The 206,683-nt window shown below is 41.4% G+C and carries 181 protein-coding genes, 3 tRNA genes, 4 pseudogenes and 1 CRISPR repeat array; of the genes and pseudogenes, 71 read left to right on the forward strand and 117 right to left on the reverse strand.

Annotated elements, in window-relative coordinates:
- Nucleotides 1-423 precede the first annotated feature (423 nt).
- The 7 genes from V7K79_RS17785 to V7K79_RS17815 all read right to left on the reverse strand — a co-directional run bounded on the left by V7K79_RS17785 (nt 424) and on the right by V7K79_RS17815 (nt 8,329).
- Nucleotides 424-1,158 carry an amino acid ABC transporter ATP-binding protein gene (locus tag V7K79_RS17785; protein ID WP_335049324.1) on the reverse strand — a complete coding sequence of 245 codons (735 nt, stop codon included), beginning with the start codon at nt 1,156-1,158 and terminating at the stop codon, nt 424-426.
- Complete coding sequence (locus V7K79_RS17790) at nt 1,151-2,641, reverse strand: ABC transporter permease subunit (protein ID WP_335049325.1); 1,491 nt, start codon at nt 2,639-2,641, stop codon at nt 1,151-1,153. Before V7K79_RS17790 ends, V7K79_RS17785 begins: the two co-directional genes overlap by 8 nt.
- Before the next feature lie 471 nt (nt 2,642-3,112).
- Nucleotides 3,113-4,442: a CRISPR direct-repeat array (repeat unit 37 nt; unit sequence GTTTCAATCCCTAATAGGGATTTTGATGAATTGCAAT).
- 268 nt (nt 4,443-4,710) lie between these two features.
- Nucleotides 4,711-4,998, reverse strand: coding sequence for a CRISPR-associated endonuclease Cas2 (gene cas2 / locus V7K79_RS17795; protein WP_335049326.1), 288 nt, complete (start codon nt 4,996-4,998; stop codon nt 4,711-4,713).
- A 156-nt stretch (nt 4,999-5,154) separates the two neighbouring features.
- Nucleotides 5,155-6,159 (reverse strand): type I-D CRISPR-associated endonuclease Cas1d, encoded by a 1,005-nt coding sequence (gene cas1d, locus V7K79_RS17800; protein ID WP_335049327.1) that lies wholly within the window; start codon nt 6,157-6,159, stop codon nt 5,155-5,157.
- Nucleotides 6,160-6,257: 98 nt separating this feature from the next.
- Nucleotides 6,258-6,851: a CRISPR-associated protein Cas4 gene (gene cas4 / locus V7K79_RS17805; RefSeq protein WP_335049328.1), complete on the reverse strand. Its 594-nt coding sequence runs from the start codon at nt 6,849-6,851 to the stop codon at nt 6,258-6,260.
- A 31-nt stretch (nt 6,852-6,882) separates the two neighbouring features.
- A complete protein-coding gene (gene cas6, locus V7K79_RS17810) occupies nt 6,883-7,719 on the reverse strand; it encodes a CRISPR-associated endoribonuclease Cas6 (RefSeq protein ID WP_335049329.1) in 837 nt (278 codons plus the stop codon).
- Complete coding sequence (locus V7K79_RS17815; RefSeq protein ID WP_335049330.1) at nt 7,709-8,329, reverse strand: 2OG-Fe(II) oxygenase; 621 nt, start codon at nt 8,327-8,329, stop codon at nt 7,709-7,711. Before V7K79_RS17815 ends, cas6 begins: the two co-directional genes overlap by 11 nt.
- Before the next feature lie 109 nt (nt 8,330-8,438).
- On the opposite strand from V7K79_RS17815, the gene V7K79_RS17820 reads away from it, so the two are divergent.
- On the forward strand, nt 8,439-8,807 hold the full coding sequence (locus tag V7K79_RS17820) for a hypothetical protein (protein WP_335049331.1): 369 nt from the start codon (nt 8,439-8,441) through the stop codon (nt 8,805-8,807).
- Between the two features lie 42 nt (nt 8,808-8,849).
- Here V7K79_RS17820 and cas5d read toward each other — a convergent pair whose 3' ends face one another.
- From cas5d to cas3, 4 genes are all read right to left on the reverse strand, one after another.
- Entirely contained in the window at nt 8,850-9,557 is a 708-nt protein-coding gene (cas5d, locus tag V7K79_RS17825; protein ID WP_335049332.1) for a type I-D CRISPR-associated protein Cas5/Csc1, read from the reverse strand.
- Nucleotides 9,558-9,562: 5 nt separating this feature from the next.
- The gene (cas7d, locus tag V7K79_RS17830) at nt 9,563-10,597 is read right to left on the reverse strand and encodes a type I-D CRISPR-associated protein Cas7/Csc2 (RefSeq protein ID WP_335049333.1); all 1,035 of its coding nucleotides are present in this window, start codon (nt 10,595-10,597) and stop codon (nt 9,563-9,565) included.
- Nucleotides 10,598-10,658: 61 nt separating this feature from the next.
- Nucleotides 10,659-13,961 (reverse strand): type I-D CRISPR-associated protein Cas10d/Csc3, encoded by a 3,303-nt coding sequence (gene cas10d, locus V7K79_RS17835; protein ID WP_335049334.1) that lies wholly within the window; start codon nt 13,959-13,961, stop codon nt 10,659-10,661.
- A 73-nt stretch (nt 13,962-14,034) separates the two neighbouring features.
- Nucleotides 14,035-16,146, reverse strand: a complete 2,112-nt coding sequence (gene cas3 / locus V7K79_RS17840) for a type I-D CRISPR-associated helicase Cas3' (protein ID WP_335049335.1) — start codon at nt 16,144-16,146, stop codon at nt 14,035-14,037.
- A 322-nt stretch (nt 16,147-16,468) separates the two neighbouring features.
- Here cas3 and V7K79_RS17845 point away from each other — a divergent pair, with 322 nt between their 5' ends.
- Nucleotides 16,469-17,332 carry a WYL domain-containing protein gene (locus tag V7K79_RS17845; RefSeq protein WP_335049336.1) on the forward strand — a complete coding sequence of 288 codons (864 nt, stop codon included), beginning with the start codon at nt 16,469-16,471 and terminating at the stop codon, nt 17,330-17,332.
- 86 nt (nt 17,333-17,418) lie between these two features.
- On the opposite strand, the pseudogene V7K79_RS17850 reads toward V7K79_RS17845, so the two are convergent.
- The 20 genes and pseudogenes from V7K79_RS17850 to gvpN all read right to left on the reverse strand — a co-directional run bounded on the left by V7K79_RS17850 (nt 17,419) and on the right by gvpN (nt 43,053).
- Nucleotides 17,419-17,736, reverse strand: a pseudogene (locus V7K79_RS17850) (DUF5615 family PIN-like protein).
- A 42-nt stretch (nt 17,737-17,778) separates the two neighbouring features.
- Nucleotides 17,779-18,642, reverse strand: coding sequence for a fructosamine kinase family protein (locus V7K79_RS17855; RefSeq protein ID WP_335049337.1), 864 nt, complete (start codon nt 18,640-18,642; stop codon nt 17,779-17,781).
- 128 nt (nt 18,643-18,770) lie between these two features.
- Nucleotides 18,771-20,099 carry a M16 family metallopeptidase gene (locus V7K79_RS17860; RefSeq protein ID WP_335049338.1) on the reverse strand — a complete coding sequence of 443 codons (1,329 nt, stop codon included), beginning with the start codon at nt 20,097-20,099 and terminating at the stop codon, nt 18,771-18,773.
- 119 nt (nt 20,100-20,218) lie between these two features.
- Complete coding sequence (locus V7K79_RS17865) at nt 20,219-22,513, reverse strand: hypothetical protein (protein WP_335049339.1); 2,295 nt, start codon at nt 22,511-22,513, stop codon at nt 20,219-20,221.
- A gap of 38 nt (nt 22,514-22,551) precedes the next feature.
- On the reverse strand, nt 22,552-23,820 hold the full coding sequence (locus V7K79_RS17870) for a GAF domain-containing protein (protein ID WP_335049340.1): 1,269 nt from the start codon (nt 23,818-23,820) through the stop codon (nt 22,552-22,554).
- A 29-nt stretch (nt 23,821-23,849) separates the two neighbouring features.
- Complete coding sequence (locus V7K79_RS17875) at nt 23,850-24,875, reverse strand: chemotaxis protein CheW (RefSeq protein ID WP_335049341.1); 1,026 nt, start codon at nt 24,873-24,875, stop codon at nt 23,850-23,852.
- 84 nt (nt 24,876-24,959) lie between these two features.
- On the reverse strand, nt 24,960-25,337 hold the full coding sequence (locus V7K79_RS17880; protein WP_335049342.1) for a four helix bundle protein: 378 nt from the start codon (nt 25,335-25,337) through the stop codon (nt 24,960-24,962).
- Nucleotides 25,338-25,399: 62 nt separating this feature from the next.
- Entirely contained in the window at nt 25,400-28,537 is a 3,138-nt protein-coding gene (locus tag V7K79_RS17885; protein WP_335049343.1) for a hybrid sensor histidine kinase/response regulator, read from the reverse strand.
- A 15-nt stretch (nt 28,538-28,552) separates the two neighbouring features.
- Nucleotides 28,553-33,250, reverse strand: a complete 4,698-nt coding sequence (locus V7K79_RS17890; RefSeq protein WP_335049344.1) for a GAF domain-containing protein — start codon at nt 33,248-33,250, stop codon at nt 28,553-28,555.
- A gap of 122 nt (nt 33,251-33,372) precedes the next feature.
- Complete coding sequence (locus V7K79_RS17895; RefSeq protein ID WP_335049345.1) at nt 33,373-33,906, reverse strand: chemotaxis protein CheW; 534 nt, start codon at nt 33,904-33,906, stop codon at nt 33,373-33,375.
- A gap of 14 nt (nt 33,907-33,920) precedes the next feature.
- Nucleotides 33,921-34,283: a response regulator transcription factor gene (locus V7K79_RS17900; RefSeq protein ID WP_335049346.1), complete on the reverse strand. Its 363-nt coding sequence runs from the start codon at nt 34,281-34,283 to the stop codon at nt 33,921-33,923.
- A 145-nt stretch (nt 34,284-34,428) separates the two neighbouring features.
- Nucleotides 34,429-35,859 (reverse strand): response regulator, encoded by a 1,431-nt coding sequence (locus V7K79_RS17905; protein ID WP_335049347.1) that lies wholly within the window; start codon nt 35,857-35,859, stop codon nt 34,429-34,431.
- Between the two features lie 237 nt (nt 35,860-36,096).
- Nucleotides 36,097-36,795, reverse strand: coding sequence for a gas vesicle protein GvpC (locus tag V7K79_RS17910; protein ID WP_335049348.1), 699 nt, complete (start codon nt 36,793-36,795; stop codon nt 36,097-36,099).
- A 74-nt stretch (nt 36,796-36,869) separates the two neighbouring features.
- The gene (gene gvpA, locus V7K79_RS17915) at nt 36,870-37,091 is read right to left on the reverse strand and encodes a gas vesicle structural protein GvpA (protein WP_335049349.1); all 222 of its coding nucleotides are present in this window, start codon (nt 37,089-37,091) and stop codon (nt 36,870-36,872) included.
- Nucleotides 37,092-37,331: 240 nt separating this feature from the next.
- On the reverse strand, nt 37,332-38,021 hold the full coding sequence (locus V7K79_RS17920) for a GvpL/GvpF family gas vesicle protein (protein WP_335049350.1): 690 nt from the start codon (nt 38,019-38,021) through the stop codon (nt 37,332-37,334).
- Nucleotides 38,022-38,261: 240 nt separating this feature from the next.
- Nucleotides 38,262-40,085: an AAA family ATPase gene (locus tag V7K79_RS17925; protein WP_335049351.1), complete on the reverse strand. Its 1,824-nt coding sequence runs from the start codon at nt 40,083-40,085 to the stop codon at nt 38,262-38,264.
- 250 nt (nt 40,086-40,335) lie between these two features.
- Entirely contained in the window at nt 40,336-41,079 is a 744-nt protein-coding gene (locus V7K79_RS17930; protein ID WP_335049352.1) for a GvpL/GvpF family gas vesicle protein, read from the reverse strand.
- A gap of 36 nt (nt 41,080-41,115) precedes the next feature.
- Nucleotides 41,116-41,550, reverse strand: coding sequence for a gas vesicle protein K (locus tag V7K79_RS17935; protein WP_335049353.1), 435 nt, complete (start codon nt 41,548-41,550; stop codon nt 41,116-41,118).
- Entirely contained in the window at nt 41,537-41,884 is a 348-nt protein-coding gene (locus V7K79_RS17940; protein WP_335049354.1) for a gas vesicle protein, read from the reverse strand. Before V7K79_RS17940 ends, V7K79_RS17935 begins: the two co-directional genes overlap by 14 nt.
- Nucleotides 41,881-43,053, reverse strand: coding sequence for a gas vesicle protein GvpN (gene gvpN, locus V7K79_RS17945; protein ID WP_335049355.1), 1,173 nt, complete (start codon nt 43,051-43,053; stop codon nt 41,881-41,883). Before gvpN ends, V7K79_RS17940 begins: the two co-directional genes overlap by 4 nt.
- Nucleotides 43,054-43,266: 213 nt before the next feature.
- Here gvpN and V7K79_RS17950 point away from each other — a divergent pair, with 213 nt between their 5' ends.
- Complete coding sequence (locus V7K79_RS17950) at nt 43,267-43,518, forward strand: gas vesicle protein GvpG (protein WP_335049356.1); 252 nt, start codon at nt 43,267-43,269, stop codon at nt 43,516-43,518.
- Nucleotides 43,519-44,340: 822 nt separating this feature from the next.
- On the opposite strand, the gene V7K79_RS17955 is transcribed toward V7K79_RS17950, so the two are convergent.
- Nucleotides 44,341-44,625, reverse strand: a complete 285-nt coding sequence (locus V7K79_RS17955; RefSeq protein ID WP_335049357.1) for a hypothetical protein — start codon at nt 44,623-44,625, stop codon at nt 44,341-44,343.
- Nucleotides 44,626-44,670: 45 nt separating this feature from the next.
- Entirely contained in the window at nt 44,671-46,584 is a 1,914-nt protein-coding gene (locus V7K79_RS17960; protein ID WP_335049358.1) for an ArsA family ATPase, read from the reverse strand.
- Nucleotides 46,585-46,828: 244 nt separating this feature from the next.
- Here V7K79_RS17960 and V7K79_RS17965 point away from each other — a divergent pair, with 244 nt between their 5' ends.
- Nucleotides 46,829-50,074 carry a WD40 repeat domain-containing protein gene (locus V7K79_RS17965; protein WP_335049359.1) on the forward strand — a complete coding sequence of 1,082 codons (3,246 nt, stop codon included), beginning with the start codon at nt 46,829-46,831 and terminating at the stop codon, nt 50,072-50,074.
- A gap of 89 nt (nt 50,075-50,163) precedes the next feature.
- Here V7K79_RS17965 and V7K79_RS17970 read toward each other — a convergent pair.
- Nucleotides 50,164-50,323, reverse strand: a pseudogene (locus V7K79_RS17970) (IS4 family transposase); the annotation flags it as partial.
- 72 nt (nt 50,324-50,395) lie between these two features.
- Here V7K79_RS17970 and V7K79_RS17975 point away from each other — a divergent pair.
- Nucleotides 50,396-50,734 carry an NIL domain-containing protein gene (locus V7K79_RS17975; protein WP_335049360.1) on the forward strand — a complete coding sequence of 113 codons (339 nt, stop codon included), beginning with the start codon at nt 50,396-50,398 and terminating at the stop codon, nt 50,732-50,734.
- 6 nt (nt 50,735-50,740) lie between these two features.
- Here the strand turns inward: V7K79_RS17975 and V7K79_RS17980 are convergent, their stop codons facing one another.
- Entirely contained in the window at nt 50,741-51,331 is a 591-nt protein-coding gene (locus V7K79_RS17980) for a Crp/Fnr family transcriptional regulator (protein ID WP_335049361.1), read from the reverse strand.
- A 199-nt stretch (nt 51,332-51,530) separates the two neighbouring features.
- On the reverse strand, nt 51,531-52,256 hold the full coding sequence (gene cysE / locus V7K79_RS17985; RefSeq protein ID WP_442938953.1) for a serine O-acetyltransferase: 726 nt from the start codon (nt 52,254-52,256) through the stop codon (nt 51,531-51,533).
- 214 nt (nt 52,257-52,470) lie between these two features.
- On the opposite strand from cysE, the gene V7K79_RS17990 reads away from it, so the two are divergent.
- The 3 genes from V7K79_RS17990 (at nt 52,471) to V7K79_RS18000 (ending at nt 54,709) form a co-directional block, all read left to right on the forward strand.
- Nucleotides 52,471-52,953 carry an RrF2 family transcriptional regulator gene (locus tag V7K79_RS17990; RefSeq protein ID WP_335049492.1) on the forward strand — a complete coding sequence of 161 codons (483 nt, stop codon included), beginning with the start codon at nt 52,471-52,473 and terminating at the stop codon, nt 52,951-52,953.
- 18 nt (nt 52,954-52,971) lie between these two features.
- Nucleotides 52,972-53,934: a cysteine synthase A gene (gene cysK, locus V7K79_RS17995; protein WP_335049362.1), complete on the forward strand. Its 963-nt coding sequence runs from the start codon at nt 52,972-52,974 to the stop codon at nt 53,932-53,934.
- A 481-nt stretch (nt 53,935-54,415) separates the two neighbouring features.
- Nucleotides 54,416-54,709, forward strand: a complete 294-nt coding sequence (locus V7K79_RS18000; RefSeq protein ID WP_335049363.1) for an antibiotic biosynthesis monooxygenase family protein — start codon at nt 54,416-54,418, stop codon at nt 54,707-54,709.
- Between the two features lie 434 nt (nt 54,710-55,143).
- On the opposite strand, the gene pcrA is transcribed toward V7K79_RS18000, so the two are convergent.
- Nucleotides 55,144-57,468: a DNA helicase PcrA gene (gene pcrA, locus V7K79_RS18005; RefSeq protein ID WP_335049364.1), complete on the reverse strand. Its 2,325-nt coding sequence runs from the start codon at nt 57,466-57,468 to the stop codon at nt 55,144-55,146.
- A 610-nt stretch (nt 57,469-58,078) separates the two neighbouring features.
- Between pcrA and V7K79_RS18010 the strand changes: the two genes are divergently transcribed.
- Genes V7K79_RS18010 through V7K79_RS18020 form a run of 3 tightly spaced genes read left to right on the forward strand, consistent with a single transcriptional unit; the run spans nt 58,079 to nt 60,093 of the window.
- The gene (locus tag V7K79_RS18010; protein WP_335049365.1) at nt 58,079-59,047 is read left to right on the forward strand and encodes a sodium-dependent bicarbonate transport family permease; all 969 of its coding nucleotides are present in this window, start codon (nt 58,079-58,081) and stop codon (nt 59,045-59,047) included.
- Between the two features lie 4 nt (nt 59,048-59,051).
- Nucleotides 59,052-59,363, forward strand: coding sequence for a P-II family nitrogen regulator (locus V7K79_RS18015; protein ID WP_334929508.1), 312 nt, complete (start codon nt 59,052-59,054; stop codon nt 59,361-59,363).
- A 28-nt stretch (nt 59,364-59,391) separates the two neighbouring features.
- Complete coding sequence (locus tag V7K79_RS18020) at nt 59,392-60,093, forward strand: carbonic anhydrase (RefSeq protein WP_335049493.1); 702 nt, start codon at nt 59,392-59,394, stop codon at nt 60,091-60,093.
- A gap of 95 nt (nt 60,094-60,188) precedes the next feature.
- Here V7K79_RS18020 and V7K79_RS18025 read toward each other — a convergent pair whose 3' ends face one another.
- Nucleotides 60,189-61,862: a sensor histidine kinase gene (locus V7K79_RS18025; protein WP_335049366.1), complete on the reverse strand. Its 1,674-nt coding sequence runs from the start codon at nt 61,860-61,862 to the stop codon at nt 60,189-60,191.
- A gap of 1,160 nt (nt 61,863-63,022) precedes the next feature.
- Between V7K79_RS18025 and V7K79_RS18030 the strand changes: the two genes are divergently transcribed.
- A complete protein-coding gene (locus tag V7K79_RS18030) occupies nt 63,023-63,460 on the forward strand; it encodes a CAAD domain-containing protein (protein WP_335049367.1) in 438 nt (145 codons plus the stop codon).
- Between the two features lie 454 nt (nt 63,461-63,914).
- On the opposite strand, the gene V7K79_RS18035 is transcribed toward V7K79_RS18030, so the two are convergent.
- Both V7K79_RS18035 and V7K79_RS18040 read right to left on the reverse strand, forming a co-directional pair.
- Nucleotides 63,915-65,084 (reverse strand): S-layer homology domain-containing protein, encoded by a 1,170-nt coding sequence (locus V7K79_RS18035; RefSeq protein WP_335049368.1) that lies wholly within the window; start codon nt 65,082-65,084, stop codon nt 63,915-63,917.
- A 110-nt stretch (nt 65,085-65,194) separates the two neighbouring features.
- Complete coding sequence (locus tag V7K79_RS18040; RefSeq protein ID WP_335049369.1) at nt 65,195-65,923, reverse strand: Uma2 family endonuclease; 729 nt, start codon at nt 65,921-65,923, stop codon at nt 65,195-65,197.
- 261 nt (nt 65,924-66,184) lie between these two features.
- Here V7K79_RS18040 and V7K79_RS18045 point away from each other — a divergent pair, with 261 nt between their 5' ends.
- Complete coding sequence (locus V7K79_RS18045) at nt 66,185-67,543, forward strand: sensor histidine kinase (RefSeq protein ID WP_335049370.1); 1,359 nt, start codon at nt 66,185-66,187, stop codon at nt 67,541-67,543.
- A 37-nt stretch (nt 67,544-67,580) separates the two neighbouring features.
- On the opposite strand, the gene V7K79_RS18050 is transcribed toward V7K79_RS18045, so the two are convergent.
- From V7K79_RS18050 to V7K79_RS18060, 3 genes are all read right to left on the reverse strand, one after another.
- Complete coding sequence (locus V7K79_RS18050) at nt 67,581-68,660, reverse strand: sensor histidine kinase (RefSeq protein ID WP_335049371.1); 1,080 nt, start codon at nt 68,658-68,660, stop codon at nt 67,581-67,583.
- A 7-nt stretch (nt 68,661-68,667) separates the two neighbouring features.
- Nucleotides 68,668-69,825 carry an FIST signal transduction protein gene (locus tag V7K79_RS18055; RefSeq protein WP_335049372.1) on the reverse strand — a complete coding sequence of 386 codons (1,158 nt, stop codon included), beginning with the start codon at nt 69,823-69,825 and terminating at the stop codon, nt 68,668-68,670.
- Nucleotides 69,826-70,042: 217 nt separating this feature from the next.
- Entirely contained in the window at nt 70,043-71,539 is a 1,497-nt protein-coding gene (locus V7K79_RS18060) for a glycosyl hydrolase family 57 (RefSeq protein WP_335049373.1), read from the reverse strand.
- 506 nt (nt 71,540-72,045) lie between these two features.
- Here V7K79_RS18060 and V7K79_RS18065 point away from each other — a divergent pair.
- Complete coding sequence (locus V7K79_RS18065; protein ID WP_335049374.1) at nt 72,046-73,284, forward strand: ScyD/ScyE family protein; 1,239 nt, start codon at nt 72,046-72,048, stop codon at nt 73,282-73,284.
- 90 nt (nt 73,285-73,374) lie between these two features.
- Here V7K79_RS18065 and V7K79_RS18070 read toward each other — a convergent pair whose 3' ends face one another.
- The 4 genes from V7K79_RS18070 to V7K79_RS18085 all read right to left on the reverse strand — a co-directional run bounded on the left by V7K79_RS18070 (nt 73,375) and on the right by V7K79_RS18085 (nt 78,425).
- On the reverse strand, nt 73,375-74,196 hold the full coding sequence (locus V7K79_RS18070) for an SDR family NAD(P)-dependent oxidoreductase (protein ID WP_335049375.1): 822 nt from the start codon (nt 74,194-74,196) through the stop codon (nt 73,375-73,377).
- 994 nt (nt 74,197-75,190) lie between these two features.
- The gene (locus tag V7K79_RS18075; protein WP_335049376.1) at nt 75,191-75,415 is read right to left on the reverse strand and encodes a hypothetical protein; all 225 of its coding nucleotides are present in this window, start codon (nt 75,413-75,415) and stop codon (nt 75,191-75,193) included.
- 83 nt (nt 75,416-75,498) lie between these two features.
- Nucleotides 75,499-77,643, reverse strand: a complete 2,145-nt coding sequence (locus V7K79_RS18080) for a peptidase domain-containing ABC transporter (protein ID WP_335049377.1) — start codon at nt 77,641-77,643, stop codon at nt 75,499-75,501.
- 587 nt (nt 77,644-78,230) lie between these two features.
- Nucleotides 78,231-78,425 (reverse strand): hypothetical protein, encoded by a 195-nt coding sequence (locus V7K79_RS18085; RefSeq protein WP_335049378.1) that lies wholly within the window; start codon nt 78,423-78,425, stop codon nt 78,231-78,233.
- A 1,163-nt stretch (nt 78,426-79,588) separates the two neighbouring features.
- Here V7K79_RS18085 and V7K79_RS18090 point away from each other — a divergent pair.
- Nucleotides 79,589-80,920 carry an HlyD family efflux transporter periplasmic adaptor subunit gene (locus V7K79_RS18090; RefSeq protein ID WP_335049379.1) on the forward strand — a complete coding sequence of 444 codons (1,332 nt, stop codon included), beginning with the start codon at nt 79,589-79,591 and terminating at the stop codon, nt 80,918-80,920.
- A gap of 233 nt (nt 80,921-81,153) precedes the next feature.
- Here the strand turns inward: V7K79_RS18090 and V7K79_RS18095 are convergent, their stop codons facing one another.
- Nucleotides 81,154-82,869, reverse strand: a complete 1,716-nt coding sequence (locus V7K79_RS18095; RefSeq protein WP_335049380.1) for an alpha/beta hydrolase — start codon at nt 82,867-82,869, stop codon at nt 81,154-81,156.
- A gap of 244 nt (nt 82,870-83,113) precedes the next feature.
- Between V7K79_RS18095 and V7K79_RS18100 the strand changes: the two genes are divergently transcribed.
- A complete protein-coding gene (locus V7K79_RS18100; RefSeq protein ID WP_335049381.1) occupies nt 83,114-83,308 on the forward strand; it encodes a hypothetical protein in 195 nt (64 codons plus the stop codon).
- Between the two features lie 25 nt (nt 83,309-83,333).
- Here the strand turns inward: V7K79_RS18100 and V7K79_RS18105 are convergent, their stop codons facing one another.
- The 4 genes from V7K79_RS18105 to V7K79_RS18120 form a co-directional block, all read right to left on the reverse strand.
- Nucleotides 83,334-84,248 carry an ion channel gene (locus V7K79_RS18105; protein ID WP_335049382.1) on the reverse strand — a complete coding sequence of 305 codons (915 nt, stop codon included), beginning with the start codon at nt 84,246-84,248 and terminating at the stop codon, nt 83,334-83,336.
- Nucleotides 84,249-84,426: 178 nt separating this feature from the next.
- Nucleotides 84,427-85,308: a YsnF/AvaK domain-containing protein gene (locus V7K79_RS18110; protein ID WP_335049383.1), complete on the reverse strand. Its 882-nt coding sequence runs from the start codon at nt 85,306-85,308 to the stop codon at nt 84,427-84,429.
- Nucleotides 85,309-85,578: 270 nt separating this feature from the next.
- Complete coding sequence (locus V7K79_RS18115; RefSeq protein WP_335049384.1) at nt 85,579-86,541, reverse strand: DUF2382 domain-containing protein; 963 nt, start codon at nt 86,539-86,541, stop codon at nt 85,579-85,581.
- Between the two features lie 473 nt (nt 86,542-87,014).
- Nucleotides 87,015-87,830, reverse strand: coding sequence for a DUF2382 domain-containing protein (locus tag V7K79_RS18120; protein ID WP_335049385.1), 816 nt, complete (start codon nt 87,828-87,830; stop codon nt 87,015-87,017).
- A 281-nt stretch (nt 87,831-88,111) separates the two neighbouring features.
- On the opposite strand from V7K79_RS18120, the gene V7K79_RS18125 reads away from it, so the two are divergent.
- Nucleotides 88,112-88,843 carry a DUF1995 family protein gene (locus V7K79_RS18125; protein ID WP_335049386.1) on the forward strand — a complete coding sequence of 244 codons (732 nt, stop codon included), beginning with the start codon at nt 88,112-88,114 and terminating at the stop codon, nt 88,841-88,843.
- A 429-nt stretch (nt 88,844-89,272) separates the two neighbouring features.
- Here V7K79_RS18125 and V7K79_RS18130 read toward each other — a convergent pair whose 3' ends face one another.
- Together V7K79_RS18130 and V7K79_RS18135 are read right to left on the reverse strand one after the other, a co-directional pair.
- Nucleotides 89,273-89,872, reverse strand: a complete 600-nt coding sequence (locus tag V7K79_RS18130) for a hypothetical protein (RefSeq protein ID WP_335049387.1) — start codon at nt 89,870-89,872, stop codon at nt 89,273-89,275.
- A gap of 219 nt (nt 89,873-90,091) precedes the next feature.
- Nucleotides 90,092-93,100: a zinc-dependent metalloprotease gene (locus tag V7K79_RS18135; RefSeq protein WP_335049388.1), complete on the reverse strand. Its 3,009-nt coding sequence runs from the start codon at nt 93,098-93,100 to the stop codon at nt 90,092-90,094.
- Nucleotides 93,101-93,650: 550 nt separating this feature from the next.
- On the opposite strand from V7K79_RS18135, the gene V7K79_RS18140 reads away from it, so the two are divergent.
- Both V7K79_RS18140 and V7K79_RS18145 read left to right on the forward strand, forming a co-directional pair.
- A complete protein-coding gene (locus tag V7K79_RS18140) occupies nt 93,651-95,420 on the forward strand; it encodes a pentapeptide repeat-containing protein (RefSeq protein WP_335049389.1) in 1,770 nt (589 codons plus the stop codon).
- 182 nt (nt 95,421-95,602) lie between these two features.
- Nucleotides 95,603-96,928: a pentapeptide repeat-containing protein gene (locus tag V7K79_RS18145; protein ID WP_335049390.1), complete on the forward strand. Its 1,326-nt coding sequence runs from the start codon at nt 95,603-95,605 to the stop codon at nt 96,926-96,928.
- A gap of 210 nt (nt 96,929-97,138) precedes the next feature.
- Here V7K79_RS18145 and V7K79_RS18150 read toward each other — a convergent pair whose 3' ends face one another.
- The 5 genes from V7K79_RS18150 to nuoH all read right to left on the reverse strand — a co-directional run bounded on the left by V7K79_RS18150 (nt 97,139) and on the right by nuoH (nt 100,946).
- Nucleotides 97,139-98,059, reverse strand: a complete 921-nt coding sequence (locus V7K79_RS18150; RefSeq protein WP_335049391.1) for an NAD(+) kinase — start codon at nt 98,057-98,059, stop codon at nt 97,139-97,141.
- 6 nt (nt 98,060-98,065) lie between these two features.
- The gene (gene nuoK, locus V7K79_RS18155) at nt 98,066-98,371 is read right to left on the reverse strand and encodes an NADH-quinone oxidoreductase subunit NuoK (RefSeq protein ID WP_006199065.1); all 306 of its coding nucleotides are present in this window, start codon (nt 98,369-98,371) and stop codon (nt 98,066-98,068) included.
- A gap of 59 nt (nt 98,372-98,430) precedes the next feature.
- A complete protein-coding gene (locus V7K79_RS18160) occupies nt 98,431-99,045 on the reverse strand; it encodes an NADH-quinone oxidoreductase subunit J (protein ID WP_335049392.1) in 615 nt (204 codons plus the stop codon).
- A gap of 97 nt (nt 99,046-99,142) precedes the next feature.
- Nucleotides 99,143-99,727, reverse strand: coding sequence for an NAD(P)H-quinone oxidoreductase subunit I (gene ndhI, locus V7K79_RS18165; RefSeq protein WP_104906370.1), 585 nt, complete (start codon nt 99,725-99,727; stop codon nt 99,143-99,145).
- 100 nt (nt 99,728-99,827) lie between these two features.
- Nucleotides 99,828-100,946 (reverse strand): NADH-quinone oxidoreductase subunit NuoH, encoded by a 1,119-nt coding sequence (nuoH, locus tag V7K79_RS18170; RefSeq protein ID WP_335049393.1) that lies wholly within the window; start codon nt 100,944-100,946, stop codon nt 99,828-99,830.
- A gap of 85 nt (nt 100,947-101,031) precedes the next feature.
- On the opposite strand from nuoH, the gene V7K79_RS18175 reads away from it, so the two are divergent.
- Nucleotides 101,032-101,214 (forward strand): hypothetical protein, encoded by a 183-nt coding sequence (locus tag V7K79_RS18175; RefSeq protein ID WP_335049394.1) that lies wholly within the window; start codon nt 101,032-101,034, stop codon nt 101,212-101,214.
- Nucleotides 101,215-101,261: 47 nt separating this feature from the next.
- On the opposite strand, the gene V7K79_RS18180 is transcribed toward V7K79_RS18175, so the two are convergent.
- The 9 genes from V7K79_RS18180 to V7K79_RS18220 form a co-directional block, all read right to left on the reverse strand.
- Complete coding sequence (locus tag V7K79_RS18180; protein WP_335049395.1) at nt 101,262-102,398, reverse strand: citrate synthase; 1,137 nt, start codon at nt 102,396-102,398, stop codon at nt 101,262-101,264.
- Nucleotides 102,399-102,506: 108 nt separating this feature from the next.
- Nucleotides 102,507-103,001 carry a phosphohistidine phosphatase SixA gene (gene sixA / locus V7K79_RS18185; protein WP_335049396.1) on the reverse strand — a complete coding sequence of 165 codons (495 nt, stop codon included), beginning with the start codon at nt 102,999-103,001 and terminating at the stop codon, nt 102,507-102,509.
- Between the two features lie 100 nt (nt 103,002-103,101).
- On the reverse strand, nt 103,102-103,248 hold the full coding sequence (locus tag V7K79_RS18190) for a hypothetical protein (protein ID WP_335049397.1): 147 nt from the start codon (nt 103,246-103,248) through the stop codon (nt 103,102-103,104).
- Nucleotides 103,249-103,376: 128 nt separating this feature from the next.
- Nucleotides 103,377-103,781, reverse strand: coding sequence for a PIN domain-containing protein (locus tag V7K79_RS18195; protein WP_335049494.1), 405 nt, complete (start codon nt 103,779-103,781; stop codon nt 103,377-103,379).
- Nucleotides 103,782-103,786: 5 nt separating this feature from the next.
- The gene (locus V7K79_RS18200; RefSeq protein WP_335049398.1) at nt 103,787-104,926 is read right to left on the reverse strand and encodes a hypothetical protein; all 1,140 of its coding nucleotides are present in this window, start codon (nt 104,924-104,926) and stop codon (nt 103,787-103,789) included.
- Nucleotides 104,923-105,333 carry a RusA family crossover junction endodeoxyribonuclease gene (locus V7K79_RS18205; RefSeq protein ID WP_335049399.1) on the reverse strand — a complete coding sequence of 137 codons (411 nt, stop codon included), beginning with the start codon at nt 105,331-105,333 and terminating at the stop codon, nt 104,923-104,925. Before V7K79_RS18205 ends, V7K79_RS18200 begins: the two co-directional genes overlap by 4 nt.
- A gap of 105 nt (nt 105,334-105,438) precedes the next feature.
- Nucleotides 105,439-105,639 carry a DUF29 family protein gene (locus V7K79_RS18210; protein WP_335049400.1) on the reverse strand — a complete coding sequence of 67 codons (201 nt, stop codon included), beginning with the start codon at nt 105,637-105,639 and terminating at the stop codon, nt 105,439-105,441.
- Nucleotides 105,640-105,743: 104 nt separating this feature from the next.
- On the reverse strand, nt 105,744-107,027 hold the full coding sequence (locus tag V7K79_RS18215; RefSeq protein WP_335049401.1) for a DHH family phosphoesterase: 1,284 nt from the start codon (nt 107,025-107,027) through the stop codon (nt 105,744-105,746).
- 666 nt (nt 107,028-107,693) lie between these two features.
- A complete protein-coding gene (locus V7K79_RS18220; RefSeq protein WP_335049402.1) occupies nt 107,694-108,191 on the reverse strand; it encodes an HNH endonuclease in 498 nt (165 codons plus the stop codon).
- A gap of 388 nt (nt 108,192-108,579) precedes the next feature.
- On the opposite strand from V7K79_RS18220, the gene alr reads away from it, so the two are divergent.
- Nucleotides 108,580-109,767 (forward strand): alanine racemase, encoded by a 1,188-nt coding sequence (gene alr / locus V7K79_RS18225; RefSeq protein WP_335049403.1) that lies wholly within the window; start codon nt 108,580-108,582, stop codon nt 109,765-109,767.
- A gap of 239 nt (nt 109,768-110,006) precedes the next feature.
- Nucleotides 110,007-110,088, forward strand: a tRNA-Leu gene (locus V7K79_RS18230).
- 835 nt (nt 110,089-110,923) lie between these two features.
- On the opposite strand, the gene V7K79_RS18235 is transcribed toward V7K79_RS18230, so the two are convergent.
- Nucleotides 110,924-111,220 carry an HAD family hydrolase gene (locus V7K79_RS18235; RefSeq protein WP_335049404.1) on the reverse strand — a complete coding sequence of 99 codons (297 nt, stop codon included), beginning with the start codon at nt 111,218-111,220 and terminating at the stop codon, nt 110,924-110,926.
- A gap of 460 nt (nt 111,221-111,680) precedes the next feature.
- Between V7K79_RS18235 and V7K79_RS18240 the strand changes: the two genes are divergently transcribed.
- From V7K79_RS18240 to V7K79_RS18265, 6 genes are all read left to right on the forward strand, one after another.
- A complete protein-coding gene (locus V7K79_RS18240) occupies nt 111,681-112,748 on the forward strand; it encodes a response regulator (RefSeq protein ID WP_335049405.1) in 1,068 nt (355 codons plus the stop codon).
- 52 nt (nt 112,749-112,800) lie between these two features.
- On the forward strand, nt 112,801-113,166 hold the full coding sequence (locus V7K79_RS18245; protein WP_335049406.1) for a four helix bundle protein: 366 nt from the start codon (nt 112,801-112,803) through the stop codon (nt 113,164-113,166).
- Nucleotides 113,167-113,218: 52 nt separating this feature from the next.
- Complete coding sequence (locus V7K79_RS18250; RefSeq protein WP_322713717.1) at nt 113,219-113,596, forward strand: response regulator; 378 nt, start codon at nt 113,219-113,221, stop codon at nt 113,594-113,596.
- A 4-nt stretch (nt 113,597-113,600) separates the two neighbouring features.
- Nucleotides 113,601-114,098 (forward strand): chemotaxis protein CheW, encoded by a 498-nt coding sequence (locus tag V7K79_RS18255; protein ID WP_335049407.1) that lies wholly within the window; start codon nt 113,601-113,603, stop codon nt 114,096-114,098.
- 61 nt (nt 114,099-114,159) lie between these two features.
- Entirely contained in the window at nt 114,160-116,988 is a 2,829-nt protein-coding gene (locus V7K79_RS18260) for a methyl-accepting chemotaxis protein (RefSeq protein WP_335049408.1), read from the forward strand.
- Between the two features lie 200 nt (nt 116,989-117,188).
- Nucleotides 117,189-120,212, forward strand: coding sequence for a hybrid sensor histidine kinase/response regulator (locus tag V7K79_RS18265; protein WP_335049409.1), 3,024 nt, complete (start codon nt 117,189-117,191; stop codon nt 120,210-120,212).
- Between the two features lie 346 nt (nt 120,213-120,558).
- Here the strand turns inward: V7K79_RS18265 and V7K79_RS18270 are convergent, their stop codons facing one another.
- The gene (locus V7K79_RS18270; protein ID WP_335049410.1) at nt 120,559-121,935 is read right to left on the reverse strand and encodes a dihydrolipoyl dehydrogenase family protein; all 1,377 of its coding nucleotides are present in this window, start codon (nt 121,933-121,935) and stop codon (nt 120,559-120,561) included.
- 136 nt (nt 121,936-122,071) lie between these two features.
- Entirely contained in the window at nt 122,072-122,485 is a 414-nt protein-coding gene (locus V7K79_RS18275; RefSeq protein ID WP_335049411.1) for a hypothetical protein, read from the reverse strand.
- Between the two features lie 289 nt (nt 122,486-122,774).
- Between V7K79_RS18275 and V7K79_RS18280 the strand changes: the two genes are divergently transcribed.
- From V7K79_RS18280 to V7K79_RS18290, 3 genes are read left to right on the forward strand one after another with little or no spacing between them, the layout of a single operon-like run.
- Nucleotides 122,775-122,912 carry a hypothetical protein gene (locus tag V7K79_RS18280; protein WP_335049412.1) on the forward strand — a complete coding sequence of 46 codons (138 nt, stop codon included), beginning with the start codon at nt 122,775-122,777 and terminating at the stop codon, nt 122,910-122,912.
- A 7-nt stretch (nt 122,913-122,919) separates the two neighbouring features.
- Nucleotides 122,920-123,210 carry a hypothetical protein gene (locus V7K79_RS18285; protein ID WP_335049413.1) on the forward strand — a complete coding sequence of 97 codons (291 nt, stop codon included), beginning with the start codon at nt 122,920-122,922 and terminating at the stop codon, nt 123,208-123,210.
- A 47-nt stretch (nt 123,211-123,257) separates the two neighbouring features.
- Nucleotides 123,258-123,356, forward strand: a complete 99-nt coding sequence (locus V7K79_RS18290) for an LPXTG cell wall anchor domain-containing protein (protein ID WP_335049414.1) — start codon at nt 123,258-123,260, stop codon at nt 123,354-123,356.
- Between the two features lie 113 nt (nt 123,357-123,469).
- Here the strand turns inward: V7K79_RS18290 and V7K79_RS18295 are convergent, their stop codons facing one another.
- Nucleotides 123,470-123,754, reverse strand: coding sequence for a DUF427 domain-containing protein (locus V7K79_RS18295; RefSeq protein ID WP_335049415.1), 285 nt, complete (start codon nt 123,752-123,754; stop codon nt 123,470-123,472).
- Between the two features lie 569 nt (nt 123,755-124,323).
- On the opposite strand from V7K79_RS18295, the gene V7K79_RS18300 reads away from it, so the two are divergent.
- The gene (locus V7K79_RS18300) at nt 124,324-124,725 is read left to right on the forward strand and encodes a hypothetical protein (RefSeq protein WP_335049416.1); all 402 of its coding nucleotides are present in this window, start codon (nt 124,324-124,326) and stop codon (nt 124,723-124,725) included.
- Nucleotides 124,726-124,793: 68 nt separating this feature from the next.
- Here V7K79_RS18300 and V7K79_RS18305 read toward each other — a convergent pair whose 3' ends face one another.
- Nucleotides 124,794-124,997 carry a hypothetical protein gene (locus V7K79_RS18305; RefSeq protein ID WP_335049497.1) on the reverse strand — a complete coding sequence of 68 codons (204 nt, stop codon included), beginning with the start codon at nt 124,995-124,997 and terminating at the stop codon, nt 124,794-124,796.
- Here V7K79_RS18305 and V7K79_RS18310 point away from each other — a divergent pair.
- The 5 genes and pseudogenes from V7K79_RS18310 to V7K79_RS18330 all read left to right on the forward strand — a co-directional run.
- Nucleotides 124,966-125,158: pseudogene (locus tag V7K79_RS18310) on the forward strand (hypothetical protein); the annotation flags it as partial. The gene V7K79_RS18305 and the pseudogene V7K79_RS18310 overlap by 32 nt on opposite strands.
- Before the next feature lie 126 nt (nt 125,159-125,284).
- Nucleotides 125,285-125,500, forward strand: coding sequence for a hypothetical protein (locus V7K79_RS18315; RefSeq protein WP_335049417.1), 216 nt, complete (start codon nt 125,285-125,287; stop codon nt 125,498-125,500).
- A gap of 7 nt (nt 125,501-125,507) precedes the next feature.
- A complete protein-coding gene (locus V7K79_RS18320) occupies nt 125,508-125,933 on the forward strand; it encodes a type II toxin-antitoxin system VapC family toxin (protein WP_335049418.1) in 426 nt (141 codons plus the stop codon).
- 326 nt (nt 125,934-126,259) lie between these two features.
- Nucleotides 126,260-127,828, forward strand: coding sequence for a metallophosphoesterase (locus tag V7K79_RS18325; RefSeq protein ID WP_335049419.1), 1,569 nt, complete (start codon nt 126,260-126,262; stop codon nt 127,826-127,828).
- Between the two features lie 687 nt (nt 127,829-128,515).
- Nucleotides 128,516-129,526: a chemotaxis protein CheB gene (locus V7K79_RS18330; protein WP_335049420.1), complete on the forward strand. Its 1,011-nt coding sequence runs from the start codon at nt 128,516-128,518 to the stop codon at nt 129,524-129,526.
- 9 nt (nt 129,527-129,535) lie between these two features.
- Here V7K79_RS18330 and V7K79_RS18335 read toward each other — a convergent pair whose 3' ends face one another.
- The 6 genes from V7K79_RS18335 to xseA form a co-directional block, all read right to left on the reverse strand.
- On the reverse strand, nt 129,536-132,895 hold the full coding sequence (locus V7K79_RS18335; protein WP_335049421.1) for a response regulator: 3,360 nt from the start codon (nt 132,893-132,895) through the stop codon (nt 129,536-129,538).
- Nucleotides 132,896-133,129: 234 nt separating this feature from the next.
- A complete protein-coding gene (locus V7K79_RS18340) occupies nt 133,130-133,372 on the reverse strand; it encodes a hypothetical protein (RefSeq protein ID WP_335049422.1) in 243 nt (80 codons plus the stop codon).
- 2 nt (nt 133,373-133,374) lie between these two features.
- On the reverse strand, nt 133,375-133,848 hold the full coding sequence (locus V7K79_RS18345) for a response regulator (RefSeq protein ID WP_335049423.1): 474 nt from the start codon (nt 133,846-133,848) through the stop codon (nt 133,375-133,377).
- Nucleotides 133,845-136,100, reverse strand: coding sequence for an ATP-binding protein (locus tag V7K79_RS18350; protein ID WP_335049424.1), 2,256 nt, complete (start codon nt 136,098-136,100; stop codon nt 133,845-133,847). Before V7K79_RS18350 ends, V7K79_RS18345 begins: the two co-directional genes overlap by 4 nt.
- 270 nt (nt 136,101-136,370) lie before the next feature.
- Nucleotides 136,371-136,598: an exodeoxyribonuclease VII small subunit gene (gene xseB / locus V7K79_RS18355; protein WP_335049425.1), complete on the reverse strand. Its 228-nt coding sequence runs from the start codon at nt 136,596-136,598 to the stop codon at nt 136,371-136,373.
- On the reverse strand, nt 136,591-137,859 hold the full coding sequence (gene xseA / locus V7K79_RS18360) for an exodeoxyribonuclease VII large subunit (RefSeq protein WP_335049426.1): 1,269 nt from the start codon (nt 137,857-137,859) through the stop codon (nt 136,591-136,593). The genes xseB and xseA overlap by 8 nt, the downstream gene beginning before the upstream one ends.
- A 391-nt stretch (nt 137,860-138,250) precedes the next feature.
- On the opposite strand from xseA, the gene V7K79_RS18365 reads away from it, so the two are divergent.
- Both V7K79_RS18365 and V7K79_RS18370 read left to right on the forward strand, forming a co-directional pair.
- Nucleotides 138,251-138,427, forward strand: coding sequence for a hypothetical protein (locus tag V7K79_RS18365; protein ID WP_335049427.1), 177 nt, complete (start codon nt 138,251-138,253; stop codon nt 138,425-138,427).
- Between the two features lie 137 nt (nt 138,428-138,564).
- Nucleotides 138,565-138,810, forward strand: a pseudogene (locus V7K79_RS18370) (DUF1392 family protein); the annotation flags it as partial.
- On the opposite strand, the gene V7K79_RS18375 reads toward V7K79_RS18370, so the two are convergent.
- Together V7K79_RS18375 and V7K79_RS18380 are read right to left on the reverse strand one after the other, a co-directional pair.
- On the reverse strand, nt 138,811-138,978 hold the full coding sequence (locus V7K79_RS18375; protein WP_335049428.1) for a hypothetical protein: 168 nt from the start codon (nt 138,976-138,978) through the stop codon (nt 138,811-138,813).
- Between the two features lie 492 nt (nt 138,979-139,470).
- Nucleotides 139,471-140,811: a hemolysin family protein gene (locus V7K79_RS18380; protein WP_335049429.1), complete on the reverse strand. Its 1,341-nt coding sequence runs from the start codon at nt 140,809-140,811 to the stop codon at nt 139,471-139,473.
- A gap of 292 nt (nt 140,812-141,103) precedes the next feature.
- Between V7K79_RS18380 and V7K79_RS18385 the strand changes: the two genes are divergently transcribed.
- Both V7K79_RS18385 and V7K79_RS18390 read left to right on the forward strand, forming a co-directional pair.
- Nucleotides 141,104-141,370 (forward strand): hypothetical protein, encoded by a 267-nt coding sequence (locus V7K79_RS18385; RefSeq protein ID WP_335049430.1) that lies wholly within the window; start codon nt 141,104-141,106, stop codon nt 141,368-141,370.
- A 648-nt stretch (nt 141,371-142,018) separates the two neighbouring features.
- Nucleotides 142,019-142,222 (forward strand): CopG family transcriptional regulator, encoded by a 204-nt coding sequence (locus V7K79_RS18390; protein ID WP_335049431.1) that lies wholly within the window; start codon nt 142,019-142,021, stop codon nt 142,220-142,222.
- Here the strand turns inward: V7K79_RS18390 and V7K79_RS18395 are convergent.
- Both V7K79_RS18395 and V7K79_RS18400 read right to left on the reverse strand, forming a co-directional pair.
- On the reverse strand, nt 142,193-142,852 hold the full coding sequence (locus V7K79_RS18395) for a DinB/UmuC family translesion DNA polymerase (protein ID WP_335049432.1): 660 nt from the start codon (nt 142,850-142,852) through the stop codon (nt 142,193-142,195). The two genes, V7K79_RS18390 and V7K79_RS18395, sit on opposite strands and share 30 nt — an antisense overlap.
- Before the next feature lie 97 nt (nt 142,853-142,949).
- Nucleotides 142,950-143,366 carry a Y-family DNA polymerase gene (locus tag V7K79_RS18400; protein WP_335049433.1) on the reverse strand — a complete coding sequence of 139 codons (417 nt, stop codon included), beginning with the start codon at nt 143,364-143,366 and terminating at the stop codon, nt 142,950-142,952.
- 374 nt (nt 143,367-143,740) lie between these two features.
- Here V7K79_RS18400 and V7K79_RS18405 point away from each other — a divergent pair, with 374 nt between their 5' ends.
- A complete protein-coding gene (locus tag V7K79_RS18405) occupies nt 143,741-145,243 on the forward strand; it encodes an aromatic ring-hydroxylating dioxygenase subunit alpha (RefSeq protein ID WP_335049434.1) in 1,503 nt (500 codons plus the stop codon).
- 169 nt (nt 145,244-145,412) lie between these two features.
- On the opposite strand, the gene V7K79_RS18410 is transcribed toward V7K79_RS18405, so the two are convergent.
- From V7K79_RS18410 to V7K79_RS18465, 12 genes are all read right to left on the reverse strand, one after another.
- Nucleotides 145,413-146,723 (reverse strand): glycosyltransferase, encoded by a 1,311-nt coding sequence (locus tag V7K79_RS18410; protein WP_335049435.1) that lies wholly within the window; start codon nt 146,721-146,723, stop codon nt 145,413-145,415.
- A gap of 214 nt (nt 146,724-146,937) precedes the next feature.
- Nucleotides 146,938-147,108, reverse strand: a complete 171-nt coding sequence (locus tag V7K79_RS18415) for a hypothetical protein (protein ID WP_335049436.1) — start codon at nt 147,106-147,108, stop codon at nt 146,938-146,940.
- 48 nt (nt 147,109-147,156) lie between these two features.
- Nucleotides 147,157-147,387, reverse strand: coding sequence for an SDR family NAD(P)-dependent oxidoreductase (locus V7K79_RS18420; protein ID WP_335049437.1), 231 nt, complete (start codon nt 147,385-147,387; stop codon nt 147,157-147,159).
- A complete protein-coding gene (locus V7K79_RS18425; protein ID WP_335049438.1) occupies nt 147,375-147,701 on the reverse strand; it encodes a hypothetical protein in 327 nt (108 codons plus the stop codon). The genes V7K79_RS18420 and V7K79_RS18425 overlap by 13 nt, the downstream gene beginning before the upstream one ends.
- Before the next feature lie 556 nt (nt 147,702-148,257).
- Nucleotides 148,258-148,755 (reverse strand): hypothetical protein, encoded by a 498-nt coding sequence (locus V7K79_RS18430; RefSeq protein WP_335049439.1) that lies wholly within the window; start codon nt 148,753-148,755, stop codon nt 148,258-148,260.
- Nucleotides 148,756-148,960: 205 nt separating this feature from the next.
- Nucleotides 148,961-150,391: an NAD(P)-binding domain-containing protein gene (locus V7K79_RS18435; protein WP_335049440.1), complete on the reverse strand. Its 1,431-nt coding sequence runs from the start codon at nt 150,389-150,391 to the stop codon at nt 148,961-148,963.
- Nucleotides 150,392-150,669: 278 nt separating this feature from the next.
- Nucleotides 150,670-150,897: a hypothetical protein gene (locus V7K79_RS18440; protein ID WP_335049441.1), complete on the reverse strand. Its 228-nt coding sequence runs from the start codon at nt 150,895-150,897 to the stop codon at nt 150,670-150,672.
- Between the two features lie 61 nt (nt 150,898-150,958).
- The gene (locus tag V7K79_RS18445) at nt 150,959-151,993 is read right to left on the reverse strand and encodes an ABC transporter substrate-binding protein (RefSeq protein WP_335049442.1); all 1,035 of its coding nucleotides are present in this window, start codon (nt 151,991-151,993) and stop codon (nt 150,959-150,961) included.
- A 46-nt stretch (nt 151,994-152,039) separates the two neighbouring features.
- On the reverse strand, nt 152,040-152,801 hold the full coding sequence (locus V7K79_RS18450; protein WP_335049443.1) for a class II aldolase/adducin family protein: 762 nt from the start codon (nt 152,799-152,801) through the stop codon (nt 152,040-152,042).
- 29 nt (nt 152,802-152,830) lie between these two features.
- Nucleotides 152,831-153,940: an LLM class flavin-dependent oxidoreductase gene (locus tag V7K79_RS18455; RefSeq protein ID WP_335049444.1), complete on the reverse strand. Its 1,110-nt coding sequence runs from the start codon at nt 153,938-153,940 to the stop codon at nt 152,831-152,833.
- A 58-nt stretch (nt 153,941-153,998) separates the two neighbouring features.
- Nucleotides 153,999-155,111, reverse strand: a complete 1,113-nt coding sequence (locus V7K79_RS18460) for an aliphatic sulfonate ABC transporter substrate-binding protein (protein ID WP_335049445.1) — start codon at nt 155,109-155,111, stop codon at nt 153,999-154,001.
- A gap of 33 nt (nt 155,112-155,144) precedes the next feature.
- Entirely contained in the window at nt 155,145-155,324 is a 180-nt protein-coding gene (locus tag V7K79_RS18465) for a MetQ/NlpA family ABC transporter substrate-binding protein (RefSeq protein ID WP_335049446.1), read from the reverse strand.
- 615 nt (nt 155,325-155,939) lie between these two features.
- Here V7K79_RS18465 and V7K79_RS18470 point away from each other — a divergent pair.
- The 3 genes from V7K79_RS18470 (at nt 155,940) to V7K79_RS18480 (ending at nt 160,331) form a co-directional block, all read left to right on the forward strand.
- Nucleotides 155,940-156,950, forward strand: a complete 1,011-nt coding sequence (locus V7K79_RS18470; protein WP_335049447.1) for a formylglycine-generating enzyme family protein — start codon at nt 155,940-155,942, stop codon at nt 156,948-156,950.
- A 3-nt stretch (nt 156,951-156,953) separates the two neighbouring features.
- Complete coding sequence (locus tag V7K79_RS18475) at nt 156,954-159,293, forward strand: arylsulfatase (RefSeq protein ID WP_335049448.1); 2,340 nt, start codon at nt 156,954-156,956, stop codon at nt 159,291-159,293.
- A gap of 165 nt (nt 159,294-159,458) precedes the next feature.
- Nucleotides 159,459-160,331: a bile acid:sodium symporter family protein gene (locus V7K79_RS18480; protein ID WP_335049449.1), complete on the forward strand. Its 873-nt coding sequence runs from the start codon at nt 159,459-159,461 to the stop codon at nt 160,329-160,331.
- 154 nt (nt 160,332-160,485) lie between these two features.
- Here the strand turns inward: V7K79_RS18480 and V7K79_RS18485 are convergent, their stop codons facing one another.
- Together V7K79_RS18485 and V7K79_RS18490 are read right to left on the reverse strand one after the other, a co-directional pair.
- The gene (locus V7K79_RS18485; RefSeq protein WP_335049450.1) at nt 160,486-161,724 is read right to left on the reverse strand and encodes an acyl-CoA dehydrogenase family protein; all 1,239 of its coding nucleotides are present in this window, start codon (nt 161,722-161,724) and stop codon (nt 160,486-160,488) included.
- Nucleotides 161,725-161,730: 6 nt separating this feature from the next.
- On the reverse strand, nt 161,731-161,886 hold the full coding sequence (locus V7K79_RS18490) for a hypothetical protein (protein WP_335049451.1): 156 nt from the start codon (nt 161,884-161,886) through the stop codon (nt 161,731-161,733).
- A gap of 414 nt (nt 161,887-162,300) precedes the next feature.
- Here V7K79_RS18490 and V7K79_RS18495 point away from each other — a divergent pair, with 414 nt between their 5' ends.
- The gene (locus V7K79_RS18495) at nt 162,301-162,855 is read left to right on the forward strand and encodes a hemerythrin HHE cation-binding protein (protein WP_335049452.1); all 555 of its coding nucleotides are present in this window, start codon (nt 162,301-162,303) and stop codon (nt 162,853-162,855) included.
- A 564-nt stretch (nt 162,856-163,419) separates the two neighbouring features.
- Here the strand turns inward: V7K79_RS18495 and V7K79_RS18500 are convergent.
- The 3 genes from V7K79_RS18500 to V7K79_RS18510 form a co-directional block, all read right to left on the reverse strand.
- A complete protein-coding gene (locus tag V7K79_RS18500) occupies nt 163,420-164,757 on the reverse strand; it encodes an LLM class flavin-dependent oxidoreductase (protein ID WP_335049453.1) in 1,338 nt (445 codons plus the stop codon).
- Nucleotides 164,758-164,967: 210 nt separating this feature from the next.
- Nucleotides 164,968-165,144 carry a hypothetical protein gene (locus V7K79_RS18505; RefSeq protein WP_335049454.1) on the reverse strand — a complete coding sequence of 59 codons (177 nt, stop codon included), beginning with the start codon at nt 165,142-165,144 and terminating at the stop codon, nt 164,968-164,970.
- Between the two features lie 5 nt (nt 165,145-165,149).
- Nucleotides 165,150-166,235 carry an LLM class flavin-dependent oxidoreductase gene (locus V7K79_RS18510; RefSeq protein WP_335049455.1) on the reverse strand — a complete coding sequence of 362 codons (1,086 nt, stop codon included), beginning with the start codon at nt 166,233-166,235 and terminating at the stop codon, nt 165,150-165,152.
- A gap of 163 nt (nt 166,236-166,398) precedes the next feature.
- Here V7K79_RS18510 and V7K79_RS18515 point away from each other — a divergent pair, with 163 nt between their 5' ends.
- The 6 genes from V7K79_RS18515 (at nt 166,399) to V7K79_RS18540 (ending at nt 173,054) form a co-directional block, all read left to right on the forward strand.
- The gene (locus V7K79_RS18515) at nt 166,399-167,454 is read left to right on the forward strand and encodes an LLM class flavin-dependent oxidoreductase (protein WP_335049456.1); all 1,056 of its coding nucleotides are present in this window, start codon (nt 166,399-166,401) and stop codon (nt 167,452-167,454) included.
- 266 nt (nt 167,455-167,720) lie between these two features.
- On the forward strand, nt 167,721-169,358 hold the full coding sequence (locus V7K79_RS18520; RefSeq protein ID WP_335049457.1) for an FAD-binding protein: 1,638 nt from the start codon (nt 167,721-167,723) through the stop codon (nt 169,356-169,358).
- A gap of 13 nt (nt 169,359-169,371) precedes the next feature.
- Nucleotides 169,372-169,713, forward strand: a complete 342-nt coding sequence (locus V7K79_RS18525) for a ferredoxin family protein (RefSeq protein ID WP_335049458.1) — start codon at nt 169,372-169,374, stop codon at nt 169,711-169,713.
- 116 nt (nt 169,714-169,829) lie between these two features.
- The gene (locus tag V7K79_RS18530) at nt 169,830-170,597 is read left to right on the forward strand and encodes an SDR family oxidoreductase (protein WP_335049459.1); all 768 of its coding nucleotides are present in this window, start codon (nt 169,830-169,832) and stop codon (nt 170,595-170,597) included.
- Nucleotides 170,598-171,278: 681 nt separating this feature from the next.
- Entirely contained in the window at nt 171,279-172,358 is a 1,080-nt protein-coding gene (gene recA, locus V7K79_RS18535; protein ID WP_335049460.1) for a recombinase RecA, read from the forward strand.
- Nucleotides 172,359-172,730: 372 nt separating this feature from the next.
- Nucleotides 172,731-173,054 (forward strand): thioredoxin family protein, encoded by a 324-nt coding sequence (locus V7K79_RS18540; protein WP_094327275.1) that lies wholly within the window; start codon nt 172,731-172,733, stop codon nt 173,052-173,054.
- On the opposite strand, the gene V7K79_RS18545 is transcribed toward V7K79_RS18540, so the two are convergent.
- Nucleotides 173,041-173,274, reverse strand: a complete 234-nt coding sequence (locus tag V7K79_RS18545) for a hypothetical protein (RefSeq protein WP_335049495.1) — start codon at nt 173,272-173,274, stop codon at nt 173,041-173,043. The genes V7K79_RS18540 and V7K79_RS18545 overlap by 14 nt on opposite strands.
- A gap of 122 nt (nt 173,275-173,396) precedes the next feature.
- A complete protein-coding gene (locus tag V7K79_RS18550; RefSeq protein ID WP_335049461.1) occupies nt 173,397-175,247 on the reverse strand; it encodes a S8 family peptidase in 1,851 nt (616 codons plus the stop codon).
- 119 nt (nt 175,248-175,366) lie between these two features.
- On the opposite strand from V7K79_RS18550, the gene V7K79_RS18555 reads away from it, so the two are divergent.
- Entirely contained in the window at nt 175,367-175,801 is a 435-nt protein-coding gene (locus V7K79_RS18555; protein ID WP_335049462.1) for a hypothetical protein, read from the forward strand.
- 508 nt (nt 175,802-176,309) lie between these two features.
- Here V7K79_RS18555 and V7K79_RS18560 read toward each other — a convergent pair.
- Nucleotides 176,310-179,195 carry a choice-of-anchor D domain-containing protein gene (locus tag V7K79_RS18560; RefSeq protein WP_335049463.1) on the reverse strand — a complete coding sequence of 962 codons (2,886 nt, stop codon included), beginning with the start codon at nt 179,193-179,195 and terminating at the stop codon, nt 176,310-176,312.
- A 292-nt stretch (nt 179,196-179,487) separates the two neighbouring features.
- Nucleotides 179,488-179,619: a hypothetical protein gene (locus tag V7K79_RS18565; protein WP_335049464.1), complete on the reverse strand. Its 132-nt coding sequence runs from the start codon at nt 179,617-179,619 to the stop codon at nt 179,488-179,490.
- A gap of 618 nt (nt 179,620-180,237) precedes the next feature.
- Between V7K79_RS18565 and thiD the strand changes: the two genes are divergently transcribed.
- From thiD to V7K79_RS18580, 3 genes are all read left to right on the forward strand, one after another.
- Nucleotides 180,238-181,071, forward strand: a complete 834-nt coding sequence (gene thiD, locus V7K79_RS18570) for a bifunctional hydroxymethylpyrimidine kinase/phosphomethylpyrimidine kinase (RefSeq protein ID WP_335049465.1) — start codon at nt 180,238-180,240, stop codon at nt 181,069-181,071.
- 192 nt (nt 181,072-181,263) lie between these two features.
- Nucleotides 181,264-181,872, forward strand: a complete 609-nt coding sequence (locus tag V7K79_RS18575) for a hypothetical protein (protein WP_335049466.1) — start codon at nt 181,264-181,266, stop codon at nt 181,870-181,872.
- A 360-nt stretch (nt 181,873-182,232) separates the two neighbouring features.
- Nucleotides 182,233-182,571 carry a P-II family nitrogen regulator gene (locus V7K79_RS18580; protein ID WP_012410794.1) on the forward strand — a complete coding sequence of 113 codons (339 nt, stop codon included), beginning with the start codon at nt 182,233-182,235 and terminating at the stop codon, nt 182,569-182,571.
- Nucleotides 182,572-183,019: 448 nt separating this feature from the next.
- On the opposite strand, the gene rdgB is transcribed toward V7K79_RS18580, so the two are convergent.
- The 8 genes from rdgB to V7K79_RS18620 form a co-directional block, all read right to left on the reverse strand.
- Nucleotides 183,020-183,598: an RdgB/HAM1 family non-canonical purine NTP pyrophosphatase gene (rdgB, locus tag V7K79_RS18585; protein WP_335049496.1), complete on the reverse strand. Its 579-nt coding sequence runs from the start codon at nt 183,596-183,598 to the stop codon at nt 183,020-183,022.
- 86 nt (nt 183,599-183,684) lie between these two features.
- Complete coding sequence (locus V7K79_RS18590; protein ID WP_335049467.1) at nt 183,685-185,121, reverse strand: phosphoglucomutase/phosphomannomutase family protein; 1,437 nt, start codon at nt 185,119-185,121, stop codon at nt 183,685-183,687.
- Nucleotides 185,122-185,259: 138 nt separating this feature from the next.
- Nucleotides 185,260-186,558, reverse strand: a complete 1,299-nt coding sequence (locus V7K79_RS18595) for a WD40 repeat domain-containing protein (RefSeq protein WP_335049468.1) — start codon at nt 186,556-186,558, stop codon at nt 185,260-185,262.
- A gap of 81 nt (nt 186,559-186,639) precedes the next feature.
- A complete protein-coding gene (locus V7K79_RS18600) occupies nt 186,640-186,837 on the reverse strand; it encodes a J domain-containing protein (protein WP_335049469.1) in 198 nt (65 codons plus the stop codon).
- Between the two features lie 343 nt (nt 186,838-187,180).
- Complete coding sequence (locus V7K79_RS18605; protein ID WP_335049470.1) at nt 187,181-187,660, reverse strand: plasmid segregation centromere-binding protein ParR; 480 nt, start codon at nt 187,658-187,660, stop codon at nt 187,181-187,183.
- 5 nt (nt 187,661-187,665) lie between these two features.
- Nucleotides 187,666-188,829, reverse strand: coding sequence for a ParM/StbA family protein (locus tag V7K79_RS18610; protein WP_335049471.1), 1,164 nt, complete (start codon nt 188,827-188,829; stop codon nt 187,666-187,668).
- Between the two features lie 239 nt (nt 188,830-189,068).
- Nucleotides 189,069-189,692: a DedA family protein gene (locus tag V7K79_RS18615; protein ID WP_335049472.1), complete on the reverse strand. Its 624-nt coding sequence runs from the start codon at nt 189,690-189,692 to the stop codon at nt 189,069-189,071.
- A gap of 422 nt (nt 189,693-190,114) precedes the next feature.
- Nucleotides 190,115-191,197, reverse strand: coding sequence for a Gfo/Idh/MocA family oxidoreductase (locus V7K79_RS18620; RefSeq protein ID WP_335049473.1), 1,083 nt, complete (start codon nt 191,195-191,197; stop codon nt 190,115-190,117).
- A gap of 338 nt (nt 191,198-191,535) precedes the next feature.
- Here V7K79_RS18620 and queC point away from each other — a divergent pair, with 338 nt between their 5' ends.
- Complete coding sequence (gene queC / locus V7K79_RS18625) at nt 191,536-192,213, forward strand: 7-cyano-7-deazaguanine synthase QueC (protein WP_335049474.1); 678 nt, start codon at nt 191,536-191,538, stop codon at nt 192,211-192,213.
- Nucleotides 192,214-192,278: 65 nt separating this feature from the next.
- Here queC and V7K79_RS18630 read toward each other — a convergent pair whose 3' ends face one another.
- On the reverse strand, nt 192,279-193,691 hold the full coding sequence (locus V7K79_RS18630) for a hemolysin family protein (protein WP_335049475.1): 1,413 nt from the start codon (nt 193,689-193,691) through the stop codon (nt 192,279-192,281).
- A 143-nt stretch (nt 193,692-193,834) separates the two neighbouring features.
- Nucleotides 193,835-194,536: a hypothetical protein gene (locus V7K79_RS18635; protein ID WP_335049476.1), complete on the reverse strand. Its 702-nt coding sequence runs from the start codon at nt 194,534-194,536 to the stop codon at nt 193,835-193,837.
- Nucleotides 194,537-194,832: 296 nt separating this feature from the next.
- Here V7K79_RS18635 and V7K79_RS18640 point away from each other — a divergent pair.
- A tRNA-Ile gene (locus V7K79_RS18640) sits at nt 194,833-194,905 on the forward strand.
- Between the two features lie 131 nt (nt 194,906-195,036).
- Here V7K79_RS18640 and V7K79_RS18645 read toward each other — a convergent pair.
- Nucleotides 195,037-195,468 (reverse strand): hypothetical protein, encoded by a 432-nt coding sequence (locus tag V7K79_RS18645; protein WP_335049477.1) that lies wholly within the window; start codon nt 195,466-195,468, stop codon nt 195,037-195,039.
- Between the two features lie 106 nt (nt 195,469-195,574).
- Between V7K79_RS18645 and pyrE the strand changes: the two genes are divergently transcribed.
- Both pyrE and V7K79_RS18655 read left to right on the forward strand, forming a co-directional pair.
- Nucleotides 195,575-196,198 carry an orotate phosphoribosyltransferase gene (gene pyrE, locus V7K79_RS18650; RefSeq protein WP_335049478.1) on the forward strand — a complete coding sequence of 208 codons (624 nt, stop codon included), beginning with the start codon at nt 195,575-195,577 and terminating at the stop codon, nt 196,196-196,198.
- Between the two features lie 16 nt (nt 196,199-196,214).
- A complete protein-coding gene (locus tag V7K79_RS18655) occupies nt 196,215-196,544 on the forward strand; it encodes a hypothetical protein (protein WP_335049479.1) in 330 nt (109 codons plus the stop codon).
- Nucleotides 196,545-196,679: 135 nt separating this feature from the next.
- Here the strand turns inward: V7K79_RS18655 and V7K79_RS18660 are convergent, their stop codons facing one another.
- Nucleotides 196,680-196,853 (reverse strand): hypothetical protein, encoded by a 174-nt coding sequence (locus V7K79_RS18660; protein ID WP_335049480.1) that lies wholly within the window; start codon nt 196,851-196,853, stop codon nt 196,680-196,682.
- A gap of 523 nt (nt 196,854-197,376) precedes the next feature.
- On the opposite strand from V7K79_RS18660, the gene V7K79_RS18665 reads away from it, so the two are divergent.
- Both V7K79_RS18665 and V7K79_RS18670 read left to right on the forward strand, forming a co-directional pair.
- The gene (locus V7K79_RS18665; protein ID WP_335049481.1) at nt 197,377-197,625 is read left to right on the forward strand and encodes a hypothetical protein; all 249 of its coding nucleotides are present in this window, start codon (nt 197,377-197,379) and stop codon (nt 197,623-197,625) included.
- A 9-nt stretch (nt 197,626-197,634) separates the two neighbouring features.
- A complete protein-coding gene (locus V7K79_RS18670) occupies nt 197,635-198,093 on the forward strand; it encodes a hypothetical protein (protein WP_335049482.1) in 459 nt (152 codons plus the stop codon).
- A gap of 261 nt (nt 198,094-198,354) precedes the next feature.
- On the opposite strand, the gene V7K79_RS18675 is transcribed toward V7K79_RS18670, so the two are convergent.
- A tRNA-Thr gene (locus V7K79_RS18675) sits at nt 198,355-198,426 on the reverse strand.
- A 371-nt stretch (nt 198,427-198,797) separates the two neighbouring features.
- On the opposite strand from V7K79_RS18675, the gene argF reads away from it, so the two are divergent.
- The 9 genes from argF (at nt 198,798) to V7K79_RS18720 (ending at nt 206,594) form a co-directional block, all read left to right on the forward strand.
- Nucleotides 198,798-199,718, forward strand: a complete 921-nt coding sequence (gene argF, locus V7K79_RS18680; protein ID WP_335049483.1) for an ornithine carbamoyltransferase — start codon at nt 198,798-198,800, stop codon at nt 199,716-199,718.
- A 209-nt stretch (nt 199,719-199,927) separates the two neighbouring features.
- Nucleotides 199,928-200,533 carry a transcriptional repressor LexA gene (gene lexA / locus V7K79_RS18685; protein ID WP_335049484.1) on the forward strand — a complete coding sequence of 202 codons (606 nt, stop codon included), beginning with the start codon at nt 199,928-199,930 and terminating at the stop codon, nt 200,531-200,533.
- Nucleotides 200,534-200,597: 64 nt separating this feature from the next.
- The gene (locus tag V7K79_RS18690) at nt 200,598-202,076 is read left to right on the forward strand and encodes a DNA phosphorothioation system restriction enzyme (protein WP_335049485.1); all 1,479 of its coding nucleotides are present in this window, start codon (nt 200,598-200,600) and stop codon (nt 202,074-202,076) included.
- A gap of 327 nt (nt 202,077-202,403) precedes the next feature.
- On the forward strand, nt 202,404-202,577 hold the full coding sequence (locus tag V7K79_RS18695) for a hypothetical protein (protein ID WP_189523511.1): 174 nt from the start codon (nt 202,404-202,406) through the stop codon (nt 202,575-202,577).
- Entirely contained in the window at nt 202,574-204,646 is a 2,073-nt protein-coding gene (locus V7K79_RS18700) for an AAA family ATPase (RefSeq protein ID WP_335049486.1), read from the forward strand. Before V7K79_RS18695 ends, V7K79_RS18700 begins: the two co-directional genes overlap by 4 nt.
- 80 nt (nt 204,647-204,726) lie before the next feature.
- The gene (locus V7K79_RS18705; protein ID WP_335049487.1) at nt 204,727-204,951 is read left to right on the forward strand and encodes a hypothetical protein; all 225 of its coding nucleotides are present in this window, start codon (nt 204,727-204,729) and stop codon (nt 204,949-204,951) included.
- On the forward strand, nt 204,948-205,214 hold the full coding sequence (locus V7K79_RS18710) for a type II toxin-antitoxin system RelE family toxin (protein WP_335049488.1): 267 nt from the start codon (nt 204,948-204,950) through the stop codon (nt 205,212-205,214). Before V7K79_RS18705 ends, V7K79_RS18710 begins: the two co-directional genes overlap by 4 nt.
- Before the next feature lie 216 nt (nt 205,215-205,430).
- On the forward strand, nt 205,431-205,901 hold the full coding sequence (locus tag V7K79_RS18715; protein WP_335049489.1) for a DNA phosphorothioation-associated protein 4: 471 nt from the start codon (nt 205,431-205,433) through the stop codon (nt 205,899-205,901).
- 30 nt (nt 205,902-205,931) lie between these two features.
- Nucleotides 205,932-206,594, forward strand: coding sequence for a hypothetical protein (locus tag V7K79_RS18720; RefSeq protein WP_335049490.1), 663 nt, complete (start codon nt 205,932-205,934; stop codon nt 206,592-206,594).
- Nucleotides 206,595-206,683: the final 89 nt, after the last annotated feature.

Here is a 206,683-nt window from a genome sequence, read left to right on the forward strand (position 1 = left end):
TTGCTGCAATGAATCAATTTAAACCCTCTTATGCTTCTGGATGATTTAGCTCCTAAACTACTTGCTTATTCCGGAAAGTGACAGAAGAGGGATAATCCTATCGCATCTATAATTCCTGCTACTATCCCTAAATGGTCTATGTTCGGAATTTCAATGTCTTTAGTATTCAAAATCACAACAGTATTCTCCACGTCTTCTGTTGCAATTCTCTCATTTATCTTTTTACGATCAATTAATTTTTTTCACTATAAAGTTTTTCCTTTTTCCTGTCTTCATCACAAAATTTAATTTTCTGACCAGTCAAGAGACTTAATGCTATTTGTTAGCATTAAGTCTCTTGACTTTTGAATTGAACTTAGTTCCTGTGTAGTACTTTGTCAGCTGTTTGTTGATGTGTGACAGTTAGGGTGCGGAAGGTGGGTTTTAAAGCATTTTTTCTAAGAACTGCTTGGCGCGATCGCACTGAGGATTTTGGAAAAACTCGCTAGGAGTAGTATCTTCTGCTAAACTTCCCTGGTCGAGGAACATAATCCGATTAGCAACTTCTTTGGCAAAGCCCATTTCATGGGTAACGATCGCCATTGTCATTCCAGATAATGCTAAAGCTTTCATCACTTCCAACACATCCTTAACCATTTCTGGATCTAAGGCAGAAGTGGGTTCATCAAACAAAATCATCTCAGGTTCCATTGCTAATGCCCGGGCGATCGCTACTCGCTGTTTCTGTCCCCCCGATAGTTTGGATGGATAGACAGACACTTTTGACTCTAAACCTACCTTAGCAAGCAATTCTAAGCCATGTTCTTCTGCTTTTTGCTTGTTTATTCCTTTCACTTTGATGGGTGCATAGGTGACATTTTGCAGCACATTCATGTGGGGAAATAAATTAAAATGTTGAAATACCATTACCAAATGCTGGCGCACCTTAGCGATGTTTGCTTTCGGCTTGGTAATTTCTTGATCGTGAAAGTAGATTCTGCCTCTGGTGGGTTGTTCTAGCAAGTTGATGCATCGTAAAAAGGTAGACTTACCTGAACCAGAAGGCCCTAGGATAGCAACCACTTCCCCCTGATAAAACTCGGTGGAAATATCTTTGAGTACCTCAAGTTTACCAAAAGATTTACACAAGAATTCCGTCCGAATTACTACATTATTCACTTTCCCGTAACCTCCTTTCTAAAGCAGATGCACCCAAGGTCATACCCATTACCAAAACATAGTAGATTAACCCTGCAAACAGCAGTGGTTCAAAATAAATATATTTGTTTGCACCAACGATTTGGGCGCTGCGTAATATTTCCACCACCCCAATAGTTGACACCAGCGCGGAATCTTTGAGCAATCCAATAGTTTCATTTACCAATGCTGGGAGAATGTTCTTCAATGCTTGGGGCAAAATCACATCCCACATCATTAACCAATAGGGAACACCCATAGACATTGCTGCTTCACTTTGCCCTTTATCCACTGCCTGAATCCCACCTCTGATGGTTTCTGACATATAAGCACCAGAATTTAGGGTAAAAGTTAACACCCCAGCCTCCAATGCGGAAATGTCATAGCCTGTAAGCTGGGGTGTTGCATAGTAAACCAACGCCAACTGTAATAGCAAGGGTGTGCCTCGAAAAACAGAAGTGTAGGCGTTAGCAACCCAGGTAAGCGGCTTAATGCCGAGAATTTTTAATAGAGACAGGATTGTTCCCCAGATTAACCCCAAGGATACAGACAATAGCGTGAACAACAAAGTTAAAGGGATTCCCCGAAGAATAAAGGGAATGTCTGGAAGAATTCTGGTGAAGTCAAGATTCAATCCGCCTTTGGCAGGAGTTGAAGATGCAGGATTGGCGGCGGTGTTCTGTGAAAACCACTTGGTTACTAGTTTAGCCAATGTGCCATCATCCTTCATTTGTTGAAGGACTTTGTTAAACGGTTCTACAAAAGAAGAACCTTTAGGAAAAGCGATCGCCGATCCACTTGCTTCCTCTGAAGGAATAATATTAAATTCTAAATCTGGGTTAGCTTGAGCAAATCCTTTAGCGACAGTATCCTCAACAATTGCTGCATCAATTCGCCCAGATTTGATTTCTTGAACTACTTCCGGCACTTTATTGAGTTGCTTTAGCTGAATACCTGCAACTTTTTTAGCAATTTTCTGGGCATTTTGTTCCTGTATCGTTCCTAATTGTACGCCAACTTTTTTTGCTGATAAATCTTGGGGCTGCTTTAGGTTACTACCTTTAGGAGCGACAATCGTATCTTTAGCTTCGTAATAAATAATTGAAAAATCAATATTTTTTTGACGTTCTGGAGTCGGAGTCATCCCAGCCATGACAAAATCAGCACGATTTGCTTGGAGTGCAGGAATTAATCCATTAAAATCGGATTCCATTATCTGAAGTTTGAACCCTAGTTTTTCAGCAAGGGTTTTGGCAATATCTATATCAAAGCCAACAATTTGGCGATCGCCTCCTTTTGTATCATAAAACTCATAAGGAGGATAATCTGGCGAAGTAATCATCGTCAGCGTGTCTTTCCCTAAAGGTAAAGCAGCTTTTAGAGAATTACTATGTCCTGTGATGATGCTGATTCCTACTACTGCTACAGCCAGTATCGTTAATATCCATACTTTCTTTTTCTTCATAGACCTGATAAATATATAAACTCTCACATCAATCGAGCAGATAATATCTGTGATATCATATTCGCTGAATTGCCCATAAAGAAAGAACCTCACCCCGCTTATAACTAAAGTTACAGGCTTACTTCTCTCCCTAGTAAGCTAAAGTGAAAGTAATGGCTACGGCAGGCTACGCCTACAGGGCAAACGCATCTAAATATTGACAAGCCTGAATCAGAGTAAAATACACCAAGACTTAAACTACATAGGGCTTTGAGGAAATTTAACCTCACCGTTAATGAAAATGAGAATCATTATGAGGGGGGAGTTAGAGGCAGCCGACGGCTGCCTGAATTTTCACGGTCAGTTCTCCACTAAATAGCGTAGGTTTTCTCACAGTCTGATTCTCAATAGTTTTAGATTAATGACTATGAATCACGAGAATATCAGCGCAAAGAAATTTGATATCTCTGATTTCAGAAATATCAATACTTTGTTTCAATCCCTAATAGGGATTTTGATGAATTGCAATAATTCTGTCTGGTCAGGGAGATTATTTTGGTAATGTTTCAATCCCTAATAGGGATTTTGATGAATTGCAATGACAAGTACTTCCAAGAGTACATGGGTCGGGTACGTTTCAATCCCTAATAGGGATTTTGATGAATTGCAATCCGTGCGGAGATATGGCGAGTTTCTGGAAATCTTGTTTCAATCCCTAATAGGGATTTTGATGAATTGCAATTGAAGCTGCGATGAGAAGTCCAATAACTTGGTCAGGTTTCAATCCCTAATAGGGATTTTGATGAATTGCAATGGAAGAAAGAAGGGAAGCGGAAATAAATATTCAGGTTTCAATCCCTAATAGGGATTTTGATGAATTGCAATCCAAGGTAAACGCGGGGAATGCCTGGGTAGTTTAGGTTTCAATCCCTAATAGGGATTTTGAGGAATTGCAATACCCATATTTCATAATTGTCAGGGATAAAACGGTTGTTTCAATCCCTAATAGGGATTTTGAGGAATTGCAATCCTTGGCATCTCTCCCAAACTGCCACGCCAGTAAGTTTCAATCCCTAATAGGGATTTTGAGGAATTGCAATTAAATTTCTCAAATCGTCTACTTCAGTAATGGTGTAAGTTTCAATCCCTAATAGGGATTTTGAGGAATTGCAATGCGTTAGTACCAAATATTTCGGCGATAGTTTTTTCTGTTTCAATCCCTAATAGGGATTTTGAGGAATTGCAATGGACTCGTGAGCAACTTAAAAAACTCTCTGAACGCGTTTCAATCCCTAATAGGGATTTTGAGGAATTGCAATCTTCTAGTAGTGCTGGTTCTCGTCCTGCTTATGCAGTTTCAATCCCTAATAGGGATTTTGAGGAATTGCAATGAATGGACTTGAAAGCAATGGCACACAAGAAAATGCGTTTCAATCCCTAATAGGGATTTTGAGGAATTGCAATCTTTTACCCAGAGTTTCTACCGTGTCTGTCCTCGTTGTTTCAATCCCTAATAGGGATTTTGAGGAATTGCAATCGGGTGGCTCAATTCCCGGTACTGATGAGTCGTTTCAATCCCTAATAGGGATTTTGATGAATTGCAATTTTAGATAAGCGATCGCCTCACCCTTACTTAATTCCGTTTCAATCCCTAATAGGGATTTTGATGAATTGCAATAAAAAAGAAGCTTTTGTATTCGGATCTTTTGGCTGGTTTCAATCCCTAATAGGGATTTTGATGAATTGCAATCTGCAATCAAAGCATACTATCGGTGGTACGGAGTAGTTTCAATCCCTAATAGGGATTTTGATGAATTGCAATAGCGGGAGCCTGAAAGCCAAGCTGTATTTAGTTTTCAAGGTGCGGTTGCGCGATTAAAAGGCAATCATAGCATTAGAGAATTTGTTTGGAAAGAGCGCCAGGAAAATTTAAAGGCTGAAATCGTATTTTGATAAGCATTTCAGAGATTGCGCGGATGAGGATTAGGCGACTAATAGGTTGAAAGCCTTACTGGAGTAGAAATAGAAGCATTTTTTTGGGGCTATGGAATTTGTACACCTACCCTTTGGCACATTTGATATACAAAAACCTAGCCAGAAGAAGACTCCGCAAAGAAAATTGTTTCGTCTCGTGGCTGTTCTCCGCCAATGCGTTCGACTTTTCGCTGACAACATCCACAGAGAAAATAAAAACGAACGCTGTCAGTGTCGGGTTTAATCAATTTAGCCAAACGCGATCGCAGTTTAGCATACTGAGTAGGAGTAATATCGCACTCAAACACACTCAGTTGCATCCATTGTCCGTAAGACTTCAAAACCGAATGGATTTTAGTCCGACGCTTATCTTCTGGAATGTCGTAGCTGACAACAATATACATATAGCAATCTGATTTGATTCCTAAATTACTCGTAGAGACTGGGGACTAGGGACTGGGGGCTGGGGACTGGGAAAAAGGAATAAAGGTGTACTGAGTTTTTTCACGCAATCAAATATGAGTCCTATAGCAAAGTACCAAAGAAGAACAAATGACAAGTTATTTGAGAATTAAAGGAGGATATTTATCGATTTCGTTCATCAGGTACTTACTTAATAACCTCGCTTGAATTTCAAAGGATTCTTGGTAGGTGCATTTGTTTCCCATGACTGGATGCTTGAAACTCGATTGTTTTTTTTGTTCGTAGGCGCGAAGAAATGTATGCAATCCTTCTTTGGTTAAAGACACAGCACCACTAAGCGGTTCGGTGGTAAAGTCAGTTAGGGTTAGCGATCGCTTGTTAATCAACGACAACACTACAGCATCCACTATTAAAGGACGAAATTCTTCCATTAAGTCTAAGGCTAGGGAAGGTCTACCATAACGCTCGACGTGTAAGTATCCTAGATAAGGATCGAAGCCAACAATATTTAAAGCACTTTGCACATCATGACGTAGCAATGAATACCCAAAGCTCAGTAGAGCATTAACTGGATCGGTTGGTGGGCGGCGGCGTCTGGCTTCAAATTGGAATTCTGAGGTTTTAATTAGCTGTTGAAAGCAACCAAAATAAGCTGCACTACCAGCACCTTCTAAGCCTCTGAGAGAATCAATATTGTTTGTGTTTTCGATTGGTGCGATCGCCTGTTCCAATCGAGTAATGTTATTATTCAGGTCAGTATCGGGATGTTCTCGCTGAGTGCGAAGTAAGCTATGGCGGTAATTTTTCAGTTTACCCCGCACAAATCCTTTAACTAAATGTATTGCTGGTTCTGATTCTCCTATAGCTTGCCATTGGGCTTTACGAACAAAGATATTTTTGGTAACTTCTGGTTCTAAACGTCCTAAATATCGTCCGTTTTGTGTGAGAAATGTTAAACAAATGTGACGTTCTAAAAGTTCCTTGACGACGGCGGGGGAAATAGTAGCCCGTCCTAGTACTACAATTCCTTCTAGTTTAATTAAAGGGATATCTAAGATTGTTTTTTGTTCAGCTTTGACAGTGAGGCGTTCGTCAATTTTGCCGATAAAAGCATCTATTTGTGTTATGTAAAGTGTTCCCATCTGTGATTCTTCCTAGTAATAATTTGTGCTTAAAGACGTGATTTATCACGTCTTTACATTATGTTTTTGGGTTTATCTAAACTGTCTTGGAGTATAATTTAATTTACTTCTTGATAAATTTTGACTTTATCAGTTGCTTTCGGTAAACATTGCAAATAAAGACTGCATCCTTGGCAGCGTTTGCTGTAAACTGGTTTTGGCATGACTCCTGTTTCTAGGAGATTTGTAACAGATTGAATAGTTGCGATCGCACTTTGCCGTAACTCTGCATTAATCTCTACTAATTGCCGTTGATGCGAATGAACATAATAGATATATCCACTAGTAACAGTTTGCCCTGTCATTTCTTCTAAACATAAAGCTTGGGCACAAACTTGTAACTCATCGTTATCCCATTCGCCTTTGCGCCCCCGTTTGTATTCCACTGGATAAAATTGACCTGATTCTACTTCAATTAAATCAGATTTGCCGATAAGTTTATATTGCTCAGACTTTAGCCAAATTGCTCGAATCTGCCAAGTTTCCCCTCGCTGTCCATCGCTTGTCGTGTGGACGCGCTCATGTAAATTTGTACCTTCAATTGTGTATTGATTATCTGTAAATTCGCCAGCACAAAACACCCGCCAACAACGATGCGGACAATAAGCGTATTGATTTAATGCCGCAATCGAAATATATTCGGTTTGATTCATAACTTAGGTGGTTTTTAAATGATCATTAAAATTATGGAGAATATAGCCGCCGTGTCATTCCCATTCCCATAGTTGTTTTACGACCAATTCCTGCATACAAAGCAAAATCAGCTAAAGCATTAAGTTGCTTAATTTGGATTGGTTCAATTTGTCCCAAAATCTTGTAGTTAACTTCGCCAAGAATGCCAATAAATTTACTGCGGGAGTCGGCTAATATTTCTGTGTAAATATTGACAAATGAGGGAAATATTGCCTCAATAGCAATATGAGATAATTCTATACCACTGTATTTATTCCACCGCGAAAGTAGGGAATTAAACACAGATTCTCTGGTAGGAAGGGTAGTATCATACTGTCCTTGACGGAAGGCGGTAGGCGTGCAGAAGCTAAGGTTAATGGAAGAATTACGCTCGCTAGCTTCTTCGTATAATTGAGCGTAAGTAGTGGCATTTGCCCAAGGTTGAATAGATTGGGGTGTGCCTTGAATGCTGGTAATATACAAGTCAGCCGGGCCAAGATGCCAAGGGCGATTGGGATTAAGATTTAGCCAGAGTTGAGTAAGTTTGCCAAATAAAGTGTCATCTAGTAAAGAGATGCGCCACCAACAAGGTGTTCCGGCGGGAATAAGTTGTTGATGTGAGTATTGCAATTTAGATCCCCCTTTACCCCCCTTCAGAAGGGGAGAATTAATTTGTAGAGGGGAGAGGGTGAAAGCTTTGTCAGCAGTGGAATCGTGCAAGCGATCGCCCAATATATTATCTACAGAACTAACCAGGGTTAAAAATAGAGCGTGGAGATGTCTACCTGTGAGATACTGTGGTGGAATAGGCGATTGAGGTAGCAAATTCAACACTAAACTATGAGGCATACTTTCTCTTTTTAGTTGTAGACTGAGTGCTTCTTGACTCTATAGTAAACTCAGGAATTTCCTGGAGTTCAGCTTCACTCAAACTATACTGCTCACAAACTAAACTTAAGCGATTTCCTGGAGTTTTGACAGCGTTAACCGAATGAGTTAAATCACCTTGAAAATAAACTAAAGTATTGAATTGGGGCTTAATTTGCCCAAGTTGGCGTTTGTGCGATCGCAATACCAGTTCTCCTCCTTCCATATCTGCAGGTACTCGCACATAAAGCACACTCACAACCGCAGGTGGTTCAATGGTTTTGGAGTAGGAACGCAAAGAGCGATCGATATGCGGATCGACGCGGGAGCCTTCTTTTAGCTGTAAAGGATTGAGGTAAAAAGCATTACAATTCGACTGGAGAGCCAAATCGAGGTAAGGCTTGAAGTAAGGAAACTGCTGTTCTACTTTTACTAATCCAGAACGCTGAAATACGACAGAAAATCCTTTAGTGGCGACAAAATCGCGATTGAGGTTGTTGATAGCAAAGTAAGGACAAGCTTGGATTTCTCCCCACAAGTTGTTGAGGTAATCGTTGGGGAAGGCGTTGGTTTGTTGTTGATAGTGTTTCACTGGGGATAGAGGAGCGATCGCTGAATGTGGTATCTAAAATTTTAAAGGTTGTCGAGTGATGATAGTAGTATTCTTTTAAGTGAGAAAAAGTACGTAAGGAGAAAGAACAATGAGAATTGATGATTACAATGCAGCAAAGGCACTAACTGAAAAACTTAAAGAGAACTTACCTATTAAAGCACGAGCGGGGAAGGAGTTTTTGAAGACATTAAAGCAAAAAGGGGTAAACGCCGATCCAGACAGAGAGTTTGAAATTGATTTCGTTGGCTATTCAGGAGATGAAGGTGGGATTATGTGCGGATTAAAGGAGCCAAATAATCCCGAAAGCAAAGAAAAATATGTTTCTTCTATTACTCACCTAAAAATTGACTCTAATCATTCCCTAGCTGCTGAAGTGCAGACTTACCAACGTCAGAGAATTCGGAAGTTAATGTTGCAAGACTCCAGAGGTTTTAAAGCAGAGCTAATGACATTATAGCCAGCAAAAAATAAAATTCGTGGTAAAGGTTTTGGGAAGTAATTAACTCCGAAAACGATATTCTATCCGCGCTGGAATTTTCAAGTTTTGAATGCCATCAAAATGATAGTATTGACCTTGCATTTGGACATTCTGAATTAAGCTAACTGGAGGCATATTCACAACATCATAGCTAATCACTTGATTGGTGAACATGACATCTAAAGGATTTAATGGGTGTGTACAAGTGAATATACCTTCGGCAATTTTAGGTTTCGGTAATTTTTCTACCGTCACTTCAGCTTTGCTCATCCATTTACCCAAGCGAATCCACTTTGGTAGTTTGAGTTCTTTTTGGGAGATGACAAAAAACTCAAATTTACTTTCTGCTGCTATTTCTTTTGCTCTGCCAAAACTGGGAATATTTTTCTGTGTTTTCTCCATTTCAACGTGGTAGTTGTTGTTAGCATACTTCCAGGTATTCAAGATGGAAGAATGATTGAGCGATCGCGCCGGAGTTACGTAAATTTCCTGTTGATTCAGTGGCGTTAAATGCTCCTCATATTTTGGTACTTGTTCGGGGCAAAAATAGCGATATGAATGTTCTTCAGCAACGGTAGTAGAGTAGATTTGGCTATCAACTAATCCCAGCGCATAACAGAGAGCATAATTGTGAATTATTGGCTCTGTTTCGTATAATCTACCGATTTCACGAGTTGCGTAATAGAGACTGTCATGAAGTTCTATTTGACAGCGATAAATTAACACCATATTGCTTACTCCACTACAGCAGCAGCTTTCTTATTATTCTTGGTATCTTTTTTAGGGTCTTTCTTACCTGATTTAAGAACCCATGTTTGAGCATAAACAGATGATTCAGCATTTGCTTGACTCAACATTTCTTGCAATCGAGTTTCATCACTGGTGATAGACTTAACTTCACTCAAAAGTTGTGTAAAGGATGCACCAACAAAATCAGTATGAGAAATACACTCTTGAGACATTAGAGCAGTAATTGCTTGTGTAGCAGCCTCTAAAACCTCGTCTTCATTGAGCGGATCTGGAGGATTAATTTGCTTTGGAGTTGCATTGCTCATTACGTCATAAATCTTTTGAGTCCAGAGAAGATTACTAACAATTTCACCATCAGCGAAAATGACTCCAACTAACTCATTACGTACTCTACCAGTGCGGGTAGTCTGCGCTCCATAATGGCGTGTCCTGAGAATGTTGTTGAAAACGTAGAGAAATCCAGCTTCAGTGGGATCTTTGAGGGTGACAATACTGGGGAAAAAGACTTGAGGTAAGATATGATCTTGACTATTAATACGGCTGGTTACTTCCCCTTGACGGCTCATCGTCCCGTTTTCAAAAGGTGCATTGAGGGTAAAGTTAAGGTGAGAATCATCAAAGGGTGTAATCGAGTACGCTGTGTCTACAACTACTTTAGACTTTTCAGAGCCGGAATCACCAATAGCAAAACCGTAGAGAATACAATCAGGAGTAGTTTTGCTGAAATCTACGTTGTAATCGCATTTTTCCCAGTCACCAATTTTGTAGTTACGTAGTAATTCTCTACCTGTCAAACGTTCTGGTGTAGACTGCTTGCGCTTAAACATTGCCAAGCGACTAATAGGTTCTTTGTTTTCAATCCCAGCACGTACTCTTGCTTTATTGAGTTCACCATCTGTCTGGAATAAAGGATAGGATTCTGTAACACGAATAGTAATAAAATGAACATATTTCCCCATTGGTTTAGCAGGGATTACATCGTGGAAAAATTTAGAATCGAGCGTTTTCAGTAATTTCATGGTTTGATTACTCCAATTTAGCTAGTTGAAAAAAAAGAATAAATTAGACTGATGCTTCAAGTTATAATTCAGGAATATCATCAGGCTCATCTTGCGGACGTGCTTTACGTTCCTCATCATCTGCTAGGCGATAAAGGTATTCACAGGTATCTCTAATTAAATTAAGTTGAGTACCTGCTAAACGTGCGCGATCGCCTTTAAAACTTTCCTCAAAAATGTCTTTCACAAAATACTTGGCAAAGTCATATACGGCTTGACGTTCTTCTGCATCATTTAAAGCACGTTTCCACTTACCATCTACCAAAATAAAAGTACGTCTCCCTTCCGCAGCACCGCGTTCAACCTTATTCATTAATTTCGATAAACGCGCAGCTACAGCATCTGTTAATGATTCAGCGTCACTAGCTACAGCTTTATCAATTTTCAAAATTACATCAGCAGCCTCATCAATAGGTTTAAGGATAGCATTTGCTTTTGGTGGTTTACCTTTAGTTTGTGCGTGGTAAAATTTACGATAGAGTGATGTTAATTCACGTAATTGATTCACAGCTTTTCCTTCTGGTTCAAAGTAGTGATAAAAGTCCAAGTATAGGCGAACTTTAGCAATAGGTACAGAATCAATTTTGTCTTGCTTCCGTAGCCATTTATTCAAGTAATGAAAGACATAAAGAGGACTGGTTTCTAAATCCCGTGCCAAATCTGCTAATTTTCCCCAATCTGGATCGCCATCCTTTTTACGGTTAACTTCCAAGTGGATGGAGTAAGCCGCAGTCAGAGCATTGAGCGGGGAAAATTTACGCTTTTCTAAACTACGAGGTAGAATACTATCTAAACGATAATTATCTTTTTGAATCAAAGAACGAATTGCTTGATGTTCTCCATCAATTAAAACTGTTTGTTCAAAATCAGCGCCACTGATAAAAGGTGGTATAGGTGATTCTGATGCAACAACTTTCACATCAAGAACAAGCGGTAATACTAACGCTAACCAAGCTGGTGTTACCCAAGATTCTGTGTCTGTAGCGTCTCTTCCAGGAGGTAAACCTAAAAAGAAAAATGTTAGTGTTTCTTTGTCTGAAAAGCTAATTTTGAAGGTACGATCATCCTCTGGTTTGAGATTTTCCTTAATCAGGAGATAATCAACTTTTTGATAATCTTCAATTTCAAAATTTGCAACTTGATTTTCGGTAATAAAATGCTTACGCATTTCTGCATCAAACCGGGTTCGAGAAAATTGATTGTAAGCTAGTTGCAAAAATTTATTAGTTTCTGGGGTAAAGAAGTAAGTTGGATAAAGATAGAGATAGCGATATTTACGCCCTTCAAAGTCTGCTCCTACAGCATTTGTTTGGTTCATCAAAATTTGCCTCAACATGATTTCAATAGACCAAATTGAGCAAATTTGCCGTTTAGCAGCTTGAGCATTAAATAAAATCTGACGATTACTGTAGACTTGAGGCGCGAATAAAGTCGCTGCTTCCATTTGTTCAGTCACAGTATACGAAGAACTAGAAATTGCACAAACATTTTCTCTTCCTCTACCTGTAATTTTTGCGGCATTATAGCGTTTTAGTTCAACTAAAAATGAGTCTGGCTTTGGTTCTATAACTGCGCCTGTTGGTAATGAAATAACTCGGTTGACATAAGTTTTTAAATCATCCCAGCCATCAGGCACATCCTGAAATTCTGCTAAAATTGGTCTAATAAAGACAGCAGCATGATTTACCATCCCTTTCATTACTTCCAGGATTTGAACAAAATCTAATCCTGAATGATTGCGAAAGTATTGTGATGCTAGATAATACCAATCAAGAGGTACACCACCTGTTTTTTTCAAAGATTGAATTTGTCTGATAGCTGGAATCTCTGCTGATAATTCTAAATATTCAGCTAACTTTTGTGTCAAATCTAAATCAGGAATAGTTCTCCTCTCATTTTTTGGCTGTTGTTTCTGCCAATCATTAACTTTTTCACACCAACTACCCCAAATTCCTCGACATAGAGTATCACCAAACTCTGCTAATCTATCAATACGAACTTCATTAGCAAATTGCAAGTTTAAATGTACTGGTAATTCGTCTTGTGCTTGATAATTCTGTAAACTTTCGCCTCGCTTCTCAGCAGAAGCAGTTTTTGAATCTGGAAGTAGTCGAGAAGCAGCATCAATGCTAACTTCCATTAGTTCAACTACATCAAAAAATAACCAGTAATAATCCGCAAACTTAAATCCTTTACCATCACGATTAAAGCCTGTTTGTCTTTCTTTTAGTTTCTCTGAACACAGGTACTTAATTTTGGCAATAACTTGTTCAGGAATCTTATCAGTTGTAATCGGAGAAGCATCAACGGTAGCTAAATAGACAACACCATCAGGTAAATACAGCAATGATGTATAAAACTCTTCAGGATGTGCTGATATTAAAGCGTTATTAAAAATATTTGTGAGAATACCGCGATTCTCTGAAAGGGAGTGATAAGTAAGTTTTAGCTGATGATTACTTAATCTTGTAAGTAATGTCTGTAAGCCTCCAGATTCTACATCTCGTGGATGTTTGACAACTGAAGCAAATAAATCAGATAATCTAATTAGGTCAATTAAAACTTGTCTAATTCTACTATCTAGTCTTTCATCATCTAAAGGTTTTAGTCCACGAGTAGTTAAACCGAAATCAGAATCATTTTTAACGCCTGCATTACTGCTAATCTCAATGATGTCATCAATAAGTTCTTCCCATTTTTCACCAAGTAAGTGATATAAACCAAAATCTAAAATCTTTTTGGCAATGTATTCACGCCCAAGGTTAGGAGCATATTCTTTTTTTGGTGGATCTTCTTCCCAGTTGTGATTGATAAAATTTTGTTCTAACCAATCTGGATAGTCAGGGAATTTTTCATAGTCATGCAACAGGTAAGAAACAATAAATACAGAAGTTTGCAAGTCTTCACAACTACGTTTAACTGGATTTGTACCTATTTCTTCTGCTTGTAATCTTTTTAAAATGTGATAGCTGGGAAATAGACCGTTAAGTAAGTGAGCAAGTATAGATTGGTCGGCAGCATTGCGTCTATCTACTGGTTTTTTACCTGCTGCTACTCTTTTAGCATTAATGATTTCTATCGTAACTTCAAAGAATTTACCACCTTTAGCGGTTGCTCCTGCTAACTGTTGAATTAAATTAGGTAATACATAATCTGCAAACTTTTCTAGGATGCGATCGCCTTCATTTCCTTTTGTCTTTTTGACAGCTTCTTTAAATAACCGAATCGTGATAAATTCGCGTTTTGCAGGTGATTCATCATCTTCATCTTCTGGAGTATCAAAATCTGGTACTTCTTCCGGTAAATCATCATCAAATTCGTTCATTAATTTGTTTCCTCGCGTTCAATAAAGCAAATCATTGTTACTCATGTAGCTTGACTTTTAATAGCTTTTAGTTCTAACATATCCATCCTTCATCGTCTTTTGGCTTCCAATGCCAAGTTAAGGTTTCCAATAACAGTGCATCTTGTCCAAAAGTAATGGTGTAGCCAGGACTTCTATCCTCTGGCTCGTTGGTGAGGGGGTAAGCTTGAAAGTGCATAGGTAGTCCGAGGGTGGCGCGTAAAAAGTTGCGATCGCGGTCTGAAATAAAGCACACTAGTTTACGTCTACTCACAGCATCACTAATTTGGTTGATACCATAACCGTGTCGTTGGCAAATCTCCAAGTCCTTCAGAACTTGCACCTTACCAGATTTAGCCAGTTCTCTGAGATTCCCTGGATAATAGAAGTGCCAATCTTCCCGCACCTCTCGATAGCCTTTGAACTTTAAATAACACAAAGCTTTATCAAAGCGAGTAGTAATTACTCCTGCTTTCTCAGCTTTTTCTATAAAGTTATTTTTATCCCATAACTCGAAAATAAAGTTATTGAGAATGCCAGGAAGATTATACATTTTAAATCTTTCAGCTTCTGGCTCATCTGGATTAGTTAAGTCATAAATTGCACAATCTAACTGACTACTTCCCCGAAAACTCCTAGCTTCATCAATAATTTTTGTTTTCCCTTCATTTTGACAGCGATAAAACTGTGCATTCATTTGTTTAATACTAATTCCCAAAACATTTTGAATACTATTACCAAATTTCTTAGCTACCTCTGGATATTTCTCTTTCATGTGATGGTTTCCTTGCAGCTTTGAATAGATATAAGCTGATTGAATCCCACCCCATCGCTGAGGATATCGCTCAAACTGATTTTTATATAGCCAAAATTGCTTAATAGCATTGTTAAAATTAACGCGATCGTAAGTTTCACCATCTTGTAAAGGATGGGATTTATCTGCAAATAGCCTTCCAACAAGAAAGTTAGGTATTAAAGCATAAGCTTGATAAGTTTCAAACCCTTCATGTCTGCCAAGCCTACCAAAGCGTTGAATAAAATTTCCGGCATCAGCAGCTTCAAAAACTAGTAAATTAATCCGAAAGTCTACACCAACATCAATTGTAGACGTACCCAAAAGTAAATCTGCTTCAGCAACCGACTGAGATTTTTCAGTTTCTCCTGTTAAGCCAGTATTTTCTCTAACTTTCCATCGCGGTTCAAAGATAGCTCTTAATTTAGGTAATAGTTTCTTAACTGCTGCAATTGAATTGAGAATAATTGCCCCTTTGCTATTTGGATTATCTTGAAAAAACTTTAAAATTACTGTTTCGGCATTTTCTTCTATCCATTTGTAGCTAGAACTCAAATTAGGCTCTATATCTTGAGGAAAGCATAAGTTAATAGGCTGATTAATTTGCCGCCAACCATCGTTTGAGTTATTTGAAGAAAATTGATAAGCTCCAACATCAACCGGATCAATTTCTTTATATCTAAGTTGAGCTTTTTCTAAAAAAGTCTTTAATATTTCATTAGGTGTAGCAGAAAGAAAGAGAAACTTTTTATTAGCATTGCCAGTGTGCCTCATTAAAAGTATGGTATTGATGACACTAGCTATTTGTGGAGATGAAAAAATGTGAAATTCATCATAGATAAATAATTTATAATTTTCATCTATACGTCTAAATAACCTATCAGGGTTATCTATTTTTCCTCTTAAGTAGTAAAAATTATGGATGTAATGAAAAATGTCAGGATTCGTCAGCAGAATTTCATAGTTAGTAGAAAAGTCTTCTATCCCATCTCGTTTAGAAGACATCTGACTAGTTGCTATAGATTTCTCCAAAATAGCCGCAGTTAATCGTTTGATTTGCGGTTCGTACTTCGGTTGAAATATATCTTTGTATCCTTGCACCTGTTTTTCTTGATCTCTTGCAAGTTCGTTTGTCGGATACATGGCTAAAGTGTACGTGCGATTTGTCATCGCTGACAAATAAGCAGCCAAGCTTTTACCATCGCCTGTCATGGCTCTATTAAAGACAACATCAATATTTGGATCTTGTAATGCTTGATAAGTTTCTGCTTGATGCCAAGAAAGTGACCAATCTTTAGGTAATTTTACTCCGTCAGGTGTAATAACGGTTTGAGAATAAACAGGTTTGAGATTTATGCTGTAATTTTCAGACATATCCTTAAAAATTCCCTGCGAATGCTTAGTTTATCTGAACTGCTACTGCTATGTTGAAAGAATGACAAATTTATGAATCCAAGCAATTTATGCCACCAATGGTGGCAGTTTTTATATATGTGCTAAATACCACACACAAATTTCTGCAACCATTGGTTGCAGTTTTTTAGATGGGTATAAAACATTTCCAGGCTATTTCTCGCACTAATGGTGCGAGTTTTGACTTTACTTAAAAACTGTCCGTAACTCGTTGTTATTCACTATAATGCCATGCAAAATAGAAGTTGCCAAGATATATCCGTATAAAAGTGTCCGTATAAATATGAGTCGAAAAGGTCAATCTATTACACTGTCGATATCAGAACGTGATAAAGCCGAGTTAGAAGCGATCGCTCGTGAATTCGGTATGATGTGGGGAGAGGAACCTAACATCTCCAAGTTAATTAAAGCGATCGCTCAACGTAAGTTACTCATCGGTAACAATAACGATTGGAAAGAAACCCGCATTAGAGCATTACATAGATGTATCAATGCTTTGATAGACATTGGGCAAATTGAACAAGCCCAAATCATTGCAAACTTGCTTCTAGAACGCAGCGAACTATCATTACCTCTGCGAGGCGAAATCGAACGTTTCTTAGAGAATTTGCCCCCATCTTGGCGTTTAGAAATAGACCGCTATATTTTGCGCGAACAGCCCTTTCAGCTTTCCTATCAAGATGCAGCAGAGCATGTATCTAATTTTAACGTTCGCTATGCTAAAGTTGCACCCCACGAAAAGCGGTTATATCTTGATTGCTGGTGCGAAGAGACGGAAGGAAACTTTGATATCCCAGAACTGGTTCACAACTGGAGTTTACGATTAGACAGGATTACTGAAGCTGCTGTCATGCCAATTACTGGTGAGTGGCGAAGTTTGGCTGAGATAGAAGTGGAAATGCATCTATTTGCTGGCTTGGCTTTTGCCTATCAAGCTAAACCAGAAGACAATATTAATGAGTGGCTACCAGATAAAGCGCGAGTCCGGCGAGTTGTCAGGCGAGTATCTAGTACATTTTGGTTTAGCCGCGAAGTTATGCAGTATGCGCCAGATTGTGTAGTCATATTACCTGAGAATGTGCGCGATCGCCTTAAACAAAAACTCCTCACCTTATGCAATTTATACGATATCGAAACCAGGAGTTAAGTCTTGTGGGGTAGGACGCAAAGCCTGCCCTCCTAGACATCTGGCTGAATCGGTCGATATTCCTGAATGTTTCCCTTCTGAATAATTCATAACTTCCCAGTTACTTCTGCGTTAGCCCCTGAATCAGTAGTCTCTATTGCTTCTTGCCAAAATGCAAAATTAGGATGAGAAGGTAAGCGAATAATCACAATTCCTGAATAGTCAGAGGGATTGTATTTTAGACGATTTCCAAATCCGCGATCGCAAGTAACTAAACATCTACCTTCATGGCGACAAACATCAATAATTTATCGATCTGGTGCAGAACTTAAACCTTGTCCTGGTACTGTTGCAACATCATGTCCTGCTAATTGCAATAAAGTTACAACACGCAAGTCGATATTTTCATCTAGCTTTAATTTCACGCACTTGTTTCCTTTTGTTTGTCAGTTTCTGCAATCCTCTACTTAGTGCAAAATCTGGTCAATCATCCGGTTCGCTTGCGAACTATAACCGCCGCCAAATAAATTAAAGTGATTCAGAATGTGATACAGGTTATATAGCGTTTTTCTCTGCTCATAACCTGCATCTAACAGAAATACCTCGTTGTAACCTTTGTAAAACGCTGCTGGGAACCCACCAAACAATTCTGTCATGGCGATATCAACTTCTCTATCTGCAAAATAAGTTGCTGGATCGAATATTACTGGTTCCCCCGACGCAGTACACCCAGCATTTCCGCCCCAGAAATCGCCATGTACCAAGGAAGGTTGCACTTGACGATTTGCCAACAATTCAGGAATCGCTGCTAATAACTTATTTTCTTTAGGGAAATTACCTCCCCGCCGCCTTGCTAATTGAAATTGATAACCCAGGCGATGTTTAACATAAAATTCCACCCAGTCTGCTGTCCAAGTATTAATTTGGGGTGTGGAACCAATGGTATTGTTAATTTTCCAACCAAAATCTTGACTAATGCTATTTTTATGCATTACCGCTAACTTGCGTCCCATTTCTTGCCATGAATTGCTGTTACCGCTACCAAGTTCTAACCATTCCAAAACGATGTAACTAGAATTATCAGCAGTACCCCAGCAAATTGGTTTGGGAACGCGAATACTAGCTGTTGCTAGCATTTGCTCTAAACCCAACGCCTCAGCTTCAAACATTGCAACTTGGGATGCTTGGTTTAGCTTGAGGAAGTAGGTTATCTCACCATTGGAAACAGCATAACCTTGGTTGATGCACCCACCACCAACCGATCGCCGTTGGTGACTTTGAAATTTTTCACCAGTCACCTGGCTAATATGGGTGTCGATTTGAGTCCACATAATTAAATTGGGGAGTGGGGATGGGGGAACAGGGGACAAGGGGACAGGGGGAGATGAGGGAGAAGAATTAATAACCAATGAGAAATGACAAATGACAAATAACTAATGCCCCATTCCCCATACTTAATTTACGGCTTGACAATAACTACACCATAAGCATCTGGAGATAGATACTCTTTGGCTGCTTGCATCAAGTCTGTTGCATCTTGGCTCTGAATAATCGCTGGGTAGTTAAAAGCGGGTTCCAAATCTCCTACCAAAGATTGATAATAACCATACAACCCAGAGCGTTCGCTTGGTGTTTCATTACCAAATATAAATCTGTTGGCTACTCGTCGCTGCACACGAGCTATTTCTGATTCTGTTACCAACTCTGTTTGTATTTTGCCAATGTGTTGAGCGATCGCATTCTCTACAGCAGCTAAATTTTCTACTGCACATTTAGCTGAAATATAAAATGTCCCTTGCAGCTTGTTGCTCATATTGCTCACAGAAATCGAAGAAACTAATCCCCGTTCTTCTCGTAAATCCCTCACTAATCTTGATGTCCGTCCGTGTCCCAAAATTCCAGCTAAAACATCCAATCCATAGGTGCGATCTAACTGAGTCATTCCTGGAACCCGCCAAACCATTACTAGCCTTGCTTGTTGCAGACTTTCATCGATAAATTCTCGACGAACAATTTCTGTAAATGCTGATTCAGGATTCAGTGGGGAGTGGGCAGAGACACGATTAATCGCGTCTGTACTGGGGAGTTGGGAAGGTGGGGTCTCCTCTGGGGATAAGGGGTAATGAGGAATGGCTTTTGTAAATCCTTCTGCAACAGTTGCAATTAATTCTTCCACGGGCAAATTGCCCACAGCTACGGCAGTAATTGACTGGGGTTGATACCAATTAGCATGAAAATCTCGCATCTGCTGGGGTTTAAGTTCGGCAATCACCGATTCTGGCCCCAATACTGCACGGCGATAGGGTAGATAATCAAAGGCTGTCTCCATCGTCCGCCGAAATGTTCGACGTTGGGGATTATCCTCTGAACGCTTAATTTCTTCCAAAACTACCGATCGCTCACGTTCAAAGGCATCATCAGGAATACTCGCATTTGAGACTACATCTATTTGTAGTGGCGCAAGCTCGGCAAAGTCTTTGGGTGCAGTAGTTATATAGTAATGAGTATAGTCCTGGCTAGTAGCAGCATTGGTGACAGCACCCCGCTCTTCAATTCGACGTTCAAATTCGCCGCTAGCTAGTCGTTCTGTTCCCTTAAAAATCATGTGTTCTAAAAAGTGAGCCATGCCGTTAATGGCATCAGGTTCGACAGCAGAACCAACTTTAATCCACAAATTGAGGTTTACGGCTTCAACTGGCATTTGCTCGGCAATGATTGTCAAACCATTAGGCAACTTGTGCAGCGTCGGAGCATTGATACAGGGAAATTTCCGCAGGGTTGAGGTCATTGCTACTTGTGTGTGAGGAGCATGTTACTCTCTTATCTTATCTACGACTTCAAATAAGCACTGCGATCGCTTCTCCTGTCAGAGACGCTTTAGAAGAAAACCACGAATGTGGTATTGATTCAAGTTAGAGATTTTGTCAGAAGACGACCATCCAAAACCAGGCTAAGTTGCCCATTGGCAAGAATGCTAGTTCCTTGGATATAAGCAGCAACTGAGATTGCTTCCCCCAGAGGATGAAGAGCAGAAGATTGCTTGCCGATGATCCAATCTACTTCTAAAGCACATCGTTTGTCTAAGTAACGAAATATTAATAACGGCTTATCCTGCTTGAAAGCATTGAGTGTATCTGTGCTGTAAGTAGTAATTGAGGTGGGAAGGTGGTTAGGACAAATCAGCACATCAGTCAGTAAGTGGATAGGGACCAGCATTTCTGTTGTTGGATGCTGGCGATCGCCACCAAACAAGCCACTAGTGCCAGAAGACTGCAAAAATAACATACGTCCCGCTTGAGTTTGGATAATTTGTTCGGACTGGGATAGACAAATCTGCTCTACAGAATCGGCAAGAAATGCATAGATTCTGGAGTTAGCTTGACAAACGATAAGTTGAGCAATTTTTTGATCGAGGGGAATTTGGAGCGAGAAGGCTGTACCATGTCCAGCTTTAGACTTCAATACTATTCTTCCCTGAATAGCAGTTAATTGCTTGCAAACCTGAGTTAATTCTACTCCTAACTCTAAAGCAGCACGATCGCCTAAAACAGATGAAACCTCTGGTTCAAGTACCAGCTCGGTCACTTGTAAGATATCCTCTGGTTTTATCAGGTCAAGTCCTTGATCTGAAGCTTGTTGATAAATTTGAGATAAGTTAAGTCCTGCGCCATCATCACAGCCATCAACGATCAGTTGATTTCCCTGCTGGTAAACTTGAATTTCGATGATACCTCTGCTATTTTTACCAAGATGTTGGCGTGTTTGGGAAGACTCAATACTTTGCTCTAGTAAATAGCAACTTATATGCAACAAAAGAGCATGGAGGCGATCGCTAAACGCCCGATCGACTTGAATATCGCTAATTTGTAAATGTAGTGTAGCAGACTTATCTTGTAAAGCTTGTAACTGAGACCAAAGCCGATGCAATGGTTCTAAGGCTACTCTTAAAGGAATAGTTGTGACTGTTTTGACTAAATTGGCAGAATGGTTAATTAACTTTTCCTGCTGTATGAATTCTTGTTTGAGTTGATGATGATTGTGATTCAAGGAATGAACAGTTGATGCCACCTGAGACGCTTCAGCCAAAACAGATTGCAGAGTACTGTACAATTGCTGAGAGCGAGAAGCAGCTAGAGGAGAAAGGGTATCTGAAATTGCTGCTAAACGTCCTGACCATTCCTGTAAATTATCCAGCAGGTGTTGTAATCGTTTAACTTGTCGGAGCAACTGCTTGATTGTCTGTTGCTGTTGTTCTTGCTGACAGCCTTGCTGATTATAGTTAGTTAGTAATGTTGCAACCAGCGCGTTTAGTTGTTCGAGATGATTAATATTGATAGGTATGGCGGTTGGAATACTTGTTGCCACAACTGTATGAATAGATTCTTGTAAAGAGAGTGAATGGCGATCAAGAAAAGATTTAAATAGAGATGTTTCAGTAGGCGGGTAAAAATCCCCCAACCAAGCATGAAAATCTCCTTCCCCATACTCCTTTGGGTACTCTTCAACAACTCCTTCTTTTTCAAAGATGCGATCGCCAACGGACAACGCCAGTTCCCCTACCTTAGCGGGAAACTGCTCAGTATCTACGTGATAAAAGCTACTAGGCTGGGCGTTAGTTTCACTTATTAGTTCCCTGTCAAGACTTTCTTCGTCTTGAATCATAACTTGCTCTGGTAGAGATGTAGAAGATTCTACCTCCGCCAAGGAATCGCCAAACTGGATAACTGGTTGATGTTTTTGCGGTTGCTCTTTCGATGTCTCAAGGTTTGTTTCTTGGGGGATGATGCTTTGTTGGCGATCGCTAAACTCTGCTTGTAAACGAGCAACAATGACAGACATACGCTCTAGAATTTCTACTTCCTCAATTTTCGAGGCTGTTAAAAATGCCATCAGCAGCATTTGTAGGCAATCTAATCCTTCCGACAACAGGGAGGCGATAGAGGCGTTGACAGTTGCCTGATACTGATGCAGCAGCTGAAAAATCTCTTCTAGTGCAGCTGCAACGATGGCAATGGCATCTAGTTCAGCTGCTATGGCAATCGAATGCAGAGAGCTGGCAGCTTCCATGAGAGCCAAAGCTGTACCGGGGTTACTGTTTTTTGTATAGTTAGGCAACTCCTGCTCCAAGAACAGCAACAAATCGATCGCTTCTTCTAAAAAGCGATCGTCGTTCTGCGGTTGGGGGACAAAATCGGTACTCATGAACGCAACTCTCAGTTTCTATGGGGTTTGTGACAATTTTATGGCTTCGACATTGATTTGAGGGTACAAGCAGCGATATCGGCGATCGCTTTAAATTGCTCGTGGATTTGCGCGATTGACTCCAGCCCTGCACTGATTTGGCGATCGCCCGGTTCGATAGCAGAAGCAACGTCTGCTGCTGTCACCTGAAGTTCTTGGAACCATTCCTCTATATTTAGGGTGCTTTCACGGGCTTGACGGGCGAGAATTTCCACCTGTTCGGCAGCAGCTAGCAAACCTCCTTCCTGGTGGCTAGTTTTTGTGGCTTCGATGGTTGTATTCAAAGACAAAATCTGAATTTTGCTACTCAAGCCTTCCACAAGACGAACAAAGCCAGAAGCTTGCTGGCAAAATTCACCCAGGTATTGCAGCTGTTTATTAGTAATAGCAACAGTATCTTGAATACACATTAAATGCTCATTGGCGAACTCGGCGATTCTTACTCCCGCTTGTACAGCCTCGCTCACCTGCTGAAATGGCAATAGGAACTCAGACCGATCGCAGGATTCAGCCTTTTGAGGAGGCGATGACAACTGTTGAGCAAGTGGAGATACTATTTCAGCCGAGTGCAAGTTAATTGTCAACATCATTCCGACTTGTTGCAGCAAACTGCGCTCTGCTTCCTGCCATTGTCGCGATTCCAGACAATGATGAAGAACTAACAAACCCCAAGGCTGTTGTTTGACAATCAAGGGCAAGCACAAGCTAGCTTGCACCTGAAAGCGTTGCCAAAATTTCTGTTGGCGGGGAGTTAGTTCTAATACTTCAGCTAAGTTGTGGAGCGAGTTTTCTCCGTCGCCAACATCGGTAGTAACAAACAAATTTATCGGTAGGGATTGGTTAAGCAAGGATGTCCAACCCGCTTGTATAGCTTCAGCGATCGCCCGAGAGCGATTATCTTCCTCAAAACGATAAATCAGGACGCGATCGGCACTGAGAACATCTTGCAGGGCGGTGACTGTAGCCTCCAAAAGTGCGGTTTCACCTTTTGCCTGCTGCATTTGCCGAGCGATCGCCGTAAGTTGTTCTCGCTGGAGCACAAAAGCTTCTCGAACATTGTCATCATTGTCAGTGGGCGAATCCTGAGTCAAAGCTTGGATAAAAGCTTCGATTTGACTCACCTTCTCCTGCAATTGAGCGACCTTTGGCCCTTTAGCAGATTGAAAGACTGCTTTGACTACAGCCACATTAGCCAAAATTTCTTCTATCTGGATTTCATTTTCAACAGGCTGGGTTTCAGAATTAGGGTCTAAGGTTGCGATCGTCACGGAAAACTCCTTGGCAGCATCAAGTTAAATCAGTGGGTTTGCCATTGCAATGTCTGGGCGATAACTTTGGTGTCTAAAATCCAGCGATCGCCTGGCAGAATACCTTGAACAAAATTTAGTAGTTTGTCTGGGGAAAAGTCGGTTGGTGGCGATTGTGCTGGCTGTAAATCCTGCCACTCTACATCGTAGATATGAGCGACCAAAAACCCGATTACCTGATTTTGCAGTTCGAGAACCATAACCATTGGCTTTTCTAGTCGTGACTGCCGCTTCAAAAGCGGTGCATAACCAAGCAAATGTTCCAAATCAACCAGCCGGAGCATCTGTCCTTGCCAATTATAGAAACCTAAAATCCAACTTGGTAAGGCCGGGGATGGGGAAATTTCTTGGCTAGCGAGATGAATAACGTCCAGTACTGAGTGGAATGGTAGTAATCCACTTCCTTGAGCGCCCAAGGAAAAACGGAGAAATCTTTGCTGTTGTTCGCCTGATGTCATCCCAGGAGCCAAGGTTGAGGTTATTCCAGACAACCCCAACTTATCAGCTAATATCTGGCTCATGCCTAGAAGAAGTACTTTGAGTGGTTCTTCGTTTGGTGCTACAGATAAAACAGCCATGTGGCTAACACAGCTTAACTTTGCCACTTGCCGATAAGACCAAGGCACCGGACGCACTGCTGACAAAGGAATATCGATTAAGGCAGGGGGCTTGTCTACAGGAATGCCACAAATATCTCCAGTCCGCGTTTGAGTCAGAAGTAAGAAGCGCCCTGAAGTCTCATCTCCAGAGAAAACTTGGTGCGCCTGTTGGGCTTCTACTTGGGGAATCAACTTTTGGCGCAAGTCCACAATCGCGATCGTTTGCGTTCCTAAATCAACCATGCCGATACCACCTTCAACCGTACTGCTAATCGGTGGACAAGCAATTACTTTGAGAACTGCACCAACTGGCAAGGCAAATAAATAATCTGCGATCGCAAAAACAACGACTCGCAATGAGTCGCGTTCGTTCACAGTGCCAGATAATCGCTTAAACGGAAAGGGAGTGTTAAGCATAAAGACTAATTCGTATATTCGTAATTCATGAAGAAGGGGAAAGGGGAAAGGGGAAAGGGGAAGGGGGAAAGGGGAAAGATTTTATTATTTTAATGACTGATTTATGGATTGAATTTGATTAGATAGCATACGGCTCAACTCTATAGCCTGATTAGAAAGTTGTGTATAAGTTGGTTGGTCTAAATAGCCCACTTCTAACGCTACTCTTAAAAGACTGCGAACTTCACCAGCAGACCCTTTAGCAATATTTAGAAAGTTTAAGTATTCTTTGCGAGAATATCGTTCAAATCCTTCTGCAATATTTGTAGGTATTGATACGGATGCACGTCTTAACTGATCTCTTAAACCAAAGTCTTTACTCAGTTCACCTTCCTTAGTCCTTAAGTATATTTGCTTAACTAAGTCAATACCTTTTTGCCATACTTTTAAATCCTCAAAAGTTTCAATTTTTTTCCTTTCCATTTCTTCCCTTTCCCCTTTACCCTTTCCCCTTTCCCCTTTCCCCTTATCTTAGTGACACTCGGCTAAGGAGTATTAACCAGTTCGGCAATCGTGGCTAGGAAGTTCTGTTCTGAATAGGGTTTGGTCAGGTAAGCTTTTGCCCCTAGAGCTAAAGCTAATTGGCGGTGCTTTTGTCCGCTACGGGTAGTCAGCATCACCACAGGAATCTCCGACAAACGCTCGTCTTGGCGACGGTGTTCTAAAAACTCAAATCCATTCATCTGCGGCATTTCAATGTCACAAATCACTAGATCGACATTACCGTGTTGAAGCATTTGCGCGATCGCCTCTCGACCATCGCCTGCTTGCAACGCTTGATAACTGGCTTTCTGGAGCGTCTGCACCAGACTTTGCCTTTGTACAACCGAATCTTCCACCACTAACACCGTCAGTTGGTTAGTTTGAGCAATGGCTGTATTGACTTCCATTGGCTGTTGCTGCTCTTGCGTTATAGTTTTTGATTGCTGCTCCTTGAGAGCAAGAACAGGCTCAGGCATGGGTAATAGTGCCAGACTAGATGCAGGGGAAGTTGGCATCATATCTGTCTCCCAGGTTTGCCGAACTAACTCCAATGGATCAACGACTGAGGTGAGGCTACCATTTCCTAACACACTGTAGCCTTGGATGTAACTAGGTAAAGTCAGGACGCTGCCGAGTGATTTAATTACTAATTCCTGCTCGACTAAAATTTGATCGACTTGCAAACAAAGATATTGATGCTCTGTTTGTAACAACAGCAGAGGTTGGACGGTATTCCGTTGTTTGACTGGAAAAGGACTTAGAGTTAAATTTTGGTCTTGGGTGAGTAAAGGATATTTGTAATCCAGCAAATTGGCTAGTGGGCGGATGGGAACTAATTGCTGACTTTGCCCTTGTTCCCACTGCCAGAATTTTTCGCTGCCTTGCCCATGTAAAGATTGTTGAACTTGAATCTGCTCTGGCTTTGGTAATAAAACCTGGCTAATTCCTTCAGACAGCAAGGCATAAGTAATACCTTGAGATTGACAAATGAGCAAGCGTGCTGTTGTCAAGCTCAGGGGCAATTGCAGGATGAAGGTGGTTCCTTGCCCTGAAAGCGATCGCACCACAATCGAACCTTGTAAAGCTCGCAATTGAGTACGAACGACATCTAAGCCGATACCACGGCCAGATAATTCACCAATCTGATTGGCGGTAGAAAAGCCTGGTTCAAATAATAATTCTGCCAGTTGGTCTTGTGAGGCGTAGGCGGCTTGTTCAGCACTCAGCAGGTGTTTTTCTATTCCTCGCTGACGAATCGATTCCCAGTTTAAGCCTCGACCATCATCGCGTACCTCAATAGTTGTGCGGTTGCCTTGATGATAAGCTTTAATTGTAATTGTTCCAGTTTCTGGTTTACCCTGCTGGCGACGGGTTTCTATCGGTTCGATGCCGTGATCGAAGGCATTGCGAATCATGTGCAGCAAGGGGTCGTACAGCTGCTCAGAAATAGCTTTATCCACTAGTACCTTCGTACCGCCAAGCTTGAGTTCAACAGGCTTGTGATAAGTTGCTACCATCTGTTGCAGCAGCCGGGGAAATCGATTCAACACTGTTCCTAGTGGAACCATTCTGGCTTGCAGCAAATCTTCTTGCGCTCCTGAAAGCAGTTGCTTGCGCTTTCCGAGACTGAAGCGAGATTGCTGAACTAAAGCATTAAAAGCCTCAATCTGTTCTCCTAATTGCACCATGTCTTTTGTAAGATTTTGCAGGAGAATGTGCAACTCGCTATAGGTATCCATTTCTAAGGCATCAAAATTAGATTGTGCCTTGGCAGTTGGAACTGAGCGTAGAGATCCATGTATATGTCGCTGCTTGCGTTCGGGAAGCAGCAGATGTCGATCCGACCAAGTAGAAACTTTACTAAGTTGTTGTTGACAATACAAAAACTGTAGTATAGTGTCTCGAGCTGCTTTGTCTATGTGATTAGATTGCAGGTTTTGTTGGTTTTCATTGATTAGCAATTCCCCGATTGTATGGCTGAGACGATCAAGTTGTTCTATCGCGACTCGGATAGTGGGAAGCGATGGCGATGACTGAGCTTGGGGGCTTGGTGCTGGTGGAGAGGCTGGGCTATCTGAGTCTAAGTATCGGCAGGATGTCTCTGGATCTCCGATCCAAATTGACTGTAAAATCCGATCTATGGCAGAGGGAACTACTACCGAATCCTGAGAAATGGGTTCCAGTACCTCTGGTGCTTTCGGTAGGGAGTTATCAGTTCGCTTCGGGAAAAACGACCAAATTGATTCTGATTCGCTCGCACTGAGGATAGGGGATGGCTTATTCTCAGTTGTAGCCGTTTCTGTGGATTGGATAGCAATTGAAACTGGCTGCTTTTGCGGCTCTGGGACAGGAGTAGTTAGTCCTGCCCATTCTTGCAATTGTGGAGATATTTCTCCCCCTTGAGTGCGATCGCCTGCAAGTACAGCTACTTGAGCCGCTTGGAAATTTTCTAAAGCCACCTGAGCGATTTGCAGTACTTTGTCTGGATGCGCTTTGAGCGCGTTTAGGGTCGCTTGGGCAATTTCTTCCAATCCAGATAAGCTATAAGATGCTGCTAGTTCAGCAAAAAATTCTGCTTGGGAGTTGAGTGTTGTTTGAATTTGTTGCGAATCTTGGCTTTCGATGTCAGCTGCAAGTTGTTGCAGATCCTGGAGTATGCTCCCGGAAAAGATTGACTCAACTACATCAAAGCCAAGTTCTTCCGAACTGGGAAGCGGAGCCTCACGACCAAAAAAGTCGCCTAGTTTATCTTGGAGTTGGGCAAAGATTGAGGCAGTTCGATCGAGTACTTCTGACTCATTGCAAGATAAGCCCATCAAGGTTGCACTCAATGGCGTTCGCAGGCACTCATAAGCATCTAGAAGCAAAGCACCCAATTCTGGATCGATTTCCAATTCTGGAGCATATAACGCCTGGAATACGTCTTCCAAATGATGGGCAATTGTCTTAATCGTTTCTTGCCCAAGACTGGCAGCACTTCCTTTGAGAGTATGGGCGCTTCGCATCAAGGCGTGAACTTTTTCTATTGTTTTTTCATCGAGTAGACCGATAAGATTCTGCTCAATGGTTTGCAACAACTCTGCTGCTTCAGCCAGAAAAGCTTGCTCTAACTGCTCTTGATTACTGAGATCGAGGTTCATAACAGTTTTGGGAGATTAGTCAACTTTGAACTGGCTAACGCTGGTTTCCAGTTGTTGTGAAGTCGTCAGTAGTTCCTCAAAAGACTCGGAAATGTGGATGGCACTTTCTGAAGTCTTGCGGGCGATCGCCGAAACATCGCTCATCGCCTCTGTCAATATCTGAGATTGTTGACTTTGAGTGGAAACTGCTTGAGTAATTCCTTGCACCAGTCCGCCAATTTCGTTGGTAGCTGCCACGATCGCACTCAGGGAATGACGAGTCTCATCAATCAATTTCGAGCCTTGGACAACTTGGCTAATCCCTACTTCCATTGCTTGGGTAACTTCGTTGGTTCCACTTTGAATTTCTTCCACAAGTCGCTCAATTTCTGTGGTGGCACTAGCTGACTGATAAGCCAGGGAACGAACTTCATCTGCAACTACTGCAAAGCCTTTGCCATACTCTCCGGCACGGGTAGCCTCGATCGCTGCATTGAGTGCCAGCAAATTAGTTTGAGTGGCAAAGTTTTCAATTAGGCTCACTACTTTCGAGATTTTCTGAGAAGCTTCACCAAGGCGTTTAATCTTCTTCGCTGTTTCCGACACGGTTTCCCGAATTTCCAAAATACCGTCTACGGTTCTTTCCATCAAGGAATCGCCAGCTTGGACGGTGTTATTAGCTCTTTGAACCGCCTGTCCTACTCTTTGGGCATCAGCAGCGACTACTTGGGTGGAAGTTACCATCATTTGTAATTGTTCGAGAGCGCGTTCGAGCCGTTCTACTTGCTGTTGAGCTTGGTCGGATAGTTTCACTACTGAAGTAGTGTTACTGCTAGAAGTTTCACTCACCCTGCCAGCAGCAATCTGCACTTGTCTGACTAAATCTCGCAAACTTTGGATTGTAGTGTTGTAACCATCAGCGATCGTCCCAATTTCATCTTCAGATAGGGGCGCTCGAACCGTGAGATCGCCCCTGAAGGATGGTTCCAAAGCCATGAGAACGCGGATTGCTCCTTGTTGCAGTTTTTCCCGCGCGGTGCGTTCGCGCTCTGCTGCTTCTGCTAGTTGCTGCTCTTGAATACGCATTTGTTTCAAGTACTCTGCAAGATTGAGGGCAACACCAATCTGGACGCTAGTTTGGTTAAGAACATCTTCCTCGGATTGCTCCCACTGGCGCGGTGCGCTATTTTGATAAACTCCCATCAACCCCCATAGCCGATTTTCTTGAAAAATCGGAGCAATCATGTAGGCTTTAGTTCCCCACAGTTCTAACAATTGAACGTGACATTCCTCATGACCGACAGTATAGATATTGTCAACCCGCAAACTTTCTTTGCGGACATAACGCCCTCCTTTGTTGTACTGGAGATAGGTATCTCTCACTTTGGCAAGGCTAGTTCCCACTAGCTTAGGCCAATCCCCACTCACAGACTCAACTACAAATTCTCCAGACCAATCAGGGTCAAAACGGTAAACTCCAACTCGATCTGCTTTGAGTAATTGCCGAAGTTCATAGGTGGCAAACTGGACAAATTCCAGAACATCACCATGACTTTGGGCCATCTCTGTCAATCGACTTGGTAGGCGATAGGAAAAGCGGGCGTTTGCTACTTCCCGTTCTGCCAGTTTTATCAGTTCCTCATTCTTGCTTAAGGTTTGTTGTAAGTATTGCGATTGCTGGACGGCAACCCCAAACTGCGTGCCGATTTTCGCTACCAAGTTGACTTCATTCTCTTGCCATTGCCGCGGCCCATCATTCTGATATGCTCCTAACAAACCCCAGAGATGGTTTCCGGCAATAATCGGGGTGATGATATAGGCTCTAACTTGGAATTGCTCTAGAATTTTCAAGTGGCACTGGGCATGACCAGCAGTATAAACGTCATTAATCACAAACGTCTCGTTATTGCGATAGCGTCCGCCTTGGGTTTGCTGTAGGTGTTCGTCTTCCCATACAGTCTTGATATCGGGGCCTACCAAAGCTATCCATTCACGATTTACGGATTCAGCAATAAACTCCCCACCCCAATCTGGATTGAAGCGATACACTGCGAGGCGATCGCATTGCAATTGCGATCGCAATTCTGGTAGGGCATTGCGGAAAATCGTATCTAGCTCTTGAGCTTGGCGAATTTTTTCCGCCAGCTTTGTCAATGCTCGTTCTCCTTCGGCGGTTCGCGCTAACTCAGCATTCTTCGTTCTCAGTTCTTCGATGTACTCGGATTGCTGCACGCTTAACCCCAACTGAATGCCCAATTTGGTCAGCAATCGCACCTCCTCGGAATTCCACTGGCGCGGCCCGCTATTCTGATAAGCTCCTAACAAACCCCAAAGTTTGTTTCCAGCAAAAATCGGGGCGATGGTGTAAGCTTTAACCTGGAACTGCTCCAGCAGGTCGATGTGGCACTGGGCATGACCAACAGTATAGATGTCATTGACGACAAAAGTTTCATTATTGCCATAGCGTCCGCCTTGGGTTTGCTGGAGGTGTTCGTCTTCCCATACGGTTCTGATATCGGGGCCAACCAGAGGCACCCAGTCACTTCCTACAGATTCAGCAATAAATTCACCACTCCAGTTAGAGTCGAAGCGATATATTGCTAGGCGATCGCATTTGAACAACTGCCGCAATTCTACCAAGGTAGTGCGGTAGATTTTTTCTGGCTCTTGAGAATGACGCACTCTATCCGCCATTCGCGCCAGCGCGTTTTCTATTTCAGCTACTTGGGTCATTTCTATATTTTTTAACCGTAGCTGTTCGATATATTCAGCTTGCTGGACGGCAATGCTCAACGGTTCGGCGATTTGCAACAAAGTACCAGCCTCTTCTTCAGTCCATTTGCGAACATCAGAATTTTGATAGGCTGCTAACAAACCCCAAAGATTACCAGCGCGGAAGATGGGAACAATGATGTATGCTTTGGCTTGGAACTTCTCTAATGATTCTAAATAGCAAGGTGAAAAACCAGCTGCATAAATATCGTTGACTTTGCGAAAGCGCGTTCCTTTGGCGTATATTCCACCCTGCGTTTCCTTCAGATAGGTATCGGCATCAGGTTTTATAGGGGAGCCATAATCCTTAACATTGCAACGTTCTGAAGATATCAGACCTGTTTTTAAAATGCTATCTTGTTCCTGCATCTCCAACAGTGACGACCAACCAGCAGCTATAGATTCAGCGATAATTTCTCCACTCCAGTCTGGATAAAATTGATAAACGACAACGCGATCGCATTTTAAAAATCGCCGCAACTCTTGGGTTATAATGCGGAAAAGGGTGCGAATATCCGTTGCTTGTCCAATCTTTTCAATGATGCCGAAAACAGTACGTTCTCGTTCAACAAGTTTGGCTGACTCCTCAGAGCGGTTATAAAGTTCTTGCTGATATTGCAACTGTTGAATAGCAATACTAGACAAAGATGCAACCTGCACCATCAGTCGCACTTCACTATCTTTCCACTGACGAGGCTGAGAATTTTGATAGGCAGCAAGCAAGCCCCACAACTGTTCTCCCTGGAAGATGGCGACAATAATGTATGCTTTGGCTTGATAAGTTTCTAAAACTTTGATATAGCAGTCAGAAAAACCAGCACTGTAGATATCATTAGTGACTCGATAGATTTGTCCGCGATGGAAAGTTTTGCCTTGCGCGTACTGAATATAGCTATCCGCACTGTGCGATCGTCCTGTTGTCCCAGCCAGTCCTCCTTCGTCTGCCAGGTTCCTAACACTGCAATAGTTAACGTTCTTGACAATTGCTGGGTTGTTTCGCTGTTCTTCTAACAGAGAAACCCACTCAGATCCAACAGATTCAGCAACAAATTCCCCACTCCAATCTGGCTGGAAACGATAGATTGCCACGCGATCGCATTTTAGTGACTGTCGCACTTCTTGGCTGGCAACGCGAAAGATGGTATCCAAATCTTTGGACTGGAGAATTTTATTGGTTACACCGACAAGGATTTGGTCTTTTTCTACTTCTTGTTGCAAAGTAGCTTGAATCACAGCAACTTGCAGTTGTACTTCTAATTCCTGAGCGATTAATTTTAGTAACCGAATTTCAGCATTCTGCCACTGACGAGCAGCAGTGCATTGCTGCACTACCAACAAACCCCAAACCCCATCTTTTGCTAAGATCGGCAAACTCAAACAAGCTCTGATCTGAAACCGATCCACGAGCTGCTTTTGGTAAGGAGACAAGCTGGCAGTGTAGGTATCCGCGATCGCTGCTAATTTTTCTTGTTGATAAAGCTTGGCAGAACCTAACCCAAAAGTGACGGCGGGCAGTTTTTCCTTCAGCATTGGCGTAAAGCCATCCCTCATCGCCTCCGCAGCAACTATCCCCAGCGTCGGATTCGTAAACTCATATAGCACCACACGATCGGCTTGCAGGGCGCTTTGTACCTCCATGACAGCAGTGGCAAGCAAGGTCTCTAGATCGGAAAATTGGCGGATTTTGCTGGCGATCGCTTGTACTTGCTCTACCTCTAATCCATCTCCTCCATCTTGATATGGCAACACATTTACTAGTTGTTTTAACTTGCGGATTCTGTCTCGCAATGGCCCTGTTTCGACCCAATCAGCTTGATCCAATTCTGATCGCAATTCTTCTATAGTGGAGATGATTTGCTGTTTTGCTGGTACATCAACGGTATGCCCGTTATCGGTGTCCTTATGACCGTTGCTGGAATTTGAGTGTGGTTGACTGGGTGTAAGATTGTGTTGCGTTATCATAATCTTTCTTGCTATAAACGTTGTCGGAGTTAATAAGTAAAATACAGAGCGGAGGCTAATTACTTTTCTAAAACGGCTTTAGCGTCCAGAAGCCCTTGGCGTTGGGTAGGAAGCTCTGAACTTTAAAGAGGCTGAAGGGCTTGAATCACAACATGGGTGTCGAGTAACATCAAAGGGCTACCTTGAGAATCCACAAAGTAACCCTGCAAGAACGAGCCTAATCGGGCGGGTAACATCGATGCCGAAATTGCTAACCGCTCTTGGGGATCGTAAACTTCAATGGTATTGACTTGCTCCACCAACAGCCCGACAGTTTGATTCTGGACTTGAACAAGCATCGCCATGCCAGAGTTACGTACATTTTCTTGCCGACACCAGTGTGTTGCTCCCAACAAACCTGCTAAATCAAGAATCCAGATAGCTTCTCCCCGCCAATTCATTATGCCTAACAAAAATTCTGCTACCTGGGGTACTGGTAAAATCTCGGTGAGTGAAACCTGAATTACTCCCCGCAAATCAGCTAGTGGAAGTAACCCATTTACCTTTCCATTCAACGGAAATCTTAAAAACCTCTGGTTGTTTCCTGGGGAAGAGTTTTCAAGTCGAAATTGGCTATTAATGGGTAGTGAAGAAAAGCTATCATTGACCTGTACCATTGCCCCAATTTCCTTTAGCGAATAAATTTACTAACAGTCTGGAGCAAAATCTTTTCATCTACAGGTTTGATTAAATAGCCATCAGCACCACTCATAGTGCCCCAAGTTTTATCAACATCTGTGTTTTTAGTTGAGCAAATCACTACCGGAATTGCTTTTGTTATCGGATCGGCTTTCAACTTGCGGCAGAACTCAAATCCACTTTGACCTGGCAAAATCAAATCCAGTAGGATCAAATCAGGTTTTTGTTGTTTTAACCTCAGTTGAGCTTCTTCACCACTGCGAACTTCATAAACTGAATATCCTCCTTGCTCCAGGTAACGTGTCATCTTTTCGGATTCTGCAAGGCTATCTTCAACTAAAAGAACTTTTTTCATTTTTTCCTAACTATTTAATTTAGAATTTGAAAAATGATTGCGATAAATTAATTAACACTAACCCAGATGTAAAAAGCAATTTTCGAGGCAAAATATGTTTTGGAAATGGGTGTAAAGGAGCCACCGATATAACTACTGCTTCAACTTAAACGGTTAAATACTTGTGAAGCACACTAAGTACTTTTTCTGCCTCTACGGGTTTACCCAAAAAGTCTGTTGCCCCGACTAATTTTGCTCGCATCCGATCTACGATTCCATCTTTCCCAGTTAAGATCACAACTGGCACATTTTTGAGAACTGGAGTTTTACGGATTTGAGAACAGATTTCATAGCCATTCACTTTTGGCATCAAAAGATCCAAAAAAATGAAGTCGGGCTTGCTTTTAATTAGTTGTAAAATTGCTATCAAAGACTCTTGAATGCCAACAAAACGATAACCTTGATGGGTGATAATTTCCTCCAAACTGTGACAGATCGTCAGACTATCATCTACACAGGCTACTAAAGGTTTTGAGATATCAATAATTGCTTTGCTAGCTGCTGGAGGAGCAACTTGTATAACAGTATTCTCTTCTGTCTTTAGTGAAGAATTGGAATTATTAACTGCACTGGACGGACTGACAAATTGTTTGCTAGCTGCTGGTAAGGCAACTTGTATAATAGTGTTCTCTTCTGTCTTTAGTGAAGAATTAGAATTAGGAACTGTACTGGACAGGTTGCCAGTTTCTTTACTAGTTGCTGGAGGAGTAACTTTTTTAAAATTAGACCCAACTTGTATAACAGTATCCTCTTCTGTCTTTAGTGAAGAATTGGAATTATTAACTGTATTGGACGGGTTGCCAGTTTCTTTACTAATCCCAATCTTCCTGAAGTTTGGGATGGGTGAAAAAGCGATCGCTCCTGCTTTTACCAATGGTATCAAGAACCGGGTTAAAGCTAAGACATCCCGACCGCTTTTTTGCCCTAGACCTCGTAAAGTTTTTGTTCCATCAACTACAGAAATAATTTGTTTAAAGGATGTTTGTCCTGGGAGTAGCTCTATTTGTTGAATGACAGGAAATAAATTGGGCGAGTAACTAGCTAGTCCCGCATCTCGCCATTCTTGCCAGGCTTGTGTAGCCTGTTTCAAGACTTCCTCAGTTGGTATTACAGTTAGGAGAAACCCAGGAACTTCACCAACAACGGTAGTATGTGACAACTGCCCTGCTGGATTGTTGCCATTTCTTTTGGCTTCAACGTACTGCATGATATCAAACAGGACTTCAGCTAGTAAGCTTGTAATCAGGTTAACAAGTTGTTGTTGTTCGATTAATTTTTGTTCTCGCAACTTAGCAAGAATGCAATATTCGCGATAATTTTGCTGGGGAGAGACAAGCCATTCCAACTGTGTCACATCCAGATTAGAACAGTACTGCGACAAGTGTCGTCGCCATCGCTCATCAGCATTAGAACCGCCAGCCTGCCAAATTAATCGTCCTAAACGAAAATATAGCGTCCAAGTCGGCCCATCCCTGGCTTCAAGATTCAGCCTGCCTGTGAATAATTTAGTTTGAAGTTGGTTGATCAATTGATTCACAATGGATCGCACCCCTTATATATCTTGAATTTGGCATTTTCTAATTAGAAGTAAGTTATCTATATTACTTTTGCAATGTTATATATATTGAGAAAATTGCTTGTCAATACAGACGTTAAAAAGAAAGATGGAAATGTTGAACACTACAAAGCAAAGACCAGCTTTAATGCTTATCGATTGTATACAGCGATCGCCCAGCTGCTAGTCTGCATAAAAAATCAGCTTGAATTAAGTTTGTCAAGAAATTGCTTGTTGCCGAACAAAGTATTGGCGATCGCGTTGTTCTAGTAGCCCTTGCTTAATTGAGGAGCGCAAGATATCTATCGTTTGCACCCGGCTTAAGCCTATCACCTCTTCAATTTCGATCAAGGTAGCTCCTTCAGCTTGCTGAATGTATTGCAACACTCTAGATTTAACAGCATCTCCATTCAAGGCAGGTACTTTCTTAGTTATGGTATTGACGCTAGGACGAAAACCAGTGGCTTTAATTGCAGAACGGGAGATTGCCAATTTTGGAACTGTTGCAACTAATTTCTCTTTTTCAGCAGGAGTTGGGGAAACTGCTTGTCCATTACTGGAATCTCCCCAAACACTGTCATGTAAAAGTGCCCGGAAATTTTGCAAATCTTGGAATAATGTCTGAGCCTTTGCTGCCCGCTCTTGGCGGTATTCTTGCTGGCGTTGCCAGACATCTGTTTTCAGCTGCAATATTTCTAATTCCCGTTCTGCAATCTCTTGCTGAAATTGCTGCTGTTGTAACTTTCTGTTATTGTGAAGGTTGGTAACAAAATTGCTCAAGTCTTGATGAAGTAAATCTGCTTGTAGCTGAAGTTCTTGTTTAGTTAGCTGTTTCCACTGGTTAACTTGTTGACGGCGTTCAGCAGTTATTTGCAATCGTTGCGATCGCTCTTGTTCCCATAAATTCTTGAGAGCCATCAGCTGAAATCTCCTTTTTGTTAACTATAAATATTAAATAGGAGCCATGAGGACTCCCTTTTTCTAATCTGGTGTTAAGCAACAGATGGAACAGCTGCCTGAGATGTTAAACCAACTGCTTCGGCATATCTTAAGTAAGTTTCAACTGAAGCAATCACAATGCGAGCTTCAATGGATAGCAGTTCAATACCAACTAAAGAAACACGCACCCAAGCATCAATTACAATTCCTTTGTCTAAAATGCGGTCAATAACTTCAGCTAGACTCGAAGATGAGTTAACTTTTTCAACAGCCATTTTACTTTCCTCACATAACTCTAATTAGTGGTTTCATCTTGCTCTGATGGAGCAGTAGGTAAAACTTACACAATGTGTTTTGTTCTTCCTGAATTTAGTGTTCCCAAAAATATCAGATAAATATAAGAAAATAAAAAAATCCTAAAAAGTTAACAATATATTTTTTATAAAAAATTAAATAAAAAAATCATCTTATCTTTATTGTTTCTTTGAAAATTTCAAATATCATTTTTTATAAATTTATATAAGAGTATTTTTCAGAAAGTGATAGGGTGGTAGAGGTTCGCTCAGTGCCAATTGCCAGTGCGAGCATTGTATCTGCCAGAGAGAAAACTGCTGCGTACTGAGCGTTGAATCGTTGCGCTGTGCCAAAAAGTGGATTTGCCGCACATCTGGCTTTTGAGTTTCACAGATAACATTTGTATATGTTTTGAGAATTAACTGGTTCAAGAGTTCCCACTGTTGACATTGTTGTACTTGAAATACTTGCTGTGTTTGGTAGCGTTGTTTTTTAGCTAATAAATAGGCTTTTCCCTTAGCATCAATAGTGTCAGACTCATCAAGCAAATCACAGGGTGTAGCTTTTAAAGTGTACTCAACTTTGTCTCTTAGCTGAGTTAGGGTTTCTAGATATTGCTCTTGATGCTTTTCTAGATGATTCAGCAGTTTTTCTACAGAGGTAAAACCGTTACCAAAGCGTAAGGGAAGAAGGGGAGTTTGTTGAAAGAGTTCTCGAATTACGCGATCGTGGTTCAATACAGCTTGAAGTAAACGCTCATCGTTTGCTTGTATTGCCTCTAGGAAGATTTCTGGCTCTACGATCGCAGCTAAACCAGAAGAGTAAACGATTTCAATATTCCTTTCCATCCCTAAAGGTAAAACAAGGGGTGATGCGATCGGTACTAAAAGAGCATAAGCGTATATTGACATAAGTAGTAGGTTGGCGTAAATGTTTATCGTTGAGACAAGGCAGGTGGCAGAGGGCGGGAGGTAGATGGTTTTAGTTAAATTTACTTTTAGTAATATAGTTTTGTTTATTTGCACCGTTCTATTTAAGCAGCTTCCGCTCTGAACTTCTGCGTTTTTTCAAGTAAGCTATTCATGCCTAGTTTTGGCACAATCAAGCATGAAAATTCTTACCTCTTCCTCCTGCCTTCTGCCTTCTGCCCTCTATTCAGATTGGTGCTGATTAGCAAGCATTTGGTATGTAACTTGGAAATCATCATTTGTAATCTGAATCAGGCTGGAGTCGCTTAATCCTTGGGCGCGGTACCGACGAATTGCGCTTAAAGCAGCTTGATTGCTCAACAAAGCCAAGTCTGCGCCATTCCAACCTTCGGTAACTGTCGCCCAGGTTTCTAAATCGACATCAACCACGGGACGATCTAGATTGTGAACTTGTAAAATCCCTAATCGGCTGGCTCGATCTGGTAGATCGATTTTAATTTGTAAGTCCAATCTTCCAGCTCTGAGCAAAGCAGGATCGAGGGTTTCTGGACGATTGGTTGCTCCTACTAACAGTACTTTTGGGCATTCATGCAACCCATCCAATTCGGTGAGCAGTTGACCAACAACGCGGTCGCTAACTCCAGAATCACCACTAAATCGTCCCCGTGCTGGTGCTAAGGTATCAATTTCATCTACAAACACAACGCAAGGAGCTGCTTGTCGAGCTTTGCGAAACAGTTCTCTAACTGCTTGTTCTGCGGCCCCTACCCATCGGCTGAGTAATTCCGGGCCATTCACAGCAATAAAATTGGCTCTAGCCTGGGAAGCGATCGCTTTTGCAAGTAATGTTTTTCCCGTTCCCGGCGGTCCCCACAACAGAATCCCACGGGGAGGCTTGGCTTTGGTTTGCTCGTATAGTTCGGGGTAAAGAAGTGCGCCCTCCACAGATTCTTGAAGTTTTTGTTTAACATCATCCAAACCACCAATGTCATCCCAACTGACACTTGGTATTTCAACTGCTACAGTCCTGAGAACTGAAGGTTTTATTTCCTTAATTGCTTCGAGAAAATCCTGCTGCATGACAGTCATATTCTCAGGAATGGGACTGTTGAGCGAGGGGACTTGACGGCGAAGGGCAATGTAGGCTGCTTTTTGACAAAGAGCTTTGAGATCAGCACCGACAAAACCGACAGCCAAATCGGCGATCGCTGCTAAATTAATCGAAGTCTCTAAGGGCATAGCACTTGTCAAAATCGTGAGAATTTCCAATCGTCCATCGCGATCGGGAACGCGAAAATGAACTTCGCGATCGAAGCGTCCCGGACGACGCAGCGCCGGATCGAGATAATCAGGACGATTTGTTGCTGCTAATATCAGTACGCCCTCGGTTTTAGCAAACCCATCCATTAATCCAAGCAACTGCGCCACTAATCTTTTTTCAACTTCACCCTCTACTTGGCTGCGATCTGGGGCGAGACTGTCAATTTCATCAATAAATATCAGACAGGGAGCAGAACGAGTTGCTTTCTCAAAAATGCTTCGCAAACGAGCTTCTGCTTCCCCGTAATACTTGCTCATCACCTCTGGGCCATTGATGGCAATGTAGTTTAACTCTAACTCTTCTGCCAAAACACGAGCTGTTAAAGTTTTTCCTGTACCGGGCGGGCCAACTAGCAAAACTCCACGCGGAGGCTCTAACCCTAATTTCACTAATAAATCTGGACGTTTAAGGGGAATTTCGACTAACTCTCTGATTTCTTTGAGAACATCAGCCAAGCCGCCGACATTCTGCCAAGAAGCTTTTGAGTTCGTCCGAGGTGATGGGGGGGTGACATCAGCATCATCCATTGATGTAGCTGTATTGGTGGAATTGGATTGGACTCGGCTGGAATTACTTTTTCTGGGAATATTGCCTTGCCGGGGAATACTACTAAGATGATGAGATTGAATTTGAATAGAAGTTTTTAACTCTCCTTTCTCTACTTTTTCTTCTAAAGCTTTGGCAATTTCTAATAGTTGTTCAAATCCTTTAAATATATCGTCCATTGATTTTACTTAAATAAAAGGTTGATAAAATTTAATTTTAAAAAAATTCAAAAGTTTTAATAATTTTTGATTTTCAATTTTTATTACTGTTCATACCGTTTCTTTATATGGCTTTTTTTCAACGCAAAGGTACGCAGCGAAAAGCTTGAGCGCTGGCTTCTGGCGCTCAAAGCTTTTCAAGACAGAGATTTTCTGAGGATAATTTGGCATGTTCCAAAATAATTAAGCGCATTTTTATAAACAATTGGGATTAGTTAGAACTAAATAATCGCAGACGAGCAAAGTTAAAGGGAGCAGTGAAATTGTTGTAGCGAATTCGCAAACGTTCTTCAAATTTACGGTCGAGTGCTTCAACGTGTTTGCTAAATTGTGATTCTGCTTCCCAAGGAATTAGGTAGGCTGCATTGTAAATCATTGTGTCCATTTGGGGAGTATTTTCCACCACATCGATCGCAATCAAGTTGAGCGTGCCTTGAAATATATCTATGATGTCTTGCTTGCGATCGTTCATTCCCTGTTCGATGGCTTGCCCTATTTGGATTGCTTGTTCCATACTCAAGGGTTGACCTATTAGCTTATCCCTTTCGGTTTTGATGTCTGGGTGTTGTGCCAACAGTCCCTGAATTTCAACATCAGTATCCCAAAAAACTTTGACACTCACTTCTCGGCGACCCGATAACTTCGCCAGCAATTGCGTCAATTCTTCTTGATGGGGACGAATTAATTGCTGTGAAACCGTTTCCCAGTTGGAAACCAAAAGTCCAAATTGCACAGGGAGTAAATTGCGATCGCCTGCTTGCATGATTTCCTCAAGGACTTTCTCATGACTTAGCAGGTTACGACGGCTGGCTAAATAACGCTCTTGCTGTGCTTCAGAGTAAATCACTGCAAAACCATCCAAAATTTTAATTTGTACGGGTTGCCCATCTAAACCCTGTAAACTAAAGTTTTCTGGAGCAGGCAAGGTCAAAATTCCATAAATGTAAAAACTCATATAAATGTCTTACCAAGAAGAATGTAGATAAAAAAGTTACAGGGGTTTAGAGGTGAGTACTAATCTTAACTTGGCATGAACTAAGCTTAACTGAGCCAGTCCTAAGTCCAAGTCACCTTCAACCACAACACCTGTATTTAATAGGCGATCGAGGAGTTCTAGAATAGAGGGTTGACTAGAGGTTTCGCCAGGGTAGTATCCCCCAGATTCAGGAAGTAAAGTTCCCATTTCACCCAAGTTAATATTTAGATCGGCTGGGTCAATATCAAATATCTCGCAAAGCTTAACAACCTGTTGTTCAAGCTGTTGCAAGCTTTCGGCAGCCCGATCTAGCTCATTGTCGTTGAGGGTCCCAGCATCCATTCGCCGAATCACCTGAGCTTCCATGAGTTGGCGTATCAGTTCAACAACCGTCAATAACAACGGCGCTAAACCGGAATCCGAACCTTTTGATTTGCTAATCGCCTGCATTCTCTTGATTAATAAGATTGGGTGCTTTGAGCGATCGCAGTTCTGTTTCTAAACTGGCAACACGCTCTTGAAGTTGTTGATTAGTTGTTAATAAAGTGCGAGTTTGACTATTAAGATAGGGGTCGCTCTCCCACCAGTTAATTCCAATCTCTTTGGCTTTATCAACAGAAGAAATCAACAAACGAATTCGGATGTTGAGTAGTTCTGTGGAGCCGACGGAAATAGAAATATCTCCTGCTATAACAATGCCTTTATCTAGAACCCGTTCGAGAATATCTGCCAAGCTAGAACCCTGAGTTGTTGTGATAACTCCCCGGTTAGTATGAGTACTCATTTGTTTATTAAATGCCCAGAATCAAAAGCTACTGTCTGTGATACGTTCGGCAGTCCGGCATTGCCTTGCATTTGTACTAATACTCCCTGCTCTCTAAGAGACTTGAGTGCAGCCACAATTTGACCGCGATCAATTCCTAATTCTGCTGCCAAATCAGAGAAAGGTCTTCCTGGAGACTTGCACAGGTAATTGTAAACTTCATGCTCGTAAGGTACTCGTTGTTCCAATACAATCTGATTTTGACTGTTTGGTATGATCTCTACTGGCTGAGATTGAGTATTGATACCGTGATGCAATTCGCTCAAAACCTCTTCCAGTAGTCGAGTTGCTTCCATGCGAGGTTGATTCGTGCGAGAAAGCAGGATATCGGCACAAATATCTTGAAAGTTAGGATCTCTAGGGTTTACAGAAATTTCGTGTTCGTGGCAGATTCTGGCAATCATTAGACAAGAACGCAATCCACCACTTTGTTCAGAGCCAGACCGACTCCAAAACTTCCGTACTAAGCGCACAATTACTTCGGCTTTCTCGGAATCTATGGCTGTTTTATGAACTACAATTTCTTGCTGAGTCAGTTCATCAGGTGTAGGTATATCGATGGTAATAACACGATCCATCAAAGCATCCTGAGTTGCATGAACTCCACAATACTCTTGAGGATTTGATGTTAAGATTGCCCGAAACTGAGGATGAACCCGGATATACTCGGCTCGATGTTGGTTCATTGGTAATACTAACAACCTCTCCTCAAGTACGGAGAGTAAAACGTTATTTACCTCCGGGTGCGATCGATTGAATTCGTCGTAAACCAGCGTAAATCCTTCTTTACAAGCTAGGGTTAATCGTGCATCAACCCAGTGTTGTCGAAGTTCATCCTCAACTTTAACAACGCTGTGAATGAAGTTATCAACAACCTTTTTGCGGGTGTAACCTAATTGATTACCAATCAAGTCTGAGGTTTTAAACTCATCATCTCCAAATAAGAGAACGATAGGCCGATTGAGCAGATCAGCTAGATGCATTGCCAGAGTAGTTTTTCCAACTCCGGCTGCACCACGTAAATGTACTGAATAACCTGACTGTAAATAGCGCAAAGCACGTTGAGCGATGCGTTGAACAGCAGGGGTATTGACAAAACGCTGCAAAGATGCATTTAATACAGTTGTCAAACTCTAAGTTCCTCCTAAATAGTAATCTCATGCAAAAGTGATTTTTTTTACATCAAAAATCTCAAATACAGATGTCAAAAAGCCTTAACTGGACTCAAATCCAACGCATTTTGGCATTCAACACAAGATAAGTAATGTTTCATATTTACGTCATCAGCAAGATTACGGTCTTGTGAGGACAGGTTTAATAAATCCACACAACTGTAAAATAATATGGTTCTGCGCTTCTTACTATTACCGATTACTGGCCCATTAATGGGGGTAACGTGGCTTGGAGAAAAAATTTTAGAACAAGCCAATACTGAAATTGATGATAAAGAAAATCTCAGCAAGCAGCTTCTTGCACTCCAACTTGCTTTTGATATGGGAGAAATTCCGGAAGAAGAGTTTGAAATTCAGGAAGAAGCTCTTTTATTAGCAATTCTGGAAGCAGAAGAGCAAGAACGCAATCAGACACAAGAGTAATACCAATTCTCTAAAAGTTGGCTACGGATAAAGCATTTATCAACCGTACAGTAAGGTATGCTCAATACTGAAGGCTACACCACATCATATGGTAGCAATTAGACTAAATAGGTAGACATAAATAATTATCGTCGGGATAAGGCAGGGGGCAGGGAGCAGTGGGGGGAAAGAGTTTGAGCCTTATTTACTTTTCTTTACACAGTTTGATTTTTTTATGCTCACCTACTTAAGCAAGCACTTAATAAAAGGCTGGCAGCGTAAAATTAAATACAAATAAATCAAAATGAGAGGATATCACCTCTGTTTTTAATCGGTTATTAAATTTTGTAAGTTACTTATACATGAGTTATAAACACAACTTGATTTATTTTTTGCTATAACCTAAATTTGTTAGCGCAGAATTTTATCATCTCGAAACCTTGACCTCATCTTAGATTTTGGGCAAGGTTTCCGCTTTTGACTAATGCCTCATCCAACCTAGAAGCTAGTTTGGGGAAAATAGCTCGACTTTCTTCAATTAATTTATTTAAATCTGCCCTAATCTCGTCCGGGTCTCTTTGCACACTGAGTTGATTTTTCTATTTTTAAAACAACGAATGATCGTAACACGAGGGTGTGTTTATATGATGGTCTTTTACTAAATGCTTAACGTAGTTTTTAGTTCATCAAAGCATTCTGATTAATCAAGATAAAATCGTTGTAGGCTAAGGATTACAGTGTCTAAGTCTACAGTCCAACAATGAAAATCAATCGGCATGGACGCGCTAAGGTTCTCAGTTAACAAGAAATTAGGAGGAAAGAGATTTTATTGTGAAGGATTACTTAGTATTCCAATGTTATGGTGTTGAATTTTGGTCTATTGTCCTCCAAGCCAGTATTTGCTTGCTGATGGGTGATGTTCTCTTCAGCAATTGTTTGACTATTTAAAATAGCAAGACGCTGCTGAATCTGATGTCGGCGTGCTTCGAGTTTCTCTAGTTCCTCCTCTAAACGCTCTTTCTCTAACATCATTTTGTAAGCATTTAAGTAAACTCTTGCTTGAGAACGTTGAGGAGGCATTGAGCTAAGTTTGGCTGGAATTTGTCTACGGTTTGGAGTGCGATGCATAATAAATTTCTCTTTGGATATGAAAGTATTAAGTTTAATTACCACTTAAAATAAACAGGCGGCGGCTGCTTGGATGCGTTCTAAAGGCTGAACTGAGCGAGGAAGCATCGGTAAGCGAACCATTGTCAAACCTGGAAAACTTGTCTGGTGGTCATTCTGGCTCGCACGATCGCAATTAATGGTAGCTGTAGAAGTAAAGCGGTTGAGAACAAAATAATTCTGGCTTACACCCATTTCTTGCAGAGATTTGAACAAGCGTTGTTGTTCGGCAAGTACGCTAGCCTGGTTAAGTGTAACCCCAATGAACTCTGCTTGTTGTGGGTCTTTTAGCACTTTTTGGGCTTTGACGACGCGCTGTCGCAAAATTCGTAAACGCCCCATGAACTCTGTACGACCAAGGACATTTTGATACTTAATCCAGAGTTTGAAAATCCAAGCTAGCCAGTCTGCTAGTGCAGTTGGCATTTCTAGAAAACGTAGAAGATGACCTGTAGGAGCAGTGTCTAAAATAATCAAGTCTTCTTCTTGTTGCTCTAGCAATTCCATTACTGTTAATAGAGAAAGCATTTCATCAATCCCTGGTAAAGCTTGCTCGACAATTTTGCGCCAAGCGACAGGAGCATAGGCCATTTCAATAGCTTCGCTTGTTTGGGTTTCGCCACTCATCATTTCGGCCAGTTCCCACAGGTAATCAGCTCTGAATTGCTCGAGAATGCGATCGCTATCTACTTCCTGACCTCGAAGATTGGCAGTTATTTGATATGGTTTGTGTCCTAAACTCAAACCAAAGGCATCACCTAAAGAGTGGGCTGGATCGATAGAAACCATGCGAATTTTACGCTCAGGATGTTGTTGAGCCATAGCCCAACCAATCGCAGCTGCTACTGTGGTCTTGCCTACTCCACCTTTACCGCCAATTAGTAACAGGCGACGACCTTTGCTCAGAAAATCTCCAAAGCTAGGAGGAATTGTTTCAGGCCATTGAACTGGGAGTAGATCAATAGGAGATAGTGGTTCAAGCTGAGGAACATCGATTTGGTTAATGAGATGCTTAAGGGCTAGAATCCCTAAAGGTTCCTTATCTTGCTGTGGCACAATAAACATCGGCTTTCCGTTAGCAAGAGCCGTATACTGGCTGATCAACGGTTGTTGTTCTTGGTAACGATCTGGGTCAGTCGCACTGGTAAGGACTTGGTTGACAAACAACCCTCCGCAAGGAACCTGCATGGTTTGTAAGGCTTGTAGGAATCGTTTTGACTCCAACCAACTCATTGGTTCAGCGATCGCAACTAACAAGCAAGCTGTATGTGTAGGATCTTGAAGCAGACGACGACCTTGCGATAGTTCAGCTTTCAGGGTTTGCAAAAATTCGTCAGCGCGATCGGGTGTGTAACTTCCAGCAAAGGTCTTGCTAATATACCGATGCTTTTCTTGAAACAGTTCCAAAGAGTGGAGGAAAGTATCTAAAAAATCCATCAAGCCAAACAAGTTGAGAGTATGACCGCTAGGAGCCATATCTACTACTACTCGATCTACCTGCTGCTCGTTGAAAAGGCGTTGGATTTCTAACAAACCCATTAACTCGTCCAGTCCAGGCCAATCTAAATCCCAAACTGGAAGCAAGTCTTCTCCTTCAACAAAACTACCCCGCTCCACTAACAATTCTAAAACCTGACCGTAACGTTCTTTAAATTTTTGTAAGAGACGCTTTGCATCCAATGCCCTTACTTGTAGATTGGGTAGTTCCGCTATGGGACGAGGAATGTCATCAACGCTAATTTGTAAGACATCTCCAAGAGAGTGAGCTGGATCGGTTGAGATTAAAAGAATTTGCTCATTGACAAATTTCTGCGCCCAACGACATGCAAAGGTGCAGGAGGTTGTTGTTTTTCCGACTCCACCTTTGCCGCTAAACATAGCAAGGTGTAGGTTATCAAAAAGTTCCATCCCGTTTGCCATTTACGGCGTTTAAGGATAAAGTTACTACAGATTTTTTAAAGTTGCTTAAGTAATTTTGCTGAATAAAAAAATTTAATTTTTTAATCTTTCGCCGATGGGATTTACAAAACTTCTATATACGGTGGCAGAAAAGCTTCACAAGAGAATGTGTAATTAATTTTGTTGAGGTACTTACAAATATTAGCCAAGGAATTATAACTAAGGTAAAGATTTATCCAGAGGTGTCCAAAGGTAAGGAAATAAGATGGTTAACAGTTCTGAAGGCGATATAAATATTGGGTGTAATGTCCAAGGTATTTCTGAATACAACTTTTTTTCTGACAGTAAGTCTGAAGATGTTTATTGTCATCCACTCAAAACAGACTCTCCCTATTTAGGATTAAAAACTTTTGAAATTAAAGATAAAAACAAATTTTTTGGACGGGAGGAGTGGATTGCTAATCTGGGCGATCGCTTGAAAAAAGATAATGTCCTTTTGCTTTTAGGAGCATTAGCCAGTGGCAAATCATCATTGATTCGGGCAGGTTTAATTCCTTATTTGGGAAATAATAAAAATTCATTAATTAATTTAACTTTTCATCCAGATGAAAGTCCTTTTAAATCTCTTTATAAGTGTCTTGCTTTTACTTATGGTAAACAATCAAAAATAGCAGATATTGCTCGAAAAATCCAAGAAGATACTCTAATTAAAATTGTCACATTTCTTAAACAAGATTATCAGTGTGTTCTGATTTTTATTGACCAATTTGAAGAACTGTTTACGAAAACTCCAAAGCCAGAACGTGACAAGTTTGTTACTAGTCTATTTCAACTATTGCAGCAGCAGGATAGCTCTGTCAAAATTGTTTTAGCAATGCGCTCTGATTTTTTGGATAGATTTAGTGAGTATCCCAAACTCGCGAAGATCCACGATCGCTATAGTCGTATACTCACTAGAATGAGCGATGGCGAATTAAAGTTAGCGATCGCTGAACCTGCTGCTAGAAATGGCGTAACCTTTGAACAAGGGCTAGTTGAGCAAATTATTGATGATTTTCACCAACAAGATGATTCTTTACCGCTTCTGGCATACACCTTGAATGTATTGTGGGAAAAGGAAGATATTGCAAACCGGGTTCTGAAGACAAAGACTTATCAAGAAGTAAAAGAGCAAACATTTGGTTATTTAAGCGAACAAGCTAATCAATATATTAATGCTAATGTTGGATGCCAGGATTGCGATTTGAGAGAAAAGGAACAAGAAATTCAAAAGTTAAACCTTGCACTGACTGAATTAAAATTACGCGAGCAATCTGCCAGGGTTTTGAATTTACTTCCTGTCAAACCGCTAGAGGGTTTGGTGCTGGCAATTCAAACAATGGGTGAAAATCTAGAGAAATACCCAAATCAGCTTCTAGCTTCTGTTTTGGGAAGTTTAAAAGAAGCAATGAACACACCCACAGAGGCAAATAGCTTGTGCGGACACGAGCAAGAGGTTAATTGTGTAGCCTTTAGTCCCGATGGCAAGTTTATTGCCAGTGGCAGTAGTGATTCTACGGTGTGCTTGTGGGATATCATTGGCAATCCGATTGCTCAACTTTTGGGGGGACACGAGCAAGAGATTAATTGCATAGCTTTTAACCCTGATGGCAAATTTATTGTTAGTGGCAGTGTTGACGGAATTCTGTGTTTATGGGATTTACAAGGTAATCTCATTACTCAACCGTGGCAGGGACATCAGGAAGGAATTATTTCCGTCACCTTTAGCTCAAATGGTAATTGCATTGTCAGTGTTGGTTTTGATGGAACGGTTTGTTTGTGGGATCTAGAAGGTAACGCCATTACTCAACCTTGGCGCGGACACAAAGAAGGAGTTATTTCCGTCACCTTTAGCCCAAATGGCGATTGCATTATCAGTGTTGGTTTTGATGGAACGGTTTGTTTGTGGGATTTAGAAGGTAATCTAATTACTCAACCCTGGCACAAACATGAGGCAAAAATTATTTGCGTCGCCTTTAGTCCTGATGGCAAGTTTATTGTCAGTGGCAGTAGTGATTCTACAGTGCGGTTGTGGGATATCCAAGGTAATCCCATCACTCAACCTTGGCGCGGGCATGAAGGACATGTAAATTCTGTAGCATTTAGTCCTGATGGCAAGTTGATTGTTAGTGGTAGCTGCGATCGCACAATACGCTTGTGGGACATCCAAGGCAACCCGATCACTCAACCTTGGCGCGGACATGAAGGACAAGTTAATTCTCTAGCCTTTAGCCCTGATGGCAAGCTGATTGTCAGTGGTGGGGATAAAACTGTGCGTTTGTGGGAGCTAGATCAAATACTACAAGATCGGGTGATCGGGCGATCGCAGCGCAAATATGAGAATTGGGTTAATTGTGTCGCCTTTAGCCCTGATGGCAAGTGGATTGTCAGTGCCAGCAATGATTCGACAATCCGCTTGTGGGATATTGACGGCAACCTCATCACTCAACCTTGGCGCGGACATGAAAAAGAAGTGAATTCTGTCGCCTTTAGTCCTGATGGTAAATGGGTTGTCAGTGCTAGCAATGATTCGACAATCCGCTTGTGGGACATCCAAGGCAACCCGATCACTCAACCTTGGCGCAGGCATGAAAAAGAAGTGAATTCTGTCGCCTTTAGTCCTGATGGCAAATTTATTGTTAGTGCTAGCAATGATTCGACAGTACGCTTGTGGGACATCCAAGGCAACCCGATCACTCAACCTTGGTGCGGACATGAAAAAGAAGTTAATTGTGTCGCCTTTAGTCCTGATGGTAAATGGATTGTCAGTGCTAGCAATGATTCGACAATCCGCTTATGGGACATCCAAGGCAACCCGATCACTCAACCTTGGCGTGGACATGAAAAAGAAGTTAATTGTGTCGCCTTTAGCCCTGATGGTAAGTTGATTGTCAGTGCTAGCAATGATTCGACAGTGCGCTTGTGGGATATTGACGGCAACCCCATCGGCCAACCTTGGCGCGGACATGAAAAAGAAGTGAATTGTGTCGTCTTTAGTCCTGATGGTAAATGGATTGTCAGTGCTAGCAATGATTCGACAGTGCGCTTATGGGACATCCAAGGCAACCCAATCGGCCAACCTTGGCGCGGGCATGAATATTGGGTAAATTCCGCAGCTTTTAGCCCTGATGGTACACTGATTGCCAGTGGTAGCAATGATTCGACAGTGCGCTTATGGCGCTGTGGGTGGCAAGCGTGGTTGCAAGTTTGTTGCAATAGGTTACATTATCATCCCGTCTTGCAAAATCCTGAAAATAGCAGTGATGTAGAAATTGCCTACCAAACTTGTGAAAAATATGTATGGAATCCACAATGCCCCAAACAGTTCAACAACCAAGGTACAGCAAAGCTAAAAGAGAAAGCTTATTCAGCAGCTTTGGATGACTTTAACCAAGCAGTTCAACTTAATTTCACATCGCATTGGAAACATCGCCTTGCTTGGCAATCAGTACCCACAGAGAACCCAGGGTAAACGCATCCGTGACAGGTTAGAATAAAACGCTTTATGTGAGTTGGGGTAGTAAAAAACAAAGGGAAATCGCAAGCAGTACCTTAGCCAAATTAAGAGGGTTCAACGCCTGTAGAAACGGGATGAATACGTCCGTGCATAAGTAAGCTTGGCAAAAATCTGGGTTAATAAAATAGGTTCAGGGATTTTGGGAAGCATTTTTAACATTTCATGAACATATTGAAAGCCACGATAATATGCTTTAAGCTCAATGTGAGAAACAATAACTCTACTACGTCAGCCCTACCTCTTCACACTCTTATTTTGGCTAAGGTATTGTATCCAATGGCAGCACTAAATAATCAAAAAACCAATTCTCAAAACAGATTATCACTGGTTTCTTCAGTTCACAAAAAAAGCCAAGTTACTCAGATTCGTCTGCGGATACATATTCCCAAATGCTATCTGCAAGCGCCCGTGATTTCGCAGTTAATTTCTATTTATGGCTTGGTAGTTAATATTACCAAAGCTATGCTACAACCAAATGCAGATGCAGAAGGATGCTTTGACATTGAACTGCGGGGAACAGTGCCACAAATTTCTAGCGGTTTAGCTTACCTAGAATCCTTGAATATTAGAATTGTGGGCAAGCCGAATGCTGACGGCGATAGTTGGTTTTACTGAAATAATTTAAATTTCATAGTACCAAATTTCTTCTTCTCGCAACACAATTCGATGTAGAGAAAGACGATCAATTAAGCCCTCTTGCTCAAACTGCCCAAGAATACGAGTGATAGTCACACGAGTTGAACCGAGCATTTCCGCTAGGTCTTCATGAGTCAGACGCATATCTATTAAACGTCCCTTCTCAACTTCCGAACCAAATTTTTTGGATAACCATGCCAATAGCTTGATGAGCATAGTATCGACTTTTTTATGGCTACGAATGATCGTCAATTCTTGAGCCTGTTGGATATGGGCAAGTAGAGTTTCTGTTAGTTCAGTCCACTCCTCTATAGGTAAAACTGTTGCCTCTACTTTAGTTAAGCATTCCATTTGATAAGGTTCTAATTTTGACAAACTCTTACCAACGACATCTCCAGGCCCCCATAATCCTAGAGCAACAGTTGTACCATCTTCCAGATAGCTAAAAGTTCTCACAAAACCCGTATCAATCTTCCAAAGGTCGTTATGATGCTCTGGTAGAAATGACCTACGGGTAAAAAGCTGCTTAGTATTATTACTGGTTGAACTAGCTAAACTTGTGTACAAAGACACCATGTTATATAAAACTATTCTCCGATAAATGAACCGTAGTATTATATTTATATCAGTTTATAAGAACCTATGGGTATTTTAAAGAGGGGAGGAGGGGAGACAAGGGGGACAAGGTGACTAAATGTTAGAATTTGCAACAAGTCTTTCCCTTCCCCTTGTCCCCAATTCTCTTCCCTGTTTGGCCAATGCCTCATTCCCTAAATTAAATTCCCGCACCATCAAGAAAATCTTCAATCATCCCATCAGAATTTTTGCTTTTGGGGTTATCGGTAAGTTCGCCGCCAAGCTCAGTTGGGGACAAACTTGATTGTTCTAACTGCTCAAACTGTTTCTCTAGAGACTTGACACGTTCAAATAAAGCGCGAATTACTTCAGCTTCTACGTCGCGTACTTTATCATGATCTAGAACATTGGTAGTCAAGTTGTTCTGACGAGTCACACGCCCTGGAATCCCAACTACTGTAGTATTACTGGGAACATCTCGTAGCACCACAGAACCGGCTCCAATACGGACGCGATCGCCAATTTGAATATTTCCCAAAACCTTCGCACCCGTTCCCACAACTACATGAGAGCCTAAAGTTGGATGGCGTTTACCGCTTTCTTTTCCAGTTCCGCCAAGGGTGACACCTTGATAAATCAGAGCATAGTCCCCCACGATCGCTGTCTCACCAATCACTACTCCCATGCCGTGATCGATAAACACCCCCTGGCCAATTAATGCTCCAGGATGGATTTCAATTCCGGTTAAAAACCTACTAAGATGAGAGATGAATCTTGGTATGAAAGGAATTCCAATTTTATACAGCCAGTGTGCCAATCGATGAAACACTAAGGCATGGAATCCAGGGTAACAAAGCAATACTTCTAGCCAGTTACGGGCTGCTGGGTCACGCTCAAAAATGGTTTGCAAATCAGTTAGTAGCATACTCTGTTGAGATTTTTGTTGGTAGGTGAGGCTCTGAAAACAGAAACTCAGGATAATTCCCACAAAAAAATCGAGTTATTTATGGGAATTGTATTAGATAGCAATCTACGGTAAGTCGATAGATTATAGTGTTTTGGTGGGGAATAAGTGGGATGCTATCACATTCCACAGTTGAAAAAAATTAATTTCGCATTAAACTGCGATAAGTCCCTCAATTCACCGTAGTATATTGAGTACAGTCTTGAATAGCCAAAACTACACTCTCTTGGATCTGTCTTCCAAAGTGGAATACGCGCTGCTGGCACTCTTAGAACTGGCAAGCCACCACGGAAAAAAACTTCCTCTAACCATGAGTGAGATCGTTGCCAAGCAACCCATACCTGAACGCTATCTGGAACAAATTTTGACCAACCTCCGGCGTGCTGGTGTGGTGCAGAGTCAACGCGGCTCTAAAGGAGGTTTCGTTTTAGTTCGTGAACCTTGGCAGATCACAATACTTGAAATTGTCACTCTGGTAGAAGGTGAACGGAAAGAGAAAGATACCTCTGACTCTTGCACTCTAGAAAAGACTCTGGTACATGAAGTTTGGCAGCAAGCCAATGCTGCCTCAATTGAAGTTTTGGGTCGCTATACACTCCAAGACTTGTGTGAGGAAAGAGAAACTCGCGCCCAGCAGAGTCCGATGTATTATATTTAGACACGACGGAGTACACACATGCGGATAGCAAAAGATATCACAGAGTTAATCGGCCGAACTCCTTTAGTTCAATTAAACAAGATTCCCCAAGCTTCAGGAGCGGTTGCTCGGATTGTGGTGAAGCTAGAAAGCATGAATCCAGCATCTTCTGTGAAAGACCGGATTGGTGCGAGTATGGTGGAAGCGGCAGAAGAAGCAGGCTTAATTCACCCCGGAAAAACTGTTTTAGTAGAGCCAACTTCTGGAAACACAGGAATTGCGTTAGCGATGGTGGCGGCCGCTAAGGGTTACCATCTCATTCTAACGATGCCTGACACAATGAGCCACGAAAGACGATCTATGCTCAAAGCTTATGGCGCTCAACTAGAGTTAACACCAGGGGTAGAAGGGATGCGAGGAGCGATCGCTCATGCAGAAAAGCTTGTAGATCAAACGCCCAATGCTTATATGTTACAGCAGTTTCGCAATCCTGCTAATACGAAAGTTCACGCCGAAACCACAGCCGAAGAAATTTGGAATGATACTGATGGAGAGGTAGATATTCTCGTGGCGGGAGTGGGTACTGGTGGAACAATTACCGGAGTTGCAGAAGTTATTAAAAAACGGAAGCCGAGTTTTCAAACAATCGCAGTTGAACCAAGCAGTAGCCCAGTATTAGCAGGTGGGAAATCAGGGCCTCACAAAATCCAGGGTATCGGTGCAGGATTTATCCCAGCAATTTACCGTTCAGAGATGGTAGATGAAGTGATTCAGGTAGCGGATGAACAAGCGATCGCTTATAGCCGTCGCCTTGCAAAAGAAGAAGGATTGCTATCGGGGATTTCTACTGGCGCTGCTTTATACGCGGCTATTCAAGTGGCACAACGACCAGAAAATGCAGGTCGCCTGATCGTCATGATTCAGCCTAGCTTCGGCGAACGCTACCTCAGTACTTCACTATTTAAAGACCCAGAGGAGAATGAGTGGTTGAGTAAAGTTTAATATTTGATTTTGGATAGTTGATTAGTCGCAATATATAGCGGTTCTCATTCAGATGCAGTACAACATTATATTGCCACGTATAGGGACACGGCACTGAGCATTCGTGTCAACTTAAGAAGATAAAGCCCAAAGAAAGTTGGGTGTAAGCGTCAATCTCAAGGGTGGCGCTTACGTCTAGTTTTGACTAGCCTAAACAGTTGACACAGCTTGTTCTATAGCAACGCACCATTAAAATATAGTTTATGCGGTCGTTTGTATGCCTCTTAAATTGCCAATTTATTGTCACTACCCATTCGCTTCAAGTAATTAGCCAAGTCAAGCCGGAAGGAGAGATTTTGAAGCGGTGAAATATATCAAAAAAGGTGCAGAGCCAAAAAGTTTTACCGTTTGGAAAAATCTAGCAAATGAGGATTAGCAACCAAGTTAGGAAAATTTTAGTAAACCACAAAAAACTGATGTACATAATTCACTGCAAAACTTTATGATTCTTGAGGCTGTGATGCTTCTTGTTAAACCTGGTCTAGAATCAGATTTTGAAGCTGCTTTCAAAAAAGCTTCTAATTTTATTTATTCAATGGACGGATATTTATCCCATGAATTGCATAAATGTATAGAAGTCCAAGGTAAATACTTATTACTTGTTAGATGGAAAACTTTAGAATCTCATACTGTAGGATTTAGAAGTTCTGCTGAGTATCAAGAGTGGAAAAAACTTCTGCATCATTTTTATGAGCCATTTCCCACTGTTGAACACTTTGAAGAAATTGAAATATGAAAAACAATAAGTTACAAAAACTCATCCTTTGATAAGTTCAGAAGAAGCTAGAGTTAATACAACCTAAGCTCAACTTATAAATGTTGGTGTTTTAGTTACAAATAACTCATTTTTAGATAAGTAAAACTAAAGTTTGACTAAAAAAATTTAATAATTAACTATAAAAAGTCCAAAAATGATAAGTAAAATAGAAACTTTAGTTAATAAAACTTCTTCCTAACTTACAAATGAACAAGTTTTAGTTAGTCCGGCACGTTCTGGAGTTACAAATGAACAAGTTTTAGTTAGTTTAGCACGTTCTGGAGTTACAAATGAACAAGTTTTAGTTAGTCCAACATGTTCTGGAGTTATAAATGCTTCTTCTGTAGTTGACACAGCTTGTTTTGTAGTAACGCACCATCAAAATATAGTCTATGTGGTCGTTTATATATCTCTTACTCCACTCGTTGCAACTGCGCTACTCTGGGGTCAATAATTTTTTGTCCTAAGCTAGCAAATTTAATAGCTACAGATATCTTACTACCCGTTCCGAAAACATGAGTGATTTCACCAATACCAAAAGTTTTATGTAATACTTGGTCGCCTACTTGCCAATTCTGGGTTGCATCTTGTTTCCCACTAGGAGTAGAGGCACTTCTAGTATAAGTTTGACGACTTAAGTGTTTGGCAGATAATAATTCTTCTGGTAATTCATCGAGAAATTGCGATCGCATCGCAGGTTCACGAGAACCATACAAACGACGTTCCCGCGCGTGTGATAAAAATAACCGCTCTTGAGCGCGAGTAATCCCCACATAACACAGGCGGCGTTCTTCTTCCAAAGATGCGGGATCACTTAGCGATCGGTGTCCAGGAAATAGCCCTTGTTCTAATCCCACCAAAAATACTACGGGAAATTCCAAACCTTTAGAAGCGTGCAAAGTCATCAAAGAAACAGCTGTCTGTCCTTCTTTTAAATTATCCAAATCGGAACTGAGGGCGGCACTACTCAGAAAATCTTGGAGAGAAACCTCTTCGTTTTCTTCTTGAAATTGCAGTGCGGCGTTGTAAAGTTCCTGGACATTTTGTACTCGATCTGTGGCTTCATCTGTGCCTTGATTCATCAAGTCTTGAACGTAACCAGAGTCTTCTAGTATTCCTTGCAAAACCTCAGTCACCGGAAGCGTGGCGATTTGCCCTTGCCAACGGCTAATCATTGCGGCAAAGCTATTTACAGCTTTCGTCGCCCGTCCAGCTAATGTATTAACTGATGTTTCGTCGCTGAGTATTTCCCACAAAGTTGTCCCTAGTTGCTGGGAGGCGTTCACCAAAGCATCAATAGTGGTTTTGCCAACTCCCCGGCGGGGAGTATTGATAACTCTTAATAAACTGACTGTATCAGATGGGTTAGCGATCGCTCTTAAATAAGCGATGACATCTTTTATTTCTTTGCGATCGTAAAACTTCATTCCTCCCACAACTGTGTAAGGAATTCGATATTTCACCAACAATTCTTCAAAGGGACGAGATTGGGCGTTTGTCCGATAAAGTATGGCAAAACTACCCCAGTTCAATTCGGGATTTTGCTGTTCTAAAGTGCGAATTTGATGAATTACAAAGTCGGCTTCTTCTAGTTCATTATCCGCTTTGTGAGAAGAAATCTGCTCACCTGGCCCCCGTGTTGGTTTAAGGATTTTATCAATCCGTTGGGTGTTATTTTCAATCAGTTCATTCGCCGCTTGCAGAATGTTTTCACAAGAACGATAGTTTTCTTCTAGCTTAACCATTGTCCGGGTGTCATCATCTAGCAAACCATCACCAAAGTCTTCCTGAAATCCCAGCAAGATAGTAAAATCTGCCATCCGAAAACTGTAAATGGATTGATCTGCATCGCCAACAACAAAAACTGAGCGATTTTCCCATTTCCATTCACTTTTTCTAGTCTCGCCATTAGTAACCAATAAGTGGATAAGTTGATACTGAGTACGGTTAGTATCTTGATATTCATCTACAAGGATATGGCGAAACTTGCGATGCCAGTAACCCAAGACTTGCTCGTTTTGTTGAAATAATCTAGTTGGTACAAGAATTAGATCGTCAAAGTCGAGAGCGTTATTTTCTACTAACTTATCTTGATATAAATTGTAAACTTGGGCAATTACCCGTCCGCGATAATTAGGTTGTTCTTGCTCAAATTCTTGGGGTGATAAACCTTGGTTTTTAGCGTTACTAATAGCGTAGCGGACAGAGCGGGCGTCAAACTTCTTATCGTCTAAATTTAACTGTTTATTGACAATTTCTTTGATTAGACTGATGACATCTGATTCATCAAAGATAGAGAAATTGCGATTCCAACGCCGTCCTTTTTCGTCTACATATTTTTCAATATCAAAGCGGAGAATACGAGAAAATAGACTGTGAAAAGTGCCACACCATAAGTCTTTAATCGTATCTTTGTAAACTTGCGATCGCAATTGCGTTTGTTGGTATTCTGTCAACAAATCAAAACGCTTACCGTGTTGTTTCATCGCCAGTTGTTCCGCAAACAGCCGTTGAATCCGTTCTTTCATCTCCCGCGCGGCTTTGTTGGTAAAAGTAACCGCCAGGATATTTTCTGGATCGACACGGTGTTTGAGAATCAGATTGGCAATCCGATAAGTCAGCGCTCGTGTTTTACCGGAACCTGCGCCAGCAACAACTAGCAATGGCCCGCAGTAATGTTCGACAGCTTGACGTTGGCTGGGGTTAAGGTGAGTGAGAAAGTCGATGGTTGTTGTCATGGATGTGAAAAAGCGATGTCTACTACGGGCTACGCCTACGCCTGGGGTCACATCAATAGAGAGTCGCTATTGCCCAGGTTACAATATCCTAACGAAACTTGGTCAACAAAAGATTGCGTAACTCCTAGTACTTTACTTCCCTGTCAGTAATACTCTTGATTAGAGGTTCTCTCTATACCCTTTCGCCCACAAGATTGTACAGGTTTTCCATCATTTTTCACTATTACGTTAACTTTTCTACGTAGATAGGTTAGCCATCAGTTATTCCTGCGCGTTGTGTCGTAAAATCAGCAACGAGGAATCAAACATCATAAAAATACTGGACAAGCTCTCAGTTATTCTGTTTTCAACAGAGCTTACAACTATTTTCAGTTAATTTAACTACGGATTTTCTTAGGAACATGGCAATGTTCCCTATGCCGTAGTCTGTTAGCTTGAAAAACGCTGTAATACCTAACCGAGAGTATTGTCACTAATAGAACTATTCACTCCTTGAGTACCCAATTGACATTGGGTAGCAATACACGATACATCATGATTCAACCGTTAAATTTTTAAAGATGAAAAATTTCTTTAATTGCAGGTTTCACCAGTATAAAGAGGGGTGGATATGGATGTTAGCTTAATTGTATCCAACATTTTAAATCCGCCAATCCTGTTTTTCTTTTTAGGCATGACTGCTGTTTTTGTCAAGTCCGATCTCGAAATTCCCGCACCAATGCCCAAACTCTTTTCGTTGTATCTGCTGCTTGCGATTGGTTTTAAAGGAGGGGTAGAACTAATCAAAAGCGGTATAACTCAGGAAGTAATTCTCACACTCGCAGCAGCGATGATGATGGCTTGTGTTGTGCCAATTTACACCTTTTTTATCCTGAAGTTGAAATTGGATACTTACGATGCGGCTGCGATCGCAGCTACCTACGGCTCTATCAGTGCCGTTACCTTCATCACGGCTAGCGCTTTTTTAACTGAGCTTGGCATTACTTTTGATGGTTACATGGTGGCAGCCCTTGCCCTGATGGAGTCTCCAGCGATTATAGTTGGTTTAATTTTGGTGAATATATTCACCGCCGATGGCAAGCGAGAGTTTTCATGGCCGGAAGTTTTGCAAGAAGCATTTCTTAACAGTTCAGTTTTTCTATTAGTCGGTAGTCTATTAATAGGTGTCTTGACAGGAGAACGCGGTTGGCACGTATTAGAACCCTTTACTCAAGGTTTGTTTTATGGCGTTCTTACTTTCTTTTTACTGGACATGGGATTAGTCGCTGCTAGAAGAATTAAAGACTTGCAAAAAACCGGAGTTTTCCTGATTTTATTTGCCATACTAATTCCAATACTCAATGCAGGCATTGGGTTAGCGATCGCCAAATTCATCGGTATGCCTCGCGGAGATTCACTGTTGTTTGCTGTATTGTGTGCCAGTGCTTCTTACATTGCTGTTCCAGCAGCGATGCGGATGACTGTACCAGAAGCAAATCCCAGTCTATATGTTTCTACCGCTCTAGCAGTCACATTTCCGTTCAATATTATTGTAGGAATTCCGTTGTATCTTTACGGAATTAACCTATTTTGGAGGTAATAATATGCACGTAGTTAAAAAGATAGAAATTATCGCCAACTCCTTTGAGCTTGCCAAAATTTTAGATAAATTAGACAAGTCGGGTGTACATAACCATGCCATAATCCGAAATGTAGCTGGTAAAGGATTACAAGGAACGACAGAAGATTTAGACATGACCATGCTTGATAATGTTTACATTCTCGCGTTTTGTATGCCAGAACAACTTAAGCCGGTTGTCGAAAATATCAAACCACTGCTTAATAAGTTCGGAGGTACTTGCTACGTTTCCGATGTGATGGAAATTCGCTCTGTCAGATGTGTTGCGTCGATGTAGGAGAGTGATAAATTCAATGAAGCATTTCATGGAACGTCGTGACTTTTTGAAGTGGGGAATCACCGGAGCATTGGGAATGGCGGTAACTGCCAACGATTTACTCTGGCGGGTAGAACAGGCGAAAGCTGCCGAAATACCCTCAACTTCCCCTGAATCCCTGAATCCCGATGCAGCGCTGCAAAAGCTGATGGATGGAAATCAGCGATTTATTCAGCATCACCCCCAATACCCCGATCAATCTGCGCTGCGGTTGCAGGAAGTAGCTCAAGCTCAACATCCATTTGCAACTATTCTGAGTTGTGCAGATTCCCGAGTCCCCGCAGAAATTGTTTTTGATCAAGGCATTGGGGACATTTTTGATGTTCGGATTGCCGGAAATATTGCTACACATGAAGCGATCGGCAGTATTGAATATGCGGTTGTGTTGTTAGGTTCTCCGCTACTGATGGTAATGGGTCATGAGCGTTGCGGGGCTGTTACTGCTGCTGTCCAAAACCAATCGTTACTTGGTGATATTAGTACTTTTGTGAAGGCAATTAAGCCAGCCGTAACAAAGGTTAAGGATCAGTCGGGTGATGCAGTTGAAAACGCTGTGGTGGCAAATGTGCAATATCAAATTGAACGGTTGAAGCAATCAAAGCTTTTAACTGAGCAGGTGGAGTCCGGCAAATTGAAAATTGTCGGGGGTCGTTATGACTTGGATACAGGGAAGGTAAGTATCATTACTTAATTCGCCAAAGGATTCTTAGATGAAGGGGAGCAGAGGAGCAGAGGGGCAGGGAAGAAGTAATTAATGCCTAATACCCAATGCCCTGTTTGGCCAATTCAATCCTGCACAGTCATTGGTAGACGAATGGTGAAAGTAGAACCAATTCCTGGCTGACTTTTGACAATAATTTCACCACCCATCATCTGGCAAAAGTAGCGGCTAATTGCCAACCCTAATCCTGTACCTCCATACTTTTTTGTTGTCGAGGTATCACCTTGTGTAAAAGGTTGAAATAACTGTTCCTGTTGCCGATGAGACATACCTATACCTGTGTCAGAAACGGTGAAAACAATGCTGCCCAAAGGAGCCTCCGATCGGAATTCATCCTTTTCTCTGTTGACTCTCAGCGTTACCTTGCCGTTTGTAGTAAATTTACTAGCGTTACTAAGTAAGTTTAATAATACCTGCCGCATTCTAGTTTGATCGGCGTACATGGTGCCAAGTTGCTCATCAAAATCTACTTCTAAAATATTGGCATTTTTTTCGATAGCTGGTTTGACTGTGAGAACTACGTTATGAATCAGCGTTGCAATCTCGAATGTCTCAGGATAGAGGGTCATTTTCCCCGCTTCAATCTTTGATAAGTCGAGGATTTCGTTAATCAAGTGTAGTAAATGCTTACCAGCAGCGTTAATTGTTTCTAAGTCTGTGATAAAGTCTGCCGATAAACCAAGATCGGTAGCGTCGTCTTCCAGTAATTGGCTTAAGCCAATGACAGCATTTAATGGTGTGCGTAATTCGTGACTGACATTTGCCAAAAATATGCTTTTTGCCTTGCTAGCAGCTTCGGCTAATTCTTTGGATTGTTGTAGTTCTTTTGTTCGCTCAGATACTCGCTCAATCAAACGATTTAAAGATTTGGCGAGTAGGCCAATTTCATCTTCAGTGGTGACGGGCGCTCGCAAATCGAAATTATGTTTCCTGGCAACTTGTTCAGCTACTTGGGTTACAGTGATCACTGGTTCTGCGATCGCTCGACTGGTACGCCAAGCGACAATAGCTGCGATCGCTACCGAAACCAGCATACTCACGATCACAATCAATCGCTCAACTATTCTCGCCTGCTCAACAGCTTTTTGCCTTTCTTGCTCTTGATCTTCGGCTGTTTGCAGGATGTTCGTCAAGCTTTGAGAAAGCTGATCTAGCTGCATAGCTGTTTCACCACGCATTATTGTTAATAACTGCGATCGGGCAGAGTCAATTTTCTCAGGTTGTATTTTTAGGGAGTCAATTTTCTGTAATACAACTTCTATTTGGTCAACGTAGGCTTTTAAATTAGTTTTATAATCCAGCAATAAGGTCTGTAAAGTCGAACTTGTTGCTGCTAATCTTTTAGGTTTACTATCAATAAATCCGCCGATTTTTGACTCTAATTGCTTGGCTTTTTCAACATTCTTCAAAAACTCAGCTTTTTTACTTTGCAGTTGTTGTGAATTTTCTAATACAGCAACTAGGTTAGAACTTTGTAATTGTGCCCCTACTACTGCATCTTTGTAATTACTCAGTAGTTGTCCTTGTTCATAAGCTTGATTGAATTGTCTAACCTCTCTTCCCCGGTAGTAATTAGCAATCACTAACCCAGTCAGTGAGCCAAAAAAGCCAATTCCAATAGCTACAAAGTATCCATAGCCAATTTTTTGATGGATACGCCAAGAACTAGCTTTAAGTTTCCCTCGTGAAGGAAATTCTATAGTTGGGAGATCGTCTGTCGATGGCTCTTCAGCTGACACTTTTTTGCTTTCTGAACTGCTGTAGATAGGGGTTGGCTTTTGTAGTTGACATTTATCAAACCTCCTTGCCTTCCCGCGAAAATAATCAAATTAGTCTAGATTGTCAAAATACCTTAATTTAGTCATTAACATCTACATTATCTTCTTTTATCGCCAGAGCAAATCATTGCTTGCTAGATAATTAGCATCACCTTAAATTATATAAGTAAATTTTACAACAATTTTACTAAGTATAATTACTAAACTTAATATATAGCCGTAGTCACACTCTTTAGGACATAAGGATGGGGTGAAAGAAGAGAGTTAGCAATAGTTTTACCTCCAGCAAGAACTGCCCTCTGCCTCCTGCCTTCTGCTATAATTCACTTTTTTAGGAGCAATAATATAGTTTCCTGCACAAAAGACTCGCTTAAGAGCGTTTTCTTTTGATCACACTACTTTGATAGCAAGTAATGAGTTCTTGCGATCGCCTACGCCACTACTCTACCTTATTGCTTCCTTATAAAATTAATACAATCAGGAAAAAAACAAAAGGTTTGATACTTGTTGGACATTGGATATTAGGCATTGAGAAGAGGACAAGGGGAAGAGAAAGACTTGTTGCAATTCTGACTTTAGTCACCTTGTCACCTTGTCCCCCTCTGCCCTCAGGCACAACTATCATAAAATCGGTTAAAAGTCTAGTCTATTTGAACACACAAAAATTATAATTACGTATTAATATCAATACGAATGCGTTAATTGACGAACGCGGCTTAAGATAGCTTTAATATCGAGATCAAATCAGCTTCTAGGCTTATATAAATGAGAGGTAGACTGATTTTTGCATGATTTGTACTTAATATTTAGTACGATTATGAGCAAATGACACGGAATGGGATAATCACAACCTGAGGATTCCAGTTGATTCCAAAAATAGAACTTAGGAAGTTGATTATAATACATCCTGCTGCTTTTTGAGTTCTATCCTCCTACTGAATGTCTACCTTGTAGTTGATGCAGTAGATAGTACGGGGCAACTATGGTTATAGGACACTAAAACCTTTTTGTGCCCTTCACCAAATTGTACTGATGCACAAGTACATTATCCTAATCAACAACCTTTTGGTTGTAATTATCCAGATTAGAAAAACTCAACTGTCAAATTAATAGGAGTAAAAATGCCAGAACAAGAATTTACCGAAACCGCATCTAAAGAGACTACAGTGGCAGAGATCAACAGCCAAACGGGAACCATCACCAAACTCCAGCCTCCGGCACAGTCTCAAGACGAATGGCTAAAATATGGGGAGCAAATTTCTACCTTTTTAGCAACATTACCAGATTATCTGGGAAGCTTCTTTAATCAATATAAGCAACCCCTGGTAACAGTTGGTTTAATTGTAGGATCAATTGTTGCCGTTAAAGTACTCTTGGCAGTATTAGATGCTTTGAATGATATCCCCTTGGTAGCACCTACTTTTGAGTTGATCGGTATTGGTTACTCTGCCTGGTTTATTTACCGCTATTTACTCAAAGCCTCAACCAGGAAAGAGTTAACTAGTGAAATCACCACTCTCAAATCACAAGTTGTCGGTAAAGAAATTCCAGAAGCTTAATATCTAATTATTGCTTCTCTATAAGACACTAGGCGTAGCTTGCTATGTGCAAGTAGGCTAGAATTCCAAATCACAGAAGTCTGGACACCGGAAATTGATGTCCAGTCTTCTGCCAAGATTCTTAATAAGATTTTTAATAATTCGTAATATTAAGACTATACCCATAACCCTAGTACTGCAAGGCGGAAATCAAAAGGAGCCAGTGCGTTGGAAAGACAGTGCCGTGGTGAGGCAGTCCGCAGAAAAGGGGTTCCCCCCAGGAGGAACTGCCGTGCATGGTTTCCCGACTTGAGGTGACTGTGGTTGGCTCTGCCGACTTAAAGCAACTGGCACTCAAAAGTCACGCATAATTGTATTCCAAGCTCTTGCAGCATTTGAAATGGTGCAAGAGCTGTACTAATATCTGTAGAGGTCGCTTCCTGAAATCCTTGGTTTAATTACGAATTAGTAATTATTATTGAGGCGAACCTCCGGTGGGCAATTTAACTTTTGGGTTCGGTTTTGGAGTCTGTGGAAGTTCTGAAGATATTTTGGGCGATGCCTGCGGCAGGTTAGGCCTACGCACTATATTAGGAGATGTAATTGCCGCCAATTTGCCCCGTTTTACTAAAGCTTGATGAATCATTGCTGCCACTTCTGCCCGACTAGCTACCTTGTTGGGATCGAGGATTTGGGGATTTGGATAGTTAACTACCAGACTATTGGTTGTAGCAGCAGCGACTTTGCCAATAGCATAAGGTGGAATATCTTTAGCATCTTTATACACACTGATAATTTGATTTGGGGAAGTGGGTGCTTTCAAATTCAACCCACTAACAAGGGCAACTAAAACTTGTACTCGTGAAATATTTTGTTGTGGTTTGAAGGTTTTTTTCGGGTAGCCTTTGAGAAATCCCGCACTGATGGCTTGGTCAATTGCTGGAGTTGCCCAGAATTTTGTTGGTACATCTTGAAATGCGATCGCAGTCTTAGACGGTTCTTGGTCAAAAGCTTTTTCTAGTATGGCAGCAAATTCAGCGCGGTTTACAGGCTGATTTGGTCTAAAAGAATAATCAGGAAACCCTTTGAGAATCCCACGGGCAGAAAGAACGTCTATAAAACGCCGACTCCAAAAGTTATTGGGCACATCGTTAAATGCAATCGGCGGCGGAATGATTGATTTTGGTTTTGCCGGAGTTATTAAAGGTAACGCTGATGATTTAATTGATGACTCAAGTTGTGTAGGAGGGGATACAGGTGTTTGTGGTTGTGAGGATTGAGTTGGGATTACCAGAATCGATGGTAACATTGCGCGGTAAGGAGTTGCGCTGTTAGTTGGGAATGAACGTGTTGTGGGTTCAACAACAGCTTCAGGTGGAGAAGAGGGCAAAACGTTGTTGGGGATTGTATAAGGTTTTACCTTGGTAGTAGGAGAGGGCAATACTTGATTTGGTTGAACACTAGGAGACGGAGTAGAGTTCGGCAACAGCAGCCCGTTTAAGTTCCAACTAGAATCCCTGCGAGACAATGACCAAAAAAGAATCGCTCCGATAGTGGCGAAGGCAACCAGAATGGCTATAAATTCATCAAAGCCAAGGGCAGTTTTTTGAGATGACTCCGGTTCGGAAGGAGGTCTATTTGTCATCGTGATTACCCTGGTAGCAGTAAAAATTTGTGTCTAAACAAATTAAGCCACAGATGACTCTTTTACACCAGCTCTTTTTTAATTCGTAATTCGTAATTTGTAGTAAGGTATTAGATTTCTGGTTCAACACCGAGCGAGCGCAATTGGGCAGCTAGGCGATTGGCTCTTTGGGATTGTTGTTCGGCTCTTTCATCGCCATTCAACAACAAATTACCTTGTAAATCCCACCAACGTAGCCAGGGTAATTCCACATTCTGATAAACTCCTTGCCATAAACCTAATTCAACACCCAAAGCAACTATAGGATAATGTCCTCGTTCATTTTCTGGTAAAATCTGATACTGTCCTTCAATCAGATGATAAACTTCTAGGCTGGCTTTACTCGCTTCATAAATGCCGTAGAAGGGAGGACGAATGACTTGCTCATAAATCCAAAATTTACCCTTCAAAGGAGTTTTATCCCGTTCTTCACTACCGTCTCCAGAGACAAATTCTAAGACAATTAACGGGGCAATAAATTCTCGCCACAACACATAAGAACGTCGCGTTTGTCCATTGAGCAAAAACGGTACATTAGGTACATAAAACCAATCTGGTGCTTCTGCGCCTTTTTCAGCAGGATCGGTCAAGCGCCAGTAAATGCCTAAGTCCTGCCCTATACAATATTTACCTTCAGGATTTAATTGCTTGAGGATGGGTGTAATAGAGTCAGTTAGTAAAATGCTTTGGGGATGTTCTTGCCAGTTCTTCACAAAAGTACCATCAGACTCTGGAAGTTGAGTATGATCGGGGAAGGGGAAAGGAGTAAGAGCGTTGGGTGGATTGGTTACAGAGGTCATAACGCTACCTTTGCACTTTTGGTAAAAGTTATTTTTAGTTTAGCTTGCGTAGGCGTAGCCCGTCGTAGACATCGCTTTCTCAATATTCTCCACCCAGATTATAAATTGCACGCCAATTACTTCCAGTCGCCTAAAAAAGATTTTTAGCTTCACAGACCACTAGTTTTATTAGATACCTAAACTAAAACCGGATTTTAAGGGTGGCAGAATCTAAAATATTAACTTATTCTTTACCTGTCTTTGAAAAAATCAGGGTGTCTAGTGCCAGAAGAATTTAGTTACCAAATTTCACCGCCATTTTTGTCTGAGGGTAGTGATCGCGATCTTGGTTTAGATTCAACCCTCCAAGAACTACCAATGTATAATTTCTCGGTGGAAATCAACCACACCGGCATAGAAGTAGCTAGTTTTTTGGAAAAAAACCCTTTGTTACCAGGATTCATTTTGGTAGAACAAGGACAGTTTATTGGGATGATTTCGCGGCGGCGACTACTGGAATTTTTGATTCGTCCATTCGGACAAGAGTTATTTGTTCAGCAACCATTAGCTGTTCTCTACAGCTATGTGCGGACACCGATGTTGCTTGTTAGTGATACAACATCGATTTTAACAACAATGCAACTTAGCTTAAAGCGATCGCCTGAATTATTGGCAGAACCAATTGTCGTCCAAACGGAATCTGGTGCTTATAGATTGTTAGATGTCCAAGAATTAAATATTATTTCTTGGCAAATTCGGGGGATCGACAATTTGATCCGCTATGAACGCAGTCAAGCCCAAATGATTCAAAATGATAAAATGGCAAATTTGGGGCGTTTAGTAGACGGTGTAGCTCACGAAATTTTAGACCCAGTGGGTTTTATTTGGGGTAATATAATTTATGTTTCCAACTATAGTCAAGATTTACTTAAACTCATAGCGGCTTACGAGCAAAATTTACCATCAGTTTCTCCGGCAATTAATCAAATTAAAGAAGAAATTGAATTTGATTTTTTAGAACAAGATTTGTCGCGATCGCTTGCTAGTATTCGTAAGGGAGCGGAAAGATTAAAAAAACTTGTTACTAGCTTGCAAAACTTTTGTCATATTGATGAACTTTTTCCCAAGCCAGTAGATTTACACGCCTGTATAGATAGTATTATTTTATTAATTAATAGCCGTCTTCAAGGAGAAATTGAAATCGTCAAATGCTATGGTCAATTACCCCCTGTGTACTGCTTCATGGGAGAGTTAAACCAGGTTTTGATGAATATTTTAAGCGAACTTGTGGATACTTTACTCAATGAAGCAGTGCGACAGCAGTTACATTTAGAAGAGACAAAGACTGTTAAAAAATCTCGAATTGAGATTACTACAGAAGTTATATCACAAGAAGCAAGCAGCCTAAATGCACCAGATTCTCGTTGGATATTAATTCGCATTGCTGACAATGGTCCAGGAATATCTCAAGAATTGCAACAGCAAATTTTGGAGTCTTTTTCTCTGGAAACAAAGAATATGAAAAATACTAGTTTAGCAGTAAGTTACCGAATTATCACCGTCAGACATGGTGGAAAATTAAATTTCCATTCACAGATTGGTATAGGTACAAAATTTGAAATTTTGTTACCTTTAGTTTGATTGATTCGGAATTCAAAATACTTATGATAACGTTACATTAGATTATTAAACAAAATTTCTGCTGGATAGGAATTTGAACCACAAACTCCGTTCCCTTTCCAGGTGTGGAAAAAAATTCTAACTTACCGCCATGTTTTTTGGTGATGATTTGATAGCTGATAGCCATTCCCATTCCTGTTCCTTTACCAACAGGTTTAGTTGTGAAGAAGGGATTGAAAATCTGTTTTTGAATCGATTCGCGAATCCCAGAGCCATTGTCTGTAATCGCAATTTTTACCCATTCCAAATCAACGACAGAGGTACGAATCGTGATCCGACTGGGATGATCCCGGATTTCTTGATAAGTTCGTTTGGTATTAAGTTCTTCAAGGGCATCGAGAGCATTTACTAGAATATTCATAAATACTTGGTTTAGCTGTCCAGCGTAGCATTCTACATTGGATATATTGCCGTAGTCTCTGATAATCTGAATCTCTGGACTTTTGTCAGTGGCTTTGATGCGGTGCTGCAAAATCATCAAAGTATTGTCGATGCCTTCATGAATATCTACCGCTTTGAACTCACTTTCATCTAGACGCGAGAAGTTACGTAGTGACAGCACAATATCTCGGATACGCTCCGTCCCAATATTCATTGAGTTCAATACCATAATCGCGTCTTTTTCCAGAAAGTCTAAATCAATGGTTTTGCGTTCGGTTTGGATTTCAGCAGGTGGGTTGGGGAAGTAACGGTGATAAAGCTCGACCAGTCGTAGTAAATCATGGGTATATTGCTTTATATGGCTGAGGTTTCCATAAATAAAGCTAACAGGATTGTTGATTTCATGAGCAATGCCTGCCACCATTTGACCCAGGGCAGACATTTTTTCGCTTTGAATCATTTGAGCTTGCATTTTATGTAAGCTATCTAATGTATTTTCTAATTCTTGGCTTCTATGCTGCAAGTCTGTGCGAGAGTCTTCTAACTCACAAATAACTTTCTTCAATAAAAATTCCTTTGTACCAATGTCAGTTTCTAGCTGGTGGCGTTCAGTTTCACAGCGTTCTAGCTTTTTTTGCAAGATACGGTTTTTCTTTTTCAACTCTTGGATCTGTATGGAATCGTCTTGGTTATCCATACACTACTTATTTTGTTCCCATTAGCAGTGTGACAAACGTTTTATTATGAAATTGCGTTTGACCTTTGTCAACCAAAGGAGCAATTTCACCGTAAGCGTAGAAACCACAGCAAGGCAAAGTTTTTGGTAAATGAGTTTTCACAAGCTGATACTCAAGTCTTGCCAGAGTTCCCAGAATTCGCCGTCGAGCGGCACAAGAAATAAGTAACGCTGCTGTTGGCTCCACACCGGGATAATCCGCAAGAGCATTCTTTAAGGATGCCTCAGAAGCTGACAGAATATTGTCACGAGTCGCATCGGTGATTTGCACAACTGCCTGTTCAGGAATATCAGAGAAGAAGGTAACGCTACCAGATTGTTGATCGTAACCATTGGGTGCGCGCATATAAAAATGGTCTTGATCCTCAAAAACCGCTAGAGCATGAATTGCAAAGTTGGCCGCAAATCGTTCTTCACCAAGATAGTGCTGGTAGAAATCTAAGGCACGCTGTCCATCAATTTCATAGACTACGTTGCCATTAACTTTAGTTACACGGCTACGTTGACTGATAGGAGTCCAACCACTAGCAACTCCGTAGGAAAATAGTAGTTCTCCAGAGAACAGCAGCACTGGCACTGAATCACTTAAGACTTCACCTTGGAAAAATTGGTAGGTTTTATCAAAGGTATAGTCATCGGCAGCCATTCCTCCAATGATCGGAACATCATATCCCAAGCTTTGTTTTAAACCATCTAAAATCAACACCCCATTGCTCGTCAGGCTATCAGGAAAAGTGAGGCACAATTGGGGCAATGAGGCACTCTTTGCCTTTGCTTGGGCGATCGCTTCTTGGGCTGCAAGGGCTGGATTTTTGGATGCTCCTCGTCCAATACCTGAGTGAATTTCTACATCATCACTAGCAAACAGCATTAAGGTAAGAGAATCTTGCTGAAACTCCAGAATTGAGGAGATTTCTCCATTTGTAGTTCCACCAATCAACTCAATTGCGGGGAAAGCATCTTGGATGCGTTGCAAAATTAACGCATGGTCAAAATCTACAGCAGTGAATAAAAGTCCAGCTTGAGGAATTGCTCTGGCAAGGGAACGGCTACATTCTTGAAGAACTTCTGCGATCGCATTTTGAGAATCAGGATCGTCACTATGACCAACAACAACTCGAAACACAACTACCTGCCACCTTCTCGTAAGTTTGAATCCTAGCGTGCTAATTCAATCTCGATATCAGCACCCAGTAACCTACATTTAGACTTCCCACTTACTTGAACTAAATCTCAATTCACCTGATTGTTTATTTTTTGCTGTATCTAACAATACAAGATATGCTTAACATACTTGGAGAGCATTTTCTCCAAAATCAACTCCCTAGTTTCCAGTCTCCCGTTCAATTCATCTGCAATAAATTTTCGCCACGTTGATAAATTTCCCGTGCATAGTCAGTCCAAGAACCTTGTCCCCAATAACGAAAACAACTAGTTTGCAGCAAAAGATTATGTAGAAGAACGTTACGGTATTGAGATTGTCTGGTAATAGGTTCTACTGAGTCAGTTTGCAGTAAGGGATCAATTTTTTGATGGAATAAACTACTTAATTGATACATGGGAGACAACACATTTTCATATCCTTTTACCCAACTGATATGATTTGTCCACGAGGCTCCATCCAGATGAAAATTAGAGTTTGTTTGCTTTAATTCTTGAATCGCATTCTCTACAGCTTGTGGTTGAATATTATCTGGTGAAACTCGCTCCCAAATTTGATGTTGTCCTACTGGCTGACAAGTTGGATAATCTTCAATTTTGCATCCCGCAGCTTCAATTAATTCTAAATATTCTGTACCACACATCCCAACTACACCTGATTTTCCTCCCCCATTATTTACCATATCCCACCAAGCTTGTTTAAAAGCGCTAGGAAATTCATTCATCATCACGCCACCATTTTCACCATCGCCAATTTGGCTAACTATTGGTGGTACAAATACACTACCAATTTGTTGTTTAGATAATGTTTTAGCTTCGTAATAAGGCTGCATCTGAGCAACTAATTTTGTATCGGAACCTTGGGTTTTAATTAAAGCTGTGATGCTAATTGTTTCACCTTGAGAATTCCGGGCAATTAGACGATGTGGTAAATGTTTATGAGTGAGAGATTGGCCAGTAAGAGTTTCTACAGAATGTTCTTGAACAAGCAACCAGCGATATCCACATTCTTTCAGCGCTTTCACAAATTCAAACAGAGCATCTGGGTGATTGGGTAGGTGCATTTCTGGAGGCGAAAATCCTTTGACTCGCGCTAGTGCTTCCCAACCGAAAATTGCCGCAAAGTGATGTTGCCATGCGATGATATGCAATTTAATATCTGCTATGGGTGTGGAAGGAATAACTGCATGACTCCACATTGTACCCAGCCACTCTACATAAGGTTGGTAGGTGCGATCGCAAGTGATACGTTTAAGATTATCGAGAACATCACCGCGTCCCATTTGCCGCAGTCCCCACAAAAGATTACCAGAGTAATCCAACATTACACGGGGATTGCAACCTTGATTTACAAGTTCGGGGATCATGTCACCCATGCGGCTGTAACAATGAGCAAAAGGATCTGCATTGTGGTTATCCCCTTCATGGGGATGTTCAAACATATATTGCAGATTGCTGATCAGTGTACCGCCATTCCCAGCAGGTATAGTTGGCTGGTGCATGTGTAAGGCGATCGCAAACACAGCATTTACGTCTTCTAAACGAATATTCGTTGTTGGTAAAAATACTGGTTGATCGTGGTTAACTACAGAGAGAACCTCTGTTTCCCAACCAGAAATATTCGGCAAGCCATCAATGATTTCGGGCAAAGGAGTCAGGGTTGTGGGGAAGGATAGCATTTCTGATTGCTCCGAAACAGGGTATGTCTAATTATGCGATCCCACAGCAATTTCTGATCTACTACTTTATCTATTGATGCAAACTGCGATCGCCTTATAGTCCTGCAATATCTGTGTAATTCAACAGTTTAGATATCCCACTTGTATAAAAAATGTTGGAATATATACAGCAATCCTATTTAATTTTGTTGCTACAGGCGTATATCTGTACACCACTACAGATAATTCGTTATGTTGCAAAAATTTTGGAAAATGGTATGATACAACTCGAAATTAACAAATTCAGATTTCATCTAAGTAAGTTGGCATCATAAAACTAAATTATTTAAAGAGAGATAAACGAGGCTATAGCCCTCGCTCCTATGCCTACTGCCTTATCCCAAAAACAAATTTGTAGGTTTGAATCTGTTGCCCGCTTTGAGAATATTGGTATAAATATTAACCAATTAAAAATCATCAAACTTCTCTATCTTTATTTATGCAAATTTAATTTCAGGAGATATCAAATGAAACTAAAACAATTTGGAATTACATTTTTGAGTGTTTGTATTGCTGCTTTTTCGGGAATAAAAGCAGCGGAGGCGGCATCATTTTCAGTAATTGCCGACGATCTTAATAGTCCACGAGGTTTAGCTTTTGGCCCTGACGGCAGTCTATACGTCACAGAGGCAGGAACAGGCGGAAATGGAGCTTGTGTTCCTTCACCGAGTGCCGCAGGTCAATCTTTATGTTATGGCACAACTGGTGCAGTGACAAAAATTGCAAATGGTACGCAAGAACGTGTACTCACAGGACTTCCTTCTTTAGCATTACCAGATGGTACTGATACTGCTGGCCCTCATGATATAAAATTTGATGCCAGTGGCAAGCCTTATATTGCAATTGGGTATGCTTCTAATCCCACATTTCGCGCCACATTAGGTAACACTGATTTAGGAAAAATCATCACTGCTAATTTCAATACAAATTCCTGGACTAGTGTGGCTGATTTAGCTAATTATGAACTTGCAAATAATCCCGATGGAGGCGATCTAATTAGCAATCCCTTCTCTCTTCTTTTAGATGGAAATAAGATTGTTGCAGTTGATACTGGTGCTAATGAATTACTCAGCGTAGGTACTGATGGCAGTAATTTAAAGGCGATCGCCACAATTCCCCGCCAGACATTAACTAATCCAATTCTTCCCTCTGGTGCATCGTCATCGCCATTTGAAATCCAAGCAGTACCCACAAATATCGCCAAAGGCCCAGATGGCGCTTATTATATTAGCCAATTAACTGGTTTTCCTTTTCCAGAAGGTGAAGCAAAAATCTACCGAGTTGGTGCTGATGATAAACCAACAGTTTATAGCGATGGCTTTACCCAACTGACTGACTTAGCTTTTGATAATGAGGGTAATTTATATGCTTTGCAGTACGCTAATCAGTCACTCTGGAAAGGTAATCTAGATGGTTCTGTAATTAAAATAGCGAAGGATGGAACTCGCACAACTATTCTTAGTGGCAATGGATTAGAGTCTCCTACTGCTTTAACTATTGGTGCTGATGATGCTATCTACGTGACAAACCGAGGCGATAGCCCAGGACAAGGACAAGTTATCAAAATTGAGAATTCCAAGTCTGTTCCTGAATCTACTTCTACTTTCAGCTTATTAGCATTTCTTGGCACTGCGAGCCTTACTTTTTCGCATAAGGGTAAAGCCAAAAAACTGAAAATTTTGGAGAAGTTTGTTCAGGAGTGCTGAGTTACCAAAACAGTGCTGAGTAAAAAGTAAAATTAATTGCACTCAGCACTCAGCACTACTGAAGCGATCGCCTTCGGTGTCTCCCCTTCTCTACGAGACGCTACGCGAAGGGGTAAGTTTTTCAATAAACCGTTGTCTTCTTGGTGCTGGTGGTGTTGCTATTCGCAAAATTAGCTCTAACAACCAAGGGGCGAGGCGTTGACACAACACGGCTAAATAACTTTGCCATCCAACTAAAATTTCTGATGAATCATTCTGCATTCCAGCGACGAGTGCTTTAGCCACTTGCTGGGGAGTCATGGGGATCACCCAGCGAAATAATTTTAAGTCGCGCACCATGTCTGTGTCTGTCAGGGAAGGCAGTAATGCAATGACGCGGATATTATGTTCAGCTAGTTCTTGGCGCAAGGCTTGAGTAAATCCTAAGATGGCAAACTTGGTTGCTGAGTATGTCGCCATCGTTGGTGCAGCTACTTTCCCCATCAGGCTTGATACATTGACAATTGTCCCTTGTCTTTGGCTGGCCATGCGTCGAGCAATCAAACTAGTGAGGTTGTACATTCCTAACAAGTTCACCGAAAGTTCTTCTTGAACTTGAGGCATTTTAGATTGCAAAAATGAGCTTTGGTATGCGACTCCCGCACAATTAACCAGTAGGTGAATTTGTCCGTAATTGCGCCACAATTGGGCAACAGCGATATTTACTTCTATTGTCTGCGTCAAATCTAAAGCCACGATCGCAGCTTCTGTACCCATAGCCTCGATTTCGTTGGCTACCTCTATTAACTTGCGGCGATCGCGTGCTACCAATATCATCCGCTTGATGCCTTGTTGCGCTAATTCCAGGGCGATCGCTCGTCCAATTCCACGCGAAGCGCCTGTAATTAGTGCAACTTTACCTTGAATCTTCATTGGTTTTATCCTCTAAAATTTGAGTCTTACCAAACTGTTCGTTATTGCCGATACCACAAGCAAGAGCTACCTGCTTGTCGGCACAAAGTAAGACAAATAATCAATCACAATTGAAATCAAACTGAAACTAAGCCTTTAGCAACGAGATATATCTTGGTTAATCTGCAATCCTGATACTTGTCTATACGAGGCAGAAATTTCTTGTTTTTAATCCGTCAAAGCCTAACATACTTGGCTGAATAGGTATAGCTCATAGATTTTATTTCTCCTAGATCCGAGCGTTCATCAGCATTGCTGTCATACACACGTTAACAACTAAATCAAGCTATTGCAATATTTTTTAATAAGTATTTCTTAATACATCTTAACAACAAGTATATATATACAAAAAATTTTATTAAATAAGTTTTTATGAATCCCTCAGTAGAAATATCTCATTTTCCTGACAAATAGCCTTATTTTAGAAAATTGTGATATCTAATTCACAGTTTAGAAAGAAAAAAGACATATAGCATTTTGGCTGATGGTTGCAATAGTTAGAATTTTTAGCTTACTTATAGCAGGAGGCAGGAGGCAGGAGGTAAAACTATTACTATTCCTAGCTTTCACCCTTTCAAAATGTCCTAACCTGTGTGACTACGGCTATATATAATTGCAACAGTATATTTACTGTTTTGTTGAAAATAAAGTTTGATGAATTTTATTGATTGAAAATAATCAAAGAGGACTAGCTCGTTGTCTGAAATTATCTATTAAAATTTGAGAATAAATAGTAATTTGTTTGGGTTTAGCTTTGAGTTTATCAAAGTAATGCTTGAGACTTGCTTTGTCTATCGCAAACAATTGAAGTTTGCGAACAATAAGATCCCCGACTTATTTAAGAAGTCGGGGATCTTAACTGTAAGTCAATATAATTCCTAATTGATAATTCTGCCGAAAACTGCACTCCGTACATTTACGTATTTAGTAATTACTACTCTACAGTTAAATCGACTTACTTGGAGCAAGGATAGATACCAATACTGTCGAAAATCGTGTTGAAGTACTCCAAAATCGTGTTGAGGTACTTCAAAATCGTGTTGAGGTACTTCAAAATCGTATTGAGGTACTTCAAAATCGTGTTGAGGTACTTCAAAATCGTGTTGAGGTACTTCAAAATCGTGTTGAGGTACTTCAAAATCGTGTTGAGGTACTTCAAAATCGTGTTGAAGTACTTCAAAATCGTGTTAAGGTACTCTGAAGTCGTGTTGAGGTACGTTGTAGTCTAAGTACCTAAAAATGCTATAAAGTCCATCAGCTTAATTAAGGAGTTAAAAAATCTAAATGGTTTCCTGATTGGACACGCAAATCTTTCACAGTCCCCTGAATTTGTAATTTACCCTCATTTAGTAGCACAATCCAATCAGCACGGGTAATTACTCTCGGACGGTGGCTAATCAGAATCGTAGTTTTGCCTTGACGATGCAACAACAGCTGATTCAAAACTTGAGCTTCACTAACTGGATCGAGTCCGGCTGTTGATTCATCTAAAATCAGTACTGGGGGATCGTTAATGATAGCTCTTGCTATAGCCAATCTTTGCCGTTGTCCACCAGAAATATTTGAGCCAAATTCACCTAATACAGTTTGATATTTTTCAGGTAATTTACTAATAAAATCGTCTGCCTCTGCAATTTTGCAAGCGTTGACAATCTGCTCAAAGGTGACGTGAGGAGAACCTAAGCGAAAGTTTTCAATAATTGAGCGACTCCAAAAATGAGCTTCTTGGGGAACAAGGACTACTTGTTGTCGCAAACAATCAAGAGCAAGGTCTTGTAGATTATAAATACCAACGCGAATGTTACCAGAATTAGGTGTATATAATCCTGCAATCAGTTTAGCGAGAGAGCTTTTACCACAGCCAGATGTACCAATTAGAGCAATAACTTTACCGCCAGGAATAGTTAGGGAAAAATCTTGCAGTAACTCTAGCCTTCCAGGGTAATGAAAGTTGAGATTTGTGCAAATAATATCAACCTTGCTAGGAATCTTCGTAAAAGGTTTTTTAGTATCGTCTTGATTTTCAGGTGTGGAATCAATAACTTCTGTTAAGCGCTGCGTGGCAGTTTTGGCACGAGTGAATTCATCTATAAAGTTGAGCGCAGTACTAATGAATGCTAAAAAATTACCATTCATCCCGTTAAATGCCAGCAGTTGACCGATGCTGAGTTCCTTACTAATAACTAGGATGCTGCCGAAACCAATCAGACTAATGCTGCCAATACTAGAAACTAAACTAGAGAAGATGCCGTTAATAATTCCAATCTGAATTGTGCGAAATGTTTGATTTGCTAAACGACCAAATCTGTTTTGAAATTCTTCCCAAAACTGGGGAGCGGCGGTAGTGGTTTTGAGTGTCAGAGCGCCTTTAAAGCTTTCAACGAGAACACCTTGGTTTTCTGCATCTAAGACTAATACACTTCTGATTTTTTGTTGAAGTGTAGGCAGAAAAACAATCGTAGACAAACTCATTACAATCGCAATAATCACACCAACTAAGGTAAGTTTCCAGCTATAGAACAGCATGAAACCTAAAGAAACTGCTGCAATCAATAATTGGCTTGGTAAACTAATAATTGCTTGAGAAATTAGTTGATTAATTTGTTGAATATCTTGCAATCTGCTGACAATCTCGCCACTACGACGCGATTCATAGTAAGTCAAAGGCAACCGCAGGATTGTCCTAGCAAATTCTAAAATTAATCCTAACTCAAGCCGTTGGGCAAAATGGGCAATCAGGTTATATTGAACTAGTTTTAAACTACTTGACACAAGATTCATCACCACAACGGCAATAATTACAGCAGCAAGAAGCTGGGTGTCACCCCGAACTAGTACATCATCTGTCAGAATTTGGATTAGGAATGGAGAAGTTAATGAAAGCAGACCGATAAGTAGAGCGCAGAGAAAAGCCTCGAATAGTATGTTTCCATAAGGCAATACACGCCGCACAAAGCGCCCAAAGCCGTCTATTTTATCATCGGGTTGAGCATAAAAGCGAACCGAATCTGGCTCTAGTAAAAGCATCACTTTATCTGACCAACCCTCTATTAACTCTTTTTTAGAGACATAACGGATATTAACGGCTGGGTCAGCAACTATATATTTCTTACCTTTTTGACCATACAAAACAACCCAGTGGTAGCCTTTCCAGTGAATGATTGCTGGTAGTGGCGCTTGGTTCATTTGGTCTAATATTTCATTAGATGCTCTGACTGAGCGTGCATTAAAACCAAGCGCCTCGGCTCCCCGCCTCAGTCCCAACAATGTTGTTCCTAGTTGACCAGTGCCTACAGCTTCCCGGATGCGATTTAGTGTAAAGTTGCGCCGATAGTGTTTGGCAATGGAAGCAAGACAAGCAGCTCCACAATCTTCTTCACTATGTTGTGTAACAACTTGGTATTTCATTTTGCACTCCAGTATCCAATAACATCGTGACAAAACCCAAAAAAATAGCAGGGTCTTATCCCTGCACGGTTAAAAATGTAGCCCATACTTTAGTCATACTATTGTTCTAATACACTAGACAAAATATCAGATTTTAATGCTCAGAGGAATGTAACCAGCAACTCACGTTAGTTATATTAAATTTGCTTTGTTAAATAAAAGTTGATACAGACTGTATCAACTTTTACTATGCTTACCTGTCTTTACGACTACTCAAAAATGATGGATATTTTGAGGAAAAAGTAGCATCGAAGTCTTATTGATAGTTGTTAGTAGGCAATTATCAATAAGACTTTGTTAAGTTTGTTGAAGAAAAGTAGATAGGTAGGAATAAACGTATGCTAAAATAACTCTCATAGAGGAAGAGCTAATGGCTACTTGGGATTAAGTCAATTAGCAATTAAGCCACACGCAAAGATAATTTAACCTGCGTCAACAGTATAAATTATTTGAAACGTGAACTATTATCCTAAGTGGGGACACGTTAATCGTGTCTTTACATTTATTATTTCACTTCTACTGAACTTCATAACTTTACACAGGTGTGATTAATAATCGTAAATATTGGCGTAGATCGCGCTACTTGCATCTGCACTTACATTGCCACTTACATCCACATCATCTCCAGCGCCAATCTTGACTTTGCCGCCTTTTACAATTGACTTAATTTTGATGACGTTCTTACCACCAGAGAGGTTGGCTTCTTCAACATCAGTTAATTCGACAAATAGTACACTTTGCATGATTTTAGTTCTCACTTGATTGTTGGGTTTTAGATAACATCACACTACATTCATCAATGCAAACAAGGCATTCATGAGTGCTTGTGTGCTGTTAGGGACATTATATGGGTGAAACTAGTTTGATAAAACAACTATTTTCTTAAGAAATATGTACTACAAGTTATTAGTCAAGATACTACTTAGCTAATATTTATACTGTTTTCTGAATAAACCATGAATTTTATTCTCTTTACAGAGATAAATATTTTGGATTTAATTGTATGGCAAAAACATCTATGCATAAAAAGATTTTTAGAATACAAAATGTCTGATTTGATACTACAAAAAATAAGAAAATTAACGTATTAATACTGTTGATAAGCTTTAAAAGCTTAAATAAAGAGTATAAAATTAGTTAAATAGTATTTTGTTATACAAATTTCTGATAAAGTAAATTTAGAGAACTCCAAAAATTTTACTTAATATTTTTATTTCACGTATTATCACGTAAGTATCCTTTTGGTTGTACTTTACTTATACAGAGACTGTCGAAAATACATAAAAGATTGTAATAACAACGCTTTTAAACTAGCTTAACTACTTATTAATTAGAAGAGAAAATTTTTCTTTTCTCTCCATTATAGAAATTTTTGCAAGTAAATAAAGAAACGGTAAAGCTTTAGAAGAAAATTATAAAGATTTGGTCTTTTTACCAAAAGATGCTAATTGTTATATAGACTTAGGCTATAGATTACTTTTTAGCTATTGCTGATGAAGAAACCTCTAAAACAGTAGCAGCTTATCTTCTCCCAAGGCAAAAAGCTAAGAAGACTAAGCTTTCAGAGGATGTTTAAAAAGTCGCAAAGTATACTAGAAAACCTTTTCCAAACCTCTAGCTAAAAGGTCAAGAGGCTTTTAAACCCTCCCTTTTCTTTTAGAGAAGGGGGATAGAGACGTTAGATTTCTGAGGCTATGTTAGCAATAATACTTTTCAAACAACCTCTCAGAGGGAGAAAGGAAGCTCTTAACTTCAAAATGCTCGTTCAATAAATATCTATATATATAGATGTAATGTCGCTCGGCATTTTCATACTTGATAGTGTACGAAGTTTATAACTATTACCTTCTTGCACAATCTAGCTATTTGCTAGATTGTTTGCACAACCAAAATATTTTTAACGTATATGCTTATTGACCCCCAACCGGACTTTCTCCGCTCAGTTGAAAGCGACGAATATCTTCCGCCGATTAGCAGTTGGACATGGCTGGGAGGGATATTTTTAATTGGAAGTGTTGGCGCTGCCTTCGGCCTTGCAAGTTTCATTCAATACAACATAGTGGTGAGAGCAGATGGTACTGTCCGTCCCACCGGAGAAATACGGTTAGTGCAAGCAGCAACAGAGGGGACGGTTAGAAGCATTAGAGTGAAAGAAAATCAAGTTGTCAAAAGAGGAGATGAGATTGCACTGCTCTACGACACTCAATTACAAAGTAAAAAAAGCCAAATTGCCGGAAACATTCGGCAGAATCATTTACAAAGAACGCAAATCGATGCACAACTAAGAGCGCTACAGACTCAAATCACAGCTGAATCCAAGTCGATGGGACAGGCGATTATCTCCGCGCAAGCCGATCTGAGTCGTAATCGCCGGGATTATGGAGACAAGCGAATTACCACTAAGGCAGAAGTGGATGAAGTAGAAGCTTCTGTGGAGTTAGCGAGGGAGGAATTGAAGCGATATCAGCAGTTAGCAGATACTGGAGCGATCGCAGCTTTACAGATTAAGGAAAAAGAACAAGCTTTCAAAGCAGCACTTGCCAGATTAGAACGGATCGAAACTGGACTCAATCCTACTAGCGCCAATGTGGAGATTGCCCAAGAACGCATTGCCCAAGAACGGGCAAAAGGTGAGTCTATGCTTGCGGCATTGAACAAAGAAAAACAAGAACTTATTGGGCGTCAAGTAGAAATTCAAAATCAAATTGGTAGCGCTCAAGAAGAACTAAAACAACTCTCAACAGAACTACAAAAAACTATAATTCAGGCTTCAGAGGCAGGTACTATCCTGAAACTAGAATTAAGAAATCCTGGGCAAGTTGTGCGGATTGGGGATGCGATCGCTCAAATTGCTCCTAGTAGAGCTGCTCTGGTGATCAAAGCCCGTGTTGCTGCTTCTGATATTAGCAAAGTACAGGTATGTAAAGCCGTACAAGTAACAAAATGTTCACAAGGGGAAGTACAAATGCGGCTTTCTGCCTATCCGTACCCAGATTATGGCATCCTCAAAGGTGCTGTTAGAGCCATAACCGCCGATGCTATTACATCTCAAGTTAACGGCAATCCAATTGCGCCTTACTATGAGGTGACTATTGAGGCAGAAAGACTTTATTTAAAAAAGGGCGATAAATCCTATCCCATTCAACCAGGAATGGAAGTTACAGCTGATATCATTTCCAAAAAAGAAACTGTAATGACATTTATTTTGAGAAAAGCAAGGCTGCTAACAGATTTGTAGGCTTCTTCCTATATTCCACGCCATTAAGAACTACCTAAGATTTACGCTAAGTAATACCAATTTGTAATTCGTAATTCGTAATTAAGAAAGCTACACTATATCTGGGTTTGGGGGTTTGAATGTATTGCCTCATTTTAGAGAAGTGGTATTACTTGTGTCTATACACAAGTATTTGAGAGTTACACCACAGGTTTTTGATCCCTTCAACCCCCCTGCAAAAGCAACAGGCTGTTTCATTGCCTCAAAGGTTGATAAGGGGTAGAAATAGGTTGAGGATTTGATGGTTTGCTGGACTGGGGAGTTGCCCCACTCCAAATTTGATTGAACTGAGCTACCGACAACGACTGTAAAAGACTGAGATGAAGTGGCTCTTTGCTGATAAATGTGGCATAGGAAGGCTGCAAATAAGAACGATATTCAGGGCGGTTGAGGAGATGGGTTTCTAAAAAAGCGACGCTGAGGGCGTTGAGATAGGAAAAAACAGCAGTGCGATCGGGGCCTAGTAAAGCAGGTGGCACAGGTAAGACATTATTTCCAGAAGTAGGTTCGGCGATCGCTGAAAAGTGGGTGGCATTTTCAATCAAAGCCAGGTACTTATTAGAGTCAGAAAGCCAGGTAAAGGGGCGAATTTGCTCAAGTACGGGTGGTGCAAAAACATCTTGACTACCTGCTACCAGCATGACGGGAATTGTTATTTGACTGATTCCTCCCTGACCCAAAACTGAGCTGTCAATGGGATTAATCGCCATGACAGCTTTGATGCGATCATCTTTGAGTTCGTAATTTATTGGTGGTAAATCGTTTGCTTGACATTGCAAAAAGAGCGACAAATTAAAGGAGGTATTATCGGGATTGCAATCTTGCTTCAGTTGGCTAAAGTTAATATTTGCTCCTGCTAAAGTCAAAACAGTATAACCACCAAAAGACTGACCAATTGCCCCAACTTGCTGAAAATTAAGTTTTCCCTGGAGAGTGGGATCGGATTTATCTAGACGCTGGAGTTCATTGAGGAGATATTTGATATCCAAAGGTCGGTTGATAAATTCTGCTGCATCAGGCGGGCCAGCCAAACCTGCAAAATATTGTTGAAAGCGTTCGGCATTACTACCAGGGTGTTCTAGTACAGCAACGGCAAAACCATAGGATGCTAAATGTTCAGCCAAATAGACAAAGGTAGAACGGTCTGAGGCCAGTCCGTGAGAAATTACAATCAGGGGAAAGGGAGGCGCGAGTAAGTCTCCAGCTTTTTGTGAACCTGCTGACGGCAGATAGATATCCACAGGTAGACGGCGTGAGCGACGAATGTCATTTAACTCCAGACTTTTTTTCTGCCAAGTAAATTGTCCTGGCGATCGCAAATCTGGTTTTTGGGAGAAATCAATTTTGGAAGTGGCTGCTTGCGCGATCGCTTCTTTTTGCAGAGAGGCAAAAACTTCATCCTTTTTTTTGATCAATTGCGACAAGTCACCGACTATCCTTAACCCCTCTGTGAAATTTACTCGGATAGTATCGCTAGGAAATTTCCGCAGTAAATTTACAACCGTTAACCCCTCTTTTTGATCGGCAGCAGACAAAATTAAAGAGGCACGTATAGCATAGAAGCCATTTTTTCGAGACTCAGTGAGGAGTAATTTTCCCAGTTGTTGCACTAGTTGCTCGCCTATCGGTGAGTAGGTAACTTGAGATACTAATGTAGGAGTGAGATCAAAGCGCTGCTGGAGTAGATCCCGCAGTTGAGCAAGTTGTTCGGGAGTCGCACGACTAGCATAAAATGAAAAATCTTGATCGATTTTGCCTTCTTTAGCAAAGGTTTCCAGCGAGTTCACTGATAAGGAAAATTCGCCGAAGGGAGGATAATAAAAGCTAATGCGTTCAGCCCCCAATCCGGGAGTAGCAGTCAAGAACGTAGATAGCAAACTTAAACCCAAATATCTCAAAAATTTTTTCATTAGAAAAACCCACTATCTAACCCTGGCAAACAAGTTTGGACAGAGAGGAAAGCGGGGCGGGATCTATAACCGCTTTCCTGTTTAATTGGTTTAGATATATCAAACAGGCTACAAGCATAATAAAGCAAGTACTTACCAAAAATTTGACCAGAGCTTTGAAAGATCAAAAGACATGAGTAACAAATTTTTCAGCCAAACAGCATCAGTAGAGCGATAATAGATATAGAGATCAAAATTAAGTTATATGTCCCCTGCTTCCTGCGCCTGTTGTGTTGTCGTCCTCAATCAACAACAAGAGCAGAATATCTCCCACAAAAACCAGTGCCAGGATGTACAAGTTAACCACAGTAAGAGCACGGTTAAAAGTCGCACTGTAATTGAAAATGGTCGGGTAGTTGTTAAACCCTTACAACCACCACTCAATCAGACTTCTGAATAACTTTCAGAAATTTCATCTCTTCACTCTACTCTAAAGGTAAAACATCGTGGAAGCGGTTGTAATCAATGTAGCGATGTCCATCAGGTGTGTGGTAAAAAATATCAACAAATTGATTGTTCCACAAAATCTCATTAGCACTATAGCTATGACGGGCATTGACGACTTGGACAACCGTTTCATCAATGCCACTCAAAGAGACAATCAGCGTAGTATTTGTCTGGGTTAACGATTCTGGTGTCATCCCATATAAAGGACTAAACTCATCAATGACATGCATCACTGACCAGCTTAACGTGAAGCTAGGTGTTTGGTTCCTCACCAGTTTTAGATCGTAGAACCGACGCATGGATTGTCCTTCTTGGGTTACTTCGTCGCGCATCAAGTAGACTCGCATCTGCGCCTCCAGAATCGTATTGCGACGCTTATTAGCGCTGCGAAATATGAGAGTTGGCATCGCATCATGAGCTGTAATCACAGCAACACGGCTAAAAAGTACACGGGCTGTAGGCCGAGAGAATCGAGCAAACGCTAGTCCTGTCATCACAGCAATTCCCACCAAACCGATCATTGCTTCAATGGTGACAATAATGTTGGCGTAAGTTGTTTTCGGATACATTGCCCCATAACCGATGGATGCTAGGGTTTGGACGCTAAAGAAAAAAACATCTAAAAAAGAACCAGGTCGGGCGTTGGCAATACAATCTCCTCCGATCAAGTAAGCTAGGGCAAATAGAGCATTAATAGTTACATAAAAAGTACAAATCAGGAGTACAAAGCCAGTCCAGGGAATCGTTAACAGCAGATGATAAGGATCGCGCCAGTAGGAATGCCATGCACCCATACCTATAATCTCAAATTTTCCATCTTGAACTTGAATCTTAATCGGTGGGATCAGATGCTGTCGTTTCTTGGGTAAAAGTCTCTTGAGTCGAAATTTCATTGCAAGTAGCCAAAAGAACGGCAACTGCTTAGTATTGTAAATTAAGTTGCTTTAGAGACATTCACTTTAGACAATTAGAGAGTAGGAAGTAGAAATTTAAACTTTCTTTTCTTAAATCAGCAAAAAAATAGGGTGTGCGATGCCCACCCTAGTATATTTATCTGCTAGAAACTTATTGTTATGGCTTTAGTGATTGACCTTTAGAACAGCGATCAAACCACTCCTGGTATTTTTTCTGGTGTGACTCATCTTCAACAGTAAGGGTAATACGCACCTGCTTACAGCCGTGATTTCGTTCAAGTGCGATCGCATTCAACAATAAATTAGCAATTTTAGGCGAGCTAAATTCGCCGCTTACCGTTAAACCGTTGTTGTCAAAATGTGTAGCTTCAAGTCTTTCAACTTTGCTCAAATCAACGCCAGAAATTTCTCCTTGTCCTAAATCAATTTCTGCAAGTTGTTTGTGTTCTGGGCTAATTTGTTCCACAATCAGCTTTTCACGCCGGATAGGAACTTGTACCATCTCGGTTTCGATTACTTTGCGAACGATTACTTCACCAACTTTACGCTTACTGCTTTCAACAACTAATCGTTCTTCTATTAGACGAATAATCTGTTCTTCAGGAACTTGTTCTAAATTATTTAATGGCTCAACTGGGCTATTTGTCATTTGATTGTTAGCTAGTTGCTCAGTCGAGTTGCGATCGCCTGGTGTTTCTGATTCTAAATATTCAGGCATATATTCAATTTCTGATTTGTTTAAGTCTATGAAAACAGATTTAGTCGGCTTGTCTATTTTTTTTATTTTCTGGCTCTGTAACCGAAATAAAGAAGGATGTTTCTCAGCTAACTGCTGGGTAGATTCAGCAATTTTTTGATTAGCCTGGTTAGATATAACCAGGTTTAGCCGACGATTAGCATCTACAATTAAATCATGAACTACTCCTACTAGCTGACCTTGATTATCAAACACGGCAAAATTATTCACCTTCTTTCTTAAATCTGTCAGCGAGGAGGTGGTGCGAGAATTACCCTTTGTCTGTAAAGTGTTTTTTGCCATAGTTTGGCTATATCAATGGGGAAAATTTACGAACTGCTTTCTACTTAGCTAATATTTAAATGTATTAATCAGTATTAATCATCTGGATACCATTTAGAAAATATTTGCGCTCAATACATTTATCCAACTCATATCCAAAGTAATATTTACAATCCCAACTCCAAATAGTATCAGGTATTACAAGCACAGGTAAAGCTAATTCAACAGCCTTACCTGCACTGTGTAAAATTAATTATTAGTCATTAGTTACTAGCTAATGACTATGTTTAGTTAGCGTTCTTCAACCGGAAGATTACCGGTATTCACATCTAACTCTTCACGACGCACGGTTTCTTGAGTTTCAACTGTGTCTTGATCGACTACTTTTCTAACTCTGACTTCTTCACGCAAAAATGCTTCTTTACGAACATCAGCAGTTTCTTCATGGATTTCTATGCGAGCAACTTCGCCTTCGCGGAAGTCTGCTTCGCGTCCAGAAACAGGCTTACCCGCATCTGCTGGAGTTACACGCTCAATCACAACTCGTTCTCTTTCTACTGGCACTGCAACCCGTGCAGTATCAGTTTCAACACGCTTGCCAATCGTTACTTCTCCAGTTTTTTGGCGTCGTTTGCTGGCAATCAGCCGTTCTTCATACAATCTCAGAGTTTGATGATCTTGCTCATTTAACCCGTATAAAGTAGGATCATTTTCGTAAGTATAGTTATCACGGGCGTAAGTAGGAGTTGTACCTAATGAAGGCTCGTTTTCAGAAGTATAGCTATCACGGGCGTAAGTAGGAGTTGTACCTAATGGTGTTACAGGCGATCCTAAAGGATCTAATGCTGCTAAAGGGTCTAATGGTGTTGCAGCTTCTACAGGAAGATTGTTGTTTGTAGGTTTGCGATATACTCCACGCACCCGTTCTTCATAATCGTAATCAAGGGTTTGACGTTCATCGAACTCAGGCAAATCTTCAGCTTGCTCTCTAGTCAAGCCAACTGTGTAAACGCGATCAATACTATAGTCGATACGGGCGCGACCAATTGGGAGTAATACTTTTTTACCAAAAATCCAGAAGCCCAAATCAACAACTAAATAGCGAAAATGACCTTCTTCATCAACTAAAACATCACTGACAGTACCAACTTTTTCATCAGTTCCCTGTGTATAGACACCTAGCCCCTTAATGTCATGACCATCAAAACTCTCTTGATAGCTAGGCTCAAAATCTTCTAGTTTGTAAAGAACCATTACCTTTCACCTCAAATATTTTTTTGTGAATCTCTTTCTTAACAACTAAAGTAGACATTTACTTATTTTTGTACATCCTTCTGCCGAATGAATTATTTTCAGAGTGAAATAATCGAAAGTTATAGATATTTTTGGTCGATATGGCTAACTAGAGACGCAAACACAAAATGGGAGTATCTCACTTTCTTTTGTAAAAATATGTCTAATCTTTGTTCACGGAATTCGCCGGATATATTATGATTGATGCTTTTTGCAGAGTTTTGTTTTTTTGCATCTGTAGATGATTGTTCGATATGCAAATTTTTTTAATGTTCAAATTTACAACTCATTAGACAAGTAGTGAATCTTATTGTTAAAAAAAACACAGGCAGAGATAAAATTAACTTTGCCTGCATAATTATTTAAGATAAATCTATTAAACAAATTTATTACCCAGCTACTTAAATAGCTTCATGTCTAACGTTACCATTTTCTTACACATCTAAATTACTCACAGTATCAACTTCTAATTCTTCTCGACGAATGGTGTCTTGTGCTTCCACAATGTCCTGTTCTACTACTTTCTTCACTCGAACTTCTTCACGCACAAAAGCTTCTTTGTGGATCTCAGGAGTTTCTTCGTACACTTCTATACGTGCTACTTCCCCTTCTTGAAACTTAAGTTCATTAGGATTTACAACCTTTCCTGTTTCTGTTGGCGTAACTCGCTCAATCAGAACTCGTTCTTTTTTAACGGGTACTGTAACGCTTACAGTTTCTGTTTCAATATGCTTACCAACCGTTACTTCTCCGGTTTTAATGCGGTATTTGTTAGCAATTAATCGTTCTTCATAAAGTTTAAAAGTTTGATGTGATTGCTCATTCAACCCATATAAATCTGGATCTTTTTGATAATTGTATGTATCGCGATCATAAGTCACATCGCTGGTTGGAGAACGAAATACACTACGTACCTTTTCTTCGTAATTATGATCATTATTAATGAGCGCGTCTTCTGTATGATCGGGTAAATTTTCTATTTGCTGTCTACTTAACCCATCAATATAGACCCGTCTTTCTGGATAACTGATCCGGCAAAGACCAATTGGTAGTAATATTTTTTTGCTAACCAAATCTAAGCTAATATCAATAATAAAATACCGGAAATGACCATCATCATCAACTAAAACGTCACCAACTGAGCCAACTCTGTCTCCTCCCACAGTATAAAGATCGAGTGCTTTGAGATCGTCTCCGCCAAAAGTTTCTCGATAATTTTGGTCAAAATGTTCAAGTTTGTGAAGAGGCATACGCTGTTATTAAGTTGGTTTATTAGGTTTATTTGCTAGTATAAAAAACATTGTGCTAAGTATCCTCCTGCTGGCGACTGAGTTTAATGGAGATATTTGAAAATTTATTATTAGGGAAAGACTTAAGTTGAACTTATTAATAATCAGTGTTGTAAAAAAGAAGACACTATACTGAAATAAAATATTTTTTTCAACTGATTGAGTCGATCTCCTTTGCTTAAGTCTTAATTAAGAGCCAATACTGAAACAATAAAAGTAGACACTACAGAACCATCCAGATTATGAGTGAACTTCCAAATACTCTTGAAGATGCGATCGCCCAATCTTGTGTAGCTGTCAAAGCTGCCCTTGCAGATGGCTGTACTCGCTTACAAGTTGAGTTCCTGTTTCCAGAACTGAAGTTTATGCCGGTGGCGGAACAATTTCTACCGGCATTTACAGATTATGATTCCCGTTTGAAGATTTTCTTTACTGACGCTGGGGCTGCGGCTTTAGCCCGTCGTGATTGGAAAGATGCACCATTTCAAATTTTGGATATTGGTACGGGTAGGGCTGCTTCTTTGCAGACAAAAATTCAGCCAGAGGATGAAATTTTTTTATTCATCGCCCCGACATCGGTAGAAGTGCCGCAGTTGGAAAAGTTGTGTGAAGCAATAGGCGATCGCCCTTTAGTCTTGTTAAATCCTCGCTTAGAAGATTCTGGAACTGTGGGCATTGGTTATGCAGCCAGAAAAATCCGCGATCGTTTTATCAGTACCATTGAATCAGCCTATTACGTGCGCCCCATAGACGATGAAAGTGCCCTATATCGCTGCTACCCACGACAGTGGGAAGTTTGGCTGGAAACCAAAGGCGAATATCAAAGAATTGCCGAATTACCCACAAAACCATCTGGTGATGATTTGGATCTGATTGTTTTAAAAGGACAACCGCAAACAATAGATGCGACACCTGCGAAAAAGCCCAGTGTATTTAAGAGTTTGCAACGGTTCTTAAAAGCGTTGAGTAGTTAGGATAATGCAGAGGTAGCAGAGATATATTTTATTATCTGCTGCCTCATTTTGAGTTTTTATACATCGCATTGGTTATACTGACTGGGAAAAATTGAGCAATTTAGATGTGTATCGCTTACAGTTTCTTAAAGGTGCAACACGCGTAGAGCATATTCTGTAAGTAATTGCCGAATACACTCTCGATATCTATCTAAATCTGCCATCGGCTAATTTCCTCCGTTTCCACATCATAAACTATCAAATTGATTTGACTGCGCTGGATAATATAGCAATCGTAAATGAGTTACGAACTAAAAGATCCCCGACTTATTAAAAAAGCCAGGGATCTGAGCCTCTCGGTGTTTGCAATGCCGATTTTGGAATGTTGTGAAATTTCTGTCTAGCTGACATAAACCATTTCGGCCCAATTTCATATATTCGGGGGCTTGGTCAAGAAATAATTGTTGACTCTATCCAATCATGAAAAGGTGTAACAAGAGCAAGAGCTATTGACTTTGGCAACTTGGGACACACTGCCAAAAGCTGACTAGCGGTAATTTGTGCAATCTTGATACCTCTTGAGCGAAGCTCCTTAATGGCCATTGGATTAATATCTAGCAAATGTGCCGTTAATCTCGCCGCAGTGGCATAATTCATATCAGAAGTTGTGTAATTAGAGTGAAATTGCTCTATGTATTGGAGCGAGAAATATGTTGCTAGCCCCTCTTCTAAAACAGTTCCAAAACTGGAAACAACAGGATCAAGAAGGTGAACAGATTCATGGGCTAGCTGAAACAAGGCTTGAACTGGATCTTCTTTTGCCGATGAGCCAAGCTGAATTACAATATGCCCACAGTCTCCTGGGAACCATGTTTTAGGGCCGCTATCACAAAACTCAATTCCTAGAATCGTCCAAGAGCGATCGCGCTTACCAAACTGTGCTTCAATGTCCGAAATTATCTCACCCAACCGAGAGGCAAGAGTCCATGTGTATCCATCGCCCGATGGCAACGGATTAGCTATTACCAAAGAATCTTGAACAGTTGCCAAACAATAAACACTCTTGCTTGCAGTTTAACTATTTATTATGTTGCCCTCAGCATTTAACTATCTAACTGCTCAGATAAACTTTTTTCTCAAGTCTGTATAAGGATTCTAAATATATTTTGCGAAAATCATCAAAGAAGAAGAGGAATTAGAAGTTAGGAATTTTACTATTAACTCCTAACTCTTGTACAGACGCGATTAATCGCGTCTCTTCCAACTTTTTTAATTCGCTTGCAATGGCGCATTTAACACTTTCTCAATCCGATCGCGCGTTTCTAATAAGTGCGCTTTGGTATATTCATCCTCAGAATTAACACCCTTAAGCTTTTCATCAAGCTGCTTTAATTTATACCAAGCTAAAGTGCGAGCATCTTCTGGAACATTTTCTTTTCGCAATACCATACCAGTCAAAATGTCCAAATATTGACGCTGCAAGCCTCGCCGCAAACTGGCAATCTTCATTGGTTTACCTTTTGGTTTGATAACTTCCGTCCAAATATCTGATTGTAAAGTATCAAATAGTTCCGGCAGTGTCAGTGCTTTTCCTTCGGGAGTTTTGAGTTCAATATCCTTGAGACGAGAGAGGCGATCGCCTGAGAGTAAATCTCGCAACACAGAACCCTGCATCAGTAGCACCAAGTCATGAATAGGAAAATCCAAACGACCAACTCGAGGAGAACTACCCCAATGTCGCCAACGGGAAGGTGCTAATTTATTCAGTAATTCTGGTGAAAAATTTAAGGCATCTTCTGCAAATACATATTTTTGTAGCGTTTCTAAAGCTTGCCGTTGTTCTTCAATTGGTACTGGTTCAAATGGTAAACGGTGCTGGGGGACTCCAGAGACTTTCTCAGAAGGTATCTCGTTAGGGTGAATGCGATAGAAAGATTGTCCCCCGATGTATTTTGTGGTGAAATATATTTGCTGGAAATAGTTACCCAATACTGTGCTAAAACGTTCGCTGACATCGCTGTAACTATCACCAGCCATTGGGAAACGCTTATCGAGACGTTCCCACATCACCCGCGAATTATTCAACTGCCACTGAGAATAAAGCAGCACATTACCACTGTTATCCCAAGCATCAGCTGTAGGGTCAAGGTCATATACATCTTCATCTGTGGAATAACTCAACTCTGGTTTGTAGGATTGTGCAGCAATTTTCTCCAAAATTGGCTTTTCTGCTAGAGGAGTTGATGTCTGAATTGTTGTGTAGCCGTACTTAATCGCCCATTCATCATAAGGCCCCACCATATTAGGAAAATAATCTCCCTGTTTTGTCCCTTGAGGGGCAATATTTGGGGGAATATAGTCCATGACAGAAGTTGTCAGACCTTTATTTTTGGTAATTTCTGTATTATTCATCTCCTGTGGTGGTAGCAGTGTACTACCACGGAAGTTATGACGTAAACCAAGAGTATGTCCAACTTCGTGAGCGATGATTAAACGTAAATATTGATTAATATATTCTTTCAGCTGGTCTGGAGTAGCCATAGTATCAGGCAGCAGTGACATTGCCAGTGAACCAAAGGCGAACTGGTTAGCAGCTTCCATCCCGTAGCATAAATCGTATTCGCCTGCCATTTTCGATAAACGATTCAACAACCCTTCTTGTGCTTGCATCTTCTGAGGCAAACCATTGTTTTTCGCATCTAAACCATTGGCGCAAAGTAGACGATTTTGCATCAAAGCTGATAATGTTGTGCGATTTTCTGTTTGGCTGGGTTGGATGATTTTGCGATATTCACTCTTGAGTGCGCGGATAAAGCTAGCATCTACAAGAATGTCTGCATCCAAAATTTCCCCTGTCAATGGGTTAACGCGGGATGGCCCCATTGCAAAGTATCCATCGACTGTGTTAATCCAGCGAATTGTGTTGTAACGAATATCTGCCGGGTCCCAGGTAGCATCATCTGGCATTTGGCGAACTTCAATTGCATCCTTGAATCCGGCTTTGAGAAAGGCTTTGTTCCACATCAGAACGCCTTCTTTCATGGCATCGCGGTACTCTAAGGGTACAGCGTTATCAATCCAGAAGACAATCGGTTTTTTGGGACGAGAAATGACTGCTTTCGGGTCTTGTTTTTCTAAATGCCAGCGATTGATGTAGCGGACAAAAGAATCGTTGCGGTCGTCGTCTTTGGATAAATCTTGGTAGGCGGTGATGAAATAGCCAATGCGATCGTCAGCAAGGCGTGGTCGATAATCTAGATCGGGTAGTTGGGAGAGACTGTAGTGAACGCGCAGGGTAAAGCCACGGTTATCAGCTAGTGACGCAAAGTTTGCCACTTCACTGTTGGGTTCAGCGCTATCAGAGTAATTCAAAACTGACTCGACTTCTAAGTTTTGGGGAAAGGCTTTAGCAGTACCAAAATAGGACTGGTCAGTGCTTGCCGGGACTCCTAAACTTGCAGATAATCCAGCTAAATCTGTGAGTAGCAAATCTCCCAAGTCAATGAGAAGAGTTTTGCGTTGTGGATGAATGCTTTTAATGGAAATTGTGTAGAGAACGGAGTCACTAAAAGATCGTGTTAGCGATCGCACTTGCGGATCTCCCTCACGAGTGCGAAAATTCACATTGCGGATGACAAAGTGTAGTTTATCATCCACCCGTTGAAAATAAAACAAAAAATCTTGTAGAGGCATCCCACTATAAATACCCCGTTCGCCAATGCCCGATTCCAGGGTTGCCGTAGCTAGATAATTTTTATTAAGTTGTTCTGGCTTAATTTCTAGATAAATCTTATTCTTTTCTTTATTGCGATAAAGGGTGAATAATCCCCCTGACTTTTGGGTGTTTTTAATTACTTCATTAAATGGCTCTAAATCATCTTTTGTTGCTGGTTTAGTACTAGAATCTGGCTTTGCTGAGGGTTTTGCAACTTTTAAAAATGGTTGCTGACCTGCTTTTTTCAGGTTTTTTACTATCCAAATAAACGGTTGAGGCTGTACTTGTTTCTTTTGATTAACTACCCAAACTTGACCTGACGGTAGCCTCTCTTTATGATGAATATTAATATCCTTTAATGATAAAGCTGATATTTTAGTTAAATCAGTTTCTGTGGATAACTGATTATTGGACTTATTTCCACTTTTGCCTGTAACCACATTTTCTACAACAATATGCTTGGCTGGATCAATATTGTTAACAAACGGTGACTTAGCGCTAGCTGTCGCTATCCCTAAAAACAAACTATGTAACAAAATCATATAAAAGGTTAATCTGTTCATCGCATTCATGACCTGATAACAATCTTTCGTTAATTTTTAACTTTTGCAAAGCCAAATAGCGTGCCTTCTGGCGATTCTCTCTTTTAGCTGCTTTATATTAGGCAACAAACTTTCAAGTTTAATTTTATTTGCCATTTTTCAGCTTTGGTGTGCTGTTTTAGTGTAGGATTTTCCCTAACAATTCCATCTCCAACAAACAGTAAGTATGATTTTTACATCAGACTAGTAAATTTATCTGGAAAAAAAGTATAACAAACTAGCCCAACCATAAAATTACTTGATTGTTGAAAGAATTTTTAAGTTAACACTTTGTTTATATGATAAGAAAAAGCTTAAAGCTACTACAGGTGAGGAAGAAGCCGCCATCCAGGAACACCATTAGTAAATTCATCACAAGTAACCCGTCATAAACATCGCCAACTCATGATTTGTTCACTACAGTATTTATTTATACTATTGATTATTGTGAATGAAAAGTAAACTGGCATAAAAAAGTTTTTAATTCAGGAATATCAAAAACAGTTATTTAAATGTAACAACGGAAACAGAAATGTCAACATATTTATCTCAAGTCTGGCAGCTGCTGAGAAATTATGTGAGGGGTACAAGGTTACAAGAGATGCCAAAGACCACATCGCCAGAAACTGAAGCAGTTTTACCTCTAGGAAAAAATATTAAAGAACCAGACAAAAGCGTTAAATTGGCTCAAAATGATTCGCAAGAATATTTATACTCTCCAAGACTGCAAGAAAGCTTAGAAAAATGGACAATACCAAAAAGCGGTTTGACTTTTCAGATAGACGATCGCACATTGAGAACTTTACCCCCTGGGTTTTGCTTTAAAGTGTGCGATCGCCAGATGCATGAAGAGATTTATGATTTATTGGGCAATGCTGCCTTGAAACCTGAAATAGTCAACCAACTAATGGAATTAGTTGTAACTAGTCAAAAAATTCGCCCAGAATTGCTTTTTTGGCGGCTAGAAGATTTTTATCGTCGCTGGTGTCAGGGAGAATTTATCGATGAGACACCAGATGATAACCTGCCTCAGAAAACAAAGTTAAAGCTAGCAACACAAAATATTGCGATCGGGTTGAGACAGGTAGACATATATACAGGATTAAACGTACTGATTTTACTATTAGAGTTACACCGCTACGCCCAAGGGCAAGATGAACTCAAACAAAAAATTACCTTTTATCCATCTGCCCAACCGGACACAGACAATTTTTTCACATCCCAACTGCTGCGGATTATCAATTATAGCGATGCCCTGGAAATTGGCAACTTTAGCAGTATAGTTGGACAATTCCTCAAAGGCGGTAACTTTCGCAATGCTTACCTCGGTGATGCCAATCTCACTGGAACAGATTTTAGTGGTGCTGACCTCAGTCAAGCTTATCTCGGCGATGCCAACTTAACTGGCGTAAACTTCAGTGGTGCTAACCTTAGCGGTGCCAACCTTGGCGATGCCAACCTCAGCGGTGCTAACCTCAGCGGTGTTAACCTCAGCGGTACCGACCTCAGTAGTACCAACCTCAGCGGTGCTAACCTTAGCTGTGCCAACCTTAGCCGCGCCGACCTCAACCGTGCTGACCTTAGCAATACCAACCTTAGCCGTGCCGACCTTAGCCGCGCCGACCTCAACCGCGCCGACCTTAGCAGCACTAACCTCAGCCATGCTGACCTCAGTAACGCCATCCTTTTCGGCGCAAATCTGAGTGAAGCCAATCTTAGTAGCGTTAGCATTAGCCATGCCGACCTTTGTCGCGCCGACCTCAGTGGTGCTGATTTGAGTCATGCCATCCTCAACGGTACTAACCTCAGTGACACAATTCTTTTCAGCACCAACCTCAGCAATGCTATTCTTGTTGCCGCAGACCTTAGCTATGCCAAACTTAACGGTGCCAAACTTAACAATGCTAGACTTAATGGTGCAATGTTCTTAGGTGCCGACCTCAGCGGCGTAGACCTGAGTCGGGTAATTCTCAACGAAGCTGACCTTAGCGGCGTGATTCTCAACGACGCCGACCTCAGTGGTGCTGACCTCAGCGACGCCATCTTATTTGGCACAGACTTCAGCTATGCCAATCTTAATAGTGCTAACCTCAGTGGCAGTAACCTCAGTGGTGCTATCCTCAACGGTGCGGATCTTAGCCATAGCAACCTTAGTTACGCCATTCTGGGTGGTGCAGACCTTAGTGACGCCAATCTACAAGAGATGATCTGGGGTAAAAAGCAGCAGTGGGAAGGTGTGCGGGGATTAGAAACAGCAGTTAATGTACCGGAGGCGTTGAAGGAAGAACTGGGACTGAATTGAGATGAGGCGGATGAGGGGAAAAACAAAACCCAAGCTTGATGCGATCGCCTTTTCTCTGACTCTGCGTCCTTTGTGGTAGCCTACGGCAATCTGCTGCGCGTCTACGTCATTCTTCCCACACCCATCAACCCCAAATTTTACACTAAACCTTTAATAACCAGTAATTATACGAGTCCCAATGAATGAACAAGCGTTTATCGCAAACCTGGCAGAAGTTTCAGCAATCCTTCTCAATAGAAGAGAGTCTGAACACCACAGTTGAGACTAACAAGGCAGTTTTGGAAGCCTTTGAACACCTGAAAGCGTGGACACAATACGAAGAAACAGAAGACGGAAGACAACTAGTTATTCTCGAAGACGAAATGAATTGGCAAATTTATGATTTGCTGGGTTTTGGCAGACTCACACCAGAAATTATGGAATATTTGATGGGGTTGCTGAGTAAAAAACAAGATTTCCCTTGGGAGCAATTATTTAAACGCTTAGAAAATTTTTACCATAACTGGTGTAAGGGTAAGTTTATTGACTCTGCGAAACAGACTTTGCCTCAGAAAAAACTACAACAGTTGCAACAGTATGGAATTCAAGAATTAGGTCAGCGTGAGGTGGATATTTATGCTGGGTTGAATGTGATGATTTTGCTTTTGGAGTTGCACCGTTATGCTAAAAGGCGAGATGATCTTAAACAAGAAATTGTTTTCTATCCGTCTGGTCAAACTGGTGCAGACAATTTTGAAGAATACCAATTCACTCGTGTCATTAATTACAGTGATTGCTTTCAGCCTGGAACTTTTAATAGTGTAGTTGGGCAATTCCTCAGCGATGCCAACCTTAGCGGTGCAAATCTCATTGGTGCAAACCTTAGCGAAGCAAACCTCAGCTACGCAAATCTCAGTGGCGCATACTTTAGCCTCGCAAACCTTAGCGAAGCAAACCTCAGCTACGCAAACCTCAGTGACGCATACTTTGGCGGCGCCAGCCTCTATGGTGCAAATCTTAGCTACGCAAGCCTCAGTGCTGCAAGCCTCAGTCGCGCAAACCTCAGTCGCGCAAACCTCAGCGGCGCAAACCTCAGCGGCGCAAATCTCATTGGTGCAAACCTTTTCTTCGCAGTTCTTGACGAAGCAAACCTTAGTGGTGCAAACTTCAGAGGCGCAGACCTTGGCGAAGCAAACCTCAGCGGCACAAATCTCAGCCGCGCAAACCTTATCTTCTTAGACCTTAGCTACGTAAATCTCAGTGGCGCAAACCTCAGTGGCGTAAACCTCAAAGGCGCAAACCTCAGCCGCGCAAACCTCAGTGGCGCAAATCTCAAAGGCGCAAATCTCAAAGGCGCAAATCTCAAAGGCGCAGACCTCTGGGGTGCAAACCTCAAAGGCGCAAATCTTAGCCAGAAGAGTTGGGGAGATATGGAATGGGATGAAAATACAAACTGGGAAAATGTCGAAGGACTTGATACAGCAGTGAATGTGCCAGAAGGCTTAAAGAAACAGTTGCGGCGGAGTTAAGAAGAGGTGGAAGCAAAGGAGGCTTTCCCTACTTGACTTTTTTCACATCACTCTAAATTGTCACCAATAAACGTTATCAGCAGAGAAAGTCACCATCAGAGCAGAAAGCCCCCGGATGAATCCAAGGGCTGGGATAATTTAAATTGCGATGTCTACGGCGGGCGGGTACGCGATCGCAATCTATGGTAAATGCACCCTAACAAAACTTAATTAATTACGGTGATTATTGCTGTAGTGAACCCTTGTACCTGCCCACAGCAACTTCTCCCGCAGCGTCTGATAGTAGGAATTGTTCTCGCGCAAAATAATAAATTTAGCCCGACACTCTGCCATCCGCACATCAACACGGTGTCCCGGCCAAATAGAAGTCCCCAACACCCCATCTGTCCACAGCTTGGTACTCAAGTCGTAATCGCCCAAAGGCCAAATACTCACTACAGAACCAGGGGGTAAAACCAGAGGACGACTAGAAAGGCTCATTGCACAAATAGGAGTGATGGTAATCGCCTCCATACCATCATGCATAATTGGCCCATTAGCAGAAACGGTATAACCTGTAGAACCTGTGGGAGTAGAAATAATCAACCCATCCCCAACGTATTGATCGACTACCTCACCATCAATTTCCATTTCCAGAATTGAGGTGATCATTCGGTCAGCAGAGGCAGGTTTGACACAAAATTCATTCAAAGCCAGGTAACGTTCGCTCACTGGTTCTAAATTAGATCCATGACCCTCATACACCGCAGCTTGTAACATCATCCGTCGTTGGATAGCATAGCGATCCTCAAACAGCCGATCCCAAACTTTCTCTGTATCCTGAAACTCTTCCACTGACTCAGTTAAAAACCCCAGATGACCTCCCACATTCACTCCCAGAATTGGGATACCAGCTGGGGCTAAATGTCTGGCACTAGTTAGAACAGTACCATCGCCACCAAGTACCAAAGCGAGATCGATTGGTTGACCCGCCGAAGCCAAAAAGACTGGATAGGGGTTATCTTTCGGCCCGCTAGGCCCCATCAACACTTGGCAATCGCGACTTTCTAGTTGTTTAGCACAGGTTTCTGCCCATTGTTTACTCCGGGCATCCCGCGCTTTATAAGCAATGATTACCTGCTTGAGTTGCACGCACAATTACCACTTCAGGAGATTAAACTGCTCCATATCGACGGTATCGCGGTTGCGATAAATGGCAAGCACAATCGCTAAACCCACCGCCGCCTCGGCTGCGGCCACAGTAATCACAAATACTGTGAAAACCTGACCTTTAATTAATGTTGAATCGAGGAAGTTGGAAAATGCCATTAAATTCAGATTAACAGCATTGAGCAGTAACTCAATTGACATCAGCACCCGCACAGCGTTGCGGCTGGTAATTAAACCGTAGATGCCGATACAAAATAAAGCTGCTGCTAGTAATAAAAAGTACTGGAGTTGCATGAATCTGAGTATTCCTCCTCAAAAATCTCACTATTTATCTGCGACTTAGGTCGCAAATCTTACTCTTTTGTTTCACTGGTTGTCGATACTAGTTCTCTAGGGCGTTCTTGCAAAGTCAAAACAGTTTGCCCCAGTTTGGATGGTGTTAATAGGTCTGGCAAATACTCGCGGCGTGCCAAAATAATTGCTCCTACCATTGCTATCAGCAGCAAAATGGAAGCTAGTTCAAAAGGCAGTAAAAAGTCAGTGAAAAAATGTTCTCCAATTAAAACTATAGAACTTTCACCACCCGCCACAGAAGCAGTTGAGTAGGCCCAAGGAGTAGCCAGTACCATCGTACTTAAAAGACCAAACAATCCTACACTGACTACACCCGTAAGTGCTTTCCGCACCCAAGAGTTAGGAAATGCTACAAAATCTTGCCGCTTATTCACCAACATAATGGCAAACAAAATCAGCACGTTAACTGCCCCAACGTAAATTAGTATTTGTGCGGCTGCAACAAAATCAGCATTTAGCAACAGGTACATTCCCGCTATGCTGATGAATACACCCCCCAGCAAAAAGGCAGAATATACGATGCTGGAGAACAGCACCACACCAATGGCTGCCCCAATCATCATCACGCCCAGTATGCCAAGCGATACAAGCTGTACTCCTTCTGCTAGATTCACTGTTTTTTGTCCTTAGTAATTGGTCATTGGTCATTGGTCATTAGTCATTAGTCATTGGTCAAATAACAAAGAACAAATGACAATGGATAAATGACATTTATTTTTCTGTTTGTTCTACCAGGTCTTCTGGACGCGCACCTGCACGCGGCGCATCTGCGGGTAGTCCATGTGGTTCGAGGACGCCTTTGGGTAGATAAACTAGTTCGCGCAGTGGTGTAACCATTGGATCATCTGTTACCTTATAGGGCAGACGACCTAGCGCTACGTTGTCGTAGTTCAATTCATGGCGATCGTAAGTGGAAAGCTCATACTCTTCTGTCATAGATAGACAGTTAGTTGGGCAAAATTCCACACAATTACCGCAAAAGATACAAACTCCAAAGTCAATGCTGTAGTGGTTGAGTTTTTTCTTTTTGCTAGCTTTGTCGAACTCCCAATCTACTACAGGCAGGTTAATTGGACAAACGCGAACGCAAACTTCGCAAGCGATGCACTTATCAAATTCAAAGTGAATCCTACCGCGAAACCGTTCGCCAAGAATTAGTTTCTCGTAAGGGTACTGTACAGTAATTGGACGCCGCCGCATGTGGTCGAAGGTGACAGAAAGTCCCTGACCAATGTAACGCGCAGCTTGTACCGTTTCTTTGGCGTAATCACCAACTTGTTTTAGGAACTTTAGCATTGTGCTTCACTCTCTCTTTTTAAGCTATCAGCGTTATTTGTCCCTTGTACTTCGTCCTTGGTCATTAGTCATTTGCGTACTAATGACTAATGACTAATGACTAACCACCAAAAGCGAAGGGAAAGGCTAGTTTCAGGGCGGCAGTTAATAGCAGATTAACTAAACCAACTGGCAACAAAAACTTCCATCCTAAATCTAACAGTTGGTCAATCCGTACCCGTGGCACTGTCCAGCGCAACAGGATGGCGACAAATACTAGTAAATAGGCTTTGAACACGGTCATGGTGATACCCAAAGCCGCAGTTACTATCTGGAATACGGGATTTACTTCACTGACTCCCAGCCAACCAGCGATGAGGTTGAGGGGAAGAGGAAAGTCCCAACCGCCCAGGTAGAGAATTGCTACTAGTAAGGAAGAAAGGATTAAGTTAACGTAGGAACCCAAGTAGAACAGACCAAATTTCATACCTGAGTATTCAGTCTGATAGCCGGCGACGATTTCTTCTTCCGCTTCCGGTAAGTCAAAGGGTAATCGTTCGCATTCAGCGAGGGCAGCTATCCAAAAAATCAGAAAACCGACTGGTTGTCGCCAAATGTTCCAGCCCAGAATACCGTAGCCAGACTGTTGATTGACAATATCAACGGTGTCGAGGCTGTTAGACATCATAGCGATCGCTAACACCGCCAACGCCAAAGGAATTTCATAACTAATAGATTGCGCTGCTGCCCGCAAGCCCCCTAAAAGGGAGTATTTGTTATTAGATGCATAGCCAGCCATCAACAAGCCAATGGGTTGAATGCTTGACAAGGCAATCCACAAGAATACGCCCATGCCCACATTGCTAATTACGATATTCTGTCCAAAGGGCACAATCAGGAACGACAGAAACACCGGAATTACAACAATAATAGGGCCGAGGGTAAACAGCCAAGGGTCAGACTTGGCTGGTACAATATCTTCTTTAAATACTAGCTTCAGACCATCCGCTACAGGTACCAGCAAACCAAAAGGCCCTTGGTATTCTGGCCCAATTCGCTGCTGTGCGGAGGCAGAAATTTTCCGTTCTAACCAAGTAGCAACTAATACCCCTACTGTTGCCCCAATCAGCATCAGGATCATTGGCAGTGGCATCCAAATGGCTTTGGCTGTTCCTGCTGGTATACCTAAATCCCGGAGGGATTCAATAAAAGTTCCTTGGAGGTCAATTCCTGAATTCATGTTTGGTGCTCTTTAAGACATCGAGTCATGGTGATTTACAACTATTAGTTAAATTAATACCTGTAAATTCACCCATTTGTAATTTTTGCTGCGATCGCGCCCAATTGAAGATTTGTTGCCAATTCCCATGCCTAGTATATCGTTGGATGGTTTGAGCACCCTGAAGCGAGATGAGAACTTCTACTTATGGTTGGCATTGAGATTGGCTATTGAGGAGATGCCAGATGCAAAGATGCAAAGAATAGAGGGGAAAAATGTAATTATTTAATTCTTCCCCTTGCCCCTGTCTCTCTGCCTCTTCTACCCAATGCCCAATTACCGTTGCTCAATGGGAGTATAAGTAACTTCGTGATGGCCGCTGTAAACTTGTGTAGGACGGAAAATCCGGTTTTCTGCTAGTTGTTCTTTCCAGTGGGCTAGCCAACCGGCAACGCGGGCGATCGCAAATATTGGCGTAAATAAGTCTGTGGGAATCCCCATTTTTCTATACACCAAACCGGAGTAAAAGTCAATATTGGGATAAATCCCTTTACTACCAAGTTTTTCCTCTACCACTCGTTCCATTTCTTGAGCAATGTCATAGAACTTGTCATGGCCAAACTTCTCAAACAATTGCTCTGCAAGTCCTTGTAAAATTATGGCTCGTGGGTCTTTTACCTTATAGACACGATGTCCAAAGCCCATAATCTTAGATTTACTTTGCAGACAGTCTTCTATGTAGGGACGGACATTTTCCACACAGCCAATTTTTTCCAACATCTGAATTACTTCTTCATTGGCTCCACCATGCAAAGGCCCGCCCAAGGTTCCCACAGCACTAGCAACCACAGCGTAAGGATCGGTCAAGGTGGAAGCTGTCACCCTGGCGCTGAAAGTGGAAGCATTCATTGTATGCTCGACCTGAAGTATCAAGCAGATATCAAAAATCCGCGCCATCAGAGGATCGGGTTCTTGCTCATTGAGCATGTATAAAAAGTTAGCTGAGTAATCTAAGTCATCACGGGGACGTACCGGATCGTTGCCTTTTCGCATCAGTTGGAACGCCGCCACCATTGTGGGAATGGTTGCTATCAGGCGCACTACTGAATCTCGAATGTAGACAGGATTATGTAAATCGCGGAGCGAATAAAACAAGCCTAAAGCAGCAGCGGAGGCTTGCAAGGCATCCATTGGATGACCGCTTTCTGGAAAGCATTTCATCATGTCCCGAATGCGGTACTTTATCCGCCGATGGTAACGAACTTCATGCTCAAATGTTTTCAGTTCTTCTTTGCTTGGAAGTTCGCCCCAGATTAAGAGATAAGCAGTTTCTAGGAATGTACTTTTTTCTGCTAGTTCTTCAATCCGAATGCCACGATATTCTAGTATTCCCTTTTGCCCATCAACATAGCTGATGCTTGATTGAGCGGCGGGAATGCCTTCTAAACCAGGCTTGTATTCGCACACCATCATGGCAACACCATTTGCTTTTTGAAATATCTGCTGAAGCTAACTTACCAGAAATTTATTGTTGCTATAACAGTAGCCGTTCTAACAACAATCGAAAATGTTGAAAAACTGTTATAGCAGGTACTTGGGTGGTGTCAACCAAAACATCTGACTACGACCCAGAGCAGAACCTGTTTCTGGTAGTTTTATCCCAATCATACCTGCTTTTTTCAAGACTAAGCTTGCTTTGACTTCCCCCCACAGGAGAATTTCTGCCCATTTGGTCAAATCAGGTTCGTGTCCAACGAGCGCCAGTTGGGTATTTTGGGAATAATTTCTCGGTTCTAACCAGTCTTTTAGCCAACTAGAAATTTGACCGTCGTGGGCGAGGTGGCTAGATTCCTCTAACTGGGAGCTTAGTTTTTCTGCTATCAGGATTTCAGCCGTTTGGCGGGCACGCACTAAAGGACTGGTGAGAATTAAATCAAAGTTTAAACCTAATTTAACAAGTTTCTGAGCAACTTTTTCAGTTTTTTGCCTTCCTTCTTTGGTAAGGCTACGTTCCTCATCCTTGATGCCTAATCCCTTGTCTTCGGCAATGCCATGACGAATTAAATATAGTTCCATATTTTTAATATTATTAACGTAGTCTGTGCTAAGTTATTTGGTTACGCTTGTTGTTTATTTATCTATCCTAATTAAAATATCAGTATCAATGATAGTTGAGTTAGTCATGCGACTTTAACCACTCATTTTCTCGAACACTACGTACCCAAGTAGTGCCATCAGCTAAATCTTGGCGAATGCTCCACATTCCAAGAAAGCTATCATTTATCAAGTCAAAATCTGGTGACTGGGAGGCAGGTTCAAACACTGCATATTTTGCCGCAAAAAAGCAATAAAGTCAATTATTTGACGCTGTGCTTCAGCAGGAAGGGATAAAAATTCATTTAACACATTCTTGCGGTATCATTTTTATGCCTATCAAAAAACACAACTCACTTAAATTAGGATTGTCAAAAACTCATCTGGCAGCATTACCGGAACTAAAGAAGCCACAAAATCGGGTGTGTTTCGCGTCACAATTATTTCTAAACCTGCCGTGAGCGCCGCAGCACTCGTTACTGCATCCTCAAAATCCTTAATTGGGCTATTCAAAGCTTGCCGAATAACTTCATCTGTCACGCTGGCAACTTGAAGGTGCTGTAATAACTTTGCTAATAGTTCACGCGCTACCTCATTACCAACTTGACGACGCAGAATATAGAAAATATTGGTTACTGCATGACCTGAAATATAACCTTGTACTTGATTCTGCATTACTGTATTTAATGCTTGTGCAGAAGCTACGATAAATGGTTGACGCTGTGCCAAAATATCAAGCAACACATCACTGTCGAACAACACTCGTTTCAACCGTATTTCTCCTCTAAATAATCCACATAATTTTCTGTCGTATTTTCTTCTCCTAGCTGGATTACACCTATTAAACTCTGAGTCCAAAAGTCAAGGTCAGTCAAAGGTTCTAAGGTTTTACTGTCAGTAATAGACAATAGGGTTTCTTGTTGAGTCACATCTTTTTCAATCTGTTTATCCCAGGCTGCTGGATAAAATTCCGTAAACCAGGCACGAAATGCGGCGAGAGCCTCTGATGAAAGTCCACTAACATCGCATTCGACATTTATAAGCTGTTCGTCGTTTAAGTTTAATTCTTTCTTTCGTTTCTCATTTCTTAAATCTCCAGTTGATTCTAGTGCTAAAATCATAAGCTTTTGATGGGTTAAATTTAGCCCTAAATTTTGTCGTTTATCCCAGTCTGCTGCATCGAATTCGGCAAACCAGGCACGAAAAGCAACTAGATTCTCTGATGAAAGTTGACTAACATCGAATTCGACTTTCCATTCAGTTGACAATTCACAAACCAAATTGTCCAAATTATGTACCAATGGCAAAGTTAGGTTTTCAATATACCCGTGAGCAACACGATTACTAACTTTAAAACAATCTTGAGCAAGGTCGAATTGAGAGATTGATAACTCTCCTAAAGAGTACAGATGTCTTATTAAACCTATAACTGGGAAACGTTCAATAGGAATTGACACATCGATTGCTCGCTTTCTTAAAGCATCCTCAAAAATACTCCATAAAAAAAGAAAAGCAGACTGAGTTTCATCATTTTCAATAAGCTTACGTGCTTGGAAAAACTGATCATCTAGCTTTTGCCATGAAGGAAGTTCTTCAGATGTTCCAGGTAATGACTTGGCTTCTATATCTTCAAGCGTTAACAATAAAAAACGCCAGCCTGGATGTTTGCTCACTTCCTCTGCTAAAACTTGTAAGCGATCAACCGACAGACGGCTGAGGCTGTTTTTTACTTCAATTACTAAACCTGAACCGTCTTTAATCGCAATTAAATCTGGCTGGTAATTACCCAAATCAAACGGTAATTCATCTGTTTTGAGTCCAGTTAAAACATGAAATCCTTGACTTTCGTACTTCTCTGCCAGAGATTTCACTTGTTCATCGTATAGAATTTTAGTATTGTTAGTCATAAGTATTTTTCCAATGGTTGAGATTCACTTATTTTTACATAAACACACTCTTTACCTGTGTCCATAGCACGCTGTAATAACGAAGGTAGATTTATTCTATCAATTGAGTCAGACAGAAACCTACGATGGCTATCTACATCTGATACTAAACTATCATCTTCAAAAACTAAGCCTACAAGTGCATCCTGAATCGGTTTGATAATATTATCGGTATCAGCTGGAAAATCATCACAAAGATAGACAAGCGTCAGTTGTAAATCGCTGTTTTTAATGACGCTGCGATCTGTCCAAACTTTTTGGGCTTCAACGCGCACAAAATTCTTCCATGCCTGAAGGTTTTCTTTTTTCTTTGTCTGTAACGAAACAGGTCGTCTGGGAATGAGAAATTCAAACGGTATTATTCGCATCCCAAGTGCATATTTTTATAATTAGTTAACAAAGTTACAGCAATTTTCACAGATGATTACTCATCATATTGAGCATATCTACACTTATACAAAAATTCTACATGGTTATTCATCAACGTTAAGATAAAAGTCTAAGTCTAAAATCTCATTAACAGAAAACGGACAAGCGATCGCAAAGTTATCTTCTGATAAACTTGTTTCCACCATTACCTCTTGCCGCGCTCTTTGATAGGTAGTATTTATCCACTCAGCATCATTTAAAAAACGGTACAAGCAAAGATCAAAATTCCCGACTTTTCTTTTCAAAAGTCGGGAAATATGTTAATTGCGAATGACTTAGGGACGCTATCTGACTAAACACTTTGACTGCTGCATAAGTTAGGAGTTCTCCCCATCTCCTCGATCTTTTTTTACTCCGACTGAATCGGGTTGTCTCTGGGATTAACTAACCTCAGCAGTTTTTGCTTAATTTGAGCGTCGAATACTTCCCATTTCATTTTCGCATAAGCGGAATTTTCGTTGCTGCCAGATAAGAAGCCCATCGGAATTTCAAAGCCACCTGCGCTTGTTCTTCCACCGCCGAAAAAGCGCCCTGTGCTATCTTGTCCAAAAGCTTCTTTGATGAATTCATCAGGGTCAAGGGTAAGTTTGGTGGTTCTCAGGGAGCCAATAACTATTTCTAATTCTTCGTCTTCATCGTGAACAATACCGTAAACTACGGCAGTGTGAACGTTTTCTTCGGTAACGATAAAATCAGCCGCTTGGGGGATGGCGTCACGGTCTTCATAGCGTAAGTAACCAACACCAGCAATGGAAAAGTTATTTTGGACGATGCGATTTTTTAGCGATCGCTCGATCACATCCATTACCCGCTTGGAACGGTTCGCCTGTAAAATGGCATTCAGCAGCTGAGCGTCATAAAATCGGCTTAAATACGCCGCTGCCATAAAATCTTCTTCTTGCGCTTGCATGAGACGGTTTGTATCGGAGCGCAACCCATGCATCAAGGCAGTAGCACATTTGACGTGTTGATTTATACTACTATCTAATCCCAATAATCCCGTTTGAAGGTATTGAGTAAAAATTGTTGCCGTCGCTCTTACATAAGGACGAATATCCTCAAACTCTGATTGCAGATCGCCTTGGATACTGTGATGGTCAACGAGTACCACTAAAGGAATTCCAGCCTGCTGCACCGCTGACAGCAGTTGTGAAGTGGTTCCCTGGTTATCAATTAATACAAAACCTTGATAAGATGACAAATCTTTTGTTTTCAAGGTTTGTGTTGTCCAGCGTTGGATAGGTAAATTAGTCAGCCTTACCAAGGCAATATTTTCTTGATGGCTCAATGCCCCAGCATAAATGATTTCACACTTAATATCATATTGCTGGGCAATTAACTGGTAAGCCCAGGCACAGGAAAGGGCATCTGGGTCAGGAAAATCTTGCAGAATAACCAGTTGGCGATCGTGTCGGTGTGCCAAAAGGGTTTTTTGTAGTTCTTCTGACTTTTGTTGTGCCAGAGAATTACTACGCTGACTAAGATATATGGCCCCATCACTTACCGATGGCGGTAATGACGGACTTTTATATGCAACTTCCACTGGCGCTTTCTCGATTTCAGGTTCCTCTGGGTTTGGCTCTGTGGTTAATGACAAACTCTCAAGCTGAGTAACGGGAGAATTAAAGTACATAGGGGACTTTTTAAAGTGTGAGGCTCCTTTAATTCAGAAATACTACAAGCAGCAATTCACTGAATTTAGCCACATTATTATGATCTTCGCAAAAATCTCAAGACATTGCACTATACATCTAAGTATATTTCTTGTCAGTAATAGCGCTTAACAATTAACTAACTTCTACTAAAGGGCATACAGTTAGGAAGTTTAGAATATCGGGCTGTATGTGGCGGCATAAATATGTTTTAGGAGTTTTTTTATCTTTCGTAAATTGAACCGAGGTGATTTTTCTCTAACTTAGGGTCTACCTTCTATCTTATACTTTAGGATTAGTCTTTGATCTTTGAAATATTTTTATGCTTAGTATTCTCATTCTTGTGACTATTGAGCAATTAACAATTATTTTTGATGAACAACGCGTGTTTCATATCCCCTTTGAAAATTCTGATAATTTAGAGTAAAGTCCAATATAAAAGGCAAAAGACAGTGGGGATAAAGAGCAAAGGAGAAACTCTATATACATACAACAAATTTTACAGCTTGATATGTTGATGCAATTGCCTTCCTTGCAAGCCATATAGCCACCAATTGTTTAACACTCCATAACTACTAAAAGTTATTGGCTATGTCTTAAAGAAAGAGGGTATCTCTTGTTTTGCCTTTGCTCTTCTAATTTTTTGCTCAAAGACCTATAACATACTTTTGCCACTCTGTGTGTAGTCCACTCTTAAGATGTTTGCTGACCTCGAAATAAAGACTACTATAAGGTTGGCGTGGGGGATGACGTAAAGGCATGTGAGCTTCATGGGGAGTCCGACTGCCTTTTTTGACATTGCAACGGACACAAGCGGTAACAATATTCTCCCAACTATCGCCCCCACCGCGCGATCGCGGTATTACATGGTCTAGCGTCAACTCATCCCCTGTGTAACTACAGTATTGACAGGCATGACCATCACGGTGCAATATATTTCGGCGAGTTAGAGGGATTTCTTTATATGGAACGCGTACATAATGACGCAACCGAATCACGGTCGGCAACGGGAAATCCGTGTACAGAAATTTACCGTTGTGTTCCACGCGTTCTGCTTTGCCCTTGATTAAAAGGACTACAGCACGACGCCAACTCGTTATATTGAGAGGTTCGTAAGAGGCGTTTAAGACTAAAACCTTCCCCATTATTTGCGCTCAGGGTATGAGTTTTACAATATATTAACACAAATACACCCTGCTAGGGAGATGAGAAGAAATTATACTTGGGAGAGAATTTGGAAATTAAGTTATAAACTAAAAAGTAAAATCTGATATCTTAACATAAATTTACGTAGAATAACGCAATCGCGCAGCGTCTCCTAGAAAAGAACAAAGTAAAAAGTTGATCTGTAAGATTTATTTCTCACTTATAACTTCTCACTTATAACTCTTAACTTTTACTTTAGCGGCGCAACATCTTGTATCGGTTCCAATCTGAAGGTTAAACTTCCTATTTAATCTGATCTCGCTTTTAGGAGCGTGTATAGATAGATAACTTGAAAGTTTAGCCGTGGCGGGATAGGAGTCAGTACAAATGTTAAGTCGCAAACAAATCCCTGGTGTAGTTCCTAATCAGCAGTGCGACACCTACGCTTGGTTTTCGCAACGAGCCTGGGTTGAAATTGATTTAGAGGCGTTGTCGTACAATGTAAAGCAATTGGTGCAGTTTTTATCACCGCGTACCCAGTTGATGGCAGTAGTAAAAGCTGATGCCTATGGACATGGAGCAGTAACAGTCGCTCAAATTGCCATCCAATCGGGAGCTAGTTGGCTGGGAGTGGCTACAGTTCCAGAAGCTATTCAGTTGCGAGAAGGCGGGATTCAAGCGCCCATTTTGATTTTAGGGGCAACTCATACACTAGAGCAGATTCATGCGATCGCCCAATGGAAACTTCAGCCCACACTCTGTAGCCCTAAACAAGCTTTAGTATTTTCTGATACTTTAGAATCGATGAATCATGATTCTCCAGTACCTGTACACATTAAATTAGACACGGGAATGTCTAGGTTGGGAACTAATTGGCAGCAAGCTGGCGAATTTGTGCAATTAGTGCAGCGATTACCACATCTTGACATTGCTAGTATTTATTCTCATTTGGCGACAGCAGACGAGCTTGATACCACGGCAATGGAAGAACAGCATAAACGATTTGAGGAAGCGATCGCTCAAATCAAAGCAATGGGAATTCAAGTACCCTGTTTGCACTTGGCAAACTCAGCTGCTGCACTCACAAATCCAGCACTGCACTACGACATAGTACGTGTAGGTTTAGCTGTTTACGGATTATATCCAGCATCACATTTACAAAATGCGATCAATCTCAAGCCTGTTTTGGAACTGAAGGCACGAGTTACCCAAGTCAAAACAATTGCCGCAGGAACGGCTGTTAGCTATGGCTATCAGTTTATTGCCCCGCGCGAACTTCGCCTCGCCGTCGTGGGAATTGGCTATGCTGACGGTGTTCCTCGCAGTCTTTCCAACAAAATGCAGGCATTAATTCGCGGTCAACGGGTGTCGCAAATCGGGACAATTACAATGGATCAGTTGATGCTGGATGTGAGTGCCATACCCAATATCCAAGAAGGGGAAGTAGTCACCTTGCTAGGGGAACAGGGAAAAGAACAAATTTCAGCAGACGATTGGGCAAAACAATTAAACACTATTTCTTGGGAAATTCTCTGTGGATTCAAGCATCGTCTGCCTCGTATTGCGGTTATGTGATTGGGCATGGGGCATGGGGGAGGCAGTGCGCCCTTGCGGTTTCCCGACTTGTACCCCTCTGGGGAAGCAAGCTAGCAAGAGCGTCTCCCCTTCTCCCAAAGGGAGAGGCTAGCGCCAAGGGAGAAGCAACTGCCGTCATTGGAAGAAGACTTACTGCAACTTTTGCTCTGCTTTGCTATTGTCCACTTCCTATTCCCTATTCCCAAAAATAATTTTTTATGGTAATATTGTAAACTGATGCGGATGTGGCGGAATTGGCAGACGCGCTAGATTTAGGTTCTAGTTCCGAAAGGAGTGAAGGTTCAAGTCCTTTCATCCGCACTTGTAATTGTCGAAAACTGGATGAGTCAATAGGCTCATTTATGTTTAGGATACATAAGGATGTTTATTAGCGCTTTTATACTGCTGATAAATACGGAGGAATATTATATTACTTGGGTTGTCTACATCACTATCATTATAGGCATCTATAGATAAACCTGTGTTTTCGCTGTACAAGTAATTATAAATAAAACTCTTAATTGTGGCTTTTGTAGATTCCTTATCCCGCCAGTTTTCTAGTTGCTGTAATTGTGATTTTACAGTTTCAATTAAAGACTGAGCAACTTGTCTAACTCAGTTTCTAATTCTATCCAATTTCCTCGGTAACGGTGTAGTGGTTGTAGTTTGGACAGAACGCAAAAATAATCTGATTTGCTGTGCGATCGCCCAATTTTTAGCCATTTATGCGTTGGTATTGACTAATTTGTTCTTTTCTATTGCAAGTTTACGTGTTAATACTGAATAATAGTAATACACTGTCATGCAGTTTCTAGTCTAGAACTAAAAAATAATTGTCTGCCATAACCAAACCTCAAATTGTCGTCAGAATTCCCCCCCTATCTTCTAGAAAAGCTCAACAACTACGCTTAACAGAGTGGCACATCTAAAACTGAGGTAGTAGTTGGCGCTTTGGCGCACTATTTAGGATGTGTTGAAAATTTACCATTAAATTCAAGCGGAAATAATTGGTAGCTGAATATGGGTAGGAATTGGGCGATTGTTGTTGGGATTAATCATTATGAAAATCTGCGATCGCTAAACTTTGCCAAGCAAGATGCTTCTGTCATGGCAACTTGGTTTCAATAAAAAGCCAGATTCGATCGAGTTTTCCTCTTTACCGACGATTCTCCCCCAATTGCAGGCGATCGCACAATGCATTAATCAATTCTGCTGATGGCTGCGAACCTAATAGTTTCTTCTGATGGGTAGCTGGTGAGTATAGCAAAGCGCCGTTTTCTGCTACTACATAATCAAATAAATCTACTTCTAGAAAAACTTGCAGCAATTCATCTAGCTGTCTATCTGTCACCAAGATGAGTTTGTAACCAGAACTTCGCAGACGTGAGGGTGCAGCTAAAGTATTTTTATTTACATGATTATCAGTTGCTAGTTTATCATCGTAATGTTTCATTTTTATCAAAAAAATCAGTATTATCCCTGTAGTCAAAACAAGGTTATTTAATGAAAAGTAGCTTCATATAGTTCTTGTTTGTTTAAAAACTAGATTTTACTTAAGTGTAAATACAGAAGTTCAAATATATTACCATCAACAAAATCAGTATTATTCCTGTGGTCAGATGGGGGTTACTCAATGGAAAGTGGCTTCATCTAGTCTTGACATTTTTATGTCTTATTTCTCGAAAGATGTTGATAAATCTCAGTAACACTAAGTATATTAATCACAATTTACGAACTTATTAAGATTTGCTCATCTGAAAATAACGCTACTCTCGTTGAGTTTGACCACAAACCTAGATATAAGCTAATGTATTTTTAAATACAAAAGTTTAATTTTTTACTTAATTTTAATTGTGGAATAACTTTACACGAATTTAGCTTAAACCTATCGAATTTAGCTGAGTAAAAGCAAAATGAGCACAACTCCTATAGGTAGCTACAGGTTGTTCCAGAAACTACATCCGCTATCTCTGTTAGCACAATTAACTAGTCGGCGTGCTACGGGTTGCATAAACGTATTTACCGGGATAGTTTCTTGGTCAATCTATCTAGAGGACGGTAAACTTACTTATGCCTCCTATTCAGATAAACTATTTGAGCGCCTTGACAGTCACTTACGGCGCTTGAGTCAGCAAATTCCTACTCTCAACAGCGCCACTCGTGTACAGATGCGGCTGATGTTTGAGACGAAGAATGAACATCAATCAATACCAAATGCGGATTACCAAGCTATTTGTTGGTTAGTAAATCAGGACTATATTACCTCTGTACAAGCAGGAAACCTGATAGACGAATTAGCAAAAGAAGTAATGGAATCATTTTTGTGTTTAAAAGAAGGTAGCTATGAATTCAGTCCAGAAAGCTCTTTGGATGAATTACCAAAGTTCTGTCGCCTGGATTTACGGTTACTTGTTGAACACTGTCAAAAGCAGTTACGAAATCGGCAAAATATTCAGTCATCAATTCCGGCTGGTGGGAGTTCCCAAGTTTTTTCGACAACACAATCTTCTCAAGTTCAGCCACAGCTACAAATAAAAGTTGGGCAAAAATTGCCAATACCAATCAATTTTGATATTTCTGAAAATAATAAAACTACTCAGTTACCTGTTGGCAAAAAACTATATACAATTGCCTGTATTGATGATAGCCAAACTGTTTTGAACTCCATTAAGCACTTTTTGGATGAAAACACATTTTCAGTTGTAATGATCAATGATCCGGTAAAAGCTTTAATGCAAATTCTCCGGAGTAAGCCCGATCTGATTTTACTAGATGTTGAAATGCCAAGTTTAGATGGTTATGAACTATGTTCTTTATTGCGGAAACATTCAGCTTTTAAAAATACACCGATTGTTATGGTGACTGGTAGAACAGGATTTATCGACAGGGCAAAGGCCAAAATGGTCAGATCGTCAGGATATTTGACCAAACCTTTTACACAATCAGAATTGCTAAAAATGGTTTTTAAGCATCTTGGATGATTTAGGAGTCAGAATTCAGAATTCAGGAGTCAGAATTCAGGAGTTAAAATAAATGAGACAGCCAGCGAAGACGTTTCAAGATTTAATAGTTTGGCAGAAAGTACATCAATTTATTTTATTAGTGTACCCATTTACTGCTCAATTTCCTAAATCAGAAATATATGGGCTTACCTCTCAATTTAGACGGTCAGCAATTTCTATACCAGCAAATATAGCAGAAGGATTTAAGAAAAAAGGTTTAGCAGATAAAGTGCGTTTTTTAAATATTGCACAAGGTTCTTTGGAAGAATGCCGTTATTATCTAATTCTTTCAAATGACTTGGAGTATGGTGATATTTCAGGATTAAAACTCCAAATAGAGGAAGTTAGTAAACTACTAACAAGCTATGCTAATTCCATTCTGAATTCTGACTCCTGAGTTCTAATTAGAAAGCTAATATGTTTAATTTATTTTTTTAGGAGATTTGATAGTGAGCCTGACTTTGCTTGGCACAATTTTGATTGTAGAAGATTCTCCCAGCGAATTGGAATTAATGAGCCATTATCTCAAAGAAAGTGGTTACAACGTAATTAAAGCAAGTGGTGCAAAAGAAGGTTTAGAAAAAGCTGTGTTAGAAAAACCAGATGCGATCGTTACTGATGTAGTAATGCCAGAAATGAGTGGATTTGAATTATGTCGTTCTTTAAGAAGAAATCCGATTACTGCAAAAGTGCCGATTGTAGTTTGTAGTTCCAAAAACCAAGAAATTGACCGTTTGTGGGCAATGAGACAAGGTGCAGATGCTTATATAACTAAACCTTACACCCGCGAACATCTACTACGTACTATTAAATCAATGGTAATTTAAATCAATGACTAGTACAAACATTACTCTTTCTTCAAAACCAATTCAAAATAATTTAGCAGATGGTTATCTCAAGTTTCAGTTGAATCAACAAACTACTGCTGTTTTATCAATGAGGCATACGCAAGAAGCAATTATTGTGCCTATTGAATCTATCACGTCAATACCCAATATGCCGTCCTGCATATTAGGATTAATGAATTGGCGGAGTCGGATAATTTGGGTAGTTGATTTACCAAGAATGCTCAATTTAGAATCCCTAGATTATCGACTGCGCCAGTACAATGTAATCATTATTCAAGTGGAATCATTAGTGTTGGGCTTAGTTGTACAAGAAATAAAAGGTACAACTAAGTTCATAGTTGATGATATTCATTCTCCTATTGGACAAGTAGCATCCAGTTTAGTTCCCTATTTATGTGGGTGCGTTGTGCAACAAAAAGAAATCTTACTGGTATTAGATGCACAGGCGATTGTGCAGTCTTCTATTCTCCGCAGTGATTAGGGTTTACTACTAAAAAAAGATTTTTAGTGTTCTTATTCATATACTTAGGAGAGCTAGTTTTATGTTTAATAAAACCAATACGAATCAAGGTAATAGCGTTCAAAATCGAGCATCACTGATTTCATCCCAAAAAGCCATTGGGACTGTAGTAAAGCTACCAACTAAGCTAACTACTGAAACTGCTAATAATTCTTCTTTCAATCAGGGTATTACCTATTTTACAAGGCTAGGATTGGTTAAGAAAGCGACTATTTTAGCGATCGCAATCGGTACAATACCAGTTTTGGGCATCGGTGCGATCGCTTTTGGTTTTGCCAACAAATCCATTACTAAGCAAATTACCCAATCTCAACAAGCTCAAGCCACTGACTTGAGCGATAAAGTTAACCGCTTTATGCTGGGACGTTACGCTGATATTCAAGTAATATCAAGCTTGCCATTTTTGACAAATTCTCAAGTTAGTATTAGTACTGAGGAAAAGCAAGCAGTTTTAGATCGTGTTATCGAAGTCTACAAAGCTTATGACAGTATTGCTGTTTTTGATCGCCAAGGTAATTTGATTGTCCAGTCCACAGGTGAACCCCTGGAAAATCAAAAAGACCGTACCTATTTTCAAGATGCTTTACAAAAAGATACTCCTGTCATCAGCAAACCGGAAGTAGCAAAAAATACTGGTGTTGTAAATATTTATTTAGCCGCACCTGTGAAAGAGACAAGGACGGGCCAAACTATTGGCGTGGTACAAGCACGTATGCCCGGAAAATCTTTAGAGGAAGTGATCAAAAACTACGCAGCCAACGGACAACAATACTATCTGCTCGATGCTTCCGGAACAGTTTTCTTAAGTCCTCAAAAGAAATTATTAGGGAAACAGATCAAGGGAGAGTATTCTAATTTACCTAAACTGTTAGCAGCCAAAAAGGTAGATAGTTTTATAGAAGTTCCCAAAACTTACAAAAAACAAGAACTAGTTAGCTATGTACCAGCTAGTACTATAAATGGCTTACCAGATTTAAACTGGCAGGTACTTTTATCCACAGACACAGCAACTGTATTTGAACCGCAAAGACAATTATTGTGGACTATAGCCATCGGTACAGCACTCACGGCATTGATTGTGGGTGCGATCGCATCTCGGTTAGCTAAAATCACTACACAGCCAATTCTCAATGCAACTGCGGCATTAGCAAAGTTAGGTCAAGGTAAATTTGATACCCGTCTGGAAATTGAAACAGAAGACGAATTAGGGGTATTGAGTGCAAATATCAACCTGATGGCTGAACAATTGCAAGTCTTAGTAAAAGAACAGCAACAAGAACTGGACGTTGAAGGAGCAAAACTATTAACAGATATTACCCTACGAATTCGGAAAATTCTCAAAACTGAAGATATTTATGATGCAACAGTCAAGGAAGTTCAGCGAATCCTAAAAACAGATCGGGTAATCATTTATAGTCTGAATTCAGGTACTTTGCCTGGCGTTGTCGTTGCAGAATCGGTAACTGGTAATTGGCCAAAAATGCTGGGAGTGCAAATTGATGACTTCTATTTCCGGAAACATTATCTAGAAAGCGATCGCAATGAACAGGTGGAAGCAATTGCCAATATTCATCAAGACCAAAGTCTGAAAAACGCCTACGGTTACATCCAACTGTTGGAAAAATTTGCTGTCAAAGGTCATTTAATCGTACCAATTCTTGCCCAAGAAAAACTTTTAGGCTTATTAATAGCTCATCATTGCGAAACTCCTCGGGTTTGGCAACAGCCGGAAATTGACTTGTTTCAACAGATAGCAACTCAAGTCGGCTATGCCTTAGAACAAGCCAAGTTATTAGAAGAGATAGAAAAAGTCAGAAATGTTGCTGTAATCGGTTCAGACGAAAAACGGCAAGAAAACGAAATACTGCAACAACAACTTTTACAACTACTCAACGAGGTAGAAGGTGCAGCTAGAGGCGATTTGACAGTACGTGCAGACGTAACCTCTGGAGAAATCGGTACAGTTGCCGACTTTTTCAACTCCATTGTCGAAAGCCTCCGGGATATTGTTACCCAAGTTAAACAAGCTGCTATCCATGTAAATAGTGCCATTGGCTCTAACGAAGGAGCCATCCGCCACTTAGCAGAGGAAGCACTCACCCAAGCTGCCGAAATCAACCACACCCTTGATGCTGTTGACCAAATGACCCAATCAATGAAAGCTGTAGCCGAAAGTGCCGAAAAAGCTGCCTTCATTGCTAACCATGCTGCTCACACCGCCACCAATAGCGGACACGCGATGGATTTGACAGTACAAAATATCCTCTCCTTGCGGGAAACTGTGGGTGAAACTGCTAAAAAAGTGAAACGTTTGGGAGAGTCTTCGCAACAAATTTCTCGCGTGGTATCCTTGATTAACCAAATCGCGATTCAAACCAATTTATTAGCGATCAATGCCGGTATTGAAGCAGCACGTGCAGGTGAAGAAGGTCAAGGTTTTGCTGTAGTGGCTGAAGAAGTCGGCGAACTAGCAGTTAGGAGTGCCGCAGCAACCCAAGAAATTGAGCAAATTGTTGAAAATATCCAACGAGAAACCAGTGAAGTGGTGCAAGCAATGGAAATAGGTACTAGCCAAGTGGTAGAAGGTACTCGAATTGTGGAGGAGGCTAAACAAAGTCTGAATGAAATTTTAGATGTATCGTGTCAAATTGACTCTTTAGTGCAATCGATTTCTACTGCAACAGCATCTCAGGTTGAAACATCGCAAAGTGTTAGCCAATTGATGAAAGATATCGCTGCTATATCACAACGCACCAGCGATTCTTCTCACCAAGTTTCCGAATCTTTACAACAGACTGTGGATATTTCCCAGCAGTTGCAAGAGACTGTAGAGGCTTTCAAAGTTAGTTAAGTTTGTTATTTGTCATTTGTCATTTGTCATTTGTCCTTTACTATTGACCAATGATGAATGACTTTTGTTATTTGTCTGTTGTCCTTTGTCCTACCCTGCGGGAAGCTGCTGGTACGTCTATGTCCTTTTACTAATACTAATGACCAATGACTAATGACTAATGACCAATGACCAATGATCAATGACTAAGGACAAAAACCATGCTACAAAACAAAGAACTAGAAATCCAGATGCAGTTTCTGGAAGAAGCTACAGATTACTTAAATACCTTAGAAGCGGTATTGCTAGAAATTGATACTAGTAACCGCATCGATTTAGATAAAATCAATGCTGCACTCCGGGCCACTCATTCTATTAAAGGCGGTGCGGCAATGATGGGATTTAAATCGTTAAGTGATTTATCTCACCGTCTGGAAGATTCCTTTAAAGTTTTAAAAACTAAAAAAAACTCTTTAGAAATTGATACTCAGTTGCAAAGTTTATTGCTATCTGGAGTTGACTGGCTGCGTCAAATTGTAGAATTGCTTGCAGAAGGGAATGCTGTTGAAGAACAATGGTTAGCAACTTTTTGTTATCCAATTTTTGATGAGTTGCACGATCGCTTAGGCGACCCCACCCCAGAAGATGCTTCAACCATACTATCCCCAGAGGACGGGCAAGACGTTATCCCTTTGCTATTTGCCACAGAAGTAGAAGAGTGTTTGCAGCGTCTAGAATCTATATTGGCAGATAGCGAACAAGCCGGATTGTATGAAGAAATTGCGATCCTAGCAGCTGAATTAGGCGGTTTAGGGGAAATGCTCCAGTTACCAGCTTTTAGCAAGCTTTGTGAGTCGGTAACGCAGCATTTGGAAACTGCTAGTAGCAATCGCATTCCCGAAATTGCTCAGTTAGCATTGCAAGCATGGCGGCGATCGCAAGCTTTGGTGCTGACAAATCAGTTAGATAATTTGCCTACAGCAATTGACTTAAATAGTTCTACGCAATCTCAGCCACTATTACCAGCAGAAGTGATACCACAGCTTCTCCCTACAGATGTCCTCGACACAAAAGCGGTGTCAACACAAATTTGGCAAGCAGAGATCGCTCCAGAAACTTGGACTAAAGATGAAGCAATCGCAGCTAATTTTACATTTATAGATGCAGAATTTGCCGATGAGGTAAATGCTGTCAATGTCACTGAGCACAATACAATATTTGTTAGAGAAGACAATCCTCCAGATGCTAAATTTAGCGAAGGCAAAGGAGAGCCAGCTGCCATTGGGAAAGAACGAGAAATTCATGAAAACAGCGTCCGAGTTCCCAGCAAACAACTAGAGCAAATTAATGATTTATTCGGGGAACTTATTGTTCAGCGCAATGGGTTAAACTCGCAACTAGAAAGATTACGCAAACTCGTTCGTAACCTCAATCAGCGAGTCCAAGTTCTCGACCGCGAAAACCAGGAATTACGTATAGTCTCCGACAAAATTTCCACTCAAGCTACCATGTCTAATGGGGCGCAGCTACAAGCTGGAAATAGCCACCAAGTACAAGGTACAAATACAGAATTTGATGCTTTAGAAATGGATCGCTATAACGAATTCAACCTGCGATCGCAGGAAGTTATGGAAACCATTGTTCAGGTACAGGAAGTTACTACAGATGTGCAACTCAGTGTAGATGATACAGACCATATTGCTCGGAAATTAAATAAAACATCGAAACAGTTACAAACTAAACTAAATCACATCCGAATGCGGCCGCTGTCTGATTTAATCGAACGTTTTCCCAGAGCTTTGCGCGATTTAAATGTCGAGTATGGGAAAAATGTGCAGTTAAAAATTGAAGGTGGTAACACTTTAATTGAACGCAGCATTTTAGAAGCTTTAAATGAACCTTTAATGCACCTATTAAGGAACGCTTTCGATCATGGTATCGAAGACTCTACCACGCGTCGCCTTTTGGGTAAAACAGAACAAGGATTGATTGAAATTACAGCTACTCACCGCAGTAATCGCACTATCATCACCATCCGTGATGATGGTTGGGGCATTTCTGTAGAGAAAATTCGTACCCGCGCCCAAGCTATGGGACTAGATGTTTCTTTACTTGCTAATGCTACTGATGAAGAACTGTTATCGCTAATTTTTGAACCAGGTTTTACCACCTCTGAGCAAGTCACAGCATTATCTGGTCGCGGTGTCGGTATGGATGTGGTTCGTAACAACCTCAAACTGATTCGAGGAGATGTGAAAGTTGATACAGAACCAGGAGTTGGTACTACTTTCACTTTATCAGTGCCGTTTACACTTTCTGTTGCCCGAGTTCTGCTGGTAGAAATCAACAAAATTCTATTAGCATTTTCTATAGATGTCATTTCAGAAATATCTTTACTCCAAAACGAGCGAGTTTTCGAGATGGCTGGTAGCGAAGTTTTAAATTGGCAAGGAACCATGCTGCCACTAATTCGCCTAACTCGTTATTTAGAGTTTAATTGCCTACGCTACGATAGCCCAGAGTTGGAAATTCCGGCAGCGATTAGTACTAACAGCGTGTTAGTAGTCAAAGGTAATAATCAGCCAGTTGCAATCCAAATAGATCGTTGCTGGGGCGAACAAGAAGTTGCAATTCGCCAAGTTGAAGGAAATATACCTTTACCTGAAGGTTTTAGCAACTGCGCAATTCTCGGTGATGGTCGAGTTGTGCCACTAGTTAATGTCAATGAGTTGCTGTATTGGATTGCTACAAATCCGCGGACTCCCAGAGGCAATCAATTACCATCGGCAAGGTTAAAAACGCCGTTTCTGATTTTTGATGAAAACAAAATATCAGCAGCATCTATTAAGCAAAAAGGTACAATTTTAATTGTAGATGATTCAATTAACGTCCGCCGCTTTTTAGCTTTAACCCTTGAAAAAGGAGGGTATCAAGTAGAGCAAGCTAAAGATGGTCAAGATGCCTTAGAAAAACTCCACAGTGGATTGAAAGTAGAGGCAGTAATTTGCGATATTGAAATGCCTCGCCTTGATGGTTATGGCTTTTTAGGTAAGATAAATTCAGATGTTGATACAAAAAATATTCCTGTGGCGATGCTGACTTCTCGTAGCAGCAATAAACATCGGCAACTAGCTATGCAATTGGGGGCACGAGCTTACTTTTCTAAACCTTATAACGAGCAAGAATTACTCCAAACGCTAGAGGAGATAATTCGTAATGTTGCAGAAAAGGTAGCTTCTAATTAAAAATTGATAATTCATAATTAGGTTTGAGATATTTTTGTAGGGTGCGTTACACCAAAGGCTAACGCACCACTTGTTTTGACTTCCAGTCTTGGCGACTAAAAGTTGCGGCTACACAGACAAAACCCAATACGGTCATACCAATTCACAATTCGCAATTCGCAATTCGCAATTAAAAAACTTAGATGCAGCACACCTTTCAGGGTTTGCATCTGTATCAGATTTTTCGTGAAATGGTATCAGTTATAGCCGTAGTCATATAGGTTAGGACATAATTACAAACGTGAATGTCAGGAAGAGTAATGTTTTTACCTCCTGCCTCCTGCCTCCTGCCCCCTGCCTCCTGCCTTCACATATTCGGACACCCCGGCATGTTATCTCCAAGCAGCAATCGTGCCAGACTGGGTAAAGCTTCACCATAGGTGGGATGGATATGAACCGATCGCTCTAATAACTGCCAAGTTGCTCCTGCTTCCATCAGGGATAAAAATACATGCACCAGTTCAGCAGTTTCGTACCCCACTAGGGTTGCTCCCAGGATTTTGTCTGTGTCGCTGTCGATCACCATGCGATAGAATCCGAGGTCATGCCCCCACTCGATCGCACGCGCAATTTGGCTCATGGGTAATGTGACAGCACGCGCGTTGATGCCTTGTTTTTGAGCTTGTTCTAACGTCATACCCACTCGCCCCACCTGGGGTTCTGTGTAGACTGCATAGCCAAGGACGCGATCGCTCCGTGTCCGGTTTTCGCCACACAAAATTGCTTTTAAGCGGCGATAGTCTTCCCAGGAGACGTGCGTAAAGGCAGGCTGTTTGGCAGCATCCCCAATTGCATAAACTCCAGAACAGGTAGTATGGAACTGCTGATCAATTTTGATAAACCCTCGATCATCTAGCTCAATTCCACTGGCGGCTACATTTGATCGACTTGTATTAGGTTTCCGTCCAATCACAACCAGCAACGCTTCTCCCTGGAGTTGTTCGCCACTGCTCAGGGTCAGGCTAAAGACATTACTTTCGTGGGCGACGTGATTCACATTGACTCCGAAGTGGAGCTTAATCCCATCCTGTTCTAAGGCTTCTGCTAAGACCTTGCTGACATCAGCCTCTTCTCGATCAAGGACGCGATCGCCCCGCACAATTAAGTCAGTCTGACTGCCCAAACGCGCTAGTCCTTGTCCCAATTCCAAGCCTATATAGCCGCCTCCAATCACCAATAAACGGGCTGGTAAGGTGTTCAAGTCAAAAAAGTTGTGGTTGGTCAGGTAGGGAGTTCCTGCAAGTCCGGGAATGTCAGGAATCAGCGATGACGTGCCTGTGTTAATGATTACCAGAGGAGCCTGAACGGTAACATCCCCACCTTTGACCGTCCGTTCACCCACAAAAGAAGCTTCCGCACAAATGACTTTGACACCCGCACTCTCCAATCGCTTGTGAATTCCCTGATTAAAGCTGCTGCGGATTCCCCGAACTCGCTCCATGACAGCAGGAAAATCCACTTCAATCTGCGTGTGGATGCCTAACTTCTTGCCCTGGCGCGCCCGTCCTGCTGCATGAGCCGCAGCTAAGAACGCTTTGGACGGAGTGCAGCCATAGTTGATACAACTGCCGCCTAAAGCATCCCGCTCAAACAAGACAACCTTACGTCCCTCATTGGCAAAATCAGCCGCCAGTGGAATGCCTCCTTGACCACTGCCGATCACAATCACATCTGCTGTTTCCATCAGTGCTAAACTCCTTGGAGATAGTTTGCTTTCATCACACTCTTATACTCAAAGTTAAAAACTCTCCACCCATTTAGGTAGAGTTTGGATTGAGTTAAAATGCCAGGTAACTTAGGACTTACGCACTTAGTGACATCTAACGGGTAACAATAAAGGCAGCCAGAGCGATCGCTACAACATCCTCAGCAAGGGCAGCAGGAACTGCACCAATCTTTTCAATAGCGGCTATCCGCACTGCCCGACCCCCATACGCACCGACTAGTGCACCCACAACACCAAAGAGCGCTCCAACGGGTGCAAAACTGCTGTTTGCTCCGGTGATTAGCCATCCCACAATGCCACCACTGACAATCCGAGCAATCAAGGCAGGGGGACTGGTACGAGACGGGATTTGCGGCAGCATATCGCCAATCAACTCAGCCACTGCTAGTACAGCCAGAATGATCCCTATAATGCCGCCACGTACCAGAAATAAAGCAGCAGGAGCTGTGAAAGTTCGTAGTCCCGCAACTAATCCAAGGAAAAATGCAGAAATCAATGTGATGAACATAAATAGCCCTTCTGGTAGATTTGGATACCATCTTTAGTCATAATCATGTTTATAAGATTATTCTTCCTTCAATAAATTAATGAAAGTCTGATTAGTCATTCGAGGGTTTGTTTGTGTTCTAATTAGGTGTTCTTATTCTTCAACGCTGATTCTAGTCAAACCACTCAAATTATTTGAGTTAAAATTTAACTTATCAGGTTGTGCGTAGTATTCGTGATATTCTCTGTGAAAAATTGGAAAAGGTATTGAGCCAAGAAATTTCTATATCAATTCAATTTGTAGTGAATTTATGGTAACTGTCGCCGCCTTAGTGCAACTGCTGCAATCAACTACTGTGGATAAGGACACCCGTTGGCAGGCAGCAGATAGCTTAGGGGAAATTCTACAGGATAATAAGCATCGCTTTGCAGCTGCGACGTTAAAATGACGTTCCCGTGGTAATAACAGCTTGTTCATTTGTTACCAACACAGAAGCGGACGTTAGGAATAAAGTTGTTGTCGTTACCACAGCTTGTTCGTTCGTTACCAACACAACCTGTTTTGTTACGAATGCAACTCCCTTAGTAACGAAAACTTATGCGTTCGTTACTAACACAACCTGTTTGGTTACGAATGCAACTCCCTTAGTAACGAAAACCTATGCGTTCGTTACCAACACAACCTGTTTGGTTACTAATGCTTATCCATTTGTGGCAAACGCTTATGCGATCGTTAACAACGCTTAAATAAAACTTATCAATGAAGTTGTTTCGTTACCAGAGCTTATCCATTTGTGGCAAACGCTTATGCGATCGCTGGTACTATACTTGCTGGTAGTCTGGCTTGGCTGGCAAAGAGAAAGCAAGCAGCATTTTGCAAAGCAAAGGTATAATTACGTATTAAAATAAATCTGCTAAATAGTTTAAATAATTAGCCTGCGCACACAGAAGTCTGAGCGGGCTAATTATTTTGTGACGACTTCCAAAAATCCCTAGTGAACCTTTCTTAAGCCTCGACTTTTACACCCTTCCAGAAAGCGACATAGCCTTCAAAATTCTTAGCTTTCTCCTTGGCGCTGGGATAATACCAAGCAGCATCTTTATTGACTTGCCCATCAACATTGATACTGTAGTAGCTAGCAACACCTTTCCAAGGACAAGTAGTGTGGGTGTTACTGTCTGTGAAGTACTCCTTGTTAATGGTGTCAGCAGGGAAGTAATGGTTGTTTTCCACAACTACAGTATTATTACTCTCGGCTAAAACAGCTCCATTCCAAATTGCTTTCGGCATAAATGACTTTGTAAATAAACTATACATATAACATTTTGACACTATGAGCTTATTTGTAGTGAATTTATAAAACCTGTGACGCTGCCAAAATAGTTCATAAGTCACGAAAAGGTAATGAGTTGGAGGATTTACCTCTAGATATTAATTGCAATCACTTTTTTTTATCAATTGGAAAATTAAAAGCATTTGTTTCCATCATCAAGATTTTCTAGCATATTGGTATGGAAAGTTAATTAGCCAAAACAAAGTTGGAATTCGGTTGATAGCCTTAAGCAAAAAATCTCTAGATATGTGAATAGGCGATGTCTGCGGCGAGCTACGCTAATGCATCTTCTAACGATACCTGTTAGCTAAGGATTCTATTTAGCATATCTTTGCCTCTTTGAAGTTATTACTAAACTTTCTCCTAATTCCCCATTTTTCTAATTGGGGAAAATTTAACTCACCAGTTTGGGTAAATAACAAATCAACCCATCAGGTAAGCTTTCCATAAAAAATTGAGATAAAAAACCAGTTAACTCTATTACTAGAGAATACTAATTACACTTTATTAAGTTGAAGATAACTCTATGAAATTTACAAACTTGGTCAATTCTGCACTTATCATTACTTCTATTGCTTTCATCCCTAGAATTGCTGGCGCTCAAACAGTTAATACTAACAGTGGTGGTGGACAAATAAATACAAATATCAACTCTAATACTTTACGGAAAAATTCCACAGATACTAAATATTTACAACCCTTCAATATTGCTTTTCTAGCTTATCAAGGTTATTTAAAAAACCAGGGTATTCCTAGTGGGGGCACTTTGTTATTCAAATATCAAACCGGATATTTGACTGCGAAAGATGTGGTTCAGGCGGCTATTAGGGCTAATAAGTTACCTGCGCAAATTTTGAACGATCAAAGTTACGTCAACGCAGTCGAGTTACAGATGAGAGCCTTTGGCGATATTAATGATTCACAATAGACAATTTAGGAGTGCTGGAATCAATCTTTGCATCTCTCTAGAATTTTAGTATCTTCTACATCCAATTCTCAGACGCGATGAATCGCCGTCTCTACAATAATCAGTCTTTTTTTTCTGACTTTTTTAAAGGCTTTGTTTGCAGCATTGGTGGATTTACCCCGCTTTTGAGCTTTAATAGCACTGTTATATTTTGCTTTGTAGGGAAATCGAGTTGACTTAAGTTTATACTCAACATTCAAAAGCGATCGCCACTGGTAACTTACTACCGACATTGCAGATATAATTTGCTACTTACCCGTGCCAATGGTAGCTCTACGCACCCTGAAGTCAGAAGTAGTAGTCCGTTTAAAACCAAGAAGTTATTGAGAAAGTAGCAAAATCTAACTCTTCTTGGTTGACAAATGGGCAGTGGGGTATGAAGTTGGTAGTTTAGACAATTTTGAAAAATCGAGATAATTTGTAAGACAAGTATACGTATCTTCACTACTTGTAGGGTTGTCTACTCTATCCGTATCACTACAACCAGCTTAGGATAGACTAGAAGAACTTTTTAAGGAAAATGGTAGAAAAAATCACAGCTGTGTTTAATGGCAAAGTGTTCTATCCGGCTGAACCGCTCGCACTGCCAATCAATACCCGTGTGCGAATTAGTATTGAAATTTTACCGCCCAGCGAACATGAAACGGTATCATTTTTGCAAACGGCGCGATCGCTCAATCTCGAAGGGCCATCTGACTGGTCTACCAATATAGATAAATATTTGTATAGCAAGTAAACTTTTCATGCATTCTGAAGTCTTTCTTGATACATCATTTGCTATTGCCTTATCTGCACCGAGCGATCGCTTGCATGACCGAGCCTTATATCTGGCTAAAATGTTACAAGCAGCAGAAACTCGTTTGGTGACAACACAGGCGGTGATGTTGGAAATTGGCAATGCCTTATCCCAACAACCTTATCGTCAGGCGGCAATCATATTATTAAATTCTCTAGTAGCAGACTCCAAAGTAGAAATTGTCCCCCTTTCTCAGGAACTCTACGAATGTGCTTTCCAGCTATATCGCGAACGAACAGAGAAAGAATGGGGATTTGTCGATTGCGTATCTTTTATTGTTATGCAATATAGCGGCATCACTGAAGCATTAACTGCTGATGAGCATTTTCAACAAGCAGGCTTTCGAGCATTACTGCGAGAAAATTTACCTTAAGGATTGGGCATTGAGCAAAACAGTTCCGTTAGCGAAAGCGGGGCGTTTAGCCCGTTTCGAGTTCCGAGTGCTGAGTAAAGAAGTGAGATTTACCATTCAGCACTCAGCACTCCTGAAGGGCATTGGGCAAAACAGTTCCGAGTTGCCAGTAAAAAAAGTGAGATTCCCACTCAGCACGCGCTAAACCATAGCTATCCTCCGCTAACAGCACTGATTAAGGACATTGGTTATTCACAAATGACTAATGACTAATGACTAATAACAAATGACAATTAAATATTTCGTTACAATCGGCGTGTGCGTTAGGCATTCAAGAGTTATTAGCCATGAAATTGATTTCTGATCCACCGATTCCTGTGAAAATTCAAAAGATGAAGGAACGGGTGCGGTGGATGCATCCAAGTTTTGTGCAACGGGGAATTGACCAAACCAGTATAGTTATTGACGATCGCAGGCAGGATAATCCAGAATTTTCCTTTATGGTTATCGGTGATTCCGGTACTAGATCCCATTCTCGACACCACCCCCAACGAAAAGTTGCCGAACTGATGCTGACTCACCGCGACGATTGCAGCTTTGTGTTGCATACTGGCGATGTTATCTATGTGGTGGGTTCCCAAGAATATTATTCAACAAACTTTATTGAGCCTTACCGGGAATTTCTCGTTGGTGGTGACAACCCGAAAAACATTCCTTACGATCGCATGGTGTTTAATCTGCCGTTCTTGCCAGTACTTGGTAATCATGATTACTATGATGTGCCATTGATGTACCGTTTATTTACTGGCACAACATCGTCACTGCGTCGCCTATTCCGTTACAAAGATATCGAGATTGGCTGGCATGGATCGTATCAAGGTAATGCTTATGCACGGGCATTTATGGACTACACTCAAGCGATGTCTCCACAAGAATTAGAACGTCATTTAGATCGGCACTACACTGCAAAGACTGACACAGGGCGCTGTTTGCGTTATGAACCCGGACAATTTACCCGTTTACCAAATCGCTATTACACCTTTCGTTACGGCGGGATTGACTTTTTTGCACTGGATTCCAATACCTTTAATACACCCTCACCTTTACCTGCAACTCAAGAGGGGGAAATTTACCGCCGGGAATTGCAAAAGCGTCGCCAGGAAATAGATAGAGAAGAATTGCAGATTTTGAAAATATACGATCGCCTCAACCCAGATAAACCCACCGAAGCAGAACAACTCGACGATCTTAATGCTAAATTAGACCAAATCAACGAAATCAAAATCGACATTGAAAAACAACTAGCATCCCATCAAATGCCTGCGATCGACTTTGAACAACTTGAATGGTTGCGAAGCAGACTAATTGAATCTTGGAACACCTCCCAAGTGCGCGGACGTGTAATCTTTTTCCACCATCCCCCCTACGTCACAGAAGCTACCAAGTGGAATCAGGCACAAACCTTGGCGGTTCGCCACCGCTTACGCTGGGTGTTTGAACAAGTGGCAGAAACTCTTGGTTCTCTAATTAAAGAACGTCCTATAGTCGATTTGATTTTAAATGGTCATGCTCACTGTTTAGAGCATCTTTGCATAAGTGATACCGGATTTGCAGACTCTCACATTAACTGTATTATCTCTGGTGGTAGCGGTCATCGTCCCCGTTATCAAAGGCGAGAAGGAACTGAATTGATGGAAACTTTTGCTGAGATTGCAGGTAAATCAACTCGGAAAGTTGCGGATTCAACGTTATTTGTTGGCCGCCATAACTACAATTTCCAGAACCGACTGCCTTATTCATGTGTGCGGATTGATGTTCTAGATGGTAGCCCGCCCAAGTTTATCATTAGACCGTTGATTACTGAACGGCTTGAACAAAAGTGGCATAACACAGAACTTGAACCTTTTGTTATCTAAACGGGATGCGAAGTATAGCAGTCGAAACATAGGTTATACCAATTGGTAATTCCTAATTAAGAAAGCTAGACTCTATCTGGGTTTGGGGGTTTGAATGTGTTGCCTCATTTTAGAAAATTGGTATTAGGACTATGTTGGTTGCTGAAACTTTTGATATAGCAGAGTGGTGAGTGCTGTTAGCGTCAGCACTTTGCTATATCTTGAAAAAAACAAAGCAAGACGGCTATAGATTTAGTGAGAAGATTAGCGATCGCAAACTAATAGAAACCTGCAAACAAAGCTCTATAACCAAAAGCCTATCTGGGCAAGAGTTACAGATTATTCTCTGCCGAGAGTGACAAAAGCTGTTTACGGACGCGATCGCTTCCGTTATGGATGGAAGAAACAAGTAAAATCCTCTTCCCTTCTGGCTTCTGCCTCTTCCCTCCTGCCTCCTGCCTCCTGCCTTCTGCCTCCTGCCTCCTGCTATATTTTTTCAATCGCGGAAAATAATTTTGCGTGATTTTAAAACCCTTTTAGAGACGCGAAATTGCATTTCGTGCTTATTTGTCTAAAAGTCTATTCCTCAAAGAAGAATATAATCCTCTCAAAGCTAGGTAAACAAGTTTTTTGGCTGCGTTAATCTCAAGACTAGCAGTAAATCTGCTTTTGCTGCCCACTCTGCCATGTTATGAGATTATTACATTAATGCCTGAATACAATATTATCGTCGTTGGAACATCAGCAGGTGGAGTTGAGGCGCTGACTTATCTAGTCAAGCATTTGCCGCCCGATCTCAATGCTGCTGTAATTATAGTCCTTCATGTATCAAGTCATGGCACAAGTGTTCTGCCAGAAATATTAAGTCGTGCTGGCAACTTGCCAGTGTTTCAGGCTCAGGACGGCGAAGCTATTGTTCGTAGTTCGATTTATATCGCTTTGCCTGACTACCATTTACTGGTAGAAAAAGGATATTTGCGTTTGACGCGGGGTGCAAAAGAAAACCGTTGTCGTCCTGCTATCGATCCATTGTTTCGCAGTGCAGCGCGAACTTATGGGCAGCGAGTGATAGGTGTGCTACTAACAGGTATGCTTGACGACGGCACGGCGGGACTAATGGCTGTAAAAATGCGGGGTGGTGTGGCAATTGTCCAAAATCCTGACGATGCTTTGTATCCTGATATGCCACGTAGTGCGATCGAGAACGTAGAGGATATTGACCATATTCTCCCACTTTCAGATATTCCTTCTACTTTAGTAGCTTTAGTTAATACGCCAATGGAAGTACAACCGGAAAACCCAGTACCTAGCGAGATGGAGTTTGAATCCAAAATAGCGCAATTGGATTTGGAAGCAGTAGAAAACGAAGGCAATCGACCTGGTAAACCATCAACCTATGGCTGTCCTGACTGCGGCGGTATCCTCTGGGAAATTCAAGAGGGAAATTTGTTGCGCTTCCGGTGCCGCACGGGCCATGCTTATTCAGCAGAAACTTTGCTGGCTACGCAGTCTGATAAGGTGGACGATGCACTATGGATCGCTTTGAGGGCATTGGAAGAGAAAGCTTCTTTATCACATCGTATGGCTTCAAGGATGGAGGCTCGCAATCAAGCCTTGGCAGCACAAAGATTCAAAGAGGAGGCACACTCTGCTAAAGAGTCCTCCACCATTATTCGAGAAGTACTTTTGAAGGTCAATCCAAACCCAGGTGTTGATTGAAGGTTAAACTCAATCATTTTGAGGAATGGGATGGTTTAGTTTACCGCGTGCAAGTGCCACCACAGCTTGAACTAACTCTTCTGGATCGAGGGGCTTAGTAACGTGCCGTTGATAGCCACAGTTGATCGCTCGCTGGGAATCCTCAACCCTAGCATAAGCAGTCAAAGCGATCGCCGGAATCTCTCCTCCTTTTTGGGGCGTTAAAGTGCGGATCTGTTTAATCAAAGAATAGCCATCGACTTCGTGCATCCCAATGTCACTGACTAAAACATCGGGTTTAAAAGACTCCAAGTTTGCCAATACTTCTGTAGCAGAGGCAACAGTCAGCACTTTTGCTCCGTATTCCGCAAGCAATACTGTTAATAGCTCACGAGCATCGGGATCGTCATCGACTGTGAGAACTCGAATCCCCGTGAGTTCGAGTGCTGGTTGTGGCAACTCATCTAGTTGCTTGATTTCCGGTTCTACATTCAGCAGTGGTAACTGGACTGTAAAGGTAGCTCCCAAGTTTTCGCCAGGACTATCAGCCGTGATAGTGCCGCCATGCGCCTCAACTAACTGCCGGACGATCGCCAACCCCAATCCTAATCCCCCATACTTGCGAGTAATTGAGACATCTTCCTGACGAAATGACTCAAAAATATACGGGAGAAATTCAGAGTTAATGCCTTTGCCAGTGTCACTAACGATAATCTGTGCCCAATCGTCAACTCGCTCTAGCCTGGTTTCTACTCGTCCTCCTTTGGAGGTAAACTTGATCGCGTTGGAAAGTAAATTCCAAACGATCTGTTGCAGGCGGTTAGAATCTCCAGAGACTTGCCCAATATTCGGCAGTACTGAATGCAACACAATTGATTTGGAAAGGGCGGCTGTATTTACTGTGTCGAGCGCAGATTCAATCACAAATGCCAAATTTACAGGAGCCGCATCGATGCTGAGTTTGCCCCGGAGAATCTTAGCTACATCAAGCAAGTCATCAATTAGTTGAGTTTGCAGTTTCGCGTTGCGTTCAATAGTGGCTAACGCTTCAGCTGTTTTGGTTTCGCTAAATTTGCGGGTTTGCAACAGTTTTGTCCAGCCGAGAATCGGGTTGAGAGGCGATCGCAATTCATGGGAGAGAATCGCCAGAAACTCATCTTTGATGCGATTGGCGCGTTCGGCTTCGGCTCTGGCTACTTGCTCCAATTTCAACAAGCGATCGCGTTCGATTTCAGCTTGTTTGCGATCGGTGATATCCTGCACGTTGCCTACCATCCGTACCGCATTGCCCGCAGCATCATAGAAAACCTGACCTCTAGCCGCTAACCAGCGAATGCCATCAGGATGTATAATGCGAAAATCATCTTCATAGTACTCTTGCTGTTGCTCAATGGTGTGACTCACTGTTTCATTGGCTAAGGTGCGATCGTCTGGGTGCAGCAAACTTAACCACAGTTCATAGGTGATTTTCTCTGTAGTTGGATCGAGTCCAAACAGATTAACGTACTCTTGAGATACATGAGTGCTGTTGCGGGTAATGTCCCAATCCCATAGTCCCAATCCCGTAGCTTTGTACGCCAATTTTAACCGGGCTTCGCTCTCCTGCAAGAGCAGTTCTATCTTTTTGCGATCGGTAATGTCTCGCGAAATCAATAAGATTCGTTCCAACTCCCCGGAGGCATCCAAAATCGGGCTAACGACCACTTCCCACCATTTCGGAGTACCTTTTGCAGTTGGGCAGTATCCGCGAAAAATGCTGACTTCACCTACTTTAGCGGTAGCGAGTGCCTGCTGTGCCTGTTGCCGATCGCTGCCTTCCCAGAAACAGAGCCATTCAGTATTGAGACAGGAATTTAAGTCGTCAATTTCCATCAAAGACAGTCCACTTGTATTCATGTACAAGAGCCGCCCCTCAAGGCTTAATACCTTGATGCAGTCAGAACTGCTATCTAAAATACAGTTTTTAAATTCTTCACTCTCGCGCAGAGCTTCGGCTGACCGTTTGCGTTCGGTGATATCTAAATCGATACCAGCCATCTGAATTGGTTGTCCGTGTTGGTCGTAAAATACCTTGCCCTGGCTCAGTGCCCACCGAATTTTACCGTTGTTACATACCACTCGAAATTCAATGTCATAGTCTTCTTTATTGGCGACAGCACGATCAACGGCTGCCAGCACGCGATCGCGATCGTCAGGGTGCAACCGCGCGGCAAACATCTCGAATGAGCCGTCAAACTGTCCTACTTCCAGTCCAAATAAGGCTTCCATGTTATCCGACCAGGAAACTGTTTTTGTCTGGATATTCCAGTTCCATGTTCCCATCCGAGAAGCTGATAGTGCTAATCGCAGCCGTTCGTCGCTCTGCCGTAATTCTGCTTCTACCCGTCTGCGATCGTTCAGTTCATTGTGTGCCTGCTGATAGAGTTCTGCTTGTCGAATTGCAATGCCAACTTGAATCGCCAGTTCTTTAAGCAAGTCAATCTCTAAGGGTTGCCATTTTTTTGGGCCAGCACAGTTGTGAGCAATTAGCAATCCCCAAAAGTGGTGATCATAAACAATCGGCACGACCAGATTAGCTTTTACTTGATACTGAGTTAACAATTGAACGTGGCATGGGTCAATGCTGCTATCTTGAATATCAAATATTGCTGTTACATGACCCTGACAATAGGGTTGCATATAATTTTCCACAAAGGCAGGATCGTTGCTGACAATTTCTTGTGGATTCGATGCTAGGTATTTCTTGGCGAGGCAGGGATCGTACACACTGGACTCAAGGAGCGATCGCCACTCCATCCCAACCGATTCTGCTACTACTGTCCCATCTCCGTCAGGTTTGAACTGAAAAACCAAGACGCGATCAGTGTGCAGAAATTCTCGCACTTCGGTTACAGTTGTCTGAAGAATTTCATCCAGATTTAGCGATTGATGAATTTTCTGGGTAATATGTGAAATTACGCGCTCTCGTTCAATACGCTGTTGTAGTTGGGTGCGTAACCGCACTGTTTCAATTGCCCCATTGACCGCTGTTTGCAGCTTTTCTGGGGTAATTTGCTCTTTGACAAGATAATCTTGTGCGCCCGCTTTGATCGCCTTAACTGCGATCGCCTCGTTGCCCTGCCCGGTAACAACAATCACAGGTAGGCAAGGCTGTTGCATTGAGGGTTGCAATTGTGCTATAAAGTCTAGTCCGTCTAGGTCAGGTAGCCGATAATCAACCAATACAGCATCGGGCTGGTGTTGCTGCCAAAGTTCTAGTCCTTGCTGCCCCAGCGTTGCTTCTAAAAATGTATAGGAATATTCGCGATCGCGCAGCAAATACCGCCGATAGAGTTCTCGATCCTCTGGCGAATCATCAACAAATAAAAGAGTGCGCTGTTGCTGAGACATCGTGAATTAATTAATTGAGATGAGTTAACCCACATTTTGCAGGTTGGCATATAGCAATCCTAAATCATTTATAAAATTCTTTTTTTTCTGCTTATTCTCCTTCTTCGCGTCCTACCCTGCGGTCAGCCACTTTGGGTCTATGCGCCCTTTGCGGTTCGTTAAAATAGGATTGCTGTAATATCAATTCAATTAATGATTGCAACACATCTTTGGGTAGAGACGCGACGCCAGTCGCTACAACGGGGAGGCAGCGCGGTCTTGGGGGTTTCCCCCAAGAGCGACTGCCGTGGGAACCCCCCTTCGGGTTCGGGGGTTCGCAATCGACGGGAACCGCCAAGACTGCGACCCCCTCACCGCAACGCGCTGGCTCATGAATCGCGTCTCTACAAGTAGTCTATTTGTCACATTATTTTTTAAAATTGGTATAACTGAAAAACGACGGGGCGATCGCTTGATTCGCGTGCGCGAAGGACTCATGATTAATCCTTTGGATAATCAGGTAGCGTTGTCACTTGAAACCAATATTCTACAAGCATCTGAATATCTCGTTTCAGTTGAGCAAAATTGATTGGCTTAACAATATAGCTGTTGACACCATATTGATAACATACTTCAATATCTTTAGGATTATTAGAGGTAGTAAACACCACCACCGGAATCATTTTCAAGTTGTCATCCTGTTTAATCCGGCGTAACACTTCTCGTCCATCGGTTCCGGGAAGGTTCAAGTCAAGCACAATTAAGCCAGGTCGGGGCGCACTTTCGCGCTCCACATAGTTACCAGTGCGATAAAGAAACGCCAAGGCTTGTTCGCCATTCACACATCGCTCAATGGCAAACGCAATGTCAGAGCGTCTTAGAAATCGTTGCAGTGCCTCAAAGTCTTCGTTGCTATCCTCGACAATTAAAAGTAGTGGCATTTCCTGGATATGGGAGGCTGAAATCTGAGTCATGTATTTGCCTCCGCCGACAGGGTGAAATAAAACGTACTGCCTTCAGTGGGGGTAGATTCCACCCAAATTCTACCACCGTGACGTTCGACAATTTTGCGGGCAATGGTTAACCCTACCCCAGTCCCACCGCCAAAGTCATCCCGTCCATGTAAGCGGCGGAAGATTTGAAAGATTTTGTCAAGATACTCTGGGGCGATACCAATGCCATTATCACGAACATAGAAAATCAAAGAAGTAGAAGCAACTTTTTCTCCATTTCCTTTGATAAAACCAATTTCTACCCATTTTTCCGGTTTATCGTTGTATTTAATGGCGTTGCTAATCAAGTTGGTGAAGAGTTCATTAATCTGAGTGCGATCGCATTGAATACTCTCAAAAAGTTGAGGAATCCGAAATTCAATTTTACTCTGTGGTCGGGCAATAGTTAAAGTGGTGATTATCTGCGGTACTAACTCGTTTAGATTCACTGGTTGCCGGATCAGTTCAGTACGTCCCAACCGCGAGAAATGCAGCAGGGAATTGATCAAGTCTTCCATTCGCTGCGTCAGCCGCACCAAGGTTTGGAGTTTGTCAATTCCATCGTCATCCAGTACATCTGCATAGTCTTCCATTAAGAAGTTAGCGTAGTTGTGAATGCCCCGTAGCGGTTCTTTTAGGTCATGGGAGGCAACGTAGGCAAAAGAATCTAGTTCTTCGTTACTCCGTTGCAATTCAAAATTCATCGATGCCAGTTTGTCTGCTTGTCGCAACACCACGCCCACAACCAGGCTTCGCAGTTCAATAACCGCTTCAACTTCACACGGTTTCCAAGGTAAGGCAGATCCTTGTACCGTTTCTTGCCATGATTCAAAGGATTTGCGAGGAGATATTCTTAAACTGCCATCTGAGAAAACTTCCACAGGCTTGTTGGGGTTGCCGCCCCAATTCACCGTTTGAATTACCTCTGGGCGAAACCAGAAAATGTAATCGTGATGAACTTTAGAAATTTCCAGGGCTAAAACGCCACTGGCGATCGCTTTATATGACTCGGCAGCAGGGTAATCTTTAGTGAGCGATCGCGTCTCAAACAAGTTATTATGCAATTGAGGTCTAATCCAATCAAGTAAGGCGTGAATTTCCAACTCTGATGGGGTTTTACCTACTCGAATACACTGGTCGCCACTACATATTACCGCTCCCGTGGCGCTGGTCAGATTGAGTAATTGAGATTTCAGTTGCACCATCCCATCCAAGAAATATTCAGCCTGAGATAACCCTTCCACAAATTGAGTTTGTAATGACTTCAATTGTCTTTTGTAATCAATATCTTCACTCGCTTCTTTATTTGCCAGTTCCACAGACATCACCTGTCCAATGAACTCGCAGATGGTGCGGATATTGTAAGGAACATATTTAGGCGAGGAATGATGACAGGCAATCAATCCCCAAAGCTTTTTATCCTGTATCAGGGAAATAGACATGGAGGCAGTCACGCCCATATTTTTCAGATATTCTAGATGTAACGGCGAAACACTCCGTAACACCGATAAACTCAAATCGAGCGGTTGATTTGTTAAGGGATTGTTTGGTGGAATTAGGGCGACAGAGTGGTAGCTGGCATCTGGAATCAGCCGCAGCCAGTTGAGGCTGTATAGCTGTCTGGCTTGCTGGGGAATGTCAGAGGGCGGATAGTGTAAATCCAAGTAGAATGTTTCGTGATTGGTATCTTCAGCGATAACTTTGCCTGCCCCTTCTTGATCGAATCGATAGACCATGACGCGATCAAAGCCAGTGATTCGCCGGACTTCTGTAACCACAACCTGGCACATTTCTAGCAGCGTTGGTGCTTTCTGAATACGAGTGATACTTCCTTTTGCCTGTTGATAGAAGTCAAAAAAGTTTGTTTTGCCCTTCGCTTTTTTCGGCTCTAATTCCAGAATAATTATATTATTAAAGCAATGAATAATACCATCAAAATAAATTAATTTATTTTGATACTTGATAGATAAATTGAGGGGATTAACGCTTTCAAAATCCTCAGACAGACATTGTTGAATCAGCTTGATTTGCTTGGCATCAAGTAAATCTGACAGCGACTTCCCCAGTAATTCATCAGGTTGACGGCCAACAATTTCTTGGGTGTTGCTGCTCACCTGAAGGATTTCTAAAGTAGAATCTTGCAAAACCAGTAAAATCCCGTGAGGCTGGATCAGATTGGGAATGTGGATTGGTTCGCGATCGCAGTTTGTCAAATCAATGATTTCATCAGTCATTCTCAGTTTCTTAAACTCCTCATTAGAACTCTGGCAGAAATCAGAAATGTTTAAGATATAGTCAAATTATTTATTTTTAGCTGTTTAGATTTTTAATTATATTTAACTGGCTAATAAAAGTCTCTATAAAGTATACAGGTTTTAAATAGATACTTTAACTATAGCAATCCAGAATCAAACGCGCATAAACAAGTCCCTGACTTTTCCAAGAATTTGGGGATCTGCGGGTTGAGATTTGACTGTTTCAGCCTTAATGGCAGACTCTAGCTTCTATTCTTGATTTAATGTTTCAATCAACAAATCTACCTGTTGTTGTCGCTGCTGCAAAAAACCTTCGCACTGACGTAAATACTCCACAGCAGTTGCAAATTGGTCAAACACAGCTTCCAATTCCAACTCACCCGCCTCAATGCGAGTAATAATTCCCTCTATCTCAGTAACCTTCGCTTCATAATTCCAACCCTCCTCAGAAGTAGAAGCATCCTTACGTTTAACCATTAGCCTCTCTGCGTCCTCTGCGTCTTGGCGGTTCGTTTATTTCCATAACTTTCACTTTAACTCCACCCTGCCCCAACTGAATCACTAACTCTTCTCCCACAACCAATTCAGTTGCCGAACGAGCGATCGCTCCATCTTCCCTTCTCACCACCGCATAACCACGCTGTAACACCGCTTTCGGGTCAAGACTAGCTAACTTCTGCCGCAATAATTCTAAATGCTGCGTTGCTTGCTGCGATCGCCCCGTCGTAATTTGCACCAAATGCTGACGTTTCCAAGCAAGCTTTTCCACCTCCTGCTGTACTTGCCGATCTAACCGCAAACGTCGCAAACGGTTCTGTAATACTTGCAGTTTATTCTCAGCATTTTCCCTAAAGTCATGTACCGCCTCATGTAAAGCGATAACTCGCTGGCGATGCTCAGTATATAACTCTGAAAGTGCTGGTACAACTCTTTCCGCCGCCGCAGTGGGTGTATGCACACAGACATCTGCAACTAAATCTGCTAAAGATTCATCTCGTTGATGGCCGATACCAGTAATTACAGGAATAGAACAACTAGCAAGCGATCGCACCACTCGTTCATCATTAAAGCAAGCCAACTCTTCCACCGCGCCACCACCCCGCGATAAAATTAGCACCTCGGCGCGTCCATCTCTTTCTACCCGCTCGATTGCTTTAACGATAGATTCCGGCGCTTGTTCGCCTTGTACTGTAGCGGGAGAAAACAAAACGTGTAAACCTGGATACCTTTGCTTCAGGGTTTTTTGAATATCACCCCAAGCAGCAGCCGTTGGTGAAGTGACGACAGCGATCGTTTGGGGATGAGTGGGGAGCGATCGCTTTCTTTGCGCGTCGAACAACCCCTCAGCCAGCAAGCGATTTTTGAGTTGTTGATAGCGCAACGCCTGTAAACCAACACCAGCAGGTAAAGTCTGCCAAACTGATAACTGATACTCTCCCCGTTGTGGATACAGGCGAATACTGCCTAAAATAATTATTTGTTCGCCAGGAACGGGTATCTGGGCGAGTTTTGGCAATTGGCTATTCCATACGACACACTTAATTCCGGCGGTGCGATCGGGATCTTGCAGCGTGAAAAATAAACCACTGCGATGATGGTTAGCACTGGAAACTTCGCCAGTTACCCAAACTTGCCGTAATTGTTTATCTTGCTCTAACAGCAAGCGGATATAGTCAGTTAATCCAGATACTGAAAGCGCTGTATCGAGAATCAGAGAGTCGGAAAGGTCGAGAGTCATTAAAGATGCGTGGGAGCAAAAACCTAGTCAAATCTTAGCAAATAACGTTAATTGATAGCTATTGTGTTTAATTATCAAATTGGAAATATTTCAAAGTTTCATTAGACATAAATGAATTTTGTAAATTATGCAAGGAATTGTTTAAGTTTAATAGGTAGAGAAGAAACTTATTCACCGATTTATTCATTACAAATAAACAATTCTGTACTTTTAACAAATATTGGTGCTTCACTGCACCGCCATTAATGCTGAGTTACACTAAACTAATAAACCCTAATAATTTATATGGGAGTTTAAAATTATCATGGAAAAGATAGAACTTGAACTAGATAAACTCACTTTTGAGCGAGCAAAAACTTTGGCAATAGTCAATTAATCAACTCTATCAGAATTGATTACTGATGTAATTGAACGTTTAGCAGAAATTCAGGAGAAAAAAGATCCATTAATGGGATTGTATGCGGATGTCACAGAAATTGTTGATGAAATTGTTGCTGAGGCGATGGAAAAAAGAGGATATACTGAACCTATCTCACTAATAAAATTTGTGCTAAAAAGTTTAAGCTGATTGAGAACTAAAAACGAAAAATCAAGGTTTTCCAGCACATTTTACGAAACAGAAGTAGGGATTTTTAGAATAGTGGGATAGATTCTATCCATATCTGGGTTCAAAGGATTTTATTAGTGGGATAGGTTCATGTTAAATCTGCCAAAGCTTTCGGTTATTGCACTGGAGTTGAATGGTCAGAACGTGGCTGGAAATACGAAATCTTCACTCTTCATAACAACATTACTGTTTTAGAAAGTGAACTTATTAGCACAGGTAACTTACAATCGAACACCAAAGAAAAACCTGTGTTTCGACTCGGTGAGTTGGTCGAATTTCGGTTGTCATTAGATGGGCCACCAATTCGGATTATTCAGGGCATTTTTAAGCTATGTATGCAATAACTAAAGCTCTATTCCTTCATCAATCCAAGCATCAATTGCTGTTTTTACCTCTAATTCAGTCACGGCAGACCATTCTTTTTCGTTGATAGTTGTTTTAAACACTGCTCTTTTACCGTGACCAACTTTTTCCATTGAGTGTCCGCGATACACATTTTTCGGCTTAATCATTTTTCTTAATCATCTTTATAAAATATTATAAACTGTCGCTCAATAAGCATCATCACTGCGACCGGAAAACAAATAAGTCTCTCCTGCGAGTGAGTAATATTCACCCAATAACTGCCACAGGTATTAAATCACAGCTATAGCCCTGGCAACAAGTTTTGCTTCTCCCACCTGGAAAAATGTGGAGATCATTGCAGATGTGCGTACACGCTCAGAGATTGCCATAGGTATCAGAACACGGGAGCAATACTTCAACAGTGAGATGGGTAAGCTCTTGAGGCAGGAGCAGAGAAAGAAACAAGTGTATTTTGAAGTATTTTAGTAGTAAAAATTACTAAAAGTTTCTCTTTACTCCCCCTGCTTAAGAAAGCTCATTTCACGACTCTCTCACTTTTTCGCGTTGCTTTCTCAGAACACTTGTGCAAGTCGAAAATAAAAGTTGATCACTAGTAGCAACCGGAGATTGTCAAAGGCTACTGGGAATTAGAGGAGTTTTTACTGTACTGTGCTTTGCAGATGCATTGGCACAACCAACACTTTATCTACTCGGTTTCCATCCATACTAACTACTTCAAAACGTAATCCCGCCCACTCAAAATGTTCAGCGACCAAGGGAATATGCCCTAGCTGGTTAACGACAAATCCCCCTAAAGTTTGATAGTTAATCCCTGCCCCTGGTAACAACTTTCTGATGTCTAAAATTTCTTTCAATTCATCAATTGGCAACAGTCCATCTAACAACCAAGACCCATCTTCACGTTGCACTATATCGGGATCAGCTAGTTCTTCACTGGTTGGGATATCACCTACTATCGCTTCCACAATATCAGTGATTGTCACCAAGCCTTGTGTCACACCATATTCATCTACGATTAAAGCTAAGTGAGTCCCAGATTTCTTAAATAACTCTAAGAGGTTCAAAGCCTTCATGCTTTCCGGCACATATAAAAGTGGCTTTAGTAAAGCTTGCAATTCAATGGCTTGGGTTGGATTTTGGGCTAAAAATTCTTTGGTTTGCACAATACCTAATAAGTTATCAATGCTCTGTTGAGCAACTGGGAAGAATGAATGAATACTTTCAATGACTTGGCTGCGGATTTTTGACAATGGTTCATCAATATCAAGCCAAACCATCTCTGTGCGTGGTGTCATAAATGCACTGACTTGTCTGTTGCCAATGCTAAACACTCGCTCTACTACGTCTTGTTCGGCTTCTCCTAACAGACCGGCTTCATGGCTAGCTGCCACTAAAAGTTTCAATTCTTCAGTTGAATGAAGCAATTCTTCGCTACTTCCTGGTTCCAAACCTATAAGCTTAAGAACGAAATTTCCTAAATTATTCAAAGCTTGGACAGCAGGACGAAATATCACTAAGTATAGTTCTAAAAGATTTATAACCGCGAAGGCTGTTCTTTCCGTGCGCTGGAGCGCTAAACTTTTCGGAGCCAATTCTCCTAAGACGATGTGGAGAGACGTGATGATTGTAAAGGCAATCACTACTGATAATGTATGGGCGCTGGTTTGCGATAAAGATTTTGGCAGCCAGTGGAAAGCAGGTTCGACCAGTACTGCAATCGCTGGTTCTCCAAGCCAACCTAAGCCCAAAGAGGATATGGTAACACCAAGTTGGGTCGCTGCTAGATAAGCATCCAAGTTATTTACTGCCCGTTGTAAAGCTTTTGCACGGGGATGAGCTTGGATAACCAACTGCTCGACACGACTACGGCGAAGCGCAACTAAGGCAAATTCAGCTGCGACAAAGAACCCGTTGGCTAAAACCAAGAAAATCACCGATAGCAATTTGCCCGCAGTAAGCCAAGTCAATGGACTGTTCATGACTATCTATTGTAGCCTTTGATCCTAATTACTACCGCGATTATTTTGTCAACGCTAATTCCTACCTATTTGCCGACCATTGATCGGCAAATATTCTTTGGATATATAGGTAAACAGATCATAAAGTTAGAGCAATGCCGAATAGCCCGCCTTCGGCATCACGCTCCGTCCCGTCCCCGAAAAGTAATCCGTGTTCAGGCAAACTTGACGGTAAAATGTCTCGGATTCCTTGATAACTTACTGTATTCTGGGATATCCATTCTTTGTGTAGAGCCGAATGATTCCTATAGATATGAAACGACTCATCAAAAAAACCTCTAACCCAGTTCGCAAGAAAACAGAAGTAACCCCATCGCCGACTGAACCCATTGAGATGCCTGAGAGCCAAAATATTCCTGAAACAGTGATTGAACCAAATCCACCTGTGTACATTGAAAACTACGTTTCCGAATCCGAATACATTTCAGAACACTATCGCCCCCTACGCTCTGTTGCCACCCAGAGTTGGCAACCGTCTGACGTGTGGCGCGAGTTGAGGGTTGATGATTACTGCGGGTAAATTAAGCTCTGACTGAATAAAAATTAATATATCATGCTAAATTAACTTCAAAAAAGCCATGAAACGCTTACTAGGCAAGACAAATAAACATTATTTACTAGTTATTTATGGGGTTTCAGCACTGATTTGGGCTTTTGAACTTTATTGTCGAGCCTAGTTTTGATATCTAACTAATAATTTGGCATAACAGCTACTGAAGAACCAAAATTATTAAACCTTAATGCTTCTAGAAAATTTTCTAGAGGCATTAAGGTTTCGTTAAGTTATAGAGTTAAATATAGTGCTTGAATGAAAGTCTATATCCAGAGTAGTTAATCAATTTCACCTTTGGGTAAAGAGCAAATGAATATTAGATGCAATTGTATGAAGATTAGGTTTACTAAGTTCAATTGGCAATACTTGCTGATTATACGCCTCTTGCAAGACTCACTCCAATTGCGCTTTACTTAACAATATTTACCAAAAATAAAGTTCATATAGATGATTTATCAGTAAAGTTTTGGATTACAAGTAAGTACTCTGGGGAGGGATGTGCTAAAAATAGTTTTACGGCAAGTATGCTGTGGTTAACATCTATATATTTGTTAAGTATTGCACTTGGCATTTAAAGTCTAAATAATTCATTAAATTTGATAAATATTGCAAGTTATGAACAAAAAATGGGCTGTCAAACGAATCACAATAAATCTTGCATCAGCTGAAAGCGAAAAACTTGAAAAATATTGTGCAAGTACAGGTAGACCTGCAACTGATGTGATTCGGGAGTTGATTCGCTCTTTGACAATAACCGAGTTGTCAGCGTTTGAACAGACTACACCTACCCTAAAATATGATGTTCCCATTCTGAAATAATGGCAATTGAATCGCTTGGGTTTGTTTGGCGTTATCAAGGTTAGACAACGAAATCCCCAACAATCTGACACTACGATTCTCCAGTTCAATTGATAAAAACAGTGTTTTGGCTATCTCAAAAATCGTAGAGAGTTCACTAATGGGAGTAAACATTGTCTTACTGCGGGTTATCTGATGATAGTCAGAAAACTTGACTTTCAGAGTTAATGTGCGTCCTCGCGTTTCATGCTGCTCTAACCGTTGCTCTACAATTTGGGCAATCTGGTCGAGTTCTTGCAACATCTGACCAATATCGCTTAAGTCATTTGCAAACGAATTTTCTGCACCAATCGACTTACGAACTCGATTCGCCTCAACTGGGCGGCCATCTTCTGCCCTAGCAATTTTGTGGTAATATTGCCCAGCTTTCCCAAAGTGGTGTGTCAACTCACTAAGCGATGCCTCCGGCAACGTCAGAGACGAACGCTGCTTCAAATCTGCGCCAGTATGAATGGCGAGCGAATGCATCTTAGTTGCCGTTACCTCTCCAATACCGTGAAACTTTTCAATTGGCAGCTGCTCTACAAAGGCGATTGCATCCTCCGGTAAAATGACTGTCAACCTATTGGGCTTGTTCTGCCCTGATGCCATTTTTGCTTTTAAACTTGTTAATCGACACGCCTGCGGTTGGCGTCAACTGAGTTTCCTGGACAATTGCAGTTTTGATATGTCTTGCGATTGTAGAGGACTAGGTTATATTCTGCTTATTCTCCGTCACATCTAAATATGCTTCTTCCATTGCAACCCCTTCCACCAAATCAGTGTAGCGTTTGAATATGGCATGGATTGCTGTAGAAATCTCTCGGTAAACGTCGAATCTTGGTCTAACAAAGATAAGCTCAGGACATTTAGCGATGCCTGCGGCAACGTCAAAGACAATCGCTGTTATTGAAGGCATCGCTGAGTGAATACCGAATTTCCTCGCTTCATAACTCGCTGCTGCAACCACGCCTCGTTGATTGGGGCTGCCACCGACGACTAACGGTTTTCCTCGGTAGCTAGGGTTATCTCGCTGTTCTACTGATGCGTAGAAAGCGTCCATATCTACATGAATTATTTTCCTAGTTATAGCGGCAGATTGTTGTCTCAAACGTAGCTTTGTCACAAGCAGTCTCGCTTTTTACATCATTTTCAAGAAAGTAAATGCAATATCACTTTTATAGTACACTAGCACTAGTTGAGAGATAAAATTACCGTATCTGCATTCAACTTCACCATTAAAGTATAATTTATTACCTGTTAATAGCCTAGTTGTAATTACTTTTCAACTAATGCGTCAAACTGCAATGGGACTTTCACTAACTGCTGTCGTTTTGAGCAACTATCTCTTGAAGGGGTGTTTGAAGGGATACATAGTTTTTATGCCATCAGGCAAGCGAAGAAAGTTTTTTAAGTAGAAAAGAACATACCTGGAATTGCAACTATATTAAATATTAAACAGCTCTAACTTAATTAGTTCAAAAACATAAAAGAACACACATGACCACTAAAATAGATTTTCAAGGGAATATGGATAACGCAAGCATTCCATTGAATCAAAACAAAGAAGAAGTATTTCAATGGACAAAGCAGTGGTATCCAGTAGCAGTTGTGAATTTTCTAGATCCATCTCGCCCACATGCAATACAGTTATTAGGAAAAGATTTAGTCTTGTGGCGAGACAGTTTGAGTAAATGGTCTTGCTTTGAAGATTGTTGCCCCCATCGACTAGCTCCTCTTTCAGAAGGGCGTGTTGAGCCTGATGGCACACTTTTATGTGCTTATCATGCTTGGCGTTTTGATTCGCAGGGAAACTGTGTGAGCATTCCCCAGTCGAAAGATCAGGAGACATCAAAGAAGCACTGCTCAAATTCAAAGTCATCTGCAATTAGTTATCCAACACAAGAACGGCAGGGTTTATTGTGGGTTTGGGCTGAGTCTGGTTCTGATGCACAGCTTGAAAGTCAATTGAGGACACCACGAATTATTCCAGAACTTGAAGAAAACTCCGACAGAGTAGTTCATCTATTTTGGAATATACGTGACCTACCCTATGGATGGGACTTTTTTATGGAAAATGTAGCTGACCCAGCCCATGTCCCTGTTTCCCACCACGGTCTAGTTGGCAATCGCTATAAAGATGCTAATTACTACGATATGGTTTGCATCAAGCAAATGTCTACTCAAGAAGGATTTTCTTTTGAAATTACACCGACTGCTCCCACGATCTCGCAAGCAATTCACGACTTCCAACCACCTTGTCAGATGAGAATTGTTTCTACTTCCAAAGATGGTGGGAAGCTGATCTTGGCATTGTATGCTAGTCCTACACGTCCAGGATGGTGTCGTCATATTGGCTGCCAGGTCTTAGTTAAGAACGAGATGGGTAAGACACCTAAAGGATTAGGAGTCTTTGGGCTACCAATGCCAACTTGGCTAGGACATGTTTTGTCATCCTTGTTCTTACACCAAGACTTAGTATTTCTTCATTATCAACAGAATATTCTAGCTAAACGCCAAAAGGGCCAATGGGTAAACGCAGTTTATACACCCAATCCTCAAGATAAAATGGTAATTACATTTCGCCAGTGGTTGGAGAAAAAAGCTGGAGGTAGTATTCCTTGGGCTTTGGGGTGTAATACCGATCTTCCCTTGCTGGAATTAGACAAACAAAAGCTTTTTGATGTCTGGACAACTCATACCCAACATTGCCAAGTTTGCAAAGATGCTTTGAAAAATATCAAACGTCTACGGGTGTTGGCTTACGGGTTATCTATATTATGCTTATGTGTTGCTGTAATTCTTGATGCAAGGGCCATAGCGGTAAAAGCTGCATTAACATCTGCAAACCAAATGCCCGCGTCACTTTTAACGGTTTTTCCTCATACAGGATTCTGGTGGGCGCTTGGGGGTGCAACATCATTTGTACTTCTAGGATACTTGCTTAATAAATTTAGTCGCCTATTTTACGTTTACGAGTTTGAACACACACACAATGATTAATCTACTCAAGGTAAGTCCTAAGAAAATTTATTCAAAAGGCTCAGTTGGCAGGAGCGTCCAGCCAACTGAGCCTTTTGAATTCCAAACTTCCAAACCAAGTTGTACCCCGTTCGAGAGATGCCAATAGTTTCGCCTATTGCTATGACTAGCAGATTAGTCCAGAAATATTTTACTCAATTAACCCCAAATACCGATGAAATGCTTCAACGGCATTTGTTACTCCATCTTCACCTCTTAACTTCTGTCCTAACTCTTGGGCTTTCTTCTTCATCACCTCATTGCCTAGTACAACTTCAATAGCCTCTGCCAAAGCTTCTTGTGATAATTTCTTATATGGTATTGGTGCAGGGCTGACTCCCAGTCGGGTTAGCTTTTCACCCCAAACTGGCTGATCTGCAAAAAAGGGTACGGTAACTGATGGTATCCCCGCACGTAACACTGCCGCCGTTGTACTAGCTCCTCCATGATGTACTACTGCTGGCACTTGAGGAAATAACCAATCATGAGGAACTTCCTTGATCACAAACACTCGTAGCGAATCTTTTATATTCACTGTTCTTCCAACGTCCCCCCAACCTGACAATATGATGCCGCCTTGATGGGTTTTCTTTAAGGCTTCTACGATGTAGTGTGTGAGATATTCTGGATTAGCCATCGTCATGCTGCCAAATCCAAAACACAAAGGTAATTGCTTTCGTCCAAGAAAATCCTCTAGTTCCAGAGGTGGCTCGTATTCGGAGGCTTGGTCAATAAACCAAAAACCAGTCACATACGTCCAATGCGGCCAGTCTTTTGGTTTTGGGATTACGTGTGAACTAAATCCATATAGTACCGGGATTCGTGATACATTTGCCGGAGTTTTTTGTCTGAAGCGTCTGCCTAAATATGGCAAAGGCGGCAATTTCAAAGTTTCCGTTCTGAAATGATTGAGCAGTTTCCGGTATCTTTGCCAGTACAAAAACTCTATTAGCAAGTAGCTGCCATAGTTGATTGCTTTCTTTAATGGGTTTTTAGTTATCTGACCAAATCTTAAAAACCCAAACATCCCTGTGGGAGTCAACGGCATAACTGATGCGAAAAAGCAAGGTACGCCTAATTTCTCTGCAATGTGATATCCAAAAGTAGCTAGCGGCGTATATATAATCACTTCACTTCCAACACACGCACTCCAAGCTGATTCCAACTGTTCAAGTAAAAGCTTATCTCTCTCTTCTGGCTTCAATTTTTCTCCCGCAATCAATCGCTGCCCTTGTTTGGATTGCAGAAACTCTTCCATATTGCCAGCGATCGCTGCAAACTTTAAATCGAACTTCCTCACAAATGGCTCAAAGTTCTCATGCGTTGCCAGCGTTACTTCATGCCCCGCACGCTTCAAACCAATAGCCAAAGCACAATAAGGTTGCAAGTCTCCCCTTGAACCTACGGTTAATATCGTAATCTTCAGTTTTCGGCTTGGTGCTATAGGTAGACTTTGGCTCAAATCTTTTTCCTGCTGAAAACGTAAGTATCCAAAAATTGTACTAATTTCTTGTGCCTCTAAGCGATAAGCTAATACAGTTGAGATCAGCCTGTTTTTTCTCTCCCCGTTCCCTTACTTACACAGAGGAATTTTCTTAACTCAACCACATTGAGCCAATTGCGATCGCTGTTGCATTAGTTAATATACAGTCAAAACAATTCACGCATGATCAATTTCATGAAAGGGTTTTGGGAATACCGTTATCTTTGGGTTTTAACTTGAGAATAAACGGAACAGCTTTCAATACCCAATCGGACACGGGTGTATAATTAGCAGCTTCTTTTCTAAAGCTAATAGAGAGCATATCAGTATGAATAATCCCCGGATTGAGGGGCATAGCTGCCATACCATTCGGCAATTCTTATGCTAAAGAACGAGTTAATCCTTCTATTGCCTACTTAGAAGCACAGTATGGTGCTACTTGGGCTGAAGTCGAACGTCCCCAGCCAGAACTAAAGTTAACAATAATACCCTGTTTATTTTTCACCATTGCTGGTACAAAATGACGAATTATATTCACTAGCTTAATAACTCCAATAATTCCTTTATATTGAGTATTATTCATAAACGATTGGTCAGCTTGGGCAGTTGCCTTTTGACCCCACAACAGACCTAACCGTTGCATTCGCCATAAACCCAAGCGATGAATTTCTTGCCCAGGAATGAGAAAATCACCGTTATTGGTTTGTAAAACAGTCTGTCTTTCACTATAGGGCTGAATGGTTCCTGGCCGTAAGCACGAAATCCGTTAATGAATGTGAAGTCGATTTCTTCTAAATGAATTAGGCGATCTAATTCAAATGTTACATTTTTTATTCCTAATTCTTCTTCAATCTCTTTATAATTTCTTAATGTGCCATCAATTAGCAAGTTGCAAATTTTTTCTCGAAGCTGCTCTTTCTCTTCAGATGTCCGTATACGCCAATTATCTATACTCATAAGTAGAAAGTTCTGGTGATTCTAATTCGCTAATGAAGCCAGTCAAGGCAAATGGGCATTTACAATTCAAAGCTTTTCCTATGGAATTAGCATTCAAGTGATATTATTTGTCAAGAATATCATAAATTTTTTCATAACTCAATTCTAGATTTTTATCTAGTTCCCAAAGTAGTACTTCTATTTTGGTTGTTAATTCATACATGAGTAATACATCAAGCTAGGTTATCTGATAACGCTTCACCATAGTTTATAGGTTGTTGTGATTCTGGTAAAGCTTGATATCCAAAGAATGAAATTTACTCTTGGGATGTATTGAAATTAAGTCTGCTATCCCGCAACAAATAGAGTTTTTAGAGGAGATTAATCTAAATGAACGAAACTAATAAGTTAATTGTAAATGAGAAAATTTATTGCATTTAGCGGCCGGATGCTCAACCCTTTGTTCTAGCTAGATAAATATTAATTAGAAGCTATAACATAAATATAATATCAATTTCATTGTTATTCTTGGATATTTAGATTCATTTTGAGGTACTGGCGGTAGAGTATGGATTCATCATTCTGACGCAAGGCGCTCTTGTAACGCTGGTTCAACTTCTGGCGCTCTTATAAGTAAGGAGTTATCCTCTGGTGATGATTCTTCTCTCAATATATTGACGCAAGAGCGAAGTAAGGATTCAGCCGTTGTTAGGAGCGTTCGTACACGCATCAGCCGATTTCGTCGCTCAATCCCAAGTTGCGCCTCTAAAAAACGTGGGTCATTGTCATGGCTCAAATGAATAACCTTGACTAGTTGCTTCTCAATAGAGGGTTCAAATATTGGTTCTCTTGCTGTCAACTTATTGTAACCATAAACACCACTTGGACGTTTCACACTGTAGTGGTGTACTTCGCAGCCAGAAGGAGCAATGTATTGCCCTTCTTTATTTTTCAATTGCTTATATAACTGTTTCACAAGGGAGGCGATCGCATCCATTCTCTCGGTTACACCCAAACTTAGGGCAGTTTGAGGGCATCCCCTGGCCATTAACATCATGATTGCAGCAATTGCCATCAGTCATAATCTAACTTTAGTTACTGGCAATTTATCTCATTATCAAAGGATTCAGGATTTAGATTATTCATTAAAACTAGATAACTGGCGTTTATAGTAACAAGGGTGATGGATAAAGTACCATCAAGTTTTGCTATTAGCCAAATGCTCTAATGCAGATGTAAAAGCCCCTGTACTAATCATTTTGGACTGACTCAGCTCAACTTCAGCGGCTTCCTGTTTTCCATACCGAGTCTGCATACAATGATGTGTCGAAATCTGGCGAAATATTGCCGTTAACGATACGGGCTTCTTGTAATGACCAGTCAGCAAAGAACAAGTCATGGCTGATGCGTGCTACTACTGCTGGCACATCGCGTCGGATACTAGGTACATCGCCGATGGGCAGACCGAAGCTGACGAAGCCAGCAGGATTGAACACATGAATGTCCTTCAGATAAGGAGCATTGCCAGGTACTTTCTCTTGGTATTCATGGGCGCTGCCAAGGTAAGGGTGGGTGCTAAGTTGATCGTCACGCTGGTCGGCTGGGGCTTCATAGCGATCGCGCCAGAGTGCGATGTGATGTGCAAATTCGGCGAGTTCCGGCCGCTTTGTCGGGTCAACAAAGTAGCCAGTACCAGCGATCGCAAAATCGAACTCGAAAACATCATCATTTACCTGAGCGACGATACGATTGCCCTGGTTGTGAGCAGATTTCCACGGTGCAGATAAGTGCAGGTGAAAGTTAGAGAACGTTATTACCCGCTCGATTGCATCTGGTGGTGGTGTAGAACCAACCTGATTAAACCGCCAAGCTTGGAACCAGCGAGCTACATCAGGTAATTGCGGATAGTTATAGTAAGCGCCAGGATAACCCCGGAGGCGATTCACGGGCAGAGATGCGATCGCTGACCGTCGCGCGAACAGGTGTACTGCCTTAGCACCTGATTCCAATGCCACTCCTGCCGCATCAAAAGCTGAGGCCGCAGCACCCAGCACTGCTACTGTTTTGCCACGCAGATTGTTGAAGTCGATTTCATCGGCGGTATGTGCATATAAGGTACGTGGCAGAGATGCCAATACAGGCGGTATGTTTGGGCCACCAGTGCCAGCTACACCGTTGGCGAAGATAATTTTACGTGTGGTTTCCACCTGGGCGACACCGTTCACTTCTAGGTGTAGACGAAAGAAACCTGCGTCTGGCTCAATCCGCACTAACTTCGTCTGATACCGAACTGGAATACCCAGAAAATGCCGATACCAGCTGAGGTACTCAGCCCATACCACTCGTGGAATGCGGTCAAGCGCTGCGTATGCCTCAACACCGTGCTGCGTCTCGTACCAAGCTTGAAATGATAGCGCCGGAATGCCCAGCTCTGGCCCTGGCAGGTTTTTCGGTGTGCGTAGCTTTTTCATCCGCGCCCGCGTCAGCCACACGCCAGCATGAGCTTCGTCAAGAGCCTCGTCGATAACTGTCACGCGGCCAATGCCAGCACGCCGCAGGGCAAATGCAAAGGTACTGCCACTACCACTGCCGCCTACTATCGTCACATTGTGGTCAATGCCTGAGCGATCGCTTACCCAGTTTTCGGGATCGGGGCCGAGTAGGCGCAACGCCTCACGTGCGGCAAAATCGAGGTCAGTCGTTGTTGTCATGTCGGTATTTGAGAATGAAATGAGATTTTATTGAGATTAGTAATCCTAAAAAGCATAATATTACGACAAACTAATAATTAGTTAGTCTAATATTAAGTTTTACAAAAAAATAATTACTAACTGTTAGCGAAGTGGTGCTGATGTCACCCAAATACTTGAAAGAAGCTACTCTAGTAAAGGTGTACTGCACATTGCAAATTAGTTGAAATGTTTCTATTAATTTGAGTAGCTGATAACGTTTATCTTTATTTATTGGCGATGCTTGTGGTGGGCTACACCTACGCCTTTAAAGAAAAACTTTTTAGTTTGCTGAAAATCCCAAACCATTTTATTTTCTGCTTCAGAACACGCTTACGATCAGCAGATTCTTGTGGTGGTAATTCCCAAATATCACGGTTTTTATGTTCTTGCTGATCTATTGATTGGAGATGATGTGGTAATTGAGACTGTTGCCCAGATAACCAAGGTACTCCATTTAATAATTCTCTTTCTATGCCATGAAACATATTTGTACCCTTATTAAAAATAAGGTAATTTTGACATTTAGCTTTTTACTTCTTGCTGTAATTATTGGCATTTGGCGATATCTTCGTTAAAACTGCTGTCCCAAAGTGGTTTAACATCAACTTTTGTAGGAATTACACCCGCTTGAAAAAAGGTATCTGCAACCTTTTGCTCAGAAGCAATAGCTTCGTCAGAAACAGGAAGTACTTGTTGACGACGCTGTTGTTGACCTTGCTGGGCATCCTGATAAACGATGTTTTGATCGACATCAATGGTCTTTGCATAATTCTTTGACCACTTCTTAAGATGAGATTCCCGCCAAGTTTGGGATTTTTGCAAGCGGCAGAGGAAATCAGCGATCGCAACTTTCTTTTGTGGATCAGCGATCGCATCAGGTGAAGCAATAATTACGAAGTTACCGCTCAAAATATCTTTTGCAGATTCTAGCACCCGCGCCCCTTCTTTTTCGGCTTGGGGGATGGCATAACCGTAAGTAGCCCAACCATCAAGCTGTCCTTTACGAAAAGCCGAAAGCCCATCAGGTATCGATAAAGGAGTTGCATTGATATCCTTCATCGTCAGCCCGACTTTTTCCAACATCTTAATCAGGAAGTAGTGGGCAGTTGTAGCTTTAACGTAACCTACTTTTTTACCTTTCAGGTCAGCGATCGTTTTGGCAGTGGAGTCCTTGGGTACAAGTACAACTTGACCAACTGTCGGCCCTTTGAGAGTAGCAATAATTTTTACAGATGCTTTCGATTCAATCGCAAAAATCGGCGGAATCTCACTAGCTGAACCCAAGTCAATCGCACCAGCATTGATTGACTGTACCATCAGATTACCGCCGGTAAACTCAGTAAATTGAGTTTGATAAGGGAAATTATCTAGTCCAGCCCACTTTAAATTTAAGTCCCAACCACCTTTATACTTAGCAACACGCAGTTGAGTTGTATTCGATATTGCGATTTTGGATGAGCCAGGATTAGCAGCGATCGTTGCCGGACTGGTAGACTTCACCTCTGAGCAAGCCGTTGTTGCTAGGGCTAAAAAGCAACCCAGGGATAAGAAAAAATTCTGCGATAGCCAATTGGTAGACACGTTAATTTTTGGGTATAAAAAGACAACGAAGAAAAATAACCACCAACTACTCTAATAAGTCTGGTTGTTCGCTCACAATTCGGTCGTAGAGTGGCTGAAAGCTAAACCAACCGCCGGAATGGGTTCCAACTTGGTTATGAGTAAAAGTTGCTGTTTCGTGGTCAATGGGAAATGGTTTGCCAGCTGCTTCTGCAAGCAATTGGGCTTGAGCCGATCGCTCAAAAGAAATGTACCAAAAAGCAGCCTCGTCTACTGTTTCTCCCACTGTCAAAAAACCATGATTCCGCAGGATGACAGCTTTCTTGTCTGCCAAAGATTCAGCAATTCTTTTACCTTCTGAAGTATCTAAAACTACACCTTTATAATCATCAAAGAGGGCGTGGTCTTGATAGAAAGCACAGGCATCTTGAGTTAGAGGATCGAGCAGACGACTAAGACTTGACCAAGATTTACCATACAGAGAATGAGCATGAGCAGCTGCAACTATATCAGGCCGCGCCTCATGAACTTGTGAATGAATGGCAAAGGCGGCACGATTGACAGGAGCATTACCTTTGACAACTTCTCCTTCTCTATCAACCAAAATCAAGTCAGAAACACGGATGTGACCAAAGTACTTGCCAAGGGGATTTACCCAAAAATGGTCAGTAAATTCTGGATCTCTGGCAGTGATGTGGCCTGCTATTCCTTCACTAAAGCCAAAACGAGCAAACAACCGAAATGCAGCAGCAAGGCGTTGTTTGCGGTGGAGTCGTTCTTCTTCAACTCGTTCAAAGACTGGCGGTTGTGGTCTAGTTAAATTTGGCATGATTTTCTCCTTCTTATTTCACAGGTAGATTAAGCTATGGTTGCTGTTGGTCGTTCTTGTCGTTGCACTTGTTGACGTACCAAAGGAATCACATCTCGTCCGTAAGCGATCGCATCTTCCACTGGATCAAAACCACGAATCAATAGTGTTGTCACGCCAGCTTTGTAGTAATCAAATAATGACTCTGCAACTTGTTCTGGAGTCCCTACCAAAGCAGTAGTATTACCACGCGCACCAGTAGCAGCTGCGATCGGTGTCCATAAACGCTTATCATGAATTTCGCTTTCCTGAGCAAAATCCAGCAACCGCAATGAACCAACAGCTTGAGGTCGGAAAGAAGTCTCTGGAGATAACTGAATCCCTGCCTTAGCGCGGGTTTCATTAATCCGTGAGAGAATATAATGCGCCTTTTCCCATGCTTCTGCTTCTGTTTCGCCCAAAATTGGACGCAAGGAAACACTAAACTGTAAATCTTTTCCAGGCGGTGCTGCGGCTTTCACCTCTGCGATCCGTTGTTTAATAGCAGCTATGGGTTCTCCCCAAAACGCATAGACGTTACTGTGCTTCGCACCTACACCTACAGCAGCACCAGAAGCACCCCCGAAATATATTGGAATATGTGGTTGCTGTAAAGGTTTAACTTCCGAAAATGCATCTTTGAGTTGGTAAAATTCCCCTTTATAATCGAAGGGTTCTTCACTCGTCCAAACTCGCCGCACAATATCAAGATATTCATCGGTACGGCGATAGCGAGTATCATGATCGAGCCAGTCACCATCACGCTGTTGTTCAGCATCGCTTCCACCTGTAATGATATGCACTGCAACCCGACCATTAGAAAAATGATCTAATGTTGCTAATTTACGGGCGGCTAAAGTCGGAGCTACAAAACCCGGTCTATGTGCAAGTAAAAATTTGAGTCGTTCTGTTGCAGCAGCTACATAACTGACTACATTAAAGCCATCCGGGCCTGTAGAGCTATAACCAACAAGCACTCGGTCAAAGCCACCATCTTCATGGACTTTCGCAAACTTGCGGACATAAGCTAAGTCTATACTTCCCCCCGTGATAGATACGGTAGGGCTATGTAATTCCGACGCTTCTCGCGTACCAATCATGCCAATAAATTCCACAGGCATATTAAACCCCCTTTGTCATTTGTCTATCGTCAAAAGTTATTCTCCCCTGGTTCTTTTCCTACCTAGCGGTGGTAGTTTCTAACGGACACACTGCTGTAGCAATATCTATTCGTTGCGGAATAATTTTTTGCTCTAATAACCAGTCAGCTGTTTTTTGAAGATTGGTGACATCTTGAGTATTAGGAAATACATAAGACTCTGGGCCTCGGTTTTTAGTCACCTGCTTGGCTACTGCATCTGAGATTTTTAACTGTTTAACCAAAAAATCTGATGCAGCATCAGTATGCTGATTTAGCCATTCACCATCCTGGCTCAAACCAGTCAGAGCAGCTTTTACTGCTACAGGATTATCTTTAGCTGCATCACTACGAACGACCAGAATGCCGTAGGTAGGAGCAGGATGTGTAGTAGTAATTCTTCGCGCCTGATGCTCTAATTGGGCAATAGAAATATAAGGTTCCCAAACTGCCCACGCATCAACAGAACCTTGATATAGAGCAGGTGCAGCATCATTTGGTGATAGATAAACTCGCTGGACTTTATATGAAGGAATATTTTCTTTTTCCAAAACTTTTAATAACAGATATTCCCCTGCACCACCTTGATTGACTGCAACTTTTTTACCTATTAAATCAGCAGGTTTACGAATAGCAGAATCACCGCGAACTAAGATGGCACTACCCAAAGAATCTGGAACAGGACGCTGTACAGAACCAATACAAAGAGGCTGTCCCGCAGCAATTCCAGAAATGGAAGGAATATCACCACAGCCGCCAATATCAGCTCGATTACCATTGAGAGAATTTAAAAGCGTCGCGCAACGGTCAAATGGCCCACTCCATTCAACTTTAATATTTTGCGTTGATAACTGACGTTCTAGCTCACCTCGTTGACGCGCAATAGGAATAATCCCGCCTTTTTGGTAGCCCAAGCGAATCACATTGTTTTTCTCTGTAGTTTTGGTAGTGAGTGTTGTTGAAGAAGAGTCTGAGTTAGCTAAGACATTGGTGGCTGTTTGTTGGCTGCAACTAGAAGCGATCAATCCAAGAAAAAAAGCTGTAACTGCAATTTTACGGACGGAATACTTTTGTTTGTGCGGCAAGCAGTGTTCTGTGAAATAATTCACCACAATTGACTCCTTAATATCAATTTTTAGGAGTTTAAGCAGCATATCTATGACGATGATAGTTTAACTACGGTAAATTTATCGATTTACCGTAGTTAATAGGGATAAGGATACCACTTTTTGATAGACTTGTACACCTTCTACTTCCTTAATTTGTAAGTTTTTCGGGTTAACAGCAACATCTCTTTGCGTTACGAATTGTTTAGTGTTTTCTTTTAACTTAATTAAACCGTTAGCTGCTAATACCTTAATCCTCAATCATTGTTGATAACATCATTAGTAATGGTCACAGTTCCGTTTTAAGTTTCACGATCCATACATCGAAGCTTTAGTAGCCGTATTGAATTGCCAAATTACCTAATCCACCGCCACCAAGAGCCCTAGCCATTACGGAGTTGCCTTTTGCCTCTTGCATATCTACGCAAATAATTTCTCCCAATCAAACTGGATTTCTATATAACAAAGTTCTTGACTTATTTTTGTCTAAGAGGTAATTTATCAATGTTGGAATAAAATACGGTAAATTTATAAATATACAGTATTTTATATGAAAAAGTCAGGAATCAAAATTCAGTATGAATTAGAGTCATAGTGGAGGTGAGAGTTTAAATCCCCCACTTTATTGTTATGTATTCTGTATTTTACTTTAAATAAATTATTTTGATTAAAGGTGAATATATCTCAACTTTTAATCAAGGTATTAATATTTATAAGTTTTATCTAGTAAGTATTTGAGTCAAAGTTAGTTTTAATTCTGATGTGTTTTATTCGCAGTAAATACGACCTGATGCAAACGGTGTAAAAACTGATAGTAATTTTGCATGTTGTTGATGAAAAGCGTAGGCATAGCCCCACCGAGGGGTAATTTTTAGCATGTCCAAGCCAGGGAAAAGTTTTTTAAGATTATTATTCGCTACAGGAGTAGCGATCGCACTTTTATTTATCATTCCTCCTGCTGCCGCTACCCTAAATCACTGTCCACAAGGAATGGTAATGATCCCAGCAGGGACATTCACAATGGGGTCAAATAATTCTGGTTTTGTGGAAGAACAATCGGCTTTTGATGTCACAGTTAGTTCCTTTTGTATTGATAAATATGAAGTGACAAATGCACAGTTTGCAGCATTTGTCAAAACAACAGGGTATCTAACAGTTGCCGAGCGGCCTTTACCTAAAGAACAGTTTCCCGACTTACCGGATGAGCAGAGATTACCTGGTTCTTTGGTGTTTGAGATCGCACAACCAGGAGCAAAGCAGCTGAGTTGGTGGCATTGGATGACTGGGGCGAATTGGCAGCATCCCTTTGGATCGGGAAGTGCGCTCGTCCGAAAAGACAACTTTCCAGTTGTTCATATTGCCTATGAAGATGCCGCAGCCTACGCCCAATGGGCAGGAAAATCTTTACCCAGCGAAGCCCAGTGGGAATACGCCGCCCGTGGCGGGTTAGACGGTGCAACTTATACATGGGGCGATCGCTATTCTGAAAAAAAAGCCAACACCTGGCAAGGCATCTTTCCCTTTTTCAACACTAAAAGCGATGGTTACGTAGGTATCGCCCCGGTTGGTTCATTTCCACCCAACGGTTATGGTCTTTACGACATGGCAGGTAATGTCTGGGAATTGACCTCAGATTTGTTTGGGGTAAGGCATAACGAGAAAACCCACGATGTCGATCCCACAGGGCCACAACGAAGCTTTGACCCCAACAAACCCACAGAAAATGTCTTACATACCATCAAAGGAGGTTCTTACCTTTGCGCGCCTAACTATTGCAGCCGCTTCCGCCCAGCAGCGCGAGAATCTCAAGCCCCCGACACCGGAACTACCCATATCGGATTTCGTTTAATTAAGAGCTTGAATCAAGTTCAACCAATTACCAATTAGTTTATGTTGCATTTACTTTGGCGATCGCTGATTTTATCTGTAGTCATTATCTTACTGACGGTTACTAACCCTGCCCTAGCAGCCACATCAAAAGTTTTACCCATTCCCCAACCAGACTTCAAGGGCAAAATTGGCATCACCTACAAAGACTCAAAACCAGATTTTCCCCAACCGATTGCGGCCCCAGCCAAAGCCCCCAACGTTCTACTAGTGATACTAGATGATGTTGGCTTCGGACAAGCTAGTACCTTTGGCGGCCCGGCGGAAACTCCTAACTTGACTCGTTTAGCCGAAAGAGGATTACGCTACAACCAATTCCACACCACAGCCCTTTGCTCGCCTACCAGGGCAGCACTCTTAACTGGACGCAATCATCATTCAGTCAATACAGGGGTAGTTGAGGAATTGGCTACAGGTTATCCCGGCTACACAACGATTTTGCCCAAGAGTGCTGCCACCGTCGCCGAAGTGTTGCGCCAAAACGGCTATAACACGGCTGCTTTCGGTAAATGGCACAACACACCAGACTATGAAACCAGCGTCGCTGGGCCTTTTGATCGCTGGCCTACAGGATTAGGATTTGAGTACTTTTACGGCTTTCTTGGTGGTGATACTAACCAGTGGAGTCCTGCCTTAGTAGAAAATACGAAACGAGTCGAGAAACCAGCCAATAACCCTGATTACCACCTGACTCCTGACTTAGTAGACCATGCGATCGCCTGGATTCGCAACCAACAATCCATTGCTCCTGACAAACCCTTTTTCACCTATCTCGCCACTGGAGCCACCCATGCCCCCCACCACGCCCCCAAAGCTTGGATTGACAAGTACAAAGGCAAATTCGATCAAGGGTGGGATAAATTGCGCGAAGAAATCTTTGCGCGTCAAAAACAACTGGGTGTGATTCCTGCGAATGCCCAACTAACACCCCGCCCCCAAGAACTGCCAGCTTGGGATTCACTTTCAGCAGATCGAAAGAAACTCTCTGCTCACATGGCAGAAGTATTTGCTGGATTTCTAGCGCACACAGATTATGAAATCGGACGCTTAATTGACGCAGTTGCCCAGCTCGGTGAATTAGACAACACCGTAGTCATCTACGTCGTGGGAGATAACGGTGCTAGTGCAGAAGGCGGTTTAACAGGTACCGTCAACGAATTGAAATTCTTCAACGGTGTACCCGAAAATCTACCACAACTGCTTGCTTCATACGATGACTTGGGTAGCCCCAAAACATTCAACCATTCTCCCGCAGCTTGGGCATGGGCAGTCAACACTCCCTTTCAATGGACAAAGCAAATTGCCTCTCACTTTGGTGGAACTCGTAACCCCTTAGTAATTTCTTGGGGTGAAGGCATTAAAGACCAAGGTGGAATCCGCAGCCAATTCCATCACGTAATTGATATTGCACCCACCATTTTAGAAGTAACGGGAATTACAGCCCCCACAGAAGTGAATGGGGTGAAGCAACAACCAATCGAAGGAACTAGTCTGGTTTATACCTTCGATCGCCCTGATGCTCCATCCCATCGTGAAACACAGTACTTCGAGATGTTGGGCAACCGAGCCATTTACGATCGCGGATGGGTGGCGGCGGCTCGTCATGGTCGCTTGCCTTGGGAACGTACTGCAAAAGGTGACTTTGATACAGATCCGTGGGAGCTGTACAACATTGCAGAAGATTTCAGCGAAGCGAACAACCTAGCTCAAGAAAATCCAGACAAGCTAGAAAAACTGCAAAAACTGTTTTTAGAAGAAGCCCGTAACCACCAAGTCTTACCATTAGACGATCGCGCCCTAGAACGGTTTGATGTTAAAATTCGCCCTGGTTTCACCACCGGACGCAAAAGCTTTACTTATTATCCTGGTGTATTTGGCATCCCAGAAGGTAGCGCCCCAAACCTGAAAAACAGATCCTTCAGCATCACAGCTAATGTGGAAATTCCTGAAGCTGGGGCAGAAGGTATCCTCTTAACCCAAGGCGGACGTTTTGCGGGTTGGAGCTTTTTCCTTGAGGATGGCAAGCCCACCTATGTTTACAACTATGCCAATGCTGTTCGCTACATTATTCAATCTCCCGAAAAACTGCCCACAGGTAAATCTAATTTACGGTTTGACTTTGATTATGACGGTGGCAGTGTAGGTGCAGGGGGAACTGGAAAATTATTCATCAACCAACAGCAGGTAGCCGAAGGTCGAATCGAAAAAACTATCGCTTATCGTTTAGCTCTAGATGAAACCTTTGATGTGGGTAGAGACACAGGTACTCCTGTCGTTGACACCTACCAAGTACCCTTTGCCTTTACTGGTAACTTACAGCAAGTCAGCCTTGAGTTGAAGTAATGGGGAGATGGGGACTGGGGACTGGGGACTAGGGACTGGGGAGATTATAAAAAAGCTTTCCAGCCTTTCGACTCTTTCCACCGCTCCCACACTCCTAATGCCCCATACTATACACCCAGTCCCCAATCCCCAGTCCCCAATCCCCAATCCCCAATCCCCATTATCATGAATGAAATTTTGGCAGTAATCGACAAATTAGCGCTTCTCACATTCATTGTTTTCACTATGTTAGGTGCGGGTTTACGCCTAACTGTACAAGAGATTTGGGAACCACTCCGCAACCCTCGTCTGGTGATATTGTCTCTGCTGACAAATTTTGTACTGGTACCGCTTTTTGTCTATCTGCTGCTGCAAGTAGTACATCTAAGTGAACCCCTTAGAGATGGTTTACTGGTCATGGCAGTAGCATCAGGGCCCCCAGCTCTACCAAAACTTGCTCATATAGTCAAGGGCAATATAGCTTTTTCCGTGGGGTTAATGATGTTGCTAATGCTGGGCACAATCTTTTATATGCCGATTGTATTGCCTTTAGTGGTGGAAGGCGTGCAAATTAACTCTTGGGAGATTGCGGAACCCTTATTATTAATGATGGTCAGCCCATTGGTAATTGGGCTATTTATCAAAGCTAAATTTCCAGCGATCGCTATGACTCTTCAGCCATTTTTGTTCAAATTATCCAATGCTGGATTACTTTTAGGTTTAGTAGTCAGACTGGCAGTTCATACTAATGATATGATTGCTTTATTAAAAACAGGTGCAATCTTTGTTTGTGCTGTATTTATTATCTTTTCTTTTAGCGTAGGCTATCTTTTAGGCGGCCCTGGTATTGACACCCAAAGAGTGCTAGGAGTCGGAACAGCTCAACGCAATTTTGCCGCCGCATTATTAGTAGGTACAAGCAACTTTGAAGATCCTGGCGTGGTCAGCATCATCATGGTGACAAGTATATTAATGATGGTTACAGTTCTCATTGTCGGCCCAAAGTTTACAGAAATAGATCAGCCAACTAATGCAAAGATAGAACAGGTAGAAGTTTGATATCATAATACGTTCAAATAACTGTCATTGCACCTTTTGCAGAGCGTCTTGTTAACGTAGCCTTTCGCAGAAAAGAGACTCAGGAAATTCCTAACTTCTTTTACGCACTCATAAAGCGATCTCTCTAAGTTAAAAGTCAGGAATTTGAACAGAATTAAAAGAATCCTCTTTGTGGTAATGGTGTACCGTTAATCTCGTAATCGCCGATCGCACGAGCTTTAAAATGATTTGGATTGTGTGAGGACAAAGTACGAGCGTTGCGCCAGTGGCGATCGTAGTTTGAGCTTTTTTTAGTTGTAGAAGCCCCACCAACTTCAAACAATAAGGTAGCCGAACGTAGAGCCAAATCATCAACAATCAATTTGGCTTTGGATGCACTCAGAGAAGTTGCCAGTGCCACAGCCGTCTCTGCCTCTTCACCCTGAGCTTGGTTAGCAGGGAGGCGATCGAGACCATCAGCTGCTGCTAAAACAATCGCTTCGGCAGCAAAGGCATTGGCAGCAATCTGCCCCACAATCTGCTGCAAGATTGGGTCTTCTGAGGCTTGCTCGGATACAGCATGGTAGAAAGTCCGGGGTCTGTTACGGATGAGGGCTGTAGCATCACGCAGAACGCTGCGAATAATACCGGCGTTAATGGCAGTCAGGAATAATTGCGGGACGATGTTATAGGGCAGGTCGTCTTTGTCTGTGTCTGTCTCAAAAATTACTTCTTCAGCCTCTACACGGACATTCGTGAAGGTGGTCGTTCCCGTACCTGTGAGTCTTTGTCCGAAGCCGTCCCAGTCGTCCACCAGTTCAAGACCTTCGCGGTTAGTAGGAATGAGTATATACGCTGTAGAGCCATCTGGTGCTAACACACGCACGAAAATCAAGTCTGCATAAAGGCTGCCAGTGCTGTAATATTTCCTTCCATTCAGACGATAGCCGTTGCCATCGGGTGTCAATTTTGTATTCACGACTTGGCGACCACCCGATCGCTTGGCTTCTAGCTCGGTGGAAGCGAGTCCAATAATCGCACCATCAGCAACGCCTTTGAGCCAACGGCGATTCCTTTGGGTGCGCTCAGAACGCAAAATCCGCTCCGTCACTAAGAAATGATTCCGCACAATGTGAGCGACGTTTGGATCGGCATCCCCAAGCCGAATCACGACCTCGAATAATTCCCGCGCCGTGCTACCGCCACCACCTTCGGCTACCGGGATTCGCAATGCACCCAACCGAGAACGCCGAATCAATTCAACCACATCAAAAGGCAGGATGCGATCGCGATCGCGCTCACTTGCCCCCAGAGCAATAAAATCAAAAAGCTGCTGGAGTTCCGGCGAGTTTGCTCTCACAGGAGCCGAAAACTCAATTGTTGTATCTGCAAGTTTCTCTGGACTCTTAATCATGAGTTTCTATCTCCGAATATTCTGTGAAAAATCTATGTTGATGAGTGGTGAGGCAATTGCTAGTTCTGGGTGAGGTGATAGCACTACAAAGTTGAAGAATGTTTCCAGCCTTGAGGCGATTACATCTGGTAACATATTTAAGCCATCAACTACACTCAACAAAAACCATTGTAAGGGTTTTAGATGTATTTAAGTTTTTTAAAGTACTAAATATCTACCTAATTACCGTAGTTTGATACTCCCAAATTTTCCCTAAGTTGTCAATCTGTTTTAACGTTTTTTTGGGGGAAAGACTCAAAGTTGAAAGCAAAAAAGCGTCTACGGAGTAAGCCCAGGGATATCGCCAGCCGCTTAGTAGTGTGTGATGCTTCAACAGCGTAATAGGTAATAGGAAAGTTGTTTTTGACCTACCTAAATAAACCAAACAGCGACTAATCAGCCAAGCTGAAACATACTTACCAAACTTGATATAAATCTTTCTCAGGAGGGACAGACTTACTCAAACCTCACGAGAATATAGAAAAGTGAGGAGAGCTTGTCATAACCGATAAAACTTGTAGTCTGGAGTTAATAATAATGGCCGATGTGACAAATATAGCGACTAAGCTTGCCGATCTAAAGCTTTTTCAGAATGTTCTGTTGGAAAGTGAGCAAAAGTTAATAGCACAGACGGACGACAATACGATTTGCGAACGGCTCGAAGGAATGATAAACAGCGATCGCGAAAATCTCGGCGTCATCGAAGCAGTTATTTCTAAATACGGCAACGCAGCAGAACCTCGCGACATTACTACTCAACATGCTCAGAAGGTAGGCCAAATGATGAGCGGCTCCGAGCTAACTCTGTATGACAAATACTTACAGCTTGAGTTGCTAAAGCATCAACAGACAATGACCGGGCTGGTTCTACATAAGGTTGCCCAGTCCTTGAATGATGAGCTTCAAGATTTGATGGAACCGCTCAACCGAGTTAATTTTGAAAATCGCGCTCATCAAGAGATTCTTAAAGGCGTTCTTTACTTCGTCGGAACGCGAGAGATAGCCGGTAAGGAACCTGACATGGGTCTGTGGGCTAGCATTGAACAGGGAATTGCAGCCCTTAAGGGTGTTATAAGCAGCGCGGTAAACTAGTAGTAATGAGTGGCAGAGGGCGCGTCATTCATGGGAGCGTAATATCATGATTAGCTGGTTTATGCCCAGGCTTGTATTTCAGCCTTTATTGTTAAAGGTAAATTATCAAGTTTACTATCCATGTAAATATGGCGTTTTCTTCTATTATTGCTGAAGCTGTCAGTAGTCATTGTAAAAAACCTCTAGCAGTGTCATTTTTGAAGCTAAACTTATAGCAATAACACCCCCACTTGTAAAGTTTGTATTCCCTCTGTTTGCCTTTGACAACTGAGGGATTTGTTTTTAATTACCAACTGAAAGCGTCCATTAGACTTATTGCAGAAGTCGGTCAAAGGGAGAAAGGTTTTTGTATTTTCCCTTTTCCCTTTGACCACAAGAGTGCAAAAAGTAATGAATGCAAGAGGTTTAATCTCTGACTTGCAATTATTCGGGAAACTCTGAGATATTTCCTCTCCAGCTTGGTCATATTTGGAACTAGTTTCTCTACAAGTTCAAAAAATTCAAGGCACTGTTCCAGTCTCGGTCAATAACCGTCAGTATACCGAAAAGTTTTGCGATCGCTGTTTACACTAAACTGGTCTGAAAGAAGCGATTAGCAGGGCGTGCCAATCCGAGATTTTCGCGCAGCGTTTTACCCTCATATTCTTTGCGGAAAATTCCCCGCTGTTGGAGTTCTGGCACAACTTTGTCAACAAAATCATTCAACCCATCAGGAAGAAAAGGGAACATGATATTGAACCCGTCAGAACCTTCCTCAGCCAGCCATTGCTCCATTTCATCAGCGATCGTTTGAGGTGTGCCGACGAAGGCCAGTCCGCCGTAACTGCCAACGCGTTGTGCCAGTTGTCGAATAGTCAAGTTTTCACGTTGCGCTAAGGCTATTACTCTTTCTCGTGAAGAGTGACCAGCGTTAGTCAGTGGGATTTCTGGCAAAGGGCCGTCCGGCTCAAAGCTGGAAACGTCGTAGCCAAGTGCGCCATTTAAACTGGCGATCCCACTGTCATAATGTACTAAGCTGTCTAAATGAAGACGCTTGGAATATGCCTCAGCGACAGTTTCCCCCACAATTACTAAAGCACCTGGAAGGATTTTTATACTGTCTGGGTCACGTCCGATCGCCCGCGCTCGTCCCTTAATGTCCGCAAATAAAGCTTTGCCAGCCTCCAGATTCCCAGCAGGTGCAAACACAGCCTCGGCGGTTTCGGCGGCTAATTGCCGTCCGGCTTCGGATGCACCCGCTTGGACAATTAGCGGCCAGCCTTGGACAGGTCTAGCAATGTTCAATGGCCCCCGCACCGAGAGATATTTTCCCTTATGATCCAGAACGTGAAGCTTTGCAGGATCGAAATAAATCCCTGCTTCCACGTCCCGAATGAATGCATCGTCAGCAAAGGAATCCCAAAGACCCGTGACGACATCAAAAAATTCTCTAGCGCGCCGATAGCGTTCGTCATGCTCTACCTCCTCTTCTAAGCCGAAGTTGAGTGCTGCGTCTGGATTGGCTGTAGTGACGATGTTCCAGCCAGCGCGACCACCACTAATATGGTCGAGAGAGGCGAAGCGACGAGCGATGTGGTAAGGCTGGTCATAGGTTGTGGAAGCGGTGGCTACCAGCCCAATGTGTTCAGTGGCGGTAGCGAGAGCAGAAAGCAGGGTGAATGGTTCAAATGAGGTGACAGTATGACTGCGTTTGAGCGCGTTAATTGGCATATTCAGCACTGCTAAGTGATCCGCCATAAAAAATGCGTCAAACTTGCCTTGCTCTAGTTTTTGGATGAATTTTTTCAGTGCTGGGAAGTTAAAATTAGCATCAGGTATAGCCCCAGGATAGCGCCAAGCACCTGTATGTATGCTTACTGGGCGCATGAAAGCACCAAGTTTCAATTGCTTCGATCCGCTCATTATCCCTCCGTATGTATAATTCGTAATTCGTAATTCCTAATTCGTAATTAAAACATCTAAAAAAAGCCTTAATTCAAGTGCTTTACAGCACTTTGCCTAATTTCTCAAATAATACATCCTTTGCTAATTTAGTCTTAAATGTGCGGCTCTCCCCTGCCTGCCCAGTCCATAGTCCCTAGTTCAATCCATCTCTATTTCAAACTCTGTTTTTTATAAATATTTCAAAGCTTGGGTGACTTTTTCATCTTCTAATTCAATGTGAAACTGACTGGCTAAATCCTGATAGTTATCTCTAGACCAAGTATCAGCCTTTTCTAGCTCTTGTAAAATGGTTACAGAAATATCCAAGGGCTGTAAGCGCTTTTCTAAACTTACTTGCGCTTTCACAATATTCAACAGCTCCATGCCTTCAAACTAGCTATGGCTTCAGTATCTACCGTTAACGCCTGTACTCTTGGTATAATTTCCGCAGCAAAACGCTCCATTTCTGTGGCAAAAGGCTGGAATTGCAGCATGAAAGTATCAACTCCTACTTTGGTAAATTCAGCAATCCGATAGGCTACAGTTTCATAGCTACCTACCAATCCTGCTGCTGTACCGCCATTGCTTCCCACACCGGGGTACTTAGCCATATTTTTGAACATGACTACTTCTGAATCTACGCCTTTGAGTAGTTCCGAGCGATCGTCTCGTGCTAGTACCATTGCTCTCAAGTTTTGATATTCTGCTTCTGCCTCTTCGTCTGTAGGTCGAGCAATCACAAAAGCTGACATAGCAAAGCCTAAAGGTTGGGAACGAGAGCGAGTTTTTTTAGCAACTTGAGCAATAGTTTCGCGGATAACTTCAATCGGACGACCGTTGAGGAAAAATGTATGCGCTTGTTTTGCAGCTAATTCTTGGGCTGGTTCTGACTCTCCTCCCACATATACGCGCAGATGTGGTTTGGCTATAGGTGAGGGATTAAACTGCAAATTGTTGATTTGAAAATAATCACCGTGGAAATTGACTTTTTCTCCACTCCATAGAGCTACTACAACCCTAATCCATTCATCTGAATAGCGATAACGCTCATCGTGGGGAAGAAAATTTATCCCTGGTTTTTCCATTTCTGGCTTGAACCAAGCACTGACTAAGTTAATAGCAAAACGTCCACCGCTAATTGCATCAATACCTAAAGCCATCTTTGCTAAGACGGCTGGATGGAAAAGTAAAGGCTTAACAGCTGCAATAATCTCGATAGATTTTGTTGCTTCAGCCAGGGCTGCTGCTGCTGTCCAGGTTTCTAGCTGATCGAGTTCTTGGTTCCTGGGATTGATGATGTGTTGTGCGATTAAAGTTGTGGTAAATCCACACCTTTGGGCCAACTGAATTAAATTCTTGGCTCGTGAGTAACTAGCATCACGAGGTTCAAGAGGATGGTTCATCACGCCGCAGTTACCGTAAACGGGAATCCAAATCCCGTAACGTGGTTCAGACATAGTTTTTTAGAACCTTTGTAGTCGGCACTAAAACTTTATTTTTATATTTAGTCAAATTATACGGTAAATCGATAGATTTATAGTATTATTTTATGAGATTTGCATAGGTGAGGATAAAAAACAAGGTGTATCTTCCCAGTCCCCATTTAATTTGGAGGCAAGAATGTCAGAACCACGTTACGGTATTTGGTTGCCTGTAGGCGGTAACTTTGGCCCTCTGAATACGCCAGATGAACCGATTGATGCTAGTTATGAGCGCACGCGATCGCTAGTATTAGAAGCAGAACGTTTAGGATACGTCACAACTTTAGTAGCACAGCACCTTGCTAACCCTCGTAGCTTAGAGTTAGACCAATTAGAAACTTGGACAGCGTGCGCCGCGTTGGCTGAAGCTACAGAAAGCATAGAAATTATCGCTGCAATTAAACCTTTATTATTTCATCCCGCTGTCTTAGCCAAGATGGCTTTAGGAATTGATGCTATTAGTCGCGGACGTTTTGCCATAAACCTGATCAGTGCTTGGTTTCGCCCAGAAATGGAGCGTATTAATATCCCCTTCCCACCCCATGATGAACGTTATCGCTACTCTAGTGAATGGTTGCAGGTTGTAGTAGCTCTGTGGAGTGGTGATCAGGTAAACTTCGAGGGTGAATATTTCAAAATTCAAGATTTGAGCCTTCGGCCCTTTTCTGTTACTCAACCCTATCCTCGTATTTATCTAGGAGGAGCGTCAGACCCAGCGCAGATTTTAGCAGCTCAACAAGCCGATGTTTATTTCATCAATGGTCAGCCAATAGAAGATGTCCGCAAAGTAATTAAACAAGTTTTGGGGCGATCGCGCTTCCTACCTCAACCAGTCCGCTTTGGTCTGTCAGCCTTTGTCATTGCCCGTCCCACAGACAAAGAAGCACAAGCAGAACTAGAACGACTCATGGCACTGCAAAAGCTGGAAGAACAATATAAATTAAGTGTTGCTAAAGGAGTTGACAAAGAAGCTGTTATGTTCCAACTTTTCGCCAAAAATCCGGCTGTTGGCGGCAATGGTGGTACAGCCGCAGGATTAGTTGGCAGCTATGATACCGTAGCCGCTCGCGTTGCAGCTTTCGTTGATGCAGGTATCGATACTTTCATGTTGCAATTTAATCCTTTCCTACAGGAAATGACACGTTTTGCCCAAGAGGTTATGCCTCGTGTACGACACTTGCAAAAAGTCGTTTAGTTGTTGACAGAATGCAGCTGTCAATAGAAAGTTTTACAGCAGTTTCAACCAGATAGAAAATTAACTTGTACTACTTATTGTTAGAAAAACTAATAATTAGAGTATCATAATACTTGTGATTTGCTGTACACACTCTTTGTATATATTGTCAAAGATGACACTGATGACGAATTACTAACAGAAAATGCAGGTAGGTAAATTTTGCCTGTAGAAGCCGTTCACAGTAGCAAAGCATAAAACTGACTGCTAAACAGGAGGAAAAGGAATTGTTAACAGAAAATGAACTACAACTAACTGCTGACGTGCTGGTAATTGGCGGTGGCCCCGCCGCTGCCTGGGCAGCATGGGCAGCCGCATCCCAAGGTGTCAAAGTTATCATTGCTGATAAAGGTTTTCTGGGTACAAGCGGTGCAGCTGCGGCTAGTGGTAATGGCATCATGGCTCCTTCTCCAGAGAATTGGGACAAAGTTGTATCGGAGCGTTATCGCGCAGGAAAAGACCTTGCTAACTTACGTTGGATTGAGCGCGTCATCGAAAAAACTTGGCTCAGTTTGCCCTTAGTAGAAAAATGGGGCTATCGTTTTCCCAAAGAAAATGGGGAATCTGTGCGTCAGAGTTATTATGGTCCAGAATATATGCGGGTACTTCGCAAAAACCTCTTGCGTTCTGGTGTGCAGATTCTCGACCAAAGTCCGGCTTTAGAGCTTTTATTGGCTGACGATGGCTCAGTGGCAGGAGCAACAGGTGTACAGAGACAACATCATCGTACTTATACGGTTCGTGCTGGTGCAGTAGTCTTAGCAAATGGCGGTTGTGCGTTCTTAAGTAAAGTATTAGGTTGCAATACTAATACAGGTGATGGACTGCTGATGGCAGTGGAAGCTGGTGGCGAACTCTCCAGTATGGAAGCTTCTAATCACTATGCAATTTCGACCGCTTTTAATGCCACAGTGACGCGGGGTGTTCCCTTTGGCTGGGCTAGTTACACCGATGAAGCAGGTAACGATCTTGGTGGTTATATTGATGGTCGCCGCGATCCTGCGTTCCTTCCCAATGCCCTGATGAAAGGCTCCGTTTATGCTCGTTTAGATAAAGCCACACCTGAAGTTAAGGCAGTAATTGAAAAGTCTCATTTCATCGCTTTCCTACCATATAAAAAAGCTGGGATCGATCCCTATACAGAACAAGTACCTGTAACGCTGCTTTTAGAAGGTACAGTCCGGGGTACAGGTGGGATTCGGATTGTAAATGATAGTTGTGCTACCAAAGTTCCTGGACTTTACGCAGCTGGTGATGCAGCATCGCGGGAATTTTTAGCGGGATTATCTTCTGGTGGTGGTGGCCCTAATGCTGCCTGGGCAATCTCTACAGGACAATGGGCTGGAGAAGGGGCGGCTGCGTTTGCCAAGAGTTTGGGCGCACGTGCAAATGAACGGGTTGCACGTGCAGCTGGTAAAGTGGGATTGCGCTCAAACTCTCCTGCGTCTGAAACATTCGATAGTGAGGCGATTGTACGCGGTGTCCAATCCCAAATGTTCCCCTTAGAAAAGAACTACTTGCGTTCTGAGCAAAAACTTCTCGATTCCCTCGCCAAATTAGAAACCCTGTGGCAGCAGGTACAAGGAAATCCCAAACAAGATAGTGTGCGCGATATGGAATTTTCTCGTCGCGCGGCTGCTCTGACTGCTGTTGCACGATGGGCATATTTTAGTGCTTTACATCGTAGAGAAACCCGCAGCGAACATATTCGTATAGACTATCCCCAGACTGATCCCAGTCAGCGTTATTATCAAGCCACAGGCGGCTTAGATAAGCTATGGGTGAGGCGCGATTGGATTACGGATGCCTCTGCCACAGCACCAGTACAAACCACTCCAACCACACTCACTGTATCAAAGTTGTAGCAGGAGCAATATCATGATTGAGCTTGTCAGCCATAAACTCTGTATTAATTGCAATCTATGCGTCGAGGTTTGTCCTACTAATGTCTTTGATGCAGTTCCTGATGAACCACCCGTAATTGCCCGCAAGGAAGATTGTCAAACTTGTTTCATGTGTGAAGCATATTGTCCTGCGGATGCGCTCTATGTCGCCCCTCAATCTCATACTGATATTGCAGTCAATGAGGATGAGTTAATTGAAAGTGGCATTATGGGTGAATATCGTCGGATATTGGGATGGGGATATGGCAGAAAAAACAATAGTGAATTAGATACTGCTCATAAACTACGCCAACTGCCGCGCCCCTATCAAAGTTAATTTCAGTAGGCTTAATTCTTAAAAGAGGGACACAACTAAGAATCAAGTCATTGCAGTCTTAAAGTGCAAGTTTTTGGTCAGATATCGCCTCAATAGCACCCTGAAAACTAATTTTTATGACGTTATCAGAGTTCTCATTAGCTGAAAAAGTTGCCTTAGTAACTGGAGCAGGACAAGGTTTGGGACTAGAAATTGCCAAATCACTTGCCAAAGCTGGTGCGCGTGTGATCGTCAATGGGCGAAATTTTGAACGGCTTAATCAAGCAGTTGCAGTTATTGAATCAATTGGTGGATTAGGTTTTTCATTACCGTTTGATGTCACAGACGAAGTTGCGGTTCAAAGTGCGTTTATCGAGATCCGAGAAAAGTATGGCTATTTAGATATTCTGGTTAATAATGTGGGAATGCGTGATCGCCGTGGATTGTTCGAGTTTGAAATGGATGCAGTGCGTCGGTTAATCAATGCTGATTTGATTGCACCATTTAATTTGTCACGAGAAGCAGCAAAACTGATGATGCACAGGGGTGAAGGTCGAATCATTAATATTACCTCAATTGCAGGACAACTTGCAGATGCAGGTGACGCAGTTTATACGACAGCTAAAGGAGGACTCGAAGCCCTAACCCGTACACTTGTGGCAGAACTTGGGGCTTTTGGAATTACAGTCAATGCAGTCGCTCCAGGCTTTTTTGCAACAGAGAGTAATACTTATGTACTTACCGATCCAGCAGTCACAGAATGGTTGAAACATCGGACTTCTCTGGCGCGTTGGGGATCTCCACAAGAAATTACAGGCGCTGTTGTGTTCTTCGCTTCTCCAGCCGCATCTTACATCACCGGACAGGTCTTAGCTGTTGATGGTGGCTACCTTTCCCATTTCTGATTAATTGTTTTACCTGTAGCAATACCTTTGCCAAAATAAGAGCCTACAAAAATTTTGGCTTGCACTGGCAAAATCAATCATACATAAGCGTAAGGCATACAAGGTAGTTTGGACTCTCAAACCCTTTATCCTACGTGAAATACGCTAAAAAAGCCTTGCGCGAAACCTGGAAGGAATTTTTAGGACTTATTGTTTTTGCCTAGCCTCGGAAAAATGGGAGTTCATGCATCAACTCACTCTCGTAAATTGGCGAAGGTATTGCTGTAGACATATTTTTTCGGCTCTTGAGTTTGAGCTTATATATGTTGTGAATCTACAGCTTACCCCGACCTGGTGAAGTCGCTATAGATGATATGCTGATTCGTATTAGCGATCGCTCTTAATTTAGCAATCTCTGTCAATGCTCACCAGTACGCTTCTACTGACAGTGTTGTTTACATAATTTTTCTTTGAAAACCCTTGCTTACCCAGCTAAAAAAAGCTATCTCTAAATGCAAGTTGGTATCATTGTGCAAAACTACCCTAATCTGGTAGCGATCGAGTTACGATCTTGTCACACCCTTTTTTTGATTTGAGAAGTCCTATTCCAGAATTTTCTGGTTAAAATAGTATATCTGTTCTACTCAAACTCCAAAACCAACACTCCTTAAAACCATATATTTAGAGGCATTAGAGGCAGGAATGGCTATCAACACAGAAACCTCAGGCAAGCAAAAAGCGCTGACTATGGTGCTCAACCAGATTGAGCGCAGCTTTGGGAAAGGAGCAATCATGCGCTTGGGCGATGCCACCCGGATGCGGGTGGAGACTATTTCCAGTGGGGCGCTCACCCTAGATTTAGCATTGGGTGGTGGTTTACCCAAGGGTCGGGTAATTGAAATTTATGGCCCAGAAAGTTCCGGTAAGACTACAGTAGCGCTACACGCCCTCGCCGAAGTGCAAAGAAATGGCGGTATTGCTGCCTTTGTTGATGCTGAACACGCCCTCGATCCTACTTATGCTGCGGCGTTGGGTGTAGATATTGACAATCTGCTGATTTCCCAACCTGATACAGGCGAATCAGCTTTGGAAATTGTCGATCAGCTCGTTCGTTCTGCTGCGGTTGATATTGTAGTTATAGACTCAGTAGCAGCGTTGGTTCCCCGTGCTGAAATTGAAGGCGATATGGGTGATGCTCACGTTGGTTTGCAAGCGCGGTTAATGAGCCAAGCACTACGTAAAATTACAGGCAATATTGGTAAATCCGGTTGTACAGTAATTTTCATTAACCAGTTGCGGCAAAAAATCGGTGTTACTTACGGTAGCCCAGAAACCACAACTGGTGGTAATGCATTGAAGTTTTACGCTTCGGTGCGCTTGGACATTCGCCGAATTCAAACCTTGAAAAAAGGTACAGATGAATTTGGTAATCGTGTAAAAGTCAAAGTCGCTAAAAATAAAGTAGCACCGCCTTTTAGAATAGCGGAATTTGACATTATTTTTGGTAAAGGTATTTCTACTTTGGGTTGTCTTGTTGACCTAGCAGAAGAAACTGGCATTATTGTCCGCAAAGGAGCTTGGTATAGTTACAACGGCGATAATATCTCCCAAGGACGAGACAACGCTATTAAGTATCTAGAAGAAAAGCCTGAATTTGCTGAAGAAATTAAGAAACTAGTGCGTGAAAAGCTAGATAAAGGCGCTGTTGTTTCTGCTAACTCCGTAGCTAAAGCTAGTGATGAAGATGAAGAGGAAGAAGTAGATTTAGAGCCAGAAGAATAAAAAATGTGGATTTCTTAATCTGCAATTGCTAATAGATGGTGCGTTACAAAGACAGCTAACGCACCATTTTTTTCCCAAAATCGAGATTTGGGTATTGTTAAATACAAGTCTAAATTCTGATATTGAATAGATTTGGAGTAATAAACACATCTTACTTGATATTTTGGCGTAAGCGTAGCCTGTCGTAAACATCACATTGCTTTGTCACCGATGAACCTATTAATTTAAACTTGACAGACTCTATTAAGGAAAAAGGATAAAAATACTAGATCGGGGTTTCAGCCTTAGATTGACACTAATGACCAGCTATATGGTAATATTTCATGGCGTTATGCTAAAAAACTTTGTTTAGAATCAAAGAGTAGCCAACCCATGAGTTTAGCTGTAATTAAGTTCTCTTCAGAAGAGTGCGGCATCTGCCACAAAATGTCTTTTTATGACAAAAAGGTGGCCGAAGAACTGGGTTTAGAATTTATTGATGTAAAAATGCAAGATACGACTGCTTATCGCAAGTATCGCAAGATTTTATTGACTCAATATCCCGATAAATCAGAAATGGGATGGCCTACTTACATCATCTGCAATTCTCCAGAGGGAGAATTTCAGATTGTTGGTGAAGTAAAAGGAGGTCATCCCAAAGGAGAGTTTAGAAGCCGTCTGCAAGAAGTTTTGAATTCCACTGCTAATCAGAACTAATTACCTCAAAAGACTTGACCTCAAGGACAGGGCCAATCATGGCAGCTGTCATGATATCTTCGCGTACCTGTCCTTTAACTTTTGCTTTTTGTCCGGCTTTGAGTAAGTTTTTGTCAGCCCCTTTAAGGATTTCGTAAGTAACACCCTCTTCTGTAACTAACGCCCATGCGCCTGTACCAATATCACGACGTTCAATTGTACCTGTAAGTGTAGTGCTCATAAGAGTGCTGAGTTGGGGACTGGGGACTGGAGACTGGGGACTGAGGACTGAGGACTGGGGACTGGGGACTGGGGAAGAATTTTCACAATCCCCAGTCCCAGATACATAGTCCTCAGTCACTTTTATGCCGTTTTTTCTTCGTTTTTCAATGCTAAACGAGCAAGTCCATAACAGATTAGGGCGTTGGCAATCAGGAAGAGGCGTGCTATGTTACCACTTCCCAATCCCCAAACTGTCGGCTCGAAAAATGCACTTGTAGTTAAGCACGCTGCTACACCTAAAGTTGAACCAATGGCAAACCATTTCCAACTAGGATGTCCGAGCAGCAATGCCATTAACACAATGGGAATCAGTATACTGGCAAATAGAGGATTTAATGCATTAGTTCCCTGGAGAGTATTTCCTAATTCGGGAATTGAACTGCCCAAAACCCGAAAAGGCCATTGGGGAAGATCGAAAATATAGATTCCCTTGAGGAAGAATAACCCAGAACTGCCGGCAATAAGTCCACTGGACAAAGACCAACTCCAAGTGAAAGGTAAGTAAACGCGTAAAAACCAAGCCAGCAGATAGGAACCAACTACCATTAAAATCTTAGGTAACAGTGCGATCGCACCACCATCAATCCAAAAGCCGGGGTTAAGATAGCCGCTATCCCGTAACCACCGAAAGAAATCTGGGAAACTGATTTGCCCGCTAAAGGCTAGTTTGACTGCTGCTTGTGCATTGAGTTGTCCAGCGCCATAATAGTTCAAACCATCATCCTGAATAACTCGTGCGGACTGCTTGAGGACTTTTAAAACTTCATCTGGTTCTTTGATACCAGCAGCTTTGATTAGTGCTGCAACACCAGCAACGTGGGGAGAAGCCATGCTTGTACCTTGGAAGCCCAGAAATACACCTTCGCCATTTTCGTCGATAGTTTCTTGGAGAATCTTACCAGCTTCACTACCACCAGGAGCAGAGATATCTACCCCTGCACCAAAGTTAGAATAGGGCGCTTTTTCACCATCTGGGCCAATTGCCGAAACGCCGATGACATAGGGATAACGGGCTGGATAGCTTGCTCCATTGGTGTTTTCATTTCCGGCTGCGGCAATAATAACTACACCTTTTCTGTGGGCATACTCGATCGCATCTTTCATCAACTTGCTTTCACCGCCACCACCCAAACTCATATTAATCACATCTGCGCCTTTATCAGCAGCAAATTTAATCGCTTCGGCAATATCGGCAACGGTACCACCGCCATAAGAACTGAGTACCTTCAACGGCATCAGACTGGCTTCGTAGGCAATTCCAGCGACGCCATATTTGTTATTTGTGGCTTGAGCAATAGTTCCGGCAACATGGGTACCGTGGCCGTTATCGTCTGTGGCTTCTTCTCTGTCGTTAACAAAATCATAGCCCTTGACGAATTTTGTCTCATACAAGTCACGAACCTTGGTAATTCCAGTGTCAATCACTGCGACTGTAATGCCACTGCCTTTGGTTTGACTCCATGCGCCTTCAATACCGATTTTGTGCAAGTTCCACTGCTTGCTGTAATATTGGTCATTAGGGCCAGTTAATGAAGGACTTGCTTCTTCATCTTCTTGAGGTCGCAAAAATTCTCCAAGCCAAGCGGCTTTACCTGGTTGGGGAATCTTGCTGTAGATATAGTTCGGTTCAATGAATTCTGTAGCTTGGGCAAACTGAGATTTTTTCAGTTCTTGGAGCCGTTGGCGATCGCCCTTGATAATATACACATTATCTTTTTGGGAAAACTTGTTGTCTAATTGGGGTGTAACGTTGTATTGTTTGGCGATCGCTTGCAGGTTCTGTTCCACCACAAGTGATGGAATATCTTCACGAAAATCAAGCACAATCGTCTCAAACTCTCCTTTAGCTGCCAATCCCTGGAAATTCAGGAAACCAAATATGGTAGCTCCCAGCCCAATGACAAACAAGCACAATAATATAAGCTTTCTCATATTAACTCATCACCGCTTTTTGCCAGTTTGCTCACTACCATAACTTATTTGCATCACTTGTTGGTAGATTTTGCACTTTCAGTTACAAGTTTTATTCAGGAATCAGGATTTTTTTAACGATGGAACGTGGTCTTTTGTGGTTGCCTCTGTTAGTAATGTTTTTCTGGTTAGCTTGGCAAGGCTCGAAGGAGTATCAAAAAGTCGAAGCCTATCGCACTTGGGCAGAGCAATTTGAACGGGCTAAATATGATATTTATGCTGTATTGGGTCAAAAAGGCAATAATATAACTTGGGGAAAACCCACGCCTCAAGGGCCGATTAAACTAGAAACATTTTCTTTGCTTGATATCAAACAAATCCAGGTTTTAGTAGATGAAAAATTAGTAGATGTAAACAATCCACCTGAAAAAGGTGCTTCTATAGAATTAGAATTTCTATCTTCCGAATCTACTAAATCAGTGCGGGTTCCATTTACAGAAGTCTCTTTGGCAACAGAATGGGGTAAGTTTTTGCAGGAACTATTACAAGATTTGCGATCGCAACCACAGCAGTAGTTATATTAAAACTATAAGTTACAAATAAGACGGCTATTTCTGGTCAAAAAGTTAGATCACTAGTAGTAATATTATTTATAGGCAATGATATTTTTATTAGAATAGATATTTATTGGAATGGTTTTTACTTGACTACCATTTATTCAATATATTTACAAACTAAATATACTAGGACTTACGCACAAGTTACGGAATAACGAACCGCCGAGGCACAGAAAAGCCAGTGCGCCCTTACGGTTAAGAGACTTGTACCCCTTCTCCCTTTGGGAGAGGCTAGCGCCAAGGGAGAAGCAACTGGCGCGGCACGGAGAAATCAGAGTTTGAGAGATATTTTGTGTAAGTCTTATATACGTTATCCAAAAACCTTGTAGAGACGTAGCCGTGCTACATCTCTATATTATTTTTCACCAAATGTTGCGCCCCTATGGGTGTGGTCTATCTAATTGAAAGCTGGCTTAAAACTCGATTCATGTTTGGATTAGACTTGCATTCAGTTAACCCGACCCAATTATGCTTGAATGATAAAGTCAGAGGCAGTAAGATTAGGCGCACCAGTAAGTTGTGCAAATTGACCACCACTACCGAAACCAGCAGCGCTACCATTTTGATTGTAAAATAACTGCCCAGTCATACGGTCGTAGACAATTGCAGCATTGCTAAGTGCCCCTGAACTGGTGATTTGAAAATCACTGGCGTTACTAAAACCCGTTCCCACATCAGAAGTAATAGCACTAAAGGCAGTCTGAGCGAGGACAATCTTATCACCTTGAGAGCGATTGAAGTCAGCGATAGTATCAATACCCACAACAGCACTATTAAAAACAGAATTGGTGTCGTAGAGGAAAGAGTCAGCACCTGTACCACCCACAAGAGTATCGTTGCCCTGTCCACCAATCAGAAGATCGTTGCCAGTACCACCCCGTAGTAGGTCGTCACCACCACTGCCATCGATGGTATCATTACCCCCTTGACCATTAATCACATCGTCGGAACTGTAAAAACCTCTGATGTTATTGTCCAAGTCATTGAGGAAAGTGACAGTGTTTGCTGTAGAAATATATGTTTGAGTGGAGTTGGCTTTAATCACATCAAAGCTTTTGCTAACACTGTCTTCTCCGTCAAAGATAATATTGCCAATGGCAGGTCTTGTTGACGATGCGGCTAAGTTCTCTAGGTTTTCTAACTTAAAGTTTTGCAGAGTGACTTTGGTATTACCCACATTTTCAAAGGTAACTTCTAAATTGTTGTCATTTTGAGTTAGTTGCAGATTTCTTGCGGTCAATTCAGTCCCAATAAATTGCAAGGTATCTACTTTGGCAATTACCGCAGCCGAAGGGTTTGAGTTAGTACCTACACCGCCAAAGTCGGTGATACTGTACTTGCCATCGCCTCGTTGGATAGTAAAGATGTCATTGGAGTTAGTGCCATTGAGAACTTGAGTTTCCGGGGCAGGAGCTTTTTTGACTGTGCCACTAATGGCAAAGTTAAAGGAGCTTTCATCAATATCGTTGTTTTTTAAATTGAAGTTGCCACTATAAGTACCAGCTTTAGTGGGGTTGAGTGCCACTGATATGGTAGTAGAAGCATTAACAGCCAAGCTCTTTGGAAGAGTTCCGACCAAACTAAATCCCTTTGGAAGTTCAAGTTTACTCAGCTTGAGTGCGCCTGTACCAGTGTTCTTGATAGTAAAGGTTTTAGTCAAGGCATCACCAACAGTCGTTTCACCAAAGTTAATGGCAGTGGTGTCACCATCTGTAATGTCAACATTGTCATTAAGAATTTGAATTTCCGGGGTATAAACTGTGCCACTAATGTCAAAGTCAAAGGGGCTTTCATTAACGTCGTTGTTGTTTAAACTGAGGCTGCCACTATAGACGCCGGGTGCAGTGGGATTGAGTGCCACCGATAGGGTAGTGGAAGCATTAACAGCCACACTTGTTGGAAGAGTTCCAACCAAACTAAAACCATCAGGAAGTTGAAGATTACTCAGCTTGAGTACAGCTATACCGGTGTTCTTGATAGTAAAGGTTTTAGTCAAAGGTTCACCAACAAGAGTCTCACCAAAGTTAATCGCGGTGTTGCCATCTATAATGTCAACATTGCCATTAAGAACTTGAATTTCTGGGGTTTTGGTAGGGTTGCGGGGAGCTTCGTATGCACCAATATCAACGACTGTACTGCCATTACCATCACCATCTTGAGGAGTCCTCTTAGTGATACTATTGAAGGCATTGGAACCACCATCGATTGCTACACTTCCAGGTTTGAGTGCAAAATTCCCTTTGTCTGGATCAACAAATTGAGGATCTTGACCGAAAATATTTTGTAACCCTGTAGCGTTTAAATTATCTGAAGCTTGGAATTGGTTTGAGTTATAAACAAGATTGTGATCAAAAATTACATTTGTGTCATACTTAACTCTATTAGCATTTTGATTATCGCTTGCATACATAATGTTGTTGGAGACACGTACATTTTCCGAGTAAGTGACACTAATCTCTCCAGATTCTGGAATAATCTGGGCATTCTTGTAAGCCGTGTTATTGATAACATCAACATTGGTAGCTTTGTAAACAGTAATGCCTGCACCTCCATTGTTATAAGTAATGTTATTTGCAATTAATGCTTTACCTGTATAGGCGACATTATCTTTGCTTATATTGGTAGTATCAAGCATAATTCCATGTCCCTCAGTGATTTTGTCAGTACCTCCATTTTTCCACCGAACTAAACTTTTGTTATCGTAGACAATGTTGTCTCGGAAAATCATTCTGTAGTCAGTAGTATTGTTATCAAAATTAAAACTGTTGAGAGAGGTTATTCCCTGATTACCATGAGGTGAATACTGAGCGTTTCCAGACACAATGTTTTTCTCAACAGTTATATAGTCTGAATTACTGAATGCTATGCCTCCACCTGGAAAGTCACGGATTGTGTTACCAGTGATGACAATATGATGGGGATTAGTACCACTTACACCATCAGCGTTTTTCGATGTATTAACAGCAATTCCATTACTATTGGTCAAGGGATTATTAAGGTTATCCTTCTCTTGCAAGGCATAGTCGAGAGTGATGTTTTCCTGATTGCCTTTTATATCAAGTCCTTCAATCCGCACGTAGGATGAACTGAGTATATTAATGCCACTTCCCGTTGTTGTTATTGTCGGTTTAGCGTCTTTATAAGCTTTTATTGTTGTCCAGTTATCTGGTGAGCCATTCAAGTTTAAAAGCGTAACCCCTTTCATTTGATAATTTCCATTCATGACGTAGAGCGTGTCGCCTGCTTTCATCTCATATACGGCTCTACCCAAGCTCAGAAATGCAGATTTTTCGTCTAAGCCATTATTTCTATCACTACCTGTTGCAGAAACGTAATATGTATTGCCAGCCATTTGTTTACTCCAAAGATGTGTAGGGAAAATTGATAGTACAATCTGTGCAACTTTTTTTAGTTGCTAAGTAGTTATTTGAACGAGTCATCTATCTGCACTGTTAAGGACAGTCACAGTTGTCCGAGCGCGACTTCAAATCGCGTCGATTGTAGAAATGCTGTTGTAAACCTGAAAAATTTTTCTTTTGTCAACCGTTGACGGTCAAACTAGGAATATCAATACCGTCAATCATCATTTTGTTGAAAGTAATTGGACGATTAACGCGTAGATGCTTCTACTCCAGACTTGTAGATTAGATAAAGTTGAATTGAATCGTATCTTCATCTTTAGCAGCTGCATAGGCGTAGCTCGTCGTAGACATAGCTGCTCTTTGCAAACCAGCTTTAACATCTGCTTTTTTTAATAAAACAATCGTATTTGGCATAGTAATTCCTCTGGACTTTATGCGTTGTTTTAGGTCAGGAGGTTGCCAAATATGCATAGTAAAATTTACCCTTAGCTAATAACTGGGGACTTAAAGTTAAAGCGATCAAAGTTAAATTGGTTGAAACTTTAGTTAGGTTAACCCTTGAACTTAAGGGGACTAATGTAACAACTTAGTTGAACCTGTTTTAAGCGGTGTAACTGAGCGTTGTGAACTTAGTTAAAACTAACCTTTACAAATAGCACTTGATATCAGTGGATATCCGGAACATTGTAAAATTTTTTACAACAAAACTAAAAAAATATGGAGGTATCGGTGGAGTCAGTAGTTGAAATCGGACAGGAGGGAAGAGGGTTTTAGCCTAGTTCATCAATCTTTGAGATAGTTTGGTTTGATAACGCCAACTTATATCATGTCCCCTTGATCACTTATCAAACCCGAAGAACCCCACCCCGCCAAAGCGTAGCTTTGTCTCCCCTCCCCGCTTGCGGGGAGGGGATTAAGGGGAGCCAGTGCGTTGGGCGGCTCTGCCGACTTGAAGCACCTGGCGTGTGGGGTGCAATGAGTGTGGGAATCATAACTAATTATGCGGACATGATATTACTTAATCTTCATAATATGAACACTGAAATAAACTCCAGAATACCTGTTGCTTTAACTATTGCTGGTTCAGATAGCGGTGGCGGTGCAGGAATTCAAGCTGATTTACGTACCTTTGCTTTTCACTGTGTCCACGGTACTAGTGCCATAACCTGCGTCACGGCACAAAACACTCTAGGAGTGAAGAGAGTTGATGCTATGCCAACAGAGGCTGTTGTGGCGCAAATTCAGGCGGTAGTTGAGGATATTGGCGTACAAGCTGCCAAAACGGGAATGTTGCTCAATCAGGAAATTATCTTTGCTGTTGCCCAGCAAGTGGAAACTTTACAAATCAATAATTTAGTAGTTGATCCAGTAATGGTGTCACGTACGGGAGCACAATTGATTGATGATGATGCTGTAAAGACTCTGTGCCATGCTTTGATTCCCAAAGCGGTTATGATTACGCCCAATCGCTATGAAGCCCAGATTTTGAGCGGTTTACAAATTAATTCTTTAGAGGATATGCAAGCTGCTGCTGAAATTATTCACAAGACTTTAAAGACGAAGGTTGTTTTGATCAAAGGCGGAGGTATGCAGGGAGATTTGCGTGGCGTTGATATCTGGTTTGATGGAGACAAGTTGAAAGTTTTGACTTGTCAACAAGTAGAAACAAAAAATACCCACGGTACTGGTTGTACACTATCGGCTGCGATCGCTGCTAATCTAGCTAAAGGAAAAGATTTGTGGCAAGCAGTGCAACAGGCAAAGGAATATGTGACTACTGCACTCACTTACGCCCTAGATATTGGCGAAGGGCAAGGGCCTGTGGGACACTTTTTCCCATTGTGGGGACTAGAGACTAGGGATTAGGGATTGGAGACTGGGCATTGGGGATGGAGACTAGAGAAAAGTTTTCTCAGTACTCCATCCCCAATGCCCAAATAAAAAATCTTTGCCCTTTCGATATTTTTCTATTATTCTTGGGCATAGTTTCAGGGGTGACTATCTCTGTTAGCATCTCTGTACGATCTAATTACTTTGATTTTTAATACCAAGCCTCCAATGGGAACAACCATAGGTTCTGTTCACAGGAATTCGCCAACACCGACTACTCAAGCCTACCCTCCTTCTGTACCGCTATCTGTATACAGAGAATTGTCAACAGAGTTGCAAGCAGTACAGGCGAGGTTAAATCTACTCACCATTCAAAATCAGCAACTAGCACAAGAAAATCAACTATTACGCCAAGAAATTACCAAAGTTGTTGAGTCTTTTTCTCGTTTGCAAAATTTTGTGGACTCCCATACTACACCTAGTTATCACCAAGGCAACCAAGCTTCTGGTGACGTTAAAAGTGCCACCAAACAACCAGTAACGCAAGCACGCCCACCTCAGCAGGTTTCTCGTTCGCGTCCATCGGTTGTGCCCAAAACACCACCCGAAAAAAGCCGTCGCCAAGACTTTTCTACACCTGTAATGGAAATGAATTTTCCCATATCAGAACCAGTTTTTATAGAAGAGCAACCAGTCAGTTATTATTCCACTACTGAGACAGATGTCAAGGGACTTAATGGTTGGTGGTTAATTATTACTATCTTGTTAATCATGCTGGCTGCCTTTAGTGCTGGATATATAGTTGTGCGTCCCTTGTTTGAACATCAAAAACGTTAGTTGACATTCCTACAGTCAGCAGCAGTAGCAGGCTTTCGGGCTACCGTGTAGTTTAGCTGCGATCGCTCTCTAAATATCCGAACAAATATGCTAAATGGCGGAAATGAGCTATTTTTAGGTTATAAAAGCTACATAAAATGCTAAATTGATAGCAACTTTTTTATGTTACAACCTGAAAGATTATTCAATTAATGAATCCTTGCCGCTTCTCATCTCACAAAACCTCAAGTAAAGCACTTACACTTTCAAAAAGTTGTAATTATTACATATTTTTTAGGAAAAGCACTGCTAGTTACAGCTTCAGACAGCGGATCTGGTTAGATATATAAACGAAGCTAGTAAAAGTCAGGAGTTAAAAAGATGAAAAAAGTAGAAGCTATTATTCGCCCATTTAAACTAGATGAAGTGAAAATTGCCTTAGTTAACGCTGGTATTGTTGGCATGACCGTTTCTGAAGTCCGGGGGTTCGGACGGCAGAAAGGTCAAACTGAACGGTATCGTGGTTCTGAGTACACCGTTGAGTTTCTGCAAAAACTCAAAGTGGAAATCGTTGTTGACGACAATCAGGTTGATATGGTGGTAGACAAAATTATTGCTGCTGCCCGCACTGGTGAAATCGGCGATGGTAAAATTTTCATCTCGCCTGTTGAGCAAGTGATTCGGATTCGCACTGGCGAAAAGAATACAGAAGCAGTTTAAGTACTCAATACTAAGTACTGAGTGGTAGTATGGTGGGCCTTGCTGAAAGTAGGATGAAAAATATCGAAAATGTTAACTTTGAGATAGTGTTTCATTTCTTAAATCAGCAACGCCTTTTATTGAGTTTAAAATGGACACAAAAAATAAGAAACAGTAACGAAAGTTTTTACTTAGTTGCACTTTCTCTGTTTTGGTTTATGTTTTTACTTATTAAAGCTGTACAATCTAGCTGCTTGGTCGGACTTCAATGAGATTCCTTGGTATAGATTATTCATTCAACTACTACTCATAAATGAATTTTCAGTCTTACCAATAGAACTGGGAAACGGCTGCAATAAACCTTGCATCGTCATTTGCTGGAACAAATAATCAATAACCTCTTTTATAACCTGATGAAATTTAATACACATCTTCCAAGTATTAATAAAAAGTTCAGTGTCACAAACTACTAAATAACTACTGTGTCTAGCTGCGGAAGTAAAGCTGTAAAAGCCTTGCCTCGATGGCTAATTGACCTTTTCAACTCCCGTGTCATCTCCGCAAAGGTCAATTGCAACTCTTGCACATAAAAAATTGGGTCATAGCCAAAACCACTATCACCACGAGGTGCGTGGAGAATTTCGCCGCGACAAATACCTTCAGATTGTAATACAATCGCACCATCAGGACGAGCGATCGCTACTGCACAAACGAATTGAGCTTGCCGATTTTTCTCGTTGCCTAATTCTCTCAATACCCTAGCAATGCGTTCTGAATCGGTTTTGGCGTAACGTGCAGAATACACTCCTGGTACGCCATTTAAGGCATCTACTTGTAAACCAGAATCATCGGCAATTGCCCAGTTTCCTGTAGCTTTAGCAATTTGTGATGCTTTTAGACAAGCGTTAGCGGCAAAAGTTTCGCCTGTCTCTTCAATTTCCAACTCTTCAGGCTTAAGGGTTAATTCCCAACCAGAATTTTCTAGGTAAGCTTGCATTTCCCGTAACTTACCAGGATTTCCTGTGGCTACTACAAGTAATTTGGGCATGGGGTATTGGGCATGGGGCATGGGGCATTAGTCACTTGCAAAAGACAAATGACTAATGACTAATGACTAATGACTAATAACTAATTCTACTCCGCCCACTGTTTCGCCCAAGCAAGAGTTTGATGCACTTGCTCAATTGTCGGGGCTTCGCAGTACAGGCGTAAAACTGGTTCAGTCCCACTAAACCGAATCATTAACCAGCTTTTATCAGCTAGGCGATATTTGTAGCCGTCAATTGTTTGGCAATCAATCACTGCTAACTCGGCAATTTCCGTTAAGGGTTGGGTTTGCAGTTGTTGCAAAAGACGCGATCGCACTTCCATACTTGCTAAGGGTAAATCAATGCGATCGTATGCTGAGGTAAACCCTGTTTGTTTTTGCAAGTGGCGATAATACTCACCTAAATCCAAACCAGATTCTACAATCGCCTCTAGAACGTACAAGGCTGACAATAGGGCATCACGTTCGGGAATATGGCTGCCATAGCCAATTCCTCCCGACTCTTCGCCGCCCAGCAATACTTTTGCTACTAACATTCTGTCAGCGATGTATTTATAACCAACTGCTGTTTCAAAGACTGACAGATTATGTAGTGCTGCTACAAGGGGCATCAAGTCTGAACCACTAACAGTTTTGACTATTTCACCACTAAAGTTGCGTCGTAGGGTTAAATGGTCGATTAATATCGGGATTAATACTTGGGAACTTAGGAAGTTGGCTTTTCCATCTACAGCCGCGATGCGATCGCAGTCTCCATCGAATACCAACCCCACTGTTAAACCTGATTTATCGGTTTCTCGGTGAGTCTTGATGGCTTCAAATAGCTTTGAAAGGTATTTAGGCAAGGGTTCCGGCGCACCGCCACCAAATAGGGGATCGCGATTACTGTTGATTTCTTTGACCTGATTGCCTAGTAGTCTTGCCAATCCACTAGCAGCAGCGCCATGCATGACATCAGCAAATAATGTTAGTTTGCCAGATGCGATCGCTTCTCGAAGTTTGGTAATGTCAACTTTACTTTCTAGTGCTTGGGTGTAACTCGGCCAAGGATCGAACTTTTCTTGCTTGCCTGGGGTAGCTGCTGGTGGTACTCCTTCGGGCAACAGTGCTTCTATCTCCTGTGTGACTTCTGGAGACACAGAGCCACCAAAATATCCCTTGACTTTTAAACCTAAATATGATCCTGGATTATGACTGGCTGTAATTACTAGTGCCCCTAAAGCATTAAGTTGTTTTGCCGCCCAACTAAAAGCTGGGGTTGGGGCGTAGGTTTCACTGAGTAAAACATCAAATCCGATGGCGGTGACAGCATCGGCGACAGCACGAGCAAAGTCTTCCGCCATGAATCGGCGATCGTAACCGACAATTATTGTCCGGCTACCCACCGTAGAAAAATATGTATTATATAATACTTTTGCGGCAACTGGCGCGACCAGGGCTAGGCGTTCAAAGGTGAACTCTTCACCAATAACGCCCCGCCAGCCGTCTGTACCAAACTTGATTGAGTTAGCTACAACTGGCATCTAGATATCCTAACTGTCTACTTGAGGATTCTAGCATTTATACAGTATATAAAGTAAAAAAAGAATATAGTATTAATATGTAGTACTGGTATTCGGCTGTTTCAACACAAAAGTCAGCGATTTTCTGGATTCGAGTACCTAACGTATCCGCCAAATCCTTATACCATTCTTACTTCCAGTGAGTAAAAATCGACCATCAGGAGTGAAAGCAAGAGTTGACCCCAAGCTCGGAGCATCAATAAAAGACTGGTCAATTTTTCCTGTTTTCAAATTATATAGATTAATCGTTTTATTCTGACTATCCCTCTCGCTAATAGCAAGAATTTTGCTATCAGTACTGAATTCTACATCTAGAGAGTCAGCTATTTTAGATATGTGAACACGTTCGCCATTAGTTAAGTCACATACTTGAATAGTAAAATCGTTGTAATCAGAACTACTCCGATCAACATTAACAAGGAATTTACCATCTGGACTTATTTTATCTGCCTTTAATTCAGATGAGTCACTTACCTCGCAGTATGATTCTGTAACACTAATTAATTTACCTGTATCAAGTCGCCGGACTTCAAGATACGAACTCCTTTTAGTACGCAGAAGATTTTGAGTAACGTCACTATTAATAACTGAGATATTCCAATCTTCTTCATTCCGTGTCCTCTCAACGATATGGTTCTTACCAGTTCTTATATTCCAGATTTTAAGCAATGAATCTTTATATACACTTTCAGTTATAATTATTATTTTACCATCATCACTCACATGAAGCAGACTTATACTAGGGATAGCGAAACCAGATTCATCAGCGAAAGAGCGAATTAATTTTCCATTTTTCAAGTCATATAAATTAATCTTTGGGTATGATTCATAATTGGAGGTGTCAGATCTATTAGAATAGAATACTAGAAGATATTCTGAATTTTTAGTCACCATTATATTCCTGATTTTATGCTTATGGTCGCCAATTGGTACTGTTCTCATTAATTGATTATTATCAATGTTCCAAACTTTAATTTCTTCGTCGTGGCGACTTACTAAAAATTTAATATCTAAATTAATAGCGATAATTTCATCTTTCCTAGATGTTGGAGGACGAAGATTCTCTACAGAAAAAGATTTAAGTTTTTTTCCACTATGGAAATCCCAAACCTCATTTTCAGAACTAAAAATGGTTCCATTGCTACTAAATTTTATTGAACTATAACCAAGATTATTCCCTAATATGTTCCTTTCCAGAAAGGAGCTACTAAAAATTCGCTGAATAAGCAGTATCGGATTGAAAAATGTAAAATCTTTATATTTGGTATATGCATATATTTGAAGAGATATTAAGACACTAGCAGCACCAGTACCAGTTATCAAAATCCATTTATTTTTATTTATCCAAGATTTAACCTTTAATAGTAAGTTTGTTTTAACTTCTACCGCTTCTACCACTGGTTCCGGTTCAGAAACCTGTGTACTAGAAGACTCATTTTTGTGAACATTAGTTCTGTTTCTGACATTATGACCAGAAGCTCAAGATTCCATTATTATTTCGTATGCTGAATTAATTGCTTTCAACTTAGCTTCGGCTTTTCTTTGTATGCGAGGATTATGAGCATAACGATCTGGATGCCAAACTTGAACTAAATCTTTGTAAGCTTGCTTAATCTCATCAACAGAAGCATCAGATGAAACACCTAAAACTTGATAATACTGCTCTAGATTATCCACAGATAAACCCTTTTACTCATTAAACATACTGTCCCTAGTTCTGAGAAAATCATATATGATGTAGGGAATGTAAGTTATTTTGAGGTTATTACTCACAGTTAGTGTTGAGTAAAATCTGCTTGCTAATAAGAGCATCACCCCAGCTGCAATAATGTAAATCAGCACGAAATCTCTATACGCGATTGCTTTTTTATCAAACTTAATTAGTTGCAAAGACTAAAAGGCATTTCCCGCCAGAAATTCCACTTCTAAAAAATATGAATAAATATTAATAATCCTTAATAGTTAATACTATTAAGGATTGTTAACATGAGCAAAAAATGCTCAAAAATGTGATTTGTCTTTAAAAATCATCAAGAAACTGACTAAGGCGACTGATTACGGGGTCAACCTCTTGAGGAGGGGTAGCAACAGTATAAGAAGTATTATTTACTACTTCTAATTGATTTGGAGACGGAATGAACGATCGATCGTTGACTATGAGTGCCAGTTGTGCAACTTGTTGAGAAAGTTGCAGTAGATGATGTTCCATCGCCTCCAAACGATTAGATCCCTTGGCAAAAAAACGTTCCTCAAGTCCAGCCACTTGACGTTGCAGTTCACCGATTTGTTGATTAATGGGTGTTGTTACTGCTGTTTGTGGAGCAGGTTGTACAGGTTCCGGCACACATAAAGATTGCCACAAGGCTTCTTTACAGAGGTCGCTGAAAGTCTTGTCTGGTTGCTTTTCCAAATAACTTTCTACTTGCGCTAACAAGCTCTCATCAGCAAGCTCTGGGTTGAACGTGACGGATTTAACTACCTTTTTTGACCATTGGAACATCAGCTTTATGCCCTAGCAGCGCGATTGGAGGATAATTGTGCCTCTCCATAAATATACTGCCCCAAAGCATTCGCCTGTCGGGAAGGTGCTGCTAAATGAGCATTAATCTTTGCTTCTTTAAGCAGACGTTGAACGTCGTCCCAGAAGAACTCACCACCCCCGCCAGTCAGAATCACATCGGTGACGCGTTCTGGCAACCAGGCTAGCACACGGCTACAGATTTCGCGCGAAAACATCTCTGTGAGGTTGGGAAGAAAATCGTCTAGGTTGGTGGGCTTACTAGCGCCTTTAGGACGGTAATAGCGTTCACCTCTGGGTTTGTTCACAGCAGAAATCAGCGCTAGAGATTGACTATCTGCTCCTTCAATTTCGGCAGATACCAATTCATAAAACTTATTCATCCCGAAGTCTTCACTCTTAGAAGCACCTCTGGCAAAACGGAAGTTATCTACCATCAAAAGATCGACAGTTTGATGTCCAATATCGACGATCGCCACCGATATTTTTGTAAAATCAGGACTGCCAGGGTTTTTCTTGGGTTGAGCTTCAGACCACAGCAAGCTGCCGTAACCTTCTGGCATTACCCATACCTTACTGACGTTCAGCGACACAGATTCGCCTCGGAAATTCAACACATGAGGGCCGCCAACTTGGCTAATTAGCTGTGCTTTTTCCTTTTCAAATTGTTCTAAAGAAAGAAAAGGCAGACCTAGTACAACTGAGATATCGTCTCTAAGTTTGAAGTAGCCAGCACTTGCTAATACTTTTACTAGTGCAGCTTCTACCTTAGATTGTCCGACTCCTAAATTCGCCCCAAAATCAGCTGCCAGTTGACCAACAGCATATCCATTTCCCTGATACTCCAGCCACAAATCCATTAAGGGGTCAGTAGCTCTGGCTTCAAAAACACCACCGCGTACTTGTTCTATCGACATCTGCTTGACGTTGGCAGGTACGAACACCACATTGCCTGGTTCACGACTCACACAAGTTTTTGTGGAAGTTCTGCCTAAATCAACACTGAGAATGGTTTTCCCTGGAACACCACCTGTCTTGCTAATAGGAGGATTGTTATTAATAGCATTTATGGGAGTCGATGCTAACGGCTGCCTATTCATGGGTATAGCAGCAGCATTGATAGGGGTAGCGGCGGAAGGTTGGTCTGTCATGAAAGCTCCTAGTTCAAACTTAACTGTAAAAAGTTGTCATGCTCATCTTACAAAAATGCGAGCAACCAGAAATTCTAGGTTGCGTCAAGTGTAGCTAGAAATACGCCAAAAATTAATTTCGGCGATACCTCTGGTGAACTTTGCCAACGTACATCTAGTATTATTTGGCATAGTGTAGGCGAATTTTGACCAGATGTAACCCCTGCTTTCACTGTTTTCAAACCAAAAGCGTCCGTGTTTTATCTTCTAGTGCGTCTTAACTGGCGCTTGAATATCCAGAAAACAAATGCTAGAACCAAACCGCCTAGTACGATTTTGGATACAGGAGCAAGGTACTTGTCCACAAGTTCATACTGACTACCCAATATGTATCCTGAGTATGTTAACAAACCCACCCAAGCAGCGCTACCTAAGGTTGTGTAAAACAAAAATGGTAGCAAAGGCATATTGCTAATACCTGCGGGAACAGAAATCAAGGTGCGGATTCCAGGGACGAGACGACCAATTAATACTGCTGTTCTACCTTGTCTGTCAAACCACTCTTTGGCTTTGATAATGTCTTTACTGGATATAGTCAGCCATTTGCCATACTTGTCAGCCCAAGCTTTCAAACGGATTTCGCCCAAAAACTTACCTGGATAGTACCAAATAAGTGCGCCCAATACAGAACCCAAAAGTCCTGCAAAAAACACACCAATGATATTCAGCTTTGCCCCTCCTGGTTGATATGGACTTGCTGTAAATCCAGCCAGTGGCATAATCAATTCTGAAGGTATGGGGGGAAAAAGGTTCTCTAAAAACATTAGTAGGGCGATTCCCCAATAGCCAAAATAGTTGATAGTATTAGTTATCCATTCAAGCATTGAGTTAATTCCTGAAATTGCTGGATTAGTCTTGTTACTAAATTCAGCTTTAGCTTTTTTAAAGGGTAATTATCCCCGCTTGATAGAGTCAAGGCAATTTGGCTGCACTAAAAGTTGGCATCACATCTGAAAACATAGACTTATAAAAGCTCGTAAGTAGGTCTAGCCCTTGAGATTGAGGGATTTATCGCTCATTACAAACTTGACAAAACTAATGGGACGGACTAATAAATTTTGTTTTCTAATTTTTTAGATCCCCCTTAGCCTGCTTTTTGAAGGGACTAGGAAGGATCTAAAGACTTGATGGCAAATTTAAAAACATACTCTAGGTTTTATTCTGAAGTTGGGGCTGTGGGGTAGCACAGGGAGAGTCGGGAGAAAATTCCACTTTGTCTCCCTTGTCTCTCTTGTCCCTTCTTCTTCTAAACTGTGGGGGTCAATGATTGTACCCTTGGTTCCGATTGCCAGTCTAAGGGGTTCCAAACTCGATCTTCTAGTGCCATCTGTTCAATCAAACTTGCCAGTCTCAGGGCTTTGAGAGCTTGTTCACCACCTACTGAGGGTTGATTGCCTCCATGTACGCAGTTGACAAAATGTTCTAATTCTGCGCTCAAAGGTTGAATATTGCTAGTGTAAACTTTTTCAATTACACCATCTTGCCTGTAAAGTACTTGTCGGTGATCGGTGAGAGAATTGGCAGTGGTTTGTCGGTGAATCAAAATTTCATTCTTGAGAAAATCTGCCTCAGTAAATGAATTTTTGCAATGGGCGACAATTCGGCGAATTTTGCGGTGGGTGACTTTACTGGCAGTCAGAGTAGCAACAATACCATTGGCAAACCCCAAGGTAGCGGTTACGTAATCTAAATAACCAGAGTCTAAAGAGCGAGTACCGCTAGCAGTCAATTTCGTTACTGGGGAAGCAGCTAATTCCAAAAGTAGGTCGATGTCATGGATCATTAAATCCAGCACAACTGAAACATCGTTTGCTCGATCTGAGTAAGGACTCATTCTGTGGGCTTCTAGCGCCAATAATTCCTCTGTTTTGAGAACTTGGCTCAGTTCTTTAAAAGCTGGGTTAAAACGCTCAATATGACCTACTTGCAGGATACACCCAGATTCAGCTGCGGCATTTACTAAAGATTCTGCCTCAGAAATACTGGCTGCGATTGGTTTTTCAATCAAAACATGAATTCCCGCCAAAAGACAGTTGATGCCCACGGCATAGTGCAGACGGGTGGGAACAGCTACACAAACTGCTTCCACAAGGGGTAGCAGATCGCAGTAATCTTCAAAAAAACGCACCTTGTACTTGCTGGCAGTTTCTAATCCTCGCTCGACGTTAATATCTGCTACTCCGACTAGTTCAACATCTTTCATTGAACTCAGCACGCGAGCGTGGTGTTGTCCCATGTTACCCACTCCAATCACGCCTATGCGGATTGGTCGTGGCTGGTTGCGCTGTGTATATAGATTCGATTCTGCCACTGACATGCTATTTTGCACTATTATTCTCTCCTCAACCACCAAATTTAGAGACGCTACGGCCGTTGGCGTTTATACTCGAAAGCCGGTTACGATCCGTCTAAAACCATCCAGATGGTAACATAGAGCCTATGTTTATGAAGAATTTCAAAGTTTGTGATCGGTTCCCGTAATCCAAATATCTTTTGTATAGATATTTCGAGTTTGCTTTGGATTTTACACTTTCTCCAAAAATATATGTATTTTTATTAACTTTACAACTTTCAATAAGACCTAAGTAGAAATTCCCCTTGGCATTGCTTTCTGGCATCTTGTTAAGGTTTGATGGAGTGATTTGAAATCCAAAATTTGCAACCAAGATGAAAGCTGTAATTCTCTTATCTGGGGGATTAGACTCTTCCACAATTCTGTACAAAGCTCAAACTGATGGCTGTGAATGTCATGCTATTTCCTTTGATTACCAGCAGCGACATCGACGAGAGTTACAGTCAGCGCTCAGTGTCGCTCAAAAAGCTACGATCGCAAAACATCAGGTAGTTAACTTTGATTTACGACAATGGGGCGGTTCGGCGCTTACCGATAATGCCATTAATTTACCCCAAGAGCGATCGCCAGATGAAATGTCTCAAAATATTCCTGTAACATACGTTCCCGCTCGTAATACCATCTTTTTAAGCTTTGCTCTTAGTTACGCCGAAGCGATCGCAGCAGAGCGCGTCTACATCGGCGTTAATGCCCTAGATTACTCAGGATATCCTGATTGTCGCCCCGACTATATCCAAGCAATGCAAGAAGTTTTTCGCCTGGGAACCAAACAAGGGCGTGAGGGACGACCAATTAATATTGTTGCACCCCTAATCAACCTGAAAAAAACCGAAATTATCCAACTAGGGAACCAATTGGGAGTTCCTTGGGAACTAACTTGGTCTTGCTATGCTGGTGGAGATGTCGCCTGCGGTGTGTGTGATTCTTGTCGCTTGCGGCTAGCAGCTTTTGCTGAGTTGGGACTTGTCGATCCACTGGTGTATGCACAGTAGACGCATTGGGGAGCCAGTGCGTTGGGCGGCTTTGCCCGACTTGAAGCAACTGGCGTCATTGAGCATTAATTATTTCCCTTCTGCTCCTCTGCTCCCCCCTCTTCTTCTAACCGTTGCAGTTGAATTTGATGCAGGCGTGGGCCAACAATCGATACCACGGTGAATTCGAGATTTTGATAACAAAAGGTTTCGCCAATGGCCGGAATTTTCTGTAACTCATACAGCAAAAAGCCCCCTAGTGTTTGGTATTCTCTGGTCAGGGGCAAATTAAGATGCAAAACTTCGTTAAGGTCTTCAAGGTTGATTTGTGCTTGCACCAAAAATTTTTGCTCATCTAACATCTGAATCAGTAAGTCTTCACTGCTTTCAGGTTCGCTGGGATCGCCAATGATTTCGGCAATCACATCTTTGATTGTCACTAGTCCCACAGTAGAGCCAAATTCATTCACTACCATGACCATAGCGGGTTTCTCTTGCTGCATCATGGGCAAAAGTTCACTCAATGGCGTGTGTTCTGGAACAAACCGGGCGGGACGCATCCAAGGTTGGATTTGTGTTTCTAAACTGAGTTTTCCTAAAGCCAAAGGTTGTGCCAAATCTTTAAAATAAACAATACCGCGAACATCGTCCAAAGATTCACCAATCACGGGATAGCGAGAGTAACCAGTAGAAGCCATTTCGCTAAGTAATGTCTGGAAGGTAGCATCTTTTGGTAGTGTGATAATACTGGTGCGGGGGATCATCACATCTTGAGCCATGACATCTCCAAATTCAAAGACATTATTGAGAAGTTCTCGCTCTGCACGCTGTAAACCAGTAGATCCCCATTCTGTAGAGATAATCAGTTGCAATTCTTCGGGAGTCACAGGTGGTCGCCAGCCTTGACCTGTGTATTGGATGCCAAAAATCCGTAATAGAAAACGAGTTGATTGGTTAAGAATCCAGATGAAGGGACTAAAAAAACGCACGATTGCTTTTACCGAAGGCCCCAAAAACCTCGCTAGCTGTTCTGAGTACAGCATGGCTAAAGATTTGGGGCATAATTCTCCGATGACAATTTGCAAATAGGCAATTAAGAAAAAGGCAATGGGAATTGATAAAGAATGGGCAAGGAAGGTAGTCATTCCACTGGGTAAAGGCCAGGATTTTAACCAGGCATTCACCAGCACGACAATCGTACTTTCTCCAATCCATCCCAGTGCCAAACTAGAGAGAGTAATGCCTAACTGGGTGGTAGATAGCAGTCGGTCAATACTGCGTTGTAACATTTCTACAGCGATCGCTGGAATATCCCCAGCTTTAACTAGCTGGTGAATACGCGATCGCCGCACGCTCACCATCGAAAACTCCGCCGTTACAAAAAAGGCATTTATGGCAATCAGTAGTAACACTGACAACAACCGCAGCGCCACTTCTATCAAACTTAAATTAGGAAAACCACTCACCGCCAAAGCTCGTGTAAAACTCACGTCCTCCATTTAAGGGGACTGGGTATCAGGAATTGGGTATTGTGAAGAATTCAGTCCCCAGTCCCCAGTCCCCAGTCCCCAGTCCCCAGTCCCCAGTCCCCAGTCCCCAGTCCCCAGTCCCCAGTCCCCAGTCCCCAGTCCCCAGTCCTCTCCTACCTTTCTACAGGAATATTCGATGCCTCTAGCTTCAATTGTTGAGCGGGATAATCAGTCAGAGCAAGTGATATTTTCTTGACATCATCAAGTAAAGCTGTCGGAATGCTCACTGTACCTGAAAATACTGGCCCATTTACAGGCAATTCTGTTGGTAAACCCTCTGTACTTGCACTCAGGGTTCGTCCTTTATCATCGGTAACATCTAAAAAACTATACAAGAAGCGCACAGAATCCTTACCTTTGTTCTGCATTTTCACTTTCAGTAGTAAATCACCGCCAGAGTAGCGAGCAGATTGTACAGTCATTGTTACACCCTGACTTTGGGCTGTAACCGGAAAACCTGGTCGGGGCTTTTCTTCAACTACTTCTGGGGGTTTTTCCTCTGGCTTCTGCTTGCTAGTATTGGTTTCTTCATCATCTTCTTCTGGCTTTTCCGATTTAGCGGCTTTGGTCTTGCCCTCTATTCGCGCCTTGACAATTTTTAGAATCTCTTCCTCTTTTAATAGTACTAGCCCTCCCTGTTGAGAGTTATTTGCCTTATTGCTGGCAAATTTGGTTGTAGGACGTCCATCTGGTGTAGTCACGCCTTTAAGTGCTGAACTCCCCAGTTCAAAGCCCAAAAAAGCGCTCACAGAACCTGCTCCCATCATCAGAATTAACAAAATCAAAGTAAGAAGTACAGTAGAATTTATTTTCATCGCTGACAAGCTATCACAATAGAATGCTAGTCTATTTAAGAATAGTGAAGCTTTTGACCTCAATCCTTAAAGGAACTCAATCAATATTAGTTTGCACTATATCTATGATCAAATTATGTAGTATAAAAATCTAGTAAACTATTGTCCAGTATTTACACGTGGTAAATTTGTGCTATGTTCATAGAATTGGCTAAACTAAGTGTGTAAAATATTTTTATCACTCTAAAATTAGCAAATAAGGTTGACTTAAAAGTTAAAATGATTAATTTGTAGCAACCTACAACCTTGCAAAACAAGCGCCTTTGGCCGATTGGGGAGGCAACGAACTCATAATTCGTCTTCAGGCTGGTTCGATTCCAGCAGGGCGCACTGAATCATCAAAAACTACTAATAGAAGGGCATTGGGATTAGGGGAGAGGTGACAGGTGACAGGTGAGAGGGAATAATCTTTACCCTGTAAGCTGTACCCTATTACCTTCTTGATTCCCCACTCCCCAATCTTACCGAGATGGTAAAGTTTCAAACCGGAATTCAGTTCCGATTTGAAGTTTGTTGCTATAGCGAGGAGACATCATTAGCGATGTGTTATAAGGATTTGGTAAATCAGGAGTACGAATATAAGGATCGTTGCCGACTTGCTGAGTCAGGGCATCATGATATAAAGTATTAACCAGCTCGGCATCGCGGGCAATTTCATTTTCTGGAAAGGAACCACCAAAACCAGTACCAGATCCGAAAAATGAGTCTAGCTGACGCTTGAGGCTGCCATTTTCGTAGAAATTGCGATCGTGACGAAAATAAGCTCGTTCAAATACATCATTCGTAGTTTCAGTATTGGATGTTGCCGTTTGAGCAGATGCAATAGAGGGAAAAGCAATACCAGCAGTAAGCAGTACTAATAAACCACCAAAGGTTTTAAATTTTATACGCACGTTTCTGACTCCTCAACTTTTGCTTTGGGTGAATCTTAATTTATGCTGAAGTTCAGAACTCTGATGAGTTCAACCTTTGGTGTAGCACAACTTTTAATGTTTTGTAATGACGTATCCTACTGAAACTCTTACCCACTCAGATATTTGGGCAACCACTTCTGATTTGACCACTTTGCGCCACAAGCTACTAGATTTATTTTGCCAACTTGCTTATCAAGAGGGTGATTTTCTTCTCTCTTCTGGGCTGCGTAGTTCTTATTACGTCAATAAAACACAGGTAACACTTCATCCTCAAGGCGCTTTGGCAGTCGGACGGTTACTATTTCCTTTATTACCTTTAGATACACAGGCTGTAGGTGGTTTAACAATGGGGGCTGACCCAATTGTGACAGCAGTAAGTATAGTTTCAGTTTATGAAAACCGCCCAATACCAGCGCTGATTATTCGCAAGGAAGCCAAGGGTTATGGAACAAGAGCTTATATAGAAGGTCCCAGTTTACCAGAGGGCGCAAAAGTAGTAGTTTTGGAAGATGTAGTCACAACTGGGCAATCTGCTCTAAAAGCAGTTGAACGTCTTAAAGATGCAGGTTATACCGTAAATCAAGTAATTTCACTGGTAGATAGAGAGCAAGGGGGAGGTGAGTTGTACCAGTCAGCAGGGTTGAAGTTTGAAACTTTGTTTTCGATTCGGGAAGTTCAAGAACGCTACCGACAACTTGCGAATTCATGAATAAAAGGAGATCAATATGCAAGCAACTGTATCTACAGAACTAACACAAGAAAAAGTTGAGAAAGCTGTGAACGCAATTCTTGAAGTACTAGGAAAACCAGAAAACGATTTACACTACAAAGCGCTAACAGCTTTTCAGAGTGGCGATCATCAAACTGTAAAGAGACTGGCATCTACCAACCTGACTGATTGTTATTGCAAAGCTTTGGGATACCTGGGAGGAGCGCTGAAGCTGACTCCAAACACTGATACTATTTTGGCGGAATCGGCTCGTAGTGCAGCTGAATTTGTGAAAGAAAAGGCATTGCAGCATCTTGGTATTAAGATCGCTGATGCTTTGAATTAACCAATGCAATGAGCTTACGCGATCGCTCTATACAAATCAAAAAAAACTCCTGAAAAATTTTTCAAGAGGGTTTGTGTAAGTACCTAATGCTCCATTGGATCGTCTCTCCAATACCAAGCGATCGCAGCTGTAATTTCATACCTTCCGGTTACGTAAGCAATAGTAAAACTGCTTACCGTGCAAATCAGCTAAATAATAGCCAGCTTTTACAGGTTCAAAGCGAAATAGCTCAATGGCTAACTGCTGTTTGGTAATACTATTTAGGGGTGTGCTAGCCGCGATCGCTCTTTTCTCTACTTCTGCCACCATCTAAAGCCAAGGAAAAATTACTTGCTTCTGGCTTAACCTAGCAAGGATAAACCAATTCACTCTTGACAAAAACTCCGAGGCAACGATGTGTCAAGGGATCAGGTTGTGGAGGTAAGGTTGTGAGTTTATGAAAAACTTTTCATAAGAACAGACTTAGATATTTTAAGATTAGTAAACAGGAATCGTTATTTTTCGTCTTAAATTTGTAGCTTACTAAAAACGTGAGATTATGCCGCAGTTGGGTAATTTATGACACGCCGTCAGTATCGTAATCCACCAGTAGCAGCAAAACTCCAATCTTGTTATTCTTGCGACAGACAGAACATCAACCGTGGGGAGTTGGAAATATCGGTCTAAGATAGCTGCTTCTTCAGTTCAAATGAGCAAAGCTATCTCTGAGCAATCTGATAATTATGCAGTCCTGGAACTTTAAAGCTGGAGCTATTCACCAGCTCACAAAACTCACGGAAGAATTGCTGAACTAGGATCTGACAATGAAACTTATAAATACGCCATAGAATGGTTGAAGCAACTACGCACGATTGTTGCTGCTAACCAAATGTGGTGGGGTGAACCATTGGTAAATCTGAGCATTGACTCAGAAATAGTTTTTGAGTGGTGGTACGGAACCAAAAAGTTAACTGTTTATATTCTGGGAAATACCGCAGAATACATCAAAGTTTGGGGTACTGACATTGATAATGAAATGGAAGACGGCACGTCTTCATCACTTGCTGAACTTACGGCTCTCTGGAAATGGCTAGTTTCATAGAGGTTTGCAGTGAGCGATGTGGTTACAGATGATGAGCTATTGTATCGGTTCATTCTGCGTGGATTAGACAAATATTACTGCATTGGAGAGTTTGGATTAGAACTTAGCTCGCAAGCGTTTACAGATAGAAATCAAGCTCCTTCTGTTGACAGAGCAAAGCTTTGTGGTTATGATCCACAATGCACACAGAAAAACTCAGATGATGGTGTCGTGAGTTTAATTGCTGGCGAAGTTCGGATGATAAATGTTTCTCAAAATGATCAAAAAGGCAACCCACTTTTTGATTACAAAATTGATGTCTGCCCACGACCAACAGATGACAAGCCATCTCACGCACAAATTGAGCCATCTCCTAATTACACGAACAAAACAACTTTTAGAAAAGTTGCAGAAAAGCTGGCACAGCTTGCAACGGAGAGAATCAAGAAAGAGGATTGGGAAATTAAACCACAGGAATTACGAATTTAGGCGATCGCAACATCTCGCTCATCTGTTCACATTCATTTAAAACACTGCTTGATGCAGTGGTGTTTTTTTAAAATTTAAAAATTTTCATCTTTGCAAAATCATTAATACATTTGCTAACCCACTTCAATCATCCATTTGATTTACAATTATGTTTTATTATTAATCATCATTTAAATATTAATATAGTCAATTGTGATATTTGCAACAAGACAAAAAACCACAAGCAAGTCATAGCCAGTAAAATTGTTCTCTTTTAACAAAAGCCAGCAGCGGGATTTGAACTCGCGACCTTCCGATTACAAGTCGGATGCACTACCACTGTGCTATGCTGGCAAATTTGATGATGACTTTTAATTAGTAACCACAATTTCTTATTGTACCATAATCCATTTGTTTGTCTAGCTGTATATTCTAAAAAATATCTACTTTTCCACAAATAAGGCTAAAAGACCAGAAATTTTAGCAATATCGCTGCTTGTGTACGCCTAGATAGTTTTTCTTCTGGCGTTGCCATTGTGATGAACCAGAAAAAATCAGTGATTCCAATCGCTGATAAAGTTAATAAATTAATATTCATAGCAAAAGCTAACTAAATCCTGGGCTGAACGAACGCAAAAATATCTGGTCAGTTCTAAAACTATATTTTCCTGGCACGGTTGAATAAAGGAACAGAAATATATAATTATTTTTTACAGATTACAAGCATGGCAGCATTGCTCGGACGAGATTTATTAAGTCTAGCGGACATCAGTTCTACGGAACTTCAACAACTCCTGCAATTGGCAACTCAACTTAAATCACAACAGTTGAAGTTGCAATGTAATAAAGTTTTGGGGTTGTTGTTCTCCAAAGCTTCAACTCGTACACGGGTAAGTTTTACTGTGGCGATGTACCAACTTGGTGGACAGGTAATCGATCTCAACCCTAATGTCACTCAAGTTAGTCGTGGGGAACCTTTGCAGGATACAGCGCGGGTGTTAAATCGATATCTGGATATTTTGGCAATTCGCACTTTTGCCCATCAGGATTTGGAAACTTTTGCTCATTATGCCAAGATTCCGGTAATTAATGCGCTTACCGATGCAGAACACCCTTGTCAGGTATTAGCTGATTTATTGACGATTCAAGAAAGCTTTGATACTCTTGCTGGGTTAACTTTAACCTACGTGGGTGATGGGAATAATGTCGCTAATTCTCTGATGTTGGGCTGTGCTTTGGTGGGAATGAATGTTAGAATTGCTACTCCTAGCGGATATGAACCAAATTCTAGGATTGTAGAGCAAGCAAGAGCGATCGCTAATAATAAAACTGAAGTCCTTCTCACTCACGATCCAGAATTAGCTGTTAAGGGAGCTGCTGTACTTTACACTGATGTTTGGGCGAGTATGGGGCAAGAGGCAGAAGCAAACAACCGGATGGCAATTTTCCAGCCTTATCAAATTTCAGAGCAGCTATTAAGTCTTGCCGATCCAGAGGCAATTGTTTTACACTGCTTACCAGCCCATCGCGGTGAAGAAATTAGCGAATCTGTTATTGAAGGTTCCCAATCACGAGTTTGGGAACAGGCAGAAAATCGCCTGCACGCCCAAAAGGCTTTACTTGCAAGTCTTTTAGGGGCAGAGTAAGAATATATGGCACAGCGAATAGGGTATCTTTTCTTCCTTATAACCTGTAAGCTCTAACCTATAACTTGTAATATTCTTATTTGTCAAAAGGCAAAAGAGAAGAAAATAATTTTGCTTTTGCCTTTCATATTTTTACTTTTCTCTTGTTATGGGGAGTTTTTTGTAGTACTAATGTTCTAGAGAGATTTATAATTACTTCGTGCAAATTTATGGAACGTCTAACAGAAGCTCAACAAGAACTTTACGAATGGTTGGCAGAATACATCCGCTTGCACCAGCATTCGCCTTCAATTAGGCAAATGATGCAGGCGATGAACTTGAAGTCACCGGCACCAATTCAAAGCCGTTTAGAACATTTACGCACTAAAGGATATATAGAATGGACTGAGGGACAAGCGCGAACGATTCGGATTTTGCGTCCCGTGAAACAAGGTGTACCAATTTTGGGGACAATCGCTGCTGGTGGTTTAATAGAACCGTTTACTGATGCTGTAGATCATTTAGACTTTTCTAATTTCGATTTACCTCCTCAAACTTACGCTTTGCGGGTAGCTGGCGACAGCATGATTGAAGATTTAATTACTGATGGCGATGTGGTATTTCTGCGTCCAGTAGCAGAACCTAATCATTTGAAAAATGGCACCATCGTCGCTGCTAGAGTAGATGGATTCGGCACAACATTAAAACGTTTTTATCGCCAAGGCGATCGCGTTACCCTTAAACCAGCAAATCCTAAGTACAATCCCATTGAAGTCATGGCTCAACAAGTACAGGTGCAGGGTTCTCTGATTGGTGTTTGGCGTGGTTACAACTGAGTGATAGGCAATGGGTAATGGGAAAGATAAGTACCAATGACCAATGACTAATGACTAAATAAATATGTACCTGACGAAAAATTCAGTGCAGCAACTGCCCACTTTCCGGTTGAAATTACCGTTTGCAAAAGAAAGTAAGGGCAGTTATTACACTTTGCAACCATTACCAGGATGCCCAAGAATGCCTGTGTCTCTGCAATTGCGGCAATATCAGCGACAAGCGATCGCTAGCTGGTTTGCCAACAATGGTAGAGGGACGCTGAAAATGGCTACTGGTAGTGGTAAAACTATTACTGCACTAGCGATCACTTGTGAACTCTACCAACAGATTAATTTACAAGTTCTGTTGGTAGTGTGTCCTTATCGTCATCTTGTTACCCAATGGGCGCGAGAATGTGAAAAATTTAATTTGCAACCGATTTTAGCTTTTGAGAATTTACGCACTTGGCAAAGTCAACTTTCTACGCAAATTTATAATCTGCGTTCTGGTTCTCAACGGTTTGTGACGGTGATTACTACCAACTCTACTTTAATTGGAGATGGGTTTAGGTCTCAACTCAAATATTTTCCCGCCAAAACTTTAATTATTGGTGATGAGGCGCATAATTTAGGCGCACCCAAGTTAGAAGAAAGTTTGCCGCGTGGTGTTGGGTTGAGACTGGCTTTATCTGCGACACCGGAGAGATATTTTGATGATTTTGGTACGCAATCTTTATTTGATTATTTTGGCCCAGTTCTCCAGCCAGAGTTTACTTTGAGAGATGCGATCGCTCAAGGTGCTTTAGTACATTATCTCTATTATCCGGTGTTAGTGGAATTAACTGAGGCAGAAAGTATTGCTTATTTAAAGCTAACTAAAAGAATTGGGCGATCGCTACTATATAGAGAACGAGAAAATGGACAAGCAGGATTTGAAAACAATGAAGATTTAAAGCCATTATTGATGCAAAGAGCAAGGTTAATTGGTGCGGCGGAAAATAAATTAACCGCTTTGCAAGATTTAATGAGCGATCGCCGCGAAACTACTCACACACTTTTTTATTGTGGTGATGGTTCCCAAGAGGTGGGACAACGTTCATCGCTACGTCAACTTAAAGCTGTTGCTAAAATTCTCGGAGTGGATTTAGGGTACAAGGTAAGCACCTATACAGCACAAACAACTTTACAAGAAAGGGAAATTTTACGGCATCAATTTGAAAGTGGAGAGTTGCAAGGTTTGGTGGCAATTCGTTGTTTAGATGAAGGTGTCGATATTCCAGCAATTCAAACGGCGGTGATTTTATCAAGTTCTGGTAATCCCCGCCAATTTATTCAGCGACGGGGGCGAGTTTTACGTCCTCATCCGGCTAAAGAACGCGCAACAATATTTGACATGATTGTTTTGCCACCAGATTTAGATAGGGAAACTATAGAAGTTGAGCGTAATCTTTTGAAAAAGGAATTGCGTCGCTTTGTGGAGTTTGCTGACTTAGCTGATAATGCAGGGGAAGCAAGAATGAAGTTACTTGATTTACAAAAGCGATATGGTTTATTAGATATTTGATAATGAACTATATAGTTGTATTATTTTGTAAAATTTTTTTAGTTTTGAAAAAAGAAGCATTAAATATGAAATAATAAAATTATGAATTTGATTATAATGGAATATAAGCAGCTTTAAAAATTTTGCTTTTATCCCATTATAATCTAAATTATTAATACTAATAATAACAGAAAGTAATTCAAGAATAAAGTCTTTTTTCAAAGAAAATCATAAATTTGAAAAAATAGTTTTTGCAAAATTCCAGATAACGCTAACAGTGGCTTTACTGAGGTAAATGCACTACTAGAGAAAGTTAAAATATAGAAAAACTATATTTTAAAACTGAAGATGTCACAAGATGCAAATATCGATGATGTGCAAGAACCAATAACCAGCGCTCCGCCAGAAGTACGGCGAATCATTGAGCGGGTATGGAAACTGGAAAAAGGCAGATTAGATAAAAAGATTAACAGCCATATAAATGATAATATTTTGGACATTATCAAGGAAGAGGTGCGATGAAGCTGACTTCAATCAAGCTATGCAACTTTCGCTCCTTTTATGGTACGACACCAGAGATACTTTTAGCTGGTGGAGATGTTCACAATACAACGATTATTCATGGGAATAATGGCTCTGGAAAAACTAGTTTACTGAATGCCTTTACTTGGGTATTATATGAGAAATTTAGTGCAGCCTTTGCATCGATAGAACAGTTGGTAAATAAACGAGCGATCGCAGAAGCTCAAAAAGGTCAAGTTGTAGAATGCTGGGTAGAGATTGGCTGGGAACATGAAGGTAAACGCTATCGAGTCAAACGCGCCTGTCGGGGTTATAAAAACGAAGGTGATTTTGACGCTGGTAAAACTCAATTAACCATGTGGGTTGGTGCAGATGATGGTAAATGGAATATACCAATTCAGCAACCAGACGATATAATTAATCAAATTTTACCCGCTACTTTACATCAATATTTTTTCTTTGACGGCGAACGAATTGAAGAAATAGTCCGTTCTGATAAAAAAGCTGAAATTGCTGAAGCTACAAAAATTTTCTTGGGTGTGGAAGTCATCAACCGCTCCATCAGACATTTGGGAGATGCTAAAAAAACTTTAGAAAATGAGTTAGAAGCTATTGGTAGCTCAGAAATTAAACAACTATTACGACAGCAAGAAAAGATAGAACGAGAGTGCGATCGCATTACCAAACGGCAAACTGAAATTAAAGAAGAGTTAGAATATCAACAAACTTTTAAAAAAGAGACAAGTAATCGGTTACGAGAACTGAGTGCTGCTAAGGAATTGCAAGAAAGATGGCAGGATTTAGAATCACAGAAAACGGCAAATCAAGAAGAATATAAAAAAACGAAAGAAGCACTTAAAAAAGTTATTTCCACGCGAGGTTATACAGTTTTACTCTCAGAAACTACAGCGCAGTTTCGAGGAATTATCAATGATTTGAAGCAACGTGGCGAGTTAACATCAGGAATTTCAAGAGAATTTGTGAATGATTTACTCAATTCTCAACGCTGTATTTGTGGCGCAGAATTACACGAGGGTAATCATTCTCATACTCATGTGAGTACGTGGTTAAACAAAGCAGGTTCTTCGGCGCTGGAAGAAACTGCAATTCGGATGAGCGCACAAGTAGATGAAATTGATAAGCAAGCCATAGGATTTTGGGAAGAAGTTGATAGAGAACAAACTAGGATTAATCAGTTAAGGCAAAGCATATCTCAAATTGAAGGTGATTTAGACAATATTCAAGAACGGTTACGAAAAGATGCTAATGAAGAAATTAGCAGTTTACAAAAACGCTTAGATGAAATTGAAAGTAAAATTGATGAATTAAATCGAGAACAGGGTGCAAATCAGCAGCAACTTGCTCAACTAAAAATTGAAATTGAAGGTTTAAATAAACAAATCGCTAAACAAAAGCTGAATGAAGACAAGCAAACTTTAGCACAGCGACGAATTAACGCCACTCAAGAAGCAATCGAACGGTTAACAGAAGTTAGAAATCGTCAAGAACAACAATTTCGTTTGCAACTAGAAAAGCGAGTACAAGAAATATTCACAGAAATTTCTGTGACTCCATACATCCCTAAAATTAGTGAAAAATATGAACTAACATTAGTAGAAAATACTACAGGAATAGAAGCACCTGTTGCAGCTTCCACTGGGGAAAATCAAATTCTCAGTTTATCCTTTATTGCCAGCATCATTGATAAAGTACGGGAATGGAGTGAGAAGCGAAAAATGATGATGATTCCCGATAGTAGTACTTTCCCAATTGTGATGGATTCACCATTTGGTAGTTTAGATGAGAATTCGCGGCGACACATTGCTAAAACAATTCCCCAATTAGCGAATCAGTTAATAGTTTTAGTTACTAAGACTCAGTGGCGGGGTGAAGTAGAAGCAGAAATAACAGATAGAATTGGTAGAGAATATGTGCTTACGTATTACTCATCTAAGCCAGATTGCGAACAAGATTATATTGAGTTGGGTGGAGAAAGATATTCTTTGGTTAAACAAAGTCCGAACGAGTTTGAATATACTGAAATTATTGCGATTGAACGTAATGTTTAAAGGATTCAGTTTGCAACTTTAGTTTAAGCGAAACTAGAAACAGTGGCAGAAAAAGTAAACCCACGCTCAGATGATTAAAAATGACAGCACACAAAAGAGAACAGTTAATTAAAGATATCAACGTACTGCTACATCAAGCTTATGACAGTACTTTAGTTGAAATTTACGCGCTCTTAAAAAGAATTGATGATGTAGATGATGAAGAAGACTTAAAAGCCATTAAAGAAGCTAGGGAAGATATACGCATTAATGGCACTGTATCTTGGGATGAAATTCAAAACGAAATAAACAAGGATGTTGCGTGAGTTACGAAGTTAAATTTTCAAGGGATGCGAAAAAGCAGTTTAGGAAACTACCTATAGACGTACAACAACGCATACAAACTAAAATTAATGACTTGGCAATAGAACCGCGTCCAAACGGAGTAAAAAAATTACAAGGTGATGATAATTCATATCGTGTTCGAGTCGGAGATTATCAAGTGGTTTATGAAGTAGATGATGATGTTTTGATAGTAACTGTAATTAAACTAGGACATCGTAGCGAGATTTATAAAGATGAAAGTTAGTGGAGTAGGGAATATCGTGCTAGTAATCCTGAAGAACCGCAAGTGTATTGCCGTAATGAGGTGGCTGAAGCTGAACCCGCAGTACCAGTATGGACTATGTTAGTGGGTAATTTGTTTGTTTAGCGAGCGCCCACATACTAGTATAAAATAATGCGTCTAAAAATGCGATCGCTTTTATATTTCGGTTAAAATAGCAACAATGTAGATATTAAAATAATGGCTGCAAACAGAATCAGGGTTGGTAAAGATAAGGCTGAGTTGGTGAAATCTCTAGTAGCATCAAAAGACACAACTGGGCCTTTTCAAACTTATGTAGAAGTAATGGTGTTTGCAGCAGCATTGGGCGTTAAATATAAAAAGCGCGTTCCTTTGGGGGAAACCAGCAAAAGAGAACCATCTCCAATTCCACAAGAGAATTTTGCTTCATTGGGATATGACCTAATCATTAAATTATTAGGAATCAATGAAACTCAAGATATCAACATACTCTCATCTAGAGAAGAACAAGATGAAGATAAACGTACTCAAATATTTGAAGAATATGCTAATGGAGGACTGGAAATTTTACAAAACGAGTTGCGGGGTTCTGTTGACTATTCAGAGCGACTTCTATTAGTTCTGATTTCTGAAAGAGGAACAAAAGAACAGCTAGAAGAAGAGTTTGATCTCAGTAAATTTTTAAATTGATTTTTTTGTTGCTTAATTAAACTCTTAAATATGAAAAATATAGCATATTATTGTCAACGTTTTGCTGAATTAAATGTGAGTAGTAGCCAAAAGCGTGGTAATGCTCAATATAAACCAATATTACTTTTATCTGTAATTGATTTAATTGCGCGGGATGTCATTACTACTAATACAATTCCAGTTTCAGACGAATTAATTCAAATATTTGAAAGTTATTGGAATGTAATCGGTTCTCCAGCTTACAAAGGTGGTTTACACTATCCTTTCTTCCATCTGCAAAATGAAGGCTTTTGGTACTTGAAATTTAAGTCTGAATTTAATGGGTTACAGCCAAAAACAATTAACAAATTAAAGGAGGCTGTTGAATACGCATATCTAGACAATGAATTATTTAACTTTTTGCAAGATGAATTTTGCAGAAAAGAACTAATTGATGCCCTTATATCAGCTTTCTTTTCTGATAATGAAAATGATATAGAAGCTATTTTACAAAAAAATCAAATTTTTCAAGAGCATCCAGTAGAGATAGAAAAATTAATTGAAATAGGAAATTTAGAGGCTAATCTAAGATGGAGTTTTAAACGATCAGTTATTATAAATGCTTTCTTTAGAACAGCAATTATACATATTTATGATTATAGATGTGCCTTTTGTGGATTAACATCCAATACGGTTCAGTTAAGGCTTAAATAGCTGTAAAATAGGCATTGTTTCCAAAAATGGAAATCAAGTTCGGTGCATCTTAAAGAATTCTCATTAGTGTCTATTAAGATACAAAGTAC

It is taken from the genome of Nostoc sp. (assembly GCF_036917575.1).
In the GTDB taxonomy this organism is placed as follows: domain Bacteria; phylum Cyanobacteriota; class Cyanobacteriia; order Cyanobacteriales; family Nostocaceae; genus Nostoc.

What these genes read in the sequence shown, in the direction of transcription:
- V7K79_RS17790 (WP_335049325.1), bottom strand. Translation starts at nt 2,641, where the DNA reads ATGAAGAAAAAGAAAGTATGGATATTAACGATACTGGCTGTAGCAGTA.
- cas2 (WP_335049326.1), bottom strand. Translation starts at nt 4,998, where the DNA reads ATGTATATTGTTGTCAGCTACGACATTCCAGAAGATAAGCGTCGGACT.
- cas1d (WP_335049327.1), bottom strand. Translation starts at nt 6,159, where the DNA reads ATGGGAACACTTTACATAACACAAATAGATGCTTTTATCGGCAAAATT.
- cas4 (WP_335049328.1), bottom strand. Translation starts at nt 6,851, where the DNA reads ATGAATCAAACCGAATATATTTCGATTGCGGCATTAAATCAATACGCT.
- cas6 (WP_335049329.1), bottom strand. Translation starts at nt 7,719, where the DNA reads ATGCCTCATAGTTTAGTGTTGAATTTGCTACCTCAATCGCCTATTCCA.
- V7K79_RS17820 (WP_335049331.1), top strand. Translation starts at nt 8,439, where the DNA reads ATGAGAATTGATGATTACAATGCAGCAAAGGCACTAACTGAAAAACTT.
- cas5d (WP_335049332.1), bottom strand. Translation starts at nt 9,557, where the DNA reads ATGGTGTTAATTTATCGCTGTCAAATAGAACTTCATGACAGTCTCTAT.
- cas7d (WP_335049333.1), bottom strand. Translation starts at nt 10,597, where the DNA reads ATGAAATTACTGAAAACGCTCGATTCTAAATTTTTCCACGATGTAATC.
- cas10d (WP_335049334.1), bottom strand. Translation starts at nt 13,961, where the DNA reads ATGAACGAATTTGATGATGATTTACCGGAAGAAGTACCAGATTTTGAT.
- cas3 (WP_335049335.1), bottom strand. Translation starts at nt 16,146, where the DNA reads ATGTCTGAAAATTACAGCATAAATCTCAAACCTGTTTATTCTCAAACC.
- V7K79_RS17845 (WP_335049336.1), top strand. Translation starts at nt 16,469, where the DNA reads ATGAGTCGAAAAGGTCAATCTATTACACTGTCGATATCAGAACGTGAT.
- V7K79_RS17855 (WP_335049337.1), bottom strand. Translation starts at nt 18,642, where the DNA reads ATGTGGACTCAAATCGACACCCATATTAGCCAGGTGACTGGTGAAAAA.
- V7K79_RS17860 (WP_335049338.1), bottom strand. Translation starts at nt 20,099, where the DNA reads ATGACCTCAACCCTGCGGAAATTTCCCTGTATCAATGCTCCGACGCTG.
- V7K79_RS17865 (WP_335049339.1), bottom strand. Translation starts at nt 22,513, where the DNA reads ATGAGTACCGATTTTGTCCCCCAACCGCAGAACGACGATCGCTTTTTA.
- V7K79_RS17875 (WP_335049341.1), bottom strand. Translation starts at nt 24,875, where the DNA reads ATGCTTAACACTCCCTTTCCGTTTAAGCGATTATCTGGCACTGTGAAC.
- V7K79_RS17880 (WP_335049342.1), bottom strand. Translation starts at nt 25,337, where the DNA reads ATGGAAAGGAAAAAAATTGAAACTTTTGAGGATTTAAAAGTATGGCAA.
- V7K79_RS17885 (WP_335049343.1), bottom strand. Translation starts at nt 28,537, where the DNA reads ATGAACCTCGATCTCAGTAATCAAGAGCAGTTAGAGCAAGCTTTTCTG.
- V7K79_RS17890 (WP_335049344.1), bottom strand. Translation starts at nt 33,250, where the DNA reads ATGATAACGCAACACAATCTTACACCCAGTCAACCACACTCAAATTCC.
- V7K79_RS17895 (WP_335049345.1), bottom strand. Translation starts at nt 33,906, where the DNA reads ATGGTACAGGTCAATGATAGCTTTTCTTCACTACCCATTAATAGCCAA.
- V7K79_RS17900 (WP_335049346.1), bottom strand. Translation starts at nt 34,283, where the DNA reads ATGAAAAAAGTTCTTTTAGTTGAAGATAGCCTTGCAGAATCCGAAAAG.
- V7K79_RS17910 (WP_335049348.1), bottom strand. Translation starts at nt 36,795, where the DNA reads ATGGCTCTCAAGAATTTATGGGAACAAGAGCGATCGCAACGATTGCAA.
- gvpA (WP_335049349.1), bottom strand. Translation starts at nt 37,091, where the DNA reads ATGGCTGTTGAAAAAGTTAACTCATCTTCGAGTCTAGCTGAAGTTATT.
- V7K79_RS17920 (WP_335049350.1), bottom strand. Translation starts at nt 38,021, where the DNA reads ATGTCAATATACGCTTATGCTCTTTTAGTACCGATCGCATCACCCCTT.
- V7K79_RS17925 (WP_335049351.1), bottom strand. Translation starts at nt 40,085, where the DNA reads ATGGACGATATATTTAAAGGATTTGAACAACTATTAGAAATTGCCAAA.
- V7K79_RS17930 (WP_335049352.1), bottom strand. Translation starts at nt 41,079, where the DNA reads ATGAGTTTTTACATTTATGGAATTTTGACCTTGCCTGCTCCAGAAAAC.
- V7K79_RS17935 (WP_335049353.1), bottom strand. Translation starts at nt 41,550, where the DNA reads ATGCAGGCGATTAGCAAATCAAAAGGTTCGGATTCCGGTTTAGCGCCG.
- V7K79_RS17940 (WP_335049354.1), bottom strand. Translation starts at nt 41,884, where the DNA reads ATGAGTACTCATACTAACCGGGGAGTTATCACAACAACTCAGGGTTCT.
- V7K79_RS17950 (WP_335049356.1), top strand. Translation starts at nt 43,267, where the DNA reads ATGGTTCTGCGCTTCTTACTATTACCGATTACTGGCCCATTAATGGGG.
- V7K79_RS17955 (WP_335049357.1), bottom strand. Translation starts at nt 44,625, where the DNA reads ATGCATCGCACTCCAAACCGTAGACAAATTCCAGCCAAACTTAGCTCA.
- V7K79_RS17960 (WP_335049358.1), bottom strand. Translation starts at nt 46,584, where the DNA reads ATGGCAAACGGGATGGAACTTTTTGATAACCTACACCTTGCTATGTTT.
- V7K79_RS17965 (WP_335049359.1), top strand. Translation starts at nt 46,829, where the DNA reads ATGGTTAACAGTTCTGAAGGCGATATAAATATTGGGTGTAATGTCCAA.
- V7K79_RS17975 (WP_335049360.1), top strand. Translation starts at nt 50,396, where the DNA reads ATGGCAGCACTAAATAATCAAAAAACCAATTCTCAAAACAGATTATCA.
- V7K79_RS17980 (WP_335049361.1), bottom strand. Translation starts at nt 51,331, where the DNA reads ATGGTGTCTTTGTACACAAGTTTAGCTAGTTCAACCAGTAATAATACT.
- cysE (WP_442938953.1), bottom strand. Translation starts at nt 52,256, where the DNA reads ATGCTACTAACTGATTTGCAAACCATTTTTGAGCGTGACCCAGCAGCC.
- cysK (WP_335049362.1), top strand. Translation starts at nt 52,972, where the DNA reads ATGCGGATAGCAAAAGATATCACAGAGTTAATCGGCCGAACTCCTTTA.
- V7K79_RS18000 (WP_335049363.1), top strand. Translation starts at nt 54,416, where the DNA reads ATGATTCTTGAGGCTGTGATGCTTCTTGTTAAACCTGGTCTAGAATCA.
- pcrA (WP_335049364.1), bottom strand. Translation starts at nt 57,468, where the DNA reads ATGACAACAACCATCGACTTTCTCACTCACCTTAACCCCAGCCAACGT.
- V7K79_RS18010 (WP_335049365.1), top strand. Translation starts at nt 58,079, where the DNA reads ATGGATGTTAGCTTAATTGTATCCAACATTTTAAATCCGCCAATCCTG.
- V7K79_RS18015 (WP_334929508.1), top strand. Translation starts at nt 59,052, where the DNA reads ATGCACGTAGTTAAAAAGATAGAAATTATCGCCAACTCCTTTGAGCTT.
- V7K79_RS18020 (WP_335049493.1), top strand. Translation starts at nt 59,392, where the DNA reads ATGGAACGTCGTGACTTTTTGAAGTGGGGAATCACCGGAGCATTGGGA.
- V7K79_RS18030 (WP_335049367.1), top strand. Translation starts at nt 63,023, where the DNA reads ATGCCAGAACAAGAATTTACCGAAACCGCATCTAAAGAGACTACAGTG.
- V7K79_RS18035 (WP_335049368.1), bottom strand. Translation starts at nt 65,084, where the DNA reads ATGACAAATAGACCTCCTTCCGAACCGGAGTCATCTCAAAAAACTGCC.
- V7K79_RS18040 (WP_335049369.1), bottom strand. Translation starts at nt 65,923, where the DNA reads ATGACCTCTGTAACCAATCCACCCAACGCTCTTACTCCTTTCCCCTTC.
- V7K79_RS18050 (WP_335049371.1), bottom strand. Translation starts at nt 68,660, where the DNA reads ATGGATAACCAAGACGATTCCATACAGATCCAAGAGTTGAAAAAGAAA.
- V7K79_RS18060 (WP_335049373.1), bottom strand. Translation starts at nt 71,539, where the DNA reads ATGCTATCCTTCCCCACAACCCTGACTCCTTTGCCCGAAATCATTGAT.
- V7K79_RS18065 (WP_335049374.1), top strand. Translation starts at nt 72,046, where the DNA reads ATGAAACTAAAACAATTTGGAATTACATTTTTGAGTGTTTGTATTGCT.
- V7K79_RS18070 (WP_335049375.1), bottom strand. Translation starts at nt 74,196, where the DNA reads ATGAAGATTCAAGGTAAAGTTGCACTAATTACAGGCGCTTCGCGTGGA.
- V7K79_RS18080 (WP_335049377.1), bottom strand. Translation starts at nt 77,643, where the DNA reads ATGAAATACCAAGTTGTTACACAACATAGTGAAGAAGATTGTGGAGCT.
- V7K79_RS18085 (WP_335049378.1), bottom strand. Translation starts at nt 78,425, where the DNA reads ATGCAAAGTGTACTATTTGTCGAATTAACTGATGTTGAAGAAGCCAAC.
- V7K79_RS18090 (WP_335049379.1), top strand. Translation starts at nt 79,589, where the DNA reads ATGCTTATTGACCCCCAACCGGACTTTCTCCGCTCAGTTGAAAGCGAC.
- V7K79_RS18095 (WP_335049380.1), bottom strand. Translation starts at nt 82,869, where the DNA reads ATGAAAAAATTTTTGAGATATTTGGGTTTAAGTTTGCTATCTACGTTC.
- V7K79_RS18100 (WP_335049381.1), top strand. Translation starts at nt 83,114, where the DNA reads ATGTCCCCTGCTTCCTGCGCCTGTTGTGTTGTCGTCCTCAATCAACAA.
- V7K79_RS18105 (WP_335049382.1), bottom strand. Translation starts at nt 84,248, where the DNA reads ATGAAATTTCGACTCAAGAGACTTTTACCCAAGAAACGACAGCATCTG.
- V7K79_RS18110 (WP_335049383.1), bottom strand. Translation starts at nt 85,308, where the DNA reads ATGGCAAAAAACACTTTACAGACAAAGGGTAATTCTCGCACCACCTCC.
- V7K79_RS18115 (WP_335049384.1), bottom strand. Translation starts at nt 86,541, where the DNA reads ATGGTTCTTTACAAACTAGAAGATTTTGAGCCTAGCTATCAAGAGAGT.
- V7K79_RS18120 (WP_335049385.1), bottom strand. Translation starts at nt 87,830, where the DNA reads ATGCCTCTTCACAAACTTGAACATTTTGACCAAAATTATCGAGAAACT.
- V7K79_RS18125 (WP_335049386.1), top strand. Translation starts at nt 88,112, where the DNA reads ATGAGTGAACTTCCAAATACTCTTGAAGATGCGATCGCCCAATCTTGT.
- V7K79_RS18135 (WP_335049388.1), bottom strand. Translation starts at nt 93,100, where the DNA reads ATGAACAGATTAACCTTTTATATGATTTTGTTACATAGTTTGTTTTTA.
- V7K79_RS18140 (WP_335049389.1), top strand. Translation starts at nt 93,651, where the DNA reads ATGTCAACATATTTATCTCAAGTCTGGCAGCTGCTGAGAAATTATGTG.
- V7K79_RS18145 (WP_335049390.1), top strand. Translation starts at nt 95,603, where the DNA reads ATGAACAAGCGTTTATCGCAAACCTGGCAGAAGTTTCAGCAATCCTTC.
- nuoK (WP_006199065.1), bottom strand. Translation starts at nt 98,371, where the DNA reads ATGCAACTCCAGTACTTTTTATTACTAGCAGCAGCTTTATTTTGTATC.
- ndhI (WP_104906370.1), bottom strand. Translation starts at nt 99,727, where the DNA reads ATGCTAAAGTTCCTAAAACAAGTTGGTGATTACGCCAAAGAAACGGTA.
- nuoH (WP_335049393.1), bottom strand. Translation starts at nt 100,946, where the DNA reads ATGAATTCAGGAATTGACCTCCAAGGAACTTTTATTGAATCCCTCCGG.
- V7K79_RS18180 (WP_335049395.1), bottom strand. Translation starts at nt 102,398, where the DNA reads ATGATGGTGTGCGAATACAAGCCTGGTTTAGAAGGCATTCCCGCCGCT.
- sixA (WP_335049396.1), bottom strand. Translation starts at nt 103,001, where the DNA reads ATGGAACTATATTTAATTCGTCATGGCATTGCCGAAGACAAGGGATTA.
- V7K79_RS18200 (WP_335049398.1), bottom strand. Translation starts at nt 104,926, where the DNA reads ATGACTAACAATACTAAAATTCTATACGATGAACAAGTGAAATCTCTG.
- V7K79_RS18205 (WP_335049399.1), bottom strand. Translation starts at nt 105,333, where the DNA reads ATGCGAATAATACCGTTTGAATTTCTCATTCCCAGACGACCTGTTTCG.
- V7K79_RS18215 (WP_335049401.1), bottom strand. Translation starts at nt 107,027, where the DNA reads ATGTACTTTAATTCTCCCGTTACTCAGCTTGAGAGTTTGTCATTAACC.
- V7K79_RS18220 (WP_335049402.1), bottom strand. Translation starts at nt 108,191, where the DNA reads ATGGGGAAGGTTTTAGTCTTAAACGCCTCTTACGAACCTCTCAATATA.
- alr (WP_335049403.1), top strand. Translation starts at nt 108,580, where the DNA reads ATGTTAAGTCGCAAACAAATCCCTGGTGTAGTTCCTAATCAGCAGTGC.
- V7K79_RS18235 (WP_335049404.1), bottom strand. Translation starts at nt 111,220, where the DNA reads ATGAAACATTACGATGATAAACTAGCAACTGATAATCATGTAAATAAA.
- V7K79_RS18240 (WP_335049405.1), top strand. Translation starts at nt 111,681, where the DNA reads ATGAGCACAACTCCTATAGGTAGCTACAGGTTGTTCCAGAAACTACAT.
- V7K79_RS18245 (WP_335049406.1), top strand. Translation starts at nt 112,801, where the DNA reads ATGAGACAGCCAGCGAAGACGTTTCAAGATTTAATAGTTTGGCAGAAA.
- V7K79_RS18255 (WP_335049407.1), top strand. Translation starts at nt 113,601, where the DNA reads ATGACTAGTACAAACATTACTCTTTCTTCAAAACCAATTCAAAATAAT.
- V7K79_RS18260 (WP_335049408.1), top strand. Translation starts at nt 114,160, where the DNA reads ATGTTTAATAAAACCAATACGAATCAAGGTAATAGCGTTCAAAATCGA.
- V7K79_RS18265 (WP_335049409.1), top strand. Translation starts at nt 117,189, where the DNA reads ATGCTACAAAACAAAGAACTAGAAATCCAGATGCAGTTTCTGGAAGAA.
- V7K79_RS18270 (WP_335049410.1), bottom strand. Translation starts at nt 121,935, where the DNA reads ATGGAAACAGCAGATGTGATTGTGATCGGCAGTGGTCAAGGAGGCATT.
- V7K79_RS18275 (WP_335049411.1), bottom strand. Translation starts at nt 122,485, where the DNA reads ATGTTCATCACATTGATTTCTGCATTTTTCCTTGGATTAGTTGCGGGA.
- V7K79_RS18280 (WP_335049412.1), top strand. Translation starts at nt 122,775, where the DNA reads ATGGTAACTGTCGCCGCCTTAGTGCAACTGCTGCAATCAACTACTGTG.
- V7K79_RS18295 (WP_335049415.1), bottom strand. Translation starts at nt 123,754, where the DNA reads ATGCCGAAAGCAATTTGGAATGGAGCTGTTTTAGCCGAGAGTAATAAT.
- V7K79_RS18300 (WP_335049416.1), top strand. Translation starts at nt 124,324, where the DNA reads ATGAAATTTACAAACTTGGTCAATTCTGCACTTATCATTACTTCTATT.
- V7K79_RS18305 (WP_335049497.1), bottom strand. Translation starts at nt 124,997, where the DNA reads ATGTCGGTAGTAAGTTACCAGTGGCGATCGCTTTTGAATGTTGAGTAT.
- V7K79_RS18315 (WP_335049417.1), top strand. Translation starts at nt 125,285, where the DNA reads ATGGTAGAAAAAATCACAGCTGTGTTTAATGGCAAAGTGTTCTATCCG.
- V7K79_RS18320 (WP_335049418.1), top strand. Translation starts at nt 125,508, where the DNA reads ATGCATTCTGAAGTCTTTCTTGATACATCATTTGCTATTGCCTTATCT.
- V7K79_RS18325 (WP_335049419.1), top strand. Translation starts at nt 126,260, where the DNA reads ATGAAATTGATTTCTGATCCACCGATTCCTGTGAAAATTCAAAAGATG.
- V7K79_RS18330 (WP_335049420.1), top strand. Translation starts at nt 128,516, where the DNA reads ATGCCTGAATACAATATTATCGTCGTTGGAACATCAGCAGGTGGAGTT.
- V7K79_RS18335 (WP_335049421.1), bottom strand. Translation starts at nt 132,895, where the DNA reads ATGTCTCAGCAACAGCGCACTCTTTTATTTGTTGATGATTCGCCAGAG.
- V7K79_RS18340 (WP_335049422.1), bottom strand. Translation starts at nt 133,372, where the DNA reads ATGAGTCCTTCGCGCACGCGAATCAAGCGATCGCCCCGTCGTTTTTCA.
- V7K79_RS18345 (WP_335049423.1), bottom strand. Translation starts at nt 133,848, where the DNA reads ATGACTCAGATTTCAGCCTCCCATATCCAGGAAATGCCACTACTTTTA.
- V7K79_RS18350 (WP_335049424.1), bottom strand. Translation starts at nt 136,100, where the DNA reads ATGACTGATGAAATCATTGATTTGACAAACTGCGATCGCGAACCAATC.
- xseB (WP_335049425.1), bottom strand. Translation starts at nt 136,598, where the DNA reads ATGGTTAAACGTAAGGATGCTTCTACTTCTGAGGAGGGTTGGAATTAT.
- xseA (WP_335049426.1), bottom strand. Translation starts at nt 137,859, where the DNA reads ATGACTCTCGACCTTTCCGACTCTCTGATTCTCGATACAGCGCTTTCA.
- V7K79_RS18375 (WP_335049428.1), bottom strand. Translation starts at nt 138,978, where the DNA reads ATGATTAAGCCGAAAAATGTGTATCGCGGACACTCAATGGAAAAAGTT.
- V7K79_RS18380 (WP_335049429.1), bottom strand. Translation starts at nt 140,811, where the DNA reads ATGAACAGTCCATTGACTTGGCTTACTGCGGGCAAATTGCTATCGGTG.
- V7K79_RS18385 (WP_335049430.1), top strand. Translation starts at nt 141,104, where the DNA reads ATGAAACGACTCATCAAAAAAACCTCTAACCCAGTTCGCAAGAAAACA.
- V7K79_RS18390 (WP_335049431.1), top strand. Translation starts at nt 142,019, where the DNA reads ATGAACAAAAAATGGGCTGTCAAACGAATCACAATAAATCTTGCATCA.
- V7K79_RS18395 (WP_335049432.1), bottom strand. Translation starts at nt 142,852, where the DNA reads ATGGCATCAGGGCAGAACAAGCCCAATAGGTTGACAGTCATTTTACCG.
- V7K79_RS18405 (WP_335049434.1), top strand. Translation starts at nt 143,741, where the DNA reads ATGACCACTAAAATAGATTTTCAAGGGAATATGGATAACGCAAGCATT.
- V7K79_RS18415 (WP_335049436.1), bottom strand. Translation starts at nt 147,108, where the DNA reads ATGGCAGCTATGCCCCTCAATCCGGGGATTATTCATACTGATATGCTC.
- V7K79_RS18420 (WP_335049437.1), bottom strand. Translation starts at nt 147,387, where the DNA reads ATGCAACGGTTAGGTCTGTTGTGGGGTCAAAAGGCAACTGCCCAAGCT.
- V7K79_RS18425 (WP_335049438.1), bottom strand. Translation starts at nt 147,701, where the DNA reads ATGAGTATAGATAATTGGCGTATACGGACATCTGAAGAGAAAGAGCAG.
- V7K79_RS18430 (WP_335049439.1), bottom strand. Translation starts at nt 148,755, where the DNA reads ATGGCAATTGCTGCAATCATGATGTTAATGGCCAGGGGATGCCCTCAA.
- V7K79_RS18435 (WP_335049440.1), bottom strand. Translation starts at nt 150,391, where the DNA reads ATGACAACAACGACTGACCTCGATTTTGCCGCACGTGAGGCGTTGCGC.
- V7K79_RS18440 (WP_335049441.1), bottom strand. Translation starts at nt 150,897, where the DNA reads ATGTTTCATGGCATAGAAAGAGAATTATTAAATGGAGTACCTTGGTTA.
- V7K79_RS18450 (WP_335049443.1), bottom strand. Translation starts at nt 152,801, where the DNA reads ATGCCAAATTTAACTAGACCACAACCGCCAGTCTTTGAACGAGTTGAA.
- V7K79_RS18455 (WP_335049444.1), bottom strand. Translation starts at nt 153,940, where the DNA reads ATGCCTGTGGAATTTATTGGCATGATTGGTACGCGAGAAGCGTCGGAA.
- V7K79_RS18460 (WP_335049445.1), bottom strand. Translation starts at nt 155,111, where the DNA reads ATGCTGCTTAAACTCCTAAAAATTGATATTAAGGAGTCAATTGTGGTG.
- V7K79_RS18470 (WP_335049447.1), top strand. Translation starts at nt 155,940, where the DNA reads ATGTCCAAGCCAGGGAAAAGTTTTTTAAGATTATTATTCGCTACAGGA.
- V7K79_RS18475 (WP_335049448.1), top strand. Translation starts at nt 156,954, where the DNA reads ATGTTGCATTTACTTTGGCGATCGCTGATTTTATCTGTAGTCATTATC.
- V7K79_RS18480 (WP_335049449.1), top strand. Translation starts at nt 159,459, where the DNA reads ATGAATGAAATTTTGGCAGTAATCGACAAATTAGCGCTTCTCACATTC.
- V7K79_RS18485 (WP_335049450.1), bottom strand. Translation starts at nt 161,724, where the DNA reads ATGATTAAGAGTCCAGAGAAACTTGCAGATACAACAATTGAGTTTTCG.
- V7K79_RS18495 (WP_335049452.1), top strand. Translation starts at nt 162,301, where the DNA reads ATGGCCGATGTGACAAATATAGCGACTAAGCTTGCCGATCTAAAGCTT.
- V7K79_RS18500 (WP_335049453.1), bottom strand. Translation starts at nt 164,757, where the DNA reads ATGAGCGGATCGAAGCAATTGAAACTTGGTGCTTTCATGCGCCCAGTA.
- V7K79_RS18510 (WP_335049455.1), bottom strand. Translation starts at nt 166,235, where the DNA reads ATGTCTGAACCACGTTACGGGATTTGGATTCCCGTTTACGGTAACTGC.
- V7K79_RS18515 (WP_335049456.1), top strand. Translation starts at nt 166,399, where the DNA reads ATGTCAGAACCACGTTACGGTATTTGGTTGCCTGTAGGCGGTAACTTT.
- V7K79_RS18525 (WP_335049458.1), top strand. Translation starts at nt 169,372, where the DNA reads ATGATTGAGCTTGTCAGCCATAAACTCTGTATTAATTGCAATCTATGC.
- V7K79_RS18530 (WP_335049459.1), top strand. Translation starts at nt 169,830, where the DNA reads ATGACGTTATCAGAGTTCTCATTAGCTGAAAAAGTTGCCTTAGTAACT.
- recA (WP_335049460.1), top strand. Translation starts at nt 171,279, where the DNA reads ATGGCTATCAACACAGAAACCTCAGGCAAGCAAAAAGCGCTGACTATG.
- V7K79_RS18540 (WP_094327275.1), top strand. Translation starts at nt 172,731, where the DNA reads ATGAGTTTAGCTGTAATTAAGTTCTCTTCAGAAGAGTGCGGCATCTGC.
- V7K79_RS18545 (WP_335049495.1), bottom strand. Translation starts at nt 173,274, where the DNA reads ATGAGCACTACACTTACAGGTACAATTGAACGTCGTGATATTGGTACA.
- V7K79_RS18550 (WP_335049461.1), bottom strand. Translation starts at nt 175,247, where the DNA reads ATGAGAAAGCTTATATTATTGTGCTTGTTTGTCATTGGGCTGGGAGCT.
- V7K79_RS18555 (WP_335049462.1), top strand. Translation starts at nt 175,367, where the DNA reads ATGGAACGTGGTCTTTTGTGGTTGCCTCTGTTAGTAATGTTTTTCTGG.
- V7K79_RS18560 (WP_335049463.1), bottom strand. Translation starts at nt 179,195, where the DNA reads ATGGCTGGCAATACATATTACGTTTCTGCAACAGGTAGTGATAGAAAT.
- V7K79_RS18565 (WP_335049464.1), bottom strand. Translation starts at nt 179,619, where the DNA reads ATGCCAAATACGATTGTTTTATTAAAAAAAGCAGATGTTAAAGCTGGT.
- thiD (WP_335049465.1), top strand. Translation starts at nt 180,238, where the DNA reads ATGAACACTGAAATAAACTCCAGAATACCTGTTGCTTTAACTATTGCT.
- V7K79_RS18575 (WP_335049466.1), top strand. Translation starts at nt 181,264, where the DNA reads ATGGGAACAACCATAGGTTCTGTTCACAGGAATTCGCCAACACCGACT.
- V7K79_RS18580 (WP_012410794.1), top strand. Translation starts at nt 182,233, where the DNA reads ATGAAAAAAGTAGAAGCTATTATTCGCCCATTTAAACTAGATGAAGTG.
- rdgB (WP_335049496.1), bottom strand. Translation starts at nt 183,598, where the DNA reads ATGCCCAAATTACTTGTAGTAGCCACAGGAAATCCTGGTAAGTTACGG.
- V7K79_RS18590 (WP_335049467.1), bottom strand. Translation starts at nt 185,121, where the DNA reads ATGCCAGTTGTAGCTAACTCAATCAAGTTTGGTACAGACGGCTGGCGG.
- V7K79_RS18605 (WP_335049470.1), bottom strand. Translation starts at nt 187,660, where the DNA reads ATGTTCCAATGGTCAAAAAAGGTAGTTAAATCCGTCACGTTCAACCCA.
- V7K79_RS18610 (WP_335049471.1), bottom strand. Translation starts at nt 188,829, where the DNA reads ATGACAGACCAACCTTCCGCCGCTACCCCTATCAATGCTGCTGCTATA.
- V7K79_RS18615 (WP_335049472.1), bottom strand. Translation starts at nt 189,692, where the DNA reads ATGCTTGAATGGATAACTAATACTATCAACTATTTTGGCTATTGGGGA.
- queC (WP_335049474.1), top strand. Translation starts at nt 191,536, where the DNA reads ATGAAAGCTGTAATTCTCTTATCTGGGGGATTAGACTCTTCCACAATT.
- V7K79_RS18630 (WP_335049475.1), bottom strand. Translation starts at nt 193,691, where the DNA reads ATGGAGGACGTGAGTTTTACACGAGCTTTGGCGGTGAGTGGTTTTCCT.
- V7K79_RS18635 (WP_335049476.1), bottom strand. Translation starts at nt 194,536, where the DNA reads ATGAAAATAAATTCTACTGTACTTCTTACTTTGATTTTGTTAATTCTG.
- pyrE (WP_335049478.1), top strand. Translation starts at nt 195,575, where the DNA reads ATGACGTATCCTACTGAAACTCTTACCCACTCAGATATTTGGGCAACC.
- V7K79_RS18655 (WP_335049479.1), top strand. Translation starts at nt 196,215, where the DNA reads ATGCAAGCAACTGTATCTACAGAACTAACACAAGAAAAAGTTGAGAAA.
- V7K79_RS18660 (WP_335049480.1), bottom strand. Translation starts at nt 196,853, where the DNA reads ATGGTGGCAGAAGTAGAGAAAAGAGCGATCGCGGCTAGCACACCCCTA.
- argF (WP_335049483.1), top strand. Translation starts at nt 198,798, where the DNA reads ATGGCAGCATTGCTCGGACGAGATTTATTAAGTCTAGCGGACATCAGT.
- lexA (WP_335049484.1), top strand. Translation starts at nt 199,928, where the DNA reads ATGGAACGTCTAACAGAAGCTCAACAAGAACTTTACGAATGGTTGGCA.
- V7K79_RS18690 (WP_335049485.1), top strand. Translation starts at nt 200,598, where the DNA reads ATGTACCTGACGAAAAATTCAGTGCAGCAACTGCCCACTTTCCGGTTG.
- V7K79_RS18695 (WP_189523511.1), top strand. Translation starts at nt 202,404, where the DNA reads ATGTCACAAGATGCAAATATCGATGATGTGCAAGAACCAATAACCAGC.
- V7K79_RS18700 (WP_335049486.1), top strand. Translation starts at nt 202,574, where the DNA reads ATGAAGCTGACTTCAATCAAGCTATGCAACTTTCGCTCCTTTTATGGT.
- V7K79_RS18705 (WP_335049487.1), top strand. Translation starts at nt 204,727, where the DNA reads ATGACAGCACACAAAAGAGAACAGTTAATTAAAGATATCAACGTACTG.
- V7K79_RS18715 (WP_335049489.1), top strand. Translation starts at nt 205,431, where the DNA reads ATGGCTGCAAACAGAATCAGGGTTGGTAAAGATAAGGCTGAGTTGGTG.
- V7K79_RS18720 (WP_335049490.1), top strand. Translation starts at nt 205,932, where the DNA reads ATGAAAAATATAGCATATTATTGTCAACGTTTTGCTGAATTAAATGTG.